Here is a 230686-nt window from a genome sequence, read left to right on the forward strand (position 1 = left end):
TGTCTGCAACTTACTTTCCTCATATGCCAAAAAATTGGACATTTGAAGGATCAAATGATGACATTAATTGGACTGTATTGGACACACAAGTAAATCAAACTTGGACAACTGCTAATACAAATAAGGAATACGTTATTGATGTTAGTAAAGCTAAACTCTACAAAATGTACAGGTTAAATTGGACTGCTAACAATGGTGGGGCACAAGTTGTAATAAATGAATTGAAAATGTTTGGTTTAAACTCTCTCATCAAATTCTTGATTTCATCTGGTGATGAATACTATAGTATCGAAAATATGTACAAAGACAATGCTATTCCAGCTATGACAAGTAATACATCTCCATCGGGTGTAGCTGAAGCCAGCTCAACGTATTCGACTTTTTACCCATGGAAATCTTTCGATAGACTTGTTGATCAGAACGGATGGGTTACTGCAAGCGGAGTTTTAGTAGGTTGGCTTAGTTATGAATTTCCTTCTACTGTAACTATAACAGGCTATTCTATAAAATCTGGTACAACTCCAGCTTATAGACTCCCGAAGAATTGGACTTTTGAGGGATGGGATGGTACGAAATGGGCTATCCTTGACACCAGAATAAATGAGCCAAACTTTACTGGAGAAGAGTTCCGTATGTATTATTTCAAAAATAAATTTGATTTCAAAAAATATAGAATTAATGTTACTGCCAACCAAGGGGCTGGAGACTTCTTGGCGATTGGTGATTTTGGCATGTATGAATCCGAAAGGTACATAACTTCCGTGGAAAGTTCAGAAGTAAGTATTCTTGAACATGGGATGAACAAAGGAATGATTATTGATTTGGAGGATGAATTCAGCGAAAGAAGGTCATTGGTTAAAGAATGTGAAAAAATCGGTTCAGGGAAAGTCTTTAAGAAAAAAATCGACACTAACAAAGTGCCAATCAAGAAAGCATCAATTATTTAAATCAGTTAAATGAAATTGTATTATTTATATTTAGAAGGGAGATGGAATTATGGCAAAGCTTGTGAATATCGTACCACCTATGACATCGTATACTTCACCTTCAGGGGTAGTAAGCTACAATGGTCAAAATGGTGCATATCACGCTTATAAAGCCTTTGATAGAAGTCAAGGTACGTTCTACGGAACCTATCGTGTCACTAATACATGGGTTTCTTACAGGTTTCCAACCTCTATAAAATTGGCAGGGTACTCGATATATTGCTTGGAAAACAACTCGCCACCTCGATCTTGGGTTCTGGAAGCAAGTAATGATGCAGTTACATGGGATCTAATTGACACAAGAAATGATTATGTAGTCGCATCATGGACAAACAATAGAAAAGTCACTTTCAATATCGCTCCCACTAAAGCCTATCTCAACTATAGAGTACGGGTAACAAGAAATAACACCTCTGAAGTAATCAATATCCATGAGATTGAATTTATGGATTGGGTCTATGACAATAAGTATTTAGTGCAAAATAGCTCAACCTACAAGTATTACGCAAGCGGACAATGGCGAGTGATTTCAGGTTCACCCACCGAGCAGGACTATTTAAACTATGGGATGGACGACATCTCTATTATACCTGAATCCGCATGGTCACAACTTCAAGGTGAAGTAGAACTATGTTATTTCACGGACGACCCAACCAAAACAGAAGCATCCTTCAACATCGAAACTGATCCTTTCACTCTAGCCGAAGAATGGGAAGACAAAGAGATCAAAATCATTGAATACACCGATGACCCAAACCAAACTGAATCAACGATTACAATCGAAACCGAACCTTTTACAATATACGACGAGTTGGGTGACAGTGTAGATGTTCTATACTACACGGACGATCCATCCAAAACATCAGCGGAACTGAATATTACAGCTAACTACTCCCCATTGGATGAACTTGAGGGAGATTTTGATGTGGTTACGTGGACGAATGATGAAGAGGTAATTGCCGGTAATCGGGACATGATGCTAACGTATCACGCGCTACCGTTTGAGCAATTAATTGTGCAAGCAACAGACATAGCACTCTATGGAGATCTGAAAAAGATTGTCGCTACGAAAGTAACGGAGAACAGTCCGGAAGGTACATTAAGAATGGCTGCTTCGTTCGACTCAGGGCTCACATGGAAGACATACCGTTTCAACAAGTGGTTCGATATGGATATGAAGGATATAACCTTATTCAAAAGAAAAGGAATGAATCTGGACACACTCAACGCGATCCCTGAAAAGGATCTAATCGGTTTAACACGAATCGCCTATTATTTCGATAGCAGTAAGCATTATGAAAACAGCTATTTGCTTGACGAAGTGAAGATGGTCGTTGATGCACCGCGACATGCAGTGGAGTTTAGAGATATGTCACTGCAACTGTTAAACACCACGGCCACAATCAATCTGACCTTCTCTGGTAACAAACTTACAGGTGTGCTGGATGATGCAGATCAGGGCAAGGTTAAATACCGCGTCTTGTTGAACGGTAAAACGTATTATCCGGCGGATGGAAATTTTACGCGATTAGTAGCTTCACCATTCAATATTGAACTCAATATCGACGAGAGAAATGTTAATTTTGGCGTAGAGAATATATTGAAGGTTGAATTTCAGGACTATTGGGGTGCCGTAGAATCCAGGGAAACCAAGTTTATCGGATCGTATTCTGGATTAATGTTTATGGATGAGTCTGGAGACTTTCTGTCAGATACCTTTGGCGGAATTTTGAAACAACTCGATTATGGGGTGATCATTGCCGGACAGACGACGTTAACGAAGAAAGTCAGAATCAAAAACATGCTCGGATATGCTGTGGATCATGTATACCTGGAGATGGATAAGAAATTCGAAACGGACGGTGTTGAAGTCCAATTATCCAGACAGGCCGATCCGTTTCTTCCAATCGATTATCTGACCTATGGTCTGATCCAACCGGAGGATAGCATCGATTTTTATATTCGCATCGCAACGGATATTCATGCCAAGCCGAACCCGAATGGTAATTTTGAAATGAAGGTCACAGCAGACCGTGTATAGCTCTCAATACAATGAGACAGGAAGTGAGTGGAATTAATAACGGGGAGACTCTATTAGATAGTGTTATACATATTAAAAGTCCGGAAAATCGTTTTGCAGCAAAGTATATCCTGTACAATCAGGTGCATGAAGAACTGCCTTCGACCCTAATAGCTGCTACAAGAAAAGTGTCCGAGATCGTATCCAGTGTCTCCGTACGTGTCAGACGGTCACAGGAATTGAGCAATTCGCTATATGTAATGTACAGGTCGCAAGGGGATCTGAGCGCAACCATTCAAGCGGCATCCAAAGTTGATCTTGAAGGCATGTTGTACGTTCGGCCACATAACCGTGCACACGGCAAATATGAATTACTGGAAGCACCGCGTGTAACTGTTAATCTTAAACCTCTTGCTGATGCAACCACGCGAAGTCAAAGTCACTTGCAGACGATCAACTTTGGTGATACACAGCGCATGATGATCGGCAGAGATGAGATGGAGCAATTCGAATCGTTTATACATTTCGGTGATCTGGATACCAGAATACCTGATCTGTTATATTTGGAAGAAGCTAAATTGAGGTTGTATTACACAGGAACCCTGGCACCTGGAGCACACATTGAGCTGCATCAGCCGGATACATTGTGGCGGGAGTACGGAATTACGTATGCAAACAGACCTCATTCCATTCAGCTCTTATCGTCCAGTTATGTCATTAATACGACTGAACGTTATATTGAGTTTGATATGATGGGATTACTGAAAATGTGGAGAGAAGATAATCTTTCAAATGTTGGAATGATTATTCAGTCTAGTGGTAACACGCCGATTTATTTCAACACTCGTGAGTCTTCCAAACCACCTGTTTTGCAGATTAGATATATTACTTCTCAAATCTATTCCATTGGTCGAACCGAAATTGAAAGTGAAGTTTTTATTTATGGTGTAGGCCGCAAGGATATAGCTTCAACGTTAGTTGTGCACAGTGATATTGGGCTGGATTGGCTCAAATCTCAGTTGTACGTCCATCGCTATGAGGATTACATGCATCATGATATACCTCAAGTCATCGCGGTCAGCCGTCCGGACCTGGATATAGATCTGACAATAGCTAAACGTATAGATGCAGAACTGGATTCGAACATTTCTATTATTGAAAGTAGAACAGAAGAGAAGGCAACATGGGTTGCTGTTTCTAAACCCGAGCTTCATTCGCAGTTCATTACTGCTATACGAACAACTAAGGATACAGACGGTAATCTTGCGGTTAGAACAGGTCTGGACGACGAAAAAACTGTAGAACTCGCAGTCTCTCATCCTGACTTATCTTCAGTTATTACGGTAGATAGACAAATGTCTCTGGTCAGTACGTTAACGATATCACAATTGTTTGAAGATGAACGGGTTACGAGTCTAATTGTATCCATACCTGATCTTCATGCTTCATTGGAAGTCTCCAATTATATAAAAGCAACTTCAACGTTGGGGTCTTTGCTAACGGTCATGTACGACGGTGATTCGACTGTCATTTCGGAGATTAAGGTTAATAAGCCTGATCTGAATAGTGTTCTTCAAGTCAGAGCATTAGATCATGATGAGAGAGCAGGGAGTCTTGAGATTCCTTATTTGGAAGAACAGCCTGGGCAATTATATATCTCCAGACCTGATGTACTTTCCAGCATTGAGGTCAAGTACATGGATGTATTGGATGGCCACATTAGTATCAAGGAAAGAGAATACTTGGACGGCTATCTTCAGGTGCGAGAGTGGAAGGATATGCAGTCTACGGTAGATGTGAGACAGATTGAGGATATGGCTACTGAAATGACAATTTCCAAGCCTGATCTGGCGGCTTATGTCCAACCGAGAGTTATTGCGAATGAAGAGTTAGGTTCGATCACAAGTATCCGTAAACGGGATGCCAGTGACTTAGTGACCACAGTGATTGTGAAGAGTCCAGGGAATCAAGCGTATTTTTACATTTTATAAAATGAGTTAACTATATAAGGGGGCATTGGCCCTCTTTTTTTTGCGTTTAGGCTCTTGCCCAACTCTAAGCATCTGTACTTTATTATGTAACAGTCCTCTTCTCGTTATGATACAATGTGTTCATCACATATATTAAGGAATGAAGACCATGCGTCAAGAGGACAGCATATTTGAACAGATTATGAAGCAGAAGAGGTTGAAGCCGATCAAGCCTGAAACCAATAGACTTCGATTCAAATCAATACATAAAAAGAAACTAGCTCAGGAGCAATTAAGTGAATTGGATGTCCAGTTCAAAAAGTCGGTTGCTGATTCAATAGACCGCAGTGTACTTCATAGACGTGTACTGGGAATTAGAAGAGAGTTAACGGAGATAAGACGATTAAAGAATGATGAGCATACGTTTTAAGGAAGGGCCACTTTGACTCACTTTGGGTGAGGTGGCTTTTTATATTCGAACTAAAGCATTTATCTACAATCTAAGTCTGCGAGAAGAATTACCAACAATATATTTGAACTGTAAGTACCTACATTTTCTCAAACACGGCAGGTGTCCACACGACAATCCAGAATGAGGCATACAATTATCGTGACCTGTGGAAGAGGAGGTGGATCGGGAAGTTATGGTGACGATGGAGCCCATTATAGTTGGAGAGCATGTATTGGTTGGGGTAGAAGTCAAGCTACCGAAAACAACGTTGTTGACCATTAACACATCCAAAGGATATATCATGTGCGGAGCACTCGACGTGGGATTACTTAATGAGAAGCTCGGGGATCGAAAAATTATTGCAGCTCGAGCGGTTGGTGTGCGTACACTGGAGCAATTGTTGCATGCACCTATGGAGTCGGTGACAACAGAAGCCGAGGCCATGGGCATTACGGTTGGCATGACGGGTGTAGAGGCTTTGTTGAAAATGATCTAAGCACTAACAAAAGGGCTCCCCATGTGGGAAGCCCTTCTTTAGCGTCTTAGTTTCTAATACAGAGCCGGGCACATCAGTAGCTACTAGCTCTATACACGAACCTTTTTCTTGAATACTCTTATTAAGTTAAGCTTCTTCCTTTGCGAACAAGGCAGCCAGATTTTCTTGGAAAGGAGCGCGAACAACGCCTTTTTCCGTGATAATAGCTGTTACATATTCGTTAGGCGTTACGTCAAATGCTGGATTGAATACCTTGATACCTTGCGGTGCGGTACGTTTGCCAAATCCTTCGGTCACTTCCTCCGCAGCCCGTTCCTCAATCGGAATAAGATCTCCGGATGGAGTAGACAAATCGATGGTTGACAATGGGCTCGCTACATAAAACGGAATATTGTGAGCCTTGGCAAGCACGGCCACGCTGTATGTTCCGATTTTGTTAGCTACGTCACCGTTAGCTGCAACACGATCCGTTCCGACGATAACAGCTTGAATCCAGCCTTTGGACATCACCATGCCTGCCATGTTATCACAGAGCAGCGTAACGTCAATGCCGGCTTGCTGTAACTCAAATGCAGTTAGGCGTGCACCCTGAAGTACGGGACGAGTCTCGTCTGCAAATACCTTCAGGTGAATGCCACGTTCCTGTGCGAGATACATTGGAGCAGTTGCCGTACCATATTTCGCAGTAGCCAGTCCGCCTGCATTACAGTGAGTGAGAACACCCATGCCATCTTCGAATAAAGGCAGTGCATTCTCGCCGATCATGCGGCATACTTCTTCGTCTTCCTTCTGAATTAACAGAGCTTCTACTTCAAGAGCATCATTGCCCTCATCCAGGCTCAGGCCGGATTCAACGACCTCATTTGCTTTTTGCATCATGCGATCCAATGCCCAGAACAGGTTCACCGCTGTTGGACGGGAAGTAGCCAGATGAGCACATATGGATTTTACGTGGTCTAACCAACCTTGAACGGTTGTTCCGTCATATGATTTGGCACCCAATACAACACCAAATGCAGCAGCAATACCAATCGCCGGAGCACCGCGTACTTTCATGGAGTGGATGGATTCCCATACTTCCTCGGGTGTATACAGTTTCAACATGAGGATCATTTCGGGCAGCAGACGCTGGTCAAGCATTTCAAGCTTGTCCTTTTTCCAGATGAGAGAGGACAGAGGCTGATATTCAGGGGTTGTCATGGGTGATTCCTCCGTTCCTTATGTTAAGCCTTAGTAGTAGTAACAGCTGTGGATACAATATCCATTACTTCGCCGATGGTATTCAAGCGACGATTGTTCTTGATCAATGCTTTACCAATGGACAACGCTTTACGCTGAGCATGTTCACGTTCAGTCGCATTTGGAATGGTATCTATATCTGCCACGTGAGCGAGTCCCACGATACGACGAACCATTTTGGCACCTGCAAAGCCGATCGAATCTCTGAACAATTGTTGCACATACAGATCCTGATAGCCTGACGTTTTTGCCATCGGATCAACGAGGTCGTGAACCCAGAGGGCACGGAAACGAGATTCGAATTCAGTCCATACATCACGAACCATATTCAGCATAAGCGTCTCACGCTCACGCAAAGCAGTCTCATCCTGAATCCATCCTGGCAGGGATGAGTAATTCAAGAGCAGGTTCGCAAGGACTGCACCAACATCAAATCCCATGGGGCCGTAATATGCAAATTCGGGATCGATGACCTTTGTTGATTCAGGTGTAACAAAAATACTGCCTGTATGCAGATCTCCATGAAGCAGTGCCTGCCCATGTGTCAGGAATTTTTCCCGTAGTAATGCCACTTCAAGGTGAAGTTCTCCATCTGTGCGAAGGGCTTCAGCCTCGTCTTCAATGGAAGCATCATAATTATTTTTCTCGGCGATCCGGTAGGGTTCATCAAAGATCAGATCCTCCGTTATTTTGCATTGGTCCGGATTAATGAATCTGCCCTGTTGTTCCTTCTTCAATTGCTGATCCATGCCCAAGTCTGAAGTGAAGAACAGCGTTCTTGCCATGAATTCCCCAATGTGCTGAGCAAAAAGAGGATAGGAAACACCTTCGATCAGGCCCTTACGCATGATCACATGATCACTCAGATCTTCCATAACGGTTAACGCGAGGTCATTATCGTAATGATACACTTTGGGTACCATCCCTGGACACAGACGGTACTCTTCTTGAAGAATTTCACGCTCAATTCGGGCACGTACGAGAGAGAGTGGCCATGATTCTCCAACCACTTTCGCATAAGGAAGCGCCTGTTTGATAATGATACTTTTATCGGAGTTCTGATCCGTGATGTGGAATACCAAATTCAGATTGCCGTCGCCGATCTCGTGACAATCCAGATTTGCATCTGCCGCAAATGGACCCGGTAATGTTTTGGCCAGTTCAATTGCATCCTGGGGGGTAAACGGGCGATATTGGGACAAAGGTGCCACCTCCATATATATGAAGAAACAGGAAAACCCACTTCTTTGCTTGGTATATGTCAGTATATCGGAAATAGCGCTGTTTTTGAACTTTTTTTTGAGACAAGTTAAGTCGATCCTGATTCGAACTTCCGGTTCAAGGGTAAAAACAAATAGGCCGGACGGCTGAGAGAAACGCCGTTAACAAGCCTCTCCACTACATGTGGTGACACATTATTAACTCTCTGTTATGCATTGCGGGACAACCTGCTTACCACGGCATGACAGACTAATTTTAAATAAAGGATGGGATTAATATGGCTACAAAAAACAAAACAGATCAAGCAAAATCGGTGGAACAAGTACTTAATCGTCAGGTAGCTAACCTGAACGTATTGTATGTTAAAATCCATAACTATCACTGGTACGTTAAAGGACCTAACTTCTTCACGTTGCATGTGAAATTCGAAGAGTTCTACAACGAAGTTACAGTACAAATGGATGAAATCGCAGAGCGTATCCTTACGCTGAAAGGTAGCCCGGCGGCTACAATGAAAGAGTATCTGGAGCTTTCCTCTATCCAAGAAGCAGCAGGTGGAGAAGACGCAAAAACAATGGTGCAAAACCTGATCGAGGACTTCGCTACACTTTCGAATGAATATCAGGAAGGTATCGAAGTTGCAGATGCAGCTGAAGATCAACCGACATCCGATATGCTGACAGGTTTCAAGGCTGACCTTGAGAAACACATGTGGATGCTTCGCTCTTTCCTGGGTTAATATAGCCAAGATTTTGCCTAATACAAATGGTCTCTTACGTAAGCTTTCTGAGCCCGGATCATGTTGTCAGAAACGCACTGAGCGTCTATACTGCTGACAAGAACGATAGGGGAGGGAACCGCTTATGTTAGAACCAACGATACCGGCTTTAAAAGAATGGGCATCTGCAATCAAAGCACTGGAAACGAGTCGCCAGATTATGGTGATGCGCAAAGGTGGTATTGTAGAGGAAACCCGACATTTTGAGCTGAAAAGCCCGGCGTTTTACCTGTATCCGACTTATGAACATCAGCGTAAAGAACTGATTAAGTCCTCGGATCAATCCTATGTTGAAGAATCACTGGCCGAATGGGTGCCCGAAGCTTCGACAATCCGTATTACTGCATATGCCGAAGTAACGCAGGATCTGGAGATACGAGATCAGGAGATGCTGGATCGACTTCTTGACTTTCATATGTGGACAGCGGATTTTGCCGAAGACCGTTTGAAATGGAAACGGAAAGATCCGCTCCATGTATTGATTTTACGTGTGTACCTTTTGAAAGAACCGATGGAAATCCCCGTACTGCCTGAATATAATGGTTGCCGTTCATGGATTTCTATTCCGAATGGTCCGGTGCCGCGCGAAATGACGCCGGTGGTGGACGTTGCGGATTTTGACGAACAGGTACAGAAGATTAACGAGATGCTCAAATTGTAAATGGTAAACGGAGGGACTTGTCCATAATTTGGATAAGTCCTTTTTTTAGATTAGTATACAGCAGAGGACATAAAAGCTTGAATTGCCGTGATTTTTCTCACTGTACATTTCTGCGTAAGATGTTTTCTGATTTGATTCAATTTGTCTTTTAATATAGAATCAGAAAGAATAATGTTTCCTGTAAGGACCAACGTTCTTAGGAAATGACTTGATTATCATTGAGAATCAGTTTAGAATTATTCTAAAGTGTTCTTGCTTTGAAGATTCGAGTACAAGAGAAATTCAGGGGAAGCCCTGTTCAGATATAATAGGCGCTTTTTCGTTTTCGACAACAACATCAATTTAATCAATGGAGGGAAACAATACACATGGCTACGAATTTCGTCATTGAAGGTCTGAAAGCGACGATCGAAGGTAAGGAAATCCTGAAAGGCATCAACCTGGAAATGAAAGGTGGAGAAATCCACGCAATCATGGGACCAAACGGAACAGGTAAATCCACTCTGGCTTCTGCCTTGATGGGTCACCCTAAATATGAAGTAACAGACGGTAAAATTACGCTTGATGGTGAAGATGTATTGGATATGGCTGTAGATGAGCGCGCACGTGCAGGTCTCTTCCTGGCTATGCAATACCCAAGTGAAATTGCAGGTGTTACAAACTCCGACTTCTTGCGTAGTGCAATTAACGCACGTCGTGGCGAAGGTAACGAGATCTCCCTGATCAAGTTCATTCGTCAAATGGAAGGTAAAATGAAAGAACTCGACATGAACCCTGAGTTCGCTCACCGTTACCTGAATGAAGGTTTCTCCGGTGGTGAGAAAAAACGTAACGAGATTCTGCAAATGATGCTGCTTGATCCGAAAATCGTAGTACTTGATGAAATTGACTCCGGTCTGGACATCGATGCTTTGAAAATCGTGGCTGACGGTGTGAACGCTATGAAGAGCGAAGATCGTGGCTTCCTGATCATCACTCACTACCAACGTCTGTTGAACTACATTACGCCTGACTATGTTCATGTAATGATGCAAGGTCGTATCGTGAAATCCGGCGGACCTGAATTGGCTCACCGTCTGGAAGCGGAAGGGTATGACTGGGTAAAGGCAGAGCTGGGAATTACAGACGAAACTGTAGGCCAAGAAGCGTAAAGACAAAACGGAGGAGGATTAATCAATGACTACACAAACAATTCTTCCGGTTGAATCTGAAGCGCTTCGCGCCTTGTCGGAAAGCAACAATGAACCCGGCTGGTTGACCGAACAGCGGCTCGAAGCTTTAAGGCTTGCGAGCGGGCTTGCGCTTCCTAAACTGGAAAAACAAAAAATTGAACGCTGGAATGTCAGCGAGTACGGAACATATAAAACAAGTGAAGCTATTTCTTCTTTGACAGAAGTACCTGCTTCTATCAAAGATCTGGTTCAGGATCAAGCTGAAGGCAGTCTGGTTATCCAGCGCAATTCCGGTACGGTATACTCCAAGGTGTCTGCTGATCTGGCAGCAAAAGGAGTCATCTTCACGGATCTGGCTACAGCGGTTCGCGAACACGGCGATTTGGTAAAATCATATCTGAACACAGCGGTGAAAGCGGATGAGCATTCTCTCGCTGCATTGCATGCGGCACTTTGGAATGGCGGGGTCTTCCTGTATGTTCCGAAAAATGTCGAAATCGAAGTACCACTGCAAGCAGTGTTGCTTACAGATGACGCATCTGCAACTTTTGCACCTCACGTGCTTGTGGTTGCAGAAGCAAACAGTTCAGTAACTTATGTTGATAACTATGTATCTGGCGAATTGTCCGCACCTGTTTTCCATAATGGTGTTGTGGAAGTATTCGCAAAATCTGGTGCTAAAGTACGTTTCGCATCGGTTCATCAACTGAGTGTAAATGTAACTGATGTTTCATTCCGTCGTGCAGTGTTGGAGAATGATGCTTCCATCGAGTGGATTGTAGGCGAAATGAATAATGGCGACACAGCCAGCAACACGATGACTGTGCTTAAAGGTAATGGATCAAGTTCTGATTCCAAAGTCATCGCTGTAGGTTCCGGTTCGCAGAAAATCAACTACACCACAGAAGCTCGTCACTTCGGCAAGAATACACCAAGTCAGATGATTACACGTGCAGTTATGCGTGAAGAAGCTTCTGCAATCATTAACGGAATCACGAAGATTGAGAAAGGCGCTACCAAAGCCGATGGACAGCAGACAGAGAAAGTGTTGATGCTGAGCCCTAAAGCACGTGGAGATGCGAACCCAATCCTCCTTATTGATGAAGATGATGTAACAGCAGGTCACGCGGCTTCTGTTGGTCAAGTCAATGCCGAGCAGATTCATTACTTGATGTCGCGCGGAATTAACCGTACGGATGCCGAACGCCTGATCATCTATGGCTTCCTGGCTCCGGTGGTGGCGGATATTCCTCTGGAAGCACTGCGCACCCAATTGCAGTCCCTGATTGAGAAGAAGCTGGGACAATGAACCCGTCCATTCGCGAGCAGTTCCCGATCCTCCACCAGGAAATCAACGGACACCCGCTCGTATATTTAGATAGTGCTGCAACTTCACAAAAGCCTCGTGCTGTGATTGAAGCGGTTAAACATTATTATGAGTATGAGAATTCCAACGTACATCGTGGTGTTCATACCCTTGGAAGCCGTGCAACGGACGCTTACGAAGGCGCACGTGAGAAGGTAGCCAAGTTTATCAATGCACGTAGTACACAGGAGATTATCTTTACCCGCGGGACAACGACAGCCCTGAATCTGGTGGCTTCATCATACGCCCGCGCCAATTGCAAAGAAGGCGATGAAATTGTTATCACGCAAATGGAGCACCATAGTAATCTGATTCCTTGGCAGCAGGTTGCCAAGGAGACAGGTGCAACATTGAAATACATTCCGCTTCAGCCTGACGGTCATATTGAATTGGCTGATGTCGAGAAGACGATTACGAACAATACTAAAATTGTAGCAATCGCTTATGTATCCAATGTTATGGGTCTGATCCATCCTGTGAAACAAATTGCTGAAATTGCACACCGCAATGGTGCTGTCATCGTTGTTGATGGCGCACAAAGCACACCTCACATGAAGGTGGACGTTCAGGATCTGGACTGTGATTTTTATGCATTATCCGGTCATAAAATGTGCGGACCAACCGGAATCGGTGCACTCTACGGCAAAAAGGCGCTGCTGGAGTCCATGGAACCCATTGAGTTCGGTGGTGAAATGATTGATGATGTGGGTCTGTACGAATCCAACTGGAAAGAGCTTCCCTGGAAGTTCGAAGGCGGAACCCCGATTATCGCAGGTGCGGTAGGGTTGGGAGCTGCCATTGATTTTCTGGAGCAGATTGGTATGGATGAGATCGCACATCATGAGAGTGTGCTGGCAGCTTATGCAACAGAACGTCTGTCCGAAATTGATGGGTTAACGATCTATGGCCCAGCCAAGCGGCATGTGGGTGTTGTTACCTTTAACCTGGGTGATGTTCATCCGCATGATGTGGCAACCGTACTGGATGCGAGTGGCGTAGCTATTCGTGCCGGACACCATTGCTGTCAACCGCTAATGCGCTGGCTTGAAGTTAGCTCAACAGCTCGTGCCAGCTTCTATCTATACAATAACGAACAAGATGTAGATCGGCTTGTCAGCGCCTTAATCCAGACAAAGGAGTATTTTGGCGATGCAACTTGATGATCTGTACAGACGTGTTATAATGGACCACTACAAAAACCCGCGTAACCGCGGAACATTTGATAATGACGCTGTCACGGTGAATTTGAACAATCCAACGTGCGGCGACCGGATTTCACTGCAAATTTTGCTGAAAGACGGAATCGTCCAGGAAGCCAAATATACGGGTGAAGGCTGCTCCATCAGCATGTCGTCTGCATCGATGATGACAGAGGCCGTCAAAGGCAAAACGATGGAACAGGCACTCGATATCGCTAACCGTTTTTCCTCACTGATGAAAGGTGAAGAAGTCGATTTCGACGATTATGAAGATCTCGAAGCCCTATCCGGTGTGAACAAGTTCCCTGCACGCATCAAATGTGCCACTCTGGCCTGGAATGCATTACGCAAAGGGATTGACGAAGAGAACAAAGTACAATAACGATAGGGAGGTAGAGCAAGATGGCTAAAAAAGCACCAGAAATGGAAGAGTACAAATATGGTTTTCGCGACGAGCACAAATCCATCTTTCAAACCGGTAAAGGTCTGACTGCAGAAGTGGTTACCGAAATTTCCAAGATTAAGAACGAACCGGAATGGATGTTGGAATTCCGGTTGAAATCCCTGAAACAATTCGAAAAGATGCCAATGCCGAAATGGGGCGGAGATCTCGACGGATTGGATTTCAATGAAATTCAGTATTATGTGCGTGCTTCGGAGAAACAAGGTAAAACATGGGAGGAAGTTCCTTCTGAAATCAAGGAAACCTTTGATAAATTGGGTATCCCTGAAGCAGAGCAAAAGTTCCTTGCAGGTGTATCGGCTCAGTATGAGTCCGAGGTTGTATACCACAACATGCAAAAGGAATTGGAAGACCAAGGTGTAATCTTCATGGATACCGACACGGCTCTCAGAGAGCATCCGGAAATCCTGCGTGAATATTTTGCAACAGTTATTCCACCAGCAGATAACAAATTTGCTGCATTGAATAGTGCGGTTTGGTCCGGAGGAAGCTTTATCTACGTGCCTAAAGGCGTTAAATGTGAAGTGCCTCTGCAAGCCTACTTCCGGATTAACTCTGAGAATATGGGACAATTTGAGCGTACACTCATCATTGCGGACGAAGACAGCTTCGTTCACTATGTAGAGGGCTGTACAGCTCCAATCTACAGCACGAACTCACTGCACAGTGCGGTTGTTGAGATCATCTGTAAGAAAAATGCTCGTGTTCGTTACACAACGATTCAAAACTGGGCACCAAACATCTACAACCTCGTTACGAAACGTGCGGTTGCAGAAGAAAATGCAACGATGGAATGGGTCGATGGTAACATCGGTTCCAAACTGACGATGAAATATCCAGCGGTTGTACTGAAAGGCCGTGGAGCTAAAGGTTCCGTACTTTCCATCGCTGTAGCTGGTAAAAACCAGCATCAGGATGCAGGTGCGAAAATGATCCACTTGGCTCCGGATACAACATCTACGATTGTATCCAAGTCCATCAGTAAACATGGTGGTAAAGTAACGTACCGTGGTTTGGCTTCCTTTGGACGTCAAGCTGAGGGCGCGAAATCCAACATCAAGTGTGATACACTCATTCTCGATAATGAGTCCACATCGGATACAATTCCTTACAATGAAATCATGAATGATAACATCATGCTGGAGCATGAAGCTACAGTCTCCAAAGTGTCTGAGGATCAACTCTTCTACCTGATGAGCCGTGGTCTGACTGATGCAGAAGCAACACAGATGATTATCATGGGCTTCATTGAGCCATTCACGAAGGAATTGCCAATGGAATACGCCGTTGAGATGAATAGATTGATCAAATTCGAAATGGAGGGCTCCATTGGTTAATCCAATGCAGCGCCTTTCGAAGCCGTAAAGCTGAAGCTAGTTGCTGATGCTTAGCGGTAGATATAGTTTTATGTGATCGAATACCCTCTAAAGCAGACTTTTTAAAAAGTCTCTCTAGGGGGTATTTTTATTAAAAAATCTGGGGATAACAGCGATCAGAAGGTTATTCTGTCATCGGAGTGGCAAGTGTAAATATTCTTTAGTTCAAATTGTATATTTACAAATGAATAGACCAGCGTTATTCTTCCATTAATGAATATTACATATATTTGAATTGATTAAAATATAAGGGGGTATATGATGCGAAGAAGTATAGTTAAAAAAGGAGCAGCCTTGGTATTGTCTGCTGTTGTTGCCTTAACGGGCTCTCCGTTATTTTTATCAACGGCGAGTGCAGCAGAAGGTGGATCGGTATCGGGTTCATTCAAGGTACTTAGTTACAATGTAGGTGGCCTTCCGGACCTGGTATCCAGCTCCAACCCCAAGGAGTACACCGTTCAGATTTCCCCAAAATTAAATGACTATGACATTATTAATGTGCAAGAGGATTTTAATTATCATAATGAGCTGATATCCCAAGTCACTCTGCCGTATTTGACGACAACAAGTGGAATTGCGGGTTTTGGTAGTGGGTTGAACAGTCTGTCCAAATATCCATTCCGTGACTTGAAACGTATTACCTGGGATAAGCGATCTGGTCTTTTTGACAATGGAAGTGATGAATTGACTCCAAAAGGATTTACAGCAGCTACATATGAGATCACACCTCAGGTGAAAGTGGACGTGTACAACTTGCATGCGGACGCAGGTAGCGATGATAAATCGCTTGAGGCCAGACGAGATAATATCAGACAACTCTCCAATTACATAAAGGAGCACTCGGACGGGAACGCTGTTATCGTATTAGGGGATACCAATACACGGTACACCCGTGCGGCTGACAATATAGAGTTGCTCATGTCTGAGAATGGTTTAAGAGATCCGTGGATCGATTTGATTCGAGGTGGGAGTATTCCCGCTGATGGAGACGCCCTTATGGATGCAAGCAATTTAAATGGACCCAACTATGAGATAGTGGACAAAATTTTGTATCGCGGAAGTAAAGCGTTGTCCCTTAATGCAGAGAGCTTTCGGTTAGAAAATCAAACGTTTGTTGACCCGAGTGGAAAGCAACTCTCCGATCATTATCCGATTACAGCGGAATTTGTGTACAGCACATCTTCTCAGTACCAACTAAGTTCAACAATCGGAGGATCTGGAGGAACTGGGTTTAATGATCTGAATCAGATTCCCGATGCCAGACCTAGCTCAGTAGTGCTTAATTCAGGCAACCGTGTAGACGGCATTTCAACGCTGTACAGGGATGGAACGAACCTGGCACATGGTGGTCAATCCAACATTGCCACACTGAACTTGGCAGACGGAGAGTACTTAACCGAGGCAACAATTGGTCAGGGGACACGTAATGGAGATAAACGGATCTTTTACGTGGAGTTGTCCACCAATCTTGGGAATAAAGTTGAAGGCGGACAAAAGACCTCGGATCAAATCAAACTTGAGGCACCAGCAGGGTGGTATATAGCCGGATTTTATGGAAGAGCAGGACAGGAATTGGATCAGCTAGGGGTCATCTACAGACTTCTGAATTAGGAGTGTGTAGTGGTGGAAATAAAACATAGTATATGTAACTGATAGAGGAATCATATTAGCATAGCGCGCCGCTTGGGATATACGTTGGAGAGACCATTTGGTTTCCCTAATAATATTCTGAGCGGTATTTTTGTGGAATAAAATAAGACCATTAGCACAAGCCATTTCATAGATTTTAGCATTTAATGATAGAAAAGGATGTGAGTGTATGAGCGTGAACCCTTTCGAGGGATATCGGATTACAAGTTCATTCGGCTATCGAATTCATCCTATTCATGGTGGACAGACATTTCACCGCGGAATTGATCTCGTGACAGAGCCTTGGAATGGCCCCGTCTATGCCTTTATGGAAGGTAGGGTATGTTTTGCTTCCGAAGGAGTTACAGGCTCCGGATTCGGCGGTTACGGGCTTACAGTTGCCCTTCAAGATCATCGTGGCTACTTGCATTGTTATGCTCACCTTTCGCGGATTGCCGTAACCGTTGGGCAGCGTGTGAAGCGAGGGCAGCTTATCGGTAATCAGGGAAGCACGGGTCAGAGTACTGGCCCGCATGTACATTATGAAATTCGTAAAACAAGTGCGCCATCGTACGGGTATACAGCCAGCGAAGATGGTGTGACGGAACCGGGTGCCTATCTACAGGCCGAATACGGAACTGCATCTCAGGAACAGGAGGCTCCGCCGATGACCACTGAGCAGAAGAAAGTGTTTGAAGCCATGCAGAAAACGCTGGAGATTCAAGGGGGATGGATTCAGCAACAGGAGCAACTTTCCAATATGGATTGTCCCGCATGGGCGCAGCAAGCATTTGATTATTATCGACCGTTTATTATGAATGACAAAGGCAGTTATGAATTTTGGAGATTACTTGTTATCATGTACCGCAAGGAAAAAGGCATCCAGGTTCATTCGGAGTCCGACATATAGATCTCTGCAAAGAACAGGGAATAACAAAAGGCTAACCCACTCAGGTAGATGCAGACAGACAACCATTTATCAAATGTTGCCTGTTCGCCCGGTTCATTCCAACGGAAACGTCATATGTTAGGGTATACCTGATGAAGAGGAGGCAATCACATGAGCGAAGTAGGATATGGCTGTGGTGGCAACGTAGGCGGAGTAGGCGGCGTTGGCGGATACAATATGTTCACAAACACTGGTGCAATCTTGGTACTGTTCATTCTGTTGGTTATCATCACAAAAGCATTCTGCGTGTAATCCAACATGATCGAATCGGAATAGACAAAAGGGAAGCCGATTATGGCTTCCCTTTTGTCATATGCCAACCTGTGAGTTGGTTATTTCAGTTACTATGGGGTTCTTCGTATACATGCTGTGTACAATGAACAGTTACTGTACATAAATCTCAACGATAGCAATATCTCTTTCTTTCGCTAAATCGATAAAGGCCGTAGAGGTCTGAACGAGTGGTCGGAAATAATCCGCAGGATTATTCATGACAATGAGTCCCGTCTGACCCGTGGTGAGCAGAACCCTTTTACCGATAAAATTAGGCAGCATGTGCTTGATCAGTTCCTGCGTTGCTTCAGCATTTAACTGACCAAAGCTGAGACTGTACAGCTCACACAGAACAGAAATCAGTTCCTGTTTGGTCTGGTATACCCGATTCGTCGTCATGGCGCTGTAAACGTCTGCTACAGCAGTTATACGGGCATATGGGTGGATCTCGTCTCCTCGCAGTCCATGAGGATAACCACTCCCATCCTCGCGCTCATGATGTTGAAGTGCAACCATTGCCAGAATTTCATCCTGCGTGGATTCTTTAATGATATCGTACCCATAGAATGTGTGTTTCTTCATTTCGTCAAATTCTTCCGTGGTCAATTTACCAGGTTTATGTAAAATCTCAGAAGGAATCTTAGACTTGCCGATATCATGAAGATATCCTGCTTTGGCTACCGTTAGACATTCCTCGGGGTTGTAACCCATCCAGCCGGCGATATAAAAAGCGAGCATTCCGACTTGCAATGAATGGTTGTACGTATAATCACTATCCCCGTCCAGCATAAGCAACAAGGAGACAACATCTTTTTGTTTTTCCAACTGTTCTGTTAGGGTAAACAAAATCTCATCGACCTGTGTCTCATCAATAAAACCCTTCTCCATCGCTTGTTGAAATAGAGATTCAGTACCTTTGATCGTATCGTTAAACAAGTTAGTTAACAGACGGGATTGATCGGAAGGTAAGGTTTGTGCATCAGAGTGTAGGTCGGATGTTGTGTGTTCTACATCTGCGTACTCGATTCCATGTTGCAACAGTTTGGATAGGTCATCTTCACTGAGGGTGGAACCTTTCATCAGCATGTGGAGACCCGAACTGTTGTATACATCATTTTTTAACAGGTCACCCGGTTTAAGATCAGTAACATGCACTCTCACGTATAAACCACCTTTTCTCGACTAATATCGACACATATAATTATAATAACAAGAAAAAAATGGGTTGACAACGACTTATTTACTATTAACCCACTCTACCTAAAAGGTGTAAAGACTCATTATTTAGTTCTCCATGGGGTTCCATGGTCCTAATTGATGTCCCTTCCATTCAGATCCATCTTCCCAAATTTCCTTTTTCCAGATCGGAACGGTCTGTTTGAGTCTCTCTATGGCGTAACGGCTTGCATCATAACAGTCGTTGCGATGAGGCGAGGAAACGGCAATGACTACACTAATCTCTGCCACATCCACTTTGCCAATTCGGTGACTGATTGCACATAACACACCAGGCCAGCGATCCGAGATTTCCACACCAATGGCTGCCATCTGAGAAAGAGCCATCGGCACATAGGCCTCGTATTCAAGATGAACGGTGCGCTGTTCACCGGTCATTTCACGAGTTGTACCTACAAAAGTAAGAGCTGCGCCGTGATTCGGGGTAATCACTAGCGCCGTTGTTGCTTCCACGGACAAAGTGGATTCTGTAATTAGAAATAGGCCATCTTCAGTCCGATGCTCTGGAACGGTAGAGCGAAGCTTTTCATCGGATATATCCGTACCATCACCTCCAGAGACGGGAGGGATCAACGCAAGTTCATCTTCTGAGCTAAGTATAGTATCGGCAGGAGCGTACTGCTGGTTAACTGCCAAAAAGGATGTCCTTATCTGAGAAGCTGCCTCCGGGTAGGCCAAACTCAGTTTTTCTTTTAAATTGGCAGCGGTTGGAATGTCTCCAATGTACTCAAACTCCAGAAGGGATGTATTTAAACGTTCTGCAATGCCTGCAAATAGTTGAATTGTCAATTTCATAGATATGACTCACCTCTTTTTGATCTCTAAACCCTATAAATATATCATAACGACGCGGAAAATGTTATGCTTATCCATTAGAAGAATGAACGTTTATTGAAGAGCAGGGGAGGCGGTGTGATGAGCACCAGGGAGAAGCAAACGTTAACGATTCTGCACACCAACGACATTCATAGCCACTTCGGCTCCATGAGCACCATCGCCGCTATGATCAATGAGGAACGTGACCTGGGTGGCAACTTCCTTGTAGTGGATATCGGCGATCATATGGACCGGATGGCCGTTGAGACAGAAGGGACGCTGGGGACGGCTAATGTTGATGTTATTAACCTGACGGGCTACGATGCCATTACAATCGGTAACAACGAAGGGCTAACCTTTACGCCAGATCAGCTCTCACAGTTATACGCTGGACTTCTGTGTCCTGTGGTATGCGGCAATGTTGTGGAGCAAGATACTGGCCTTCCGCCAGTGTGGATGAAACCTTCTCTGATTATGGAGAAAGGTCCATTTCGCGTTGGTCTGCTGGGGGCAACTGCCCCTTTTACCACGTTTTATGAACTGCTTGGGTGGGATGTTCTGGACCCTGTGGAGTCACTAAGAGCTCAAGTGGAAGCATTACGTGATGAAGTGGATGTAGTGGTTGTTCTTTCACATCTGGGGCTTTCGACAGATCGGAGACTGGCAGAGCAGATTACTGGAATTGATGTTATTCTCGGTGGACATACCCATCATGTTCTCGAAGAACCCTTAGTCATTGGTCAGACCGTGCTGGGCGCAGCCGGGAAATTTGGTCAATGGCTTGGGAAAGTGGTTCTGGAACGAACAAGTGTGGGAGAACCTCTCCAACTGGTAAGTAGCGGTTGTATGGCTGCCAAGAGTATATTACTGGATGATCAGGTCGCGCTGGCAATCGCTACGAATCGTACGGAGGCCGAAAGGACACTCAATCAGACGGCAGTGATAACGGATCGGGTGCTGCCCATCACGTATGACCGGGAATCCCCGTTTGCAACCTTGCTTGCACAAGCTGTACGTCATTTCACGGGGGCACAGCTGTCTCTGGTGAATGCAGGTCAGCTTCTCGGAGATCTTCCACAAGGTAATATTACAAAAGGAATGTTGCATTCCCTATGTCCATCTCCTATAAATGCTTGTACAATATGCTTGAGTGGAAGTCATATTCGTGAAGCACTTGAGCAGTCCTTGTTGGACGAGTTTTCAGGTAAGCCCATTGTGGGATTTGGTTTTCGTGGTCATATTCTAGGCACGTTATGTATGGACGGAATGGAAGTTCAATACAATCCAGATGCGCCAGCCTATGAGAAGATCCAGGCCATATCCATCAATGGGGAGCCTATGGACGAACAATGTGAGTATATCGTTGGGACACTGGACATGTTTACGTTCAATGTGGGGTATCCTCCTCTTGCTCATGGAACCCGTACGCTCTATCATCTTCCGGAATTCATACGCGATTTGCTGGAAACGGAAATAAAACGACCAGGGGCTCTGGACGACAGCCTGCGAGCCCGCTGGCATCAAAGCTAAATTTAAAGTACTTGCCTTCTGCTGAAGCGGCGGCTAGTGGTAATTACATCTACGGAGCGGGAGAGGATAGGCTGTGCGTTTAGTACATATAAACTTATTGCAGCCTGGCATGAAGCTGGGGAAACGTATTTATAGTGAAGAAGGCCTTGTATTACTTAGTGAAGATGTAGAGCTAACCAATCGATTGATTGGACGCCTTAAGGATCTCGGAGTCGGTTATGTGTATATTAAAGATGCTGCGACAGAGGACATCATCGTTCCTGAAATGTTGCAGGAAGAGACCCGAAGGAAAGCACTGGTCGAGATCAAACAGCAATTTCAGAGCATGTCGGGAATGAAAACGAAGAAACGGATTCCTCATTTCGGTAAAGCGCTTAGTGGTGTGATGAATGCGATTCTGGAGGACATCGGCAGCCAAAAGGAAGCCATGATTATGCTGATGGACATGAACTCCAGTGATTTTGACCTATATAACCATTCTCTGAATGTATGTGTGTACACGCTGGTTCTTGGTGTCGCTTCGGGTTATACACGCCAGCAATTAATGGAGATTGGTCTGGGCGCTTTGTTGCATGATATCGGCAAAACACAGATTGCACCAGAAATTTTGCATAAACCTTCCAGATTGAGTGACGAGGAATTCAAAATCATTCAGCAGCACACTACATATGGACACCGTATTCTCAAAGATGAACCAGGTATACCGCTTCTATCCGCGCATTGTGCATTGCAGCACCATGAACGAATTGATGGCAGTGGATATCCCTTTGGGCTAAAGGATAAAGAGATTCATGAGTATGCCAAATGGATTGCTCTTGCTGATTCGTATGATGCCATGACAACGAATCGAGTCTACAAGCAAGCCTTGCTGCCACATCAGGCCGTAGAGGTGCTGTATACGGGCTCAGGAACGCTTTATGAACAACGAATGCTGGAGAGATTCAGGGATTGTGTAGCGATCTACCCCGTGGGTCTATCGGTCACGCTCAGTACGGGAGAGGTTGGGGTGGTCGCAGCGATTCATCCACGTGTTCCTCAACGTCCACTTATCCGGGTGCTCAAGGATGCCGACGGCCAGACCTTATCTTCGCCCTACGAAATTAACCTGTCTACAGCACTGTCTGTGATGATCACAGGTGTAGAGGGTGTGGAGGATACACCTTCAGCGGCTCAAAGTGAACAGGTGGAAAGCTGAACAACTTGAAAGATGATTAGCGCTCATGTCGTAATATCCGGACCGTTTCGTAACTCGGTCCAGAGTTGCCTGAGCGTTTTTTGTCATGTAATGGACAGGGTCTGCGTATGCCGGAGCATTCAAAATTGTGCTATGATAAAAGATAACTCCAAAAAGAGAAACACAAGGTATGATGTAAATAAAACTTTTTAGGTTAATAAAAGGAATAAGGTGAAGAACAATGACCATGCTAAACTCAGGATCGGTACAACCGATGCCTTTATCGCCAACGAATGATCCATGGGATCCGATCGGCTCTTTGCGTACATATGGACGCCATGTGCTGACCAGTGTAGAAATGACCGTGACACATCTGTGCAATATGAGATGTGAGCATTGTGCCGTGGGAGATATGCTTACGATGCGTGAGGCGCCGGCTCTTCCGCTCCCTCTGATGCTGAAACGGTTGGATGAAGTGGAGCATCTGCAGACGATTAGTCTGACGGGTGGCGAGCCAAGCTTTAGCCAGAAAACAGTGGATGAGATGATTATCCCGCTGCTCAAATATGCCAAGGAACGTGGAATTCGTTCCCAGATCAATTCGAATTTAACGCTGGATATCAGTCGATATGAGCAACTTTTACCTTATCTGGACGTTATGCATATCTCATTCAACTATCTGAATGCTGACGATTTCCATCAAGTTGGATTTGCGAATAGTGGCAGACCTGTGAAACGTGAAGTCGCGGTGAAGATGTATGAGAAAATGATTGAAAATTCACGCAAACTGAGTGAAGCAGGCATGTTTATCTCTGCGGAGTCGATGATTAACTTCCGTACACACGACAAGCTGGATGGTATTCACCAATTGATTCGTGAGATGGGCTGTGTTCGTCATGAAGTGCATCCGATGTATAATTCGAACTTTGCTTCGTCACTGCCCGTGTTATCACTGGATCATATGAGAGCAGCGATTCATCGTTTGCTTGATGTGCGTGACAAAGATATGTGGATGTTATTCGGGACCCTGCCATTCTTCGCGTGCAGTGCAGCAGAGCAGGATCGGGAACTGATCAACCGTTTATACAGCGAACCAAATGTGACGGTACGTAACGATCCGGACGGACGCAACCGCGTTAACGTTAACATGTTCACGGGTAATGTGTATGTGACGGATTTTGCGGATATCCCGGCGTTTGGTAACATTCGTGATCGTAAACTGGATGAAGTGTTCCATGAATGGTCAGCTGAACATCCGTTGAATCAAACGGTCAATTGCCATTGCGATATTGCATCCTGTTGCGGACCAAACCTGCTAGTGGCAGATATGTATTACAAGGGTGTAGATTTCAAATCGAGAAAGGCAATCACACGTTGATATTCCAGGTGTATTCCTGAAATAGATAGAAAAGGGGAGTTTCAACTTGGATATTCATACCGAATTTCATCTTGGACAGCTGGTATTTAATCTGGTCTGTGTCTTTTTGCTCGTATTTTTGAATGGCGTATTTGTTGCAGCGGAATTTTCCCTTGTGAAAGTAAGGCAAACACGTTTAACTCAATTGCAGAGTGAAGGAAACCGTTTGGCTGGTTATGCACTGAAGGTGAATAGTAAACTGGATTCCTATCTATCGGCAACTCAGTTCGGGATTACGCTGACATCGCTTGGACTCGGGTGGCTGGGAGAACCGGCCATCTCCGAATTGCTCGTTGAGCCACTCATGTTTAAACTTGGTATAGGAGATACAGGGCTTATTTCGACCGTGTCGGTCATTATCGGTTTCTGTATCATTACTTTTCTGCATATTGTGTTGGGTGAGCTTGCACCTAAATCGTTAGCTATTCAAAAAACAGACGGAGTGGCATTGTTTTTATCTGCGCCCTTGCTGTTGTTCTACAAAATCTTCTTCCCGTTCATCTGGGTACTGAATGTATCGGCCAATGCATTGCTGCGTCTGGCGGGTATCGAACCTGCCAGTGAAGGCGAAGCTCACTCGGAAGATGAACTTCGTATTCTGATGAAGCAGAGTGCTAAAAGTGGTGTCATCGATAAAGATGAGATCAAACTGATGGACAACATCTTTGATTTCTCCGATATGTTGGCACGTGAAGTCATGCTGCCACGCACAGACATGGATTGTCTGTACACACATATGTCTTTGGAAGAGAACCTGGAGATCATTAATGCAACCAAACATTCCCGGTATCCCGTAGCAGTAGAAGACAAGGATGAGATCATTGGATTTATACACATCACCGATCTGTTGCTGGCTAAACCGGAGCAACAACATGATCTGGCTTTACTCGTCCGTCCAATCTTAAACGTTCCTGAATCCATGGAAATCAGCCATGTGCTGCGTCTGATGCAGAAGAAACATTCTCAGATGACGCTGGTTGTGGATGAATATGGCGGCACAGCTGGATTGCTGACTGCGGAAGAAATTCTGGAAGAGATCGTTGGAGACTTGTATGACGAGTTTGAGGATGAGCGTCCGCATATGGAACGCAGTGGAGATTCCTTTTCCATTGATGGTCGTTCGCTTATTGAAGAAGTTCATAAGTGGACCGGAGCCATCATTGAGGATGAAGAAGTGGATACCATTGGCGGATGGCTTTTTAAAGAGCTTGGAGGTAGTCCAGCCAAGGGCAAAACTCGGGAGCTGAATGGATACGTCTTTGAAGTGGAAGAGTCTTCTCGTTTGCGGATTACTCGGGTTCGAGTGTTCAAGCAATCTGTTCCTCAAGACATGAATTCGGAAGATCAGTCATCACAATAAATAGACCTCTGAAAGTACCGCCTCTGTGGTGGATTTTCAGAGGTTTTTTTTGATGTGTCAGCTAAAAGGGGATTAACTTACGGAACTGAAACATATGGATATAGAGACGGGAAACAATCGTTTGAAATGTATGTTGCATACAAGTAAACCTTGAGAAAGGAGCGTAGTTCTATGAAAGATCCGCAGCTTCGTGCTTATGTCCCGTTTGTGGGACCGTTTGATCCTTGTCCACCCGTAAAAATTCGAACGTATCTGGTTCCACCGCAATTATTTATTCCATTCCAGCCCATGGGCTGGCCGCAGTACAGCCCAGCGGAAGCCTTAAGAATCGGAACGTTGTGGCCTGCATTATACAGCCCGTATACACCAGCGAGATCCAAAGGGAGGAAGGTGGAATCGGATGGAGCCTGAAGTGCCCAAAGCCTGTGATGCAAGGTATTATGAGCTGTTAGAGGAGCTCCAGGCACTGGACTTTGTATTAGTTGAGCTGAATCTGTATCTGGACACCCATCCGGGTGATTTCCAGAGTATTGAACAGTACAACAAATTCAGTCAGGAGCGCATGAGAGTTGCACATGAATTTCAACAATTGTACGGACCGCTGATGAACTTTGGTCATGCATTCTCCAAATATCCATGGGAATGGTCACAGACACCGTGGCCATGGCAAGTGTGAAACAATCTCCTCGGGTTTCCGTGCAAAATTGCCACGCCGGGGACTCGGGGAATATGCCAGCAAGATTGATCTGATTCAAAAGGAGGGCTCTGCATGTGGGTGTATGAGAAAAAATTGCAGTATCCTGTTCGGGTTAGCAAATGTGATCCTCATATGGCAAAATTGCTGGCTGAACAATATGGAGGAGCGGATGGTGAGTTGGCAGCAGCTCTGCGGTATTTGAACCAGCGGTATACAATTCCAGACAAGATTATCGGGCTGCTGAACGACATAGGCACGGAGGAATTTGCTCACCTTGAGATGATTGCCACCATGATCTACAAGTTAACAAAGGACGCGTCAGTGGAGCAACTAGAAGAAGCGGGCCTCGGGCCTAACTATGCTCAGCGCGATTCTGCTTTATTTTACACGAATTCCTCAGGTGTACCTTTTACTGCAGCATACATTGCTTCGAAGGGTGATCCTATTGCGGATTTGTACGAGGATATTGCAGCAGAAGAGAAAGCCCGGGCTACATATCAATGGTTGATCGACCTGACCGATGACGTGGATCTGCAGGATAGTCTGAAGTTTCTGCGGGAACGGGAGATCGTGCATTCGTTAAGGTTCCGGGAAGCCGTGGAGATTCTGAAAGACGATCGGGATACGAAGAAAATTTTCTGAATATTTAATATCGAGGCAGAAGTCTGGCAGTCCAGTAGGGCTGCTTTTTTGTATGAAAAGATAATAAAATTAAATAAAAAATTTTTAAGATTAAATTACATATAATAATATAATTTACAAATATTGTTGTTAAATACACTGACATATTATACAATGAAATTGTAGTTAAAAACTCTATTAAGGAGATGATCATTTTGAGACTTAGTAAAGTTCTTATGTTGACTGCATGTTCCTTTATTCTGACCACTTCCATTTCAAGTGGAGGCGTGTCTGCGGCAACTATCCAACCGAATACCAGTACAAGTGTATCAGACGTAGTAACTCCTATGCTTGAAAGTAAACCTTTTACTGTGGTTCATTATTACCCTGTAGGTTTTGGAGTACCAAAATATCTTACGGACTATAAAACGCCAGACGGTTATGTAGGCACCTTGGTGTTGGTTAGTTATCATACGGTGGATGGAATTGTTGCTGCTAGATACGATGGGACCGTTTACAGATAATCAGAAATGGTAGATTAAACTTCGTCTTCAGATTCTTATAACAACGATTTTATAAAAGTTTTAAAAGTAGCAGTTCTCAAGATTGAATAATCTTGAAACTGCTACTTTTTATTCAGAACATCTTTTTTAGTTAAATAAATACTACATCAATTAAATAGATACTACAGTTGTATGCTGACGGTTTCTTCACCAGGGCTTACATAATTAACACTTACTTTATTGGAAGGCACAGAGTGATATCCTCCGGTTTGTCCACTGCCCCAACTGCTATATATCAGATTGCTACCAGAATAGTAGCCTACAGTGATATCATGCCAGCGCACATTTTTAATCGATGAACCTGTGTTCATATTCTCGGGTTTTTGACCAATGGTGGTCATTCGTTTTACTCTCATCCCTATACCGCTTTTATCCCAGCCACTTACCCCGCTTCTTACAATCGTCGTTGTTAGTTGTTCGCCAGTCGTTGTGATTCCTGATACTGCCAACGTACATTCATTGGGATTAGTCACATAAAATTTCATATAGATGTCCTGATTTGAACGATAGCGAGTATTACTCGGAACCATCGATCCATTTGCTAGCGTCGTGGGGGACCAATTATCAAAGGCTGTGCTGTATTGCAAACCTGCATCTATCCCATTTCCGTTAGATCCCCAACCTCCCAAGTATACATAAGGAACATCTGTCGAAACATTACCTTTTACGTAAGGGGCACCTGGGATGGTTACATACGTACTTAACCAGTTGTATCCATTATTTGAGAAAACTCTTCGATAAGGACCGGAACCTCCGCTTGGATTAGGTACTTCGGCAGCGGGCGAAATTTGTGTGTCATCTTTAACGGCAGATGCTGAAAAATCATTCGTGGGTACTCCAGGACCGACAAGTTCTTTTCCGGATGCACTTTCATAGATATTGTTCTCAACCAGATCATATACTTCTGTCGTCTCTTTAAGTTCCGACTTGTTAGAGTAAATGACACCGTCTTCTGCGACATAGATGACATTTTCTCGATCTTCTTCGTCGAGCCGGGCCATCACGTCAGCAATGACTTCTCGCTCATTTCCTGTGATTGATGAATCGATATTGACTTCGATACTTTTTTTTAGTTCGTTGTTCATGGTGATCGTGTCCATATTACCATCTGCGAATACAAGATTGAATGGAGTTAATAACAAAGCTAAGGATAATAATGAAGTTAGCGATTTTCTTATCTTCAATCTAAAAACTCCTCTCTCAAATGGAATGTGTGTTGAATAACTAGCAATGAATTTTTAACTACGTCGAATGCAGCAACTCAGGATAATGGTAGATCGTACTTGAACATAAACATCTCCTTTTATGGATGTTAATTACTACTAAATCATATCTTTTGTGTAATAATATGTAAGTGACTATTTTCACAATAAAAGGTAATAAATCTTAAATGAACGTAATAGGTGGGAAATGGAGAGACAAAAAACCATCCCCAGTAGTGGTACCAGAGATGGTTTTATTGGATTTTGAAGTGTATAACTAGTATTCAACCACCATGGCAACATTTTGCCATCCGGCTCCGACGGTCCAGAATAACACTTTGTCACCACGCTGAATCTGCCCGTTTGTAACCGCTCGATGCAAGGCAATGAACGGACTGCTGGTTGAGGTATATCCGAACTCATCTCCGATATAGACAGCAATGTCATCACCGATGCCGACGTTCTCGGATACTGCGCGAATGTTACTAATAGATAGCTGGGAGAAGCAGGCGGCTTTGATCTCGTCTGGTCCAATCTCGTTACGTGTCAGCAAAGTACGAATGGACTCGGAAGCGGCATCCACACAGATGGAATCATCAAATGGGATGAATTTCACATGAAAGGCACCCGCATCTACACCTGTTTTGCCCAATTTCGCCAAGCCTTCTGCAGGAAAAAGAGAATTACCATACACACAGGTATCCGTCTGATAGATGGAATCAATGAAACCGACAGCATGTTCATCCCGCTCTACAATAACCGCCGCTGCTGCATCACCGAAATTGGCAAAGTATACGGGATCATCTGGACTGGCGTGAGGAGCCACGTAATCGGAGCCGATGATTAATGCCCGGCGAATTCGAGGATTGCCCAGCATCTGCCGGCTAACCTGTTCGAAAGCAGCGGTCATGCCTGCACAGTTCGCGTTACTGTCAATACAGATCGTGTGAGAAGCTCCGTTAATCAGGCGATGGATCATCAGGGAATTCGTAGGAAAGATGTATTCTGGCGTTTGGCTTGCATAAGCAATCAGATCAATATCTGCACCGGTGAGTCCGGTTTTCTCCAGTAGATTACTGGTTGCCTCATAGGCCATGCTTAGTGAATTTTCGTCATCGTTGTCAATTTTATAACGTGTATCACGACCAAGTGCCTGTAACAATCCACGAATATCTACACCTCTTGAATCAAAATGTTCAATATAAAAATCATTGTGCACCTTGGTTGCTGGATGATAGATATCGATATCTACAATACGAATTCCGGCCATCTTCATTCTCCTCTTGAGCGGAAGGGTGAATTCACAGCTTGTCCGCCTGATTTATTAAGTGGTAACGGTAGATATGATTTCGAGATTGTCCAGACCGACTGACCGGCCGAGCCGGGACAATTGCATTTTTAGAATCGCGTTGTTCTCGAGGGTCAACACGACTTTTTTATATTCATCTTTTTTGAACAATTGAAGGCAGCCTTCCAGAAGAGGAACAATCTCCGGAGCAGTAACATTCAACTTTTTGCAATCGATGTTCAGGTCATACTCCTTGGTGTTAATAGAAGCGATCGTATCCTGATAGGCCGAGATGGAACGCAAACCGTCTTCTTGAGAGAAAGAACCCTCCAGTTCAATGTTTAACACCTTGTTTGGAACGTCAGTCTTCAGAATGAAATTTCCCATGTTTGATCTCTCTCCTTTAAATGAGTTAAGGCTATCCTGCTAATGGATACACAGCCCCATAGGGCCTCTGCTGAAAGCTTCTAAGATGAGAGCTGGTTCGAAGGATAATTTAACCATATTATAAAGGTAGGAATGTAAAAAGATCAATAAAAAAGTCGAATCATGTATAAAAATGTAGAAAAGTGAATTACTGTATTTCGTCCAAGGTGGCAAGCAAAATATTAAATGCACTTATAATGCGTGGAGCACCCACACATGGTGCCAGATGTAGCAATATTCCCTTGAGCTGATCCACCGTCACTCCCACGCTCAGAGCCATGGTGTAATGCACCCCTAATTGTTCATACTGGCCTTGGGTGATCAACGAAGAGATGATAGCAACTTCCTTCCATTGATCCGAAATCGTGGTGCGCTGAAAAATATCCCCGTATGCCGTCCCCATAATAAATTCCGACAATTCGGGAAAATGTTCTTTGATGGGGGCGAGGGCTCTTGCACCGTACTCCCCAGAAAGCTTCGCGAAACGGTCTAGTCCCTGAGTTACATGTTCACTCATGATCTGCTCCTCCTAATTCAAAGTTACGGTGCGGTGAGCCGTGGGTGGAATTTCATCTCGATCGGTCAGAAGCTCAATAACAGTTACCTGATTCAACGTCTGGGCTGTGTTCAGCGCAGATGAGAACTCAGCAAGAGTTTCTGCTCGAAACGCAACTGCACCGAGAGATTCGGCGAATTTGGCTGCATCCATAGGAACTTCATATAAAGTACCATCGATTCTGCCCGTTGTTTTTTCCATTCCTTTGAGTGCCATGTCCAGTTGTTTGTTGTTAACAACAATGAAGATGACGTTCAGATTGTTGCATACCGCGGTATGGATCTCCGTCCCAAGCATCATGAAACATCCATCCCCGGTGATACATACAACGGTCTCTTCAGGTGAAGCGGCCTTTGCACCTATCGCCATACCAATGGCGTTCCCCATGCAGGCAAAGTAAGCGTCAAACACAAAGCTGCCTGGTTTCTTGACTTTATAGCGCTGGACCGCATGAAATCCATGGCTGCCATCATCAACAAACAGCTTATGATCGTACGGAAGCAGATCGCTCATTCCGTCTAGCACAGAAGCCAGAGACAGTTGGGGGAGATCTGGTAAAGGGACCGTGTAATCCATGGGTGCAGTGGTTCTCACAGGAGTAGGGAGGTCTTCTAATGTGCCCAGCAAATATTGCAGGTTGTCCTTCAAATCACCGGTGATATGTAAGGTTTGAGCGCTCAGAATCTTGCCTACAAATGTAGGATCAGCGTCAAATTGAATGAGGTGTACCGGATGATGTTCAGGCTTCAGATTGCAGAGGGTCATGTCACTTAGACGTGAACCGAGTACGATATAAAGGTCACTTTGGTTCAACATGTCGTCTGCATGCGGGAAACCTCCAACACCACAAGGTCCATGGTATAGGGGATGGTCCCACGCAATCGCTCCTTTTCCACCAGGAGTAGTAATGACGGGAATGTTGAACGATTCGGCCAATTGAAGCAATTCATCATGGGCTCTGGCGCGACTTACACCTTTACCAGCAATAATTAAAGGGCGGTTGGATTGTTGAATGAGAGGAAAAATGCGATTCAGATTAGATACGCTAAACAGAGGTTCCGTTTCGGGAATAACAATCCGGCATTGGAATAACAATTCAGTCTGTACGTCAAAAGGAATACAGAGGTGAACCGGACCTTTATTAGGGCCGAGTGCAATGGAAAGGGCATGATTCAGCAGTGTGCCGAAGTGATCTCCACGCTCAACCAGTTTGCTGAATAGTGTAGCAGGTCTGAACATTTCGGCCAGATCAGCCAGATAGGAAGAAGAATCCTGACACTGGGGGAGCCCCAGTTCCTGAATGGATTGATGACCCGTAATAAACAGTACAGGCAGATTGTTGGCCTTTGCATGGGCTGCTGCAGTAAGCAGATTGGTTCCGCCTGGACCGGATGTGGCAAAGGCAACGCCGAGTTTACCTGTCTGTAATGCATAACCGGATGCGGCAAAACCTGAGCTGGATTCATGACGGCCTGGAATGAACTCTAATCCGTAATCCACCATTTTCAGTACAGCAGGACAGATGGATTTACCAATAATACCAAAGACATGAGTAACGCCTAGATTACGCAGAGTTTCTGCCAAATAGTCCGCAACTGTTCTCATGCGGGACACCTCGCTTCATGAAATAGGTTATTAGAACCATACGCATATTCCATTTATTGAATGCAAGTTACAGTCTAAGGTTGTAAGAGGAAATATTCATTGTTATTAGGAAGAGTATCTTTTTTTGTGGTTTTTTGTCAACCTGTTTTTATGAGTCTGAATTCCTGATTCTTAAGTTGGTAACGCTTTAAGTGTTGCTGGATAAAGTGAAAATAATTGGTTATATATCCCTGCAACGAATTACCCAATCGCAACGGAATTACAAATAATGTAAAATGATGACTGTAAATGAAGAATTTCAGCCTCTAATAGCAACTTGAAAGCTAGAGGTTTATTTTTTTTCGTAACAACGCATCGCATTCGCAATTCTTTGCTTTCTGCTATACTGGAAAGGAATTGGGAGGGGATGGGATGACAGTCATCAAGATGGCTCTGATTGGGCTGGGTAAAATGGGATTACATATGGTTCATCTAATCGAGAATACAAAGATGGATACAAAGATTGAGATTGTAGCGGTGTGTGATGCGAATGAGGACGGTTTGGCGTCTTTTGCAGCTTCTCATCGGGGAGTTAGGACGTATACGGATTACAAGCAATTGATGAATGAACATCAGATTGATCTGCTGTATATTGCAGTTCCGCCTAAATTTCATTACCCTGTTGTCATGGAAGCACTGGAACGCAAAATTCATGTATTCTGCGAGAAACCACTTGCCAATAGTGTAGAAGAAGCCAAAAAGATGCTGGATGCAGCAGAGCAGGCGGGCGTAGTTCATGCCATCCACTTCTCTATGCCGCATGAACCTTCCGTGCTGAAGTTGCAAGAGATGATTGAGCAGTGTACAGTGGGGGCCATTCGCAAAATAGATCTCATTTTGCAATTCCCGCAGTGGCCACGATCATGGCAACAGAATGCATGGATTACGAGCCGGGAACAGGGTGGATTTATTCTTGAAGTGGGGATTCACTGGATTCATATGATTCAAAAGGTGTTTGGAGCCATCCGGGTAGTGAGCACTCAGGTTCAATATCCTGAGAATGGAGACTGTGAACTAGAAGTACAGGCTGCAATGGAACTGGAAGACGGGACTCGAATTCAGTTAAATGGCATCTCTCAATTTGCGGGGGAAGAACGTGTATCCATGGTGGTGTACGGCACAGAAGGCACGATTGCCCTGGAAAATTGGGAAGATTTGAAGACGGGTCTGGTGGGGCAACCACTGTCTCCAATAGAAGTGCTTGAATCCGCCAGTGAATTGCCGGTTCTTAAACATGTTATTGCCCGTATACAGGGCAAACCAGCTAAGATATATGATTTTAACGATGGGTATCAGGCACAATTGATACTGGAAGCGCTACGGAACACGGAACAATCGAGATAAGAAAAGGAGTGTTTAGGTTTTTTCATATGAGGTGCCCGGTGCACCTTTTCCTGATTCAGCTCTCCTTAACACAAAGAAGCATTGCAGAGGCTCGGGTGAGTCTGTCTGCGATGCTTCTTTCCTTTGATATATGCTCATGATACAGCTATTTAGATACTCGATTACTAGGTTGAGTCGGATTATGCAAGCTTGAATCGCTTAACCAGCTGATCAAGTGCATCGGACATTTCATTCAACTGCTTGGACGTGTCAGACATTTCCTGCAGAGAAGCAAGTTGTTCCTCCGTCATCGCAGATACTTCTTCTGTAGCTGATGCAGTATCTTCCACAACAGCCGATACTTCATTGATTGACCTCATCACAGCCTCACTACCGGAAGTTAACTCCTCGACAACAGTAGATACCTCCAGAACTTCACCACTGAGGTTATGAATATGCTGAGTAATGGTTGAAAAAGCATTACCTGCATCCTCAATGGTCCGCAACCCTTCATTCACATGTAGAGTGCTCTCATCAACCACCTGCACCGTACTTTGAACACCTGCTACCACGGTTTCCAATATACTTGTAATCTCTTTGGCTGATGTTGCACTTTGGTCTGCAAGATTACGAATTTCCGCAGCAACGACAGCGAAGCCGCGTCCATTTTCGCCAGCGCGGGCAGCTTCGATTCCAGCGTTAAGTGCAAGCAGATTGGTTTGTCTCGCAATACCCGACATTGAATCTGCAATGTTGATCACTTGATCAGACATCTTCGAAATTTCATTAATGGCTTCCTGTACAGAGAGGAAGGATTGCTCAATGGAACTCATTTTACCTACAGCATTATCAATGCGCTGTTGCCCATCCACAGCAATGGATTCGGTACGAACTGCACGGCCTGCCACGTCACTTGCCGAGGAGGCGACACGATTAAGCCCATTGAGGGATTGCTGCATCGCAGCTACCATGGTTTGCGTAAGAGCAACCTGTTCATCAGCGCCTTCAGCCACGCGTTCCATGGCAGTGGCAACTTCTTTTCCTGCAAGATGGCTATCGGCAACCCCTTTATCCAATCGATCCGAAGCTGTGCTCAGAATCATGGCATTGCTTTGAACGTCCAGCATCATTTGCTGCAAACCAGTGAGCATTGTATTGGCTGCCTCCGCGAGTTCACGAGTTTCGTCTTTCATTGGCGTAGCGATTCTCAGTGTCAGGTCACCATTGGAAGAACCGATGTCATTCAATGCCTGCTTTACGGTACGAATGTTTCTAACAATGGCACGTGACAGGACCAAAGCAGTAATGAACGAGATAATGGCCACAACGATAAGTGCCCCATACAGTTCCAAGTTCAGTAGTGTGTTTTTTTGCTTCAGTGCTTCTGTACGGTTATCGGTTAACGTATGCTCGTTGGTTCGAAACGTATCGAGAGCAGTCCGAATCTGGTCCATGTCTCTTTTACCTGGATCATCTGCGAAAAAATCTCGAATGGCCTGTGTATTATTGGCTTGGCGAAGGGCGACCATAGGTTCACCAGCGACCTGGACCCAGTTCTCCATATTAGTATGTATGTCTTCCAAAAGTGCAAGTTGAGCCGGATTATCCGAAATTAAAGCAGCAAGTTCATCTCTGAGTGTAATAAGTTGCGCTTTTCCTTGGGTGTAGGGATCGAGATAATTGTCCTGACCCGTGATGATGTAACCGCGTTGACCTGTTTCCATATCTACCATGTTTCTTTCGAGTTCATAGGTGAGGGCATGTACCCTCATATCGTGATCGACCAGAAAATCCAGTTCCCGTTGGAGCTGACTTGTGCTGTTCTGAATCAGCAGGATGCAACCAGCCAGTACAGCCAGTACGAGTAAATATCCTAATCCGATCTTATAAAAAATCTTAAAGGTCTTACGCTTTTTCATGTTTGTTATTCCTCTCTATGGGGTATATGTAGTTGTCGAAAAAAGCGGAAATGTCATAATGGTAGGTCTTTAGATTAGGTGTCTAAAGCACTATTTTTTAGTATTATACGTAAAGAAAGTTATTTTGTATATAGTTTGTTTAACTATTATATAACGTTTGGCCTACTGTGTATAAGGTTAGAGTTAATGATGTTTACAATCGTTGGTTTACACGTTCAAACGTTATGTTTATCATGGGAAGGGAACGATTCCAATTACACATACATATCCCAATCCGAAAGGAACATTGGACATGACTAAAGAGAAGATATTGCTCAAACCGGAAGCGATGATTTTTGACATGGATGGTACGCTATTCCAGACAGAGACCCTGTTGTTGCCAGCTTACCAGCAACTATTTGATACATTGCGTGCCGAAGGGCATTTTGAAGGAGAAACTCCACCCGAGGAACGCATGCTGGGAAGTTTGGGCATGTTGCTCGAAGATATATGGAAAGTGGTTATGCCTGAGGCGTCGGAAGCGGCACATCGCCGTGCAGACGAACTGTTGCTTCAACTGGAGATTGAGGGGCTTGATCAAGGAAGTTCTCAATTGTATCCGGGTGTGAAGGAAACGCTGCAAGCATTAAAACAACAAGGAGTGCGTCTTTTTGTCGCAAGTAATGGGCTGGAGGACTATGTGAAGGGTGTGGCGTTTGCACACGAGATTATGCCTTTCTTTGAAGGGGTATACAGTGCAGGCCAATACAAGACTCCCTCCAAGATTAATCTGGTGCAGATCCTGCTTGAGAAACATCGTATTCAGGACGCATGGATGGTAGGGGATCGCTCTTCTGATGTGGAAGCGGGTAAAATGAACGGTCAGGCGGTCATCGGCTGTGCCTATGCCGGGTTCGGACGTGATGAGGAGCTTGCAGACTCAGATGTGCTCATCTCTGATTTTACAGAACTGCTGCGTCTGTATGATGAAGCAGAGTAGCCTCTACGCTGTATAAGTATACTGAGAGATTTAAGATTACGAACCACATGATATAAACCTGTAGACTCAACGGAAATTCGTTGAATACAGGTTTTTTTGTATGATCATGCAGTCACATTCTCCCCTGTAGAAAGTTGATTTCCCTATCCCGCTTTCCTTCATATTCCCTCTATACTTCATTCAAAAGCTATAGGGGGTTCGATTCTGGTGAAACCATCCAAAATACATGCCTATATGTTCATCTTTCCAAGTCTTTTTTTAACTGTTGTATTCGGGATCTATCCGCTGTTATGGGCGCTGCGTTACATGTTCTATGATTATCAAGGCATCGGGACACCTGTCTTCATCGGGCTTGATAATTTTGGACGAATTTTGCGTGACGGCCAATTCTGGGATTCTGTAGGCAACACGGGTGTGTATGCCCTGGGCAAACTCGTCGTTACAATTCCACTATCGTTAACTCTGGCGATTATTCTGAATCGTAAATGGAGAGGGCGATCCCTCTTTAGGGCGATCTATTATCTTCCCACTATTTTTAGCGCTTCGGTCATGGCGATTGTATTTTTTATTATTTTCAACTCTTATAACGGAATATTGAACCAATTGCTGCTTAAGTATCATGTGATCTCCGAATCCATTAGCTGGCTGGGGGCTGAACATGCCATGTTAACAACCATCATCATCGCCATCTGGGGGGCTGTGGGCAACTATATGTTGTTGTTCATTGCGGGTCTTCAGAGCATTCCTGAAGAGTTATATGAGGCGGCATCGCTGGATGGAGCGAGTGAGTTTCAGAAACTGCGGAATGTAACGATTCCGTTGCTGGGTCCTGTCTTGCAGATGATCATCATGCTGGCAATTACCACGGCGCTGAAAGGTTACGAGAGTATTATGGTGCTGACGGAAGGGGGACCGTATGGCAAAACAGAGGTGATGTATCTGTATTTGTTCAAACTGTTGTTTCCCGTGTCGGCTGACACACAATCACTCCAGCAGCTCGGATATGGCAGTGCAGTCGGTTTCACAACGGCTCTCATCGTAGGGGCTGTGACGCTCATTTATTTCCGGATATCCAAAAAGCTCAATGATGTCTATTAATCCCATTCAGGAGGAAACGATGATGACTCAAAACGTACTTGCTCCCTCAGGGTCTCCCCAACTCATTCGCTGGACCAAGCGAACGGTACTTTGGCTGTTTTTGATCGCAATCGCTCTGCTGTCGCTGTTCCCCATCATACTTGTATTGCTCGGTTCCTTCAAAACAAACCAGGAATTGACCGGAGGAGCCACCATCTGGCCGAAGATTTGGCAGTTCTCCAACTATGCTCAGGCTTGGAAAACCGCCAATTTTTCGGGTTTTACGATGAACAGCGTGTTTGTTAGCATAAGTACAACAGTTGGTACGTTGCTGGTAGCTTCGATGTCAGCCTACGCTGTGGATCGAGTGAATTTCAAAGGGAAAAAGGGGTACACCCTGCTCATGGCATCCACTCTGTTTATTTCCATAGGCGCAGTTGTGCTGCGTCCGCAATTTGACCTCATGGTCAAGCTGGGGCTGAATACCACGTTGTGGGGCGTTATTATTATACTGATCAGCGCTCACGCTGCCACATACTTTATTCTGATTGGATTCTTCAAGAGCATCCCGCGCGAACTGGATGAAGCGGCGATGATTGATGGCTGTAATTTTTTCACCACATACTGGCGAATTATTCTTCCGCTCCTGCGGCCCGGACTCGCCGTTGCAGGTCTGGGTGTATTCCAGAGTTCTTGGAATGAATATATTCTTCCATTTGTGTTCACCATGAGCAATCCGGACTTGCAGACTTTGCCGGTTGGGCTGGCTAATCTGCGATATGGCATCGGAGCTGCGGCTGAGGTCCAACTGATGATGGCCGGAGCCTGTCTGTCCATTTTGCCGCTGCTCATCGTTTATATTTTTGCCAACAAATCATTCATGCAGGTGACCTTGGGAGCTGTGAAAGGATAGGCGTGAGCACAATCATGGAAACGGTTTTACGGGTAATTCCACTGTGCTATACTCATTTTAATTCACAGCGGACGGGCCAAGCCGTGTTCAAGGAGCGAGCGCCGATGATATTCGACTTTTATAAAATGTCCCTGAAAAAAAGAATACAGCTGTTGTACATTTTTCTTGTAGTCTTGTGCATCAGTGTGACCGGGATATGCTCTTATCTCTTTGCTGCACGAAGCATTGAGCAGAATGCACTTGAACTGAAACAAAGCATTCTGAACAAATCAGTGCAGGTTATGGATGAACATCTAAGGCACATTGTTGTATCCTCTTTTTCTTTTATGCTTAATGAAACGTTCACCCAGGTCATGAAGGACGTGGGAAAAAATAACACATCTCATTATTATCAGAATCTCTCGCTGCTGCAAACGTCGTTTGCGCAATTGAAGCTCGTAGAGCCACTGATTGATACCGCTTATCTGACAACACCCATCGGTGATTTTTTCTCGACCAAAGATTTTCCGAATCGCAATAACTCGTTCGACAGGGAATACGGACGCTACGTGAAGCTGCAAGGCTGGAATACGATGTGGTTTGGTTCACATCAGAGTCAGTTATTCCAATCCCGAGGAAATGTGTTATCTCTGTTGCTCAAACCCATTGTGATCGATAATCATACCTATTCCAATGTCTATATGGTCGTCAATATGAAGGAAGAGGCGATGCGAGACATTCTGACGCAGGATCTCATGAATAACCAGATTCAACTGTTTTTGCTGCACAAAAACGGAAATGAAGTCATTCGGCCCAGGTCCCGAAATTACGATTTCATTATGGAGCCTGACTTTACCCAACAGTTTAGCCGTGACGATGCTGGGAATTTCATCTACAGGAACGATCAGGGAGAGGACATGCTTGTTAACTATTCGGCATTGTCGATGAACGAGGATTGGGTCATGGTAAGTGTACAGTCCAAGGCTGACTTGTTGTCTCCTCTACAAAAGATACGCTGGCTGATTATCCTGATTATGTTGTTTTGCATTTTACTCGCACTCGGGTTGTCCAGGCTGCTGGCCTCCGCTCTGCTGAAGCCACTGAACAAATTGCGACGCCTAATGGTTGAGGTGGAGTCCAATGATCTGGATGTACGGTTTCGCAGCAAGTATGAAGATGAAGTCAGCGCCGTAGGGCATCGTTTCAATCGGATGTTGGACCAGATTCAGATTCTGTTTGAAGAAGTACGGACAACGGAGCAAGACAAACGGCGGTTTGAAGTCAAGGCGCTTCAGGCGCAGGTTGATCCTCATTTCCTCTACAATACGCTTAATACGATGTTCTGGAAAAGTGAGAGCGGAGAGAAGAAGGATGTAAGTGAGATGATCGTTTCCTTATCCTTGTTATTCCGTCTAGGTCTGAATGATGGCAAAGACATCACCAGTGTGGAGCAGGAGATCAAACATGTCGAACAATACATGCAGCTTCAGCAAAAATGTTATGAGGATCTGTTCATTTATCGGATTGAGGTGGGTGACCCGTCTTGTTACGCTGTCGATATTTTAAAAATATTGCTCCAGCCCTTGGTCGAGAATTCCATCCTGCATGGATTCAATGACAAAGAAGATTTGGGCGTTATCCTGATCCGCATTGATCGTCAGGGTGACACACTACGGCTGGAGGTGGCTGACAATGGATGTGGTATGGATGTAGCCAGTATCTATGCTGAGGAGGCTCCTGACGGGGGACGCAAAGGTTATGCCCTATCCAATCTCCATGGCAGATTAAGCCTGCACTATGGGGATGTGGCCTCGATTGTATTTCATAGCAGTACAGATGTAGGGACAACAGTTGTTATCACGATTCCGATCACCTGAGGAGGGGCAGTATGGGCCAATTGACGATGTGTGTTATGGATGATATCCAGGCAGTTGTAAGGGGCATATCTTCAACTATTCCGTGGGAAGATCATCAGGTTCGGATTGTAGGCACGGCGAATAATGGAGAGCGCGGTTGGTCCTTGTTGCTGGAGCAGCAACCCGACATCGTGATTAGTGATATCCGGATGCCCAAGTTGAGCGGGCTGGAGCTAATGAAGCGGGCATTGGATGCCGGACTGCGAGCCAAATTTATTTTCATCAGTGGTTATTCGGATTTCCAATATGCACAGGAGGCCATCAAGCTGGGTGCATCCGACTATTTGCTCAAACCGTTTACCCCTGAAGAAATACTCGGTGCGGTGTTGAAGGTAAGACAGGTGATTAAGGAAGAACAGGCACAGTGCAAACAGTTGGAACAGTTGGAGCAGAAGGTGGAGAGCAGCAGCCAGTACGAGCGTCACAGCTATCTACTGGGTTTGTTGCGTCATGAAATCGGGGGATTCCTGAATGAAAGTCGCTGGAACGAGCTGCATATTGATCTCGATTCATCCAATCTTCTCGTCATGGTCATCGAGGTGGATGGATATACGCGATATGGTTACACGATGCATCTGGATGCCGAAATCGTTCCTTTTGCGGTCCAAAATATTATGGGAGAAACCATAAACCGCTATACCAAGGGCGTTGTTTTACGGGAAAACCGATACCGGCTCGCAGCCATATTTAACACACCAAGCCACATAGATGTCTCCGAGCTACTGGAGCAATGCCGCCAAAATGTGGAGCGATTCAGCAAAAAAACAGTCTCGCTTGGTGTTGGTACAATTGCCCGCAGACCACAGGAAGTCTGGACGTCCTACGCACATGCAGATCAGGCGATATCCTATCGTTTTTACAGTGAAGGAAATTGCATCCTCAAGTACGCTGAACTGGAGAATCAGGCCTGTGTGGCTCCGGTGTATCCTTTGGAGAAGGAGAAAGAGCTTTTTTACGCACTCAAATGTGGTAATGAGAGTACCTGTCACCGCATCATTGATGAAATTCTCGAAGAATGGCAGGTTTCCGAAGGTTTTCCCGAGCCGCTCACGATGATTCGTTTGCTGTCTGGATTGGCTTTTGCCATCTACCGTGCCTTTTGTGATGAGATTACAGCAGAGGAACGCTTGCGTCTGGAGGCCGACCTGACAGTGCTTGAGGCGATGCGTTCCTTGACGTTTGAGGGCTGGAGGGGATATATCAAGCATTTTAGCAGTATGGGTTGTGAGATTATGGACAAAAAACGACTCACCGATGTCAAACAGGCGATTAGCAAAGCGCAGGAATATATCAGTCTGAATCTTGCAGAAAATCTGACGCTGCATGCCTGTGCCCAATCCGTGCATTTAAGTCCAAGTTACTTTGCCAATGCCTTCAAAAAGGAAACCGGCATAACGCCGATTCAATATATTACCAAGATGAGGATGGAAAAAGCAAAAGAGTTGCTGGTTGCAGGTGTACAGGTGCAAGAGATCTGCCAGAGGCTGGGTTATGAGGACAGGCCTTATTTCAGCGGTTTGTTCAAGAAATATTGCGGCATGACGCCAACCTGCTTCCGGCAAATGTATGAGAACTGAAAACAGATACGGATCGTCATTTTTCCCACCATGCAAAGTCAGAATGTCCCTCACCTCCATGAAAGCGTAGCGATTATCATTACGTTAACGGATAACCAAACGGGTTGTCCAGACAAGCATAAGGGGGCATATCAATGGTTAAAAAGTGGATGGTGACTACGCTAAGTGCATTACTGGCGCTAAGTTTGGCAGGTTGTTCTGCTGACAGTGGTACTTCGGCAAATAGCGAATCTGGGACGAGCGGGGAGAATGCCGGAGGGAAAACCAAAATCATATATTGGACACCGGACCGCCATGATGCTGATTTTATGAAATCCAAGATCGATGAGTTCAACCAGACGAACAAGGACAACATTGAAGTGGAGATGACCGTGATGGGGGACAACTATCCACAAGCGGTCGATATTGCTTTTGCCAGCAAGCAGGCACCCGATGTGCTGCAAGTTAATGATTTTCAGACGTATTATCAGAAGGGGTATCTCGCCCCGATCGATGGATATATGAGTGATGAGATGAAAGCCGTATTTAAAGACAGCTTGATTGAAAATAAAAACACGATTGATGGAAAAATATATTCCCTCCCCAATACAGGGCAGGTCTGGCGACTTGTGTATAACAAGGATATTTTCAAAATGGCAGGGATCGAGAGCCCGCCAAAAACGTTGGCTGAGTTGGTTGCAGATGCCAAAAAAATTACCGAAGCTGGTAAAAGTGAAGGCATCTATGGCTTTGCCAGCCCGTTCAAGAGCAGCAGCGGCTTCTGGAGAGCAGCCAATACGATTGCAGGTGCAAGCAATAATGTTGGTATCGATGGTTACAACTACAAGACTGGCCAATTTGATTTTGGGATGTACAAGGATATTGCAATGGCACTTCGCCAGATGAATCAGGATGGCAGCATGCTGCCAGGGGTTGAAAGTCTGGACATCGATCCGCTCAGAGCCCAGTTTGCTCAAGGCAAAATCGGAATGTACATTAACCACTCCGGTGAACCAGGGGTATATAAAGATCAGTTTCCTACAAAAGAAAATTGGGCAGCCGCTCCTGTGCCAACAAATGATGGAACAATCAAGGGCGCTTCACAAGTCATCGGGGGCTCCTACATCGGCATCAATGCAGATTCTGCCAACAAGGAAGCGGCATGGAAGTTTATGGCGTATGTGTACAGCACAGATCTTCAGAGTGAATACTACGAAAAAGGATACGGAATCTCACTGATTCCTGCTGTATTAAGCTCTGACAAAAAACCAAGCATTCCGGGCATTGAAGGTTTCCTGCCCAAACGTTATGATGCCATTTTCCCGGCAAATCCAAGTGTGGTGACCGAGAGTTCACTGGAAGGCACCAAATGGGGTGAGGCTTTCTCAATCTTTGTATTCACGGGTGGCGATCTCGATGCTGTGATCAAAGATCTGGATACAAGGTACAATGCGGCTCTGGAGAAAACCAAAGCGGCAGGGTTGACCAACATAACTGCTGATCCTTCGTTTGATTCTTCCAAACTTCAGGGTAAATTGTCCACAGAAGACTAATAAACGTTCATAGCGGCCGTGGTTTAACTACTTCGGTCGCTTATTCACAAGGAAAGGGGAAAGCAAAATGATTATTAATCATGCGTCTATCGATGCACATATCGTGAACGAAACGAGTTCCCGCAAGATCTTGGGTATGGGCGGTACATTAATGATGGTGGAGGTTACTTTTGCTAAAGGTGGTATTGGAGAAGTTCACTCCCATGATGCGCACGAGCAGGTCAGTTATATCGTCAAAGGCAGCTTTGAGGTTCAGGTCGGTGAAGAAACTCGCATCTTAAAAGCAGGAGACAGCTTTTATGCCGGCTTTAACGTCCCGCATGGGGTCAAGGCACTGGAGGACTCCGTCATTCTGGATGTATTTACCCCGTTCCGTCAGGATTTCCTTGAGGCATCCCAATGAGCGATTTTTACCTTTCGGCAACGGATCTGCAACGGGCTGCCCAATATTATGAAAAACATTTTCCGGAAGAAGCCCGAAATTCGCTCACGATTGCCAATCGTGCCATCCTGAATGAATTTATCGTTCCTTATACCAACGATCTGAATCGCTGGATTCCGATGGGGACACCTGTGGACTGGCTTCACAACCCGACCAATGATCTGGAGTTCACATGGGGCATCAATCGACACTGGCATATGCTCGATCTGGGCAAGGCGTATCTGATGAAGGGCAATCCGCTATATGTAACAGCATTTATTGACCACTTCCGTAGTTGGAGACAGCAAAACCCGGTACCTGTAAATCTGGTTTACGACGAGGCTGTGTTCTTTCAAAAACCCGGTCCGTGGCGCCTGCTGGAGACGGGGCTACGTGTACAGTCCTGGATATCGGCATATAAATATATGGAAGCGAGTTCACTGATAGACGAAGGCTTTCAGGCGGAGTTTCGACAAGGTCTGGACGAGCACGCCGAGTTTTTGACCCGTTACCTCGGCAGCACGGAAATCAATCATGCTATTATGCATATGCAAGGGTTATTCATGATTGCTACGTTCTACCACCAGCACCCGCGAAGTCCATACTGGCGTCAAGTGGCGATGGAACGTCTTGAGCTGTGTTTGCTGCATCAGTTGGGTGAAGAAGGAATACAGGTTGAACTGACAACACATTACCACAATGCCAGCATCGAGATGTTTGGCACGCCTTATCGGTTGGGCGAGATTTCAGGGCATCCTTTCTCGGCATGGTATGCCCGCTGTCTGCGCCAAATGACTGCATTCACCGAGGCGCTGATCCGACCAGATCATCAGTCTACCGGTATTGGTGATTCGGATTGGGTTGGCGATGGACGACAACGACTGACCTTGCTTGGCGCGATCCTGGACGATGATGATTTGATGGCTCGCGGAACGGATAGCTCGGAGTGTCTCTGGTTGCTGGGTGTGGAGAAATATGAGCGATGCCTCCGACTACAGGCTTCTTCTTCTCCGGCGTTGTCGACCCGAGCTTTCCCGCAGACAGGATATTATGTCATGAGGGACAAGTATCAATATCTTTTTTTTGATGCGGCTGCCATGGGCGGAGCACACGGACATGCCGATGCGCTGAATGTGGAGTGGATGTGGAAGAACCAGCTTTTCTTCACGGACACCGGACGTTATACGTATGAAGAAGGGAAATGGCGTCGGTACTTCAAAAGTACGCGGGCGCACAATACCGTCACGGTGGATGGTCTGGATCAGACACCCTATCTCTCCACACAGCAATGGGGTGAACCGGAGGCTCAGGCCACAACGTTACGTTGGGAGAGCAATGACAGCTATCACTTCATTGATGCTTCGCAGGATGGATATACGCATTTGTCAGATCCAGTTACACATCGTCGGTGGATGCTGGCAGGGGTGGAAACCCCTATACTACTCATTGTGGATTGGCTGGAGGCTGAAGCAGAGCATACTTTGGAGCAACGTTTTCACCTGCATCCGCAAACGGATATTGCGTTGAGGATCAATGAAGCTGGAGAAATGACGGCGGATATGAGCTATGAGGCATCCTCTATAACGCTGACGATGCAATGGGTTACGGCAGGCATGGGAAAGGGAGCCTTCGCGTTGACGGAGCAGCCCGGCTGGGTATCTGAGGTGTATGGTTCCAAGTCGGAAACATCGGTCATCCAGGGCAAGGCTGATTTCTCGGGTAAAGTGGGTATTCTGACGTTGTGCCTGCCCGCGGATCATACAGACCAGGTTACACGTGTTACCACATGCCAACTGGAACCTGACCTGATGAGATTGTCATTATCTTATGTGCAAGGTGAGGAAAAAGGGTATATTGTGATTGACAACGACACGCTGCAATGGACGAAAGAACAGAAATAAAAACAGTGAAGCAGGAGCAGATGCTCGCACTTGGCGAACATAGACTCCTGCTTTTTCTTCACTCACTTGGCTTTCCTTTTTCTTTTTACTCTGGGTGATTTTTGCGTAACGGGCCTAGGAATGGCTGGCTTTCTGGCCGTTCCGGGAGGTCTGTTGCGATATACCCATAAGGCATACTCCAGCGGCTGAGTGATGGCTTTATAATAGATATCCCGCTCCCCGATGCGAGCGAATACTTCACGTGCAGGTTTGGGGTTAACTTCAAGCAGGTAGATACGCCCGCTTCTGTCAATCGCCAAATCCAGTGCCAACTCACATAGGTCCCCATACGTATCTTCCAGAAACGAAGCAACATCAATACCGAATTTCTCTGCAGTTGTGTTAATTTCTGCCCGGAGGTCGTCATCTTCGATCCATTGCTTCATGAGTCGGTCCATCGCTATTGCCTGACCGCCGCCATGCAGATTGGAGGTCACGCTTTTTTCTGCACCCATGCGTCCAGCACATCCAGTAAGCTCCCATTGTCCTTCACCGTTCTTCTGAACGAGCATGCGATAATCATGCACACGTCCATTCGGAAGCTGAAGTTGAATGCCCTTTTGTACAAGATACTTGTCTTTCATGTTCCAGTGCTGGAGCAACGCGCCAAGTCGTGATAAATGAACTTTACGTGGAGTGATGATACGACGCTTCTGATCCCGCCCCTGAACAAGCACCGTATTAGCCTCGCTACTGCTGCGTTCAATGCGCAGAATACCACGTCCACCTGTTCCATTAATGGGTTTGAGATAAACCAGAGAAGAAACTTTGAGCATCCGGTTTACATCGGACATATCCTGAAATAGAGCGGTTTCCGGCAGGTGTTCACGAAAGTTAGCTTTTTGTAAAAGGGTCTGGTGGATGGTCCATTTATTGCGCAGTGGCCTGTTCAGAAAGAGCAGATGCCCATATTTCTCGCGAAAAGCAAGCAATTGCTGGAACCTTCGGTTACGCTGAATTCGGCAGCGATCAAAGATCAGGTCCGGGAATGATCGCCACTCCCTGGACCAGCCTTTTCCTTCATGAAAAACCATGGCTTCAATTTGTTTGCCGCCGGGGTGTACGTCGGCTGGTGTGAATACATAGATATCGAGTCCCCGCTTGCGCCCTTCAAGAATCATTCTGCGATAAACGCTTCGTTCTTCAAGAGCGCGATGTTCATTTAAGTACAACGTCATAATGCCCAGAACAGGTGAGGACACAAACAATCACCTTCTTTTTGCAGTATTCCTGTCTATCATCGTTTGGACTGACGGGCAAGATAAGCGCTGTAGTGAAATATACGTTCCAATGATCGCCGTCTGATCTGTGGTTCATCAAACTTCATGGGCTTTGCATTGGCTTCGAAGAACCAGAGTTCCCCTAGGTCATCAATGCCCAGATCCATGGACATTTCTCCGAGCGTGTAACCTGATCCCCGTTCTACCTGTCTTGCAATCATTAATGAAGTGGATTTCACACGTTTCATCAGGGTTGTTGACATTTCTTCGCCAAAAAGCTCGGTCAGCAGCTTCTCAGGGTCTTCTACGCTCCCGCCGCGCGGCACATGCGTTGTAATGCTGCGGGAGCCAGCAAGTCTCGCTCCTACACCGGTTACGCTCCATTGGCCCTTGGTGTTCTTTTGTACAAGAACACGCAAATCGAAGGGGCGTTTACGAGAGGATGCCAGTTCAATGCCTTGTTGCATGATATAGGGCGTATGTCCGGTTTCTTTGCGAATTCGTGCCCATAACTTGGCAAGTGTAGATGCTTTATAGGTCGTGCTCCTACGTGTGGTTTGTATTTTGAGTCGATAGGGAAGCCGTTCTTTTTCCTGGAATTTAAGCATCATGATTCCTTTACCAGCTTTGCCGCTCTCGGGCTTAAGGTACAGATAGGGATACGCCCGTAGAACGGCACCCAGAGAAGAAGCACTCCGCATCCGCCGAGTATAAGGGATCAGTTGCTGAGTCGATTTGGATTTCTTAAGCCATTCGAACAGATCCCATTTGTTGAAAAAGAATGGGTTATACAGTTCGATTCCTGATTGCATGCATTCATCAATTTTACGCTGAACGGAAGGTTTTCCTTCGTCCTCCCGGTTGGGAATACGATTGTACAGAACATGGGGAAGGGGGAAAGGTTGTGAAACCCACTTTCCACTCCCCTTGTTGTACGTGTATCCTTTTACGGTGGGACCACTCACGTTCAGATCCCGAACAGTTACAATGTAAACCACGTATCCCATGCTCTCGCCTGTTTGTAAGATATCCTGAAAATTTTGATGATTTCCCCTGAACATGCGCTGTTTATCATGCATGGTCAAAACAGCAATGACAGGTTTGAAATCATCATGAAGGCTCATCAAATTTCTTCCTTCTTCCGGAACTTGCTCAAATACAGGCAGTGTTCCAAGATGTGCTCCACCGACGATTTGCCCTCCACCCGGAGTGAAGGGTGACGGAAAATGGAGCGCCCGGGTTTGGCGTTCGCTTCGAACATCCATACATGTTCCTCCTGATCAATGCCCAGATCAAAGCCAATCTCACCAATCAGATGCTGGTGCTGGGTTTCAATCGCCTGGGCCAGTGTAATAGCGACGGATTTGGCATGCTGAAGAACTTCTCCCGCACGATCGCCGAAGTTGCGACTGAGCGCCTGCTCAGGAGTCATTAGGGAGCCGCCATTTTTGATGTGTGTTGTGACGCTGCCACGTCCTGCCTTTTTGGCTCCAATCCCGACAACAACCCATTGATTGTTACCATTTTTGTGCATGTGAAAACGAAAATCAATTGGACACTCATCAATCTCAATTAGACGTATTCCCTGCTGAACTACATATCCGCGTAGCTGTTTGCCATGTCTTCCCTGAAGCATACGCATCAGACTGTTGAAGGACCCAAAACGCAGGAGTGCATTACCACCTTTTTTGCGATAACGTGCGAAATATCCACGTTTGGGCGAATAAGTCAGGCGGTAGATCCCGTTCCCCAGACTTCCTGCAGTAGGCTTATAGTAGACGAACTGATGGCGTTCCAACATTTCCTTCATCTGTTCAACGGAAGGGTTGGTAATCGATTCAGGGATATACCGTCCTGCCGCCGGCTCGTTCTCCAGCAACGTATAGATATCCGATTTATTGAAGAAGCTCCAGTTGAAGAACGGAATTTTTCGGCGAACAAATCGTTCCCGCAGCTGGTTGATTGCTGGTGAGAAGTCTGAGCGTCTGCTCGGTAATCGGTTGTAGACAACATCGGGCAGAGGTACCGTTCTGCGGGTGAAGCTTCCGTTATCATTCAGGAAAAAACCCGATACCGTCTCGTTCTGCCAATTGATATCCCGAGGAGTAAATGCGTAAATGTAGGATTTACGGCTACCTTCACGGAGTAACTGTTTGATGAAACCAGTACGAGAACCGAATGGATTCGTGCTCGTCGCAGGCCCATCAGAGAGTACGCCGATCAGTGGACCTAACTGGACCTCATCATTTTGCAAATTACGGAGATAAATACTGCCCCGTTTGGGAACGTTCATCATATTACGGATACCTGAAGCGAGATACAGATGTTTACCTGCTTTTTTGATTGGTTTGATCGTTGCAGGTACCCGGTCACGCCCGAAGCGAAGGTGCACCGTTTTTTTGCCGGACAGGTTGAGGCTCTTCATTAAAGCGTTGGATACATAAACCACTTTATCCGGTTGCTTGGTGAAATGCAGATTGCAAAAGGTCAAACTCATGATTTATCCTCCTATCCTGAAAAGATCCTTGGGCTCCATGGCAAGCGGGCGCTGCGGGCCTCAGCCGCCGTGAATCGGGATGGGTTTCAGGCCAGCTTTGCTGGATGTATTCGGCAATTTCATTGGACGAATGACGTCCGTGAGAACATGTTGTTGCAACAGATAACGGGCATAGGCAAGCGGCCGGGTATAAGTCAGGGTATGCATGCGTCGGTCGCCCGCTTCTGCGAATGAGGTGCGGCCTGGTTTGGAGTTGACTTCAATTAGCCAGAGTTGGCCCTCTGCATCTGCTCCGAAATCAAGCCCCAATTCGGCTAACCTGCCGAAACGGCTTTCCAGCAGGGTGGGGATAAGAGTAGCAGTCTGCCGGATGCTCTTCAGCAGAGTTTCCGTGCGGATCGTTCCATATCGCTGGAGCAGATATGCGTGGGCAGGATATGCTTTACCCCCACCGTGAAGATTGGACGTGAGTGACCCTTCAGGTCCTTCCCGTACCATACATCCGGTTAGCGTCCAGCGACCTTGCCCATTCTTTTGCATTAGAGCCCGTATGTCGAATGCTCTTCCATGATGGCTAAGCTCCAGATATGGCTGTACGATCATCTTACGCTCAGCCTGATGTGATGCTAGCCAGGAAGATACAGCCTGGGTATGGTTGAATGTAAGAAAAAAGGGTTCATTGTCCTTGTTACGCCCCTCCACGACCCATGTTGATGGAGTCGCTCCCTGAGACAGGCGAAAGGTATTTTTGCCATGAGTCCCGGATACCGGTTTGAAGAACAGTCCTTTGGGCCAACGGTCCAGCCATGTTTCCCAAGGAATATGCGATCCGATCCGGGTTGTGGGAGCAAGTTGAGACCTCAATTCAGGATTTCGGGACAACACACGATGTACCTCCCATTTTCCTGGAAGGGAAGCAGACCAATAACGGTGTTGATCTGTGCCGTTGGTTGGTATCCATTCCCTAAGCTGTTGTCTGACGTACCTGGAGATAGGGCGAAGACAACGATCCATAATGAGATCGACTGCAGGAACAGGTACCGAATTCCACTTCCCTTGATGATAGACATATCCCCATTGAAGAGGGAGATGGACTGCATCATTCGATATCGGAATCACAATAATCTGAAGGGCGTATCGCATGCTCCCCAAACTGAGACGACGGCAGAAAAGTTCATCTGTAAAGGGAGGTGAGCCTTCGGTTGCACGTACCAGAATGGCCAGTATCTTGGTCTGAGATGATGGAAACATTACGCTGCACCTCTCCTCTATCAGATTTGTTTCCAATAGGGAATAACTTTTCAAAAACCCGCCAGGTACGTAGAGTATTCAAGCATGGCTTTGACGGAAGGGCGGATCTTGCTCTCACTCAGTGGTGTATTATCATTCTTGGATGGTTTGGAGTTGACTTCGAGCAGCCATACGCGCCCAGTGGTGTCCAGAGCCAGATCAATACCAAGTTCACCAAAATGAGCAGGGATGGCACTCTCGATCCCTTTTGCGATATCCAGTGCTGCGGTGTGCAATCCTGCATACGCGGAAGCTTTGGCTGATCCAGACAACTGTGTTTTGGCAACAGCATCCTTGACGGTGCTGAGACTTCCACCCCGTGCCAGATTGGATACGTAGTGACTCCCGCCTGCAATCCGGGCGACGATGGAGGTTACACTCCATTTACCTGTACGGTTTTTTTGCACGAGCGCACGGAAATCCACGGGTCTGCCACTGTTGTCAATGAGAGTCAGCCCTTGTTGGATCTGATAACGCGTTGTTTTCATTTTCCCAGACATACTGGCATACAGTTTATCCAGAGAAGTATACGTTTGTTTCCGGGTCCCCCCGACGCCAGTCGCCAGAGTCAGGAAGCTTCCGTCTGTCTGACGTGAGACCCGGATGATCCCTTTGCCCAAAGAACCGCGTACGGGCTTCAGAAATACAACCGGATGTCGGTTGCACATCGTCTTGAGCATGGCGGACGTCTTGAGCAAATGAGACTCGGGAAGAACTCGTTTAAGCGTTGAAATGGACTTGAGTGCGTCAAACACTTCGTTTTTGTCCAGAAACTTTTCATTGAAGGTTTGCGTGCCGTAGAGCGATTTTACTTCTTTCATAAAATGCTGTACGCTAGGTTTGTTCTCAAGCTTGCGGGACGTTAGCCGGTTATTGACGACGTCTGCTACAGGCAGAACAGTCTTTTTCCAGCCGTCATCATACACCCAGCCTTTCATATAACCCGTTACCGCTCCAATATCCTCCGGTGTGAAAAAGGATACATAGGCGCCTTGCTTACGGCAGGCGTTCACCAGTTCTTGACAGAACATCGTGATGGAGCCAAAGGGCCGATCGGGCTGATCGGGATAATCCTGGCTAACCAGTACACTGATGTAGGGTCCAAGGCGAAGCGTACGGCTGGCTGAACGATAGGATACCCTCAGGACCGAACGTGGAACGAGACCGGTCTTGGTGGCAACTGTCTGATTGATGCGCAGCCCGTCATACCTTGGTACCGGAATAACAGTGACTTCGCGGCGGAAAGAGCCAAATTGCAGCTGAAGCGGCCTTCCTGAAGGGATTTTAAGCGCCTTAAGCACCCCTTCGCCCAGCATGATGACGTCGTCCTGCAGGATGCCCGAGCCGGTAACCTGAATCGTTACTTTTTTAGTGGACATCACGGATCTCCTTCCGGGCGGCAACTTGATGTCTGATCTCGAAGTTGAACGGCATCTGAACATGGCATGTGCTTCATCATATGAGGACATATAACCCTTGGTGATTGACCCATATGGATTAAATGCATTTGATTTAAGGCAGGTTATGGATGGCCTGTTTCAGATCGTCCTTGTTTGACAGGAGAGAAAAGCGTGTATTAACACGGATGAACAAACCAATCTGAGGAGGAATAATAGTGAACATTTATGACAAAGCCAATGATTTGGCCAAAGCACTGAGAGAAAGCAGCGAGGTGGAAGAGATTACTTCCGCGATGAAGCTGATTGAAGCTGATCCGGATGCAAAAGCAATGCTGGATAACTTCCGTGATCAACAAATGGAATTGCAACAACGTATGATGAGCGGGGATATGCCAGCTCCGGATGAGATGGAGAAAATGGAGAAACTGTTTGAAGTACTGAGCTTGAATCTGAACATCCGTCGCTTGTTTGATGCGGAGCGTCGCCTTAGTGTCATCATTGAAGACGTGAATAAAATTATTGCTGATAGTCTGGGTCATCTGTACGGTGGCGCTGAAGCGTAAAAAGGTAGTTCAAAAAGGTTGTCTTGTTTTTTTTACCTGAACCTTTCATATTGGCTCCTTATCGTTCATAGACTAGACATATAGAGTCGATCAAGAACGAAGGAGCTGTGAATGGTGAAGAGGTTGAAAAAAGCAAAACATGTGATCTATCTGCTTATTGCGTTGTCGATGCTGGTCATTGCACTGCCGCGGATTTCCTTTGCTGGAGGAATGGACTGGGTTAATATTTTTGGCATCGTATGGGTGCTGTTCTCTTTATTAATCGTTGGTGCACATCTGCATTTTATTCTCGGTGTGGATGAAGAGAAGAAGCGTGCACTGGAAGCCGTCCGCCGGGCGAAGCTGCGGCAGTGGGAGATGAAACTGCTGGACAAGCAGGAGCGGAGCGAGTCTGTATAAGGTGTGGAAATACATTCTGCACGTCAGGGCCAACAGCGTTGGTTCTGCCTCTGGAATAAGACCGGATTACCTTGCGCATAAGGGGTCCGGTCTTTTTGGTATATAACGGATTAGCGTACAACATGGAAGAGTGAACTCATTCGGTGCCATTCCCCTGAGAGCGGGATAGGATATGGGGTTATTTTCCTAAAGCCGTGTTATAATAGATACAGTATAGTACAGATGCATCTTCGGGGGTGGTACAGTTGGACGGACAGGAAGAGAACGTAACGAAGCATGAACAGTTACTTCAACATATTGAACAACTGAAGGTTGGCAGCAAAATATCAGTACGTGGACTTGCACGGGAGTTGGGTGTAAGTGAAGGGACAGCATATCGTGCGGTGAAAGAGGCGGAGAACTTCGGGCTGGTCGTGACCAAAGAACGAATTGGAACGGTGCGGATCGAGAAGAGACCTCGGGGCATGTCGGAACAGTTGACCTTTGCTGATGTTGTGACCATTGTGGAAGGCCATGTGCTGGGGGGGAACGAAGGTCTCGCCAAACCGCTGCACAAGTATGTGATTGGTGCGATGAAAGAACAGGCAATGGCCCGTTATATTGACGCTGGAAGCTTGCTGATTGTGGGTAACCGTGAAGATGCTCACTCGCTTGCCCTCGAACAGGGAGCGGGCGTGTTGATTACGGGTGGTTTTGGGACAAGTCGTGAAGTAAGAATTATGGCTGACGAGCTTGGGCTACCGATTATTTCATCCAGACATGATACATTCACGGTGGCTTCGATGATTAACCGTGCGATCTTCGACCGGCTGATTAAGAAAAAAATTATGCTTGTTGAGGATATCATTGGTCAGAAACCTCGCTTGCAGGTATTGAAGGTGACCAGTTCAGCCGCAGATTTTCATATGTTGGTTTCAGAGACGGGTGAACATCGCTTTCCAGTCGTGGATGAATGGAACCGGGTCATCGGGATTGTGAGTCTGAAGGATGTCAGTGAGCTGAAAGAAGATCAAAGTATTGAGAAATGCGTGGTACGCCGCCCGATTACGGCTTCATTGCAGACATCTCTTGCTTCTGCTGCCCAGATTATGACTTGGGAAGGAATCGATTTTCTGCCAATCGTGGATCGGAACCGCAAACTGATTGCGTCCGTCACACGCAAGGAAGTGCTTCAGGCCATGCGGGATGCACAGAAGCAGCCACAACTGGGAGAGACGTTTGATCATCTGATCTGGAACGGGTTTGCCGAGGAGCGCGGTGAACAGAACGAATTGTTATTTCACGGATTCATCATTCCTCAGATGGCAACGGATCTGGGTACGATCTCCGAAGGTGTTCTGTTGAATGTGATGACTCAGGCTGGCCGACGGGCAGCGTGGGATGTTACAGGGAACGACCATGTGGTGGATAATGTAACGACGTATTTTGTTCGACCGGTTCAGATTGAGGATCAGATCCTGGTTCGACCGTTAATTCTGGAAACCAGTCGTCGAACGTGCAAAATGGACATTGTGGTTACCCGTGAAGGCAGTGTGGTATGCAAAGCGGTAATGACATTGCAGTCGATTGACCATGCCTAGCAGGGTACGTTGCCTGGGCATAGACAAAGAGAGTACTCCCTGATCGAGAAGCTCTGCCGTTGCGCTGTCGCGCGGTTCTGGCTTCGCTTAATGAAGGGAAGTACTCTCTTTTTGCAGACAGAACGATAACACTTCAACGAATCATGCAGATTGTCCGGAGGTTTTACCTGATCCATTACTGGACCGTTGTTGAAGCCGCGCATAATAACTGCGGTTACGTATTCCGGCAAATACATTATACGCACCCATAATCAGAAATAGCGCTTCCACAACCACAGATAAAGTGGAACCCGTGAAGACAAACATCAGGATCAGCGCAAGCACAACAAGCATGCCACCCATCCAGATATTCGTCCACGAACGGTACAGACCGGCGCTGGCAGCATCCGAACTTCTGTGTGAACGAATACTGTTCAACGCTGCAAAAACCATGGTAACAGCAAAGATGGCGATTAGAGCATATTTGAGTACATCAATGAACACAAAGACGCAGCTCCTTTTCTGGAAAGCATTTACTGCCCTTATTGTACCATGCAGAGATGCAGACAAGGGCAGTTTTTTGCTGTTACGCAGGAACGTGCATGCGAATCTGTACCCAAACTTGCAGTACGCCTTCCATAACCAGCATCGTTTTGACCTGAACGGTGTACTCCTTTTCCCTGACCGAGTACACTTTCTGATTCAGCATGATTCGCGTCATTTTACTATACTCATCAATGTTGAATACATCTCTGCCCCGAAGTACCTCAAGTTCGTCTCCGAGCTTCTGTAACATCACTTTCAGAGAAGCCTCGTCTGGCCCCTTATCCGATTCTTCTGCACGGACCTTGATTTCCTTGATAACGGTTTGGCGTTTACTGTATTTTTTCAGCGTTTTGATATCCTCCTCATTCTGATGCAGCTGAAGCTGCAGCTCCTGATTGTTCAGCCACAACGCATTGTAACTCAGGTGAAATACGCCATTGTAGACGACACATCCAGCGATCATTCCCAGAACAAACACAGCGGTCATTCGCATCAGCGGGCGGTAACGGGAAAATGGCGGAATTCTCATGAACGCTGTTCCTGTCTCATATTAGCTCCGGCCTCCGCCGCACACCCATTTCACCAGCTCGGTTCCCATATGAGCGCCCATAAAAGCAGAGATCAAATACAGGATTTGTTTGACCGCCGGAGACAGGTTACCATCCAGGAAATTGCTCTCGATGACACGCATGGGATCTATTGTGCCGCCGACAGCGGCTGCGAGTGCCCATATCTTTATTTTCCCAGAAATATCGAGCATCGTCTGTGTCGGAGGCTGAAGAGAGATCACTGCTCCAATACCTCCGATCATCGCGCCGCCCAGCACGATTCCAAACGCAATAAAGAAATCAAGAATGGCTTTGGACAAAAATGTGCTCACTGGCAACACCCCTTTCAGACCTAGCAGCACACCTCCTGTCTTCGGTCTGTCACAGGGGGAGCGGCTTGTACTTCTATTGTATGGGCGTGCCCCCGAACGTTATGATAAAATAGAATAATAAAGTCTCCTTTTAAGAGGTTGTTACAAATTCTAATAAAGAGACTCCATTTTTTATTTATTTAATTCATATATATGAGATAGATAGGGTAGCAGACGGATCAGAAGATCCGATGCTGTGACTATCTGCGGCGAAAGGAAGAAAAAAACATGAGTTCTTTTGTGCATTTGCACGTTCACAGCGAATACAGTTTGCTGGACGGCGCTGCGCGTATTCCGGATCTCGTGAATAAGGCTGCAGATCTCGGAATGACGACACTTGCGCTGACCGACCATGGCGTGATGTATGGTGCAATTCCTTTTTATAAAGCATGTATGGAGCGAGGCATCAAGCCGATTATAGGGTGCGAAGCATACATGACAGCAGGGTCCCGCAAAGAGCGGGGAAGCCGCAAGGATCAACCGATTCATCACTTGATTTTGCTGGCCAAAAATATGACGGGTTACCGTAATTTGATGAAATTGTGCTCCATTGGACATCTCGAAGGTTTTCATTACAAACCCCGTGTAGATATGGAAAGTCTGGCTGCCCATCACGAGGGCATTATCTGTCTAAGTGCGTGTCTGGGTGGTGAAGTACCACAACATTTGCTGCATGGAAGAGAAGAAGAGGCGAGACGTGCGGCGTTACGCTACAAAAATATCTTTGGTGACGACTTCTATCTGGAACTTCAGGATCATGGGCTTTCCGAGCAAAAAAGGGTAAATCCGCAGTTGATCAAACTGGCTGCTGAGCTGGAGATCCCGCTTGTAGCGACCAATGATGCGCATTACCTGTCGGAAGAGGATGCTGAGCTTCAGGATGTGCTGATCTGTATCGGAACGGGCAAGACGGTGGATGATGAGAATCGGCTCCGAATTGGAACCAATCAGCTCTATCTGAAAAGTGAAGAAGAGATGGCTCGTTTGTTTCCTCATGTACCGGAAGCTCTGGCAAATACCGTTCGCATTGCGGATTCCTGTGAGTTGAAGCTGGAATTCGGCAAATCGATTTTGCCGGAATACAGACCGCTTCCTGATGGACTCAGCCCTTCGGCGTATCTGCGTCAGCTGTGCGAAGAAGGAATGGAGGAGCGTTATGCGCAGTCCACGCGTTGGACAGATGCGGAGCTTCGATCCGAACTCGAACAACGATTGGCGTATGAGCTGGGTATAATCGACAGCATGGGATTCTCGGATTATTTCCTGATTGTTTGGGATTTTATCGCCTATGCGCATAAACAAGGCATTGTTACTGGACCGGGCCGGGGCTCCTCGGCAGGTAGTCTGGTAGCGTACACTTTGCATATTACCGATGTTGACCCGATGAAATATAATCTGCTCTTCGAACGATTCCTGAATCCCGAGCGGATCTCCATGCCGGATATAGATATTGACTTCAGCGATGAGCGGCGGGATGAGGTCATTGATTATGTCGCTCATAAATATGGCAAAGCCCATGTCGCCCAGATTATTACGTTTGGAACGATGGCTGCTCGGGCGGCCGTGCGTGATGTTGGACGTGCACTGAATGTGCCTTACGGCGAAGTGGACAAGGCTGCAAAGCTGATTCCAGCGCAGCTCGGCATTAACATCGAGCGGGCCATGGAAGCTACACCTGAACTGAAGGCGCTGTATGAAACCAAGCCTAAGACACGTGAGCTGCTGGATATGGCGATGAAGGTCGAAGGTATGCCACGTCATGCTTCGACGCATGCAGCGGGAGTGGTTATCTCCCGTGACCCGCTGACCGATGCGGTGCCACTTCAGGAGGGCAGTGAAGGGACGGCGTTAACCCAGTATTCCATGGAAAACCTGGAGTCTATTGGGTTGCTTAAGATGGACTTTCTTGGTTTGCGTACCCTCTCAATCATTGAGCGGTGTGTACGCTGGATTGGGGAACATGGAGAAATTCCGGACTTCCGTCTTATTCCCGATGATGATCCGTTAACGTACGAGATGCTTGGGCGAGGGGACACGATGGGCATATTCCAACTGGAATCTGCCGGGGTACGCCGTGTGCTGAAAGAGATGAAGCCAAGTAGTTTTGAAGATGTAATCTCTGTACTTGCCTTGTACCGTCCGGGTCCGATGGAGTTCATATCCAAATACATTCAGGGCAAGCATGGACAGATTGAAGTGGATTACCCCCATGTGGATCTCGAGCCTATCCTGAAAGATACGTACGGCATCATCGTGTATCAGGAACAGATCATGCAGATAGCCTCCCGGATGGCGGGTTTCTCGCTGGGTGAGGCAGATTTGCTCCGCAGAGCGGTCTCCAAGAAGAAACGGGAAGTGCTGGATCTGGAGCGTGGACACTTTGTACAAGGCAGTCTGAAACAAGGGTATAGCGAAGAAGAGGCAGACCTGGTCTATGATATGATCGTCAAGTTTGCCAACTATGGCTTCCCGCGTGCTCATGCCGCAGCATATGGTGTGCTTGCGTTCCAGACGGCGTATCTGAAGGCGCATTATCCGGTTCATTTTATGGCATCCATGTTAACAGCTGTAATGGGCAGTCATCGGAAAGTGGCAGAGTACGTAGTGGAATGTCGGCGTATGGACATGGAGGTGCTTCCGCCGGATGTGAATGAGAGCGGTATTCTGTTTACACCTGTATTTGTGCCGTCCGGCAGCGCAGGAGCCGGGGATCAGAGCAGCGCATCGCAGCAGACTGCGGGAGCAGAGCCCAAGAGTGACGCCGGAAGCCCTTCCCAAGAACATGCCGCGAATGGTAACGGGAGTTCCTTCAGGGAAGATCGCGTTCATGAGCATAATGGGCATTCGGAACAAGCAGAATATGGTGAAGCACCTCTGCCGGATGATCCCGGTCCTGGACCCGATGAGGACAGTGGTGGATATGATTGGCAGGCAGCGACAACCATGCCTGAGGCATCCGACAACCGGAAGGAACCGGGATTGGTGGCGGCTTCTTCATTGGAAAATGGTAATGACGAAGGACAAGAAGCGTCTTCCTCTCACGAGGAGCATGGGGAACTGTCCTCTGCGGAGAAGAACGTTGCAGTGTCTAATGATAGTCCGGATGAGGAAAAATTAACGGGTGCAATACGATTTGGTCTGGCGGCTGTGAAAAATGTTGGTACCCAGGCAATGGAAAGCATTATGATCGTAAGGCAGGAGAGACCGTTCGACAGTTTGCTCGATTTTTGTCGTCGTGTGGATCTGCGTGTATGCAACAAACGTGTGATTGAATCGCTGATCCAGGCTGGAGCTTTTGACACATTACCTGGGCACCGGGCCCAATTGCTGGCGATGCTGGATGAGACTGTTGAGGCGGCTCTGAAATGGCGCAAGGAACGTGAGGATCTGCAGATTCAATTGTTCGACTTTGTTGAGACGCCAAACTGGGAGATTGAATATCCGGAAATTCCTCCTTATTCCTCAGGGCAGCAACTGGAGCTAGAGCGAGAGTTGTTAGGTTTGTATCTCTCTGGGCATCCGCTGGATGACTATGAAGATGTGCTGGAATCGAGTGGGGCTGACCGGATCATGGAGCTGACCGAGGCTGCAGACGACACGATGACCGTCGCTGCGGGTATGGTTGTGTCCGTGAAGTCGATTACGACGAAACAGGGCAAAGCTATGGCGTTCATGGAGCTGGAAGACCAGATTGAACGCTGTGAAGTGGTTCTCTTTCCCGAGGTATGGCGGCGTAGCCAGCAGCATGTCGGGAAAGGTGAACTGCTCGTCGTGCGTGCCAAAGTGCAGCAGCAGGACGAAGGGTTTAAGCTGCTGGCTGAGGAAGTTGTGCCGTTGTCACCGGCGGCACTGGAGCAGCAGCTGCGCAGCCGCGACCGGCGCGTCAAGCCCGGCAGCGGCAGCTCTTCGCGCCCGGCGCAGGCGGCTTCGCCGCGGCGGCCAGCGGGCGCAGCCACGGCGGCGGCTTCCCGCCCTGGCGGTGCCGCTGAGGCGGCAGGCAGCCCGGCGCAGAGCCGCGAACCGCGGGCTGTGGAGCAGCGGGTGTTCGTGAAGATTGCCCCGCATGCGGAGAAGCCTGAGCTTCTGGCACGTCTGAAGCAGCTGCTTCAGGAGCATCCCGGACCTGTGGCGACAGTGCTCTTCTATGAGCAGCAGCAGAAGCTGCTTGCGCTGAGTGATGACTACCGGATTAAGCCATCACCAACCTTGTTCTCCGATATGGAGAAAATGCTAGGTGAAGGTACGGTCAAGATTAAATAAAAGACTGTCCCGTGTAATTGATGGTTCTTATTCCATAAAATGAAACCTGTTTAGCTCAATGCTGAACAGGTTTTTTTTGATTATTTTAGTGCGAGCGCGGTTCACTGACGACAGGGTTTAAACAAACAAATTACAGACTTTTTATAGGCCAGCTACAGACCAGAGCGGAATGTACAATCCTGCAACATATCCAGGGTGCGACTGGTCTTAACCATCCGCACATTTTATGAACATTTTAACAGGTTGCTGCATACACTTGAGAACACCGAAGGACCTCGCGGTCCTCGGGGGATTGATGCGGGAGGTCGAGATATGTCATATGAAATCGTAGAAGCCATGCTGGCCCGGCGGGGTGTACGGATTGATGCAATCGCAGCAATTGTATACCGTCTGCAAAAAGGGTACCACCCCGAACTGACCTTGGACGACTGTGTAACCAGCGTGAAATCCGTTCTGCAGAAACGAGAGGTGCAATATACGCTCTATACGGGTATTGCTCTCGACGAACTTGCAGAGAAAAAGCTCTTGCCCCAACCGTTACAGGCTATTATGGAAGCGGATGAATCCCTGTATGGAGTGGACGAGACTCTGGCCCTCGGCATTACTCATGTGTATGGTATGATTGGTTTAACCAGCTTTGGTTACCTGGATAAAGAAAAAATAGGTGTAATTCATGATTTGAACGAACACACAACAGCCATTCATGTCTTTTTGGATGATCTGGTCGCAGGGGTGGCCGCTGCGGCTTCTGCCCGGATTGCACACAAAAATATTAAAGCCAAAAAATACCCCTCAGACCTTTAACCCCCTGTATTTCCATGCTTGTCTGTTATGGTCAATCTAATGGCTCATATGAAGGTCTTCAAGGGCGGCTGACGCTGCCCTGATAAGCTTGCGGCTGCTTATGGAAGAGGTATGAACAAGAAGATTTCGTCAACCATATGAGTTATTCGTGGGGGACTAATGTCCCTCATGATCCCAAATTCTCCCCAAAGGTCCCGAACCCTTTCTTGCAGAAAAAAAGTGAGGTATGTTATCATTAGTCCAATATACGGGCTCTGAACATTAGCTTAGGGGGCGGACAAGGCATGTGGACGGTGATTTACATTGCACCGACAGCAAAGGTTGCGGACAAGATCAAGACCAAGCTTTCGGAAGAAGGTTTTCTGGTACAGACCCGTCCCATCAGTTTATCCAAGCAGCAATTTGAGATTCGCGTCCCTTCTGGGGAATTGGAAGAGGTCCAGGAAGTGCTGAATTCCATTTTGCATTCCTGATTTGTTCGACATCAACGTGCCTTGGCAGATGAAGAAGTACCATCGGTACATAAGGGACTAATCGCGTAAGCGGAGAGAGGAATCGACTTGCATGTATTGTATGCTGCTGTCCTTCCTTCTTTTTTTGTTAGGACAAGGACCGACCTGGTTGCTCCCGGAGACCCTACCAAGATAGATTCAAACATCGGCGCAACAATCTTTCGGTTTTTGCAGGTAACATCAATCGTGCTGACAGAAGCCGGTGATCCTTGCCCTGTACCGGCGGATTTTTTTGTTGTGAATGCTGGACAAGGCCCATGGCAGCGTGTGGGTCGTAAGCGGTTTACCGTAGCACGCGGATGAAGCTGCCACAAGCAGCGATCTGCAGGTTGCGGCCATCAAATCAACGGCTGGAGAGGTGTAGTTGTGTTCAAAGATATATTCCAGAAGAAACGGAAGTACGCTACCATACCTTCCGAGCGTGCACTTCCCGGCGAAGGCCAGGAAGTCCTAGAACGCCCAAAACGTGAAATACCTGAAGGGCTTATGAACAAGTGCAGCAAATGCGGCACGATTCAATATAGCAAGGAATTGGAGAAAAATCTGAAAGTATGTCCTGCCTGCGGTTACCATATGCGTCTTAACGCTATGGAGCGCATTGCTATGGTACTTGATGATCAAGGATTTGTTGAATTTGATGCTGATATGATATCGGTTGATCCACTTGGCTTTCCTGGATATAGCAACAAACTGGAACAACAGCGCCTGAAATCAGGTCTTAAGGAAGCTGTAATTACGGGGGAAGGAACCATTGATGGCCTGCCTGTAGTTGTGGCTGTCATGAGCTTTGATTTCTTCACAGGCAGCATGGGTTCTGTTGTAGGGGAGAAAATTACCCGTGCCATTGAGCATGCCACAGAGAAACGGTTACCATTGATTATTTTCTCAACATCAGGTGGTGCCCGGATGCAGGAGAGTATTCTCAGTCTCATGCAAATGGCCAAAACAAGCGCAGCTTTATCCCGTTTGGATGAACAGGGCGGGCTGTACATTTCGGTCATTACGGACCCAACGACAGGTGGAGTCTCGGCAAGTTTTGCGAGCCTGGGCGATATTAATATTGCCGAACCTGGCGCTGTATTTGGTTTTGCCGGCAGAATCGTTATCGAACAGACCATCCGTCAGAAGTTACCTGATGATTTCCAAACGGCTGAATTTAATATGCAACATGGTCAGTTGGACATGGTTGTGCACCGGAAAGAGCTTCGGGCCACTCTTGGCAAGCTTCTGGATATGCATAGTGAAAAAGGAGGGGTCTAAATGGCGGGTGAGTTGCCATATGAAGCGCCTCTGGTTGAGATGCGCAAAAAGATTGATGAACTCGTACAGTTTGGACAGGAAAAAGGGATCGACTTCACGGACGAGATTGCCCGCCTGGAAGAACGTTACCATAGACTTGAAGAAGAGATCTACACTGGCATAACAGCAGCTCAGAAGATGCATCTGGCCCGTCATCAGCAGCGCCCAACGGCGCTGGACCTGATCCAGCTGATATTTACGGACTTCATTGAGCTGCACGGTGATCGCATGTTCGGAGACGATCTTGCGGTTGTTGGCGGACTTGCCAAGTTGAATGGAAAGACAGTAACGGTAATCGGACAACAGCGGGGGAAAGACACGAAGGATAATATCGCCCGCTTTTTCGGTAGCGCTCATCCAGAAGGTTTCCGAAAAGGACTGCGTCTGATGAAACAAGCGAACAAATTTGGCCGTCCTATTATTACGTTTATTGATACTAAAGGGGCGTATCCGGGTAATACTGCAGAAGAGAGAGGTCAATCGGAAGCGATTGCTCGCAACCTGATGGAAATGGCGAAGCTATCGGTTCCTGTTATTGTTGTGGTCATCGGCGAAGGTGGAAGCGGCGGTGCCCTCGCTATGGCTGTGGGTAATCGTGTGTTGATGCTGGAACATGCGATCTATTCTGCAATCTCTCCGAACGGCGCTGCTTCTATTCTCTGGAAGGATGCATCCAAGGCAGATCAGGCGGCTGAAGCAATGAAAATAACAGCCAAAGACCTGCTGGAGATGGAAGTCATTGAAGAGATTGTCCCTGAGCCACGCGGCGGTGCTCATCGGGATTATGAAGCGTCTGCTGCTTTCATCAGTGAAGCTTTGGTCCGTCATCTCGACGATATGAAGGGTTGGAGCGGGAATCAGCTGAAACAGGATCGTTATGAGAAATTCCGTAAAATTGGATCGGTCACGTTTGAACCTCAAGCATCCATTGAAACCCCTCAAGAGCTTGTAGAAGTCGATGTTGCGAGTAATTTGTCGGGAAATGCTGAATAATGTGACGAATTTCCTATACAAATGAGCAAAAGTATAGTAAATTTAATAGTTGGAAAAAGAAAAATAGATAAAGAGTAATACCTTTAAAATCGGAGGAAACCCAAAATGCGTAAAACAAAAATTGTATGTACCATTGGTCCATCCAGTGAATCTCTGGAGAATACCAAAAAATTGATTATGGCCGGTATGAATGTGGCCCGTCTGAACTTCTCCCACGGTGATTTCGATGAGCACGGCGGACGGATCATTGCGATTCGCCAAGCATGCGAAGAGTTGAACAAAACAGTAGCGATTCTGCTGGACACCAAAGGACCGGAAATTCGGACAGGTAAACTCGAAGTTGAACCAATCGAATTGGTTCAAGACGAGTACATCACTTTGACAACAGAAGAAATTCTGGGCACCAAAGAACGTCTTTCCATTACGTATACAGATCTTCCGAATGATGTTGAACCGGGATCTACAATTCTGATCGACGACGGTCTGATCGGACTGACTGTGGTGGAAGTGCAAGGCACCGAGATCAAATGCCGTATCGTTAACGGCGGATCGATCAAAAGCAAAAAAGGTGTTAACGTTCCGGGCGTTGCTATTTCTCTGCCGGGTATCACCGAAAAAGACGCTAACGATATCGTATTTGGTATCGAACAAGGTGTCGATTTCATCGCGGCTTCTTTTGTACGTAAAGCAAGTGACGTACTTGAGATTCGTGAATTGCTTGAAAAACACAATGCTGGACATATCCAAATCATCTCCAAAATCGAAAACCAACAAGGTGTCGATAACCTCGACGAAATCCTTGAAGTGTCTGACGGCCTGATGGTTGCTCGTGGAGACCTGGGTGTTGAGATTCCTGCGGAAGAAGTACCATTGGTACAAAAACGCATGATCCAAAAATGTAACGTTGCAGGTAAACCGGTTATCACAGCAACACAAATGCTGGATTCCATGCAGCGTAACCCGCGTCCAACACGTGCGGAAGCAAGTGACGTGGCGAATGCGATCTTCGACGGTACGGACGCAATCATGTTGTCCGGTGAGACAGCTGCGGGTAAATACCCGGTTGAATCTGTTCTGACTATGTCCCGTATTGCTGAAAAAGCAGAATCTGCTCTGCCTTACCAAGAGTTGTACCTGAAACAACGTGTTGCTCAACAAACAACAGTTACAGAAGCAATCAGCCAATCGGTTGCTCTCCAAGCTCAAGATTTGAACGCAAAAGCGATCATCACTTCGACTGAATCAGGACACACTGCACGCATGATTTCCAAGTATCGTCCAGAATCTCCGATTATCGCTGTGACAACGGAAGACAGAACTTCCCGTCGTTTGGCTCTGGCTTGGGGTGTAACTCCTGTCAAAGGAAGACTGGTTGATTCAACGGATGCTTTGTTCGAAAACGCAATTGAAGGCGGCGTAAAATCCGGACTTGTTAAAGAAGGAGACCTGGTTGTGATCACAGCAGGTGTACCTTTGGGTCGTTCCGGTTCTACCAACCTGATTAAAGTAAGCCAAATTCCAAACAACGCTTAATAGCGTCTTGGATGGAGAAGCAACAGGAAAGAAGCAATGGGGCGTTCTTGTCCCGTTGCTTTTTTTCCATCTTATTGACACTTTGCAGCGAGGTAACACGTATGAATGTTAGAGCGAAGGAGGCCGATCACGTGCGAGAACAGAGCAATGGCAGCTGGTATGCGGCACGTCTTCGTGTACGCTATCAAGAAAGTGACCAGATGGGCGTGGTTTACCACGCGAACTATTTGAATTGGTTTGAAATCGGTCGAACTGAGATGATTCGCCAAATGGGGTATACATATCGTAAAATAGAGGAACAGGGGTTACTGCTTCCCGTAACCGGACTGGATGTGAAGTATCACAAGCCTGCCCGATATGATGATGAGATTATCATTTTCACCCGTATTGCTGCATTTAGTGGTCTGCGACTGAATTATGAGTATGACGTAAGACGCATGTCTGAAGAACCTGATGAGCATATGGCGATTGGAGAACGGGTATGGTCAACTGATGAATCGCTCCCTGGAGAACGGCTAGTTACAGGTTCTACCCAGCATGTGTGGGTAAATGGAGACTGGAAGCCAGTTCGGCTGGATAAGGCAGCCTCTGAGCTATACAGCGCGCTTGAAAAGGTGTGGCTTTCGGGAAAGGGGTAATACGTCAATGCGAAAATGGATGTGGGCTTTACTCTTAATCATTCCGGTGATTGAATTATTTGGTTTTATTCTGATGAGTGACTGGTTCGGAGCCGGAAAGACATTGCTTCTCATGATTCTCACGTCCTTGATTGGTATAGCAATGTTGCAGTTTGAAGGGCGAAAGGTACTTGTGGACGCCAAATCCGAGATGGAGCGTGGCAAGGTACCTGGCAGAAAAATGGTCGATGGTCTTTTTATTTTTGTCGGTGGTTTCTTGCTCTTGATTCCAGGTTTTGTAACGGATCTGATCGGGTTTACACTGATATTTCCATTAACACGTCCGGTTTACCGTCTGTTCTTCCTGGGATGGCTTGAGAAAAAAATGAAAAGTGGAAAAATTACGTTTTATCGTCGTCCGAAATGAAACACCAGTTGTTATGCATAATGGAAAAAGGCTCCGCTCACCAGATGATTTCTGTTGAACGAAGCCTTTTCTATTTTCCTGGGTGCTCATAAGATGATGCCTCATCGGACACGTCCGTTGATGATATACGTTCTGAGGTCGCGTAATACGTTAGCCCGATTGAACGCATCAAGAATCACGAGACTGACAGGGCCAATGATCAAGCCCAGAACACCAAACAACTTCAAACCTACAAACATGCCAACCAGCGTGGCAAGTGGGTCGAGCCCTACACTGCTTGCAAGTACCTTCGGTTCAATAATCTGACGGGCGATCAGTAAGATCAGATAGATAATACTAATGCCAATACCCAGATACAGATCCCCATTCATAAAGAGGTACGCTGCCCAAGGCACCATGATAAGGCCAACACCCAGATAAGGAAGCAAGTCGACCAAACCAATCATCAGAGCGATGGTGAAGGCTGAATTAACTTGCAATATTAGCAGTCCAATCATGACGAATAGTGCTGTAATCGAGATCATGATCAATTGTGCTCTTGCGTATCCAAACAATGCCTTCTTAAGGTCGGTCCATATGTCGGATATTGGCTTGCGAATGGAAGAGGGTACCCATCCCGATACGGTGATGTTGTGCCTGGTCCAGCTTTTGCTAATGAAGAATGTAGACAACAGAACAACGATTAATACCGCGCCCATGTTAGGCAGGGAAGTCAGCAGACTCAGAATCATGTTGAAAAATCCGGTGACCAGATCTGTGACGGCTGTACCCACCGTTTCAGTTGTTTTACTAATATTGCTGTTGATGGTTTCCTGGTAGTTGGGATTTTCCTTGTAAAATTCATTGATCTGCGCAGTCAAACTTTGAATGGTGTCATTCTGGGTCCAGCGCACAAACGTGTCCTTGATCTCATCAATATGAAGATCAAAGCTTGTCGTAAGTGAAATGACTTCTTTTACCATACGGGTAATCGCCGCAGATAGCACCACCGCAATGGCTCCAAAATAAAGGATCAATGAAAGAGTTACAGCCAGCCAGCGCGGGAATCGTGCTCGATGCTGAAGCAGTTTCACTAAAGGGTTCATGGCATATGCGATAATCCAGGCAATCGCAAAAGGGTACAAAAGCGGGAACAGCAAGTATATGGCAACGGCGATCAGAACGGCCGCAATGATAACCCATAAGCCCCGGAGCAGGCGTTTCATTATTATTCTATCCAAGCATCAACTCTCCTTAGTTCAATTAAGCCGACCTATGTATGATCCATGAAGCAGTATTAAAAATAGATGGCTATCTTAATTAATATAGAGCATTTACAAGGTTTTGAAACGCCGGGATGTTACCAGATCTTGTTCAAAAGCGGACTTTTGAACAAGATCTACGAGGATTCTTTCTTTTGCCTAGAGTATGCCTTAGTATTACAGAATATAGCAATAGAAAGTTCTTCATACGACAGGATTGGTTAAAAAACATTAAATGTCAACCTTGTTTTTGTAAAGGCTTTCAAAAATGCTTTATCAGTCCGATAAAGAAGTTTGATGTGCGAATGAACTCTCATCATGTTCACATAAACGACAAAATCCAGTATGATGTTATAAGTAAATACCGATTGACAGATAGGAAAACCGTAGTTTGAAATATTTGTTAATTTTAAAATGAAAATGTTTACAAAAAGAGAATAGGTGCATTTTGGCACTTATATGACACTCTGGAATGGTTCCTGATTTCGCTTATTAAAGGAGAGATGTATATGACAGCTACCAAAGGTCTGGAAGGCATCGTTGCAACAACCTCTTCGATCAGTTCTATTGTAGACGGTGTGCTTACATACCGTGGTTACGATATCGACGATTTGGCTGAACATGCCAGCTTTGAAGAAGTTGCCTATTTGTTGTGGTTTGGTAAATTGCCAACAACAGATGAACTGAAATCCCTTCGTAAAAGCCTGAGCGATTACGCGCCGATTCCGAGCGAGTTGATTGCACAAATCCAATTGTATCCGAAAAACGTCAGTACCATGGCAGCACTTCGTTCCGCTGTCTCTGCACTTGCACTGTACGATGAGCAAGCGGATGAGATGACAACGGAAGCGAATGAGAACAAAGCGGTTAAGTTGCAAGCACAGTTGCCAACGATTGTGGCAGCCATCGCCCGTATCCGTCAGGGCAAAGAACCTGTGGCTCCAAAAGAAGGCGCTTCCATCGCAGAGAACTTTTTATATATGATGACTGGTGAAGAACCATCCGAGACCGCCGTGAAAGCATTGGATCAAGCCCTTGTCCTGCATGCGGATCACGAGTTAAACGCTTCGACATTTGCAGCCCGTGTAACGGTTGCTACGCTGTCAGATATCTATTCCGGTGTGACTTCCGCCATTGGCGCACTGAAGGGACCACTGCATGGCGGTGCTAATGAAGCCGTTATGAAAATGTTGAATGAGATCGGTACGCCTGATCGTCTTGAAGCGGCAATTCAGGAAAAACTGAATAATCGTGAAAAAATCATGGGCTTTGGACATCGGGTGTACAAAAACGGTGATCCACGCGCCAAACATCTACAGAAGATGTCCAAGGAACTTGGCGAGATGAACAATGATACGCGTTTGTATGATATGTCTGTGAAGATCGAGGAACTGGTAACAGGACAAAAAGGACTGAAGCCTAACGTAGACTTCTATTCTGCTTCTGTATATACCCAACTGGAGATCGAACAGGAATTGTTCACTCCGATCTTTGCGATCAGCCGGGTTTCTGGATGGACTGCTCATATTTTGGAACAGCTTGCGGACAATCGTATTATTCGTCCACGTGCGGAGTACACTGGGCCTACAGAACAGAAATACGTTTCTATTGAACTTCGCTAATAGCCGCAAAAACAGTATAATAATATAGACGAGGTGAAGGGTTGGAAAGCAGAGGCGTTATTGGCTTGAGCTCTCAGGACCCTTCTCTCAACAAGACTAGTGGTATGATGAATACTGCATATACGAAACCTAGGAGGAATTTTAACTATGAAATTAGAAAAATTTGCTCACCCAACTGAAGGCGAAAAAATCCAAATTGATAACGGTACTCTTCAAGTACCTAGTAATCCAATCATTCCATTTATCGAAGGTGACGGTACAGGCCGTGATATCTGGAAAGCTTCCAAACGTGTATTGGATGCAGCTGTTGAAAAAGCTTATGATGGCAACAAAAAAATCGCATGGTATGAAGTGTTTGCTGGACAAAAAGCATTCGATACATACGGTGAGTGGTTGCCGAATGATACACTGGAAGCCATTCGTGAGTATATCGTAGCGATCAAAGGACCATTGACTACGCCAATCGGTGGCGGTATTCGTTCCCTGAACGTGGCCCTGCGTCAAGAGCTTGACCTGTACACATGCTTGCGTCCTGTTCGTTATTTCGACGGTGTACCTTCTCCGGTTAAACGTCCTGAGTTGGTAGACATGGTCATTTTCCGTGAGAATACGGAAGATATCTATGCAGGAATCGAGTATGCTGAAGGTTCTGAAGAAGTGAAAAAAGTGATCCAGTTCCTGCAACAGGAGATGGGTGCTAACAAAATCCGTTTCCCTGAGACTTCCGGTATTGGTATCAAACCAGTTTCTTCCGAAGGTTCGAAACGTCTGGTACGTGCAGCAGTGCAGTACGCAATTGACCATAACCGTAAGACGGTTACATTGGTACACAAAGGTAATATCATGAAATTCACAGAAGGTGCCTTCAAAAACTGGGGATATGAAGTGGCTGAAGAAGAGTTCGCTGACAAAGTATTCACATGGGCACAATACGACATCATCAAAGAAAACGAAGGTACAGATGCAGCGAATGCAGCACAAAAAGCTGCTGAAGATGCTGGTAAAATCATCGTAAAAGATGCGATTGCCGATATCGCTCTGCAACAAGTATTGACTCGTCCAGGCGAATTTGATGTTATCGCAACATTGAACCTGAACGGTGACTATCTGTCCGATGCACTTGCAGCGCAAGTTGGCGGAATTGGTATCGCTCCTGGAGCGAACATCAACTACGTAACAGGACATGCTATCTTCGAAGCAACTCACGGTACTGCACCTAAATACGCTGACAAAGATGTCGTGAACCCTGGTTCCGTTATTCTGTCCGGAGTAATGTTGCTTGAGCACTTGGGATGGCAAGAAGCAGCTAACCTGATCTACAAAGGTATGGAAACATCCATTAACAATAAAACAGTAACGTATGACTTTGCACGTCTGATGGACGGCGCTACTGAAGTGAAATGTTCTGAATTCGCGGATCAAATCATTAAAAACCTGTAAGGGGAGATGTGAATCTTGACTATTCAGCGCAAAAAAATCACAGTAGTCGGCGCCGGTTTTACCGGTGCTACGACCGCATTAATGCTTGCCCAAAAAGAACTCGGGGATGTTGTGCTGGTTGATATTCCTCAACTGGAGAACCCGACGAAGGGGAAAGCACTCGATATGATGGAAGCAAGTCCTGTTCAAGGATTTGACAGTCATATCGTCGGTACTTCCAACTACGAAGATACTGCAGGTTCTGAGATTGTAATCATCACCGCTGGTATCGCCCGTAAACCGGGTATGAGCCGCGACGATCTGGTCAATACGAATGCGGGTATCGTGAAGTCCGTTTGTGAAAATGTGAAAAAATATTGCCCTGATTCCATCGTCATTATTCTAAGCAACCCGGTGGATGCGATGACTTATGCAGCTTATCAGACCCTTGGTTTTCCTAAAAACCGTGTTATTGGTCAGTCAGGTGTTCTGGATACAGCACGTTATTGTACTTTCATTGCGCAAGAGTTGAACGTATCTGTTGAAGATGTTCGTGGATTCGTTCTTGGTGGTCACGGAGACGACATGGTGCCACTCGTTCGTTATTCGAGCGTAGGTGGTATTCCGATTGACACACTGATTCCTGCAGACCGCATTGAGTCCATTGTTCAACGCACACGTGTAGGCGGTGGTGAGATTGTGAATCTGCTTGGTAACGGCAGTGCATATTACGCACCGGCAGCTTCACTTGTTCAGATGACGGAAGCGATTTTGAAAGACAAGAAACGTATCATTCCAGTGATCGCTTATCTTGAAGGTGAATATGGCTACAATGATCTGTTCCTCGGTGTACCAACCATTCTGGGTGGTAACGGCATTGAGAAAATATTCGAACTTGACCTGACTGCGGAAGAAAAAGCAGGATTGGACAAATCGGCTGATTCGGTTCGCAACGTCATTTCGGTAGTAAACCTGTAAGTTTGAAAACTTTTTGAACAGAAGGTAAAAGAAAACCTCCGGTAAACCCGGAGGTTTTCTTTTCTTTGGATAAGATCCCCAGTATAATGGGATGTGATGTATAGCACACCGAAAATGTTGAGGAGGATGAAAATTTTGACAATGATTATGTATCTGCTCCATATTGTTGGAGCACTGGCGATGGGATTCTATTTGATTCTGCCATTTGTGGTCGGTAAAATCCGTACCTTGAATGCTGCAGCACAAGAGGGAGCCTTTGCATCGCTTCGTTCTTTGAACAAAGTCGCGCAGTATGGACTTGTAATCCAACTTTTAACGGGTGGTTACCTGATGACAAAAGGTGAGTATTCTCATGTCTGGATGGCTGTCGTTGTTGTTCTGCTCTTGGCTATTGCGGCTATTGGAGGAATTATGGGTAAACCGCTGCGACTCGCTGCAGAAGGCGTGAAAAACAAGCGTGATGTCGGTCCTGAGCAAAGCAAGATCCGTATGTTCAGTACACTTCTGGCTGTATTCTTGCTAATCATGGTGTACCTGATGGTGAATAATCAGGTGATCTAAGTGCGTTGTGGACGGTTAATCCACCCTACTAAGATGTATTGTTAGTCGTTGGTTAAGCGTTTGCAGACGTAATTAGGACAAGCTGGATGATATATAAGATGGTGTTTCATTGAAACAAATGAAAAATAGACAGCCTCATTGGCTGTCTATTTTTTTGTTATTACCAGGATGATGAAATTAGCAGTCCTCGGTTTATTTGAACTGGAACTATAGGAATCACTACCATACATAACAGCATGCATATTCCATCAGACACGGTCTACATTGGTTAGGTTGAACTCACAGTATACGCACGCACTGCATTTCGACCATTGCGCTTGGATTCGTACAAGGCAGTATCAGCGTCGCGTAATAAGGACTCCAGCGAATCTGACCCTCCATTGTACTGGGCAATACCAAAGCTTGAGGTCAGTGTAATAGGCACTCCCTTAACATCCAGGGGGTCATTCAATAAGGCAACTCTCAGTCGCTCGGCAAGATTCTCGGCTTCTTGAAGCGAGGTATTCGGAAGAGCGATGACAAACTCTTCTCCTCCATAACGAGCGAACAACATCTCAGGTCGCAAAAAACGATTACATACGGAGACTACATGAATGAGGGCCTGATCGCCAACATCATGCCCGTACGTATCGTTGATGCGTTTAAAGTAATCAATATCAAATAAAATAAATGAAACAGGTTGCAGATTAAGTTGAGCTTCGCTCAACATTTTCCGCCCCTTATGCAAAAATTGAGTGCGATTATAGATTTTGGTCAGACCATCAAAATAAGCCAGTTGTTTGAGTTGTTCTTGCAAGAAGCGTTGTTCCGTTATATCAATGAGCATAATCAGACTACCTACAATCTGTGCATCCTTGTTATACACGTAAGATGTCCTGACCTGATAACAGACGGTTTCTCCATTTAACTGCCAGTACAGATCGGTTTGCAATCCTTCTTTGTGATAATCAACTGGGAACGTCTCTCCAGCAAGATTAAGCCATATATCATCCAAGAGTTGGCCAACCATGGTTGTATTAAGCTCTGGCAACATGTCACGCAGAGATCTATTGTAATCAACGAGTCGATTGGAACTATCCAGTACAATAACCCCTTCACGCATGCTCTCGAAAATACTGTCTTTGGCGATGGGTACGATGGTCAGGAGACGAGAGGATAGAATGGCCCAAATATACATGGCAGAGGTAATACACATGAGTACGGGTACGGGGTCCATCCCGCCAGGAGTCAAACCAAGCAAATACAGAAAAGCTGCGACCATAGGAATAATCTGTGAAGTAATCAGAGTCAGCAATTGACGACGGTACATTTTCTTGGTGTGTTTCCATTGTGCAATCAGAATGAGGCAGGCACATAACAGACAGGAGAACGTGAATGCACCGTGTACAACATACCATTGACCTACTGCAATATCCATCAGAGGAACTGGACTATCTACTCTCAGCCATACTTTTTTATAGAAAAGATGATGATAGTCATTGGTTGCAACCATAACTAAAGTAATGGAAGGGATTACAAACAATGCGGCAGTTACCTTTTTGGATAACGTTTTTCCTGTGTACTTTATCATCAACATGAGACCAAGGGATGCGGAGAAAGGCATGCCTATATACTCCACGGTAGTCCAGAACTTCATTTGCTCCAGTGTGTTACTGGCCAGCTCAATCGCATAACCAAAAGTGTAAATGGAGAGTGCTGCTGTGTAGAGAATGAATATTTTGGAGCTGGGGATTTCGGATCTTCTGAAATAGGTATATAAACACAAAAAGACATTCAGCACGGCTGAAGTGGCTACGAGTGTTATATATGAATTAATATGCGATTCCATTGTCAGGTCTCCATGTTAGGTAGAATGATCAAACCAATAAAAATGAGAGTTAAAACACATCAGTATACTGTACATTGTACATCAGCCCAAGCAGCTTAGGAATACACTTTGTATCATGAAACAGTCTAATTTCGAATAAATTTCGAATTTTGGCAAAACAGGCATTGAAGAAAATCGGTTGTTTGATATCCAAAGAGAGTGGTAAATAACGAATAGAAGGTAGGACGCTGATAGAGACAGCACACTGAGGCTTAAGTTGCTGTTCATCGCAGAAGAATAATCTGAACTGTTCATGCCATCCTACAGAATGAGACTTTTTCAGAGAACGAAAGACAAGGAACGACACAGTTGAAGTCCATGTCTTCTGTAATCCAAATATGTTCACATTTTGAGAGGAGAATGTTAGATGTCAACCAATACACAACAAAATCAAAAAACAATGCCAGCACAGCACCAGGATCAACGCCCCGGAATTGAATCGGAGATGCATCCCAGACCGGAGTTTGAAAAGCCTGAATACAAGGCAGCAGGTAAACTGACGGGTAAGGTAGCGCTCATTACAGGGGGGGACAGTGGGATCGGACGTGCTGTTGCTGTTACGTATGCCAAGGAAGGCGCGGATATCGCCATTGTATATCTGAACGAGCACGAAGATGCCAAGGAAACGAAGCGTCAGGTCGAACAGGAAGGACGCAAGTGCATCTTGATAGCCGGAGATATTGGTGATGATGCCTTTGCGAAGAAGACGGTTCAGCAGACAGTGGATGAACTGGGCAAACTGGACATTGTCGTGAATAACGCTGCAGAACAGCACCCACAACAGAATCTGGAGGATATTACGCCAGAACAACTGGAGCGAACATTCCGTACTAATATCTTCGGTATGTTCTATGTGACGCAGGCAGCCCTGCCACATCTGAAGAAGGGCAGTACGATTATTAACACGACATCCATCACAGCCTATCGCGGGAGCCCGACCCTGCTTGATTATTCCTCTACCAAAGGAGCTATCACTTCGTTCACACGTTCTCTGTCGATGAATGTGATTGAGAAGGGGATCCGTGTGAATGCCGTGGCACCAGGTCCGATCTGGACACCGCTCATTCCATCCACCTTTGATGAGAAAAAGGTAAGCGAGTTCGGTGCAACGCAACCGATGAAGCGACCGGGACAACCGGATGAACTGGCTCCAGCCTATGTATATCTTGCTTCAGATGATTCCTCGTATGTGAGCGGACAGGTAATGCATGTGAACGGCGGTGAAGTGGTAAACGGGTAATTCTTTAAGATGCTTTCGGAATTCGTATAGGATTGAATATATAGAGAGACGTATCGCATTCAGCAAGGCTGAGCGGTGCGTCTTTTTTATATCAGGGGAATGTGCAAGTTTAAGATGCGGTTAGCAGCTGTTTACAAAAGTCTGCATCTGCGTTGATACATATATGATATTGTACGAATAGCCTTGCTGACTGGAATCTCCCTAATCTGTGATATGATAGATCGAGCAATTATACTCGGAGGGATAAGTCATATGAAAATGAGCAAACAGAATGCAGCGCATTATATATGGGGTGCACAGTGCGATGGCTGGCACCTTGTTCAAAACGATAAATTGAGCATCATTCATGAGCGAATGCCTGCAGGAACGGCTGAAACACGACATTACCATTCGGTAAGCCGTCAGTTTTTTTTCATCCTCAGCGGTGAAGCATGTATGGAACTTAATGGTGAAATGTTCGTGCTGGAAAACCATGAAGGAATAGAGATTGCCCCCGGAATGCCGCATCAAATGATGAATCGCAGCAACGAAGAAGTGGAGTTTCTCGTTATTTCCAATCCAGGCACCCGTGGGGACCGAATTGAACTGGATTCAAGGTAGGGCAAGACATAAGATGTTAATCTGATTATAAAGGAAGAGATAGATGAGACCGTTTCGAATTCGCCTTGCCATCATTATGATGGTGCTGATCGGTGTATCCGTCATTGTAGCTGGATATACGATGGGCAGAGTGTTTAAAACTACGCATATAACCGCATTGGAGCAAACCATGGTACGCGAGATTAATCTGCTCAAAGCCACTTTTCCATTCCATGATGCAAGTGATCCAACCTCGGAAGCCACGCGAAAGTATTATTCAGATCGAGCGCTGGAACTGGATCGACTGACGGATTCCCGTGTAACCTTCATCAATAAAGACGGCATGGTCATTGGAGATTCCGAGAGTGATCCGGCATCGATGGATAATCACTTGAACCGTGAGGAGATTAAGGGTGCCGTCGGAGATGGATACGGGCAATCCATACGTTACAGTGAGACATTGGGACAAGACATGCTGTATGTAGCGCTACCTGTGAATTCGGATCAAAGTGACATGATTGAAATGCCCAGCGGAAAATTTGATGGCTACATCCGCCTTTCAATGAGTCTGCATGCGGTTGATCAGGGCCTCCAGCGTGGTTGGATGATTATGTTTGCTGCACTTGGACTACTGTTCTTAATTGTCGCGTTTGTCAGTTATCGGGTTGCACGCGGACTAACCTCCCCCATTGAGCACATTACAAAAGTGGCTCATCGGATCACCAAGCTGGAATACGATGCGAGAGTTGATGTGACGCGTAGAGATGAGATCGGACAGTTGGGGCTTGCGATCAACGGAATGGCAGACAGCTTGCAGTCCCAGCTGAAGACGATTCGTGACAATGAAGCGTTGCTACAGAGTGTCCTTGCTAACATGACTGGAGGCATTGTCATGATCGATGCAGGGCAGTCCATTGCATTGGTTAATCGGGAAGCGGAGCGTATGCTTGGTATTCAGGCAGGAAAGGTTACGAGTAAGCCTTATACTGAATTGAAGAGACACTACGAATTAACACGTACCATTGAAGAGAGTGTTGCATTGAAAGAACGGATGCATGAAGAAGTGAGTGTGTTCAACCCGGAGGAAAAACTGATCCGTATTGATGGCGTACCGATGTCCGAAGATGATGGTAGTTATCGAGGCATGTTGTTCCTGTTGCAGGACGTGACGGCGATTCGCCGATTGGAGTCGATGCGCAGTGAGTTTGTCGCGAATGTCTCACATGAGCTCAAGACACCTGTTGCTGCGGTCAAGGGCTTTGCCGAAACGTTGCTCAGTGGCGGGGTACAGGATAAGGAAACGGAGCGTTCATTCCTGAAAATCATCTATGATGAAGGAGATCGACTTAACCGATTAATTGGGGATATTCTGGAGTTATCCAAAATTGAATCGAAACGCGCACCGCTGCAATGTTCACCTGTTCATGTACACTCTTTCTTCGAAATGGTGCTGGGCACCTTGTCCAAGGTGGCGGAGAAAAAGCAGATTCGTCTGGAAATGCATGTTCCGGAGGAACTGTACATTGAAGCGGATGAGGACAAGATGAAGCAGATTTTCATCAATCTGTTATCCAACGGAATCAATTATACCCCCGATGGTGGACGAGTGAAGCTACAGGTGACAATGGATAACGATGATGAAGTTGTCTTTGCGGTGTCGGATACCGGAATTGGCATACCGAAAAAAGATTTGCCGCGAATCTTCGAACGGTTCTATCGTGTTGACAAAGGCAGATCCCGTAATTCAGGGGGCACAGGTCTTGGACTTTCCATCGTTAAACATCTGGTGGAACTGCATCATGGCAAATTGTCTGTAGAGAGTGAGCTGGGCATGGGGACAACGTTCCGTGTGATCCTTCCATTCATTCAGGAAGAAGAGATGTAGGCGTCTGGTATCAAAATGTAAAAAGGTTGTATTGTTTTACACCGCGTTAACAAATTAGTGCTATGATAGAAAAAGTGTTGTGGCAACAGACAACCTATGAAGAGAGAAGGGGTATCATGGCACAGCGTTTACTAGTTATTGAAGATGAACCTACATTATCAAGATTACTCACGTATAACCTGACACAGGAAGGTTACGACGTTACGGCAGAGGATCACGGATCTGCAGGATATGATCGGGCCTTGTCCCAGGAATTTGATCTCATTTTGCTGGATCTGATGCTTCCGGGCATGAATGGTCTGGACATTCTGAACAAGTTAAGAATACAAGGTGTAAGTACACCGGTTATCATTCTGACGGCCAAGAACGGTGAAGCCGAGGTTGTACAGGGACTGAAATCGGGTGCCGATGATTATATTACCAAACCATTTGGTGTATCTGAGTTATTAGCCCGAGTAGATGCGGTATTAAGACGTTATTCCAATGGCGAAGATTTACCACAGCTTGAGGACAAAGATGGCTCACGAATTATTCTGGGAGAGCTGGAGATCTATCCTTTGAAATATGAAGTGACACTGGGTGGACAATCCATCAGTCTGCGTCCGAAAGAGTTCGAAGTACTTCTATATTTGGCTAAAAAGCCGGGTGTGGTACTGACAAGGGATGATCTGATGAACGCAGTGTGGGGCTTCGATTATATCGGAGGTCAACGAACCGTGGATGTTCACGTCAGTTCATTACGTAAAAAGCTGGAGTTGGACCCGGAATCGGTTCATATTGATTCCATTCGTGGTGTAGGTTATAAATTGGTTGTCAAAAGAAAAGCTCCCCATCATTCAAGTTAGCAATGATCGGGGAGTTTTATTTTACGTTCATTTAACATAAAGGAAGATTTTTCTTTACGTAGAGGGAGTAGCATGGACTTATCTGAGTGATACTTTATACCTACATAATCCACCTCAAGACGGAGGTATTACGTAAAGGAGATTGCGCATTTATGCCCATGTTGCTCGAAGTGAAACCTGACCACCCTCATGTTGTTTTACATAATGAAGATATAGCGACACCCGAACAGCAGCCTTGTGAAGTAAAGGTGGTTGCTGAAGAACCTGTAATCCATTTGCATGACTATTATCGTCAGGTACCTGTCGCCGGAGTCCATACCACCTGTGGAGAAGCTGCCGCGATGATGAATCAGGATCAGGAACACCCATGTATTGTGCTGTGTGATGAGCAGATGAAACCTACTGGATTGTTAATGCGAGAGACGTTATATCGGATGTTAAATGGCCGTTTTGCCGCAGATCTATTCTACCGTAAGCCGGTCAAACAAGTAGTGAATACATCTCCCGTTATTGCAGATATTCAAATGGAAGCCTCAACAATTATTGATATTGCACTTGGACGGGATGAACAGCATTTCTACGATTGTCTGCTGGTTACGGACCAAGGCAGACTGCTTGGTGTGCTGACGATGCGTGACGTAATGTCGCTATCTCGCAGATTGCAACAGGCTGTTACGGAAGAGCGCATACGTACAGTAACCGAGAGTAGACAGGAGATATCCAGAATCAACGATGCGGTCACCAAGCTGGTGAATGCAGCGAATCAGACCGTTCATGAGGCCCGTGAGATCATGGCATTGTCCAAGCAGGGCGAAGAGAGTTTGAAACACGTTGATGCTTCCTATAACCGGGTACATCAGCATATGGAGAGTCAAGGTCAACATGCGGATCACATGCTGAATTCGATCAAAACAGGCTCAGGCATGGCACAATCCATTCGCTCCCTGGCAGATCAAAGTGGTCTCCTCGCCCTGAATGCTTCCATCGAAGCAGCTCATGCTGGTGAATATGGACGAGGTTTTCAGATTGTTGCAGGTGAGATTCGAGCGCTCGCAAAACAGACCCGTGAGGTTGCGGGGAACATGTCTTCATTGTTAGAGAATATTGGTGGATTGACCCTTCAGACTGTTGAACTGGTTAAGGCAAGCGGAGCGGAGATTGACGACAGTTCGGTGCATGTCACCGCAGGGGGAGCAACGTTCCGACAACTGAACAGTGCGGTGAGAGATTTGTCTCGTATAGCAGAGGAGATCGCCATGGAAGGCGGGAAAGCTGGAGAAGTTGCAGAGCACATTCGTACGAAGCTGGATGAGATGGTTTCAAATAGTGAGTAATATAAAGTAGTCAATAAGGCAGACATCAGGAATCAGATTGATCCATCAAGCAGATCATGAAGGTTAAGGATGTCTTTTTTACATTCCGTTAACATGAAAGTGATACTGTTTTTACAATGAAAGGGTAGGATATTATAGATGGCCGAGCAGCGATGAATGATTATCAGTATCGGTCTCAACGTAAAGGGAGTTTCCGTGTCCCTGCAGCGAAGGAGAAGTGAACATCCATGAAGGACCTCATTCACATTGAAAATCTTAATTTATATTATGATACGCATCACGCGCTTAAAAATATATCGATGGATCTGCCGGAAAAAACCGTTACTGCGTTCATCGGGCCGTCAGGTTGTGGTAAATCGACATTGCTTCGCACGTTAAACCGGATGAATGACATGATTCCGGGTGTTCGTGTGGAAGGACAGGTTATGCTGAGTGGCTCCGATATCTACAGTAACGAGATTGAAGTGGAGACACTGCGTAAACGAGTTGGCATGGTGTTCCAACAACCGAACCCTTTTCCAAAATCCATATACGATAACGTCGCTTATGGACCGCGCTTGCACGGGGTAACCCAAAAGGCTGAACTGGATCAGTTGGTGGAACAAAGTCTTGTCCATGCTGCCCTATGGGATGAAGTGAAGGATGTTTTGAAAAAGTCGGCACTTAGTTTGTCTGGCGGACAACAACAGCGTCTCTGTATTGCGCGGGCGCTGGCTGTACAGCCTGACGTTCTGCTGATGGATGAAGCAACGTCTGCACTCGACCCGATCTCCACATTGAAGATTGAGGAGCTGGTGAAGGAATTGCATCACAAGTACACGATCGTTATGGTTACCCACAATATGCACCAGGCGGCACGGGTATCTGGACGCACGGTATTTTTCCTGAATGGTGAAGTGGTGGAGGCAGCTGATACGGAGACGTTATTCTCCACACCGCAAGATTCCCGGACCGAGGATTATATATCTGGAAGGTTCGGTTAAGCGAGCTGAATTGGAATGATCCCGGCATACCCGGAGATGATGGATAAGGAGGACATGAAATCTATGATTCGCAGAAAAGAATTTGATCAGGAGCTTGAAGAGCTGCGTACCTTGCTCAAACAAATGGGTGAACATGTAGGAGCAGCATTGGATGGTGCTATTGAGAGTTTACAAACGATGAACGCGGAGAAAGCTCAGGTCATCATCAAGAATGATGCGAATCTGAATGCCCTTGAAGACAAAATTATGGAACTTGGCTCCAAACTGATCATCACACAACAGCCGGTGGCGAAGGATCTCAGACGTATTATCGTGGCATTCAAAATCTCCAGTGATCTGGAGCGTATGGGAGATCTTGCGCTCGATGTGGCGAAGGTGACACTCCGGATGGATGGACAGAAGCTGATTAAACCTCTGGTGGATATCCCGCAAATGGCAGAAATCGTGAAATCCATGATTGATGAATCCATTGAATCTTTCCTGAAAGAAAACACAGATCTGGCCTATAAAATGGCTCAGACAGACGATCAGGTCGATCAACTGTACAGCCACATGATCAGTGATCTCTACACGTTAATGACAGAGCATCCTAATCAGGCTTCACAGGCTATGCTGCTGATGATGGTTGGACGTTACATTGAACGTATTGGCGATCATGCAACCAATATTGGTGAGAGCACGGTGTACCTGGTGACAGGTAAACGTCCGGATCTGAATCAATAGGAAGAGCATTACTTTGGAATTGGGGAATCAGTGCTGATTAAGTAATGCAATCATATGAATGGAAAAGAACTTTCTCTCAGGTAGACTGTGTACAGCTGTCTGTGGAGAAGGTTCTTTTTTGCGATTAAATGTGAAGTGAAAGAGGCTATTCTTTTTGATGTGACAGGTGGGTATGGTATCATGAGAGTAGATGTAAATTGAAGAGGTTGACCATATAATACGCGAGGTGCTGGAATGGACAAGTTTATTCTCATAGATGGAAATAGCATTATTTACAGGGCGTTTTTTGCAATGCCGCCTCTGACCAACTCGAAAGGTCTGCATACCAATGCGGTATATGGCTTCACCACGATGCTGCTGAGATTGCTTGAAGAGCATAAGCCTACCCATGTTATGGTTGCATTTGATGCAGGCAAAATCACGTTCCGCCACGAAGGGTATCAGGAATACAAGGGTGGACGGGAGAAAACACCACCAGAGTTGTCAGAGCAATTCCCTTTGCTCAAAGAACTGCTGAAAGGACTTGGCATCGCTCAGTTTGAGCTGGCTGGATTCGAAGCGGATGACATCATCGGAACGTTAACCAAACGCGCAGATGAAGCGGGCAGACAGGTGCTCGTTGTATCGGGTGACAAAGATATGTTGCAGCTCGCCTCCGAACATGTACATATCGGGCTGACGCGCAAAGGGGTAACCGATATTGAGCTGTATGATCCTGCTCAGATTAAGGAGCGTTATGGTCTGACGCCGCTGCAAATCATTGATCTCAAGGGCCTGATGGGCGATGCGTCCGATAATATTCCGGGTATTCCCGGGGTCGGAGAGAAAACAGCGTTGAAGCTGCTGCACCAGTTCGGATCGGTAGAGGATGTGCTGAACGGTACAAGTGAGCTGAAAGGCAAGATGAAAGAAAAGATCGAGGCCCATGCCGAAGATGCTCGGATGAGCAAACAACTCGCGACGATTCACCGGGAAGTTCCGCTGGAGCAGACGTGGGAGGATATGCAATTTGCTGGTTTAAAAGAAGAACATGCTGGCCCTGCATTGGCGAAGCTGGAATTCAAATCCTTGCTCGAACGCCTGTCGTTCAGTGGCAGCATTGGTTCTGAACAGGAAGCGGTCCCTGCTGCCGAGGTGGAGTCTTCCATAGCAACAGAGGACAACATAAGCGAGCTGTTCAGTTCCCTCGATTCCATTGATGTCCTCCATGTGGAGACACACGGTGATAACCCGCATCAGGCGAAACTGATTGGACTAGCTGTAGGTTCTGCTGGAACATATACGTTCTTATCTCCCGAATTGCTTCATTCCGAGGCAGCGGCTCCGGTGCGGGCATGGCTTGGTAATTCAGACCAGCCAAAGCGCGGGTATGATCTTCATCGTGTTGACCTAGCCCTGCATGCGCATGGCATTGAATTCGCTGGTGCGTCATTTGATGTACAACTGGCTGCGTATTTGCTTGATCCAACGGAATCCAACCAGACGATTAGTGGACTCACGACCAAGTATGGTCTGCCGTCACTTGTGGAGGATGACACGGTTATGGGCAAAGGGGCCAAGTACAAGGTACCCGAAGCAGCTGTGCTGGGCGATTTCCTCTGCCGGAAAGCTGCTGCCGTGGCAGCGATTATTCCGCTTCAGGAACAGGCGCTGGAGGGCGATGAGATGAACTCACTTTTCCACGAGCTGGAGATGCCGTTGTCGCGTATTCTGGCAGATATGGAGAAGCAGGGGATTAAGGCTAACACAGCCGATCTGCAGGCGCTGGGAAGTGAATTTGAAGAGCATATCAGCAGACTCATGGCTGAAATCTACAAGTTGTCAGGGACAGAATTCAATCTGAATTCACCGAAGCAACTGGGTGAGATTTTATTTGATAGACTAGGATTGCCAGTGGTGAAAAAAACAAAAACGGGTTATTCCACAGATGCTGAAGTATTGGAAAAATTGGCTCCTTATAATGATGTGGTTAAGCATATTCTGCAATATCGTCAGCTTGCCAAGTTGCAATCCACTTATGTGGAAGGATTACTCAAAGAGATATCCGATCGGGATGGCAAGGTGCATACGTATTATCGTCAGACCATTGCTGCAACGGGACGACTTAGCAGTCAATTCCCGAACTTGCAGAACATTCCGATTCGGATGGAAGAAGGTCGCAAAATCCGGAAGGTATTTGTTCCTTCCGAACCCGGATGGTCCATTTTGGCGGCAGACTATTCCCAGATTGAACTGCGTGTACTGGCACATATTTCGGATGATGAGCGCTTGAAGGAAGCATTTGTCAACGATATGGATATTCATACAAAGACCGCTTCGGATGTATTCGGTGTGAAGCCTGAAGATGTGGATGGGGATATGCGTCGTTCCGCCAAGGCAGTTAACTTTGGTATCGTGTATGGAATAAGTGATTATGGCTTGTCACAGAACCTGCATATTACACGTAAAGAGGCTGCCCAGTTTATTGATCAGTATTTTGAAGTGTTCCAGGGTGTCCGCCGATATATGGATGACATTGTGAAGGAAGCTCGTCAGGATGGTTACGTTAAAACGTTGTTGGAACGACGTCGTTACCTGCCAGAGATTAATGCCAGTAACTTCAATCTGCGTTCCTTCGCAGAGCGTACGGCGATGAATACACCGATTCAGGGAACAGCGGCAGATATCATCAAGCTGGCCATGGTACAGATGGATGAAGCGCTGCGGGAACGCGAGTTGAAGAGTCGTATGTTGCTTCAGGTGCACGATGAACTTGTATTCGAAGTGCCTGCGGATGAATTGGAACTGATGAAAGAGTTAGTGCCTTCTGTTATGGAAAAAGCATTGGAACTGTCGGTTCCGCTGAAAGCAGAAGTCAGCTTCGGTGATAACTGGTACGAAGCGAAATAAATCAAGCGCCGCGCGGTTTTTCCGGTATTTTACAAAAGGCCTTTCCATGTATGCGATATAAGAAAAGGGTCCCGCTGAGCGCCATCTTCCGTTATAATATAGGGGAGGTGAGAACATCATGCCGGAATTACCGGAAGTCGAAACAGTCAGAAGAACATTGAATCAACTTATTGTGGGCAAAACGATTGATCATGTTACCGTTAGCTTGCCGCGGATTATTCAGCGGCCGGACGACATAGATGCATTTGCAATGGAACTCGCGGGACATACCGTCATTGGGGTGGAGCGCCGCGGCAAGTTTTTGCGTATTTTGCTGGACGGGCTGGTGCTTGTCTCCCATCTGCGGATGGAAGGAAGGTACGGTGTGTACGAGCAACATGAAGATGTGGAGAAACATACACATGTGATCTTCCATTTTAATGATGGTACGGAATTGCGTTATAAGGACGTGCGTCAGTTCGGTACGATGCATCTGTTTAATGCAGGTGAGGAACTGGTGTCCAAACCTTTGCTGAAGCTGGGACTGGAGCCGCTTGATCCAGCCTTTACGGTAACTGCATTCCGCGAGGCGGTTGGCAAGCGTACAACCAAAATCAAGGCTGTACTTTTAAATCAGGCATATGTGGTTGGTATCGGGAATATTTATGTGGACGAGGCTTTATTTCGTGCAGGTATCCATCCCGAGACCATTGCCAAGACACTGACTGAAGCTCAGTTAACGGTACTCCATGAAGCGATTGTGGCTACGTTGCAAGATGCAGTGAATGCAGGTGGATCTTCCATTAAGTCCTATGTGAATGGACAGGGTGAGATGGGGATGTTCCAGCATCAACTGAAAATCTATGGACGCAAATCAGAACCTTGTACAACTTGTGGTACGTTAATTGAAAAAACGGTGGTTGGTGGCCGTGGCACGCATTTTTGTCCGAACTGTCAGCTGCTGTAACATGAACTGAATGAACGAAATGATGAAATCATAGCACCCTTGGATTCCTCCCTCCATATACTGATATGGCAGAAATAAGCGGGCGTATACCCATACTGGCATCTTCAGTTGGCACGAGTACCGCACAGAGGAGGAGTCCGGGGTGCTGCATCATTTTATTTCATTGCTGGCGCTTGCTTTGGCGCTTAGTTTAGATGGTTTTGGAGTCGGGATTACATATGGGTTACGGAGGACTAAGATTCCCCTGTTATCTATCGCTGTTATTTCGATCTGTTCGGGATTGGTTATTGCCTTGTCGATGCAAGTTGGTGTGCTGTTGTCCCATGTCGTGTCACCGGATATCGCTTCCATTGTGGGCGCCGTTATATTAATAGGCATTGGTGCATGGTCACTGTTGCAACTTATTCGAAAGCAAGGAAAAGAACAGCTGGAAACAGGCATCGTAACGGTTGAGGGAGCAGGAGAAACAACGGTTAATGCGCTGGGGAAAAACGTACAAGGGACGCTGCCGGATTCCAAGGGCAGGAATCAGGTACTTGCACTGGATCTGGAGCAATCGGCTTCGGGTGATTCTCTCGAACGAATGGTATTTACACTGGAGCTGCGTAAGCTGGGGGTCGTCATTCAGATCCTTCGCAGCCCTTCCAAGGCGGATATGGATAACTCGGGAAGTATATCTGCTCAGGAAGCGATGTGGCTTGGTATTGCCCTGTCTCTGGATGCGTTTGGAGCAGGTTTGGGAGCGGCACTTCTGGGATTCCCTACACTATGGACAGCACTCATTATTGCACTGTTTAGTGGGGCGTTTCTGTCACTCGGCATGAAGGTTGGACTACGATTCTCAGCCCTGCGCTGGATGCGAAGACTATCTGTATTGCCAGCACTATTGTTAATGATTATGGGAATAATGAAGTTGTTATGAGGTGAAACGATGAATATAGGCTTAACCGGCGGGATCGCGACAGGCAAAAGTAGTGTTTCCGCCTATCTCGCCAGTAAGGGAGCGTTGCTCATCGATGCAGACGTTATTGCCCGGGAAGTTATGATGCCCGGGCATCCCGTGTTGGCCGCCGCTGTTAAGCGGTTTGGACAAGCCATACTGAACGAAGATGGAACACTGGATCGGAAAAAGCTTGGAAGTATTGTTTTTCAACAACCTGAGGAACGAAAGGCACTTGAGGCTATTACACATCCGGCGATCCGAAGAGAGATGCGCGAACGGGCTGCTGCATACGAATTGCAACATCCGGATAAACTTGTGGTGTCTGATATTCCTTTGCTGTACGAATCGGGTCTGGAGGATGGTTTCGAGGAAGTCATGGTAGTATATGTCCCGAGATCGGTGCAACGAGATCGCTTGATGAGTCGGGATGGAATGACTGCAGCACAGGCTGAGGCTCGAATGGATGTACAGATGGATATTGAGCGCAAAAAGCAGCTGGCAGACATTGTCATCGATAACAGCGGTTTATGGACTGAGACGGAGCAGCAAATTGACTCATATCTACAGCGTAAGGGTTTGTTATGAAAATATTGCGTAAGAAACGTGTCCTGCTGTTGATGTTTGTGTCCTTTGTACTAGTGTTATTTCTGAATACAAACTGGATGGCATGGTTCTATCCGATTCATTATAAGGAAGAGATTCGTGCCCAATCTCAGAGTTATGAGGTTGATCCGTTTCTGATTGCTTCCATTATCAAGGTGGAGACCAATTTCAAGACAAGCAAAGAATCCAAACGAGGTGCCATTGGGCTCATGCAACTGATGCCGGACACGGCGAATTGGATACTGGAACAAGCCAAAATTCCCGACACTTCGCTGGAGGAATTGAAGCACGAGCCTGAACGCAATATTCAATTAGGCACATGGTATCTGCGGAATCTGTCCGATCAATTCGATGGCAATGAAGCAGTGATGATCGCTGCCTATAATGCGGGACCAGGCAAAGTAAACAGTTGGCTTAGAGATGGTGTATGGGATGGCTCGTTCGATACAGTGAAAGATATTCCGTTTGGTGAGACGCGTCACTATGTACAAAGGGTCATTTACTATTATAATCAGTATGTAAAGATCTATAATACGTTCTAAGTATATAAGTAGAAGCACAGAGCAGGCCGGTTATTCACCGGCCGCTCCATGCTCCTCTGTGTAGCGTATTACGATGCAGATATTATTGGTATTGACCTGCCAATTGCTGTTCTGCAATTGTTACCAGACGCTTCGTGATGTATCCACCGATCGAACCGTTCTCGTAAGAAGTCATGTTACCTTGGTATCCGTCTTGTGGGATGCTGATTCCGAGTTCTTGAGCAACTTCATATTTCATTTGCTCGAGTGCTGCGGAAGCTTTAGTTACCACCAGGTTGTTGGAGTTACCGTTGCTTTGTGCCATTGCTGTTCACCTCCTCGTGAGTTGGTAAAAGTATTATGTCTCGGCAATGCATTTTTCATTACAAAATCAAGACAGGGAATATGTGGTAAAAGTAAAACGTGGGAAGTGATCTGATTTGAAGTGTCCTTATTGCGGTTATATGGGTACCAAAGTGCTTGATTCGCGTCCGGCCAACGAAGCAAAGTCCATTCGTCGTCGCCGTGAGTGTGAGCAGTGTGCCCGAAGATTCACAACGTTTGAGATGATTGAGGAGACTCCACTTATCGTCATTAAGAAAGATGGCAGTCGTGAAGAGTTCAGCCGGGACAAAATTCTCCGCGGGCTTATTCGTGCCTGTGAGAAACGTCCAGTCTCCGTTGAGACTCTGGAGATGATGGTATCTGAAGTAGAGAAATCTCTGCGTAATACAGCTGATGCTGAAGTGGAGAGTCGCCAGATTGGTGAGCTATTGATGGAACAGTTGTTTCCAGTCGATGAAGTGGCATATGTCCGTTTCGCGTCGGTATATCGCCAGTTCAAAGATATCAATATGTTCATGAAAGAACTGAAATCCCTGTTGTCCAAAGATAATCTGGAGGATTAGTGAAGTGGGGAAAGGGAGAAGAGCAGTCTGGAGTTCCAGTCCGTGCGTGCCAGTGAAATCGATTGTTCTTCTCCAATCACTCTGGATCTTAAAAATTTGATTGACAGCGAAAGCTGGATTTTATATGATATAGGAGTCGCCTGTGGAACGTAGCAGTGTTGGACAAGTTTTCTATTTCATATCCTGGGGCCTTAGCTCAGCTGGGAGAGCGCATCGCTGGCAGCGATGAGGTCAGGGGTTCGATCCCCCTAGGCTCCATAATTAAGAACGCCATCACATTATTGTGATGGCGTTTTTTTTGTGGAGAAATAAATCAGAAACATGCATTAATATAAGTAGAATTTTTGGACTTGGGGACGAGCTTGGGGACGAATATTCTAGACGTCAAAAAAAGTACAGTTTGAAAACAAGGAGACCCTTCCGGCTAGATATTGTCCAGCCGGGAGGGGTCACCTTAATTCTGTATACGCTTTTACTTAGTCAGATATTCGACGAACCTTACAAAGATCGTAGCTACTTCTGCGCGGGAGGCGGTGGCTTTGGGAGCAACAAAGTTGCCCGGTTTGCCTAATACAATGCCGTTGCCTTGCAGCGCCTGAACGGCCTCCAACGCCCAGGAGCTGATCTCACTCTGATCCGTGAAGGACATAGAGTTGCTTTCAGGTATCTCATAGCCCTTGTACTTCATGTAATTGTACAGTATCACTAGCATCTGTTCGCGCGTCATCGGTGAATTGGGGTCAAACAGGTCTGCGTTTGTACCGTTGACTATGCCTTTTTCGGCCGCCCACTCGGCTGCCGCCGTGTACCACTGTCCGTCCTTCACGTCGCTAAAGCGGGAACTCGTGTAGCTGGAAAGGTTTACGTTCTCAAGATTGGCTAGTACCTGCACGAACATTGCACGCGTCATTGCGGTGCCCGGTGAGAACTTCGTGGACGTCGTGCCGTTGAAAAGATCGTAAGTGTAGACGAAATTTATATCGTTGTAGAACCATTCGTCCATGTTGGCATCCGTGAAAGGATTGCCTGATATCACGAGGAAACTCAGTGGGGTGGCGTCATCAAACGCCAGCTCCGTACCCTCACGGATGTTCAGCGATATGCCGTTGTCTAAGCCGACTCTTGCGCCGCTTGGTCCTACCACAACCGCTCCGCCGCTCCGTATCTTCGATCCGCCGTGGAAATACACCTGGTTACCGTTTGATAGGTTCCCATGCGCGTCTTTGCCGCCTATTGTGACCGTACCGTCGCTCGCGATCGTCGAGCCACCCGAAATGGTCACTGTACTGTTGCCGCCGGGTAGTGTCACTTCGGCGCTCTTGTCTGCTGGAATAGTTACCTTCCCGTTTGAGTCTATCGTTGTGCCTTCGGGTACCTTGATCTTCGTCCCGCCTTTGGTCGCAATCTCGCCGCCGCCTGGAAGGGTGGTGTTGCCATTTTTGTCTGTGACCGCGGGTTTATCCTTCGGTGTATTCACTGTGTAGGTCGACTTCGACGTTTGAGCGTCTGTCCCGGTGCCCGTATTATCGGTGTTGCCCGTATTACCGATGTTGCCGGTATTTCCGGTGTTGCCCGTATTGCCGCCAGAATCAGGTACAGTGGGAGTCGTCGTCTTCATCGGTGTCGCCGTAGCACTGATCTCCGCGCCGTCTCCCTTCGCGTTCACCGCAACGATCCTGAAGCTGTAGCTTTGGCCGTTTGTCAGGTTGTTGAAGGTATACTTGGTCTCCGCCGCATCCAATGCAACCGGTGTTACATTGCCATACCATACCTTGTAGCCCAATATCGAGCTGCCACCATCGTCAGCAGGAGCATTCCAGCTCAATGTGACCTGTCCGTCACCCGCTGTCGCTTTGAAGCCACTCGGTGCACCAGGCACGGACGGTTTTCTCTGTGCGAACATCCAATCAAAGACATCTGTGTAGTTGTTGTTCCAAGCTGGCAAGTTAGAGGACTGCGCCGTAGGTGCTATACTCCAAGTTCCCATAGTGATCTGGTTATAAAGAACCGCCGCTTCAACTTCATGCGCTATATAATCAGCCAGAACAGGTGTGTTGGCAGGATTCGGCCTCAGATTCGGCTGATCAAACTGATTGTAGGGCCACGTAAGTGCCTCATTACTCTCAAAGCGCGAAGCCCTCGCGTTGATCATTTTCGGCATATTGTTATTGATAAAGTTATTGAGGTTAGTCTGGTAGCCTCCGACATTATGAGCATTTAAAAACATCCAATAGGCCAGGTTGTAGTGAGCGTCATTGTCCTTAGCGTTCGGTGAACCGCTTACCGGGGCCATAGGTGCGGCGGCAGCGAAGAAGCCAGGGTAGCTGTTAACTAAGTTGTTCGTATACTGGCCGCCCCAGGAGAAGCCTGCTGCGTAAACACGGTTAGGGTCTACTTCGCCGCTGGCAATCAGGGCGTCTATGACCTTCTTAACATTCTCTGTGGAGGGAACAGATACGCCATTATAGGAAATATTCAGAACATGGCTGGCATACTTATCGGGATTTTGCTCCATCTTTTTCATTAAAGCGACGGAGCCGTTGGCGGATTTCATGGCAGCTTTTTGGTCTGTCGCAGCGTTTGTGCCGCCGCGTGACATGCCGTGGGTATATACATAGAGCGGCAATCCTTTCATCACGTTACCTCCGTCATCCTTGTGAAGGTAGAGTGAACGATTGACCGAATTGTCCGTGAATGTTGTAAATTTATCGAGGATCGGATTCACAACTTTTTCCTGTTCAAAAACTACGTTGTGAAGCGGATTCCCTTCTGTCAGTACGATCTCACCCTTTTGAGTAATGTTGTAAACCTGCTTTGTCGAGTTGCTGCTACCATCCAGCGTTGTACTGCCGCCGCTCTCTGAATAAAACTCAGACTCAACAACGATGTAACGACCGCTCGCCAGTCCGTCCTGATAATCTGGTGAATGGCTAATCGGCCCCACATAGCCGCGTACCTTCGGTTCATCATTAGCATACACCCTTGTGATCTTGCGTGGTCCTTCAAAGGTCACTGCTTCGCCGTTCAGGGTCGTGTTCCTAGCCGATAAGGCAAACAAGTCTGGATTAAGCGCGGAGCCTAACGCCGCCTTCCCCTCGCCTAAATCAATGATAACAGCCGTTGTGTACTCGCCACTGGCAAAGTTGTCATTCCATACAATAAAGGGAAGTATCCCCGCGTCCGGATCGTTTTTGAATGTCACATGAATGGTATGATCAGCCTCAATATTCGTAAAGGTATAAGTGCCAGCAGATAGAGTCAAGGTCTCGCCGTCTACTGTTACGGTATCCACAATTTTGCCGTAATCGGGGGTAAACGTAATTTCTTTGTCAGAGCCCCGATCTACTCTCAGAACATCGCCGGGTGGGTTCGACATGATTGAGCCGCCCGGTCCCGCAGTGGCGGTAATTGAAAATCTGGTGTCCACTTCATTGGCTGAAGTGAGCTGCAGGCTGTCTGCAAATGAATCAGAGCTGGTATAAGCCGCGTCCGGAACTCCAAAACAGGAAACGACTTCATAGCGGTCAGCGCCGTTTTCTGTCGAGTTATTGATATAGACCTCAAAGGTAAGGTTCCCCTCCTGTAAGGTCAGAGTTCTTTTTGGTATTCTCATTTCCACGATGTATCCGGTTTCCGTGATCTGGGTCCATGCAGCTCTGCCTGGAGCGGCCTGCCCTGAAAACACGCCCGTCGAGCTGACGCGCCATTGATTCGAGCCTCCGGTTCCGGCACCAACATAAAACTCCAGGCTGTCATACCGGTGATCTGCGCCAGCTCCCTGATATAGATGACTGTCATTCACAACTACGCGGGCATACAGGTAGTCATGATCCCAAAGAATTCTGGCTGTACCCATGGCATGGGGTCTGGGGTCGGTGGGTACCGTGCTTTTGTTGATGTGATGCTCCATGGTTTGGTCCCAGAGGGGATCGTTTGACCCGAGTTCGGGAGTTCCAAAAATGGCGGTGGGTGTTTCATTCGCTTCTGCGTTCTCGATGTTGTCAGTGGCGGCGGCATAACTGGTAGGCATTAGCGACGCCACCATGACCAAGCAACAGAGGAACGCGAGCATTCTGCTAAATCGTTTTGGCATAAATGAAAATCCTCCTTATTTTTCGATCCGGTGCGCCCGCGGCTTACCGCATCGTATTCGGACACGTTGTCCATATGACAAGCGCCCAACTATATATATTATGTTTATCTGGGGTTCAATCCTTTAATTTACACATAAACCATACGTAAACATCTAGAACGGCAGAGATGCCGTTTTATTGTTTTGATAATCTTGTACGCATCTGTGCATGTAGATTGCTTCATATGAATGGTGTTGCAGTCAGCATTCATTTCAAATTGCAATAAAAAAATCCACCTTATGAACAAGAAACTACATTGAATTGGAAGGGTGGAAGACGTAATATGAGAAGAAATGTAAGCGCATTCATTTGAGGATGTTTCTTTAACTCCTTGAACGAGTTGGTCTTGTTTTAAAGCTGGAATAAGGATTGCGTGCTTTTGAATATTAAACGAGGGGAAGAATGCTATGCTAAAGCGGATTTCAATCATAATGTTAGCTTTACTATTGACCTTCAGTAACTGTTTGAGTCTTGTTCTGCCATTTAACAATCAAGCTTCAGCGGACCCCATAACACCAACGATGTTGGCACAGTATCCATTGCTTGAGGATGTACAGGATACATCCGGTAATGGCAAACATGGAACGGCAGTAGGAAACATTACGTATGCTGATGGTCTTACTTTACCTGGAGGAACAGATAGTACTACGAACTACGTGCAGCTTCCTACTGGATTGTTTGATCATCAAGAAAATACAACGATTTCTGTATGGATCAAGAGTAATACGGGGAGCGGGAACTACTCCGCATTATTCTACGGTACGCCAGCAGCTGAAAATAAATTGCCAACGAATTACTGGATGTTTAATCCATCGAATCCAAGTGGTGATTTTAAGTCTGTATTTACGGATCGCAATAATATTGACCAGCCTTGGACGACAGAGGTAGGCGTATCAGGCACCTCTACGTCACAGTACGAAGGTCAATGGGTTCACTATACGACGGTCATTACAGAACGCTCTATTACAGGTTACATTAACGGTGTAAGTATAGGAACGACCGCCAAAGAGAAAACAACAGCAAGCTTTGGTACGGATTTGCAAGCTTACATCGGTCGCTCCAATTATCTAGGGGATGCTACTTTTGCAGGTAGCTTTCAAGATTTAAGAATTTACGGAGAGGCACTAAGTAGTGAATATATCGCTGAAGTATATGAACAATCATTTAATGAAAAGCAAGTACAACAAGGCAAATTAGAGCTAACGTTAGGTGATGTATCTGCCGTGACAGAATCTCTTGAACTTCCTTCTGCCAATAAGTATGGCGCATGGATATCATGGACTTCCAGTGATGAAAGTGCGATTAGTCCAACCGGGGAAGTGTTCTTACGAGAAATGGAGCAACAAGTGACGTTAACTGCAACCATTTCTTTAGGTGGAAGCCAGGCAACGAAGGAGTTCGTGGTTACCTTACCACCTAAGGATGACTCTACTCAGCAGATTGCCGTTAAAGGTGTTTCGCTTAATGAATCTGCACTTGTTTTATCCATGGGGGACAGCGAGACATTAGTGGCTACAATTTCACCTTCAAATGCAAACAATAAAAGAGTCGTCTGGATATCTAGTGACTCAAGTGTAGCGGTTGTCAATTCAACGGGTGAAGTTACAGCGGTTAGTGATGGTGATGCCACAATTACGGTACAGACTGAAGATGGAGCGTTTACAGCTACATCAGCCGTTACCGTTAAGGGAAAATCACTCAAAGATGATCTTATTCTTCATTACGACATGAAAACGACTACAGAAGTAGACGGTCAACTCGTACTAAAGGATGTTGCCAACAAGGAAGTTACATTCGACGGGGTATTTAAAAATCCAAACAATGGACAATTCATTTCAAATAGTGAAGTTGGCTTTATTTCCTTTAATGGTGGAAGCTCTACATCGAACAGTGGGTATGTTGAGATTCCTAAGGGCTCCAATGGACTAGATTTATTACAAGGTCTGAATGAAATTACCGTATCTTCCATCGTAAACTGGACGAATGATGGTACGAATCGCTGGATTTTTGGTTTGGGTACGGTGTTAACGCCTGAAACGAACAAATATTTTTTTGTAACCCCACGTCACGGTAGTGGATCAGGCAATATGATTGCTACAGGTATATCTAAAAATGGCTGGCCGAACGAAGCATTAGTTACAGGTAGCGCAAACTCCAACCTGATCGGTGGACAGTGGAAGCATGTAACAGTTTCCTTCTCCGAAGCTAGCAACAAGATGACATTATTCGTGGATGGAGCTAAAGTTGCTTCAGGTAATACGAAGGGACTAAAGCTGTCAGACATTATTAATCCGGATGCTACGTTCTCTGGCTTTATCGGTAAGTCCATCTTCGCCAACGATCCATATTTTCAAGGTAGCATGGCTGATTTCCAAGTATATGATCGTGCGTTGACGGAGCAGGAAATGAGCGAGTTATATCAACAAGAAGCAGCAACTCACATCTCCAAAATACGTCAGCTCACTGTTGATGATGCAGCGAATCAACTTGACATCGGTCATTACTTAGACGAGGCAGATCAGAGTGCTGACAAGATAACGAGAAACGTTAATTTACCAACAAACGGTAAAAATGGCGTAAACATCACTTGGAGTTCTAGTCATCCTACTGTCATTTCTAACAGTGGCACTGTACAACGTCCGGCTGTTCAAGCAGGTGATGTTCAAGCAGAGCTTACGGCTACTTTAACGTATCAAGGCGTATCTATAACTGCTGTATTCCCTGTTACGATCTTGAAGCAATTCGATGATCAGCAGAAGGTTGATCTGGACGCTGAACAATTAGAGATCTACAACGCGGACAATGTTAAAGGCAACTTACGTCTTGTCACTACAGGTGAACAAGGCTCCACCATTACATGGACATCCAGCAGGCCGGCGGTTGTTAAAGGAACGGCTGAAGCGGCTGGTAACGCTACACAATTAGGCTGGGTGAGCCGTCAAGCTACGGATATACCCGTTACGCTAATCGCTACGATTACGAATGGTACAGCTTCGAAAGAGCTAACGTTTAACGTTACAATTAAAAAAGAAGCTGCGCCAGTAAAGCCTGATGCGTACTTCTTTGCGTACTTTACAGGTGAATATGAGGGTGGTGAAGAGATCTCCTTCGCTACAGCGGAAGATCCATTGTTCTGGAAAGCGCTGAATAATGGGAAGTCGATCCTGCAATCGGATATGGGTGAAAAAGGACTTCGTGATCCATTCGTTATTCGGTCAGCAGAAGGTGATAAGTTCTATATGCTGGCAACCGATTTGAAAATGGGCGAAAGTACAGATTTTGATCAGGCTCAAATTACGGGGAGTCATTACATGATGGTTTGGGAGTCAGAGGATCTCGTGAACTGGAGCGAGCAGCGAATGATCAAGGTGGCTCCTAAAACTGGAGGAAATACGTGGGCGCCAGAAGCGATCTATGATCCGGTAACTGGAGAGTATATTGTATTCTGGGCATCATCAATGAAAAACACAGAGACATATGGTGATTATAACGGAAGACCTGCAGGTCAGTACAATGTGATGTACTACGCGACAACACGAGATTTCTACACGTTTTCTGAGCCCAAGGTCATGATTGATGAGTCACTTCCGACCATTGATACGACATTTATTGAGCACAATCATATGTTGTACCGATTCACCAAATCAGAAGTGAATACGAAAGTGTATGTGGAGAAGGCACCAACGTTCTATTATGACAAGGACGGTATTGCAGCAAATGGCCTTCAATACAACGCTGTTCCTGGTACACGGGATAACAAACTCGGCTTGATCGGAAAAAATGGAAACAACGAAGGACAAACGATATTTAAGGATATTCATGAAAAAAAATGGTATCTGTTCCTTGATTCATGGCCATATCATGTACGATATACAACAGATCTGGATAGTAGCACGCAATATATGAACAATGTATTAAGTAGTGATCAATATGCACTTCCGCCAGGACCACGACACGGGACGGTGATTCCAATCTCACGTGCGGAGTATGATGCTTTGCAAGAGAAGTATGCATGGAAAGGTCCAGCACCATCAAAAGATCCGGTTGTACATTACTCATTTGATGCAAATACAGTGAATGATACAACGTTGAATGACATTTCTGGTAATGGTCATCACGCAACACTCGTAGGTGGAGCAACGATTAATGAAGAGGATCGCATCGGTAAAACGGGTGGTGCATTAGAGCTTAATGGATCAACAGGATATGTGAAGCTGCCAGATCACTTGATTCAATCCTTGAATCTGGAGAAGGCTACGTTCTCTACATGGGTTCAAATGGACAAAAATCAGGCCAATCAAAGAATATTTGATTTTGCTTCCGAAACAGGCAGACAGGTTAACCGCAACACCATGTACTTGAGTACACAAGGGGATACAGGTAGTCTGGAGTTCGCTGTCGTAACCCCTTTTACAGAGAAATTTAGCAATGACAGCACGAAACTAGGATCTGATTATAAATATGCAGTGAGAAATGCTGGACTTTTACCAACGAAGACTTGGCAGCATGTTGCCATTACAATGGATGAATTTGATGCCGTATTGTACGTGAATGGTCAAGAGGTTAAACGCAGCTCGACATATAACGTGGAGCCGAGAATGTTACTGGAAACAACGATGAATTATATTGGTAAATCGAGAAACAGCTCTCATAGTCTATTTGATGGTAAATTGGATGATTTCCGTATCTATAATCGTGCATTATCCGTTGAAGAGATTGCAACTTTGGCTAATGAAGACGTTACTCCTCCAGTAGAGCAGCCATCTGGGGCAGAACTCATTCTCCACTACGATATGAATGATATCGATGGTGCGACAGTTGTTGACCAAACAGGAAACTTTAACGGAAAATGGATGAATCCATCTAAAGCAGAATGGATTCGTACACAAGATGCGGGTGTACTAAGCTTTACTGGTGGCACAACTAACTCCTATGTAGAGCTGCCACAAGGAGTTCTCGATGGATTAACGGATATCACCGTTTCATCCATTGTGAACTGGAGCGGTAAAAACGCTGCGGAGTGGTTATATGCATTAGGAAGACCAAACAATAATACGCACTATACGTATTTCACACCACGTTATAATGCTAACGGTCTAGCCCGGTTGGGTATCGCGACGAATGCCTGGAATAATGAGTCTTCAGCTTCGACCACGGGCTTAAAGAATAATGAATGGAAAGTCGTTACGACGGTTGTTTCAGGTACAGATGGTACACTAACGCTTTATATTGATGGAGTTCCTGTTGCATCAGGCTCTACGAATGGAATGACATTAGAACAAATAAAAAATACTTCAGGCAGTAGTGGAAACATTGGTAAGTCATTCTATACAGATGATCCATACTTCGGCGGGTTGATTGCAGACTTCCAAATCTATGATGGTGCTATGACTGTTGCGGATATTAAATCACTTAAGGCTCAGGCAGATCAGAAGATTGCTTTACTGGAGGGCATGCTTGTATCGGCTGCGACAGAGAAATTAACGATTGATGATCTTCTTGCCTCGAATACATCAAAAGATGAGATTATAAGCAATGTAACGTTGCCAACATCAGGTGCTTATGGCACAACAATAAGCTGGACTTCGGATAAGGGGAATGTAATCTCAACTACAGGTGCCGTAACCAGACCAGCGAACGCAACTGGCGATCAAGTTGTAACGTTAACAGCAGTATTTACAGATGGTACAGAGACAGATCGCAAAACCTTTACGTTGATGGTTAAGGCATTGCCAAGCGATGCCACTTCTGTAGATGAAGCAAAAGCAGCGCTAGTCGTTCATAACATTAGTGATGTTAGAGGTCATCTCTCATTACCGGAATCTGGACTATATGGAACAACCATTACTTGGACTTCTGTTCAGCCAAATGTCATTTCAGTGACTGGTGAAGTACAACGTCCGGCGCACGGTAGTGGAGATGTAGACGTGAAGCTTACAGCTACGATTACATTAAATTCAGCATCCACTACAAAGGAATTTATGGCGAAGGTGAAGGAACGGCCTGCTGATGAAAAATATGCGGGATACTTCTTCACATATTTTACTGGAGAAGGTACCTCAACAGGCGAGCAAGTTCACTTTGCACTAAGTAACGGTAATGATCCATTGAACTGGCGAGAATTGAATAATGGTAAACCTGTATTAACCTCTACCTTAGGGGAGAAGGGAGTACGTGATCCATTCATTATTCGTTCGCCTGAAGGTGACAAGTTCTACATGATCGCTACCGATCTGAAAATTAACGGCAATGGTAACTGGGGCAGAGCACAGACATGGGGCAGTCGTTCCATTATGGTGTGGGAATCGAATGATCTGGTCAACTGGACAGATCAACGCATGGTAGAGGTTGCACCGGAAGAAGCGGGTAATACATGGGCACCAGAAATTATGTACGACAACACCACAGGTGAATATATCGTATTCTGGGCTTCAAGAATGTTTGATGATGCATCCCATACAGGTAGTGCATATCAAAAAATGATGTATAGCAAGACAAGAGATTTCTATACGTTTACTGAACCGAAAGTATATTTGGATTATGGATACTCCATCATTGACACAACGATGATTGAGCATGATGGAAAAGTGTATCGATTTACGAAGGATGAGCAGGACAACGGAGCTTCTGCTCCATTTGGCAAGATGGTTTTCCAAGAGGTTGGTAACTCGATCTTAGATCCAGCCTTCAAGATGATTAATCAAGGTGTGGGTAACATGAAATGGGTTGAGGGTCCAACGATCTTTAAATCAAATACAGATGAAAAATGGTATTTATTCGTGGATGAGTTTGGTGGAAGAGGTTATCTTCCATTCGAGACCACCAATCTTGCATCAGGTGTCTGGACATTATCTTCTAACTACAATTTACCCGCTAGTCCGCGTCACGGAACGGTAATTCCCATTACACAAAGTGAGTATGATGCACTTAGTGGGAAGAACGTACCCGTTAGCGGAATTAGCTTGGACAAAACGACGATGTCCATCGTAGAAGGTCAATCAGGGCAATTGACAGCTACGGTAACACCAGCTAATGCAACGAAAAAAGCAGTAACATGGAGCTCTAGCAATCCAGCTGTAGCGACTGTAAGTGCGACAGGCCAAGTAACAGCAGTGGCACCAGGAACAGCAAGCATTACAGTAACTACAGTAGATGGTGGGTTATCATCCAGCGCTACGGTAACGGTAACACCATCGGTTGAGCCGACTGCACCAGGAGAAGTGACAAAACCAAGTGTAACAGCGAGTAATCAAAAGCTGACTCTGAAATGGAGTAATCCTGCAGAAAGCGATTTGGTCGCTATTAAGATTACAGGGTATGGAAATACAGAGTTTAAGACGGTAACGCTGAACAATGCGGCTAGCAGTTATGAAGTCACAGGACTTGCGAATGGTACGCTTTATGAATTCCGTATTACTACGGTAAACGCAGCGGGACATGAATCCGCAGGGGTTGTGGTGTCAGGAACACCACAAGCACCAAGCAGTGGTAATGGAAATGGTGGCGGTGACGGTAACATTCCTGCACCTACAGTACCAACAGCTCCAGGTGGAAATGAGCCAGTGGTCATGGACAACGGCCAAATAAACATTAAACCAGTTGTAAATGAGAACGGTACTTCTGAAGTGAAGTTAAGTGCGGATACAATGAAGCGTGCGCTTGATCAAACGACAGGCGGTAAGCTGCAAGTAGGAGTTGATGGTGATCAAAGCTTGAATGAGCTAACGATTGAGCTAGCAGTAGATGCAAGCTTAACAAGTGGAACGTCTACGGTAGATCGCATCGAGATCAACACTGGCTCTGCAGTCGTAACAGTGGCAACCGAACTGCTTGGAACAGGAACAAGTGCAGGGAAATCGTTAGGATTGGTGCTTAAGAAAATAGCAGCTAATCAACTGTCAGCTAGTGCACAAGCTCAGCTGAACGGTGAGGTCGTTTACGATATCGAGTTAACGATTGACGGTAAGAAGCTTACAGAGTTTGATGGCAGAGATGATCTCGTGATTGAATTGCCATACACCCTAAAAGCTGCCGAAAATCCAAACAACGTCGTCGTATACGATGTGAAGGACAACGGAGAGCTAAGAGTGGTGACGAATGGTAAATACAATGCAGCGACAGGAAAAGTAGAGTTCAAGCCAACGTATGCGAGCAAGTATACGGTAGCGTATGTTGCAACGAGCTTTAAGGATGTGACCCAAGACTGGGCGAAGGACGCGATCTCAGCATTGGGAGCAAGAGGCATTGTGAAGGGTATGGGCGACGGCGAATTTAATCCGAATGGTCAAGTGACAAGAGCAGAATTCATCACCATGCTGATGAATATGTTGGAGCTATCAGATGAGAACGCAACGACAAGTTTTAGTGATGTGAAGCCAGGAGAATGGTACCATGGAAATATCGCAACCGCGCAGAAGCTGGGGATTGTGAACGGGAAACCAAATGGACGATTCGGAGTTCATGAGAACATTACGCGAGAAGATATGGCGGTTATGGTATACAAGGTTGTCCAAATTAAGCAACTGGCGTTAGCAAGTGGTGAAGCTACAGCCTTCAAGGATGAAGCAAACATCGCAAACTACGCGAAGCAAGCGGTAGAGGCAATACAGGGAGCAGGCATAATCAACGGTGTAGGTAACGATGAGTTTGCACCGAAGAAGAATGCTAGCCGTGCAGAAGCAGCAGTGATGATCTATAATTTGTTGGGTTTGATGTAGACACGTTAAGTATAAGGCAGTTGCTATTGATTTACTCAGATAATAAAGTTGGGCGGAAGAACTTGTTCCGTCCAACTTTTTATCTGTTTAATCAGTGAGCAGGAACAGCCGTTAGATCCTGGCTTAAAGAAGTAGCTGTTAACTTTACCTTAATAGGGGCTCAATTCTTCCTCTAAGATTATCTGTATAGGCCAGGTTTCCATCCGTTGTTATCACGGCAGCCTCGATATCCTTCATTTTATTAACTTTATGAATAATGGAGACCACATCTAACCCAAACAATTCTGTCGTATATATATCGCAGTCGAGCGATCTATCCGCAATAATCGTTAAAGAAGCGATATTACTTTCTACTGGATAGCCTGTTCTGCTGTTAAATATATGATGGTACTGACTCCCTTCCTTCTCTAAAACTCTCTCGTATATTCCTGATGTAACAACGGATTGCTCCCATATACTAACGAGTGCTGCTGCATTTCCTCTTGGTAAAAAGGGATTTTGGATTCCAACTTTCCAGTGACTGGACCCGGTGGGAGAATCGCCATGAACCAAAACATTGCCGCCCATATCGACCATAGCTGATGCAGCTCCGTTTTTCTTAAAAAATGACATAACTTGATCAGCAAAATAACCTTTAGCGATTGCTCCAAGGTCGATTTCCATGCCCTTTTTGAATAAATGAACCGTTTGCAGCTCATCGTCAAGCTGTATATGCTCCGGATTTAAGAGCTTCAGCACTGATTTAATCTCGGTATCGTCCGGCACATGTGCCTCGTGAAAACCAATTCTCCACAATTTGATCAAAGGCCCTATCGCAATATTTAAAAATGAATCTTTATTCAGGCTGTGTTCTTTGCCTATCTTAATAAGATCATACAGTTCCTTGTCTACTCTAAGCGGATGTGATGCGGCTTCTTTTTTTAGCATGGCAAGCTGCGATTGCTCACTGTTGGCACTGAACACTTGTTCATAACGGACAAGCATATTCACGGCTTCCTCGGCAAGCTCTTCAGCATCTGTCCCCTCGATATAGAGTGATATGTTCGTTCCCATGAGCGGTATCGTTCTCGTAAAAGATTTCATGATAGCCTCCTATATCGCACATTGTTGTCCGTGATTGAGAAACGTATGGATGAGGTCATGATCCACGCTATTCAGCTTTTTTTCTCCATGATGGGCTATAAAATAATCCAGACTCATTTTCTCTACAGGGATTGGATAGATGTTGTATTCCGAAGGGCACTCCTTGATATGGATACTTTCAGGCACAAAGGTCAGACCTAAATTATGCTTTGCAAGTTTGAGTACAGTGTAGATTTCATTGCTTTCCATAACGATATTAGGCTGTACCTTGTAGACACTGAGCAATTGATCAATCTGTTTTCGGATTGCCGAACCTTTGGACGTTAGAATAAGCTTTTGGTTCAAAATGGTGCTGATCTCAATCGTGCCCTCCGGGATGACTGCAACATTCTCTTGATATAATTCGCAGCAACGCGGAATGATGGCTTGGTAACTGTGCCTGCCCCAGTTAAACGAGTTCAAGTTAGGGGAGATACTGCTTGAATTTTGCCCGATCCAGAAGTCCAGCTCATTATTTTGGAGACGTTTCTCATTTTTTTCAGGTAAATCCTCGACAAGATTAATTTTATAAGCAGAATGAATTTCCAGAAAATCTGGTAAAAAAAGAGGCGTTAAGTAAGAACCAAGGCTGGGAAGGATTCCGATCCGTATCACCTTATTGCCAATATCCGATACATATGAAATTTCCCTTATAAGCTTGGCGTAGCTATGTTCGAGTGACGTTAGGTATTGATAATATATTTTCCCCTGCTCGGTTAATCGGTACGGAAGTTTGTTGCGAGTGATCAGCTCACAGCCCAACTCAATTTCGATTTTCTTGATAACCTTTGTGAGGTAGGGTTGAGATATGTAAAGGGATTGAGCAGCCCGGCTATAGTTACTGTATTTCAATAGGCTGTCAATGTAACACAAGATATCCTGCGATTCCAATTTAGACATGTCCCTCACCTCTTTGTGAAAAAAGTAACAAACTTTGAATTTGAGGTGATTATAACAAATTAGTTATCAAACTGCAATGAATAACTATTAGATCATTTGAGCTTTGATATGTTAGAGTTAGGCCGAAAGAACGAGTCTGACATGTACGAACATCATCTTCGAATGACAGAGAGGGGATTACGATGAATTATTTAGCTATTGTGGGTACCAATTCGGATGTGTCAACTAACCGCATGTTGCTTCAATTTATGCAAAAGCATTTTTCGAGTGAGGCCCAGATTGATTTATATGAAATTAAGGATTTACCTGCGTTCATTGAAAAAGATGAAATAGAGGATGCTGAAGTTGGTATTCCTGCGAAGGTACAGGACTTATTGGGTCAAGTCTCTAAAGCGCAAGGCATCATTATCGCTACTCCTGAGTACGATCATGCAATCCCTGCCGTTCTGAAAAGTGCGCTGGAATGGATCAGTTACACGACTCAAACCTTGAAAGACAAGCCTGTTCTCATCGTGGGTGCATCACATGGTTCACTTGGTTCTTCCAGAGCGCAAGCTCATCTCAGACAAATCCTGGATTCGCCTGAGCTTGGTGCGAGAATGATGCCGAGCAGCGAGTTTCTTTTGGGAAAATCACAGAGTGCATTTGATAACAGCGGTAGCCTGATCAGCGCTGAGAAAGTAGCGGAGCTCGACGAAATCTTCAATGAGTTTGTTTTGTTTACGGAGATCACTACGGAACTGCTATCAAAAAGGACATTGATGAAAAAAACGAAAAAATTTTCCTGGCAAGAGTAGGGGGCTAATCACAATGAAAATCATAGCGATCGTTGGCACAAATGCAAAGAAATCGTATAATCGCAAGCTGCTTCAATTCATACAAAAGCATTTTGAGTCCAGAGCAGCCATTGAAATCCTGGATATTACAGATGTTCCGATGTTTAATCAGTCCGATAACCAAACAAACAGTGCAATTATACAATCGTTTAATGAAAAAATTATGGCAAGTGATGGTGTTATTATTGCGACTCCAGAATACAACCATTCCATCCCTTCATCTCTTAAAAGTCTGCTTGAATGGTTGAGCTTTGAAATCCATCCGCTGGCTGGAAAACCCGTGATGATCATAGGCGCGTCACAGGGAACACAAGGTTCCTCGCGTGCACAGCTGCATCTTCGTCAAATTCTGGATGCACCAGGTGTCGAAGCTAACGTGATGCCAGGGTATGAATTTTTGCTTGGCAGCGCACATAAAGCATTTGACGAATCAGGCAACCTGAACAATGAAGGAACGATTGATTTCCTGGAAACATGTTTCCTGCGGTTCCTTCGGTTTGCCAAAATTTCAAATCAGCTCAACGAAGAAGAGGAGTTCACCTATAGACCTGGTATGTATGAGATCAATGCCATAGGTCACAGTGGCAATCTGCCGATGAAGGTATCCTTTAGTGAAAATAGAATTGAAAGCATCGATATCGATTCGAAGGGTGAAACCGAAGGCATCGCCGATGTTGTTTTTGTAAGAATTCCGAATAAAATCATTGAGGGACAGACGCTGAATGTAGATGCTCTCTCAGGTGCTTCTGAAACCAGTAATGCTGTCATCAATGGTGTAGCCAAAGCGGTTAAGCTTGCCGGAGTGAACCCCGACATCCTGAAAAGACGTCCAAAACCTGCTAGCAGCCAGATGAGGGCTGACGAAGAATATACTTGCGATGTGGTCGTTGTAGGTGGAGGTGGCGCAGGACTTAGTGCTGCTGCTACAGCTTTACAACAAGGAGCAAGTGCGATTGTACTTGAGAAATATCCTGCTGTTGGGGGAAATACGATCCGCTCAGGTGGTCCTGTCAATGCTGCAGATCCTGTATGGCAACAACAGTTCACTGAGAATCCAGGGGAAAGACAGACGATTGAGAATTTATTAAGTACCGATGCGAGCTTGATCCATCCGGAATATATCGATGATTTCCATGCACTCAAAGAAGAGTTTACTGCGTATCAGGAAAAGTTCGGCACAGAAAAGGCTTATTTATTCGACTCCCCACTTCTTCACAGAATGCAAACGTATTTCGGGGGCAAACGAACGGACCTGAATGGAAACATGATCTATGGACAGTACGATCTGGTCAAAGTACTTACAGACCGTGCCTTGGAAAGTGTAACGTGGCTAGAGGATATCGGGGTTGAGTATGATAAAAGTATCGTATTTGCTCCAGTGGGTGCCCTTTGGCGTCGTGGCCATAAACCTGTCAAAAGTTATGGCTCTGCCTTTATCATTGCACTTAGCAAATATGTAGAAGAAAATGGCGGACAAATTATTACAGATAGTCCGGTCAAACAGCTAATCATCGAAGATGGAAAAATTGCAGGTGTTATCGCAACGGGTGTAAATGGTCAGAAAATCACCGTTCATGCCAAAGCGGTTGTGCTTGCTAGCGGCGGTTTTGGTGCTAATACACAGATGCTCAAGGAATATAACACGTACTGGAGCCATATTGACGATGATATCAAAACAACGAACTCCTATGCGATGACTGGGGATGGAATATCGCTGGGTAAGAGTGCAGGAGCAGCGCTTACAGGCATGGGCTTCACTCAAATGATGCCTGTAGCGGACCCGGAAACGGGCGAACTCTTCAGTGGGCTGCAAGTACCTCCTGAAAATTTTGTCATTGTTAACAAAAAGGGTGAACGGTTTGTTAATGAATTTTCTGGACGAGATGTCTTAACCAAAGCGGCTATCGAGCAGGGAAGCTTGTTTTACCTGATTGCGGATGACGAGATCAAGAAAACCGCAGCAAACACAAGCCAGGAAAAGATAGATCAGCAAGTAGAAGCGGGTACTCTGTTTAGAGCCGATACGTTAGAAGAGCTGGCTGTGAAAATTAATATGGACCCTCAGGTTCTTAGAACTACCATTGATAAGTATAACTCTTATGTGGATGCGGGCTTTGATCCGGAGTTCCATAAGGATACGTTTAGCTTAAAAGTCGAGAAGTCTCCATTCTACGCTACACCAAGAAAACCTGCAGTTCACCATACGATGGGCGGTATTAAGATCGATACGAAAACCCGTGTATTGGATGAAAACGGTCAACCCATAGCGCATCTGTATGCCGCTGGAGAAGTGGCCGGAGGTATACATGCAGGCAACCGTTTAGGCGGTAATGCTTTGACGGATATCTTTACTTTTGGACGAATTGCTGGTAAGACTGCTGTGGATGAGATGAATGATGTGGAGAATATAAACAAAGAAATATAGATCATTCATGACCATTTAAAGCTCTAAACAACCCGGTAAACACAAGGATATCCTAGTGTTTGTCGGGTTATTTTCAATTCATAAATGTGTTCTTGGAAACTAATCTGAAAGCGCTTTATTTTTCTTGTAGACAAGAGAACATACCAGATGATATATTGTTTCTGTAAGAAACAATATTATTTTTATTGAGAACTATATTATACGTGTCCTTGTTAAGGGCGGAGGAAATGATCTCTCGGAGCTTAAGCTTGGACACCACAAAAAGGACGGGGAAATGATGACTAAAACCGAGACAACAATTCAATCCTTTGATGGCACACAGCTTTATTTCAGCAAGGATACAGTGGAAAATGCTAAAGCCGCTGTCGTTATTGTACACGGATTAGCGGAACATACCGGTCGCTATGATTATGTGACAGAGAAGCTGAGTCAGCGCGGGTTTAACGTATATCGATTCGATCATCGCGGTCATGCCAGATCGGAAGGACAGCGTACGTTCTACAGTGATTTTCACCAGATCATAGAGGATGTCAACGTTGTGGTGGAGACTGCTTTGCAAGAAAGCGGCAATCTTCCGCTGTTTGTTATCGGACATAGTATGGGCGGCTTCGCAACCTCGTCTTTTGGAACGAAATATCCAGGCAAGGTTAAAGGTATCGTGTTATCCGGAGCGCTCACTCGTTACAATACAAAAGTTGCGGGAGAATTGCCTATGGATCTGCCTACAGGCACGTATTTCCCGAATGAGCTGGGCAGCGGCGTATGTAGTGATCCCGCAGTTGTATCCGCTTACGCGAATGACCCACTAGTTGAAAAGCAAATCTCTGTAGATTTGTTTAACAGTCTGGGAAATGGCATAACATGGCTGAAGGAGAACGCTGAGCAGTTTATAGATCCCGTACTTGTTCTGCATGGGGCGAATGACGGGCTGGTCAGCGAAAAGGATTCTCGTGATTTTTACGGAGATATCGCTTCAACCGATAAAACACTCAAAATTTATGCTCATCTGATGCATGAGATATTTAATGAACCAACCCGTGATGACGTTATTGAAGAAGCAATCACATGGATTGAAAAACGGATCTGATTTCAGTAGAGTAAGAGAGAGAATCTGAATGATGAAAGGGATTATCCATGAAATTAGATTGGATGGGCGACCATCGGGAACTGATTGAGAAAATTATCAAATACGGCAATGCGTACTCGAATACCTATAAGTTGCAGCGAAGTTATGGTACGGATATGATGTTCTCGGCTTCACAGATTCAGACGCTGGAGTACATTCTGGAAGCCGAGGACAAGGAAGAGAAGATGACGGAAATGGCCGCGCGCCTGGGCGTAAGCCGCAGTACATTCTCCAAGAACGTGAAGAATCTGACCGAAAAAGGACTGCTCGAGAAATTCCATCTAAGCGGTAACCGCAAAGATATTTACGTCAAACCTTCGGCAAAAGGGCGCGAGGTATATGGCAAGTATACCGAATTTGTGCGAGAGCTTTGCTTTGATGAGATTTTCAAGTATGCAGATCAGATTTCAGATGTGGACAAACAAAACTTTATTCGCATTATGGATATGTTCGCCGATGTACTCGTCTGGTATGGTGAAAAGGAACAGGAAGCGCGTAAATTAATCAGAATTGATTCCGATTCGGGCAGCGACTAGTTTCGAGATAAAAGGGATTTTCCTCAAGGCTGTTCTGTGGCCGGAAAGGAAAATCCCTTTTTGCTTGCTCTGAAACACGAACCTTGAAATTAAGGGCACCAGCCCATTCCCTCCGCGAATGTCCGTCATACAGTATAAAGTGCTTGAAGCAGCAGAGGCTGTAAGACAATTATTCAGCAGGGAGTGGAACGTGTGAAATCAAAAACGAAACTGACCGGACGAGTGATCTTCAGAGGTGATCCAGGATATGAGGCCGCCCGAAAAAACTGGGACCCGCATACGGACAGATTTCCTAAAGTATTTGTTTTTGCTCAGAAAACAAAAGATGTCTCCAATGCCATCCGATGGGCTCGTGAGAATGATGTGCCGATCCGGCCGCGAAGTGGCAGACACGCGCTTGAAGTGAACCTTTCACAGGTGAATGGCGGTATCGTGATTGACGTGAGTGATCTGAATTCGATCAAGCTTGATAAAAAAAATGGAATCGTCGTTGTAGGAACAGGCAACCGGGTAGGAAGAATTGCGAATACCCTCGCCAAGCAAGGATTCATCGCTCCTTTTGGTGACAGCCCTACAGTTGGAATCGGTGGGATTACGTTAGGCGGGGGAATTGGACCTCTCCAGCGTACCATAGGTCTCATCAGTGATAACCTGCTTGAAGTGGAAATGGTGGATGCCAACGGAAAAGTCATTCGGGCGAATAAAAATCTTAATGCAGATCTCTTTTGGGCCTCACGTGGTGGGGGTGGTGGTAACTTCGGAGTATATACCCGTTACAAATTCAAAGTGCGCCGGGCACCAGCGAAGGCGACTGTATTTAAAATTACCTGGCCATGGGCTCAATTCGAGAAGGTACTCAAAGTATGGCAGAAGTGGGCTCCCTCGGTGAACACGAGACTGGGCAGTGAATTGTCCATCGGACCGAAAAAGGGTGGAAATGTTATGATGGAGGGACTGTTCCTAGGCTCTAAAACAGAGGCCCTCCGATTATTGCAGCCAATGATTAGTGTCGGTACGCCGACGAGCTCCACGGTTCGTTTGTTGCCTTACACGGAAGTTGTGAAGTTCTTATTGCAGCCTGACCCGATTCAAACGCAAAGATTCAGTAACCAGTTCTCCTCCGGTTTCGGAAGAAAACCATTTCCTGATAAGGCCATCAAAACGATGCGGGCATTTTTGGAGAATCTGGAAGAGGGGCCAGGCGGATTCTATTTCCTGAACTGGGGAGGAGCGGTAAGTCGCAAATCACCTCGATCAACCGCGTTTTTCTGGCGAAAAGAGAAGTTCTATGTGGAATGGACCAGTACGTGGATCAAACCATCCCATGCCGCTAAAAATATTGCACTCGCTCGTAATACTCGCAAGAAATTGCAACCATACATTGTCGGTTCCTATATCAATGTTCCGGATCAAGGAATCAAAAATTCCGGTCCAGTGTACTATGGAGCCAACTATGCCAGACTGCGGAGAGTCAAAGCCAAGTATGATCCGAAAAATGTGTTTAACAATCCGCAAAGCATCACGCCGGCTCGGAGAGCGTAAGGTAGAGCCATTCATTTTTACTAGCAGCTAGTGCTAATCAGAAGTTAAATTCATCTATGTATTACTGATAATAAAGACACGTCTTTTATGGCGTGTCTTATTGATTTTTATGGTAGTATAGATGCCAAAACGATATATGAAACGATACAGTTGCTGTTCGAGACCCTTAAATGGAGGTATTGCTCATGTATGCACCGATCTTATCTACGAAATTAACCATTCCAGTTCAGCGCTCTCATGTAGTGGATCGTCCCCGCCTGTATGTCCGTTTCGGCGAGGGGATGCACGCTAAACTCATACTGGTCTCTGCTCCTGCAGGATCAGGCAAAACACTACTAGTTAATCAATGGGTTAAGTCTTCCTCTTTAGATACAGCTTGGCTCTCGCTGGAAGAAGCAGATAACGATCCTTCACGTTTTTTGACATATCTATGTGCTTCGTTACAGACGATTGTCCCCAAGCTTGCTGAAGGAATGATGGGATTTGTTCAATCTTCCGAGCCGCTACCTATCGAGACCATTATTACATACCTTCTTAATGAAGTTTCTGAAATAACCAATCATTTTGTACTTGTTCTGGATGATTATCATCTCATGACTTCAGAAGTGATCAATCAAGCGCTGGTCTACTTACTGAGGCACATGCCCCCGCATATGCATATCGTCATGACTACGCGTCGGCAACCCAAGTTACCTTTGGCTCGACTGCGGGCAAAGGGGGAATTGATTGAAATACGTGGTAGTGATCTGCGTTTTACTTCTGCCGAAAGCAGTGAGTTTTTGGATCGGGTCATGGGATTGAAACTTTCAGAGGAACATGTTGCTCTCCTTGAAAAGCGAACAGAAGGCTGGGTTGCCGGGTTGCAGCTAGCGGCCTTATCCGTACAGGGTTCTTCTGATCCGAATCACTTTATGGAAACGTTCAGTGGCAGTGACCCATTTGTACTGGACTATCTAATGGAAGAAATATTACAAGGGCTAACCGAACAGGTACAGAACTTTTTGTTGAAAACGTGCATGTTGGATCGATTATGCGGTTCATTGTGTGATGCGATCTTTGATATAGATGAACCCAAGGAACATGAATCCGTTGATTTTACCGGACAGGACATGTTGGAGTGGCTAGAGCAAGCCAATCTTTTCATCGTTCCCCTGGATAATGAGAGGCGATGGTATCGTTACCATCATCTGTTTGCAGATTTATTGCGTAAAAGAGTACACCAGAATTCAAATTACGCCGGTACAGCTGAGACCGATCTGTCTATTACTGAGATACATAAGCGAGCGAGCTTCTGGTATGAGAAGCATCAAATGGAGCTGGAGGCTTTCAATCATGCTGTAGCTGCGGCAGATACTCATCGGGCATCAGATCTGTTGGAAGGAAAAGGTATGCCACTTCTTTTTCGCGGAGGTGCTGTTCCTGCCTTGCAATGGTTGAATTCACTATCCTGGGCAGAAATGGATTCAATACCTTCCCTATGGGTGATGCATGCGGCTGCGTTATTAGTGTCAGGACATATGATAGACGTGGAACCCAAATTGCAGTCTGCTGAACAAGCGTTACAAAATACGGAACCTGAAAAGATCAATTCTGATCTCATCGGACATATCGCTTCCATCCGAGCCACGCTGGCTGTCAGCCGACACGATGCGGATACAATTATTACGGAGTCACTTCGAGCACTCAAATATTTGCATCCTCATAATCTGCCCATTCGTGCAGCAACAGCTTGGACATTAGGATATGCATACCAGCTTCAGGGAAAACGTGTGGAAGCCGAATTGTCCTACGAGGAATCATTATTGAACAGTACCAGGATCGGACATCATATCATCACGATGATGGCGACACTGGGCGTGGGGAATATGCAGGAATTCAACAATCAGCTACACCTGGCGACTGAAGCCTATCAGCAGGCGGTACATATGGCAGGCAAACCACCGCTACCCATTGCTTGTGAAGCCCATTTGGGTCTGGCGCGAGTTCATTATGAATGGAATAACCTTGATGTGGCGATGTTCCACGCTCAACAGAGTGTGCAGTTGGCACATCAATTTGTCCAAACGGACAGGGTTGTTGCAAGTGAGTTATGGCTCGCTCGAGTGACGCTTGCGAAGGCGGATCTTCATAAAGCCGCTATCATGTTAGATAGAATCAACGAAACGGCCCAACGGTTAAATTTTACAAAGGCGATCCCTGATATTACTGCTGCATACGTTCTTGTGCTCCTTCGTCAGGGCGATCTGAAAAAAGCAATGCGATTATCATGGGACAGAAATCATGCGCTTAGTCAGGCCAGAGTATTGTTGAAGCAGGGGAACACCTTGGAGGCACTTGGTATTATGGAATCCTGTCTTCGCTTGGCCATAACCAAAGGCTTCAAGGATGAACAGCTCAAGGCAACAATCCTTCTGGCGGCTATCCATGAGGAACATGGAAATAGAACACAAGCTATCGAGTTCCTGACTGAGGCCATGACGATGGCAGAGCCAGCAGGCTTCATTCGTGTATTTGTAGACGAAGGTGTTGTTGTGCACAGCCTTTTGAAGAGGATAACAGCACGCGGTGACTCACGTTTATATCTGCTTCAATTATTGGCTGCATTTGAAGCTGAGGACAACAGAATAGAAATGATTTCGGAAGAAACAAATGTATATCCGTACGTTTCTGAACTGCGAATTGATACGCTAAGCGTGAGAGAGCTCGAAGTATTACATCTCATTGCGCAGGGAAGATCCAATCGGGAGATTAGTGAGATACTTCATATTGCACTGCCTACCGTGAAAGGACATAACCGGATTATTTTTGACAAAATGCAGGTGAAGCGACGAACCGAAGCAGTGGCAAAAGCGCGTGAATGGAAGCTCCTGTAACTTGTTATTCACGAACGATACTTTAGTATCTAGGGGCCGAACCCACTTCCCGATATACTGTTGGCAAACAGGAATATGTGGAGGGAAAGATATGAGAGCTATCATATGTACAAAGTATGGATCACCAGATGTGTTGCAACTTAAAGACATAGCGAAGCCATCACCTAAAGATCATGAGATTCAGATTAAAATACACGCAACAACTGTAACATCCGGGGACTGCAGAGTTCGTGGTTCCAATGTTCCGTTTCTGTACTGGGTACCGATGCGTCTTTTTTTGGGATTCCGAAAACCTCGAAATTCGGTCCTGGGCGTAGAGTTGGCAGGAGAAGTTACGGCGATTGGCAAGGAAGTAAAGCAATTTAAGTTAGGTGATCAGGTGTATGCCATCAATGGATTGTCTTTTGGTGCCCATGCTCAGTATATATGTCTCTCCGAAGAGGATCCAGTTGCTCTGAAACCCTTCAACGCAACGTATGAGGAAGCAGCAGCAATTCCGTTTGGTGGAACTACGGCCTTATATTTTCTGCGCAAAGGAAACATTAAACGGGGAATGAAAGTGCTCATCTATGGAGCTTCGGGAGCCGTAGGAACTGCTGCTGTACAGCTTGCGAAATATTTTGGAGCAGAAGTAACGGGGGTATGCAGTACAACGAATTTGGAGTTCGCGAAGTCACTTGGTGCCGAGCATGTTATAGATTATATGAAGGAAGACTTTACAAAGACAAGTCAGCGGTATGATCTGATATTGGATGCAGTTGGCAAAGTCTCGAAAGGTCAATGTCGGCACCTATTGGCACCTAACGGTACATATGTCACTGTTGAGGGGCAAGGCATCGCAAGGGTCACTGCAAAGGATCTGATACTTCTAAAAGAGTTGGTGGAGGCTGGTGAGATGCAAGCGGTGATTGACAGACGTTTTGCCTTGGAGCAAATTCAGGAAGCTTATCGTTATGTGGAAACAGGGCGTAAGAGGGGAAATGTCGTGATTACGGTCAAACATGAGAACTAATTGGCAATGCGGCCTCTTTGAGTTGGAACGGAACCTAACGAATCTAATAGGATGAATGGAGCATGAAAAGATCGTATTACGAAGAAAACAAGTACACCCCATGATTGACCTAGAATAAATAGCCAACACATTTGCACAGCAGTTATTTAGACGTACATGAGGTCAACTGACCGATTGGTGAAAGGGAACTAAAAAGCCGCTTTTGGTCATATGACCAAAAGCGGCTTTTTCACATGCCAACTACGCATGTCAGTTATTGGGCAATTAAACGTTAACTTTTTCTCCTGCAAATACTTCCACGTTCATTGGAGCGGCCATAAAAGCTGCTGCTTGTTGAACAAAAGCCTGGAAATGTGAGCTTGTGTTGTGGGCAGCTGTAGCAGCTTCGTCTTTCCACAGTTCGATCATCGTGTATTGTTGTTCGTGTTCTGTGCCTTTTGCCAGATCGTAGCTGATGTTACCTTCTTCTTGACGTGTAGCCGTAATCAGTTCTTTAGCTGCAGCCAGAAAAGCTTGTTCTTGAGCCGCTTGAATTTGCAGATATGCGTGAATGATAATCATAATAGTTAACCTCCATAGTGTGTTTGATAGTGTTTGTTTGGAATGTGTTAAGAATGTATGCTTATTGACCAGTATAATCGTGACTTACAGGGAAACCGTCCCTGATATTATGCCCAAGTTGTGATTGTTTCTACTGGCAGACGGTAGGAAGGATGACCTTCTTTGGCTGATTTACCGATCGAGATCAACATAACCGGTTGATAACGCTCTTTGTCCATGCCAAATGCTTCTGCAATTTGATCTTTCTCATAACCACCGATTGGGTTGGTGTCATAACCATGAGCACGTGCAGCAAGCATCAATTGCATGGAAGCAAGGCCAGCATCGATCAGGTTAACGTCACGAAGATCGGAGGCAGCCATCTTTTCGTAATAAGGCATTACAGTTTTGAGCTGCATATCCTTAATGTCTTGTGGCATGTAACCAAGTTCTACAGCTTTACCAAAAATCTCATCCATATATTCAACGTTGTTCATATCAATGAATACGCCAATAACAGCGGCAGAAGTCAAAACCTGATTTTGATTGAATCTTGCAAGAGGCGCAAGCTTTTCTTTGCCTTCAGCTGTATCTACAACCAGAAAACGCCAAGGCTGCAAATTGATCGAAGATGGTGCACGGGAAGCTTCTGACAGAATTTCAGTCATTTCTTCACGGCTGATTTTCACTTCAGGATCGTAAAGCTTCACAGAACGGCGACCGTAGGTAATTTCGTTGAAATCATTGGTTTTTTGGAATTTGCTTTGAATTGTACTCATGCATGGATCTCTCCTCTATATATGGGTTTAGAAATTGTTGTGCATACGTTCCAGGAAATCGGCGAGTGACTGAACTTCGTCTTCACTGAAATCCTGTAAAATCTGGTTGATAAAATTAGTCTTCTCAGCTTTGTAGCCTTCAATCTGCTTCCGGCCGTGGTCCGTCAGACGAACAAAAGTGACCCGATTATCATCGGGGTTCTTACGTCTTGTAACCATCAGGTCCGCCTCAAGCTGTTTTAAGTGGCGTGTTATCGCAGCACTATCAATGTTAATGATTTTCTGCAGCATGGATTGGTTAATCTCATCGACCTGATCCAGCTCATGCAGAATTTCAAAGCGAGAGGAACTGATACCCGTACAGCGTTCGAACTTGGGACTGATTTTGTTGCCCAACACGTTCAGCAGGTTGATGATCTGTTCTTCTTTGGAAACAATACGTGTCATGACTAGACCTCCCGGGTGAATCTGAATCATGAACAACGGCGTATGTTAACCAATGATTAATGTTGCAGTATACAATGCCATTGCCTAATGATTATTTGGATGCTCTCGATCATTGATGTATCAATATTTGATGCGTCAATCATTGATGGCTCAATTAATATATCATGCCGTTTATGATTTTGCAACAGCTTAGAAAATGTTGCTGATGCTGGCGCTATTTTCCCGCTACGTATACATTACAGTCCGTATAGGGTGTCCAAATGTATAAGTTAATATTGATTATTTATGTTATTGAGAATTGTTATCAACTAATTTATAATAAAATGAAATGTACATGATGAACGAAATTAACAGGCAGTTCATAACAGCAGCAAAAAGGTTTGTCGATGTAGCATGGCAGGAGGGAAAGTACAGCGGAGATGAATTTGAATGATCACATCAGGTTGTGGAATCATGTTTTTGTCAAAATACTGGATGTACGCCAAAACGCTTTGCATCCTGGGGAGAAGCTGAAGAATTATCAACTACCAGCGAGTACCTATCTATATATCACCGACGGAAGTGCACGGATACGAATGGATCAACACAGATACATCGTGGAGGGATTCCACATCATTCATGGAGGCAAGCAGGCGTATTTAAACATGGAGACGGATTCGGGCGTGGTGTATTATATGATTTTGTACAAAGCCATTCTGGCCTTGCCCTGTGGGATGGAAATTCAGCATCTGATGGACCATGAACGTCCGTTTCAGGACCAATATGCACTCGTACCAACCCGCCCGCTGCACATGTATCAGTGTATGGAGGAATTGAAGCAGGAGTGGGAGCAGTCTACTAAGCTTGCAAAGTTACATGCCAAAACTCTATTTCATCAATGGGTATATTCTTTGTTGGCAGACGTACACGAACAATCCATTCAACCATGGAAACCGGACACGGTCACACAGGCTATTGATTATATGAATGCTCATCTGCACGAACCCATAGCTCTTGATGTAATGGCAGAAGCATTGGAATGCAGCGTGGGGCACTTGTCCAGATTGTTCAAGCAAAAGTTGAACATCAGTCCCATCCAATATCTTGGACAGATCCGAATGGAGAGGGCTGCACATCTTCTGGTGCATACGGGTGCTACGTTGCAACAGATTGCAGAGCAAGTCGGTTATCCAGATGCACATTCACTAAGTCGCAGTTTCAAAAAAATCAAAGGACTATCACCAATTCGTTACAAAAAAGGTCTAAGCCAACGGTTACATAACTCAAAAAAGGCATTGGCAATGAACCAAAAGCAAGATTTGCCCAGTGTAATGCAAGAAAATGCCCTTCATCCGCTACATACCTCTCTATATAATGATATTGATTATCAATATCAAAATAATGTTGGAGGGGAATTACTGATGCAAGGAAAATTCAAAATGACAGCAGTAAGCATGATGCTGTGTCTCACATTACTACTCGCGGCCTGTTCCAGTCCTGCACCGTCTGCAAGTGGTACGCAAACAGAGACTAACGCGGCTACTACACAATCGGGTAACCAGGTAACGGAGGCAGGGAAATCGACTGCTCAACCAGAGACACGGACGGTTTCTACATTGAGAGGAGATGTGGTGATTCCGGCCAACCCGCAGCGTGTTGCTTCGGATCAATATATGGGGTACCTGCTGAAACTGGGCATTGTACCGGTTGGTGTAAGAACATTTATGCTGAACGAAGGATGGATTGAAAAGTCTGGCATTGCTGCTGATGTTATAGCGGGTATTGAGGATTTGGGAGGAGAGTTCCCAATGAATCTGGAGAAGTTAGTGTCACTTGAGCCGGATCTTATCATCGGTTCCATTGATAAAAATATTGAGGATTACGAAAAAATTGCAACGACTGTCTTTTTACCTTATTGGGAAGGCGATAAAACGTCTGGCCCACTGGAAAAGCTGCGCCGAATTGCTGGTGTTTTTGGAAAAGAGAAGGAAGCAGAGCAATGGATCACGACATATGAAGAGAATATCGAAGAGACTAAGAAGCAGATTGCTGGTGTAATTAAAGAAGGCGAGACCGTATCGATGATACAAATAGGGTACAAAGCGTTGTATGTACTTGGTGCAGAAGGCGGGAACTATGGTAGTTCCACGATCTATGAGATGCTGAAACTGCCTCCAACTCAGCAAGCACTCGAAATGAAGGATGGATTCGAGACGATCTCCCTTGAAGTACTGCCTGAGTATATGGGAGACCATATCTTCTTATATGGTTCGGGTAGTGAGGACGCCAAAGAGATCCTGAACAGCGAGGTTTGGAAACGTCTGCCCGCTGTGCAGAAAGGACAAGTCTACGCCTATGGTTCCTTGGATGGTACAGAGGATGAGTTTGTCATGGAAGATCCCTATTCACTGGAGTTGCAGTTGGATAGTATAAAGAATTTACTATTGGGAGCTGAAAAATAGAGTGTAATCATTTCACATAGAATCGGATCAGAACAGGGAGGGGACGTGAGCATGGAGGAAAATGATTGGATCAAACAACTGGAGCAACTACATTTCTCTGCTGTCCACGTCTGCCATTACTCTAGCAATCCGCGGGCTGTTCAGCGTCGGATCTGGAAAAGGTTCGCCATTTGCAGGGTCATCGCGGGCAAGGGATCTTTGTCTATGGATAACATTGTACATACGGTATCTCAAGACGAGTGGTTTTTGTTGAAGCCAGGAATGCATGTGGAGTTTCAGACGGATATGGAAGCACCTGTCCGATATCAGATCATTTTATTTTCCTGTGTTACACTTACCCGGCGTCGGAATGCTTGGCATACCGAGGCATTTGATCTCCCTGTGACGGGCAAGCTTAATGTTCCTTCCAATACACGTGATATTCAGGAGATGATGGATACCCTGGTGAGTGGAAAACACTCGTTTACGAGTCTGGAAAAGACGCGCAGGAAACATCTTTTGCATCAGTTGTTGATTCAGTTAATGATGCACGTGAATGAAGCAACACCCCCTGTAGCGGGGATGGATTTGGCACTTGATTATATGACGCATCAGTATATGGAAGACATTCGAATTGATCAGATGGCCCGCATGGCAGGGCTTAGTGTGAATCATTTTATAAGAACATTCAAACGACAAATAAATATGACCCCGATTGAATATATACTGAAGCTACGTATGACAAAGGCCAAACAGTTGTTATTTTCTTCAGATAAAATCAAGGAAATTGCGGAGCAAGTGGGTTATAAGGACGAGCACTATTTCAGCAGAGTCTTTAAGAAAAACGAAGGAATCGCCCCAACGTTGTATATGAAAAATAAAGTGAATCGCATTGCCACCTTATATTACGGGTTGGACGATTATGTGATAACGCTCGGTTTGAGGCCAGTATCCGCTTTATCCTATGGTCAGAGGGTGGCTCGTCATGTTGCCATACCTGCGCTTCAAGCACACAGTCATCAGGGGGTTATCCTGGATAGCTTCAATCAGAACTATGATGATTTGAGGCGAGTCCAACCGGACCTGATCATTACGAGTGATCGTTTGGAACCAAATGACTCACTGCATCGTATCGCGCCTACCACCATGCTGGAGCACACCAACCATTTTGGGGAAAGACTTCTGTATATGGCGGACATTATGGGCCGCACCGAACAGGCTGTACAGTGGATAGAACAACATGCTGAACTGAGTCGGGTTCTTCGAGGGCGTATTCAATCGAGGTGGGGGAAACAGAGTGCCATGTTCATCCGAGTGACTTCTCATTTCTACCGAATGTATGGATTGAACAACCAGACAGGTGCCCTATTGTATGATGATCTGGGATTTTATTTGCCTCGTGATTTTCCGGAACAACAGTGGGCTGTAGAGAGTAAAGTTAGCGATTTGCAGTTATACGAAGTGGATCATGTGTTTGTAATGGTCGATCCCACAGAAGAGGCACGTGCTCAACTGAGGCAATTACAGCAATCCAGTGCATGGTTGGCATTAAAGGCTGTTCAAGAAGGCCATGTATATAATGCAGGAGATATTTTTTTCAAAACGCTGGGTCCCACCGGACGCATGTGGGCCATGCGATATGTGGCAGAGCAACTTGGGGTTACCTTACGGTGATATTGTGCAAGAGAAGAGAGTGGAATAATCCATGGTAAGCCTGTATGCTTTTCCCTACTATAGTGATAATGATTATTATTATTAAATAGCAGAGGGGATTTACTACAAATGGTAAGACAGAGAGCAGCAACGATGATACTGTTGGCCCTGCTTGTGCTCGTTCTGACGGCATGTAGCAAGGCATCAGAAGTAACGGAAGCAACGCCTCCGCAACAGGATACACCTGTGGAAGAGAGTGGTACGCAAACGATTGAGCATCTTAAAGGAACAGCGGTTGTACCGCAAAAGATAGAGCGTATGGTGGTATTATCTGCTGCTTACATCGATCACATGTTGACGATTGGTGAGAAACCAGCAGGCGTTAATGTAGAAGTTCGTTACGGAGGAGATTATTTGCCTTACCTTGCAGATCAGCTTGCCGGCGTTCCAACGGTAGGGTCGGCAGATAGTCCTAACCTGGAGGCTATCCTTCAGATTGATCCGGATGTCATCGTTATTGAGAGTCGAACTGCGGAGAGTATGTATGATCAGTTGGAGAAAATCGCTCCGACGATTGTACTTGGTACTGAATGGCTGGATTATGCTGATGATACAACCTATTGGACACAGGATCTGTTGACCATTGCCGGGATGTACAACAAAGTGGATCTGGCAAAAGAAAAGATAGCCGAGGTAGAGCAGCAAGCGAAGCAATTAAAAGCGAAGATCGAACAACTGGATCAAAAAAAGTTGGCTTATCTGCGTGTAAGAGAGAAGACCTTGCAAATATACGCGGCAAAAGGGCATCCAACCAACACACTTTTATATGATGATCTTGGATTTGTGCCAACGAGTGTGACACCTGCCGAACAACGTGAGGATTTATCCATGGAGAAAATAGCAGATGTGGATGCTGATTTTGTAATTCTGGAGATTGACCCGAATGCCGATGAGTATTTAAACAACATCAATGCAAGCTCACTCTGGAAGGGAGTACCGGCTGTTGGTGCAGATCAGGTCTATACGACAGACTCGTTCTGGTTGTTTAAGGGCTGGGGAGCGATTGGGCGAAGCGAGATTATCAACGAAGTTGAAGAGATGATTCAATAGATGAGACGTTATCCAAGACATGACTATTTAGAGATGTCGGAAGCGTTACAGCAATTTTTTGTGACGACGATCCGAGTGGACTGCGATGATTCCAAGTATCCTTTCCGTGTGAAGGATCTGCTGAATGAAGAGAAACGAAACTTGATATTGCGTGAACAGGCTATGCAGCAAGGGCTTCAACTGGGAGGCAAAGGAAGTGTGGCCGTTGGTACACTTTTTGCTAAGCGTTACTCCGTATTTGTTATGTCCGTAATCTCAGCATTCAGTCTATACGATACGATACTTAGCATTGCAGACGATGATGTGCGGTTTGAATTGAATGGAGCAGGTGGCATGCGATATGAGACTCGGTTGAAGAGCTCCTTTCTGGAGGGTGGAGATCCTGTTCAGCGCAGATCAGAGAGCGGCTTGCTCAAGAAGAGAATGCTGTTACATCTGGAACCCGTTCTGCGAGCAGTAGCCGTTAGTACAGGAGCGAGCGATAAGGTAATGTGGTCTCTAGTTGCCCATAATGTGCAACAATTGTATGAACGAATGATCAATGATCAGAGCATATGGAAGACGGATCAGCGGCTTGAACAGATCAAGGAAGATCAAAGCCTATGGTTTGACGAACAAAATGAAAATGCATTTACATTTGCCATGAAGCTGAATCGCTTTGATCACCCCGAGTGGCAAGGACCGCCGTTCTTGATACGTCGATATTGTTGTTTGGCTTATCAAGTTGGAGACGGCAGTCATACACATGGTTATTGCAACAGTTGTCCGAAGCTGGATTCGGATTCCCGATTGAGCAAACTTCTCCAGCAGTGAACAGACACTCTTGTACCGTATGGTACGAATCTGTTTCAGACAATCCATGTTCTCTTCGGTTTCCAATGGGTAGAATCTAGGATCAACAAGCTACACAACCTGCAGCGGCTTGAGCCAGCGTCTGCGGGTTTGTTGGCTTTGTACAGGGTCACGATACCTTTGCATTGAGGGATAGTATTCGTTATACTACAAGCTATTGATCAATTAATCACTAACTATTGGAGGACGAATTACCATGGCTAAAGATACAGCAGCGTCGGTTAACCGGCGAAATGATATTATCTCTGCAGCAATTGACGTCTTCGCGGAAATTGGCTATTATCGTGCGACTACAGCTCAGGTGGCTGAACGGGCACAGATCTCACAGCCGTATATATTTCGTTTTTTCAAAACAAAAGAAGCTTTATTATTAACTGCAATTGAGGTCTCATGGACACGGGTGATTGATTCGTTTCGAATTGTGGTTGAGACGGCGACGCCAGATCAGTTGGAACATGATCTAATTGAAGCCTACGATAAGATTCTGGAATCGCACAAGAGCGAAATCTTGCTTCAGATGCAGGCGCAAACGATCCGGGAGGAAGTCATTCGTCAGGCCATGCAAAAAGGCATTAGTGATGTACGAAGCATGGTATTGGAAGCTTTCACCGTTGCAGGAATTGCTGAACCGCTAAAAAGAACCATGATTTTTCTGGCAATCGGGATGTTGTGTAATGTATCTAATGCACTGGATATGCCGGAGCTGAAGGAGCGATAGAGAGGGAGGAAAAATCCCTTTTTGAATTTTAGTTATTGATCAATCACTAAATATGGTTTATATTGTTTTCAGGTAAGTAATTGATCAATAACTAAATGGATGAAAGAGGTCGATGTATGATGAAAAGAGCTATTGTGATCGGAGCCACAGGTGGAACAGGTGCAGCAATTACGGAAGAATTGATTAGACGGGGTATTTTTACAATTGCATTTGGGCGATCCCGTCAAAAACTGGAGCAACTTGCGGTAAAGTTGGGATCTCCAGATCACCTGCAAATCGCAGTGGGAGATGCATTTCGGTCGGATGATATTATCGCTGCTTCCCTAGAAACGGATGTCATGTTTCATTGTGCGAATGTCCCGTATAACGAGATGGAAAGCAGGCTAATTCCGCTGGGCGAATCCGTGATGGCGGCGGCAGAACACTTGGGTCTTAACGTGGTTGTAATAGACGGAATTTACCCTTATGGTAGAAGACAAATGAGCGAGGTAACGGAAGAACATCCGAAGCAGCCACATACCCGAAAAGGCAAGACACGACTTGCCTATGAACAGATGTTATTCAGCACAAGATGGAGCAGAGCTCAGGTGATGATTGTTCGCTTGCCAGACTATTATGGCCCATCGGCTAATCAAGCTTCCTATCTGGGTTCAACCCTTGAAGCGATAGCAAAAAGTAAGATGGCTTTTTTTATCGGAAATATGAAGGTACCCAGAGAGTACATCTATTTACCGGATGCTGCAGTCATGGTGGTGGAGCTGGCTAGCAGAGAGATGACGTATGGACAGAATTGGAACATTCCTGGATCGGGGATCATCTCGGGTCATGACATCGTGCGATTGGCACAGAAGGCTGCGGGAAGAAGCAAACCTGTGATGGCGTTAGGAAAAATAGGGTTGTCGTTGATTGGACTAGGTGTACCCGTTATGAAAGAAATTGTAGAAATGTTATATCTGACCGAGGAACCCCTGATCTTGAGTAGACAGAAATATGAGGAACGGATTGGCCCGGTTGTGGCAACATCTTTTGAAGAAGGAATTGCGTTGACGATTAAGGAGTTGCAGGGGGAGTAGAGGGGAATATATTTTTTAGAGAAAAGTAATTGATTGATCACTAACTGCTAAGGTGTTATAGGTATATTTAATAGGGGCGCACAAAGCTAGTCCAGGGCATAGAGTGTACTATTGTAAAATGCGGGGATTTGATGTGGTGTACAAGGAGGGGGGATTCTCTTGTGAGCGGTATGTCCAAAAGGAGACACAAAATTTCCTCAATCAGTACAGGTAAACGGAAAGCAAAAAAATCAAAAAAGCACTCTATCCCAAAGAAGAAGAGTAAGTCTTGTAAGAAAAGCAGACATAAATGCAAAAAAAAGAAAAGTCACAGGATTCCTTTCCTTCGCGGCCCACGGGGTTATCAAGGAATGAGAGGATTCACTGGAGCAACAGGCGCTACTGGGTTAACCGGAGACCCTGGGTATCCCGGCATATGGGGAGCAACCAGTTTAATAGGACGGACCAGAGTAACTGGAACCACGGGAAGTACCGGAATAACTGGAGCCACTGGAGCCACAGCTACAACAGGTGCAACAGGAGCTACCGGACTAATGGGGATTACAGGTGTGACTGGATCTACAGGAAGCACAGGTAAGACCGGTCCAACGGGTGAGGCGGGAGCAACAGGATCTACAGGAAGCACCGGAGCTACAGGTGCAACTGGCATCGGATCGACTGGAATCACAGGAACAACCGGCGAAACTGGAATAACTGGATTTGGTATTACAGGCGTGACCGGTGCTACAGGAAATACTGGTATAACTGGCTTTACGGGCAGCACCGGATTTACAGGAGCAACTGGTCCAACTGGAATTGGTGTGATGGGACTAACTGGACCAACTGGTGAAACAGGACTAACCGGATTGACCGGCTCAACTGGCATTACCGGAACTACAGGTGCTACAGGGGAAACTGGCGCAATAGGACCGACAGGTTTGACCGGTATAACTGGTGTTACGGGTGAAACGGGAGTAACTGGCATAACTGGAGCCACAGGAAGCACCGGTATCAGAGGAGCTATTGGTCTAACGGGTGTTACAGGCACCAGCGGTATCACAGGTACGACAGGTGTGACGGGAGTAACTGGTTTTACGGGCTCAACCGGTTCGACTGGTCCTGCTGGGGCATCGGGAAGTACGGGTACCACAGGAGTAACTGGCGTAACTGGAACGACAGGTATTATGGGGGCGACCGGAGCCACTGGAGAGACGGGGGTGACCGGGGTTGCAGGTACGGATGGTGCCACGGGACCCACGGGAGCTACTGGAAGTACTGGTGCTTCAGGAATTACAGGCGTCACCGGGACTACAGGCATAACGGGTACAACTGGTATTATGGGTGCGGCTGGAGTAACAGGTGTCACTGGAGAAACGGGGTTAACTGGGGTCACCGGTCCGACTGGTGTGACGGGACTCACAGGAGTTACTGGGATTACTGGTGTTACAGGTTCAACTGGCATTACCGGAACCACGGGCATCACAGGTGTAACCGGAACTACAGGAATCACGGGCCCGACGGGTGCATCTGGAATTACTGGCATAACTGGTGAAACAGGAATTACTGGAGAAACAGGTAGCACAGGAGCAACGGGAAGTACTGGTGCTTTAGGAATTACAGGCCCTACCGGCTCAACTGGAGATACAGGAACGACGGGTCCAACAGGTGCAATAGGACTTACTGGCGCAACCGGGACGACTGGAGCGACAGGTCTAACTGGTCTCACGGGTGTAACCGGAGCCATTGGAGGGACTGGGGTAACCGGAATCACTGGTGCAACCGGAACGACAGGATTTACAGGTGTAGCAGGAGTAACGGGTGTCACTGGGGCTACTGGAGAAACAGGAACAACCGGCACGACAGGTATTACTGGATTTACTGGAATTACGGGTGCTACTGGAGAAACGGGCATAACAGGGGACATTGGTCCAACTGGTGTCACGGGTCCCACTGGTGCTACTGGGGTAACTGGATTTACGGGAGATTCAGGAACCATAGGAATGACAGGTGCAACTGGACTTACTGGGATCACGGGGATTACCGGAGTTACGGGCATAACAGGTATGACCGGTATAACGGGGGAAACGGGTCTAACGGGAGTCACCGGTGCAACTGGCTTAACTGGCGTTACGGGTACAACTGGTGTGACCGGAGCCACAGGCGTCACTGGAGAGACGGGTCTAACTGGGGGCACAGGTCCGACTGGAATTACTGGTATAACCGGTACCACAGGTTTCACCGGAGTTACAGGTGCTACAGGATTTACCGGTACTACTGGTGCGACCGGAGTAACTGGATTTACTGGAGAAACAGGAACCACGGGCATCACAGGGGAGACGGGTCTAACAGGAGCAACAGGGATAACCGGTGTCACTGGAGAGACGGGTTTTACGGGAGTCACAGGTACCACAGGAGTTACCGGCGTAACCGGAGTCACAGGTACAACTGGTGTTACAGGACTCACTGGATCTACTGGAGAATCGGGATCGACCGGGGCTACCGGCACGACCGGAGTCACAGGTACGACGGGTGTGACGGGGCCAACAGGTGCAACTGGCGAAACAGGAATTACTGGATTTACGGGAGTCACAGGGGGAACTGGAAATACGGGAGCAACAGGTGCCACTGGCGCGACTGGTGAACAGGGAACGACAGGCATAACCGGTGCCACGGGTATTACAGGAGAGACAGGGATAACCGGAGTCACAGGTACGACGGGTGTGACAGGGCCAACAGGTGCAACTGGCGAAACAGGAATTACTGGATTTACGGGTGCCACTGGCGTAACGGGAATCACAGGAGCAACGGGTGTTACAGGGAATACAGGTATCACAGGTGAGACTGGGGTAACTGGTGTTACAGGACCAACAGGTACCACAGGAGTTACCGGTGAAACAGGAACTACAGGCATAACTGGCGTTACGGGAACTACAGGAGTTACAGGTGCGACAGGAACCACTGGAGAAACTGGAATTACTGGAGAAACAGGTAGCACCGGCATCACGGGTACGACGGGTGTGACTGGTTCAACCGGTGCAACTGGTGCCACGGGTATTACAGGAGAGACAGGGATAACCGGGGTCACAGGTACGACAGGTGTGACAGGGCCAACAGGTGCAACTGGCGAAACAGGAATTACTGGATTTACAGGTGTAACTGGATTCACGGGGTCTACCGGAGCAACAGGTGTCACAGGAACTACGGGGGTCACCGGCATAGCCGGAACGACAGGAAACACGGGTGTGACCGGAGTTACAGGAGTTACAGGCACGACTGGAATTACGGGAGCCACTGGGGCTACTGGAGAAACAGGACCAACGGGAGGAACTGGTACTACAGGTGTAACGGGCACCACGGGAATAACGGGGGTCACCGGCATAGCCGGAACGACAGGAAGCACGGGTGCAACCGGAGTTACAGGAGTAACTGGAACAGCAGGTATTACAGGAGCAACTGGCCCGACAGGACCAACAGGGGCTAACGGAATCACTGGGGCAACCGGCGTAACGAGTGCAACAGGAGCAACAGGAGTAACTGGCACTACAGGTGCAACGGGCACCACGGGAATAACGGGAGTTGCAGGGGCCACAGGAAGCACGGGTGCAACCGGAGTTACAGGAGTAACCGGAACAGCAGGTACTACGGGGATAACTGGAACAGCAGGTATTACAGGTCCAACAGGCCCGACAGGACCAACTGGAGCTAACGGAATTACGGGTGCTACTGGTGTAACGAGTGCAACAGGAGCAACGGGAGCAACTGGCACTACGGGTGCAACAGGTATCACAGGGGCTACAGGTGCAACCGGGGAAACGGGGGCCACTGGGCCAACAGGGCCCAACTTTGCAACACAAGGGTTCTCGGCCTTCTTGGCTACACTTTCTACAGCAACGAGCACACAGTTAACCAACTGGACGACAACGAGTCCTTATTATGGTAACGCCAACTTCAACGCAACGACAGGTAATTATACGGTGCCAGTGACAGGAAGATACTCGATTGTGGCCACGATCAATTATGCAACGACTGCAGCGATTGCCCTATCCCTGGGTGCTGGGGTTAACCCAGCCTTTCTTGTCCAGAGAACCTCACCTACGGTTACAACACTCGTTAGTGGTTTGTTGCCGATCTTGAATTTAGCTGTTACATTGCTTACAATACGGGCAGTCTTGGGGAGCAGTTCAGTTACATTGGCAGTTGAGGTGGCATTGAATGCGGGAGATGTGATTGGACTGTTCTATGCTGCAAACGGGTTGACGATTACATTGAACCTGGGCAGTGGCTCCACCAATGGCATTGTGTGGTCTGTGCATGAGATCACCTAAAAAATTCTCAACGGGTGGAGCCTATGGACAAATTCGTAAAATTGTAATAAGTTAGTTTGAAGATATTCGAAATATCTTTTGGAAAGTGGACTAACAAGTGAGGTGGATTACATGATTCCTATTTTGGGACGCATTAATGAATTAAGTCGAAAACAACGCAGCAGCGTCGGACTGACGAAAGCAGAAAAAGGCGAGCAGCAAGAGCTTAGAAAACAATATTTACAGGCTATTCGAGGTCAGGTACTGACAACCATGTTGGCAGTATCCGTTGTGGACCCACTTGGTCATGATGTGACCCCCGAGAAATTAACCAATGAAAAAATGCAGCGCCGTGAACAGGCCGGCCAATAGCATTCCTTTAATAAGACAGACCAAGATTACATCTTGGTCTGTCTTTTTTTATATTCTGCAAATCTTCCGTCTAAAAGGAAGCACATCAAAAGAGGAAGGTACCATCCGTTAGGTATTTCGTGCGAATTAACAAGCATGTCAGTTATTTTTAGTGTTGGTGACAATAAAGCTGCCGCGAACTTCAAATCATCTCTGATAACTCATATAATAACGCTAATATATTTTAGGAATACAAGATGAAATCACAATTCTCCTCAATATAACTCACAACAATATCACATCCAATAATCAAAGAAAGAATAGTTCATATATGTATCTCGAAAGGGTTGATGAATCATGAGCCTGGAAGCTTTGAATGAACGTGTGAAGAATGATCTGACTTATTTGTCATTTGGTAGCGCGAACTGGGTACGTCCAAGAGAACATGCAGATGGTCGTGTTTATGATGTCGTCATTGTGGGTGGAGGCCAGAGTGGATTAGGGGCGGCATTTGGACTTCTTCGTGAACGGATCTCCAATATTGTCGTCATTGACGAGAATGCATCAGGGCTTGAGGGACCTTGGGAGACTTATGCACGTATGGTAACTTTGCGCACACCCAAGCATCTGACTTCCATCGATTTGGGTATACCCTCGTTAACCTTTCGCTCATGGTGGGAAGCACAGGTTGGGCCCGAAGGTTGGGAAGAGGTAGACAAGATCCCGCGTGGAGACTGGATGAATTATTTGCGCTGGTATCGGGAAGTATTGAAGCTGCCTGTGCTTAATGAGGTGAAATTGACGCTGGTTGAGCCTATGGAGAACGGAATACATCGACTTCATGTGAACAAGGCAGGAAATCAGATGGATGTTATACTTGCTCGCAAAGTCGTGTTTGCTACGGGAATACAAGGTGGTGGAGAGTGGCATGTGCCATCCATGATTGCCGATAGATTACCTCGGGATCGGTATGCCCATACGTCTGAAGCGATTGATTTTGATCGGTTAAAAGGTAAAAGAATTGCTGTACTTGGCGGCGGTGCTTCTGCATTCGATAATGCCAGTTATGCCCTTGCCACCGGTGTGGCGGAGGCTCATGTATTTGTACGGCGGGAACAACTGCCAAGTATTAATCCCATTCGTCAAATGGAACAATCCGGTATGATCGAGCGATACCATGCTCTTCCGGTTGCTGATAAATATGAAGTGATCTCTCATTTCTTCAAATTCAATCAACCCCCAACCAATGATACGTTTAATCGTGCGGCAGCCTGGCCTGGTTTCGAGTTGCATTTGAATTCGCCTTGGCTGAGTGTAGAAGCAACAGAGCAAGGAGCGATTGTTCACACGGCAAAGGGAGCATTTACGTTTGATTTTCTAATTATTAGCACAGGTTTGCTTAGTGATCCGGCACTCCGTCCTGAACTGAAGCTTGTGGAGCCATACATCGCGCGCTGGGAGGACTGTTACCAGGCTCCGCCAGAGCATCGCAATGCATTGCTGGACGCACATCCGTATCTGAGTTCCGGGTTTGCGATGACTAGCAGGAGTGAACAAGGTGAGAAACCGTTGCACGGACTGTTTGTATTTAATTACTCTGCACTTGCCAGCTGCGGTCTGTCGGCATCGGCAATATCGGGGACCAAGAGTGCGGTGCCCAAACTGGTCACTGCCATAGCGGATCAATTGTTCCTCGATGATCGGGAGATTATTTTGCAGCAATTCTATGCGTATGAAGAACAGGAATTTACGGCTACATGGGTGAAAAGTGGTGCCCTCGCTGAGTAATTGCACTCCATAATATTGCGAACGTGTGGCATCTGATGCTGCACGTTTTTTTGTTTTTCATATGATGAAGGTTACACTTGCCTTTAATTTGTTGTAAAATGTCGGTTGGAACATGTTAAAGGCAGGGATAATAGATGAATGAAATAAAAATGAACTATGAACAATTTAGAGCCCATTTGAAGAAAGCGTCACGTAAACGAAATGTACCTTTGATTAAGATCGTTGCATTTCAAGAGAAATACATGAAGATTGAAGAAGTTCAGTTTTACGATGTGGAACAAAATCATATGAGTGTTCAGGCCTGCAATACGTTATGGATGCATCTGGAGAATAAATCTTTCCGTAATATTGTGTCCCAACATTTGCAATTTTATAGAGATATGCAGAACCTGGGTCGGCATTCCTTTGAGAATCTGATCAAAGAACTATATGATACGTCTGTTCCTGTGCTGCTCGATTACAATCCCGCTCATTATTACACCTCGGGGCAGCTCGCTGAGATTCTGGTCATGGATGAGGAGAGGCTTATTGAACAATTGGAGATGGGCCGCTTCAAAGGGGCTTTTATTAATGAGGATGGCAAATGGCTTAAACCAAAACCAGATGAAATGGTTGTAGAGTCATAAACGCCATACATTTCCCATGAAAAGCAAAATCCTGCAACGCCACGCATCTAGCGCTGGAGGCTGCAGGATTTTTGATGGAGATACGAGGGCCGCGAAATACCAACTACAAGAACATGAAGTAAATAACTTCATTCAATCGTTGAATACTCAAGTGTTGCGACGAACTGTAAATCCATCTTTGCACCGATTAGGGGCGCCAGGGATTGAGACGATACCTCGTCCTTGGACCATAATCCCTTTTTGAGAGGGACAAAAAGCAGGAGACTGTCCATTCAATCGGCACATGTTGAAGGTTACGGGGGTAAGCCGCGCCATGGAGGCAATGGAGCTCCCTACAGTGGGGGCTTCAACAATCCACTCCGCAGAGGACTGCGGACCCGAATAATACTGAATGGTACGGAAAGTCCAGCCTAGCGTTAGATTAGAGAGAGTAATGCACCAGGTTTTGCGTGTTAGTTTGGCGATGACTGCCCGAATGCGATGACCAGAGGAAACGGGATGTGGAATGATGATCTCTGCGTCAGGAAGGATCTCCCACCAGGCATAATAGCTGGGCTTGCCTTGAAACCAGTCGTGACCTGTTCCGGTCTGAATGAGACTGCTGTTCTCGAAACCATCAATTCCAATCCATGCGGATGAATATGTGTTACGGGTACTAGGTAGAACGTAGGGGACAGTCCATTCCGCTGAAATGCGACGGTATTGGTTCTGTGTTCCTGTGCGAGCATAACCGCTGCAATTGGAGGAGATCCATCCAAAACGAGGAGAGGAAACTTTCTTTTTCTGATGCAGGGCGCAAGGTTTGCGACGTTTGTGTGGGTGGTCTGTCATCAGGTCACCACCTTCGATAAAATCGGGACTAGATTATCAGATGCGCGTTCAGGAGTCAGGGAAAGGGACAATCGGACAAGAAAATAAGTCGAAAGATGCGGTTTTTTTGAATGTTTTTAAATTATTTTGAATGAAAGTGGTTGTTTTTTGAGTGAATTATGATACTATAGAAGCAGTTGGAGGAATGAAGATGCTGACTGAAGAACGATATGCTGCAATTATAGAGCGCTTACATTTACAGGGAATTGTGAAATTGCAAGAGCTTGTTGATGTGTTGGGTGCTTCTGAATCAACGATTAGGCGTGACTTGATCGATCTGGAGAGTCGTCAGATGCTCAAACGCATCCACGGCGGTGCCGCACTGGTGAATGAAAAAACGCTGGAACCGGGCATGGAAGAAAAAACGTTCAAAAACATTCAACAAAAAACGACGATTGCCCGTTTGGCTGCACAGGAGATCGAAAATGGCGAATGCATTTATCTGGATGCAGGAACGACAACGTTAGCCATGATTCCTTTTATTGAAGCTAAAGACGTAACGGTTGTTACCAACGGACTTTCACATGTTGAGGCTTTGGTAAGCAAGCGTATTCGCAGTTATTTGCTCGGAGGTATGATGAAAATTCATACAAAAGCAGTCATTGGCAGTATCGCATTACAGAACATGGATAATTTCCGTTTTGATAAATGTTTTCTTGGAAGCAACGGAGTTGATCCCGAAATGGGGTATACAACACCGGATCCGGAGGAAGCCTTGATTAAAAGGCGTGCACATCAATTGTCGGGAAAATCTTATGTGCTGGCTGATTCCAGCAAAATAGGGGAAATTACTTTTGCCAAATTGTTTGATTTGGAGGAGGCCGATTTGATTACTGAGCAGATGCCAGAACATTGGCGGCCTGGAATCGCCCAGAAAACTAAAATAATTGAGGGATAACGATGATATATACGATAACTCTTAACCCGTCCATTGATTACATCGTGGAAGTGGATGAGCTGAAGCTTGGCGGATTGAATCGAATGAATCGGGATTTGAAGCTCCCTGGCGGCAAAGGCATTAATGTCTCTCGCATACTGAATCAACTTGGAGCAGATAACACGGCCATTGGTTTCCTTGGTGGATTTACTGGACGTTTCATTAATGACAAGTTGCAAGAAGATAACATTCGGACAGACTTTGTTACGATTGCAGACGATACTCGCATTAACATCAAGTTGAAGCATGGAGAAGAGACAGAGATTAATGGTCTTGGACCTGCAATAAGTGCCGAAGAGGCCGAGCAGTTGCTTCACAAATTGTCTTCGTTGGAAAAAGGAGATATTGTCATTCTCTCCGGAAGTGTACCGCCTTCACTTGGAACGGATTTTTATGATCGTCTCATTAAAGTATGCAAGCAAACAGGTGCTGAATTTGTAATTGATACAACTGGCCCTGCGTTAATGGAAGCTCTTGAACATGCACCATTGCTGGTGAAGCCAAATCATCATGAATTGGCTGAACTGTTCGGTGTAACGATTGATACTCGCGAGGAACTGGTGTTATACGGGCGTAAGTTGCTGGAAGCCGGTGCTAAACATGTGTTGATCTCCATGGCAGGTGAGGGTGCGCTATTTATTACCAAAGCGGAAGTTCATCATGCAAATGTGCCAAAAGGCATTGTGAAAAACTCAGTTGGTGCCGGTGACTCCATGATTGGCGGATTCGTAGGCACCTATGTACAGAGCGGAGATTTGCTGGAAGCTTTCCGCACAGGGGTTGCATCTGGAAGCGCAACTGCGTTCTCAGATGATCTGGCAACACGTGAATTGATTGATGAATTGCGTAATCAAGTAACCATTACGACGATTTAGCCTAACGGCCATATAAAAAGGTTTTTACTGTAATTGTAATGTAGTGAGGCCTGCCTAGGCAGGCCGACTGAACTTAAGGGAGTGTACCAAGATGAGAATAACAGACTTGATGATCCAGGAAACGATGATCATGGACCTGCAAGCCTCAACCAAAGATGAGGCTATTGATGAACTAATTGCAAGCCTGAACCGAAGCGGACGAATCAATGATCCGGTCCTGTTCAAGGAAATGATCTATAAAAGAGAAGCTGAATCCAGCACGGGTATCGGTGGCGGAATTGCAATGCCACATGCCAAAACAACAGCAGTGAACGAACCAACAGTTGTATTTGCCAAGAGTAGAAAAGGGCTTGATTTTGAAGCGTTGGACGATCAGCCAGCTCATGTGTTCTTCATGATTGCGGCTCCAGAAGGCGCAGGTAATACCCATCTGCGTACGCTTGCAGCTCTTTCCAGGTTGTTGATTGATAGCGATTTCATCTCACAATTGATGAGTACAGATACACCTGCCGAAGTTAGTGCATTGTTTGATGCCAAACAGGCAGAAGCAGCTGAGAAGGAAGCAGCCAAAGAAAAAGCAAAAGCTGAAAAAGCAGTAAATGCCGCATCCACTTCTACTACTGGTCAGCAACAGAATACTTCTGGTGTGATTGTAGGTAATGCCAATTCGGAAGATTTTGTTGTTGCAGTTACAGCCTGTCCAACCGGTATAGCGCATACGTTTATGGCTGAGGATGCACTTAAAAAGAAAGCTCAGGAAATGGGCATTAATATTCGCGTAGAGACCAACGGTTCCGAAGGAGCACAGAATGTTCTCACTGCTGATGAGATCGCTCGTGCTAAAGGGGTTATCGTTGCCGCAGACAAAAATGTGGAGATGGCACGTTTCGATGGCAAACCGGTATTGCAAAGACCGGTGAGTGATGGAATCCGTAAATCCGAAGAGCTGATTCGCAAGGCCGTTAACGGTGATGCACCGATCTATCGTAGCCAAGGTGGAAACGCCAAGGAAGAGGGCGCAAGTACTGGTAAGGTTAGTGTAGGTAGCAAAATCTATAAAGATCTGATGAATGGTATCTCGCATATGCTGCCGTTTGTTGTAGGTGGCGGTATTCTGCTAGCAATTTCCTTCTTGTTCGAACAGCTCGCTAGCCCTGAGAATCCGATTGTACAATTGCTTCAAACGATCGGTGGCGGAACAGGTGCGTTCCACTTCCTGATTCCGGTACTTGCCGGATTTATCGCGATGAGTATTGGTGATCGCCCGGCCCTGATGCCTGGTATGGTCGGTGGATTGATGGCGGTTAACTCAAACGCCGGTTTCCTTGGTGGTTTGGCTGCCGGTTTCCTGGCGGGTTATGTCGTTATTGGTCTCCGTAAGTTGTTCAAAGGATTGCCAAAAGCGATTGATGGCTTGAAACCAATCTTGCTGTATCCGGTATTTGGCTTGTTGATCGTGGGTGCAATCAGTTTCTATGTCTTTGATCCAATCTTTGGTTCACTGAACACATGGCTTGTAGATGCACTTGGTAACTTGGGTACAGGTAATGCGGTATTGTTGGGCTTGTTGCTTGGCGGTATGATGTCCATCGATATGGGTGGACCGTTCAACAAAGCGGCTTACACGTTCGCTATCGGCGTATTCACATCCAGTGGTAACACAGACGGTGCATGGATGGCAGCGGTTATGGCAGGCGGTATGGTACCTCCTCTGGCGATTGCACTTGCAACAACGTTCTTCAAATCCAAATTTACGGAGCAAGAACGCAAATCAGGCCTGACTAACTATGTACTTGGATTCTCTTTCATTACAGAAGGTGCAATTCCATTTGCTGCGGCTGATCCATTGCGTGTATTGACTTCTTGTATTCTGGGTTCCGCTGTTGCTGGCGGATTGACACAACTGTGGAGCATTAATGTACCAGCTCCGCATGGCGGGATCTTTGTTGCAGCACTGGCGAACCACGCATTATTGTTCCTGCTCGCTGTTGCGATTGGTTCTGTGATCTCCGGTCTGATTCTGGGACTGTGGAAGAAGTCACCAACGCTCGTGAAGTAATAAATATAAAAAAACATCTCCTGGGTGAAATTCACTTGGGGGATGTTTTTTATTTGAGCTTTTTTGTTAGGTAGTGGAAAGTTGCCTCCGGATTTGTGTAAAATGCTTATTTAGCTTTTACATTCATGTGTGGTAAAATAAATATAATTATATTTTGAAACTATGTTTCGTCTAATGAAACTTGTGCAGGAGGAATTGGAATGTCTGATGTAATCAAAAGTCAGGTGCAGAAGCAGTTTGCGAAAAATGCAGGTAAATATGTGACGAGTTCGGGGCATGCCAGAGGTGAGGATCTCGCGTTGCTCGTGGCTTCATCTCAAGCCACTCCGGATATGAACGTGCTGGATATCGCCACTGGAGGAGGGCATGTCGCTAATGCATTGGCTCCACTTGTTCAGCGGGTGACAGCCCTCGATCTAACGGAAGAAATGCTTCGGGTAGCTGAAGCATTTATCCAGGGCAATGGACACCGTAATGTAGATTTTGTTGCCGGAGATGCAGAGAAGCTGCCATTCGATGATGATGTCTTTGACCTGGTAACCTGCCGAATCGCTGCTCACCATTTTCCGGACGTTTCTTTGTTTGTTCATGAGGCATTACGCGTCATGAAGCCCGGTGGAAGGTTGTTATTCATTGACAACGTGGCGCCTGAACGGGATGAGAATGACCAGTTTTACAATGAAGTAGAGAAGTGCCGAGATGCAAGCCATGTTCGAGCATGGCGCAAGACGGAATGGATTCATATGCTGGAGTATGCGGGCTTCCGAATGGAAACGATGGTTTCCTTCCAGAAACGCTTTAAGTTTGAAGAGTGGTGTAATCGTGCGGCACTGCCGGAACGGGAGAGGAGGGAACTTGAAGCAAGTATGTTGAGTGCACCGTCCATCATCAGAAAATTTTTCGATTTTGAAGTGACAGCGAACGGGAAGCTCGATAGCTTCCAAGGAGAAAGTGTATATATTCAAGCGACTAAGCCGACTCATGTCTGATTAGGTACAGACCATTTAGCTGGCTGAGCAGTTTATGCAACAGTAACAGGATGAATGTCGATAAAATAAAGCAAGCAGAGTACCTTGAACAGGTAGTTCTACTTGTTTTATTTTGCATATTTATAATCAAAACGACGGTTCAGGGTTTTAGTATAACTTTGGTACATTCGTCTTCATGATCGTTGAAAATGCGATACGCATCGCTTGCATTCTCTAGTGAAATCCGATGGGAGATGATCTCGGTTGGATCAAATTCACCAGCAGTGATTTTGCGGAACAATTCAGGCATGTAATGTATAACAGGAGCTTGTCCCATTTTAAGATTGATATTGCGTTCAAACAGATTGCCTAACGGAAACATGTTGTAGGAAGAGCCATATACACCCGTAAGTTGGAGTGTACCGAATTTGCGGATTGCTTTCATGCCGATTTCAATCGCACTCAGTGAACCGCCATGAAGTTTCAGCTTCTGTCCGATCTCCTCCAGCGTGGTTTTTTTACCATCCATACCTACACAGTCGATAACAACGTCGGTTCCGCCTTGTGTAATCTCGCGAATGTGCTCACCCATATCATCGTAATCTTCGAAATTAAAGATCTCTGCATCGTTCAAACGTTTGGCTTTCTCCAGTCGATAGGGCAGACGATCCACAGCAATAACGCGTTTGGCACCTTTCATCCAGGCGAACTTCTGCGTCATCAACCCAATGGGTCCGCTACCGAGTACGGTGACCGTATCTCCCGGTTTAACCCCGGCATTCTCGACGCTCCAGTAAGCGGTTGGAAGAACATCGGACAGGAACAATAAGGCTTCATCTTCCAGTTCACAGGATTCCGGAATCACAAACGGAGTGAAGTTCCCGTAGGGAACACGCAATAATTCCGCCTGACCTCCAGGGTGGTTTCCGTAACGCTCAGTGAACCCAAAATAACCACCTGTATGAATATCGGGATTGCCATTGGAATTATCGCATTGGCTCTCCATGTCATGATTGCAATAGAAGCATTCACCACAAGCGATGTTAAAAGGCAGGACCACACGGTCCCCCTTCTTCACACGTGTCACTTCAGGACCTACTTCTTCCACAATGCCCATCGGTTCATGACCGATAACGTAATCTTTGGCAGCAGGCAAGGCTCCCTGATAAATATGCAGATCCGATCCACATATAGCTGTAGAAGTAATACGAACGATAATGTCATCCTTCTGTTGCAGTTTGGGATCTTCAACCTCTTTGACTTGAATGTCCTTGATTCCCTGAAACGTAACGGCTCTCATCTTTCATATTCCTCCTTATATAGTGGGATTCTCTGACAATTACCCCATTTCAGCATAAATGATAGATATACATACTAAATTAAACGACAGGCCATTTTACTTTACGCAAGGCATTGAGCAACTCAGGCGGCGCATTCAGATTGTCACGGACCAGATCCCGCGGGGTTAACGCCATCCACTGATTCAGTGATACATCCTCAAATCGATCACTTCGGAATATCTCCAAAAACCATAAAGTGTCTGTGCCGGTATTTTGTATATAGTGTCCCATGGCGACAGGAACATATCCGACATCCCCAGCCCGATAGTCAAATGTACGAGCAATGCCATTGCCTCCAAACACTGTCATTCTTCCTTGTCCTGTCAGATAATATTGCCATTCATCCGCATTGGGATGCCAGTGCAGCTCACGCATGGCGCCAGGTCGGATCTCAACGAGTGCTGCTGCAACGGTAGTTGAGATGGGGAAGTTAGTGGAGTCTACGATCCGCACGCTTCCGCCGGGTGTGATGAGCGGTTCTTGAGCCAGCAACCGGTGTTTGAATGTGAGAGGAACGGTACCATATGGCGACTGAACTTCCTGGCTCTCGATGGAACCCGGGACGGTATCTTGGAAAATGTAGACCTGTTCCTTCGGCATCGACTGAAAAGCGGATTCGGGCACGCCGAAATTGACAGACAATACCTCTGGTGGGGTATGGGCAAACCAATCCGATATGGATAATGTATTCAGATCGGAGAAGGACCCGTCATCAAACACAAGCAGAAATTCACAACCATCCTCCAGTCCCTGAATGGAATGGGGTAGACCTTTTGGGAAAAACCAGAGATCGCCAGGTCCGACATCCGCAATAAAATTACGTCCGTTCTGATCTACCGAAGTGATTCTTGCCGTTCCCCAGATCATATAAGCCCACTCAGATTGTTGGTGCCAGTGCAATTCTCGTACACCTCCCGGTGTCAGGCTCATGTTCACACCAGCCAGTGTAGTGGCAATAGGGAGATCCCGTACGGTGATTTCACGTGACCAACCCCCATGGTTCAATTGCATATGCGTATCGGAAAAAGACATTTTTAGATTGGGCAATAACCCGTTATCGGTTACCGGAGGTACCAGCATATCGGGGTTCTGTATATCTCTCATGACGTCTCTGGGTCCCAGATCAGGTCCTCCAGCGCCATCACTGCGAATGGGTTGCGGGATAATAAATGGTTTTTCGTTAGGTTGCTGTCCTTTGGTCATTGAGTGATCCCTCCAGATTCAGTGGCATGTCACACGCGACATGGTATCGTTATGTCTACACCTATGAATCAGGGCCTGGATAATATGAGGGACAAACGACAAAAAAGACATGACCGCATGCGGTCACGTCTTTACACGTAGTGAGAAGGTTGAATAATCCATGAATCCGGTTATCGAATCAGATGAAGGCAGAATTCCAGATCGGATTGAAGATGCTCTTTCATCAGTCGTTCGGCAGTCTGCCCGACATGTGCCTTGATCGCTTCACAAATCTGATGATGCTCTTCTATGAGGAAGGGGCACTGATGATATAGTGCTCAACCTCTCATGATTAAGATGGGCTGGTTGTGGTCTTCCCAGACTGCGTTGTACGAAAATGCTGCTCGTAGATCTCGTTTACCCGATGGAGAACGGCAGGACCTTGCTCTGTGAAACGAAGTGCTGTCGCTTTATTTTTCACCAGAAATGTACCGGATTCATGTCTGGTGGGTGATAAAGCCGCGCTGTAGAGCAATGAAGCACCATGACTTGGATGAGGAAAGAACCATTTCATAATAGGTTTGATATAGAAGGGCAGGCCGGATGTTTTGTTGCCCCTTAGCGTATTATTTCCACCGGGATCTACGCTTAGCAGTTGTATGCCATTCGCTTTGGCAGACTTGGCAACCTCACGTGTCCATAGAGATAGACCGAGCTTCGAAGTGGCATAGGGACCAAACAGCTTTTTGAATTCAGTTGGACGTTCCAGGATGTTTAGATCAAATTGTTTGACCATACTGAACGCGGTGGTGGAAGTATTGACGACTGTTTTCATCTGTCCTTTGAGCAATAGCTCCACTAATTCCATGTAGATGATGTAAGGGACTACAGTTTGAAGTTCAAAGTGCAGTTCATGCCCCTGATCAGAGAAACGAAGCTCCGAAGCGCTGCCACCCGCATTGTTAAACAAGACATCAATTGAATCGGTATCGGATTTAATCTGATCCAGTGCAGTCCTCAGACTGTCGTAGTTGGTCAGATTAGCCTGAACCCAACGGAGCTGGTCTGAACGTAAGGCGTTCTGAATATCGGTATCCTCGGATGGGAAAGCAGAACGGTTGAGACCGATTACCTGCCATTCTTCAGCCAGTAACTTGCGTGTCAGTTCAAGACCAATTCCTGATGTTGAACCTGTGATGAGAGCGGTGCGAAGCTGATTTTGTATATTCATATATACCTCCAGATAGAATGGGATTACAGAACGAATCTGTATGCTGCGCTCATTCTATAACTTGGAGTCGACTCCAAGTCAAGGGGTGTTAGGGTGGAAGGGATCATGCTTGACTTGGAGTCAGCTCCAAGTTGTAATATGGAGAGAAATGAATGTGGAGGAGGCCCATATGATGAGAGAGAAAGAAGTATTCTCCATTAAAGAAACGTCAGAACAGGCCGGATTATCGGAAGATACAATTCGTTATTATGAGAAGATTGGGCTGCTTCCTCGAGCGGAACGCAAAGCCAATCGCCATCGGGTATATCGCTCTGAGGATATCCATACGATGAAGTTGATCACTTGCCTGAAAAAAACAGGGATGTCTCTGGAGGAAATGAAGCCTTATTTACAAATGTCCATGGATTCCGATCTCGCCGATTTCCCGGATGAACGGGAGATGCTGGTGAATCACCGGAAGAAAGTTGAAGCACAGATTGCTTCGCTACAACAAGTCGTTGATTTTATCGATGAGAAGTTGGAAAAACGAAGTATGTACCCTGATGAATGTCCTATTACCGGGGAGAACCAGATGTCTGTTTTTGAAAAACAGAACATATTCTCTTGATGGCGCAGCTGCCTATTTGAATCCGAAAACCCACGTCATGATGACGCGGGTCTTTTTGCTGTTTCTAGCATTTAATATCGAGTGTATGGCCAGGTTATTAGATATCACTTTTTACGGAGAGGGTTGTCTGAAAAGAAGCTTAATGAAGCAGGGATATGATATATTAAAGAGCAATGTTACATTTTTTTGATAGCAACCACATCTGCAGATTGAGAAGAATTCCAGATAAGAGAGGAACGACAGCATGGATTACTGGGGAATACTTGGTATAGAGCCTACTGAAGATTTAAATGCGATTAGACGGGCTTATTCATTACGGTTAAAACAAAATCATCCAGAAGAGAATCCTGAAGGTTTCCAGGAACTTAGAGCAGCTTACGAGCAAGCTAGAGAGATTGCGTCAACAGGTTCAATTCAACCGATACATGTTGAGTCTGATGATGATCCTACTCACCACTTCACGGAAGATACGCAGGATTTAGCTCAAGGTATACATATCGAAGACTTACATATAACTCCTCCACAGCGGGAAGACCCGCTGCGTGAAGCTGTAAATCATTTTCTGGAGAGAACGATTAGACTTTATGAAGATTTTGACTCACGCATTCGTTACGATCTATGGGTGAACCTTGTAGAGGATGAGCAATTCTGGAGCATTCAGGTTCGGGAAAGACTACACAGCGAATTGTTAGATGTTTTGGCAGAACGAAGCTGGCTGCCTGGTATGGTTTGGAAATTATTAGATGATACGTTTGGCTGGATGGACAATGAACTGGAGTTAAGCGAGCGATTTTCTTCCTCGTTTCTAAATCACATTCGTTACCAAAGTCAAAGTTTATATGATTTGCAGCTTGAATATTTACACCAAGCGGCAGCAGCTGGTTTGGAGATCGACGATTATTTATATTTTCGTGAATTCGCAAGACGTGCACTCATTCATCAAGACTTGGACACAGCGCACGAGATGTTGGGCAAAGCTTACGCCATGTATGAACAAGACCCTGTGTTACTGCGCTTGATTGCGTTATATTCGATGAACGTTGAGGATTGGGAGACTGCGCTCCACATGTACTCCAGGCTTGCAGTTATACTATCGAATGAGCCTCAAATTCTCCGTCACTTGGCAGACATGTTACTGAAGTGTGGACATGTGGAAGAAGCGTTATCCATCAACATGCAGTTGTCGGAGGCAACTGAAGCGATGATCTATAGTCCTGCTTTATCATCTGCAGCGCAGTGTCTAATCCAGTTGGGTAGAAATAATGAAGCCATAGCCGTATATGAGGCAGCGTTAGAACGATTCCCAGCGGACTTGGAACTACGAACTCGTCTATGGCATGTACGGCATGAATATGAGCAAGAACGCATGACGATTTTGGAAGAGGAGCTTCAAAATGACAACCCTCCTGGAACGGAACAGATCGAGGAACTGATTGGGCTTTACCGTATAAGGAAACAATCAGACAAGGTAATATCCATGGTTGAAGGATTTGGATCAGAAGTACTGTTAAGCAGTAATGCTTGGTTTTTGGCTGCTCAAATGGCATACGATGTTGATCTAAAACTTGCTTTACACTACATTAATCAGTCTGTCAAAAGGGCTAAAGAAGAGGTCTTTGTTCACCAAGAGGCTTTGTACATACGCATAAAGGTCAATTATAATCTAGATCATTATGAGGCAGTAATCTCAGACGGTCTTATTCTGAAAGAACACATGGCAGAAGAGCCGGGAGTTTATTTTTATCTCGGGGAATCCTATCGTATGCTTGAAGAATATGAACAGGCGATCTTGAACTATTTGCAGGCAAAAACATTAAATGGGGGCGCAGGCTACGAATTTGGATTAGCTTTCAGTTACTATAATTTAGAAAAGTATGATAAGGCTATAACGTGCTTTGAGACTTATATGAATGAAGGTAATGAAAGTGCTGATCTCTATCACTACCTTGGCATCTCGTATATGAATGTAGAGCGATTCGAGGATGCTGTTCAGTGTTTCCAAGCTTGTTTACGTATCGAGAGTTATCCGAGCACACTTTATCATCTATTTACAGCCTACAGAGGACAAGCCAAGATTGATCTTGCATTGTCTACCATTGAACAATATTTGGAGACTGGGGACACTGCGTATCAAAATGAAGCTCTTGGTGCAGCAGCGGATCTCCATTTTGATAGAAAGAACTGGACCACTGCTCATGATTTCTTCTTAGCTCTTCACAAAAAGATACCGGAGGTTTCTTTATTAACAAAAATGATTGCTGTTTGCCTCCTTGCGGATCGTAAGTTTGAGGAGGCAGCAAAATGGATTCTGAAGATTCAGGATCACGAGCCTAATAATCCGTGGGCGCTTTTACAGATGATTCGCATCTTTGCCGAACTCAAGCAGTGGGATGAGTTGGACAGCGCTATGGTGCATTATTATAAAACAGTAGAACCTGCCAAGATTGATGGTTACAGCTATTATTATGGGGGCTTACATCTATATCAGGCACGTAAATACGATGTCGCTCGCAAAATGTTGACCCGAGCTTACGAGTTTGGTTTGCGGGGGGATACATGCAGTTTACTGAGTTTATCCTATATGCATCTTGGTCAAGGAGAGTTGGCACTTGTGTATGCCAGAGAGGCTGTGGCAGACCGGCCTGATCATCCGGATTACCTTGCACGTCTGCAGGATATGGAAGAGCGTCTGAGTCAACGGGGAGCCTGGTTTAATAAGCTGAAGTTCAATATATTCCAGATGGGATTGAAACAAACGGTACCACTTCAATTCCCTGATCTTTTGAATGATGAAGAGCTCAGACCGTATTATAACGTGGAGGTATTCAACGATGTATTCTTTGCTTGATGCAAGACAACAGTGGACACTGGCAGCGGGAGCTATTTTACTTGAGGCAAATGCTTTGGAATTCGCCACAGGGTATGATATTGAACGATTGGATGGGAAAAGGGAAGGCATCATTGAAATGTTTGGTCGAGCATGGAGTATTCGGGACGAGCAGTCATTTCATCAGCAAATGGAAAGTTTTCGAGAAGGAAGCGGGCACCATGATAAATTTGATCAACGCAGGGCGTTATTGTCTGTAATGACTCATCAGGAGCAGGAAAACTACATCCTTGGTTTGGAGGATGAGACGATCAGAACCCAATTGAAGGCCATCCAACTCTATGACAGCCGCCTGAATGCGGCAAGCATCAGCGCCTGGGACTGGGGAAGAGCCATATCAATTACACGCATGGCGATGCAGGTCGGTTATGTAGATGAGAAGACAGCATGGACTTTTATGTATGAAATGGCGCAGCGGATTCAAAAAGCGTATTCAAGTTGGACGGAATTCGGACTTGCCTATCTCATAGGACGTCAGTATGGGTATGAAGAATTGGAGACAGAGTCAGCCCTGGAGCACTTTTCGCTTGTAGAGCATTTGTTCGAACGGGCAGACAGTCCATGGAATGTACTTCCGTGGGAAGAAGCAACTGTTGGTCTGCCTGTTGAACCAGAAAGAGAGGGATAAGACCTTGACCCTACAACAATTAAAATATGTAATTGAAGTTGCCACACGCGGTTCCATGAATGAAGCAGCCAAACGCCTGTTTATCTCGCAACCCAGCCTGTCCAATGCCATCCGGGATCTGGAGCAGGAGTTGCGAATTACCATTTTTGAACGTACCAATAAGGGAATATCTTTGTCTAAAGAAGGCGTTGAGTTTCTAAGCTACGCACGTCAGGTGGTAGAACAAGCTGAGTTGCTGGAGAATCGTTATCTGAACGCCAAGCCATCTCCGCAGCATTTCTCTGTATCGACACAGCATTATGCGTTTGCGGTGAATGCCTTTGTTCGTCTGGTCCAGCAGTATGGGCAGGATGAATATGAGTTGGCACTTCGGGAGACGAAGACCTACGAAATTATTCAGGATGTGAAAAGCCTGCGTAGTGAAATTGGCATCCTGTATTTGAATGAATTCAATGCCAAGGTGATTAACAAATTGTTAAAAGATGCAGGTCTGGTTTTCACCAGCTTGTTCACAGCCAAGCCCCATATCTTTATCAGTGTGAAGAACCCGCTGGCGAAGCAGGAGTCGGTCGCGATTGAGCAATTGCAAGATTATCCGTACCTGTCATTTGACCAGGGAGAGTACAATTCGTTTCATTTTTCCGAAGAGATCCTGAGTACGTTATCTCACCCCAAAAGCATACAGGTCAATGACCGCGCAACATTGTTTAACCTGTTGATTGGTCTGAATGGTTATACGATCTCTACGGGCGTACTTAGCGCTGATCTGAACGGAAACGAGATTATTCCTGTACCGTTGGAATGCGAGGAGACCATTAATGTGGGCTGGATAAGCCACAAGAGCACTTCTCTCTCCAATCTGGGCGTGGAATATGTCCAGGCTCTGCATGAGGCCATAGGGTCTTAGAAGTGTTAGATGGTTCATCAAAAGGCCGTTTCCGTATGAGTCGGAACGGTTTTTTTGTTGTACTATGACCTTTCAAGTATATAGGGTGGAATGTTGTCATCCCGTGTAATAGAATGAAGGTATATGTCGAAAAGGCTTAAGAGATTGAAGGGAGAACGGTTAGTGAGAGTTCTGTATCGGAATAAAAGTGAACAGCATGAGCTGACGGTATATGATACCAAAAAGCTTTATGGAGAGAAGGGCCAGTTTCGTGTATTAGAATTCTCCAACGCAGCTGTGCAGGGAGCCATGGATCTGGATGAGCCTAACCGGATGGTGTTGGAGTATCCGAGAGCGATGGTGCATCTAATGGAACGGAATGATCCTAAGTTTGATACCGTATTTGTGGTGGGACATGGTATTGGCACATTGCCAACCTACTTGTCTGATCGTCAGGTAAAAGTAGCTGAGCTTGACGCAGAGGTCGTGGAGTTGAGTCAAACTTTTTTTGGATATGAGGGAAGTCCTGTGCTCATCGGGGATGGTCGTGAATTATTAGGCCAAGAACCCGCTGCGACATATGATTATATTATTATTGATGCCTTTACGGCAACGGGTACACCCGAGCAGTTTATATCCAGTGATTTTTTTGCCATGGTCAAGGACAAGCTGGACTCGGACGGAGCTGTGATCCTTAATGTGTTTGGGCGTGCGGGCAACGATCGGCTTGTCAATGCGATCTATACGACACTTCAGGCACAGTTTGCCTATACACGTGCATTTGCATTACCTACAGAAACAGCGGATGAAGTCCAGAATCGAATTTTAATGGGCAGTCATCACCCAATCGAATTTCAGGTTTGTCACATGGCAGGGTTTGTTGAACAAGAACCAGAAGAAGGATATATCATTGTCGATTAGGGCGATCCTGAGCAGTGATTCTTCCAGGGAAAGTAAAATGTCATTAAATCGTCAATCTTACGATGTAATTGTTAAGATTTCTCAAACTCTTTATTTGATCTTAACAACTTTTGTATAAGATAGAAGGAATATGCCTTTTCATGAAAATCCGGGGGAAGTAAACGATGATTGCACAGATCAAGAGATCTAGGTTACGAAAAAAAATAAAAAACATCAAGAAGATCAGCCTCACGGCTTTACTCGGCGGGTTGGTCACTATATCAGTTATAATGACATTGACCCTCATGGTCATCTCATCTTATACATCTCAGAAACAGTCACTCATTGATAACACCCTTTCGCTAAACTATGCAAGCGCTGTGCAAATGAGCCAAACGCTGGATTCGCTTTTTTATTCCATGCAGGAGAGCTTGAAATATGCAGCTCAATATTTCCCGGATATGGATCACGCCAATACAAAAGAGTTGAATTCCACATTGGATTTGGTTCGCAATAGTAGTAATTTTTTTAATTCCGTTTCTTTGGTAAATAAAGCGGGGGTAGTCAGGTCTACCTCACCTTACTCACAGGCTAGTGTAGGTCACCATGTTAGTTCCAATGCAGCAAAAGAAGCGGTTAAATTGAGGGCTTCGTATATCTCCGAAGCGTACCAGACACCCAGAACCAAACGCAGAATTGTATTTGTCAGTGAACCGATCTTTGATTCGGCAGGGGAGTATCAAGGAACAATCGGTGGAAATATCTTTTTGCAGGAAAATAATATATTGAGTCTGTCTTTTGGTAGTCAGCTCAAGACAAGTAATGGTTCCTACTTTTTTATTGTGGATAAGAAGGGCACTTTGTTATTTCATCCAAACACCAACCGAATTGGTGAAAATGTCAGTAAAAATGAAGTGGTGCAAAAGCTGTTGGCAAACGAGAACGGTAAAGAACAATACAAAAACCTGGCAGGTGTGGATTCGCTTGCAGGTTATTACAAAGTTCCATCAACAGACTGGGGCGTCGTAATCGTGTCTCCAACCCAAACGGTGTACGATCAGTTGAATCATCATATCCGTATGTTGTTACTGTACACTTCAGTGCCTTTCCTGATCCTGACCCTTATTGTGGTTCGGGTTGCACGCAAGCTGGCCAGTCCTTTTGCTATGCTCGCTGATTTGGTGAATCAGGTCGATAAGGGACAAGTGGATCTACCTGTGATGAAGCCTCATTGGAATAGAGAGGCAGACCTTCTAACGAGAGCAGTTGTTGGCGCATTGGCGAACTTTAGGAAACAGACAAACCAGCTTGTCTATGATGCCAGAACCGATGTTTTAACAGGCATGAACAATCGCAGAACCTTCGAAGAAGTCATCCAGGAATGGATTCAGGATGAGGTGCCATTCTCCATTATTGTTCTGGATATCGACCGCTTCAAGTCCATTAATGATACATTCGGGCATCATGCTGGGGATGAAGTATTGAAACACATTGCCAATATCATTCAATTGTCTGTTCGACCAGAAGATGTCTGCGCCCGGTTTGGTGGAGAGGAATTTGTAGTCTTGTTAAGAAATTCCGAGTCTAACGTGGCTTTTGAGATTGCTGAACGTATCCGAATAACGGTCGAAGAAAGCATATTGCCTATAGATCGTTCCGTCACCATCTCGGCTGGAATTGCTGAATATCCGAAGCACTCCACAACTTCCACAGAACTATTTCACTTGGCGGATAATGCATTGTATCAAGCGAAGGAAGACGGACGTAACCGTACGGTTACGATCCAGACGGTTATTAAATAAGCAAGCAAAGAAGCTGTTCCCTAAAAACTAGGGACAGCTTCTTTTGTGTTTTATACCTCTTGTGAGGATCTGGCCAGAACCTCATTTGTATACGTTTCTCCCCAATCTCGCATGCTGAAGATAATCGGCCGTAACGTTTCACCAAATGGTGTGAGGGAATACTCCACTTTAGGTGGAATCTGGGGGTATATTTCACGATGAACAATTCCGCTGCTTTCCAACTCTCGAAGTTGCAGGGTGAGCATACGCTGGGTGATTTCAGGAAACAATTTTCGGATCTCGTTAAATCTCAAAGGCCCGGAGAATAAATGATACAAAATGGCACCTTTCCATTTGCCTCCGATCACACTGAGGGTAACTTCCACGGAACAGCCGTATGGCGCGGGACATAGCTTGGTAGCGTCCTTTTTCATTATAAGTACACCTCCACTTTAGGGTGATTTTCTATGGTATCTATTTGGGTGGTTATATTTCATAAAGTACGTATAGTTCATGAAAGAGCATATCACTTATGATGCAGATTATAAACCCTAATTGTAGTCGAAGGCAGATGTGTTGATGTCTATAAGATAAAAAAGAGCCCCGGTTTCAGGCTCTTCTCTGGATGTATAAAATATGAGGATGAGCGTATATACGCTACTTCAGTGACGATAGAATGGAGTCACATAGAGCCATCGTTGCAATATTATCCTTGGCGCTGGAATGTGGGACAGTCTGATTCTGGCAACACGCGATAAAGTGCACCATTTCACCAACAAACCCGCGTAGATAAAGGTCGCGAGAAGCTCCTGACATAGGAGATCCGGAAGGTGTATATACAGTATCTTGCTCCTCGAGAGATTTCCAGGGAAGGCTGGTCGATCTTCGGGATTGATGGACAGTAAGTGTGTTGATATCTTCAGCTGACGCAAATCCGTTGTCAAAGGTGACGAGTACACTTTCACTCTCCCGTGACCAAGCGCTCATGCCGGTAAAATAAGCGCTGCCTACTACGTTATTCTCAAAAACAAGGGAAATGCTTTGATTAATGTGTTCCCCATCCTTCACGGTTGTGCCTGTAACCTGTATTACTTCTCCGAATAAGTAACGCATCAGATCGACCATATGTATGGCAGCGAGCTTCATGAACTGTTCCTCATCCTTGCAAAATGGGGTGCTGTCTACAGCGAATTTCATCTGGAATGAACGTACCTTACCTAGCGAACCACTATCAATGAGCTCCTTCAGCTTCATGTATACGGGAGCATAACGTTTCATAAAACCGACCATGACAACGACGCCGCCTTGCTCGGCAGCCTCTGCTACAGCTGCGGCTTCCGCTGCATTCCATCCGAGTGGCTTATCCACGTATACATTCTTACCAGCTCGAATGCATTCAAGGACAAGAGCGGTCTGATCAACAGGCTGGGCGACCACCACGACTCCGTCACAAGTTTCCTGTTGTAACATAAGCCCAGCGTTATCATACGCTTTTCCGTTGCTGCCAAATCGCAGCAGAGCTGCTTCAGAGCGTTCCATACTGCGTGTGGCAATGGCCTGGATCTGCGCTCCGGCTTCAACAACAGAAGGGTAAATATTCGTGGATGCATGTAACCCGGCACCGATAAAGCACAGATGGGTTGTTTTCAAGGTGGATCTCTCCTTCATTTTTGCATTTGTATGGATGGTATATTTGTTTAATGCTACGATAGGGTGTTTGAAGTTGAGAAAAAAGGACATATGTCCTATTCTTGAATGAATAAAAAAGAAGTTGCATTTTTATTTTGGAGCATGTATACTCTGAATTACGGTAAAACAAGGAATTGCTTCACCGGAATGCTTTTCATCGATGGATGAGGAGATACATATTATGCGGTCGTGGCGGAATTGGCAGACGCGCACGGTTCAGGTCCGTGTGGGCTAACCCCCCGTGGAGGTTCGAGTCCTCTCGACCGCATCTAACCAAAAAAGGTTCGTGAGTTGCTCTAGGGCAACTCACGAACCTTTTTTGGTTTTGTGGATCATTCGTGTGAAGCCTGCATTTTGCTATCAGCATGCTAATGCTAATGTTGCCGCTGGCGCAGAATGACTGCCGTGATGATCCCGGCAATGGCTCCTGCAATACCAAATAGCGTAACACTGGCAACCACTTCAACCGACTGGAGACGAAACAAAAAAGCGATACCACTGCCAAAAGTGGTTCCGGCCAGAAATCCGAGCGAAATTCCTAATTCTTTCGTTAATTTCATTGCTTCACCTACTTGGAAATGTGAGATATGGATTTGCAAATATTGGGTATAGGCAGTAAAGTGTGATCAGGAAAATCATCACATTTTATTTCCTTTTTTATCTTGTGGTTTTAACCCGTTAATTATGCATGATATCTCATATGGGAGGGTAAGAGCGAATGAATATGAACGAACGAATTGCAGCATGGAATGAGGAAGCACAGCAGTGTGCTTGCGGTCATCAACACCGGGTGGTGGATATGCTGATTCATCTGGAAGCTGGGGCCATTCAGAGGTTACCGGGTTATTTGTCTGAGCAAGGATATCGTCAGGTGACGGTTGTTTATGATCGACATACGTTTCAGGCGGCCGGATCTGATGTGCTGAGCAGTGTTCGCGAAGCGGGAATACATGTGGATGAGATCGCTCTGCCGGAAAATCGTGCGGGTGATATCATTGCGGATGAAGCAGCTATTGTACAGGTCATGTTGGGTGTGAAACTGGAAAGTCAGGCTGTAATTGCGGTGGGTTCAGGTACCATTCATGATCTGGTGAGATTTGTTTGTTCCAAAATGAACAAGCCCTTTCTGTCCATACCGACAGCGGCTTCAGTGGATGGGTTTACCTCTGCGGGTGCACCCTTAATTGTAAGCGGCGTCAAACAAACATTTCAGGCTGTTCCGCCAGAGGCTATCTTTGCCGATCTGGATATTCTGGAGCAAGCCCCGCAAGTGATGACAGCTGCCGGATTCGGAGATATGCTTGGTAAATATACTTCACTTGCAGACTGGATTGTTTCTCGTGAACTGGGCGGAGAACCGTTCTGTCCAGTTGCTTATCGGATGACAGAAGAAGCGCTGAATACCTGCATAGATCATGTACAAGCTATTGCGGAGGGGCGAGCAGAGGGAGTAGCTGTGTTAATGGACGCATTAATTGTTTCCGGTATCTCCATGCTGATCATTGACCATTCCCGTCCGGCATCCGGAGGTGAGCATCATCTATCTCACATCTTGGAGATGGATCTGATGCAAGCGGGAGAAAGACCGGTTCTGCATGGTGCCAAAGTTGGCGTAGCTTGTGCATTGCTTACGGTGAAATATAAAGAACTTGCACAGACATCGGGTGAACCGGTGTTTGGGATATATGACCAATTGCCGGAGGCCTCTCAGCTCATTGCATGGTTGGAACAAGTAGGTGGACCTGTGACTACTGAGCAACTCGGTGTAACCCCGGAGATGGTGGAACATGCATTCAACACAGCGCATACGCTTCGTCCTCGATATACCGGATTGAGATATATCAATGAAGTGTTGAACACGAGGTTAGGATGACCTTTTAGAGAAGATGGTCATGACGAAATGCATAAACTTAGCTTGTAGCCGGCTGTGATGGCTCTTTTTGGGAGCAAAAAACGAAAAAGGGTAGGTTATCTGACATTTCTGATGGAATAGCCAGAACAGTGCTTCAAGTCCGAGAGAGAAGGCATGCATTTTATTTTAAAAAAGGCTCTGGCCTCCCTATGGGGAGATCAGAGCCTTTTGGCTGTTCGCTTATTTAGTTGTTGCGACGATCTTTCAAGATGACATCTGCGAACAAAATAGTTTTCGGTATACGGAAAAATTGCTCCGCTTGTTCCTGAAACGCAGCAGAAGGCAGTGTTCCCTGATGCAGCCATTTGCGGAAAGTGCCGGGATGAACCCCGATCCAGTGGCTGACATCTGTCACCGACAGATCATGGACCATACACAAGCCTGTCAAAATACGGTTACTAACCGGAGAACGGGTCACCGTACGCTTCATGAAGCGAGATGACTCGGGTTGACATATGACAGGGCTATTACGCACAACTTCTTCATTGAAGAGAATATGACGCGGGTAGCCGAGTAATTGGCAAGTCTTGTCCAGATTGGTACTGCCGGGTATCCGTCCTTCATATACCCACGCACTGACACTGCGTGAAGAGATGGAGAGGTCTTCAGCAAGCTGGGACAACTTGATATCATTGGCCATCAGCACGGCAAGAAGAACACGATTGCGGATTTGACAGCGTGTCGGTTTTCGGAATCGTTTAACACGGACGCCTTTTCCCAAGTATTTACGGTTGATCAGAGACCACGCCTGGATGGAATGTTGTTCTGGTTGATTAGGCATATTTCCTCCGATTTTTTTTAACCAAATACTACAATAAACAACGGGGTACTTTCAAGTGCCGGGACTACCGGTTACAAATGCGTCAATGCGTGAATTCACGATAAAGAGGGAACTACGAACTAGACCATGCGCAATTCACATCCTAGTATATTCCTAGATTACAATGTTTCACTAAAAATGAAGGGAGAAATTGAACAGGAATAAAAATAATATAGTTCTAATTACTTATTACTAGGTCTAAAGAACTTTTATCTGTTTTTTGTTGATATGATGCGGTTTATTTCCCTGAATTCCCCAAAAGCATGTGATTTTCGTTCTCCTGTTGCGAAGAGGATGTGCACAAATCTGAAATGATAAATCCGCATGTTCAGCATGACATGTGACCTGTCAAATCTCTTACTTTTACATATATTGTATGATACTCAAGTGTAAGGGAGAGGTGAGGAACGTGCATCTATCTGTGAATACCTTTGCTGTCATCTCGGGAGCATTTGTTACGTTTGCTTTTGGCGGATGGGATCAATTGCTGAGCCTGCTCGCGGTCGCGATGGCTGTGGATTATGTAACAGGTTTGGCAGCGGCGGTAAGAACAGGTGCCGGGTTGAATAGCAACATTGGATTCTGGGGGATTGCTCGCAAAGGGCTCATGCTGACGGTTGTTTTGCTTGCTCATCGAATTGATCTGATCATGGGAACCGATTTTATCAAAGGCGGAGCTATTTATTTCTATCTGGTGAATGAACTCATTTCGATTACCGAGAATTATGCCAAAATCGGTCTTCCATTGCCTGCAAAGCTCAGACAGGCCATTGCAGTGTTGAAGAAACAGGAGGATCAGGAGTATCTGGCGAATCGTGAATGGTCCAAACCGCAGCCAACCCCGGACAACATCAAGCAGCAGGCTGAAACAGGACAAACTTTGCAGGATGACTCCGCGAAACAGACGATGGATGGATTGCAAAAGAAATCCGAATCGAAGGGAAACGGTTCGGATTAGTTTTTCTTATCAAGAGAACGTTTCCAAGTATCCTTTCGTAATAGAGAACGTTATGATATATTTTGGATACATGAAAATTCATTCATTTCTACTATTATATTAAACGAGGTGTTTGCCCAGATGATAAAACATATTGTCCTGTTCAAAATGAAAGATCGCTCAGCAGAAAGTATTGAAGCTGCAGCTCAGGTGCTTCGCAATCTGGAAGGTAAAATTGATGTCCTGGTTTCACTTGAAATCGGGATTGATGTGCTTCGCTCGGAGAGATCGTTCGACATTTCACTCACAGCGGAGTTTGCTTCACTGGAGGATCTCCAGGCGTATCAGGTACACCCGCTTCATCAGGAAGTTATCAAGTACATGAACGAAGTCAGAGAACAGTCAATTGCAGTGGACTACGAAATCTGATCTGTCATTCAAACTACGTTGAGATAAAGGGGACTCTGCATGAGCGATTTAAGAGACGTTATGGAATTTCTATATATTTTTGTTGTGTTTCTAATCGCTTGTCCTGTGATGATATTCTGGCTTAAGCGAAGAGGGAAACGGAACCGATAACTCACTGAACGGGAAGTGAACGAATGTATTATGTGAACAGAGAACAGATTGCCCGCCGGCTTGCTGCTGTACCGGAAGTAGCTGAAGGGCTTCGCGGGGCAGCAGAAGCTTGGGACGGCAGTCTCATGCTGGGGATGGTACAGGAACGGTGTCTTCACCTGGCGATCGAGATTGTTACCGATGTGGGAAGTTATCTAATTGACGGTTTCATCATGAGAGATGCGAGCAGCTATGATGATATTATTCAGATTAATTATGAAGAAAAGGTTTTTGATAATCCGACCTATGAGATATTGCGTCAGCTTGTCACGTTACGCAAGCCACTGGTGCAGGATTATTACACTTGGGAGCGGTCTGGGCTCCATCCGCTTAGCGTAGAGTTGCCGAGTATACTTGAACATTTTACTACTCAGGTTAGCGCCTACGTGGAAAAAGAACTTGGTCCTTTCAATACGGCACAGGCCGAGGGACAGCGTAAGGAATGAGGGAAATCGCATGACAAATGAATCAAAAGAATTCAATGAAGCAAATACTGAAAGTAAAGAAACAAATGAATCACCGTCCGGATTCCATCCGGTGTATATGGTTGAACTTTTGTTCCGGGAACGTCCAGAGGTGAATCGCCTGCGTTTGCAGGAAGCAATGATTCGCCATACAGGACAAGTCCGACTGGATGTGAAACAAGAGAGCGGAGGGCAAAAGCATGAGATGCTTGTCTTCTATCATCTGGACCATAAGGTATCCTTCCAGGAAGGGGATATCCCTGCTCAGACTTGCATGCTTCCTGTGAATGAAATCGCAGATCGTGCTCGCTTTGGCGGTGCTCTGCAACAAGCATGGCATTGGCCTGAAGTGGGACAGGTTGTAGAAGCTTCGCAGTACTCCATCCGGATACATGATATGTTCACGGCTGCCATGCCTCGTAAGCAGCGCCTGGAGCTGTTTCAAAAGACTGTACTGGCAATCATGGAAAGTATGACCTGTGACGCGCTGTATTGGTATGGCAGTGACAAGCTCGTTGAACCGGAAGCATATACGCAAGCTCAGGAACGTGAGGAACATCTGTATGCAGCCATGAACGTTCGAATGTATCAAGCCGGAGGTACAGAGGAACAGCGCGGGTTGGTCATGGATACCGTGGGATTATCTGCGCTGGGTGTACCTGATGTCCAGTGTCACTTCGTCGGTCTTGATCCGGATACGGTGGCTCAGACCTTACTGGGTGCAGCGTATTACATATTTGATCAGGGGGATGTTCTGCAAGATGGACAGACGCTGGGTTCTTCAGGTGGACGTCGCTGGCGGTGTGAACATCAGGCGGCATTGATTGCACCGGGACGTTATGTGATTGATTTGGACCCGGGGGATGAGCATGCTGCGGCTGATCTCGAGCCGGCTCGTCAGAACTGAGTTTAAGTCAAGTCATCTGCATCCATTCAAAAATGGCGTTCAGATTATTTTTAACATCTGGAGTGTCAAGCCAAGCCTGTGCTGCTTATAATGCATCAACAGAGTAGGCATTCGCCCGGATGGCTGAGCGACAGACCGTTGCTTCTGATCCGGTACTTAAACAATAGTAAAGGGAGAGATGTGACGTGAAGGATTCTAACAAAAGTTTGTTGTGGGGAGCTCTTATTGGCTCCGTGGTTGGTTCAGTAACGGCATTATTGCTGGCACCAAAATCGGGACGTGAACTTCGTCAGGATATTACAGAAGGTGCTCGTCAGGTATCGGAAAAAGGTCAGGAACTGGCTGGTATCGTGGGAGAACAAAGTTCACAGATTGTATCCAAAGTTAAAGAGACCGCAGATGTTGTGATTCAGGATATTCAATCCTGGCGCAATTGCGCTGAAGGAAAAGAAATTCGCATATCGGCAGCCATTGTTGATAACGAGATTGATAAAGCAGCTGATGAACCCGGAATTGACATTGTAGCGAAGCTTCCTGCGGATGAGTCCAAGGACGACAACTAAGCAAAGCTTGATAAGCAGGCTTTCCTCTATTTAGAGGAGAGCCTGCTTTGTTGCGTGTCCACACATAGGTGACGTAGCGCGGGGATTTAATTTGAACCCTGCGATGAAATCGGGTAAGATGTAGGTACCTTTTTGCCGGAATGTTCATACGGTAGGAAGAAAGCTCTGGGAAACAAACGTTTTGAGAATTAATTCAATGAAGAAGGAAGCGGTGTGTTCGTGCAGCAAGCAATCGCTATATTAGACTCCGGTGTGGGGGGATTGACCGTCGCCAAGGAAGTGATGCGTCAGCTCCCGCGGGAAAAGATCATTTATTTTGGGGATACTGCCCGGACACCGTACGGACCCCGTTCGTCCGAACAAGTAAAACAATTTACGGAACAAATCGTTGATTTCTTGATCCAATTCGATCCGAAGGTTATCGTTATCGCCTGTAACACAGCAACAGCAGCCGCGCTGGAGTATATCCGTGCCAAGGTGAATGTGCCTGTCATTGGTGTTATACATCCGGGTGCGCGGGCCGCAATCACAGCGACACGTACAGGACGTATTGGTGTGATTGGTACCACGGGTACCATAGGTAGTGGGGCTTATACATCGGCACTCAAACAGTTGTCCCCCTATATTGATGTGGTCAGTCAGGCTTGTCCGGCGCTGGTGCCGTTGGTGGAACAAGGTGAATTTCGTTCCGAGCACACGACACATACGGTGGAACAATCATTGGGCGAGATCAAACAACAGCCAATCGATTGTCTTATTCTGGGTTGTACGCATTATCCCTTTCTCATGGACACGATTCAGGAAGTTATGGGGCAGGAAGTGAAGTTAATCAGTTCAGCAGATGAAACGGCACGTGAAATCAGTACGATTTTATATGATAAACGAAAGCTGGCCAGTGGGGATGAGACCCCGGTGCATCAATTTTTCTGCACGGGTGACCCGCGAATGTTCCAGAATATCACCCGTCGATGGTTGGGGGAGCAGATCTCCAAGACCCCTGTTGTCTGGCAGGTAACGCAATTATCATAGTTATACTCAAATTATGCATGAATAAGACTTTTAATTAATGTATTTTGGTTGTGGACTATCTCGGAACTGTGAAGTTCCGGGATTTTTTGTCGTCATTATGCATTAACAGGAGATAAACATGATTCTTGTCACATGACGGACAACCTGACCTGCATACATATGTTACAGACACGAAATTGGTCAGAACTGGACAGGAGACCTGTCTTTTCCTGTGGAAAGGAGAACAACATGGATCTACAGTGGATTATCGTTCAGCGGGGAGATACGTTGCCGCGAATTGCGTCAGCACACCATATGACCAAAGAGTTACTTGCTGCACTGAACCCGGAAGTGGCTTCCCAGCCTTACTTGCTGGCAGGTCAGATGCTGCGTATTGTCCCCGGGACAGGTCGCAGATACGCTGTACCGCCTGGAGAAAGTGTAGGGGAGATTGCAGAGAGATTTGGTCTGGACGAAGAGGTGTTGCGCCAGGCCAATCCCGAAATCACCAATATAACCGACTGGGTTGGTCGCTGTATTCATATTCCGGCTTCGAATGGAAAAACTATTGTAAAGATTCAGGGAGAGTATGGTTATCGAGAATTAATCAGGGATATAGACAAGCTGGAGAATCAATACCCTTTTATCGAAACAGGGTCCATTGGAACAAGTGTCATGGGGAAGTCGCTGCCTTATTTGCGTATTGGGCAAGGGTCGAGACATATCCATGTTAATGCTTCCGTTCATGCGAATGAGTGGTTGACAACAGCAGTTCTGATGAAGTTTATTGAAGAGTATGCCGAGGCGTATGGTGCGCATAGGGCATGGCATCAATACCAGACAGAACGCTGGATGCAAGAGACGACACTCTGGGCCGTGCCGATGGTTAATCCGGACGGGGTCGAACTGGTTCAGGAAGGTGTGGTCAATCAGCATCCACATGCACAGCAGTTGTTAACCTGGAATGCGGACAGATCACATTTTACCCATTGGAAGGCCAACATCAGAGGGGTGGATCTGAATGATCAATTTCCAGCCCATTGGGATGAAGAGGCAGCGAGAAGAGGTATAACCTCACCTGGCCCCAGGGATTATGCGGGGACAGCGCCATTGACAGAACCGGAGGCACAGGCGCTTGCGCAGTGGACGCAGCAACATACATTTGATGTGGTTGTATCCCTGCATAGTCAGGGACAGGAGATCTATTGGAACTACCGTGATCTGGAACCTAGAGAGAGTGGACCGCTGTCGCGTAGACTTGCCAAAGCTTCAGGTTACAAGGCGGTGAAGCTTGGTGGCAGTGATGCCGGATACAAGGACTGGTTTATTCAAGATTTCGGTAGACCGGGCTTCACGGTAGAAGTTGGATTGGGTGTTAATCCCCTTCCCGTAGAGCAGTTTGATGATATTTGTATAGAAGTGGGAATGTTGTTGGCTGAACTGTTATCCAATGGACAATGAGGCAAGACCCCGAATGACGAAGGTGTGAAACTTAACAGTAGATCATTCGTATAACAGGAACGGACGCTATGAGCGACGTTCCGTTTTTATTATTTTTGATAATGGCATGTCACGTCATTCGTTCTGAATGGTTTTCGAACGGGTAATGATGGATGTGCCGTTTCGGCGACATATACAATTATACGGAGGGATTCAAATGAAGTGGAGAAGACTGCTGTCGTTCAAACGATGGACACAAGTTTTCAAAAGGCTCCCCCGGCTGCTCCGGGCTCCGCAGATTCCTTTGGGAGAAAAGTTGTTGTTTATTATTCCGGCGCTGTTATACTGGGTACTTCCTGACGTCATGCCGTTTATGCCCATCGATGATATCGGGGTCACTTTGATTCTGATGAACTGGTTTGTAAGCCGGGCAGAACGTAAATATCCTGTGCTTCAGGAGGGGACACCTTCTTAATTTGCGGCCCAATGGATCGTTTTAACAATGAATTCGCATCAATGTTATTGCGAAGAGCGGTAACTTTCTTTACAATAGATGCTGTAGTTTAAGAATGCTGAAATTGTTGAAACCTGCAATTACAATATAGGAGATGAAGAGAATGAACTGCAAAATTACGCGTAATGCTGCTAAAGTATTGAAGCTTGAATTGGACAAGCCGGAGAACGAAGGAAAAAAACTGCGCGTTGTTATCACACATGCACATGGTGACCATGCTCACTACGGACTTGATCTCGACACACCAAAAGAAAATGATACAGTTGTATCTACCGATAAAGAGATTGATGTCATTCTCGCGAATGATCAGCCTTTGTTGAACGGTGTAAAAATTGATTATCTCTACTTCCCGGAAGAGGGATTTGTTATTACGAATCCGTCCCAAGGCAATCACGGCGACCACTAAGGGCGCGAAGAAGGGGAACTCATGGCTAACGATATCCGCGTATGCGAAAAGTGTAATCATGTTCGACTGAAATCGATTGTGCCCAAGTTGCAAAAAATGGCTCCAGACACGGAGATCAAGATTGGGTGCAAATCCTATTGCGGTCCTTGCGCGAAACGTGCGTTTGTCTTTATCAACGGTCGGTACATCAGTGCGCCGACAGAAGAAGAAGTGCTCGCCAAAGTTGCAAAGTTCGTGAAGTAATAGGATATGATATAACAAGGTGAGTGGAGAAAACTGTCCACACATCACAAAGGAGGGGCTACGTGCTTCTCCTTTTTTTGCGTTTGGGTAGCAGTGAAAGGCTGCTTCAAAATGCGGCATCATCTATCATTTCAGTAATTTGGAAGGTATCTTCTCGAATTTCAATGGCAATGACGGTAGTATCCTTTTTCAGAAAATGTACATGTCCCAGCCGTTCTTCCTCTAATTCCACCCATCCTGTATCCGCTAACTTCTGAAAATAATCCATTGGTGGGTATAGTCCTTGCTCACCCCCAATATGTTTCAGTTCATACTTAACACCTTCTTTAAGAGTGGGATGATCGGAATAAGCTATGTTTTCAATGAGTTTTGCATTGGTTGGAACCGGGATGTCTGGGTTCATGGATGATGCTTTATATCCGTCTATCTCGTATGTTGCAGGAGCGCAGCCTTGTACCCAAATGAGCAAGGGCAACATGCAGAGTGTCAGTAATATTTTCTTCAAATGAATTCCTCCCGACTCAGCATGTTTACCTAATAAACGTAGCGGAATCAATTAAAGTTACGATAAAATCACAAAAGAAGAATAAGGAAGGCTTGTGCTATCCATCCTAAAGGGGTAACAGGAACATGATAATCCCAAGGAGGAATACTCATGCCGAAGCGTTATGATTCCAGTTTGCAAGCCGATACCACCGTATCTCAGGCGCAAAATGCGGTGAACAAGCTTCATTATGCTGTATCTCAGGCCCTGTCTCATCCGACGGCACAGACCATTATACAGGCGGAACGTCGTCTGGCACATACGGAGCAAGCGATGCGACAAGCAGAGCTTTCACTCGGAGGGCAAGGTGTTGAGTTGGCAGAGGAAATGTTCATCGAGGAGAAGAGAAGATTGAATTCAATCCAGAGTCAGCACGGTCAAGGGAATTTATAACGTTCCTGTCACATCAGAACCCGCAGGGCAGCAATGCTTTGCGGGTTTTTCATATCTTTTGCAACGACTCTCGATCCATGGGTTTACTCCGACAGTATGTCGAATGGTCGCTTAAAATTCTGTGAGAAGGTTAATAGAACAAGAGCAGGCAAAATTCCATACGGGAGGTACAGAATGACAAAACATATTACAGATTGTACGATTCTGAACAACGGAGTAACGATGCCATGGCTAGGATTTGGAACATATAAAGCAAAAGGTAAGGAAGTACAACAGGCGGTTGAGACCGCTTTGGAGGTTGGATATCGCAGTATTGATACCGCGTCCATCTATGGCAATGAAGAAGAAGTGGGACAAGCTATTGCAAGCAGTGGTGTTGCCCGTAACGAACTGTTTGTGACGACCAAGCTCTGGAACGAGGATCAGGGATTTGATTCAACGTTGAGAGCATTTGAAGCCAGTCAGAAGGCACTGGGACTGAATGTGATTGATCTTTACTTAATTCACTGGCCTGGCAGAGACCAGTATAAGGAGACGTGGAGAGCATTCGAACGTCTATATAGCGAAGGAAGCATCCGTGCGATTGGTGTGAGTAACTTTCAAGTTCACCATTTGCAAGATATCATAAATGAGGGTGGAACGGTGCCTGCGGTAAATCAGGTAGAGCTGCATCCGGGTCTGATCCAGCAGGAACTTCAGGATTTCTGCGGGGCCCAGGGAATTCAGCTGGAGGCATGGAGTCCTATTATGAAAGGCAAGCTTAACCAAGAGTCCACCCTCAAAGCGCTGGCCCAGAAATATGGGAAAACGCCAGCACAGATCATTCTGCGCTGGGACATTCAGAATCAGATTGTGACGATTCCGAAGTCCGTTACCCCGGAGCGTATTCGTGAGAATGCTGACATCTTTGACTTTGAATTGACACCGGATGAGTTGAGACAAATTGATGCACTGGATTCAGATAAGCGGACGGGGCCACATCCGGATCAACTGTTCTGGGATTAAGTGGGTGGCGCTAATTGAATACAAGTGTTTGATCATAAGTTAGTGGAGGTTCCGGTTACGGAATCGTTCTTCGTGAGTTTAAGATGTAAGCATAATCGGTCACGCTAAGACACTGCGTGTGCAGAACAATATTTCGATCGCCGTTATCCCCGGATTTTTTTGAAAGTCCCTTTATCATGGGAGAAATCCGGTGATAAATGCGAGCGCTCCGCTTCTCCGGCTTTGTTCTGCCCACTTCGTTATCGTGAAAATTATGAATCCATCTTTAGTGGATAGGTATATAGTAAGTAATATACAAAAGCGGCAGGATCAGGGAGTATCCCCTGATCCTGCTGCTTTGTGTGTGTGAATTGGCTTAATTTTTTTTCGGAACTGCGCAGCCGTCATCTGTGCAGACGCCGCTGCCGTCAGCTTCGGTTGTATTGGACTCAACCATGGTGAACGGGGAACGCTCGTCCCAAGCTTTCTGAATAGCGTCCAGGAACACCTCGTCCGGCTGAGCGCCTGACACGGCGAACTTGCGGTCGAATACAAAGAACGGTACGCCGCGGATGCCGAGTTGCTCGCCTTCTGCTTGGTCAGCACGGACATTGTCGGTGAATTGATCACTGGAGAGCACTGCCGTAGCTGCGTCACGATCGAGGCCTACTTCTTCTGCTAACTGAGCCAACACTTCAGTGTCGCCGGAGTGTTTACCTTCAATAAACACAGCTTGGAAGATCCGTTCACTCAGTTCAAGCGCTTTGCCTTGTGTATCCGCCCAGTGTGTCAATCGGTGAGCTGAGAAGGAGTTCGTAGGGATCATGGCATCGATATTGTATTCCAGTCCTGCCGTGCGAGCATTGGCATTCATCTGGGCATTCATACCTTTGGCCTGTTCCACGCTCATATTATATTTGTCAGCCAGATATTCCGAATTGGTTTTACCTGGGTTCAATGCAGCATTTGGATCAAGCTCAAAGCTTTTGAATTGCAGCTTCACTTCATCACGGTGTGGAAACTGTTCCAATACATTCTCCAAGCGGCGTTTGCCGATATAACAGAAAGGGCAGAGAAAATCAGACCATATCTCAATATTCATTATGTTAAACCTCCATTATCCTTTTAGTTGAAACTAATATAGTTACAATTATAAAGCCACTTTCTATAATTCGCAAGGAGATTGCTATTTATCCCGATATGCCTTGGACCAATGATAAGGCTGGATCTCACTCAGTCTCTTGAAGACCAGTTGACCAGAAGGATCGTATACGGCAGCTTTGACTTCTTCGCCCCAGTAAAACAATCGTTCCTGGCATACACCGCAAGGTGTAAGGACCTTAAATTCTGAATGCTCATCATCACGAGCGATACAGAGGGAGTGGGTGACACGTTCGTTCAATTTGTGGGCTTCCAGATAAGCCCCTGTTTCCATACATAGATGCGTGGCATCATTGATAACCTCTGGCGCTACACTAATCAGCAGGGAGCCAGCTTCGGTATAGACGGCACCCGCACCGCCCCATCCCTGAGGATAACGTTGCTTCACAAATTTTGCGGCTGCATTGAACAATTGCTGTTCAATATGGATTGGTTCAGTATGTGATGTCATGTAATGAGAATTCCCCTTTTTGAAATGTAATTCACTTCATTTAGTGTATTTGTTTAGCTTGTCATTACGATATTGCTTATTGCGATGTTACGGCTGAACTGTCTTCCTCTCGAAAGCGCTGAATCAAATCATAGGTAATGACCGTGTCCGAGACATGCAATCGCTTGGTTGCTTCATCATGAGCGGGACGACAAGCGTTGATATCTGTTTTGTCACGTGTGGACAGGTCATAACAAGCGCCGCTCTCGTAGATATAATCATCCGATGGAATATAGAATACAGAACCATCCGAGAATGCGCCATTACGTAGCACAACCGTACGTGCAGACCCGTCATATACATCGTTACCCATATGATAATAGGACTGGTCGGACACCCCGAGCAGATGCAGCACGGATGGGGTGATGTCCAGTTGTCCCGAAGGTTCGTCGAAGGTTCCAGCCGCTGCTCCATCCGGTAAATGCACCAGCAGGGGAACCTCGTTCATGATCTGTGCCATATCCAGTTCATTCAATGAGCGTCCCAGGAACTGCTCGTATTGTGATTGTTCCTTGATCGAGTTGTCGTGGTCCCCGTAGAACATAAAGATGGTATTTTCCCATAATCCCCGATTTTTCAGATCCTCCACCATTTTGCCGAGCGCCGAATCCACGTAATGTACGGATTGCAGATAGTTACCAAACATGGTTCCCTGAAACTCGCCTACATCCAGTTGTTGTTTTTCTTTCGGCAATGCATACGGATGGTGACTGCTGAGTGTAATGAGGAAGGAATAGAACGGTTCGGTCACCTCACTACTCATTTTCTCAACGGATTGGCGGAAAAAGGATTCATCAGACAGGGACCAGCCAAGCGGGTCATCCTGTGCAAAATCATTTTTGCTATAAAACTTGTCGTACTTCATGTTCTGATACATCGTATACCGATTCCAGAAGCCGCTCTCATAAGCGTGAAATACGTTGGTGCTGTACCCGTTGTCCTTCAGGATAGAAGGGAGGGAATCATACGTATGGTCTGCATACCGTACAAAGGCCGAACCAACCGGAAGTGGATGTAGGGAAATGTTTGCTCCAAAATCGGCATCGGACGTTCTACCCTGACCGGTCTGGTGATAAAAGTGACTGTAATACTGACTTTCCTTCATCAGTTCATTAAAATGGGGTGTGATCTCCTGACCCCCAATGCTCTGGCCAATCATGAAGTTCATAAAAGCCTCACCCTGGACAATGATCACGTTGCTGTCTTTATATTTGCCAAACAAGGCATCATTCTGCGGGGCAGTTTCTTGCCTTTCAGCGAAGAACGCTTTTGCTTGCTCAACATCAGCGGGATCAGCCTGCGGCCCGGAGCCGATGTGGTCTTTGGCATAGTTGTACAGATCATAACCGTGAAAAGCGAGCAGTCCGGTCACATTATACATGGATACATTCCACCAGTTGTTATCGAACAGGCCTTTGGCCCATGTTTTGCTGTAAAAATAAATCGGGCCGACAGCGAGGCCAAGTCCCAGCACAAGGGCGATGCTGCCAGCCGTGAGACGGCGGCGCAACCGTGCCTTGCCATCGTTATACGAATAACTCCCGTAACCAGTAACAGATGTACTGGAGTGCTTCGAACGGTAACGTCTACTGAACATTACGATAGTTGCGAACGGAATGACGACAAGCCAATCGGCAAAGAACCAGAGATCACTTGTGTAAATCAATGTAGCGATGCTGTCACCCAATGCGTCAACTTGTCTCGCCTGCAACAATACCGGAATGGTCAAGAAATCCTGGAAATAGCGATAATACACCATATCGGCGTAGATTAGTGCGGTAAGCAGCAGGTTAAGGACCGCGAGAGACACGATCATGCCTCTACGTGGCAGCAACCAGGTCCAGAAGGACAAGAGTAGTAAAGATCCAATGGCAATGACTTTATCCAGCAGTCCCATCGTAATGTTATAAGCGTGAAGATTGTGATGGAGCCACATGAGTTTGAGCAGCATGAGCACAAGAAAAATAAGATATAACGTTAATGGATGATATAGAAGCCCGCGTGGCATGGAGCTGCGCGTAGGCCGAGTGACAACCATATGTATGTCCCCCTTGCTTTTGTTGTTTTGTTATCGGAATGTAAAATAGGGCTCCATCCATTATAGCGTGGCCTCATGTGTTTTCAACTATGCCTCAGAAGAATTGATTTCTGCGGAAGTGAAGGTCGATGAAGGAGAATTCATATGACCAGAAAAGCGCACAAAAAAAGCGCCCCGGCCATGGGTGGCTGGAGCACTTTATATTTGGAACAATTATGAAGATTGTGGTGTTTTATTTCGTGGAGGCAGTGGGCCCAAATACTGATAGTATTGGGTTTCAATGCGTCCGTTGAACAACTTGCGACGTTTGTCTGCCTTATGACCAAAATACTCCTCAAAAGCTTTGGTCGACGTGATTGCAAAAAAGGACCATGTTGGCATGTCGAGGTAACTGCGCCCTAATGAGCGGAGCAACTTCTGAACTTCTTTTTCTTCACTCAAACGTTCACCATATGGGGGATTGGTAATGATAACACCATATTCACCCTGTGGTCTTGCGCGATGCGCGGGCAGAACGCTGACTTCAATGTCTTTAGCAAAGCCTGCGCTCTTGATTGCAGCCTGAGCTACTTCAATCGCTTCCGGATCAATGTCGCTGCCCGAGATTTGTAACGGGATATCGTCACGTACAGCATCGAATGCTTCTTCACGCGCCTGTTCCCATAATTCTTCAGGAATGACAGCCCAGTCCTCAGAGTTGAAGGTCCGACGAAGTCCTGGTGCAATGTTCCAGCCGATCATGGCGGCTTCGATCAGCATTGTGCCTGATCCACAGCATGGGTCATAGAATGGACGGGATACATTCCAGCGGCTGAGCTGAATAAGAGCTGCAGCAAGTGTTTCTTTGAGTGGCGCTTCGGTAACGAGTTTACGATAACCCCGTTTATGAAGACCCGGTCCCGTTGTATCTAAAGTAAGCAGGGCGCGATCGTTCAGCAGAATGACCTCAATTACATAACGAGACCCGTCCTCTGGGAACCACTCTGTGTCATAAGTCAGTTTCAGTTTCTCTACGATTGCTTTTTTCACGATCCCTTGTGATGCAGGCACACTGCTTAACTGAGATTTTTGAGAGCGACCTTCTACAGGGAATTCGCCGTCGGCTGGAATCCACTCTTCCCAAGGCAGTGCTTTGGTGCCTTCAAACAATTCGTCAAATGTCGTAGCAGGGAATTCACCCATTTTCACCAATACGCGATCCGAACTTCTCAGCCACAGATTACAACGGCATATATCAATATAATCTCCTGTGAAGAAAACCCGGCCGTTGTCGATCGTAACATCTTCATACCCCAGTTGCTTCAGTTCCCGGGCAACAACAGCCTCGAGTCCCATCGCCGAGGTTGCAATCAATTGCAATTGAGCCATGTGATTCATTTCAACTCCATTTCAAGCTGGAGAAGGGAAATCCTTCTCTCTGCTGTATAGTAACGGTGCGGCCTTGCCGCTTTCCGTGAAAAAACTTACAATGAGAAATGCGGTGAACGTATGCATTCCTCTTTCGAGGTGATGCACCAGTCAACCGCCTGTGTTGATAACAAACATTTATTATAGAACATTGGCATCCATATGGAAAGCAGTCCAAGTGTCCAAGGAGGATTTTAGTGGTGAATCTGACCCCTGATGAATATGTAAATCAATTATTTCAAGAGGATGAGCTTTTGCTGAAAGTGAAAGAGGCTATCCGTTCGAATGGTATGCCGGAAGTTTCGGTGGCTGCGGCGTATGGACGACTGCTCACGTTTCTAGCGAAGACATCCAAAGCAGAAGCTGCGCTCGAAATCGGCGTATTAGGCGGTTACAGTGGGATATGCATTGCACGCGGGTTGCGTGAGAATGGAACCCTGACTTCGCTGGAACTGAGAGAGGAATATGCGGCAATGGCGCGTGGTCATCTGGAAGAAGGCGGTTTTGGCGAAAAGGTAGAGTACCGCATTGGTCCGGCCGCAGATAGCCTGGAACAATTGGAGCAGGAGGGTCGCACATTCGATTTCTTCTTTATTGACGCAGATAAGGAGAATTATCCGGTATATCTTGACTATGCCATTAAGCTGGCCCGGCCAGGTGCGGTCATTGTAGGTGATAATTGTTTCCTGCGTGGTCGTACGCTGAATCCGGACAAGCAGGGACCGGCTGTGCTTGCTGTTCGTCGCTTCAATGAACAGATGGCGAGTGACCCGCGCTTGGTGACGACCATGTTGCCGGACTACGATGGGCTCGTACTTGCCTGGGTGAAGTGAAAGTGGATATTTCCTAAAGATAAAACTCCGATGGAACACGATCTCACGCTTTTATGTTTGTGAGGGGGATCGTGATTCTGTTCGGAGTTTTCTAAAAACACACAAAGAAAGAGATGACAACATTTTGAAGGACAGAAAATGTGTCGTCTCTTTCTTTGTGTTTACAGATATCTTTGTAGTAGTTCTATTTATACTTCAGGTGTTCCGTACGTTTCGAACCATTTTTTGATGGTGTCAAAATCATCACTGAAGGACAAGCCCAGCATCAATAATACACGAGCTTGTTGTGGACTCAGGTTGTCACCTGCAATGATGCCTTTGCCGCCGCCGTATACACTTCCCGAACCCGTCCGAGTGGTGGTGACAAAGATAACACCTTCTTCAATGGCTTTGGTACGAGCTTGTCCCATAGCTCTGGAGATACCGCCAGCTCCGGTACCGGAAGTCACGATTCCTTTGGCACCGCTGCTCACGAATCCTTCAATGGCTCCGCCGCCAGCTTCTTGATATGAGATCGCAATTTCTACTTTGGCCAGATCTGCCTTTGTAATTTTACTTAGATCAAATACGGGCTTTGCTGTGCCTTCAGGTTTCAACGCACGTGCAGGAGCGCGGTAGATTCGAATGTTTTCTTCATCAATATATCCTACAGCACCGAGCATCGGCGTTTCAAACGTATCTGTCCGATAATCATTTGTCTTGGTTACACCACGAGCAAGCTGGATTGTGTCATTCAACATGAGTACAGTGCCGAATGAAGTGGTACGACCACTGCCTGCAAGTTTGATTGCGTTGTACAGATTGGCTTGAGCGTCAGAACCGATGACAGTCCATGGACGCATGGAGCCTGTGATGACGACTGGTTTGTCACTCTGAACCGTCATATCGAGGAAATAAGCGATTTCTTCCATTGTATCTGTACCCGTGGTAACGACAACACTGTCATACATTGCCAGAGCTTTGTCTACCGTCTGCGACAAGTCATAGAGGTCGGTCATGCTATAGGAACCTGAACCTGAATTTCCGAACTGGAGTGTGCTAACATCAGCAATCTTCTGTTTATCCGGTAAGGCGTCTACCATCTCTCCAATCGGAAGTGTGCCTGCCTTGTAATTCTGGAAGCTGGTGGCATCCTCGGATTGTCCGGCAATCGTTCCGCCAGTTCCGATTACCAATACATTAGGTAGTGCAGATTGCTTGGAAGAGTCTGGTATTGCGGGAATGGAAGTATTGCGAGCTGGGGTAGTGGTTGCTGTCTGAACAGCACCTGTTGTGCCTTTCACCTCTACCGTAGCTGCGTGCGCGGCGTAGGTTCCAATGGGGGACAACGAGATGGTTAATGCTGTTAAAGCTGCGGTACTCCATACAGCCCAGGGACGAAGATTGGATGTTTTACTCATGAATAGCACTCTCCTTCAAGTAAGTGTGATGTTAAGTTTGTTAAGAAGAATATGTATACCATTTCAAATTGATTGTATTTCATGTTAAGTAATATGACAAACTTAGATAATGGTAGAGTAATCGGTTACATTCGTAGATAATGAGAGTAAAATGATTATTTATGAGGAATTACGAAAGAATATTCATTCTGATAGAGATATATAAGAGCTGGTTTTAGGAGTTTTGAAGAGAAATATGCCTTCGTTGTGTTATTTAATATTACATATTGAGTCTTTTGTCCTGATAAAATGAAGCATTTTAATAAAAGAATGTCGAATTGGGACGCATATCAGAAGTAGGTAACAGAATAAGAGGATGATAGTAACGCATATTAGGTAATGGGGATCAATTACGGTCTAAAGAGTGGTTTCGTTATAGAGTTATGTTTATAATAGGGGTGATTAACATATGTAAATAAATATATAATATTGATTGGAGGAGAAACGATGAAACAGGCACCGAGAAAGTATGCAAATTACATTCCGATTCGGGAACTGGAGACTTTGGAAGAGAGGTTACTTCCCTTCAAGGTGTATGCAGAACTTCGTGATAACACTCCAGTCCGATATGATGAGCATCGAGAATGTTGGGATGTTTTCGGGTATGAAGATGTGAAGTACGTTCTGAAAAATCCCAAACTGTTCTCTTCTGCACGTGATCGTGCCAATACGAGCATGTTGACGACAGACCCTCCCAAACACAAACAGCTGCGTGATCTGGTGAACCAGGCGTTTACACCCAAGGCAATTGAAGCATTGGCTCCGCGTATTCAGGAAATCACAGATGAGTTAATTGCTCCACACCTGTCAGAAGGACATATGGAACTTATTGATGACCTTGCAACACCATTGCCCGTCATTGTCATTGCGGAATTGATCGGAGTCCCTGCGGCGGATCGTCAAAAGTTCAAAGACTGGTCTGATGTATTGGTGAAAGGCGCACGTGACGATAGTGAGCAGGCCTTCCAGGAGTTATTGGAGGAGAAAAAAAGAAATATGCAGGAGTTGCATATCTATTTCACTGGCATTATGGAAGAACGTCGGTTGCAGCCAGAGGATGATCTGATCTCATTACTGCTTGCTGCGGAGATTGATGGTCAGAAATTGACTGCAGATGAAGTGGTAGGCTTCTGTATTCTTCTACTTGCTGCCGGTAATGAAACAACAACCAACCTGATTACCAATGCGGTTCGTATCCTATCCGAACAACCTGAGCTACAACAGGAGTTGCGCGAACATCCTGAACGGATTACTTCTGCGATTGAAGAGACGCTGCGATATTATCCGCCAATTGTCGCGATTGGGCGGGTCGCCAAGGAAACTGTAGAGTTGAATGGTCAGACGATTCAAGCTGGAGAGCAGGTGATTTCCTGGGTTGGAGCTGCTAATCGGGACAGTGCCCAATTTGAACACCCGGAAGATTTCATCTCTGATCGCAAGCCGAACAGACATATGGGCTTTGGTTTTGGCATTCATTTTTGTTTGGGTGCACCACTCGCTCGATTGGAGGCAAGGGTAGTTCTTCATACATTGCTTCAGCACATGGGAAACATTCAACTTGTGCCGGGAACGGCTCTGGAACCGATACAAAGTGCTTTTGTATTTGGTGTGAAACATTATCCGATACAATTCAATCTAATAAATAAATGATGAATGGCGCATGAATGACAAAAGCCGCTCTCAGGCCAATTAGGCGCTGGAAGCGGCTTTTTCAAATGGAAAAGTAAGATGGACTAAAATGGATAGGGAATCAGGATTCCCGAATAGAAGCAGGTTTGTTATACAATTTGAATCGGACCCAAACCATATTAAGCAGCAGCAGTCCGCCAGAGACGATAAACAGACCTTCGATCCCGATGAATCCTGCCATAAAACCTCCAATGATCGCTCCAAGCATGTTGCCTAACGCAAGGGTACTCGTATTAAAACTGAATGCACGGCTGATCATGCTATCGGATGTATAGGAACGGATCAAGGCATTAACGCTCGGAAGCAGGCCACCCATGAATACACCCATCATGAAACGAACAACAATGAGCTGCCACACGGTCTGAACAAATGCCTGCGGAATAAGCATGAGTCCTGTTCCAATGAGTGAGAACGTAAGTACCTTGTGAGGACCAATCCGGTCACTCAGCTTCCCGAGAATCGGAGACATAGCCATATTGGATAGTCCCGTAACTGCACCGACCATTCCTGCCCAGAAGGCCACATTTACATCCGAAGCATGCAATTTTTGCACATACAGCGGCAAGAGTGACATGGGGCTGATCATTGCAAACTGCAACAGGAACGTCACAGCAAACAGTGCGGGCAGTTGAGGTGACTTGTTCAATTCCTTCAGACCGGACAATACGGATTGTGCCGGCAGTTTGGCTGCTTCTTGACGGTCAAACTTCTCTCTCACCAGGAACATGGCGAGCATGGAAGCAACAAAGATCAGTCCACCTGTAATGTAGAAAATGGGGCGGAAGCCTACCGCATCCGCTAACAAGCCACCAATGAGTGGACCCAGAATTGTGCCGGCAACCTGCCCGGACTGACTGATTCCCATAGCGAAACCCATGCGGTCTTTCGGCGTGGTACCCGATATCAGTGCAACAGCCGCAGGATTGAACCCGGAGATTGTACCGTTAAGCAAACGCAATAAGAGAAGCTGCCAGGGATTCTGTGCCAGACCCATAAGGGCAATTACGATGGCCATCCCGAATCCCGAACGAAGCAGCATAACTTTACGACCATACTTGTCCGATAACTTACCCCACAGCGGTTGAAACAAAAATGAGGTGAGGAAATTGGCTGCAAAAATAAATCCCGCCCAAATGCCAATTTCATGTTCGCCAACAACGCCAAGATCTCTTGCGAGATAAAGAGACAAAAATGGGGTAATCATGGTCATGCCCGAATTGACCAAAAATTGTCCGAACCAAAGCACAATGAGGTTTACTTTCCACGTTTTCAAAGTGCTTTCACTTCCTTTCAAAGATATTTCTGTAATTCTCAAAAAAACACCATTCTTTCATTATAACATAATTGGCATATGAGGGATGGGTGTAAGGAATGTCATAGTATTGTCACGTAGAACGCATCTGCATGTGGTTGTTACGGCTGTTTAAAAAGGGCATAATGGTAATTATGAGTCCAAAAACTATTGGAGGCTTCTTACATGAGCTATAATGATCGACTGATTCGGGCAAGTTTCAAACAACAGGTAGACCGTGTCCCGGTATGGTACATGCGTCAAGCTGGACGTTACGATCCTGAATATCGCAAAATTAAAGAAAAGTACTCCTTGCTAGAAATCTGCAAACAACCCGAGCTGGCGGCTGAAGTTACACTTATGCCGGTACGCAAACTTGGTGTAGATGCGGCTATTTTGTATTCCGATATTATGAATCCGGTTGCCTCTCTGGGCATTGATTTTGACATTGTAAAAAATATTGGTCCAGTTATTGATAATCCTATTCGGTCTGCTGCAGATGTGGATCGGCTACGTCCCATCGACGTAGAAGGAGATCTGTCACATATTCTGGAAACCATTCGAATTCTGGATAAGGAGCTTGATGTGCCTCTTATTACGTTTGCGGGCGCACCATTCACGATTGCGAGTTATCTGATTGAAGGCCGACCTTCGAAAGGTTATATCCGCACCAAAACGATGATGTACAGCGAGCCTGAGGTGTGGCACAAGCTGATGCAGAAGCTTGGTGATATGGTTATTACATATGTCCGTGCGCATATTGCGAATGGCGGTAAGGCATTTCAGTTGTTTGACAGCTGGGTTGGAGCACTTTCTCCCAAAGACTTCAGAACATATGTGTTGCCTACGATTACCCGTATCTTTACCGAATTATCGGATTTGAATGTACCGAAGATTTATTTCCCTGGTGTTGCATCCGGTGAGTTGTTGCCAGCACTGCATAATCTGCAAGCCGATGTGATTGGACTGGACTGGAGAGTATCCATTTCGGAAGGGCGTCAACGTCTTGGTGGCAAGTTTGCAGTACAGGGTAACCTGGACCCATATTTGCTGACTGCCCCAATGGAACTGATTAAAGAGCAAGCCAAAGTGATTATTGACGAAGGAATCAAGGAGCCGGGATATATTTTCAACCTCGGACACGGATTATTTCCTGAAGCATCGCTAGAGAAGCTCAGAGAACTAACGGCGTATATTCATGAATATTCTGCCGAAGCAATGAAGACTGGAGTGACGGTAACCAATGACTAATACTGTAGGTGTACTGGTGATGTCGTATGGCACACCAGAAAATATGGAGAGTGTTGAAGCGTATTACACACATATCCGCAGAGGACGTCCGCCTGAACCGGAGCAATTGAAGGAACTGACGGATCGTTATGAAGCGATTGTTGGCGGTGTGTTCCCCCTTCGGGAGAACACAGACAATCAGGTCAAGGCCCTTCAAGAGACATTAAACCGCGATGAGCGTGGCACTGATGTGGAATTCCGTTGTTATCAAGGACTGAAGCATGCTTATCCGTTTATTGAGGATGGCGTGGAGCAGATGGCGAAGGATGGAATTCAGACAGCGATTGGTATTGTACTGGCTCCTCACTTTTCCACGATGAGTGTAGGCAGTTATATCAAACGTGCGCGTGAAAAAGCAGAAGAGCTGGGCGTTCATATGTCCTTTATTGAGAGTTATCATCTGCATCCGAAGTTAATCCAGGCGTTGTCCACACGTGTCAGTGCCAAGTTGGATGCGTTCGAAGAAGCTGGAGCAAAACGCGGAGATGTGAAGGTGTTGTTTAGTGCGCACAGTCTGCCGGCACGTATTGTGGAGATGGGTGATCCATACCCGCAACAATTGCTGGAAACTTCGGAAGTGATTGCCTCACGTGTAGGCATAACCAATTGGCAATTTACGTGGCAGAGTGCCGGACGAACAGCTGAGCCTTGGCTTGGACCGGATATTCTGGATACGTTACAGGAGCTTTCTCGTGAACAGGTAGAGGATGTACTTGTGGCACCAATCGGGTTTGTCTCGGATCATCTCGAAGTACTCTATGATCTCGATATTGAGGCCAAATCGATTGCCAAAGAAATTGATATGCGCCTGATGCGTATTGATTCTCTCAATAGCGATCCTCTATACATGGAGACATTAAGCGACGTTATTATAAGCCAATGGCAGCAAGGGTCGGATGAGTAATGGGTGATAAGAAACGCCGTGTTGTTGTCGTCGGCGGTGGCCTTACCGGCCTCAGCGCGGCATTTTATATCCGCAAGCATTACCGGGAAGCGGGCGTTGAACCCGTGATTACTTTGGTTGAGAAAAGTTCGTCCATGGGAGGCATGATTGAGACACTGCACCGGGATGGATTTGTGATTGAAAAAGGGCCCGATTCCTTCCTGGCTCGCAAAACAGCAATGATTGATCTTGCCAAAGAATTGGAGATCGATCATGAGCTGGTCAGTCAGAATCCGGAGTCGAAGAAAACGTATATCATGCAACGTGGCAAGCTTCATCCTATGCCAGCAGGACTTGTTCTCGGTATCCCGACAGAACTAAGACCATTCCTGAGAAGTGGTCTGGTCTCTCCGGCAGGCAAACTGCGGGCGTTGATGGATTTTGTCATCCCGCCACGTCGTACAACAGAGGATGAATCGCTCGGTTATATGATTGAACGTCGTCTTGGAGCAGAAGTGCTGGAGAACTTGACGGAACCACTGCTCGCAGGAATCTATGCAGGTGATATGCGGCGATTGAGCCTCCAGGCTACCTTCCCGCAGTTCGGCGAAGTAGAGCGCGATTACGGCAGCTTGATTCGGGGCATGATGACTGGCCGGAAACCGGCTGAGACGCATACCGGAACCAAACGGAGCGCTTTTCTGAACTTTCGTCAGGGACTGCAGAGTCTTGTTCATGCACTCGTCCATGAGTTGCAGGATGTGGATCAACGTCTGAACACCGCGGTGAAGTCACTGCAACGTCTTGATGGCACGCAGACCAGATATCATGTTGAGCTGGAAAATGGTGAAATGCTTGAAGCGGATGATGTAGTGGTTACTGTGCCGACATATGTCGCGTCAGATCTGTTGAAGCCTCATGTGGATACAGCGGCACTGGATGCGATTAACTATGTATCTGTGGCCAATGTAGTGCTCGCTTTTGAGAAAAAAGAGGTGGAGCATGTATTCGACGGATCGGGTTTCCTCGTTCCGCGGAAAGAGGGTCGGAATATTACGGCTTGTACGTGGACATCGACCAAATGGCTGCATACCAGCCCGGACGATAAAGTACTGCTCCGCTGTTATGTCGGTCGCTCGGGTGACGAACAGAACGTAGAGCTTCCAGACGAAGCGTTGACGGATCTGGTTCTCAAAGATTTGAGAGAGACGATGGGTATCGAAGCGGTGCCGATCTTCTCCGAGATTACAAGGCTTCGTAAATCCATGCCTCAGTATCCGGTGGGACACCTCCAACATATTGCTTCCCTGCGTGAGGAACTTGGCAGCAAGTTACCGGGTGTGTACATTGCAGGTGCAGGTTATGAGGGCGTAGGCTTGCCGGATTGCATCAAACAAGCGAAGGAAATGTCTATTTTGGCAACACAGGCGCTTGTAGCAGATTAAGTACAGCAAGAGAGCTGTCTCACCGTAGAATTATCTACTGGAGAGATGGCTTTTTTCATATGAAGATCTAGAAGCTAAGCGAGTTAATCCCCTTTCAATCGATGCAGTTCCAAGGAAAGATGGAAATCCAGAATATGCCTGATATAATGGTATGTATGGCTGTGAAGAAGAGGAGTTGCTTATGTATCCCCCAAGATCAGATCGAAGTGTAGAGAGAAAAAAAAGAAAGCGCACCCGTGATAGAATCATCTGGACAATTAATCTTTTATTGATCATGACAATTGGTCTGGTGGGCATTTTTTATGTGATTAACACACGTCAGCAACAGGCAGACCAGCCGGTGAAGCAGCAAATTGTTGATCAGGATCAGCCTTCCATTGGAGACGATGCCAAAGGCGGGGATCAAGTAAGTTCTCCAGACTCGGAGGAGTCTGATGAGACTCCGGAAGAAGACGCCGAAGCAACGAATGAAGAAACAACAGCAGATGCAGGTGAGCCATCTGGCGTAGCGACCCCAGACACTTCAGGCAATACCAATAGTGAGAAATCAGAATCCGGAACGAAAAAACCTGCGGCAACTTCGACTCCGTCCGGCACCAAGGGAAATGCAGGTGCGGATAAGGAAACAGGGGCATCGAAACCTACCAATTCAGCGAAGGATGTCACGATTAACTTTGTTGGCGATATTCAATTCTCGGGCAAAGTTGCTGAATTGCTGGATAAGAACGGTTATGACTATCCCTTTGTCAAACTCGGCAGATTATTCAAGGATGATGATCTTACCATCGGCAACTTGGAGACTCCGATAACCCAAGGTGGTACTGGTGCAGCTGACAAAACGTATGTATACAAATCTTCGCCCAAAGCATTGGCGGCAATGGCCTCTGCGGGTTTTGATGCTGTCAATTTGGCTAACAATCATATTCTGGATCAGGGTGTAGAGGGTTTGGTAGATACGTTAACCTATCTCAAGGAATATGGCATAGCTCACACTGGGGCCGGTATGAACAGGGATGAAGCCTATGCACCAGCGTATCTGGAACGCAAAGGCATGAAGATTGCATTGCTTGGGTTCTCCCGAGTTGTACCGGAAACGAGTTGGAAGGCTGAGGGCAATCGGGCTGGCGTGGCTGAAGCCTATGATTCCACAGGAGCGGTCAAAGCGATCCAGGAGGCCCGTAAGAAGGCTGATCTGGTAATCGTGGTTGCTCACTGGGGCGAGGAACGTGTAAGTACTCCGAACAGTGACCAGACCCGATTGGCTCATGAGTTTGTCGATGCCGGCGCAGATCTGGTCATAGGTGGTCATCCTCATGTGTTGCAAGGGTTGGAGTATTATAAGGGGAAATGGATTGCATACAGTACGGGGAATTTCATTTTCTCCAGATCAACAACCGAAGAGACATGGAAAACGGCGGTATTTCAGGCACGCTGTAGTGCTGATGCAGCTTGCAGCATGAAAGTCATCCCTTATGAGGCCGGGCTTGGTCAGGCCATTCCAATGATTGATGAGGCAAACAAACTGCTGCTGCAACAGATGGCAAAGCTCTCGCCAGGCATTCGATATGATGGAAATGGAGTCGCTTCGCCAAATTAATAACCTTTTTGAGGAGGGAATCGAATGAACAACCTTTGTGTAGCGCACCGTGGATTTTCTTCTATTGCACCAGAGAATACGATGGCTGCGTTTCTAATGGCCATGGAACGGCCTGAAGTTCAGTGGATGGAGCTGGATGTGCAGTTGTCGCGTGATGGTGTGCCAGTAATCATTCATGATTTTACAGTGGATCGCACCACGAATGGAAAGGGTCTGGTTCGGGAAACCGATTGGGCAGATCTGCAACGTTTGGATGCCGGAGCATGGAAAAACAAGTCTTACAAAGGCGAACGCATTCCGGCGCTAAGTGAATTGTTAGATCGCTCGTGCGGCAGAGTACGTTTGAACATTGAACTGAAAACGCAGGGAGACATGTACCCGGGTCTGCCTGCGGCTGTTATACATGAAGTGAGAAAAAGACATATGCAAAATGATGTTGTAATCACCTCATTTGAACCAGCCGCTCTGATCGAAGTGAAGAAACTTGCACCGGAGATCCAGACGGGGCTGATTATCGATGCACGACCAGGTGATCTGTTAACTGCCCTGCAGCAGATGAATTGTACATTTCTCTCGATTGGATACACCAATGTAGACAAATCCTTAATGAACGATATGCGGAGTGCAGGCATTCGGGTGATGGCTTGGACAGTAGATGACAAGACCATTATGAAGAAACTGGCCGCAGTTGATCCAGAACTCATGTTATGTACGAACCGTCCTGACGTATGGGAGCTGGCATTTCAGGAGACGAGCAGCCGATTCTTCAGACCGTAATTACCCTAAATGCACTATTGAATCCAATAAAGGTGGTAATATACCCATGTTGACTAACATTCGCAACGTATACTGTGTAGGACGCAATTATAAACTTCATGCGGAAGAATTGGGCAACGCGGTTCCGGATGAACCAATGATCTTTATGAAACCTTCTCATGCAGTCGTGCCCCTGAGTGGTGAAACGCTTGAATTGCCTGCTACCAAGGGTGAAGTTCACTATGAAGCTGAGCTTGTCGTGCAGATCGGCCGGGGTTATGAGCCAGGTATGGCGGTAGATGAGCTGGTGGATGCGTATGCGTTTGGTATTGATTTTACGTTACGTGACGTACAGTCCGTGATTAAGAAAAAGGGCCACCCTTGGACAGCGGCCAAAGGATTCAAAAATTCGGCTCCGGTTACTGCATTTCAGGCGTTCCCGGGGGCGGCAGCTTTACTTGAGAAAGACTTTACATTGACCAAAAATGGTGAGGAAGTCCAGCGTGGTAACATTCGTAACATGATCTTCAGTTTACAAGATATTGTGGATTATGTAGGTCACCATTACGGCCTGGGGCCGGGCGATGTCATTTTTACAGGAACACCGGAAGGTGTTGGACCAACTCAAGCAGGAGATGTGCTCGAACTGGCATGGGACGGCGAATCCTTGGGTACATGCACGATTGGGGCAGCGCAGTAAGGATTACACATCATACCTGCTTGAGAAGAATAGGGTACAAGAAAGGGGCGTGCATACGCTCCTTTTTGCTGTGTTATCGCGGATATATGGTCTATACCTTCATCGTACGGATACGCTACTAAGTTACGCCAAGCTGTATGTTGTATTTGCGCTCTGTGTGACCAACTCTTCCAGTTCGGTTTGTTGTGCAGCATGTTGCTCCGAGCTGATACTTCCATTTGCGAGTCGCTCATCCAACTGCTCCCTGAGCTGCCTTACTTGTATAGCAATGACCTCATCCAAATTCCCGTTGTTTTCTTCCGTAATCGTCCTCAGTGATTTGCCGTTATACAGCTCCTGATACAGATGCTCTTCTGAAGGCTGATTCAGAGCGCTGAGTAGCTCGTCACTGCTTCCCTCATGAGTATCCAGGTCAACGATGGACCATTTAGCAGTAGGTATGGGGGAGATGGCGGATTGGCCCCATGCTGTTCCAGCGAAGGACATGGTGACAATCATTGTGCCTATAATAATGACTCTTTTCATGTTCATATGGATAATCCTCATTTCTGTAGTTGAGTACGAACTGAATCGTAGCTTGTCGTTGATGTAGTTGTAGATGTTTCGATCTGAGAATAGTGTAAACGGGAAACCTGAAGTGAAACTTAAAACAGGATAAGTAATTTAGCCCGACAGAGAACGACCGTAAAAGAAGATCACTAATATAATTCGCACTTGACAGGTTGGGTTAGTTGGTTATATGATGATCTCAATTATTTTAATACTTATTAAATGAACAGTGAACTAATTTGAATTGAAAAATAAATCGAGCTGATTGGACCACCAAAGGCTCCCGGGACTACTCCACTATGGAATGTCCGCGGGGGCCTTTTTTTGTTCGCTGTTGAAGTTTCAAACGATCAAGGAGGTTATGGAATGAGTGATAGGGACTGGGAAGCGTTGGAGCGGACGGATTGGTTATTTCGCAAAATGGTCAGACGATTCGTCAAGGAGCGGGATCGCATCTCTGTAGAAGGCATCAGCCTGCCGGGTATGCTTATCCTGCACAAGATCATTCGTGAGGGAGAACAGCGGCTTGGAGATCTGGCAGAACAGTTGGACTTCACATCGGGTGCCATTACAGCTCTGACCGATAAGTTGGAGAAAAAGGGACTCACCATCCGCAGACGAAAGGAAGACGACCGCCGGACGGTTTTGCTGGACATCACATCCAGCGGGCGGGAGATGTATGCGAGAAACAGCAATATCGGTGCCCGATGTATCACGCTTCTGTTTGAGGGGTTTACGAGTGAGGAACTGGAGCAGCAAAGTCGATTCTACGAGCGGGTAGTAGCGAATCTGGAGGGATTCTCGGACACGGTGCTGGAATTGGCGGAGAACAACGGGATACAAGAACATGATCGGTCCTCCACAATTAACCTTGAGCAGAAGCAGCGGGACAATACCGGGAAGAGTAACTATCTCAGTTATTGAGGTTGGGTCACAGTAACGACATTTGATATACCACAAACATTCTAGGGGAGAGATGGTCAATGGGACACTCAACAATATATCCAACTGGAGCGACGTTATACAATCCGGACAAAGCTTGGGGCGGTTATACCGTTTATCAGGCAGGTGAGGAAGGCGTAGTGTTGATCGATATGAATGGCAAGGAGGTTCACCTGTGGAAAGGATTATTAGGTTTTCCGGCCAAAATATTACCTGGCGGCTACGTGCTGGGCAGTACAGGTCGGAGAGATCCGAAGTTCGGTATTCAGGATAATGTCGATCTGGTTCAGGTGGATTGGGACGGCAACATTGTATGGAAATACAATAGCTACGAACACATCGAAGATCCGGGGTATGAGCCACTATGGTATGCCCGCCAGCATCATGATTATCAGCGTGAGGGTAATCCGGTAGGTTATTATGCACCTGGGCTTGCACCGAAGACGAAGAGTGGTAAAACACTTATCCTGGCTCACAAAAATGTGAGTAACCCGCAAATTTCAGATAAGCCATTGCTTGATGACGCCATTATTGAAGTGGATTGGGAGGGGAAGGTACTTTGGGAATGGCTGCCTAACGAGCACTTTGAAGAATTAGGTTTTGATGAAGCGGCTCGAAATGTTCTGTTCCGTGATCCGAATACACGTTCTTTCGGTCATTTGGGTGGTGGTGTGGGTGACTGGTTACATATTAATTCTGCTTCTTATGTTGGACCCAACCGCTTCTATGAAGACGGAGACGAACGGTTCCACCCCGACAATATTATCTGGGATGCAAGAGAGGCCAATATAATCGCTATTACAGACAGGCAGAGCGGAAAAATCGTATGGAGACTGGGCCCCGACTATACTTCAACTGAAGCGAAGCACATTGGCACAATTATCGGGCAGCATCATGCACATATCATTCCTCAGGGCCTTCCTGGAGAAGGGAACTTGCTTGTATTCGACAATGGCGGCTGGGCAGGTTACGGCCTTCCGAATCCGGCTTCCCCATTTGGATTAAAACATGCGATTCGGGATCACTCTCGTGTGCTGGAGATTAACCCGGTCACTCTGGAGATTGTCTGGCAGTATACCTCGGCAGAAGCAGGTTTCTCGGTTCCGACGGATTCTTATAAATTTTATAGCCCATACATCAGTTCCGCCCAGCGTTTACCTAACGGCAACACCTTGATAACCGAAGGTTCCAATGGCAGATTGTTCGAAGTGACAGCGGAGCATGAGCTGGTCTGGGAGTATGTCTCCCCGTACACGGATGGGCGGAATACCAATATGGTCTATCGCTCGTATCGAGTTCCTTATCAGTGGGTTCCACAGTTGGAGAAACCGCAGGAAGTTGCCATCGAAGCCATTGATGTCTCCACCTACAGGGTACCGGGAGCAGCACCCAAAGGTTCTGCATCCATCGTGAGCGTAGAGACAACTCTTCCATTTGTGGAGGGTGCAGCCTGTGTGGCAACGTCGGATGAAGGCAAGTCGGGTGGTTAAGCGTCAAGAATCATGACTAGATCGAATGGGGTGTATATTGTGAGAGTACCATCCATAATTACCGGCGTATTGATATTATTCCTGGCTACGGCACTCATATTATCCGGATGCAGTTCAAACGCAGCAGGATCTGGAGCAAAAGACGCTACCGGCAAGAATACCGATAATGTAAAAATTCGAATTGCAGATACAAGTACGAACCCAACGTTCAGGGTAGCCATTGCAAAAGGTTTTTTTGAAAACCGGGGCATAGATGCAGAGAGTATTACGTTTGGCTCACCGGCTGAAGGTGTAAATGCACTATTTATCAAACAGGTTGATATTGCGTACGGGGCGGACTTCCCTGTATTGAATGCTCTGGCTAAAGGGGAATATTCAGTCATCGCTTCTGCAGGCCAGACTACGGATGAAGCGGCAGCCGCCTGGAAGCTGTATGCAAGGGATGATATTCAGAGTGGAGCAGATTTGAAAGGCAAGAAAGTGAGTTTCATTCGAGGCACATTTATTCCATATCTATGGGATGAATATTTGAAAGATCAGGGGGTGGCGCTGAGTGATGTGACGCAAATTGGTCAGGGGGCTTTTGATGAAGCCTACATCGCACTGAAACAGGGAGACCTTGATGCCGCTTGGGTCATAGGTTCCGCGTTAACCGATAAATTCGATGCACTCGAAGGAGTACATCAGCTGACGGATATGTCTCAGACGCCTATACGCCTTGGTATGGGACTGGTATCAAGTAATGAATTCATCCAGGCAAACCCTGAAAAGATAAGTGACTTCCTTGCTGCGCTGGATGAAGCATCCACGTATGCCCAAGCGCATCCTGAAGAGGTTGCCGATCTGATGTATCAAGAGACCAAACAGCCTAAAGATGCCACGTTGAAAGATCTTCCGATCAATCCATGGGAAGTTGGATTTACGCAGGCTGCTTATGATAGTTTGGCGGGTCAGAAGCAATATATGGTGGACATTGGAATCATCGAACAGGATTTTGATCTCGACACCAAACTCAATCTGACTTCTCTCCAGCAGGCGTTTCCGAAAAAAGTGACATATAGTAAATAATTCTTATTGAAATGGGAGGTGTCCGTTATGTCCTTACCTGCAACTCAGCATACCATTCATATTGAACAGCTTCGGAAAACGTATCATGCCCCGACCAATGGGGATGTACATTATATCATTAAGGATGTCGATCTGGTTATCAAGGGAGGGGAGTTCTTTGTCCTGCTTGGTCCCAGTGGGTGCGGGAAGTCAACGCTGCTGAATATGATCGCGGGTTTCATCTCCAAGTCAGGTGGACAGCTCAAGGTGGACAACAAGGAGATCGACAGACCGGGCAGGGATCGGGCAATGGTATTCCAGCAGGCGGATTCTTCTCTCTTTCCATGGCTAACTGTGAGGGAAAATGTTGAATTCGGACTTCGAATGTCCAAGGTCCCTAAGACACAACGACGTGAGATCTCTGATCGATACATCCAGCTTGTGGGACTGAGTGCTCATGAGGGGAAATTTCCGAAAGAGCTCTCGGGTGGCATGAAGCAGCGGGTTCAATTGGCTCGGGTACTTGCGAATGACTCGGCGATCTTGCTGATGGATGAGCCATTCGGTGCGCTGGACGCGATGACACGGCGGACGATGCAGAAGGAACTGGTGAATATTTGGAAAGAAACTCATAAGACCGTTATCTTTGTCACCCACGATATTCAGGAGGCGTTATTGCTTGGTGAGCGCATAGGCATTATGTCCGTAGGTCCGTCTTCGAATATAACGGATATTTACCACAATACGTTACCTTACCCGAGGAACATCGCCTCGTCTGAGTTCAACACCCTGTATGACCGAATTCAAGGCCACTTTGAAGAATAACTGAGGTGATATGTAAGATGAAATGGTTGGAGAAAAAATGGGTGTCTATCCCGCTTCTATGGGTAACGGTCATCTTAATTTGGCAACTTGGCGCCCTAATCTATGGGCCTGACGTAATCCCTGGTCCGTGGCACACGATCCTGGGAGCACGAGAACTGATAGCTGACGGTACGCTGATGGAGTATATCGGAATCAGCTTCACTCGTGTACTGGCGGGCTGGGTACTCGGAAGCATCATTGCTATTCCGGTAGGGCTGATTATTGGCAAGGTGCATATCATCCGGCTGTTCGCCGAGCCATTCCTTAACTTTATACGTTTTATCCCGCCGATCGCCTTTATTACCTTATTCCTGGTGTGGTTTGGTATTGGAGAGCAATCCAAGATCGCACTCATTATGTACGCAACCTTCTTCATAGTTGTGTTGAATACACTGACAGGTGTGCTCTCCGTCGAAGAGGACAAAATCCGGTCGGCCCGCAGTATGGGAGCCAATGAACGGCAGATTCTGCTGCATGTGATTGTTCCGGCGACAACCCCGTATATCTTCACGGGTGTGCGACTGGCGATGGGAACTTCGTATATGGCCATCATCGGTGCTGAGATGATTGCCTCGAATGAGGGAGTGGGTTACTTAATCTGGAATTCCAGACTCTTTTTCCGAACAGATTGGATCTTTGTCGGACTGATTTCCCTGGGTTTTATGGGATTCCTGACGGATCGATTGTTCAACTGGTTTGGTCGCAGAGTACTCTACCGATATGGGGTCATTGGCGGAGCGAAGAGGGTCTAAATTAGGACATAGGAACATTGAATTCCAGACGTTACTTGAAGAGGGGAGTTATCCTGTTTTAACGTTTGATCAATAACCTGTTTTGGTACTTCTACACGAGGCCAAAACAGGTTTTTTGTGTGCTGTCGTAAGGAGTTTCGGCATTGGGATCAAACCGTGGTATAATTGAATTTCAAAAATACAATAAACGTCATGCGGGCTGTACATACGCTGCATGCAGGAGACATTATGGATTGGATTATTGGCGCCGTATGCGCTTCTATGGTGGCAGGTGCTGCCTATGCGAAAAAGTCGCTAACCTTGTCTGGCTGCCTGGCAGCCATCATGATGGGAACGATATATTACGGAGCGGGTAACCTGTTCTGGTTTGGCACGTTATTGTTGTTTTTCATTACTTCAACGTTGCTCTCCAGGTTTCGTAAAGATCGGAAGCAGGAGCTGGAGAAATCCTATGCCAAGTCAGGAAATCGGGATGCAGGACAAGTGATGGCTAATGGTGGAATGGGTATGTTCCTATGTCTGGGATACTGGATATTTCCACATCCGGCATGGGTGTATGCTTTCATTGGTGTAATGGCTACCGTTACATCGGATACATGGGCAACCGAAATTGGGAGTCTCAGTCGCAAGCCGCCGCGCTCTGTGTTCACGTGGAAGGTACTTACGCCAGGTGCTTCAGGAGGTGTTTCACTTCTTGGCACCGTGGCTGCAGCCGTAGGCGGGGCTTTGATTGGTGCGGGAGCATTCTTGTTTTCCTGGATCGCCGGGATCGAAGGGTTTGGTCTGTTTAGTTGGACTTTTGTCGGTCTTGTAGGCGGGTTGGCAGGGGCTTTTGCTGATTCCTATCTGGGTGCAACGTTGCAGATGATGTATCGTTGTACGGTGTGTGGCCGTGAAGTTGAGGTACATGAACATTGTGGGCATCCAACGGTTCGGGCTCGTGGCTGGGCATGGATGAGTAACGACCTGGTGAACGTGCTTAGCTCAGTGATCGGCGGATGTGTGGCGATTGGTTTAGGTAACATTTTGGCGTTGTAAGGGGGAGTACATTTGAGCACGGTACAGGGAGACAAATCGGAGGCTATTTTGGATGCGGCCTATGGTATTTTTGGCTCGAAAGGTTTTTATGAGACGAAAATGTCTGATATAGCAGACGAAGCCGGCATCGCAAAAGGCACCATTTATTTATATTTCAAAAGCAAGGAACAATTATTTATCGCAGTATCCAAGCGGGACTGTAACAGCTTTATTAGCCGCCTGGAATATGCTTTGAACTCACATGAGAACACAGGTGATAAACTTGGAGCAATAGCCAAGACTCACCTTACGTATTATTATGAGCGCCGCAATCATACCAAGCTCTTTTTTATGGCACCCAATAATGATCCGGACCTGATGAAATTCATGAAGGCATTCATGAATCAATACATGAGTATGGTGTGTGAGGTATTGGAAAGTGCAAGTGTACCTGAGCCTGTATTGCTCGCTGAAGCCTACATTGGAATTCTGGACCGGCTGAAGATGGATATCATGTTAAATCCGGAGTTTAATGAGGAACATCTGAACAAACGAATTGCTTTTGCAGCAGCATTGTTTCTGGACGGATGCCGCTCTTTTTTACAAGTTTAAAGTTAGTGCGCGGATGTACGTAATGTTGAATATTAATTTACAGAGAAGTGGGTACGAGCAATGAACATAATGACGGTAGAGCAAATTGCAAAAAGTTATGGCGAAAAAATATTGTTCAAGGACGCTTCATTTGGCATGGCTGATCAGGACAAGATTGGTGTCGTTGGGGTAAATGGAACCGGTAAATCCACGTTTTTGCGTGTGATATCTGGCATGGAACCTGCAGATGCGGGACAGATCTCGATCGGTAATGATGTACGAATTCAGTTCCTGGCGCAAAATCCAGACTTCAATCCGGATAATACAGTACTGCAACAAGTATTCGAAGGTGACAGCCTGGAAATGAAGACCGTGCGAGAATATACGGAAACGATGGAATTATTGGAACTGAATTCGTCCGATCCAGCGTTGCAAGAGCGGTTATTACGTTTGAATCAGCAAATGGAGCAGCTTCAGCTCTGGCAGATGGAGAGTGAAGCGAAGAGCATTTTGTCCAAGCTGGGTATTCGTCAATTCGATGCACTGATGGGCACATTGTCTGGCGGACAACGCAAAAGGGTAGCACTTGCTGCTGCACTAATTCATCCTTGTGAACTGCTCATTCTGGATGAGCCGACGAACCATATTGATAATGATTCGGTCGTATGGCTCGAGCAGTACTTGCAGAAGCGCCGCGGTGCACTGCTTATGATTACGCATGATCGGTATTTCCTGGATCGTGTGGCGAATGTCATGCTGGAATTGGATCATGGACGTTTGTTCCGGTATGAAGCCAACTATACACGCTTTCTGGAACTGAAAGCGGAGCGTGAAGAACGGGAAGCCTCTTCCGAACAGAAGCGTAAGAACTTGCTTCGGACAGAGCTTGCATGGATTCGTCGTGGTGCCAAGGCACGGACGACGAAACAAAAAGCGAGAATTGATCGCTTCGAACAACTCAAAGACCAACAAGGAGTCCAGCGCTCGGGTTCATTGGAAGTATCGGTTGGCTCCACTCGTTTGGGTAAAAAGATTCTGGAGATCGAGCATCTTTCCAAATCCGTGGGTGGCCGCACGCTCATCGAAGATCTGAGTTATATTGCCGTACCTGGAGATCGGGTAGGGATTGTCGGACCGAACGGTAGTGGTAAGTCCACGTTGCTTCAGATGATATCTGGCAAGCTGGAACCTGATGCAGGTGTGGTTGACGTTGGTCCTACGGTCAATCTGGGTTATTTCACACAGGAACATCAGGAGATGGACGAATCTCTTCGTGTCATAGAGTATATTAAAGAAGTGGCCGAGAATGTGAAAACGGCCGATGGCTCTCTGATTACAGCATCCCAGATGCTGGAGCGGTTCCTGTTTACCCCGGCATCCCAGTGGACGCCAATCTCGCGTCTTTCTGGTGGAGAGAAGCGTCGCCTGTATCTGCTGCGTGTGCTGATGGCTGCGCCGAATGTATTGCTGCTGGATGAGCCGACGAATGATCTGGACATCCAGACACTCGCTGTACTGGAAGACTACCTGGATGATTTCCCCGGTGTTGTCTTTGTCGTATCCCATGATCGCTATTTCCTTGATCGTACTGTGGATAAAGTGCTGTCTTTTGAGGGCAACGGTGCTGTACGTGTACACGTCGGCGACTACAGTGAATATGCGGAATGGATGCTGAAAAATGCGCCTGGAGCTAATCAAGAGAGTGACACAGGAGCGGCGAAGGTGAAGCAGTCATCGGAGAAAGCGACGCCTGCTGTGTCAGCGGCCAAACCGAAGTTGAAATTTAGCTTCAAGGAGCAACGTGAATACGACCAGATTGATGAAAATATTGAGAAGGCTGAAGCCAATCTTGTCCGGATTAACAAAGAGATGGAAGAGTCATTTAGTGATTCTGCCCGTCTGCAGGAGTTGATGGCGGAGCAGGTTGAGGCTGAACGTCATCTGGATGAATTGATGGAACGCTGGACCGTTCTGAATGAACTTGCAGAGCAGATTGAGCAGAGCAAGTCTTAATTTATAACTAAACATCGCCCTTTCTTTCTATAGTGACTTTATGTCGCATTGGAGAAAAGGGCGATTTTTTTGTCTGCGAATTTGCGATTTTATGTGAAACGTTCTGTATGTTCATTACGTTGTATAAGTAAAGAATTCCATAGAAGGGAGAGAACACCACACTCATGTATAAGGAAATTAATGAACAGTTGGCAGTGCTCAAGGAAAAGGGGAGAATTTACGAGAAATGGACCAAACGTCTGGAGAAGCTGCAAACGGAGGAAAGCGAATGGGAAGCAAAGGTAAAGCGTCGTCTGGAGCATCTCCAGAAGGAGCAGAAGGATGTTGATCGACTGAACAGTATGACATTGTCGGCATTTTTCTATCAACTGATTGGCAAGAAGACAGAACGGCTGGAGAAGGAAGAGCTGGAACTCATGGAGAGCAAGGCTGCATACGACACTGCTTGTCGCATGTTACAAGACGTACAGGAGCAACGAATTCATGTGGAGCAGGAGTTGGAGGGCGGGCGGCATTATCAATACTGGCAAAGCGATTACAACGCGCTGTGGGGGAAGAAGGAAGGTCGACTGCTGGACCAGGATGCGGAATTGCAACAGATGGCTGAGAATCGGGAACATCTGGCAAGTGAGCTTCAGGAACTGGATGAAGCTTTCCGGGAGGGGGAATACCTGGTCTATGCCCTTGAACGTGCCGAGAAGGCTTTGTCTTCGGCAGGTAATTGGGGTGTATATGACATGATGGGTGGTGGAGTGATCTCCACACATATCAAGCGAGGACGAATGGATGACGCTCAGGTCGCCATCATGGATGCAGGTAAGCGTCTACGACGTTTCCAGAAGGAGTTGGAGGATGTAGAGATGGCTGTACACGCGGATCTGCATCTGGGAGGTCTGCTTTCATTCGCAGACTATTTCTTCGATAACCTCTTCGTGGACTGGATGGTTCAGGACAAAATTCGCAAAGCCGAACGTCAGGTGAAGGATGGACTGAGTGCCGTTCGGAAAACCATGCATGTGTTAAGAAATGAAATGCGTGACCATAAGGCAGAGTTAGAGATATTGGATCGTAAGTATCATGCATATGTCGAACAGGCAGATTAAAAGAAATGACAACAAAGGCCCCTTCCAAGCACACCGAATTGTGTGCTTGGAAGGGGCCTTCTGCTTAGACGAACATGCCATGATAATTTCGTCGATCAATGATTCTTTTTTATTTGGTTGTAATGTAGGCTGTGAGCAATCGTGCTGTATTCAGGACAGCATCCTTATGTGTACGCTCCATGGAATGAGATGCGTGAACTCCAGGACCGATCAGTGCTGCACGGATATTGTTTCCTCCGCGCAATGCTGCGCTGCCATCTGAGCCATAGTGGGGATAAATGTCCACGACGTAATCCATTCCATCTTGTTTGGCCAGTTCAATGAGACGACTGGTCATATCGTAGTCATAAGGGCCAGAAGAATCTTTGGCACATATGGAAACGTCAGTTTCTTTACAGCTCAGGTCATCACCCATGGCTCCCATGTCTACAGCGATCATTTCACTGATTTCCGCAGGGATATACGATGCGCCATGTCCAACTTCTTCATAGTTCGAGATAAGCAGAGAGACGTTATGTAATGGTTTCCAGCCTTCTCGATGTGCAGACTCAAGGATGCCGAAGAGGGCTGCCACGCTGGCTTTGTCGTCCAGATGACGTGATTTGATATAACCACTCGGCGTGATGACTGCGCGAGCATCAAAGGAGATAAAGTCACCGACAGAGATCCCGAGTTTCAACACATCTTCCTTGGAGGAGACAACTTCATCGATTCGAACTTCCATATGGCTCTCGGTCCGTTCAAATGTGCGTGCATCCGGATAGACGTGTACAGACGGATGAAGGGAGAGAATGGTGCCTGTGTATGTCTTTCCATCCCGTGTATGGATGGTGCAATATTCGTTTTCGATACTTTGCATCGAAAACCCACCGACAGAGGTAAGCTTCAATGTGCCATAGGATGTAACCGAGCGAACCATGGCCCCTAGCGTATCTACGTGAGCGCTTAAAGCAATTGTCTTGGAAGAGTCCTGTCCGGGCAATGTAAGCACCGCACCGCCCTTGTTATTCAGCTCACAGGCGATGCCCAGTGCTGCTGCTTCCTTCCGGATCATCTCGATAATATGATGTGTGTAACCACTTGGGCTTGGTGTATCCAGCAATTTTTTCAGGAAAGACAGAACGTATGATTCATCAATTGTAAAACTCATTGTGTAATTTCCTCCTCGGATCGTGGGTATGGTGTGAAACAAAATACAGCCTGTCTGGGGGAGAGAATGTGATACTAACATTCCTGACTCGCCAGCAGGCTGTCTCTGATTGGTTACAGTGTTCCCGTAGGGTTTCCTTTGCGCTGACTCTGGATCGAATCATTCTCCAATAGGCTGTTGGGTTCATTTGAGTCAAGCGAATCCATCGTTTTGAAAGAATCGAGTGAAGATTGGCTTGTCGCGGAACTTTCCAATTCAGATACACGCAATTTCAGTTGTTTATTTTCACGTTGCAGTCTGTATTGGCGATAAATGCCATATGACCCTACAATAATTCCACCGATCAGGGTACAGCCGAGAATGAGCAAAATCAGCGGGATTTGTACCGTGTTAAATAACAGGTTGACTTGTACGGAATCCACATTAATGACCGCAAAGATTCCCGTGAGCAGTGCAAAAACAAGACCTGCTATGAGTGCCCATTGCATTTTCATGGTGTTGCCTCCTTGTTGAACAATTGAGAACTAGATATGCATTACCCAATATTCGGGTATGTTGCATCTTGCAATGATGATAAAATCCCCTGCCCAAACGGGCAAGGGATGCAGGTCACATGGAAAGACAACCTTATTTGGTTAGCTGCTCCATCTGTTCAATCAATTCCTTGAACACACTCATAGCTTCACGAATTGGCTGTGGTGTAGACATATCCACACCAGCTTTTTTCAGAATGTTGATGGAGTAATCACTGCCACCGCTCTTCAGGAAGCCAAGATATCGGTCAACCGCCGGTTGGCCCTCTTCCAGGATTTGCTTGGAAAAGCTTGTCGCTGCGGAGAAGCCTGTAGCATATTTGTAAACGTAGAAGCTGTTATAGAAGTGGGGAATACGAGCCCATTCCATTTCAATTTCTTTGTCGACAGCCATGCCTTCTCCGTGATATTTAACGTTCAGATCATAATAGATCTCGGATAACAATTGTGGTGTTAATGCGTCACCTTGTTCCGCACGTTCATGAATGATTTTCTCGAATTCAGCAAACATGGTCTGACGGAATACCGTTGTACGGAATTGGTCGGCATAATAGGTTAACAGATACAATTTTTCCTTTGGATCTGTTGATTTGTTAAGCAGGTAATCCATGAGCAACGCTTCGTTGGTCGTGGATGCAACCTCTGCCAGGAAGATGGTGTACTGGGCATCACGATACGGAAGTGTTGTATCCGAGTAATGTGAATGCAAAGCGTGACCCATTTCATGTGCGAGTGTGAACATGCTGTTCAGGTTATCTTTGTGATTCAACAAGACATACGGGTGAGTGCCATAAGCGCCCCAGGCATATGCGCCAGAACGTTTATTTTCATTCTCATATATATCGATCCAGCGGTTATCATATCCAGTCTGCAATGCGTCAGCATAGTCCTTGCCGAGTGGTTTCAGACCATCTTTGACCGTTTGTTTCGCTTCCTCATAGGTAATATCCATTTTGTATTCGTCTACGAGTGGAGCGAACAGATCGTACATGTGCAATTGATCCACACCCAGCAACTTTTTGCGCAGGTCCATATAACGATGCAATAACGGAAGGCTCTCGTGAATGGTGTCTACCAGATTGGTATACACATCCGTTGGGATGTTATCTCCATATAGGGACATTTCCATCACGGAAGGGTACTTCCGAACATTAGCATAGAACATATTTTTGGTTACATTTGCGTTCAAGGCAGCGGCAATTGTGTTCTTCTGTTTAGCATAGGTTTCGTATACCGCTTTGAAGGCACGTTCGCGAACTTCACGGTTAGGGTTCTCCAGGAACTGAATGTAGCTGCCGTGTGTCAGCTCGACTTCCTTACCATGTTCATCCTTGATTCTTGGAAACTTGAGATCGGCGTTATTCAGCATGCTGAAGATGGTCTGTGGTGCTTGTGAAAGGTTGCCTACCTGTGCAAGCAAAGCCTCTTCAGCTTGGCTAAGAACATGGGCTTTTTCGCGTTTCATCTCTTCCAGCGTAAATGTATAAGCAGAGAGTTTTTCGTTCGCAATAAATGCGTCCAACTGATCATCAGGCAGGGAAAGAATCTCCGGTGTGACAAAAGAAAGTGCTTCACCAACCCGTACGCCTAATTTCTGGGCTTTTTGGGACAGGTTTTGATATGTAGGATTAGCTGTGTCTTCATCTTGATGCATGCGTGCGTACACAAAGAGGCGTTCTATTTTGAGGCTGATCTCATCTTCGAATTCGAAGCAAGATTTGAGTACATCAGGTTGATTCAGTTTGCCTTGGAATTCGGAGGCCTTCTTGGTCAAAGACGATACTTCTTCATATTCTTGATCCCAGGCTTTCTGATCGGCAAATAAATCTTCCAGTTTCCAGCTATGTTCAGCTGGCACCTCGGAACGTTTCAATAATTGACTCATGGAAATCCTCCTTTGATGATCTGATGAATGGTTGGACGAAGCTGCCTTCGTCTCGCTTGCCTGTGCGGAGAGAGACGAAGGAATCAGACTAAGTACCAGGATAACAGATAGCGATTTCTGGTATTTCAACGGCCTTCCTCCTTACGATACGAATAATCTCGTATAGTATGACCTTAGGCACGTTGAAATATTTGAATATTTGGGTCCCCTTGATTAGGCTCCCATGTTATACAGAAAATAAACGATCAGGAAAAAGGCGAAACAAATGAGCAGGGTAGCAATAAGCGCCATTCCGCGTCTCAGTCGATCCGGGATGGAATTGCGTCCCAGAATAAGCACAATACCAAGGGAGAAGGCAAGGATAATAAAGATGACGACATTGCTAGAGTCAAGCTGCATGGGTTAGACCCCTTTGAAGGCAGCCATCAATTGACGCCATTCATCCTCACGGTTCTCAAAGTCTGCTTTTGGGAAACGGCGTTCAGCCCAGTGCATTAATGCAGGACGGCTTAGGAAAGTATGGCATTCTTCGCCCCACTCTTCCGAAATTTCTCGCAGTACGAGATATTTGCCTTGAACTTCTACGGTCATCATATTCCACTTGTCTGTTTTGTATATTTCATGTTTTTTTATCATAGGTAGTCTCCAAACTAACGGTTTTGGTAAAATGATACCGTACCCTACGATTCAAAGCAAATTTTTTCGACATTTATGGAAAGATAAATTGCAAAATGGAAGCCCATACAGTATAATAAAGGTATTCGCCATAGATGGCGATATTTTTAGGAGGTTTTTCATTTGAAAGGTACAGTTAAATGGTTTAACGCAGAAAAAGGCTATGGCTTTATTTCAGTTGAAGGCGGCGAGGACGTATTCGTACATTTCTCCGCAATCCAAGGAGATGGCTTCAAAACATTGGAAGAAGGTCAAGCGGTAGAATTCGAAATCACTGATGGAAACCGTGGTCCTCAAGCAGCTAACGTAAACAAACTGTAAGAATTTTTCCGGTCAACGGACTTCTTATATATGATAAATTTATAGCTGAATATTAAGAACCTAAGCACAGTCCCCCAAGGGAGGCTGTGCTTTTTTTGATTCTAAAATTTTCAGTGTAAATAACGGTTGAATACGGTGTATGTTCCCTGTGTGTTCAGGAGACGCGATTGGTCATGCTGGACCATAACTTCAATCCGAAACCGATCAGTGCAGCCAGGGAGAAAGCCATAGCGGTGAGATAGAAGGTTTGTCTGCCTGCATGTTCCAGCAGCAGTCCGCCTAACGTTCCGCTAAGAAGTCCCGAAGCACTGGACCAGACAATGGTGAACAAAGCCATACCCGTAGCTCTGTAGCCGTCCGGAACTAGGCGAATGATATAGCGGACCGCCGTAACGTAGAAAATACCAAAGGTCACACTGTGCATCGTCTGAATTGCAACGACAGCTGCTGGTGTATCGGATATGGACATGAGAAGCAAACGAACCGTATACATCAGTGCAGCAAAAGCGATTAGCGGCAGTTCTTTATAACGGTTTCCATACTTGCTGAGAAGTAGAAATATGGGGATTTCACTTACGGAAGAGATCAGCAAAGACCAGCCGATCAGCCCCTCGCTGGCACCCAAATCTTTTAGCGTGATGGTAAGAAATGCTTCGTTCATGCGATGTCCCATGGCAAGCAAAAATACACAGCCAAAAAAAGTAAGCACATCTCTGCGTTTCAGAATAGCCCATAACCCCGATAGATCCATTTTGCTACTGCTCCCCGAAGGTTGATCCTTCAATTGAAAACTGATCAATAGTGTAGTTGCAGCAAGACCAACGCAGACCCAAATTGTCCATGCTGGACCAAAAGATCCAAGGAAATACCCGATACTTAATGCAAAGAAGGCATAACCGATCGATCCGAAGACTCGAATGGAAGTGAAATTTCGGCCGTACTTGCTGGCCGTTGTAATGGCCATCGTATCGGAGAGAGGATAGACCGGATAATAGAAAAAGTAAAACAGGGTCACGAGTACAAATACCTGACCGAAAGTTGTTGCATTGGCGAGCATGATCCCTGTGATCAATTGACCACCAAGCAGAATGATCATCACTTTACGTACCGTTTGGTATCGGTCGCTGGCCATGCTCCAGAACATATTGGAGAACACAGAGATGAGGGGGCCAATTCCGTAGAGATATCCAATCTCAGCCCGACTGAAGCCCAGATGACTGAAGTAAAGCTGGAAGTAGGATACCACCAGAACGGTGGAACCAAAGATGGTGAACATGAGAGCCCGGAGCCAGTTCTGATCCGGGCGGGCGTTGTGACTTAATTTCATGATGAGAGACTCCAATCCTGATAACAATTCAATGATTTTATTACCCTTTCAGGGATGTTGATTTACGGGCTTTCGGCACGGACATCGTAGGTTCTTGCTTCGTGCGCCGGATGACAAGCCAGACAATGATGAGTTCGGCGAGCAGGCCAAGGGATTGGGCAACAGCGCCAATCATGCCGTTCCACGCAGGAAAGATACTAACCAGTATAAGCAGCACAATTACTGTGCAGATTGCATTCGCAGTTTGCGAACGAAACATCGTTTTTGTCTGACCGCGAAGCAGAATGAGGCCATTGCTGAAATCCAGAAAAGGGAAGATCAGCGGAAATAAGACGAACGCACGCAGTGTCCACAGACTTTGTTGCAAAAGTTCGCCCTGAACGCTCATGACATTTTCGAGTACCCATGGTCCCAAGGGGGTATAGGCAATCGACACCATCATCGCAAACGGAATAAATCCGGTGACAAGTGCGAATTTTCGTACCAGTTTGGCGTTCACAAGGTAGAAATTCAGCACGATCTGATGGATGTATGTAAAGAAGCTTAGCATCAACTGCATCAGACTGCTTGCTATGGCAAAGGACGAAATGGCTAGTGCGATCCCGGTCGTTTTGCCCAGTACAATGTTAATAACCGGTCCTATGAACAGCGCTACAAAGCTGGATAACAGCAGTGGCTTATAAAAGCGAAATACGTCTCCCTTGCTCTCGACGGGATGATCCTCAAGCTTGGCTGGCATCTTGCGCTTGATGCTGTTTCCTTCCAGAAAGCTGACGAGCGCTTCAATCATCATGCCCGCAGCAAAAATGATAGCGCCTACACGTCCACTGTCAATGCTGTCTGTGTATATGAAATAGAGGGAAAGGCCGTACATGCCGGCTAAACGGAATACCATACCGATGGTTAACCACTTGGTGCGGTTATTCGTAATGATGATCCCCTGATAGATGTTGCGGATCACTGAAAAGATACTCACATACATGAGAATTTCATATACGTCGATGACTTTGGTCAGCAGATCCGGACTTACACCAAACAGGTATTTGAACACCCCGGTACCAACGGGAGAGTATACGATGAGAAACCCAATGAGAAGCACACAGGCAAGAAATATTTTGGTCACAAACGTGAGGGCCTGAAAGGAAAGGCGATCGCGAACCAGTGCGGAACAGGTTTGCCGCAGCAGGGTGGAGGGGCGTTCCGTGAGGGTTAACAAGCTACCGGCGATGGCATAGCTGGCAATAACCGTCTCGGGATGAGCGGAACGTGCTAATGTGCTGTTTATGATGACGTGAGAAATGGTGACGAGAGAGGCGGAAATGCCAAGTGGCACAAAAAAAGAAAATAACCGTCTCCACGAAAGTGATTCACTTGACGACATGTCAACGACTCCTTTGATGGATGAAATATGCCTAGTATATCACAAAGTTTTGGGCGCGGATGCGATTTTTTATGCGGAATATGCGGCAGATCATTTGTACAATTAAGGGGATCATATTATAATAGGAATGGTTAAAAATCGCTCTAATACGTATTCAACCAAGTGGAGGCACATTTATTTTGAGCCAATCAAATCGAAAACGTCATCAATATCCGCGTGGACCGCTGGCATTGATGAGAGGGGTGTACAAATACACCATTCCGGAAACACGGAAGGCACTGAATGGATGGCGTGCTCAAGCTGAGGCGATTCCGAATGAGGAATTGCGTACACAGGCACTTGCCAGTCTGAAGGATAAACAGTTTCACTGTGAAGGCGGAACCGTCTACGCATTAGCTGATTTGCCCAACAGGCACATTCTGATTCCGCTGATCGTTTCATATCAAACTATTAGTGATTATTTGGACAATCTGTGCGACCGCAGCACGTCGATGGACCCGGATGACTTTCGTCTTCTCCATCAATCCATGCTTGATGCGGTAGATCCCGAAGCAATTCCCGTCAATTATTATGCCCTCCGTGAGGAGCAGGATGACGGCGGATATCTGCGGAATCTGGTGACCACATGTCAGGAACTGACCCGTCAGTTACCAGGCTATACGTCCGCCAAGCCCCAAATTCAGGATCTGGCAGGCCTATACACGGACCTGCAGGTATATAAGCATATCAAGCCGGAACTGAGAGAAACGGCACTGCTCGAATGGTGGTCGGAGCATCGTCATCGCACACCTCAGTTTCGTTGGAACGAATTTGCTGCTGCAACTGGCTCTACACTGGGCGTTTTCATGCTGTTTCTGGCTGCGAGTGACGATCAGTTGACTGAAGAGCAAGCGGCCTCGATCCACACGGCCTATTTCCCACATGTATGCGCATTGCACATTATGCTCGATTATTTAATTGATCAGGATGAGGACCGCATCGGGGGAGATCTCAACTTCTGCAATTATTATGAGAATGTGGAGACCATGCTGGACCGAATTGCTTTTATTGTGGAGATGGCACGCAGTGATGTACAGAAGATTCCGGGAAGCTCCTTTCACCGGATGATCATCGAAGGACTGATTGCCATTTACCTGTCTGATCCCAAAGTCAGCGAACAACAGGAAGTTCGCGTCGTATCCAAACGTCTGCTGAAAAATAGTCCGATCACAAGAATATTTTTCTTCATTTTCAGTCGCTGGATACGGAAAAATATGTAAGTCAGGTGTGATATTGCGGAGCCTGAAGTGAAACTAGAGGAGGAAGAAACATCATGACAGCAGTAAAGAAAATCGCAGTATTAACGAGCGGTGGTGATTCACAGGGGATGAACGCGGCTGTTCGTGCGGTTGTTCGCAGCGGACTGTTTCACGGTCTCGAAGTATTTGGAGTTCAACGTGGATACCAGGGTCTTTTGAATAATGACATTTTCCCAATGGATTTGCGGAGTGTAGGGGATATCATCCAACGTGGGGGAACGGTTCTTCAATCGGCACGTTGCAAGGAGTTCTATACCGCTGAAGGTCAGCAAAAAGGTGCGGACATTTTGCGTGCGCGTGGCATTGACGGTCTGGTTGTTATCGGTGGAGATGGTTCCTACAACGGAGCGAATAAACTGAGCAAACTGGGCATTAATACCATGGGTCTGCCAGGAACGATTGATAACGATGTTTCATTCACCGACTATACCATCGGATTTGATACAGCTGTAAGCATAGTAGTTGATGCAGTAAACAAATTACGTGATACGATGTCTTCACACGAACGTTCTTCCATCGTTGAAGTTATGGGTCGCCACTGTGGAGATATCGCGCTGCATGCCGGACTTGCTTCGGGTGCTGAAACGATTCTTGTCCCAGAAGTTCCATTTGATATGGACGAAGTAGCAGATCGGATGAAAGCTAACTTTGCACATGGCAAACGTCACAGTATTATCATCGTTGCAGAAGGCGTAGGCAAAGGTGAGGATGTAGCAAAAGAACTGATGGAACGTTGCCCAACGTATGAGCCGCGTGTAACCGTTCTGGGTCACATTCAGCGTGGGGGTACGCCAACTCCATTCGACCGTAACCTGGCAAGCCGTTTAGGTGACTTCGCTGTTCGCAGTCTGATCGCAGGCGAGACAGACAAAGGTTGTGGCATTATCAAGGGTGAGCTTACCCTGACGGATATTGATAAAGTGGTTAACACAAAAAAAGATTTCGATATGGTGACTTACGAGCTTGCACAACGTTTGTCCCAATAATTCGATTCATAAGCAAAAAGAGCACAGTCCCGTGGATTGTGCTCTTTTTGTTGTTTCACGGAGTGAGTATATCGATGTTACGCCTTACGGAGTGCCGCTTGTTTTTGTACCAAGAAGAGTCTCCAGAGAAGCGCTGTTGCTCCTACAGCAAGGCCGGCAATGAGTCCAATCCAGTATCCGAAGGCACCGAGTGAAGTATACGTAGCTGTTAGGTAACCTACAGGCAGGCCAATAATCCAATACGCTATGAACGTAATGATCAGTGCCGGATTAACATCTTTGTAGCCACGCAATGCTCCTTGGGTCGGTGTGGCAATCGCATCCGAGATCTGAAAGAAAATGGCGTAGATGAGGAAATGCTGCGTAAGTGCAATGACCTCTCGATCGTTTGAATACACGCCTGCAATCTGTTCGCCGAACACAATCAACACGATCGCTGTCAGCAGTGAGAGCCCGATGGCTCCACCAATTCCAAGCAGACTGTATTGTCTGGCATCTCTCAGACGCCCCGCACCTGCCTCATAACCCACAAGGATCGTAAGAGCCATACATATGCTCACAGGCAACATGTAGAGCGTAGAAGCGAAATTCAGCGCCGCCTGGTGGGCAGCAATTGTTGTGGTATCGAAACGGCTCATCATTAAAGTCACAGCAGCGAAGATGGACGTTTCGAAAAAAGTCGCGAATCCGATGGGCACTCCAATCTGGAGTAACTCTTTCCATTTGGACAATGATACACGGGTCCATCGACGGAAAATGCCATATTGGGCGAAAGGTTCGACCCGATGGACAAAAAAGAGACTAATAAGAAAGATCAGCCAGTATGTACATGCTGTAGCAACTCCAGCGCCAACACCGCCCAATTGTGGAAAGCCCCAGCGGCCGAATATCAGCAGATAATTTAGAATGATGTTAACGGGCAGGGAAACCAACGTAATGAACATCGTAGTCCGTGTCTGGCCAAGTGCATCCATGAAGCTGCGCAGCACCGTATATCCGAAGAGCGGGATAATGCCAAAAGCGAGTGCACACAAAAAATAGAAGGCAACTTGGGCAACCCGGGGCTCTAGAGGCATTCCGTTCAGTATAGGGCCAAGTAACAACGCCCCGGCTCCGATAACGACTAGACTGACTGCAATCCCTAGATACAACGCCTGGATGACGTTATACCCGATCTGATCATTACGTTTGGAACCTAACAGATGGGAAACGACAGGTGTAATACCGATCAGAATCCCGCTTAGTCCGGTTTGAACTGGCATCCACAGACTTGTGCCGATTGCGACGCCTGCAAGGTCGGCCGGAGAAAACTTGCCTGACATATTGGTGTCGAAGAACGACATGGAAGAGAGGGCGATTTGAGTGGTAAAGATGGGCAAAAATATAATCAGGAATTGCTTCACTTTTTGGGAAAAACTTGTTGTGTTCATGTTCACTGGCAGTGCCTCGCTATTCTAAAGAGATGTCATCCAAGTGTCATATCTGGACAGCTATTTATTGTAGTGGATTTTGTTCAATTTGAATAGGGACAGAAGCAGAGTGGGGCAGTCAGAGAAAAATGAACACCAAAAAACCTCGCTCCGCTTCAAGCAGAACGAGGTTGGATGAAATGAGAAGTATGAAAGAGTGCGGATTACTTATATTGTACACCTGATGTATAACGGTTGGACGCATTCCAGAGCAGATATTCATGCACATCCATGTCCTTCATCGCTCTAATCTGGTCTTCCACTTGTTTCTTGCCATACTTGATATAATGCCCACTGCCCAGCCAGCTTGCTGTGAAGTCCTGAATCCACGGACGAATGACGGGTTTGAGTTCTTTGGTAGGGTCTAGTTTCTTGTGTGTATCTTCCATTGAACCCTTGATGGTTGTGTAAGGATCTTTGTCAGGGTCCTTGACTCCATACCAGCCAGTAGAATAGTGACTAGGGTATACCATCGGTGAGATCACGTCCACGTTTTCGGATATTTTAACAAAATCCTGTCCAATGCCCTCAGCCGCAGGTACAGAAGCGGCGTAACCGAAAATATCAACCGAGACCCGAACACCTAGCGGGGCCAACTCCTTGCGTGCATATTGCACGAATTCAGCTACAACATCCACTCGTGACTTGTCGGATTTGGTATATTTCAGGACATCGGCTCGAGTTTCGAATCCTTCCGGGAAACGAACGTAGTCAAATTGAATCTCTTTAAATCCAAGCTTGGCAGCTTCCTTGGCAATCTCAATGTTATAGTCCCATACTTCCTTGCTGTACGGATTCACAAAGCTGTCGCCTTTGCCATTGGCCCAGACAGATCCATCCTTGTTGCGGAAGGAGAGCTCCGGATTTTTCTTGGCAAGAATCGTATCTTTGAATACAACGACACGTGCAATCGGGTAGACCTCATGTTTTTGCAATCGTTTCATCAAGGCATCGATATCCCGAATAAAAGGTTGGGATTTACCCATTTTCTGAAGCGCTTTGTTTTCTGTGGGATAAGTTATGTATCCGAGATCGTCTTTGATATCAATGACCATGGCATTCAGTTCTGTACTGTCTGTCAGTTCCAACAATTCTTTCATACGTTCGCCGCCAGCGCTGTAGGCTGTGACATAAATACCTTTGACCACAGGTGCGTCAGGTTGAGGATCCATTTTGGCAGGTGGGTTATCGGCATCAATAACGACCTGATCTTTTTGAGATTGGATGATTGCAGTGTTAAAACTGTTGGTTAACGATTGGAACTGGGGATTTCCCTGATCCGCCACTGCGGGGGCACCACCAAAGCTTCCAAAGGCCATAGCCAGTAAAGCCCAAAACATGTTCATTCATTTCCACTCCCTTATGTGTGCATTCCATGTATGAATTATACATTAAAGCCTCTGGGCTTTTAACCATATTAAGCAAGTAATGAAACACATGGAAAAAATGAAAACCGCTTCCTGCTGAGGAAATCCTCTGCAAGAAGCGGCGTGATCAATCTGAAAAAAATTATTGAATGTAAATCTCATTTTGATGCTCACAAATACTGTACTGAATGATTTCCATTGCGTCTCCCTGTTCCAGGATGCCCAGCCCATCCCGGAGGACTATCAGTGAGTCGAGTTCATTCGGTTTCAAGAAAGGGAGCATTTCCGGGCACCATCTGTTGACAATCTCAAACAGTTTTACCGTTTCCATATCCACAATAATCACCCTTTCCTACTCGAATTCCAAAATGGTAAGTCATTCGGCGCGATTCGGGAAAGCATATGGCCTGTGAAATTGAAGGGTTGAACCTGCTATACAACATATTTAGGAGCCGTACACCGTTATTATACCACAATGTTGTGAATTGTTAACCGTACAGGTGTCTCAACTTCTGCGAAATGAACCCATAACACCAACCGTTTCCACAATGTTAACAAAAGCGTTTGGATCTGTATCCTTGATAATACGTTTAATTTCAACCAACTCGTAGCGGGTGGTAACGGTCATGAGCATGTCCTTCTCAATATCCGTGTATGCTCCCTGAGTCTTAATTTTGGTAACTCCACGAGGCCGAACAAGTAATTTTTTTAACATGGCTTCGGTTTCGTTTGTAATAATGTACAGCGTTACTTTGACGTGACTGATATGAATCAGATCAAGCACTTTGCCTGTAATGTAAATGGATACCATGGAGGCCAAGGCTGTATTCCAATTGTCACTCAGGTATCCTGCAAGCATAATAATCGAACCGTTCATGCCAGCCATTACCGTACCAATCGGAAAGTCTCGTTTACGCGTGAAAATGGACCCAACAATGTCGAGTCCTCCTGTGGAGCCACCGACTCGGAAGGAAACGCCAGTGCCCATTCCAATAAGCACACCGCCAAAAACAGAACTAAGTAAAGGGTCTGTTGCCACAGCAAAAACAGGCAGAAGCGCAATGAACCAGGAAGTGGCTGCTACCGAAAGAATACTTAATGTAATGAAGCGTCGTCCAAGAATAAACCAACCTGCAATGAGCAGGGGAATGTTAAGAACAAAATACATTATACTAAGATTCAACGTTGTAAAATAACCCAGAAGCATTGAAATACCGGACACCCCGCCGCTTAAAAGCTGATGGGGGACCAAAAACCAGTTAAAGCCGCAGGCAATAGCTGCAGCACCCAAAATGATCACTAAAGAGTGCCAAATTATTTTGGGCAATTTAATCACCTCATTTATATTTAAAACCAGATTGCTGGTAATCTTGAATTGTTTTGTGATATAATAATTTGTGGATATTCTTGAGTAGGAAACTTTTCCTAAATGGAGCAATAAAATTTTGAAATGTTTCAAACACATGTATGTAGTTTTAGTCTTATGTTGGGGACCCATTCATGGAATTATATTCGTTAGTGAAAATAATTTGTCCCGTTGGGATACCCTATAAATATTAACGCTACTTAAGAATACAGACAACAAAGTGGATTGTCCACCATGTCCACCATATAAAAGGAGCATGAATAATTTTGACAAATTTAAACTTTACAGATTTCAATCTTGAACCACTGGTGCTGCAAGCCATCACTGAGCTCGGGTTTGAAGAAGCAACACCGATCCAATCCAAAGCGATTCCTTTGGCACTCGAAGGCAGAGATTTGATTGGTCAAGCTCAAACAGGTACGGGTAAAACAGCTGCATTCGGTATTCCGTTGATCAGCAAAATCACAAAAAGTGACGAGAAAATCCGCGCCCTTATTATGGCACCTACACGTGAACTTGCAATTCAAGTTGCTGAAGAGATCGAAAAACTTACTCGCTTCAAAGGTCTTCGCTCCCTGCCAATCTACGGCGGACAAGATATCGTGCGTCAAATCCGTGCACTGAAAAGAAAACCACAAATCATCATTGGTACACCTGGACGTCTCCTTGACCACATCAACCGCAAAACAATCAAACTAGATGATGTACAAACTGTTGTACTGGATGAAGCAGATGAAATGCTCGACATGGGTTTCATGGAGGATATCCAATCCATCCTGAAACAAGTTCCAGACGAGCGCCAAACGATGCTGTTCTCAGCAACAATGCCTCCTAACATTCAAAAATTGGCACAACAATTCTTGAACAATCCTGAACACATTTCTGTGATTCCGAAACATGTTAGTGCACCATTGATTGACCAATCCTATATCGAAGTACCTGAGCGTCAAAAATTCGAAGCATTGAGCCGTTTGTTGGATATGGAATCTCCTGAACTGGCGATCGTATTCGGACGTACAAAACGTCGTGTTGACGAATTGGCTGAAGCTTTGCAAAAACGTGGATATTCTGCAGACGGTCTTCATGGTGACTTGTCCCAGAATCAACGTGATGCGGTAATGCGTAAGTTCCGTGACGGCAGCATTGACGTACTCGTTGCAACAGACGTGGCTGCACGTGGTCTCGACGTATCTGGTGTAACTCACGTTGTTAACTTTGACCTTCCGCAAGATCCGGAGAGCTATGTTCACCGTATCGGTCGTACAGGTCGTGCGGGTAAAGAGGGTGCTGCTTGGTCCTTCGTTACACCGCGTGAGATTGATCACTTGCACTTCATCGAGCGTGTAACACGTCACCGTATTCCACGTAAACCACTGCCAACAATGGCAGAGGCGGTTGAAGGTAAACAACGTTTGACAGCAGAGCGCTTGCTGGAAATCGTACAATCAGGCGAACTGAACGAATACAAAGGTATTGCGATTCAAATGCTTGAGCAATATGATTCTGTTCAACTGTTGTCGGCTGCACTGAAGCTCCTGACAGGTGACAAGAAAGATGCTCAAGTTGATCTGACTCCTGAAGACCCAATCCGTGCAAAACGTCGTAAACCGGATGTTCGATCTGGCGGACGTAAACCATCGGGTTACAGCGGTAACCGCACAAGTGGTAGCGGCGGCAGTGGTGGTGGTTACAACCGCGATCGCAACAGCAGTGGCGGCGGACGTGGCGGTTACAACCGTGATCGTAACAGCGGCAGCAGCACTGGCGGTGGAAGCAGAGAAGGTGGTTACAACCGTGACCGCAAACCGCGTCCAAGCAGTAACGAAGGACGTCGTCCAGCGAAAGATTCTTCTTTCGAGTAATATAAACGTATGATCTGATAAATGGAGCGGGCAACTGCTCCATTTTTTTATTTTCAAAGCGCCTGCAATCATTTTATTTCACTGTCAGAAGTGGCCAGAAGCGCTAGCTAAGGACAATGACGATCTCTTTTCGGGAAGTACTGGCTTTTCCTATCTATAATAAGGTATATTAATATTAGACTTAAGGTAATTCGCAAGGCTGCAGAGGAGGAGAAATGTTTGGAATTTAAAGGAGCTATGGGTGGGATCTACCGGCTTACAGAGTGGATTACGAGACTGGCCGCAACCAATCTGTTGTGGGCTATTTGTTCGTCTCCGTTCTTGTTTTTCTTGATTATGAAACTGCTCGTGATGCAGCAGAACCTCGCAAACGAATCATTGCAAATGAACTGGGCTATAGCTATTGTGGCACCGCTTACACTGTTCCCGGCGACTTCGGCGCTGTTTACGGTTGTTCGTAAATGGAATATGGGCGATACGGATGTTCCGATCTTCCGTACTTTCTTTGTAGGTTACAAGGAAAACTACAAGCAAAGTTTAATTGGGGGCATTTTTTACACACTGCTGTTCGCGATTATGTATCTGGATTACACCGTGTACATGACGCAGTTCCGCAATATGCAGCTCGTGGGAATCATCATGTTAGTACTGCTTCTCTTGTTATTCGTATCACTCTTTAACTTTTTCTCGATGGTTGTACACTATCATATGTCCATCGGACTTATTATCAAAAACGCGGTATTGCTTACGCTGATCAGACCATTCCGTGTATTTTCCACATTGCTGGGAAGTGGATTGCTGTTCTACATCGGTTTCCGTTATCCGGTCTTGTTTGTTTTCTTCATTATCAGTATCATTGCTTGGTTTGCTTTCTTTAACTTCTACGCAACCTTCAACAAGATGCAGGAGCAGATGGAGAAGATGCAACTCAAGAAGGAAGAAGAGGAAGCTGCTGCGCTGGCTGAACAATCAGCAGAGAATGGTGAAACATCTGAGCCATCAGACGACAAAAACATTACATTGCAAAAATAAAACATGATGGATCGCCATTTACTTTTTACACAGTTAGGGATATAATAATTGTACATCCTGCGATGTACGTTTCGGTTATTCGTTGTTTTGAACCAATGATGATGTCTTCGGGAGATCAACACAGAATGTTGCTGAAAAGCCCTGTCTATACGACATGGGGACTTCAAAAAGCATTTTTGCGGTCACCCACCTGCCAAGCAGGTTCATAAGACAATGTAGCCGGACGGCATAGGCGGGTTCCTAAATCTTCATGTACAGCACCCTGACTTTTCCTCTTTAGAAGGAATTTCAGGGTGTTTTTAAGTTGTGATGAATGTTTTTGATTGGTTTTACGATAAATATGATGCTTGCCCTTTTGTTACTACTTGAACAATGTTACACTAAGATACATAAATGGAACGGTTACATTCAAAGGAGGAAGGGTCTTGACCTTAAAGAGAACGCTCGTCGGTATCATCCGCAGCATGGAGGGGACCAGCGATCGAGCCAAGGATCCCAAATTAAAAACACGGTATTATAACTTATCCAAAGACAGAGCCTGGGAAGAGGTCTCTTCGACACTCAAAAAGATTCCGGGTTATAAAGTGCTGCATGAAGTGCCTTCTGTTGGAGAAGTTATTCTGGAGAAGCGGACTACCTTTGGACGGACGATGGATATTACAGTTTCCATTATCTCGGTAAGTCCTGTTCGCAGTGCGGTGGATATGTATTCAGCTTCTCGTGGTTCACTTGGAGACTTGGGTTCCAATTATCGCACGATTATGAACTTATTCTCTGTACTGGATAAAAAGCTAAGCAAGTATAAAGCAAATGATTGAAATAGATGATAAATAACAAAAGCGAGTGAAGGTTAACCTTCCTCGCTTTTGTTCTGAACGTATGATAACTTCTACAGCAAAGCTTTTACAGCAGCAATTGCTTGTTCGAAGTTAGGGGAGTCTGTCATTTCAGGCAAATACTCCACATATGTAATCCGGTCTTGGGCATCCAAAACAAAAATGGAGCGCATGTCGAGTTGGAATTCTTTGATCAGAACGCCGTAGTCTTCACCGAAAGAACGTGTTTTGTAGTCTGACAATGTAACTACGCGGTCAACACCAGCTGCTCCACACCAACGGGCTTGAGCGAACGGAAGGTCAACGCTTACTGTCAAGACAACAACATTGTCTCCGAGATCTCCAGCTTCCACGTTGAAACGACGAGTTTGCGCATCGCATACGCCAGTATCCAGGGAAGGAACAACGCTGATTAATTTGATTTTGCCTGCGAAGTCTTTCAGGGAAGCATCCTCAACCAGGTTCTTGCTCAGTGTAAAATCAGGTGCTTGATCGCCCACTTTCAGTTCGGGTCCGATCAATGTAATAGGGTTGCCTTTAAATGTGGCTGCGCCTGTACGTTCTTGTGTCATAATAATGTTCCTCCTTATAAATTGGTGATCCGTGCCAAAATCCATTATAATCTTTTATGAAAGGCATTGTCCAATTCGGACATGTACCATTACGATGGATCAGAGATGTAAGTCCGATCTGAACAGGGTGGAGTGAAAGAAGAAATTTATGATATTTATTCGCTATGAGAACTGGAAAGGTTATTTGAAGTATTTCCCTTTGACGTCGCTTTTTTTAATTGCCAATGTAGTCATGTTTATTGTGTTAACGGTGAACGGTGGATCAACAAACAATATGGTGCTGCTGAAATTCGGGGCACTTACGAATCATGAACTGTTCGCGCATGAATGGTGGCGTTACATTACATCCATGTTCCTGCATGCGGGCTTCAGTCATTTATTGTTTAACAGCTTTGCGTTAATCGTATTTGCACCACCAATGGAGCGGTTGCTCGGGTCGGTAAGGTATGGTGTATTGTACCTGGGTGGCGGTGTATTGGGTAATATTCTTGCTGTTGCGTGGTACAACTCGGTTGGGAGTATTACCATATCGGTAGGGGCTTCAGGAGCGATCTATGCCGTCTATGGTGCATTCCTGTATGTAGCGCTGTTTCAGCGAACGATGATGGACGAGGCTTCGCGCAAAACGATGTACACGTTGCTTTTGTTCGGGATCATATTCTCTTTCGCCATGTCAGGCATCAACTGGATGGCTCACCTTGGCGGATTGTTGGGTGGATTCTTTATTTACGGACTGTTGATCAGATTGTGGAAACCCCGCAGCTTAAAGAGGTAGTCAGAACGTTCTCAAGATGGAATGCAATCCAGGATAAGTAGGGTATAACAGATTGGAGCGATCAGGACGAGTGGAATTAAGACAGTTGCATTACTTTTTGAAAGTGGCACAGAAGGAACATGTAACACAGGCTGCTGAAGAGTTGCATGTGGCACAGTCGGCGGTGAGTCGTCAGATTCATCAGCTGGAAGAAGAGCTGGGCGTGGACCTTTTTATGCAAAAGGGGCGGAACCTGCAGTTGACTGCAGTGGGACAGCTTTTTTGCAAACGAATTGAAGGTATATTAAAAGATTTGGACAAGGCAGTCGGGGAAGTTCATGAGTTTCTTGATCCGGAGCATGGGGAGATTCGAATTGGATTCCCTCATAGCCTGGGGATTCATCTCATTCCTTCCGTTGTGGCTGCTTTCCGTCAGCGTTACCCTAACGTGAAATTCAGATTCAAGCAGGGGATGTTCCCTACACTGATTCGTGATGTGTTATCTGGAGAAGTAGACTTGGCATTTATTTCTCCTTTTCCAGAGAAGCATGATCAAGTAGATGGTGATATTGTACTCACAGAAGAATTGCATGCGATCCTTCCTCCCAATCACCCGTTAGCTGGTGAAGAGACCATTGCGCTTGAACAACTCAAGGATGATAAATTTGTATTGTTTAGCAAAGGTTATTCTCTTCGTCCTATTGTGTGGCATGCCTGTCTGGAAGCTGGTTTTACACCCAAGATCGCTTTTGAAGGGGAAGAGACCGACACCATCCGCGGATTGGTTGCTGCGGGCATGGGGGTCAGTCTGCTACCTGAGATGGCGCTATTCCAGACCAATCCTTTGCAACCGGCACATGTGGCCATCTCCCATCCCAAAGTAACACGGACCATCGGGTTAATTCACCGTGCGGATGACAAACTGCCGCTGGTTGCCCAGTCCTTTCGTTCATTTTTGCTTCATTATTTCGGTTTACAACAAAACAATACCCCATCCGATTGACGGTGGGGTATTGTTTTTGTTGTATTAGGTATCCAATTAATCGCGGCTGTTGAAGATTCCGATATAACGAATCAACTCAAGCAGTGAGATCAACGCTGCAGCAACGTAAGTCAAGGCTGCGGCATTCAGAACCTTTGCAACACCTTTTTCTTCTTCGTTACGGATGTACCCTTCGGATACCATAATCTCTCTAGCGCGATTACTTGCATTGAACTCAACCGGTAAAGTGATGAGTTGGAATGCTACAGTTACGGAGAAGAAGATGATACCGATACCTACAAGGTTCATGGCATTGAAGATGAATCCTGCAATCAACAGGAATGGAGCTAATCCGGATGCAAAGTTCACAATTGGGAAGATCCGGTGACGTAGTGCCAGCATCGGATAACTTTCTTTATGCTGAATGGCGTGGCCAACTTCATGACACGCTACCGAAACAGCTGAGATTGAGTTTTCATAATATACTGGTTCTGATAAACGTACAACCCGATTGATCGGATCATAGTGATCAGAGAGCGTACCGCGTACAGGTTCAATTGGAACATCGTGCAGGCCGTTAGCATCAAGCATCTGGCGAGCGGCATCGTAACCAGTCATTCCGTTCTGGTTCGGTACCTCCGACCAACGTCTAAACGTACCTTTAACGCGAAATTGCGCCCATAAAGAGAGCAAAAAGGCGATAATGATCAATACGAACATACCGTTATTAAAACTCATATTCATTCCTCCGCTTTCTAAGAATAAGCTACATCATGGTGTTCTCAAGCAAGATTTTTAGTGCCTCCATTGTACCGGCACTTTTGGTGAGGAGTCCTGCCATCATTTTACGTGCTTGTACAGGTTTCATCTCTCCAAGTAGCGGTTTGAGTTCGTTAACCTCTCGCTCAAGTTGTTGTACATGAAGCTCCAGTGTTGTCAATTTGCTGGCAACTTGTTCTTCTGTACTAACCAGACGCCACTTTTCAAGAGATTGCTTAATCTCGTCGAGACTATACTTCTCTTGTTTCATCTGTACAATACGTTCAAGCCTCGTTAAAGTTTCATTACTATAGAGACGATAATTTTTTTGTGTACGTTCTTCGGGAGCGATTAGTCCAAGCTTCGTGTAATAATCAATCGTCCGTTCACTAACACCAGCGGTCTTGGCAAGTTCGCCAATCCGAAAAAGTTTCATATCCCCAATGATATTCACCTCGCTTGCAAGTTCAAATGTAGGGAATTGTAGTTTCCACTTGTGAATTTCTAGACTACGCCCAATTTTCTTACTAATAAGTATGATACATGATCTTTAACCGTACAGTCAAACGTTATGCTTTGGCAATCAGCATACTGCATTTCTATATCTATGTACTCATAGAATGTGATTATGTACTTAAGTGCAAGAAAAAGACGTATGACTTTATTCCCAGAAATATTTTTCAGTTTTGATGAAAATACTCTTGTCAACTTTCCTCTCTTCTGCTTATAATGACATTAAGAGTTTCACGTTATGTGAAGAAACTTAACATAAGAGGGAGTGGGGTATATGAGAAAGAAATGGTTGGTTTCCGTGTTAGTAATGCTTACTTTGTTCGCTTTTCCGGTCAGCGCATTTGCGGCTGCGGAGGGTCCGACTAACATTGAACTTCAAAGTGGTTTGAACTCAGCCTTTACGTTTTTGGCTGTTGTACTCGTGTTCTTGATGCAAGGGGGATTTGCTTTACTCGAAGCGGGTTCAACACGAATGAAGAATGCAGGACACATTGCGGGTAAGACCATCCTGACACTGGGAATTTCAGTTATTGCCTTCTGGGCTTTGGGTTTTGGTCTTGGTTTCGGTAATGGTAACAGCTTCTTTGGAACAACAGGATTCTTCCTGAGTGGTGACAAGATGGCTGCTTCCTTCGAATCACTGGCTTTCTCCGATGTTCCACTGACTATTAAATTCGTATTTCACCTCGCCTTTGCGGCGGTATCTCTGGCCATTGCCTGCGGTGGTATGGCTGAACGTGCAAAGATGAGCGTATATATTGTTTTCGGTACTCTTTATACCATTATCATGTATCCGGTTGTTGCTCACTGGGTATGGGGCGGCGGCTGGTTGGCTGAGCTGGGTATGCAAGACTTTGCAGGATCGACGGTTGTTCACTTGACTGGTGCGACTGCAGCATTGGTAGCTACCATCTTGTTGAAACCACGTATTGGTAAATATAACAAAGACGGAAAACCTAACATCATTCCAGGTCACAACCAAGTGTATTCCGTACTCGGGGTTATTATCCTCTGGATCGGTTGGTTCGGATTCAACCCAGGTAGTACATTATCTGCCATGGGGGATGGGTTCTTCGGTTATGTTGCATTAACTACTAACGTAGCTGCTGCAGCTGGTGGTGTTGCTGCGCTGTTGATCTCATGGGCAGTACTTGGTAAGTCTGATATTCCTAGCATGTTAAACGGTGTGCTTGCGGCACTCGTTGCGATTACAGGAGCATGTGCATTCGTTGAACCTTGGGCAGCGCTGGTTATCGGTGCTCTGGCGGGTATCATCACATTCTTCACAGCACAGTACTTCGATCGTAAAGGAATTGACGATCCAATCTACGCTTTCTCCGTGCATGGTATTGCTGGTATGTGGGGTGCGATCTCCACGGGCTTGTTCGCTACTCCTGAACTTGCCGAGAATGCTGGTGTAGGTCAAGCGGGTCTGTTCTATGGCGGTGGATTCCACCAATTGGGCGTACAGCTTCTCGGTCTGGCAGGTGCTTTTGCCTTCGTACTGGTCATGTCCTTCATTATTCTGGGTGGAATGAAAGCGATCATGGGCATCCGTGTTACTGAAGAAGAAGAAACAATGGGTCTGGATATCAGTGAGCACGGTACTTACGGATACCCTGAACAAATGAAAAATGTAGATTCTAAATCCAATGGTGGTACGTTCAGCTCCTGAGGTGAATGATGCTGAATCATGCTTCAAGGAGGCTGGACATGATGGAACCCATCTCGTATACAAACTATTCCTGGTCTTATCAGGGAATCGATGGTGCGGTGTCTTCTCAAGAACTGCGCCAGGAACGTGTAATATTACAGAACGAGCTCCAGGAATTGTTGTCCGCTTCCTTGTCGCCGATCGAGTGGTACCAAACGGTAAATGAACTGCATGACCGGATTGCACGGAAAGCAGTAGAGTTATGCATTCAGGGGATGGTTGAGGAAGGCTTCGGCCAACCTCCCGTCCCCTATGCCTTTATCGTATTTGGCAGTTCCGGCAGGGAAGAAGCAACGTTATGGAGTGATCAGGATAATGGCATGATCATTAGCGATACTCCGCATGAAGGTAAAGAGGAATATTTTGCTCAGCTCGGACAGCGAATGACGGATATGTTAGAAGAGCTTGGTTACGCCAAGTGCGAAGGTAAAGTCATGTGCTCTGAGCCACTCTGGAGAAAAACACTGGCCTCATGGAAACAACAATTAGCAGATTGGAGCTCGGATCTGAATTGGGAGCCTGTTCGTAATCTGATTATTGCTTCAGACATGCGTTTTGTTGCAGGTGAGCAAAGTCTGGCGGAGGAATGGATCACGAGTTTTTATGAAAAGTTCAGACTGATTCCTGAACTTTCGGATGCAGTTCTTCGCAATACGGTTAAACATAAAGCTACATTAAATGTACTTGGACGTGTGGTCACAGAACGATTTGGTGAACATGCAGGCGGATTTGATGTTAAGTATGGTTTGTACATTCCGCTGGTGAACAGTGCTCGTTATTTGGCTTTGCAACATGGGATCAAGGAGTCATCTACGTTAAAAAGAATGGAGAGACTGACTTCGCTTGAAGCTGTTCCATTTACATTACTGGATGCATGTCAGCGGGCCTTCTTGGCTGCTTTGAAATTTCGCCGAAGTACACCGGTTGTCATACAAGGGGATTTGCAACATAGCAGTGGGTTCCTGGATGAGAAACAGATGAAACAAAAGCAAATTCATTATGAGCTCAGGGATACGCTCGGGTTGGTACGACGAGTGCATCGTGCTTTGCAAAGACAGTTGCGTTTTGCAGAAAGGAGACGTCCATGAGAGAGCCGGCAAGGGGCAATACAGGATTCTGGAATTCGCTGCGTCAGGGAGGGGTTCCTTCCGCCATCGCTTCCATTATGGGAGCCCCTACGGCGCAACACATGGCGTTTATCCGTTCGATGATGAGAGATCAGCGCAGACCTGAGGTTCTGCATACACCTCTAAATGAGCTGGACGCAGTTGTATTTGATCTGGAAACGACGGGATTTTCGCCCCAGCATGGGGATGAGATTATCTCATTTGGTGCGGTCCGTATACATGGTGGTGTGGTACTGGAAGGGGAGCAGTTCTATACGGTGGTGCAGTCCAAGACTGCGGTTCCGGAACATATTACTGAACTTACAGGTATTACGCAGGAGATGACGCTGGACGCACCGACTTTGCTGGAAGGGCTGCATGATTTCATGTCTTTTGTAGGTGGAAATGTTCTGATTGCACACGCAAGTGCGCATGACCGAGCTTTTCTGAATGCCGCTCTGTGGCGGACTTCAAAGGTAAGGTTGACACATCGTTTAATCGATACGATGATGTTGGCCCGCTGGCTTGAACCAAGCAGGCCGGGGTATGGTCTGGATGAATTGCTGGAATCCAGAGGGATTCCGATCTATGGGCGGCACCATGCACTGGAAGATTCAAAAATGACTGCACAGTTATGGTCCTGCTACTTGGAGGACATGACTCGTAAAAATGTGGAGACCTTGGGTGATCTGTATACCCAGCTAAGTCACGCATAACGGAACGGGAAACAGATTGTATGAAGGCACAACACGTTGTGCCTGATCCTGCGATTCCTTCGAGGATTCAATCAGATAACCGTTCAGATGCATATGAGATCGCAACCCGCTTGTTAGGTCGGGTGAGCCGATGAGGTACATCTGAAGTAAACCGGCGAAGGCCGGAAGAGCTTGCATGTCCTCTACGGATGGAACAGGCCTTGTCTGCGGATGAGAATGGAAGATACCAATGAGCTTGGGCTCGGAGAATACGCACCGAATCCATTCGGCATCGTCCAGAGTAAAATGGTGCAGCGGGTCAGGTGCTACGTTACGAATGGGCTGAAACCGACTGATTCGTATACCGCCCGCTGCGGTTTCACCCAGCATAACCCCGCAGGCTTCTTGCGGCAGCGAAAGGAACATGTGCTTTGACATCTCTTGTTCTACGGAAGAAGGGATGTAGATGGCGTTTTGCTGCCCGTGAAGTGCTGCCATTTGTATTCACCCCTCTCTCTTTGGCTCCTGCTATGGCAGGAGTCCTTTTTCATTTTATTTTCTGTAATGCGGATTGTAAAATTTTAAAGGAAAAGGGTACAATAATAAAGAGAACATTTGGGAATCATGTTCTGGTGAACTGTAATAGAGCGTGATAAACACTTAGCATGTGCAGAAATTACGGTTTCAGTTTCAATGTGCTAATTATATAAAAGGGTGGCGGGTTATGAAACGAAACATATACATACTCCTTGGTGTTGTCTTGCTGGTTGGTATTGCACTGGCCCAGAATGCGGGTGACGGCATTACAGCCGTCTTTAAGCAGGAAGAACCCATGCCTACAGAGACGGGGCCTCGTGCGGGTCTTCTGGCGCCCGCTTTTTCTCTGACAGCAATGGATGGGAAGACGTACAGTGTGGGTGGTGCCAAAGATAAGGGCACGTTCGTCAGTTTCTGGGCATCCTGGTGTGAGCCGTGTAAACAGGAAGCTCCTGAGCTGAACAAAATGGCTGCAAAATACAAGGATAAGCTTGACATGTATGGGGTTAATGTAACGTCATACGATAAACTCAAAGATGCCAAAGCTTTTGTGGATGAGTACCAACTGAATTTCCCTATTCCCTTGGATGAGAAGGGGACTGTGTATGCTCAATACAATGGAGTCGCTTTTCCAACGAACGTTCTGATTGATTCCAGAGGCGTTATACAGGAGATTGTTCTGGGCATATTACCTGAGAAAGAGTTGGAACGTAAGATTAAAAAGTTAATTGCGAATTAATTTTCATGTAAACAAAGAAGCCTCTGCATCCATGAATCATGGGTACAGAGGCTTCTTTATATTTTCCGGGAAATAAGCGTTAAGAGTTTGTTCAAAAAATGCTCTTTTGAATATATACTTTAGTGGTTGCTTATCCCATGAGCAGGAATAGGGAGTGTGCCCGGCTCATCCTGTAATTTTTCTTGAAGCAACGCATAGCGGAAACTGTGTACGAGCGCTTCCCAACTTGCTTCAATTACGTTCTCGGATACACCGACAGTGTTCCATGTGTTTTCCGTATTTTTGGATTCGATCAATACACGAACTTTGGCAGCTGTGGCATCCTTCTCATCCAGAACACGCACTTTGTAGTCCGACAGATGCATGTTGGCAAGCGAAGGGAAGTATTGCACCAGCGCTTTCCGAAGGGCGTTATCGAGTGCGTTAACCGGACCATTGCCCTCAGCAGCGGTATAAGCGCTTGTTCCAGCGATATTCACTTTGACAAAAGCTTCAGAAACAACGGATTTGCCCGCTGTTTTCTCCACAAGCATTTTGAATGATTCAAACGTGAACAATTCTTTCATGTCACCGTTTGCTTCACGAATTAACAATTCAAGCGAAGCATCTGCACCTTCGAACTGGTAACCCTGATGCTCCAGGTCTTTGATCTTCTCAATAATCTGACGTGAATTGGCATTGCTTGGATCGAACTCAAGCCCCAGTTCCTGTGCTTTGGATACAATGTTACTTTGTCCGGCAAGTTCAGAGACCAGCACACGTTGTTTGTTACCAACCAGTTCAGGCACGATGTGTTCATAGGTACGTGAATCCCGCAGGATGGCAGAGACGTGAATTCCACCTTTGTGAGCAAAAGCAGCATTGCCGACATAAGGCTGATTAATCGGCATATTCACATTGGCAATCTCGCTAACATAACGAGCCACGTTTGTAAGTTGTCTCATGGAATCTTCAGTAACACATTCATAGCCAAGTTTCAGTTGCAGGTTCGGGATAATGGATGCGAGATTGGCGTTACCGCAACGCTCTCCATAACCGTTCATCGTTCCTTGCACCTGACGGGCTCCGGCTTGTACAGCGCTGAGTGTGTTGGCCACAGCCAGTTCACAATCATTATGTGTATGGATGCCGAGATGGGCATGAGGCAGGCTTCTATGCAGTGTGGATACGATCTCGTGCACCTCGTTTGGCATCGTCCCCCCGTTGGTATCACACATGACGAGCCAGTCCGCTCCTGCCTCGTGGGCCTTGGTCAAGACCGCTTGAGCATACTCCGGGTTATGTTTGAATCCGTCAAAGAAGTGTTCTGCATCAAAGATGACTTCCATACCATTCTGTTTCAGATAGGCGATGGAATCATAGATCATGGACAAGTTTTCTTCCAATGTAGTTTGCAAAGCGGTATGCACATGGAAGTCCCATGATTTACCGACCAGGGTTGCAGCCTGAGCACCAGATTCGATCATGCGCTTCAGGTTGGCGTCTTCACTAGCAACGCTGCCTTTACGGCGGGTACTGCCAAAAGCAACAACCTTTGCGTTCAGGTTTAATTCCTTGACTCTTTTGAAAAACTCAATGTCCTTGGTATTGCTGCCGGGAATTCCGCCTTCAATATAATGTACACCCAGGTCATCAAGCTTCTTGGCAATTTTGAGTTTGTCGTCTGCCGATAAGCTGACACCCTCCCCTTGTGTGCCGTCACGTAAAGTCGTATCGAAGATGGAAATGGCCTTTGACATGAAGATCCTCCTTTGAGATAAAGCGCTCTTTTAAAAGTATGGATTGTAAGTTGGGAAAAGCTGTTAAGTACGTTAGTGGACGAATCCTTCGATTCGGCAACGCTACACTGTGTTAAACTGGGTGCGCTGATTTGTCCTAAAATCGTCAATTTGTATAATTAATTATTATATCACCATTATAGCCAAATGCTACATCGAAATCGCAGTATCATGTAACAATTAACGGATTTTAGAGAAAAAAGAAGGATGTTAATCATAATCCGGATGTATGTTATAATCTATTATTGAGTTTTAATTGGAATATATGGAAGAAAAGGAGGGCTTATTTTGAGTTTTGTATGGGAAAATACGGTTATTGCCCTGGTCACTTTGATATTTTTTGTGAGTGTAGGCTGGTTGATTATTCGGTCTCTGATCAGATCTCGCAGAAAATAAATGTTCGTGACTGAATTAACATAACGGGTTTGATATACTATAGAAGAAAGAAATTCGTTTCATTAATTAGTGTGCAAGAAAGGGCGGGGGTTCATGATGTCTTCAGACGGCAATCCTCCAGCGAATGTGGATCAATACTATCCTACAGCCGGACGGGTGATTCTGCATGTCGATATGAATGCTTTCTACTGCTCTGTACATGAAGCCGAGGAACCAGATTTATATAGAGGAAAAGCAACGGCCGTTGCGGGCAGCAGTGAACTGCGAAAGGGTGTAATTGTAACCTGCTCATATGCCGCTCGTAATCGAGGCATCTCAACAGGAATGGTTGTCCACCAAGCCTTGAAAAAGTGCCCTGATCTCATTGTGATTCGTCCTGATTTTCATTTATATCGTCAATATTCAAGAGCTTTCATGCAGATTGCGTATAGTTATACCCCTCAACTTGAGGCAACGTCCATTGATGAATGTTATCTTGATATTACAGGGTCAAGGCAATTCGGGAATCCAATGGAGATTGCGGAGAGCATTCAGCGTAGAATCAAGGATGAATTGGGGCTGCCATGTTCCATTGGCATTGCCCCCAATAAATTATTGGCAAAAATGGCTTCGGATCTGAAAAAACCAAACGGTATCTCCATTCTACGTATGAGGGACGTACCCCGGATTCTTTGGCACAGGCCATGTAACGAGATGTTTGGCATTGGCAAAAAAACGGCTGAAAAGCTGAAAAAACTGGGCATTGAAACGATTGGTCAATTGGCCAAGTCGGATGAGAACATGTTGACCGAACTATTCGGAGTTAATGGAGCATGGCTCAAAAATTCTGCGAATGGCATTAACCATTCCGCAGTTCACGCGGAACGGGAAGCCAATAAATCCATTGGACATACAACCACTTTACCGGCGGATGTATCGGATATGAATGAGATTCATCGTGTGTTCCTCAATATAAGTGACCAGGTAGCCAGAAGATTGCGTAAGCACGAAATGTTCAGCCAGGGTATTCAGATTACGATCCGCACACCGGATATGAAGACAATCACCCGATCACGTTTAATGGAAGTTCCTACGGAGGATGCAACGGTCATTTACCGTGAGGCCTGTAAACTATTTGAGAAGCATTGGGGTAGTGGCAAGCCTGTACGCATGCTGGGTGTGACACTTCAGAACCTGATTCCGAGAGAAGAATCCGCTGTGCAGATGGACTTGTTTGAATATGAGCAGAAGCCCAAGAAGGACAATCTGATTCGGATTATGGATCAGTTACGTGATAAATTTGGTGAGAATGCTGTTGTGACCGCCGGCATGCTTGGAGACGATCCTTCCGTGCTGCTTCGGAATCATAAAGTGCGCGGTACATCCCTGCAAAAAGATAACTTGCAAAGTCTTGATTAAATAAGGGATAATAGAGACTTGTGGTTGCAAAATGATTTGTAATTATCCTTACTTTGGTTTAATATGTTTCTAGATAAAAACACTGTACGTTTTGAATTTTAGGAGGAGAGAATGTAAATGAGTAAATATACTTGGGTTGAAAAAGACACATGCATCGCATGTGGCGCTTGTGGAGCAACGGCTCCAGACATCTACGATTATGATGATGAAGGTTTGGCTGAAGTTATCTTTGACGGCGATGCTAACCATGGTGTCAAAGCTATTCCAGACGACTTGTTTGACGATATGCAGGATGCATGCGATGGCTGCCCTACAGATTCAATCAAAGTAGCGGATGAGCCTTTCAATAAAGAAGGCTAAGGTTTTCTCACTAAACATACAGCACTTTCTTTTGTCTTAACGACAAGGGAAGGTGCTTTTTTGCATTCATTTAAATGTGATTATCCGACTATGGATCAAGGACGAACATTGTCGAACCCCCTTTTTTCCACCGGGTACTCAAGTCCTATGGATTCAACGCCTGGTTATGCCGATATATAATGATATACGGAAAAAGGCGAAATAGTGGAGGATCGGATGCAAAATACTCATCTAAGGACATATGTTAAGAAACATCCCGACAATAAAATGGCTTGGTACTTGCTCGGAAAGGAGTATTTGGGCGAAGGACAGGAGGCCAAAGCTAACTATTGCTTTCAGCAAGCGGGCGAGGTTTATGAGGCATTTGAACGCAGTAAAGCTCCTGCGGACATCTGGGTAGACTATCAGGAGAAACTAGTGGAGATGTCTGTGCAAAAAGAGAAAAAACAACGTAGACGCAAAATGTGGCTTACGTTGTTCATGCTGCTTGTGCTGGCAGGTCTGCCACCTGCGGACGCTCCGGGTTTCAGTCGTGAAGCGACCGACGCACTGTCAGCAGCACTGGAATCCACAGATGACATCGCAGCGCCTGTAGAAGCGAATAAACAGGTTGGAACTGTATCCATTGCGCCAAGCAATGTGTTCACTGCTGCGGCATTTGGTGGAGGTAATCATGGCGAGGCTGCGCTCGCAGCTGCCTGGTCTGGGTCTGGTCCAAAAGTAGAGACCTCTGCTGTACTGGGTATGCAAACCTCGGATGACTGGTCTTTATGGAAGCGAAATATGCCTGTGAAATACATAGTACAAACCAATACAAGCGGGAAATTAACTGCACAGAGTTATGATGCCAAGCAATGTAACTGTGAACCTCCTGAAATTACACCGAAAATCAAAAAGATGTCCTTGGCGTGGACCGCCAAGCAGGAAGCAGCTGCATCATTATCAAGTGCAATCGTTGCCTATCGCAAAAAAAATGACGCTTGGCCCAAGAGTGTAACGCAAATGGCTCAGCCATTTCCGAACAATATTCTGGGAGAGACTGCGTCAGGGATGACCGAGATGTTTCCGAAGCTGTTAGCTTTGCATCAAGGAAAGGCACAGGAAGGGAAGAGCGATTCGAGTGGTAAAGAGAATGGTTCAACGACCTCGAATTCGTCTCAAGGCAACAATGCCGCTTTTGCAGATACGCTGGGAGGTCAGCCTTTTTTGCAGGAGCCGCTGGAGATTGTCATTGATAAGGATAAACATAAACTTGCATTAATCAGTGGGGATACGATTGTTCGGATGTATGATGTGGGACTTGGCGGTGATCGCACACCGGAGGGGTCATTTGTCATTACAGATAAAGTGGTCAATCCGAATGGACGCTCGAACGGTGAGTTTGGAAGCAGAGGTATGCAGCTCTCGAATACGAATTATGCCATCCACGGGACCAACGAGCCAGACAGTATCGGACTGGATGAGTCCCTTGGATGCGTGAGAATGCGTACAGGAGATGTAGAAGAGTTATTCGCTCTTGCTCCGCAAGGTACTCCGGTACGCATTGGAGAAGATGTACTGCCAGATCTGACGCTTGTTCCAGAAGCAAAGCAGCGTTATCAGCATACGCTTGTTCCAAAGCAGAATAATCCGAACAAAACGTATCACTGGCTGAATTGATCTGTTAGATATGTAGAATCAGATGGATTCAGCCTGAATCATCTACATGTTGGCAATAATGATAAGAGCACCAATGATGATGATCAAGCCACCTACACTGGCTGCTGTCCATGCAATGGCTTTGCGATTCACTTCTTCTTTCTTTTGCTGTAATGCAGGTGGTTTACGTTTGGGAGCCATGAGTTATTCCTCCTTATTTGGAATAGAACTGGTGTAGAGTAACCATGCTCTCATTGTAAAGAATTCAACTCGTCATTACCAGTGGGCGGGTGGATTTCTTGTGAGCATTTTGTATTATTCGATTTGTGCTGTCTATGCGCAAACTACTTTCCTTTTTAATAAGAAACAGATAGACTTGTGTGTAGAGTGTTTTTTTACATATGAAAAGACGGACAACGGCTTTTTGGCGTACCGGACCAGAACGGAGTGAGTGATTTGTTATACAGAAGTCTTGCTAAACCTTTGTTGTTCAAAATGGACCCTGAACAGGCCCATCATCTGATAATTGGCGGCCTTAGTGGCGTGGGTAGCATCCGTCCGGTTCCTTCCGGACTGCGTGTGATGTACGGCGTTCGGGAAACGTCTGATCTGGCTGTTGACATGTTTGGGTGTCATTTCCCTACACCTGTTGGTCTGGCTGCGGGGCTGGACAAAAACGGGCAGGCCGTAACGGGCTTTTCTTCCATCGGATTTGGATTCATGGAAGTGGGAACCGTGACACCACTTGCACAACCAGGTAACGATCAACCACGGCTGTTCCGTTTGCCTCCAGATGAGGCGTTGGTGAACCGAATGGGCTTCAACAATCTTGGTGCGGAAGCCATGGCAGGTGAATTGGCACGTCTACAGGATCGGCGTATTCCAGTGGCTGTTAACATCGGCAAAAATAAGGCAACGTCTAATGAGGAAGCTCACTTGGACTATTCGAAGTGCATTCGGGCACTATACGATTATGCTGATCTGTTCGTGGTTAATATCAGTTCACCAAATACACCGGATTTGCGTAATCTGCAACATGGGAATGAATTGAAGGAACTGCTCGCTGCGGTTATGAATGAGATGAACGTGCAGCATGCACGAGCGGGCGGAGCGACCAAATCCGTTCTGGTGAAGATCGCACCGGATGTGAATGATCAGGAACTTGAATATATGGTTCGCACCATTGCAGACAGCGGTGTTGCTGGCATTATTGCTACAAACACAACCATCAGTCGTACAGGACTTTCCCACCAACATGCAAAAGAGACTGGCGGTCTGAGTGGTAAACCTCTACGTGACCGTTCAACGGAGATTATTCGCCAGATCTATCGCCAGACCGAAGGCAAACTTCCGATTATCGGTTCAGGTGGCATTTTCACAAGTGAGGATGCATACGAGAAAATTAAAGCCGGAGCAAGCTTGGTCGAAATATATACAGCATTGATCTATGAAGGACCTGAGGTGAATCGGCGCATTCATGCGGGACTGCGTGAGTTGCTGCGCAAGGACGGTTATCGTCATATCTCTGAAGCGGTTGGTGCGGAGCATCGTTAAGAAGGAATGTGAATCCCCGGAATGAAAATATAGAAGCATGGGAAGAGCGTAAAATGGTTCGGGACTCTTCCCCCCACCAAACATCATGTATAATGGAATAGAACAGGGGACGCTATAGAGACAGGAGGCATAAGCATGGACGGTAGAGACTGGGGTACATTTTTACTTCCTTATGAACAAGCGGTAGAGGAATTGAAAGTCAAGTTTAAGACAATGCGAGCGGAACTGAAGAAACGGGAAGAGTATGCCCCGATTGAATTCGTTACCGGTCGTGTCAAAAAAATATCCAGTATTCTGGAGAAATCCAGACGACTGAATGTGTCGCTTGATGACGTGGAAACAGGCATTGAGGATATTGCAGGTATCCGCATTATGTGCCAGTTCGTGGATGATATCCGCCGGGTTGCCGAGTATATTCGAGGCCGTAAGGATCTCACGGTACTCATTGAGAAAGATTACATTACGAATTTCAAAGAGAGCGGCTATCGTAGCTTTCATATGATTATTGAGTATCCCGTTCAGACGGCTCTCGGACAAAAGAAAGTTTTGGCCGAGATACAGATCCGGACACTTGCCATGAATTTCTGGGCTACCATTGAACATTCGCTGAGTTACAAGTTTCGGGAAGGGTTACCTGATGAGATGAGAACCAGGCTGAAAAAAACGGCTGAGGCCGCGTTTATACTGGACAACGAGATGTCTGCAATTCGTCTACAGATTTTGGAGGCGCAGAAGGCGTTTGAGGATGACTCCAATATCGTGTCAAGAACATTGAATATCATTCATCAATTATACTTCTACCACCTTGTCAGTGAAGCAATTGAAGCACAGAAGCGATTTAACGATTACTGGGAACGTCATGATATGGAAGGACTCAAAGACTTGCTGGATGACGTGAAGAAACTTCTGAACAACGCCAGAAAGGGCGAAAACCCGGATGAGCATCTATGAGCCACTGTACGTGGACTACTTAATCTACTTCAATCGGGATCAGGATTATTTCGAGTGCCATGAGGTGCTGGAAGAATTGTGGCTTGAACGGAACCGGGATTCTCTCTATAAAGGGTTGTTACAAATTGCAGTTGGTTTATACCACTTCAGGAATAGCAATCTCCGCGGAGGAACGATGATGTTACAGAGCTCACTTGATCTTCTGGAACCTTATCCTGCTACGATTCTGGGCATTGACCTTGGGGCTTTGGTACGGGATGTACAGGAAATCGTGAAGCAACTGTCCCAATCAGATGTTCAGTCTGTGACTTACAGGGATTTGTCCATACGAATTGTTGATGAGGTCTTAGAACAAGAGATATCTAGAAGATCGCTTGAGCTAAAACCTAATATTCCGCAGCGCCGGAGTCCTACCAGAGGGCGAATATACGAAGAGAAGATGAAGGCGATGGATCAGAGTAACAGTTGAACCGTAATCAGCATTAACATTCAAATGAGCATCCCATGGATATGAAGTTCCATGGTTATGAAACACCCCGACGATTCCTGTAAAGGGAACGATCGGGGTGTTTTTGAATGTTGCGTTATATTCAGATGATTGCAAGTGGCACAGCCTGTCCTTCAACAGAACGTTTCTGGTGATACAAGTGCCTGATTGTAGATACTTGTGAAAACGGAACTATCAGTTAGCTTGCCGAAGGAGCGGCGCTGCCTTTATATTTTTGGAAAAATTGTTTGTAATCATCCAGCGTGTAGCCCTGGTCACTGCCATTCTCTTGCAGTCCGCCAACCATACGGTCTTTCTCGACACCAGCCTCATAATAGACGAGTGTAGGTGTGAACTCGATATTGTAATCGGTCCATCCTGCTTCGAATTCACGCAGATTGAACTGTGGAAGCTCAATACCTTCACTGTCAACGAGTGGCATCAACTGAGGTGTTGTGGCACGGCAGTGCGAGCAGTCGGAAGCAAAGAAATAAACAAAAAAGCTGTCTTTGTTATCGATTTTGGCTTTGAGATCAGTGGGTACAATAATTTGTTGATAGTTGGGATCACTCAGTAGCTCCCTTGTAGCTGGATTAAGCTTGGAAGCAGCAATGCCATAAGCATTTTCCACTGAATCCATCTGTTTCTTGGATTGCTGGTCTACGACAACCAGTGCTGCAATCATAATGATTAAAATACCCAGGAAAATAAGGATCGCAGCACTTTTCTTTTTCTTCTTGGATTTCATTGGACATCCCCCATCGATCATATCGAAATATAGTTTGGGCAAAAATAAAGGTTGGGATAATATGCATAAACACCCGAATTTTTGCTCAGGAATCAATCTACTTGCCATTATACTACATTACACGCTGTAGTGGAATAGATACGATATGATAGGAAAGCAAAGCTTGGATATGATAAAATGAAACGATATTGCAATCTTACGAAGACAGGATGAGTGGGAATATGGGTGTAAAGTTACCTTTGATATTTGCTGAGCGAATGAAAAGTTTGCTGGGTGATGAGTTTGAACAATTTATGAAATCTTATGAACAGTCTCCTCATGCGGGACTGAGAGTGAATACGCTAAAAATATCGATGGAACAATTCGATGAGATTGCTCCGTTTGATCTAAGACCTATTCCTTGGTGTGAGACAGGGTTCTATGTACCTCATGGTGTTAAACCGGGGCTGCACCCTTATTATCATGCAGGCCTGTATTATATACAGGAACCAAGTGCAATGGCTCCAGTTGAATTATTGCAGGTTGAGCCTGGAGATCGTGTGCTTGATCTGTGTGCTGCTCCGGGAGGGAAAACAACACAGATTGCTGCAAAGCTGCAAGGCAAGGGTGTACTTGTGACGAACGATATCCATGCTGAACGCACGAAAGCGCTAGCCAAGAACGTGGAATTGTACGGGGTGCGTAACGCGGTTGTTTTGAATGAGTCACCAGAGCGGATCGCGAATGCATTTCCTCATTATTTTGACAAAGTATTAATTGATGCGCCTTGCTCAGGTGAAGGCATGTTCCGCAAGGATGAAGACATGGTGAAATCGTGGGAACATCATTCGGTGGAAAAATGTGTGCTCATGCAGCGGGATATCTTGGAGACTGCGGCACGATTGCTGGCCCCGGGAGGAACCATCGTATATTCGACATGTACCTTTGCGCCGGAGGAAAATGAAGCGATGATTGCGGAGTTCCTGAATGTAAACCGTGATTTCGTGGTAATGGACATTCCTGAAGAGACAGGGTTCGCAACAGGACGTCCGGAATGGGTACGTCAGATGATGCCGGAGAAGGCAGAAGAGACAAAAGATGTGTTGGATCTAACGCGTGGTACGGCAAGATTGTGGCCTCACCTTTTGGAAGGAGAGGGACATTATGTCGCTGTATTGCAGCATCGTGCAGGGCAAGGATTACAAACAGATCAACCTGGAGTAGTTAAAGAAGGAGCAATGGAGTATGGACAGGTCGTGGATGTGTCCAGGATTGAAGTAGAGGGGAACAAGGATCACTCTATTGCTGCTTCTTCAATTGCTATGACCAAGGCTGATCGAAAAAAGGAACGTTTATTGCGAATCGAATCCCGAGAGTCCCATGACAGACAGGCTGGCGGGGGCAAGAATTCGGGTAAACAGGGCAAAAAAGGTAAAGATCACGGTGGACGTAAATCGGAACGGGGTCAGGGACGCGGAGCTGATCCGGCAAGTATTGATCCGGTTGCGATCTACAGTCAGTTTATGAAAGAACAATTGGAGATTGAGTTAACTGGAGAGACGGTATGTTATGGAGATCGGGTGTATCAATCATCGGTTGGTGCAGCTCGGTTGGAGGGACTGAAAGTCATTCGTCCAGGCTGGTTTATGGGAACGATCAAGAATGGACGATTTGTTCCGTCCCATCCGCTTGCCTGTGCTCTGAATGCATTTGAAGCACGGCGAAGCGTAAATCTGTCATCCGCTGATGGCGAAGCCGTGAGATACCTCAAGGGTGAAACGTTAAATATTGAAGAAGAACGAGTGGTGCTCAAGGCGGATACGGTTGCCAAAGGGTACGTTCTTGTATGTGTAGATGGTTATGCCGCTGGCTGGGGAAAATGGCTGGATGGTGTACTGAAGAATGAATATCCGGCAGGGTGGAGGTGGACATCGGTATGAGTGGAAAAGGGAAACAAACGCTGCGTCTGGACAAAATATTAAGCCATATGGGTGTGGGAACACGAAGTGAACTCAAAAGGATGGTGAAACAAGGCAGAATCCATGTGGACGGCAAAGCGGTGAAAGACAGCGGTGTACAGGTGAATCCCGAGGTCAACGTCATTGAAGCCGATGGCGAGCGGATTATGTATCGGGAGATGATCTATCTGATGCTGCATAAACCTCCGGGTGTTGTGTCTGCTACCGAGGACAACAGAGATAAGACGGTACTGGATTTGCTGCGAAAAGAGGATCGGGTGTTCAATCCTTTTCCTGTGGGACGACTGGATAAGGATACGGAGGGACTGCTCATTCTTACGAATGACGGTCCACTTGCCCATGATCTGTTATCTCCACGCAAGCATGTGCCCAAAACCTATGAAGCCCGTGTTCTGGGAAACGTGGATGAAGCGGATGTGCAACGTTTCAATGCGGGCATTCAATTGGATGACGGATACGAGACATTGCCTGCTGAGCTGACTATACTTGGCCGGGAAGAGACCGAAGAAGGCACGATCTCGTCGATCTCGCTTATTATTCACGAAGGGAAATTTCATCAGGTGAAACGTATGTTTCAGGCGGTAGGCAAGCGAGTGATCTATCTGAAACGCGTTGCGATGGGTGGACTGGAACTAGCTTCCGATCTTGCCATCGGAAGTTATCGTGAACTAACAGCAGAAGAGTTAAACCTTCTGCGGAAGTAAAGCTCCCGTTCTTCACGAAGTGAAGCAGGGAGTCGAGGAGGAAAGCGAAGCTCCGATACGAACGCCGAAGGCGAGAAAGCTCCCGTTCTTCACGAAGTGAAGCAGGGAGTCGTGGAGGGAAGCGAAGCTCCGATACGAACGCCGAAGGCGAGAAAGCTCCCGTCCTGCGCGAAGCGGAGCAGGGAGTCGTGGAGGGAGGCGAAGCCCGATACGAACGCCGAAGGCGAGAAAGCTCCCGTCCTTCGCGAAGCGAAGCAGGGAGCCGGGCAGAAAGCGAAGCCCTGCCCGAAATGGTCCCGGTTAAGCTTGGGCGGGATCGCCGCTGAAAAGCGGTGTTCCCGGCAACAAGCGTTCCTACGCCAACCGTTACATAGCAAGACCCGACCTACCACCGATGAGCAAGACGGGAGTCCAGAGGGCAGAGCTCTCTGGGGCCCTCCCTCGGAAGGGAGGGTTTGGGTGGGTGCGATTACTACAGAGATGAGGATGAAGCCAGATGACTTATAAATTAATTGCACTTGATGTAGATGGAACATTGCTGAATGATCATCATGAACTTACCGAATGGACTCAGGAGACCTTGATCCAAGCTTCCCGTCAGGGAGCAGAGATTGTCCTGTGTTCAGGTAGAGGTCCTGCCAACACGATTCCTTTTATGGAGCAGATGGGACTGGATGGATATGTGATTACACATAATGGTGCTGTAACTGCACAGGTAGATACTCGTGAGGTGGTTCATCACTTTGCATTAGATGGACAGGGACTGGAGCCGATCATATCCTACTGTCGAACCAATGGAGTACATTTTGACATCAATACGGCATTTGGTCTGTATGTGGATCAACCAGAAGGTCTCGGGTTGCAGGTGCGTGAGATGTATTACAACTTTATGGCAGAGCCAATGAAGTTACCCAAGTGGGTTGACATGACAGAACCGCTGGCGAAGTTCACTGCATTTGGACCGATTGAACAGATGGATGCCGTGCTTCAGGAGTGGTCTACCTGGAATCTGCCTTATTATATGACACGCAGTGGTGATTTTTTTATTGACCTAATGCATCCCGAAGCGTCCAAAGGCGCTGCACTTAAAAGACTTGCCGAATCCAAAGGAATCATGCCTTCGGAGATTATGGCGATTGGCAACTACTTCAATGATATTACGATGCTGACTTTTGCGGGCAAAGGCATTGCCATGGATAACTCACCGGACGAGGTGAAAGCTGCTGCGGACGAGGTTACACTCTCCAATAATGAGCAGGGTGTGGCACACGCAATTCAAAAATATGTGTTATCCGTCTAACCTTACATCTTATATCTGAAATGCGCGCTTTCCTCATAATCTACCGTCCTTAGGGACATCCTAAGAGAATAACGTTAGGAATGGAGGAGGACACGTGATGAAATATGATGTGGAATTGGTTGCCGACCTGCGGACATCAGGTGGAGAAGTACAGGACGTGATGGTCAATGGTCAATATGCAGGCTCACTGTTCCTTGTGTTCAGAGAAGGAGATCGTTTATCTGGTAGTCTACAGATCGAGCAGGAGTCTCTGCCAGATGATACAGAGCAACGTATCGTGGAAAAAGTGCATGCCTATGTCCAATCTCTTGCAGATGCGTTGGAAGCTGCGTATTATGAAGTGCTGGTTAGTTGTGGCTCATTACATTCGGTGTTGCATAAGCCTGAGTCAGAGACAATGTGGCCGTCTGAAGAGATGAATCATGACGAAGGCAGCTATGACGATATAGACAGCAGTGGAAGTAAGGTAATACCTGTGTCACAAACCGAATCGTTTACATATGAAGATCGGGATCAGGTTCTGGAGATGGAAATGGTAAGCGCAGGACGCAGCATATCGACGTATATATTCAATGATGTCGAAGGGCAGGAACTTGCAGAAGCTTCCTTAAAACAATATGGCGCTGATGTACAAGGTGAAATACACTGGTATGACGAGCCGGAAGAGAATCAATTGGAAGCTGCGGCAGAGTTGCTGGTCAGAGAGCTGGATGAAGATATCATCGATACGATTACAATCCGCATGTGGCATCAGGGCAACGAACTCGAAACGCTAGAGTGGGTACATCGCGATTTCTCCGAGGAATTTGAGGATACCGATGAATCGGATCTGGATGAGTTGGAAGCTGCTGAAGAAACATGTTATGTCATGCTAAAGCGTAAGGATCGGGAGTTCCGGGTATATGAGCTGTTTCTTCAGGAGCGAGGTGGATTGCCTGTGGGAACAGCAACTATAGACACTTCTCATTCGGATCTTACGGGATACATTGATTACGAGGTTACTGGTACCAGCATGCAACGAAAGAATCTGGTCGAAGTGTTGATGCAGGAGTTGGACAAGGAAATGAAGTTTGACACCTTGCACCTGACGATGTTGTATCGAAATCAGATTATTGATGAAGCCAGAATAGATGGGTAAAGGGCAACCGCCTTTTACCTTTTTTTTTGTTCTCATTTTGACGAAAAATCCATTTCCCGGTATAGTACCATTAGTTTAAAAGAGATCAGGAAGCGGAGGAGAACAATGATGCACTCATTCAGGATCAATAGCGAATATATTAACGATGGTTTTCAAGCGGTTCAGGCGAATCCTGAAGATAGGGAGGATGTGATGTCGCTTCTGGTGGAGACAGCCGAATGGTTACAGAGTCAAGGTTCTTCCCAATGGAACGCTTTGCTTAAAGGTGAAGATTCACATGATACGGCAGGGGCGATTCGCCGTGGGGATGTGTTTGTATTTAAAAAGGGGGCGGACGTAGCGGGGATGGTCATTCTTTTGGTTCAGCCAAGTCCTTGGGATATTCATCTTTGGGGTTCAAAAGCTTATGCCGAAGATGGCGCAATTTATCTGCATCGGCTAGCGATTCGAAGAAAATATGCTCAGAGCGGTCTGGGACGGTCCATTTTGCAATGGTCCAGCAGCGGGATACATTTTGAAGGCAAACATACTGTTCGGTTAGATTGCGGAGCGGGCAATGCTACGTTGAACGCCTTTTACGCGCGGAACGGGTATACTTTTTTGGGAGAGACCGATGGTTACAGTACATATGAGAAGCCCGTGCAGCCACTGAGCTGAGAATTCGGACTGTCCAATGGAAAGATTGACGACAATCGCGAGGAGTTGACTGCTGGTTTAAAGATTTTGCTTCTGAGTGGCACGTTTCATGAATATGTTGTATATACGAGTTGGTGAAAAAAAGCTTAGTCAGTTTTGCTTTGAATGAGCGGTTTAAATAGCCAAAAGTTTGCAGTATCTTTCGTAATATAGATGTTCCGGCTTCACTATGTCATAATGGATACTATAGCCGTATCCAGATATAAATGGATCATGAATGAAGATGCATTGAAAGAACGTAAGTTAAAAAGGGGGAAACTAACGGTGAAATTGCTGCAGGCGCTTTTCTTTCCTCCGGAGCAGCCCGGAGGTGTATCCTCTATGATTCCGTATATGCAAGAGAGATTTACAGCCCCGAGGTGGGAAATGGATCTGTTCTCGTTGCCAAAGCGAATCCGCAACAAGGGCAGAGAGGAAGTTCATTTCGAAACGTTTGACTGGACGGAATATCAGGATAGTCCTGTTGTCCAAAAATATATTCAAACCTATCGTGATTATCTTTGGTGGACCAAACTGCGTATTCAGAAGCCTTATGATCTGATCCATGCCCACCACCCAATTGCAGGACTTGCGATGAGAACGGTTTTCCCGGATACACC

General features: G+C 46.1%; 204 protein-coding genes, 2 tRNA genes, 1 other RNA gene and 1 pseudogene (2 of these 208 only partly in view). 146 read left to right on the forward strand and 62 right to left on the reverse strand.

What is annotated here, in order from left to right:
• The 5 genes from F0220_RS09425 to F0220_RS09445 all read left to right on the forward strand — a co-directional run.
• On the forward strand, positions 1 to 947 hold the 3' portion of the coding sequence (locus F0220_RS09425; protein ID WP_105598035.1) for a hypothetical protein. 220 nt of this gene lie to the left of the window's left edge; 947 of the gene's 1167 nt are visible here — the last part of the coding sequence; its start codon lies off the left edge, out of view; the stop codon is at positions 945 to 947.
• A gap of 484 nt (positions 948 to 1431) precedes the next feature.
• Positions 1432 to 3027: a hypothetical protein gene (locus tag F0220_RS09430; RefSeq protein WP_146117064.1), complete on the forward strand. Its 1596-nt coding sequence runs from the start codon at positions 1432 to 1434 to the stop codon at positions 3025 to 3027.
• Positions 3028 to 3038: 11 nt separating this feature from the next.
• Positions 3039 to 4997, forward strand: coding sequence for a DNRLRE domain-containing protein (locus F0220_RS09435; RefSeq protein ID WP_105650873.1), 1959 nt, complete (start codon positions 3039 to 3041; stop codon positions 4995 to 4997).
• Positions 4998 to 5145: 148 nt separating this feature from the next.
• Positions 5146 to 5406, forward strand: a complete 261-nt coding sequence (locus F0220_RS09440; RefSeq protein ID WP_105598038.1) for a hypothetical protein — start codon at positions 5146 to 5148, stop codon at positions 5404 to 5406.
• A 214-nt stretch (positions 5407 to 5620) separates the two neighbouring features.
• The gene (locus F0220_RS09445; protein ID WP_091014620.1) at positions 5621 to 5923 is read left to right on the forward strand and encodes a YunC family protein; all 303 of its coding nucleotides are present in this window, start codon (positions 5621 to 5623) and stop codon (positions 5921 to 5923) included.
• Between the two features lie 126 nt (positions 5924 to 6049).
• On the opposite strand, the gene mtnA is transcribed toward F0220_RS09445, so the two are convergent.
• Positions 6050 to 7123, reverse strand: coding sequence for an S-methyl-5-thioribose-1-phosphate isomerase (gene mtnA / locus F0220_RS09450; protein ID WP_105598039.1), 1074 nt, complete (start codon positions 7121 to 7123; stop codon positions 6050 to 6052).
• Positions 7124 to 7146: 23 nt separating this feature from the next.
• Positions 7147 to 8364 carry an S-methyl-5-thioribose kinase gene (mtnK, locus tag F0220_RS09455; RefSeq protein ID WP_181155335.1) on the reverse strand — a complete coding sequence of 406 codons (1218 nt, stop codon included), beginning with the start codon at positions 8362 to 8364 and terminating at the stop codon, positions 7147 to 7149.
• Positions 8365 to 8660: 296 nt separating this feature from the next.
• Between mtnK and F0220_RS09460 the strand changes: the two genes are divergently transcribed.
• The 10 genes from F0220_RS09460 to F0220_RS32455 all read left to right on the forward strand — a co-directional run bounded on the left by F0220_RS09460 (position 8661) and on the right by F0220_RS32455 (position 18228).
• The gene (locus tag F0220_RS09460) at positions 8661 to 9122 is read left to right on the forward strand and encodes a Dps family protein (protein ID WP_017689542.1); all 462 of its coding nucleotides are present in this window, start codon (positions 8661 to 8663) and stop codon (positions 9120 to 9122) included.
• A gap of 124 nt (positions 9123 to 9246) precedes the next feature.
• The gene (locus tag F0220_RS09465; protein ID WP_149846487.1) at positions 9247 to 9822 is read left to right on the forward strand and encodes a DUF1802 family protein; all 576 of its coding nucleotides are present in this window, start codon (positions 9247 to 9249) and stop codon (positions 9820 to 9822) included.
• Positions 9823 to 10190: 368 nt separating this feature from the next.
• Positions 10191 to 10973 carry a Fe-S cluster assembly ATPase SufC gene (sufC, locus tag F0220_RS09470; RefSeq protein ID WP_036609931.1) on the forward strand — a complete coding sequence of 261 codons (783 nt, stop codon included), beginning with the start codon at positions 10191 to 10193 and terminating at the stop codon, positions 10971 to 10973.
• Between the two features lie 25 nt (positions 10974 to 10998).
• Positions 10999 to 12303 (forward strand): Fe-S cluster assembly protein SufD, encoded by a 1305-nt coding sequence (sufD, locus tag F0220_RS09475; protein WP_105598041.1) that lies wholly within the window; start codon positions 10999 to 11001, stop codon positions 12301 to 12303.
• On the forward strand, positions 12300 to 13520 hold the full coding sequence (locus F0220_RS09480) for a cysteine desulfurase (RefSeq protein ID WP_091014616.1): 1221 nt from the start codon (positions 12300 to 12302) through the stop codon (positions 13518 to 13520). The genes sufD and F0220_RS09480 overlap by 4 nt, the downstream gene beginning before the upstream one ends.
• Positions 13510 to 13941: a Fe-S cluster assembly sulfur transfer protein SufU gene (gene sufU / locus F0220_RS09485; RefSeq protein ID WP_017689537.1), complete on the forward strand. Its 432-nt coding sequence runs from the start codon at positions 13510 to 13512 to the stop codon at positions 13939 to 13941. Before F0220_RS09480 ends, sufU begins: the two co-directional genes overlap by 11 nt.
• Before the next feature lie 20 nt (positions 13942 to 13961).
• Complete coding sequence (gene sufB, locus F0220_RS09490) at positions 13962 to 15359, forward strand: Fe-S cluster assembly protein SufB (RefSeq protein ID WP_036669904.1); 1398 nt, start codon at positions 13962 to 13964, stop codon at positions 15357 to 15359.
• A gap of 300 nt (positions 15360 to 15659) precedes the next feature.
• Positions 15660 to 17009 (forward strand): jacalin-like lectin, encoded by a 1350-nt coding sequence (locus tag F0220_RS09495; RefSeq protein ID WP_181155336.1) that lies wholly within the window; start codon positions 15660 to 15662, stop codon positions 17007 to 17009.
• 208 nt (positions 17010 to 17217) lie between these two features.
• Entirely contained in the window at positions 17218 to 17937 is a 720-nt protein-coding gene (locus tag F0220_RS09500) for a M23 family metallopeptidase (RefSeq protein WP_105598042.1), read from the forward strand.
• 150 nt (positions 17938 to 18087) lie between these two features.
• Complete coding sequence (locus tag F0220_RS32455; RefSeq protein ID WP_017689533.1) at positions 18088 to 18228, forward strand: hypothetical protein; 141 nt, start codon at positions 18088 to 18090, stop codon at positions 18226 to 18228.
• A gap of 132 nt (positions 18229 to 18360) precedes the next feature.
• On the opposite strand, the gene F0220_RS09505 is transcribed toward F0220_RS32455, so the two are convergent.
• Both F0220_RS09505 and F0220_RS09510 read right to left on the reverse strand, forming a co-directional pair.
• Positions 18361 to 19410: an HD-GYP domain-containing protein gene (locus F0220_RS09505; RefSeq protein ID WP_091014614.1), complete on the reverse strand. Its 1050-nt coding sequence runs from the start codon at positions 19408 to 19410 to the stop codon at positions 18361 to 18363.
• 123 nt (positions 19411 to 19533) lie between these two features.
• Positions 19534 to 20280, reverse strand: coding sequence for a molybdenum cofactor biosynthesis protein (locus F0220_RS09510; RefSeq protein ID WP_105598043.1), 747 nt, complete (start codon positions 20278 to 20280; stop codon positions 19534 to 19536).
• Positions 20281 to 20400: 120 nt separating this feature from the next.
• Between F0220_RS09510 and F0220_RS09515 the strand changes: the two genes are divergently transcribed.
• The 8 genes from F0220_RS09515 (at position 20401) to F0220_RS09550 (ending at position 27624) form a co-directional block, all read left to right on the forward strand.
• Complete coding sequence (locus tag F0220_RS09515; protein ID WP_105598044.1) at positions 20401 to 21831, forward strand: bifunctional metallophosphatase/5'-nucleotidase; 1431 nt, start codon at positions 20401 to 20403, stop codon at positions 21829 to 21831.
• Between the two features lie 73 nt (positions 21832 to 21904).
• On the forward strand, positions 21905 to 23026 hold the full coding sequence (locus F0220_RS09520; RefSeq protein ID WP_105598045.1) for an HD-GYP domain-containing protein: 1122 nt from the start codon (positions 21905 to 21907) through the stop codon (positions 23024 to 23026).
• Positions 23027 to 23246: 220 nt separating this feature from the next.
• Positions 23247 to 24383 (forward strand): radical SAM/CxCxxxxC motif protein YfkAB, encoded by a 1137-nt coding sequence (gene yfkAB / locus F0220_RS09525; RefSeq protein ID WP_091014610.1) that lies wholly within the window; start codon positions 23247 to 23249, stop codon positions 24381 to 24383.
• Between the two features lie 46 nt (positions 24384 to 24429).
• Positions 24430 to 25782 (forward strand): hemolysin family protein, encoded by a 1353-nt coding sequence (locus tag F0220_RS09530; protein ID WP_105598046.1) that lies wholly within the window; start codon positions 24430 to 24432, stop codon positions 25780 to 25782.
• A gap of 171 nt (positions 25783 to 25953) precedes the next feature.
• On the forward strand, positions 25954 to 26193 hold the full coding sequence (locus tag F0220_RS09535) for a spore coat associated protein CotJA (RefSeq protein ID WP_091014608.1): 240 nt from the start codon (positions 25954 to 25956) through the stop codon (positions 26191 to 26193).
• Entirely contained in the window at positions 26183 to 26458 is a 276-nt protein-coding gene (locus tag F0220_RS09540; RefSeq protein ID WP_091014607.1) for a spore coat protein CotJB, read from the forward strand. Before F0220_RS09535 ends, F0220_RS09540 begins: the two co-directional genes overlap by 11 nt.
• 93 nt (positions 26459 to 26551) lie before the next feature.
• The gene (locus tag F0220_RS09545) at positions 26552 to 27121 is read left to right on the forward strand and encodes a manganese catalase family protein (protein ID WP_091014606.1); all 570 of its coding nucleotides are present in this window, start codon (positions 26552 to 26554) and stop codon (positions 27119 to 27121) included.
• 194 nt (positions 27122 to 27315) lie between these two features.
• Entirely contained in the window at positions 27316 to 27624 is a 309-nt protein-coding gene (locus F0220_RS09550) for a hypothetical protein (protein WP_105598047.1), read from the forward strand.
• 161 nt (positions 27625 to 27785) lie between these two features.
• Here F0220_RS09550 and F0220_RS09555 read toward each other — a convergent pair whose 3' ends face one another.
• From F0220_RS09555 to F0220_RS09575, 5 genes are all read right to left on the reverse strand, one after another.
• On the reverse strand, positions 27786 to 28847 hold the full coding sequence (locus tag F0220_RS09555; RefSeq protein WP_091014605.1) for a YrpD family protein: 1062 nt from the start codon (positions 28845 to 28847) through the stop codon (positions 27786 to 27788).
• 295 nt (positions 28848 to 29142) lie between these two features.
• Entirely contained in the window at positions 29143 to 30135 is a 993-nt protein-coding gene (locus tag F0220_RS09560) for a 3-oxoacyl-[acyl-carrier-protein] synthase III C-terminal domain-containing protein (RefSeq protein WP_091014604.1), read from the reverse strand.
• Positions 30136 to 30189: 54 nt separating this feature from the next.
• Positions 30190 to 30540 carry a hypothetical protein gene (locus F0220_RS09565; protein ID WP_036609902.1) on the reverse strand — a complete coding sequence of 117 codons (351 nt, stop codon included), beginning with the start codon at positions 30538 to 30540 and terminating at the stop codon, positions 30190 to 30192.
• A 187-nt stretch (positions 30541 to 30727) separates the two neighbouring features.
• On the reverse strand, positions 30728 to 31096 hold the full coding sequence (locus tag F0220_RS09570) for a carboxymuconolactone decarboxylase family protein (RefSeq protein WP_091014603.1): 369 nt from the start codon (positions 31094 to 31096) through the stop codon (positions 30728 to 30730).
• 12 nt (positions 31097 to 31108) lie between these two features.
• Positions 31109 to 32740 carry a thiamine pyrophosphate-binding protein gene (locus F0220_RS09575; protein WP_105598048.1) on the reverse strand — a complete coding sequence of 544 codons (1632 nt, stop codon included), beginning with the start codon at positions 32738 to 32740 and terminating at the stop codon, positions 31109 to 31111.
• 411 nt (positions 32741 to 33151) lie between these two features.
• Here F0220_RS09575 and F0220_RS09580 point away from each other — a divergent pair, with 411 nt between their 5' ends.
• The gene (locus tag F0220_RS09580; RefSeq protein ID WP_105598049.1) at positions 33152 to 34123 is read left to right on the forward strand and encodes a Gfo/Idh/MocA family protein; all 972 of its coding nucleotides are present in this window, start codon (positions 33152 to 33154) and stop codon (positions 34121 to 34123) included.
• Between the two features lie 179 nt (positions 34124 to 34302).
• On the opposite strand, the gene F0220_RS09585 is transcribed toward F0220_RS09580, so the two are convergent.
• Entirely contained in the window at positions 34303 to 36021 is a 1719-nt protein-coding gene (locus F0220_RS09585; RefSeq protein WP_105598050.1) for a methyl-accepting chemotaxis protein, read from the reverse strand.
• Positions 36022 to 36313: 292 nt separating this feature from the next.
• Here F0220_RS09585 and F0220_RS09590 point away from each other — a divergent pair, with 292 nt between their 5' ends.
• The 8 genes from F0220_RS09590 to F0220_RS09625 all read left to right on the forward strand — a co-directional run bounded on the left by F0220_RS09590 (position 36314) and on the right by F0220_RS09625 (position 46316).
• Positions 36314 to 37000, forward strand: coding sequence for an HAD family hydrolase (locus tag F0220_RS09590; RefSeq protein WP_105598451.1), 687 nt, complete (start codon positions 36314 to 36316; stop codon positions 36998 to 37000).
• 207 nt (positions 37001 to 37207) lie between these two features.
• On the forward strand, positions 37208 to 38098 hold the full coding sequence (locus tag F0220_RS09595; RefSeq protein ID WP_091014599.1) for a carbohydrate ABC transporter permease: 891 nt from the start codon (positions 37208 to 37210) through the stop codon (positions 38096 to 38098).
• A 22-nt stretch (positions 38099 to 38120) separates the two neighbouring features.
• A complete protein-coding gene (locus tag F0220_RS09600) occupies positions 38121 to 38990 on the forward strand; it encodes a carbohydrate ABC transporter permease (RefSeq protein ID WP_076327005.1) in 870 nt (289 codons plus the stop codon).
• 104 nt (positions 38991 to 39094) lie between these two features.
• Positions 39095 to 40846 (forward strand): sensor histidine kinase, encoded by a 1752-nt coding sequence (locus tag F0220_RS09605; RefSeq protein WP_105598051.1) that lies wholly within the window; start codon positions 39095 to 39097, stop codon positions 40844 to 40846.
• An 11-nt stretch (positions 40847 to 40857) separates the two neighbouring features.
• On the forward strand, positions 40858 to 42462 hold the full coding sequence (locus F0220_RS09610; protein ID WP_105598052.1) for a helix-turn-helix domain-containing protein: 1605 nt from the start codon (positions 40858 to 40860) through the stop codon (positions 42460 to 42462).
• A 134-nt stretch (positions 42463 to 42596) separates the two neighbouring features.
• On the forward strand, positions 42597 to 43994 hold the full coding sequence (locus tag F0220_RS09615) for an ABC transporter substrate-binding protein (protein ID WP_105598053.1): 1398 nt from the start codon (positions 42597 to 42599) through the stop codon (positions 43992 to 43994).
• Positions 43995 to 44061: 67 nt separating this feature from the next.
• Positions 44062 to 44397: a cupin domain-containing protein gene (locus F0220_RS09620; RefSeq protein ID WP_036669940.1), complete on the forward strand. Its 336-nt coding sequence runs from the start codon at positions 44062 to 44064 to the stop codon at positions 44395 to 44397.
• On the forward strand, positions 44394 to 46316 hold the full coding sequence (locus tag F0220_RS09625) for an alginate lyase family protein (protein ID WP_105598054.1): 1923 nt from the start codon (positions 44394 to 44396) through the stop codon (positions 46314 to 46316). The genes F0220_RS09620 and F0220_RS09625 overlap by 4 nt, the downstream gene beginning before the upstream one ends.
• A 62-nt stretch (positions 46317 to 46378) precedes the next feature.
• Here F0220_RS09625 and F0220_RS09630 read toward each other — a convergent pair whose 3' ends face one another.
• Genes F0220_RS09630 through F0220_RS09650 form a run of 5 tightly spaced genes read right to left on the reverse strand, consistent with a single transcriptional unit; the run spans position 46379 to position 52741 of the window.
• Positions 46379 to 47557 (reverse strand): YheC/YheD family endospore coat-associated protein, encoded by a 1179-nt coding sequence (locus tag F0220_RS09630; RefSeq protein ID WP_105598055.1) that lies wholly within the window; start codon positions 47555 to 47557, stop codon positions 46379 to 46381.
• A 35-nt stretch (positions 47558 to 47592) separates the two neighbouring features.
• The gene (locus tag F0220_RS09635; RefSeq protein ID WP_091014589.1) at positions 47593 to 48699 is read right to left on the reverse strand and encodes a YheC/YheD family endospore coat-associated protein; all 1107 of its coding nucleotides are present in this window, start codon (positions 48697 to 48699) and stop codon (positions 47593 to 47595) included.
• Positions 48699 to 50072: a YheC/YheD family endospore coat-associated protein gene (locus tag F0220_RS09640; protein WP_036609869.1), complete on the reverse strand. Its 1374-nt coding sequence runs from the start codon at positions 50070 to 50072 to the stop codon at positions 48699 to 48701. The genes F0220_RS09635 and F0220_RS09640 overlap by 1 nt, the downstream gene beginning before the upstream one ends.
• Positions 50073 to 50132: 60 nt before the next feature.
• Positions 50133 to 51323 (reverse strand): YheC/YheD family endospore coat-associated protein, encoded by a 1191-nt coding sequence (locus tag F0220_RS09645; RefSeq protein ID WP_105598056.1) that lies wholly within the window; start codon positions 51321 to 51323, stop codon positions 50133 to 50135.
• Between the two features lie 50 nt (positions 51324 to 51373).
• On the reverse strand, positions 51374 to 52741 hold the full coding sequence (locus F0220_RS09650; RefSeq protein WP_091014585.1) for a YheC/YheD family endospore coat-associated protein: 1368 nt from the start codon (positions 52739 to 52741) through the stop codon (positions 51374 to 51376).
• A gap of 236 nt (positions 52742 to 52977) precedes the next feature.
• Between F0220_RS09650 and F0220_RS09655 the strand changes: the two genes are divergently transcribed.
• The 3 genes from F0220_RS09655 to F0220_RS09665 all read left to right on the forward strand — a co-directional run bounded on the left by F0220_RS09655 (position 52978) and on the right by F0220_RS09665 (position 55304).
• Positions 52978 to 53325, forward strand: coding sequence for a YlbF/YmcA family competence regulator (locus F0220_RS09655; protein WP_036609862.1), 348 nt, complete (start codon positions 52978 to 52980; stop codon positions 53323 to 53325).
• Positions 53326 to 53439: 114 nt separating this feature from the next.
• Positions 53440 to 53724 carry a hypothetical protein gene (locus tag F0220_RS09660; RefSeq protein WP_085981456.1) on the forward strand — a complete coding sequence of 95 codons (285 nt, stop codon included), beginning with the start codon at positions 53440 to 53442 and terminating at the stop codon, positions 53722 to 53724.
• Between the two features lie 245 nt (positions 53725 to 53969).
• Positions 53970 to 55304, forward strand: a complete 1335-nt coding sequence (locus tag F0220_RS09665) for a DRTGG domain-containing protein (RefSeq protein ID WP_091014583.1) — start codon at positions 53970 to 53972, stop codon at positions 55302 to 55304.
• Positions 55305 to 55445: 141 nt separating this feature from the next.
• Here the strand turns inward: F0220_RS09665 and F0220_RS09670 are convergent, their stop codons facing one another.
• The 3 genes from F0220_RS09670 to F0220_RS09680 form a co-directional block, all read right to left on the reverse strand.
• On the reverse strand, positions 55446 to 55787 hold the full coding sequence (locus tag F0220_RS09670; protein WP_091014581.1) for a YtpI family protein: 342 nt from the start codon (positions 55785 to 55787) through the stop codon (positions 55446 to 55448).
• An 82-nt stretch (positions 55788 to 55869) separates the two neighbouring features.
• A complete protein-coding gene (locus F0220_RS09675) occupies positions 55870 to 56358 on the reverse strand; it encodes a sporulation membrane protein YtrI (RefSeq protein WP_017689500.1) in 489 nt (162 codons plus the stop codon).
• A 21-nt stretch (positions 56359 to 56379) separates the two neighbouring features.
• Positions 56380 to 56709: a YtrH family sporulation protein gene (locus F0220_RS09680; RefSeq protein WP_026081169.1), complete on the reverse strand. Its 330-nt coding sequence runs from the start codon at positions 56707 to 56709 to the stop codon at positions 56380 to 56382.
• Positions 56710 to 56976: 267 nt separating this feature from the next.
• On the opposite strand from F0220_RS09680, the gene F0220_RS32845 reads away from it, so the two are divergent.
• The 9 genes from F0220_RS32845 to F0220_RS09725 all read left to right on the forward strand — a co-directional run bounded on the left by F0220_RS32845 (position 56977) and on the right by F0220_RS09725 (position 67193).
• Positions 56977 to 61008, forward strand: a complete 4032-nt coding sequence (locus tag F0220_RS32845) for a DNA polymerase III subunit alpha (RefSeq protein WP_223199906.1) — start codon at positions 56977 to 56979, stop codon at positions 61006 to 61008.
• 312 nt (positions 61009 to 61320) lie between these two features.
• A complete protein-coding gene (locus F0220_RS09695) occupies positions 61321 to 61812 on the forward strand; it encodes a phosphatidylglycerophosphatase A family protein (RefSeq protein ID WP_036609851.1) in 492 nt (163 codons plus the stop codon).
• A 284-nt stretch (positions 61813 to 62096) separates the two neighbouring features.
• Entirely contained in the window at positions 62097 to 62285 is a 189-nt protein-coding gene (locus F0220_RS09700) for a hypothetical protein (protein ID WP_017689496.1), read from the forward strand.
• 207 nt (positions 62286 to 62492) lie between these two features.
• Positions 62493 to 62627 carry a hypothetical protein gene (locus F0220_RS33220; RefSeq protein ID WP_258170212.1) on the forward strand — a complete coding sequence of 45 codons (135 nt, stop codon included), beginning with the start codon at positions 62493 to 62495 and terminating at the stop codon, positions 62625 to 62627.
• Between the two features lie 63 nt (positions 62628 to 62690).
• On the forward strand, positions 62691 to 63584 hold the full coding sequence (gene accD, locus F0220_RS09705) for an acetyl-CoA carboxylase, carboxyltransferase subunit beta (protein ID WP_036609844.1): 894 nt from the start codon (positions 62691 to 62693) through the stop codon (positions 63582 to 63584).
• Positions 63585 to 64616, forward strand: a complete 1032-nt coding sequence (locus tag F0220_RS09710) for an acetyl-CoA carboxylase carboxyltransferase subunit alpha (protein WP_105598057.1) — start codon at positions 63585 to 63587, stop codon at positions 64614 to 64616.
• 105 nt (positions 64617 to 64721) lie between these two features.
• Positions 64722 to 66149 (forward strand): pyruvate kinase, encoded by a 1428-nt coding sequence (pyk, locus tag F0220_RS09715; RefSeq protein ID WP_017689492.1) that lies wholly within the window; start codon positions 64722 to 64724, stop codon positions 66147 to 66149.
• A gap of 101 nt (positions 66150 to 66250) precedes the next feature.
• Positions 66251 to 66787, forward strand: a complete 537-nt coding sequence (locus F0220_RS09720; RefSeq protein WP_105598058.1) for an acyl-CoA thioesterase — start codon at positions 66251 to 66253, stop codon at positions 66785 to 66787.
• A 7-nt stretch (positions 66788 to 66794) separates the two neighbouring features.
• On the forward strand, positions 66795 to 67193 hold the full coding sequence (locus F0220_RS09725) for an FxsA family protein (protein WP_091014578.1): 399 nt from the start codon (positions 66795 to 66797) through the stop codon (positions 67191 to 67193).
• Positions 67194 to 67294: 101 nt separating this feature from the next.
• Here F0220_RS09725 and ytvI read toward each other — a convergent pair whose 3' ends face one another.
• The gene (gene ytvI / locus F0220_RS09730) at positions 67295 to 68413 is read right to left on the reverse strand and encodes a sporulation integral membrane protein YtvI (RefSeq protein ID WP_105598059.1); all 1119 of its coding nucleotides are present in this window, start codon (positions 68411 to 68413) and stop codon (positions 67295 to 67297) included.
• A gap of 530 nt (positions 68414 to 68943) precedes the next feature.
• On the opposite strand from ytvI, the gene citZ reads away from it, so the two are divergent.
• From citZ to F0220_RS09750, 4 genes are all read left to right on the forward strand, one after another.
• Positions 68944 to 70056 (forward strand): citrate synthase, encoded by a 1113-nt coding sequence (gene citZ / locus F0220_RS09735; RefSeq protein ID WP_017689488.1) that lies wholly within the window; start codon positions 68944 to 68946, stop codon positions 70054 to 70056.
• 147 nt (positions 70057 to 70203) lie between these two features.
• Positions 70204 to 71496, forward strand: a complete 1293-nt coding sequence (gene icd, locus F0220_RS09740; protein WP_036609828.1) for an NADP-dependent isocitrate dehydrogenase — start codon at positions 70204 to 70206, stop codon at positions 71494 to 71496.
• A 15-nt stretch (positions 71497 to 71511) separates the two neighbouring features.
• Complete coding sequence (gene mdh / locus F0220_RS09745) at positions 71512 to 72453, forward strand: malate dehydrogenase (RefSeq protein WP_036609827.1); 942 nt, start codon at positions 71512 to 71514, stop codon at positions 72451 to 72453.
• 135 nt (positions 72454 to 72588) lie between these two features.
• The gene (locus F0220_RS09750) at positions 72589 to 73014 is read left to right on the forward strand and encodes a hypothetical protein (protein ID WP_017689485.1); all 426 of its coding nucleotides are present in this window, start codon (positions 72589 to 72591) and stop codon (positions 73012 to 73014) included.
• A 268-nt stretch (positions 73015 to 73282) separates the two neighbouring features.
• Here F0220_RS09750 and F0220_RS09755 read toward each other — a convergent pair whose 3' ends face one another.
• On the reverse strand, positions 73283 to 74842 hold the full coding sequence (locus F0220_RS09755) for a histidine kinase N-terminal 7TM domain-containing diguanylate cyclase (RefSeq protein WP_105598060.1): 1560 nt from the start codon (positions 74840 to 74842) through the stop codon (positions 73283 to 73285).
• 406 nt (positions 74843 to 75248) lie between these two features.
• On the opposite strand from F0220_RS09755, the gene F0220_RS09760 reads away from it, so the two are divergent.
• The 12 genes from F0220_RS09760 (at position 75249) to F0220_RS09815 (ending at position 88393) form a co-directional block, all read left to right on the forward strand.
• On the forward strand, positions 75249 to 76121 hold the full coding sequence (locus F0220_RS09760; protein WP_105598061.1) for an SDR family oxidoreductase: 873 nt from the start codon (positions 75249 to 75251) through the stop codon (positions 76119 to 76121).
• Between the two features lie 252 nt (positions 76122 to 76373).
• Positions 76374 to 76721 carry a cupin domain-containing protein gene (locus F0220_RS09765; RefSeq protein ID WP_105598062.1) on the forward strand — a complete coding sequence of 116 codons (348 nt, stop codon included), beginning with the start codon at positions 76374 to 76376 and terminating at the stop codon, positions 76719 to 76721.
• 43 nt (positions 76722 to 76764) lie between these two features.
• A complete protein-coding gene (pnpS, locus tag F0220_RS09770) occupies positions 76765 to 78585 on the forward strand; it encodes a two-component system histidine kinase PnpS (protein WP_091014573.1) in 1821 nt (606 codons plus the stop codon).
• 116 nt (positions 78586 to 78701) lie between these two features.
• Positions 78702 to 79430: a response regulator transcription factor gene (locus F0220_RS09775; protein WP_105598064.1), complete on the forward strand. Its 729-nt coding sequence runs from the start codon at positions 78702 to 78704 to the stop codon at positions 79428 to 79430.
• A gap of 152 nt (positions 79431 to 79582) precedes the next feature.
• Positions 79583 to 80764, forward strand: coding sequence for a methyl-accepting chemotaxis protein (locus F0220_RS09780; protein WP_105598065.1), 1182 nt, complete (start codon positions 79583 to 79585; stop codon positions 80762 to 80764).
• Positions 80765 to 80991: 227 nt separating this feature from the next.
• Positions 80992 to 81747 (forward strand): phosphate ABC transporter ATP-binding protein PstB, encoded by a 756-nt coding sequence (pstB, locus tag F0220_RS09785; RefSeq protein WP_076209092.1) that lies wholly within the window; start codon positions 80992 to 80994, stop codon positions 81745 to 81747.
• A gap of 63 nt (positions 81748 to 81810) precedes the next feature.
• The gene (gene phoU / locus F0220_RS09790) at positions 81811 to 82470 is read left to right on the forward strand and encodes a phosphate signaling complex protein PhoU (RefSeq protein ID WP_017689478.1); all 660 of its coding nucleotides are present in this window, start codon (positions 81811 to 81813) and stop codon (positions 82468 to 82470) included.
• Positions 82471 to 82704: 234 nt separating this feature from the next.
• Entirely contained in the window at positions 82705 to 85359 is a 2655-nt protein-coding gene (gene polA, locus F0220_RS09795) for a DNA polymerase I (RefSeq protein WP_105598066.1), read from the forward strand.
• 118 nt (positions 85360 to 85477) lie between these two features.
• Entirely contained in the window at positions 85478 to 86305 is an 828-nt protein-coding gene (gene mutM, locus F0220_RS09800) for a DNA-formamidopyrimidine glycosylase (RefSeq protein WP_036669994.1), read from the forward strand.
• A 142-nt stretch (positions 86306 to 86447) separates the two neighbouring features.
• Complete coding sequence (locus F0220_RS09805; RefSeq protein WP_262928150.1) at positions 86448 to 87227, forward strand: manganese efflux pump; 780 nt, start codon at positions 86448 to 86450, stop codon at positions 87225 to 87227.
• A gap of 9 nt (positions 87228 to 87236) precedes the next feature.
• The gene (coaE, locus tag F0220_RS09810; protein ID WP_105598067.1) at positions 87237 to 87833 is read left to right on the forward strand and encodes a dephospho-CoA kinase; all 597 of its coding nucleotides are present in this window, start codon (positions 87237 to 87239) and stop codon (positions 87831 to 87833) included.
• Positions 87830 to 88393: a lytic transglycosylase domain-containing protein gene (locus F0220_RS09815; protein ID WP_062833563.1), complete on the forward strand. Its 564-nt coding sequence runs from the start codon at positions 87830 to 87832 to the stop codon at positions 88391 to 88393. Before coaE ends, F0220_RS09815 begins: the two co-directional genes overlap by 4 nt.
• A gap of 82 nt (positions 88394 to 88475) precedes the next feature.
• On the opposite strand, the gene F0220_RS09820 is transcribed toward F0220_RS09815, so the two are convergent.
• Positions 88476 to 88697: an alpha/beta-type small acid-soluble spore protein gene (locus F0220_RS09820; RefSeq protein ID WP_017689472.1), complete on the reverse strand. Its 222-nt coding sequence runs from the start codon at positions 88695 to 88697 to the stop codon at positions 88476 to 88478.
• Between the two features lie 115 nt (positions 88698 to 88812).
• On the opposite strand from F0220_RS09820, the gene nrdR reads away from it, so the two are divergent.
• Both nrdR and F0220_RS09830 read left to right on the forward strand, forming a co-directional pair.
• A complete protein-coding gene (gene nrdR, locus F0220_RS09825; protein WP_026081166.1) occupies positions 88813 to 89280 on the forward strand; it encodes a transcriptional regulator NrdR in 468 nt (155 codons plus the stop codon).
• Positions 89281 to 89465: 185 nt separating this feature from the next.
• Positions 89466 to 89538: transfer RNA gene (locus tag F0220_RS09830), tRNA-Ala, on the forward strand.
• 214 nt (positions 89539 to 89752) lie between these two features.
• Here F0220_RS09830 and F0220_RS09835 read toward each other — a convergent pair.
• Entirely contained in the window at positions 89753 to 93373 is a 3621-nt protein-coding gene (locus F0220_RS09835) for an S-layer homology domain-containing protein (RefSeq protein ID WP_149846488.1), read from the reverse strand.
• 471 nt (positions 93374 to 93844) lie between these two features.
• On the opposite strand from F0220_RS09835, the gene F0220_RS09845 reads away from it, so the two are divergent.
• The gene (locus F0220_RS09845; RefSeq protein WP_181155337.1) at positions 93845 to 102130 is read left to right on the forward strand and encodes an immunoglobulin-like domain-containing protein; all 8286 of its coding nucleotides are present in this window, start codon (positions 93845 to 93847) and stop codon (positions 102128 to 102130) included.
• A 144-nt stretch (positions 102131 to 102274) separates the two neighbouring features.
• On the opposite strand, the gene F0220_RS09850 is transcribed toward F0220_RS09845, so the two are convergent.
• The gene (locus tag F0220_RS09850; protein ID WP_149846489.1) at positions 102275 to 103213 is read right to left on the reverse strand and encodes an FAD:protein FMN transferase; all 939 of its coding nucleotides are present in this window, start codon (positions 103211 to 103213) and stop codon (positions 102275 to 102277) included.
• 9 nt (positions 103214 to 103222) lie between these two features.
• Entirely contained in the window at positions 103223 to 104152 is a 930-nt protein-coding gene (locus F0220_RS09855) for a LysR family transcriptional regulator (RefSeq protein WP_105598071.1), read from the reverse strand.
• A gap of 182 nt (positions 104153 to 104334) precedes the next feature.
• Between F0220_RS09855 and F0220_RS09860 the strand changes: the two genes are divergently transcribed.
• From F0220_RS09860 to F0220_RS09890, 7 genes are all read left to right on the forward strand, one after another.
• Entirely contained in the window at positions 104335 to 104949 is a 615-nt protein-coding gene (locus F0220_RS09860; RefSeq protein WP_105598072.1) for an NADPH-dependent FMN reductase, read from the forward strand.
• Positions 104950 to 104962: 13 nt separating this feature from the next.
• Positions 104963 to 107413, forward strand: coding sequence for a flavocytochrome c (locus F0220_RS09865; RefSeq protein ID WP_105598073.1), 2451 nt, complete (start codon positions 104963 to 104965; stop codon positions 107411 to 107413).
• Positions 107414 to 107687: 274 nt separating this feature from the next.
• Positions 107688 to 108500 carry an alpha/beta hydrolase gene (locus F0220_RS09870; RefSeq protein WP_397376308.1) on the forward strand — a complete coding sequence of 271 codons (813 nt, stop codon included), beginning with the start codon at positions 107688 to 107690 and terminating at the stop codon, positions 108498 to 108500.
• Between the two features lie 47 nt (positions 108501 to 108547).
• Complete coding sequence (locus F0220_RS09875) at positions 108548 to 109075, forward strand: MarR family winged helix-turn-helix transcriptional regulator (RefSeq protein ID WP_105598075.1); 528 nt, start codon at positions 108548 to 108550, stop codon at positions 109073 to 109075.
• 192 nt (positions 109076 to 109267) lie between these two features.
• Positions 109268 to 110617 (forward strand): FAD-binding oxidoreductase, encoded by a 1350-nt coding sequence (locus F0220_RS09880; RefSeq protein ID WP_105598076.1) that lies wholly within the window; start codon positions 109268 to 109270, stop codon positions 110615 to 110617.
• A 185-nt stretch (positions 110618 to 110802) separates the two neighbouring features.
• Entirely contained in the window at positions 110803 to 113490 is a 2688-nt protein-coding gene (locus F0220_RS09885) for a winged helix-turn-helix domain-containing protein (protein WP_105598077.1), read from the forward strand.
• 91 nt (positions 113491 to 113581) lie between these two features.
• Complete coding sequence (locus F0220_RS09890) at positions 113582 to 114502, forward strand: NAD(P)-dependent alcohol dehydrogenase (protein ID WP_105598078.1); 921 nt, start codon at positions 113582 to 113584, stop codon at positions 114500 to 114502.
• Between the two features lie 264 nt (positions 114503 to 114766).
• On the opposite strand, the gene F0220_RS09895 is transcribed toward F0220_RS09890, so the two are convergent.
• From F0220_RS09895 to F0220_RS09905, 3 genes are all read right to left on the reverse strand, one after another.
• Complete coding sequence (locus F0220_RS09895; RefSeq protein WP_149846490.1) at positions 114767 to 115063, reverse strand: putative quinol monooxygenase; 297 nt, start codon at positions 115061 to 115063, stop codon at positions 114767 to 114769.
• A gap of 107 nt (positions 115064 to 115170) precedes the next feature.
• On the reverse strand, positions 115171 to 115821 hold the full coding sequence (locus tag F0220_RS09900; protein ID WP_076209073.1) for a nitroreductase family protein: 651 nt from the start codon (positions 115819 to 115821) through the stop codon (positions 115171 to 115173).
• A gap of 27 nt (positions 115822 to 115848) precedes the next feature.
• Positions 115849 to 116268: a MarR family winged helix-turn-helix transcriptional regulator gene (locus F0220_RS09905; RefSeq protein WP_017689456.1), complete on the reverse strand. Its 420-nt coding sequence runs from the start codon at positions 116266 to 116268 to the stop codon at positions 115849 to 115851.
• Positions 116269 to 116687: 419 nt separating this feature from the next.
• On the opposite strand from F0220_RS09905, the gene F0220_RS09910 reads away from it, so the two are divergent.
• From F0220_RS09910 to F0220_RS09955, 10 genes are all read left to right on the forward strand, one after another.
• On the forward strand, positions 116688 to 118709 hold the full coding sequence (locus F0220_RS09910) for a helix-turn-helix domain-containing protein (RefSeq protein ID WP_105598080.1): 2022 nt from the start codon (positions 116688 to 116690) through the stop codon (positions 118707 to 118709).
• A gap of 51 nt (positions 118710 to 118760) precedes the next feature.
• Entirely contained in the window at positions 118761 to 120362 is a 1602-nt protein-coding gene (locus F0220_RS09915; protein ID WP_149846491.1) for a helix-turn-helix domain-containing protein, read from the forward strand.
• 108 nt (positions 120363 to 120470) lie between these two features.
• Entirely contained in the window at positions 120471 to 121451 is a 981-nt protein-coding gene (locus tag F0220_RS09920; RefSeq protein WP_105598082.1) for an ABC transporter substrate-binding protein, read from the forward strand.
• Positions 121452 to 122264 carry a hypothetical protein gene (locus F0220_RS09925; protein ID WP_105598083.1) on the forward strand — a complete coding sequence of 271 codons (813 nt, stop codon included), beginning with the start codon at positions 121452 to 121454 and terminating at the stop codon, positions 122262 to 122264.
• 235 nt (positions 122265 to 122499) lie between these two features.
• Complete coding sequence (locus F0220_RS09930) at positions 122500 to 123021, forward strand: TetR/AcrR family transcriptional regulator (RefSeq protein ID WP_105598084.1); 522 nt, start codon at positions 122500 to 122502, stop codon at positions 123019 to 123021.
• Between the two features lie 119 nt (positions 123022 to 123140).
• A complete protein-coding gene (locus tag F0220_RS09935) occupies positions 123141 to 124094 on the forward strand; it encodes an NAD-dependent epimerase/dehydratase family protein (protein WP_105598453.1) in 954 nt (317 codons plus the stop codon).
• A gap of 350 nt (positions 124095 to 124444) precedes the next feature.
• Entirely contained in the window at positions 124445 to 128398 is a 3954-nt protein-coding gene (locus tag F0220_RS33225; RefSeq protein WP_308737340.1) for a beta strand repeat-containing protein, read from the forward strand.
• 111 nt (positions 128399 to 128509) lie between these two features.
• Positions 128510 to 128749, forward strand: a complete 240-nt coding sequence (locus F0220_RS09945) for a DUF896 domain-containing protein (RefSeq protein ID WP_091017611.1) — start codon at positions 128510 to 128512, stop codon at positions 128747 to 128749.
• A 336-nt stretch (positions 128750 to 129085) separates the two neighbouring features.
• Entirely contained in the window at positions 129086 to 130516 is a 1431-nt protein-coding gene (locus F0220_RS09950; protein WP_105598085.1) for an NAD(P)-binding domain-containing protein, read from the forward strand.
• A gap of 134 nt (positions 130517 to 130650) precedes the next feature.
• Positions 130651 to 131142, forward strand: coding sequence for a hypothetical protein (locus F0220_RS09955; protein WP_105598086.1), 492 nt, complete (start codon positions 130651 to 130653; stop codon positions 131140 to 131142).
• Between the two features lie 147 nt (positions 131143 to 131289).
• On the opposite strand, the gene F0220_RS09960 is transcribed toward F0220_RS09955, so the two are convergent.
• A complete protein-coding gene (locus F0220_RS09960) occupies positions 131290 to 131973 on the reverse strand; it encodes a G1 family glutamic endopeptidase (protein ID WP_105598087.1) in 684 nt (227 codons plus the stop codon).
• Between the two features lie 190 nt (positions 131974 to 132163).
• Between F0220_RS09960 and F0220_RS09965 the strand changes: the two genes are divergently transcribed.
• The 4 genes from F0220_RS09965 (at position 132164) to F0220_RS09980 (ending at position 136872) form a co-directional block, all read left to right on the forward strand.
• Positions 132164 to 132910 carry a DeoR/GlpR family DNA-binding transcription regulator gene (locus tag F0220_RS09965; protein ID WP_017689448.1) on the forward strand — a complete coding sequence of 249 codons (747 nt, stop codon included), beginning with the start codon at positions 132164 to 132166 and terminating at the stop codon, positions 132908 to 132910.
• 2 nt (positions 132911 to 132912) lie between these two features.
• Entirely contained in the window at positions 132913 to 133824 is a 912-nt protein-coding gene (gene pfkB, locus F0220_RS09970; protein ID WP_091017603.1) for a 1-phosphofructokinase, read from the forward strand.
• 91 nt (positions 133825 to 133915) lie between these two features.
• Positions 133916 to 135883, forward strand: coding sequence for a PTS fructose transporter subunit IIABC (locus F0220_RS09975; RefSeq protein ID WP_105598088.1), 1968 nt, complete (start codon positions 133916 to 133918; stop codon positions 135881 to 135883).
• Between the two features lie 200 nt (positions 135884 to 136083).
• Entirely contained in the window at positions 136084 to 136872 is a 789-nt protein-coding gene (locus tag F0220_RS09980) for a class I SAM-dependent methyltransferase (RefSeq protein WP_105598089.1), read from the forward strand.
• Positions 136873 to 137011: 139 nt separating this feature from the next.
• On the opposite strand, the gene F0220_RS09985 is transcribed toward F0220_RS09980, so the two are convergent.
• From F0220_RS09985 to F0220_RS10000, 4 genes are all read right to left on the reverse strand, one after another.
• On the reverse strand, positions 137012 to 138151 hold the full coding sequence (locus tag F0220_RS09985; RefSeq protein ID WP_036609757.1) for a zinc-dependent alcohol dehydrogenase: 1140 nt from the start codon (positions 138149 to 138151) through the stop codon (positions 137012 to 137014).
• A gap of 79 nt (positions 138152 to 138230) precedes the next feature.
• Positions 138231 to 139394 (reverse strand): oxalate decarboxylase family bicupin, encoded by a 1164-nt coding sequence (locus F0220_RS09990; protein ID WP_105598090.1) that lies wholly within the window; start codon positions 139392 to 139394, stop codon positions 138231 to 138233.
• A gap of 170 nt (positions 139395 to 139564) precedes the next feature.
• Positions 139565 to 139684, reverse strand: coding sequence for an FCD domain-containing protein (locus F0220_RS09995; RefSeq protein ID WP_091017779.1), 120 nt, complete (start codon positions 139682 to 139684; stop codon positions 139565 to 139567).
• A 41-nt stretch (positions 139685 to 139725) separates the two neighbouring features.
• The gene (locus tag F0220_RS10000) at positions 139726 to 140604 is read right to left on the reverse strand and encodes an SDR family NAD(P)-dependent oxidoreductase (RefSeq protein WP_149846493.1); all 879 of its coding nucleotides are present in this window, start codon (positions 140602 to 140604) and stop codon (positions 139726 to 139728) included.
• Positions 140605 to 140773: 169 nt separating this feature from the next.
• Between F0220_RS10000 and F0220_RS10005 the strand changes: the two genes are divergently transcribed.
• From F0220_RS10005 to F0220_RS10030, 6 genes are all read left to right on the forward strand, one after another.
• The gene (locus tag F0220_RS10005; protein ID WP_091017593.1) at positions 140774 to 141211 is read left to right on the forward strand and encodes a MerR family transcriptional regulator; all 438 of its coding nucleotides are present in this window, start codon (positions 140774 to 140776) and stop codon (positions 141209 to 141211) included.
• A 244-nt stretch (positions 141212 to 141455) separates the two neighbouring features.
• Positions 141456 to 144059: a tetratricopeptide repeat protein gene (locus F0220_RS10010; RefSeq protein ID WP_105598092.1), complete on the forward strand. Its 2604-nt coding sequence runs from the start codon at positions 141456 to 141458 to the stop codon at positions 144057 to 144059.
• Positions 144043 to 144726, forward strand: coding sequence for a DUF1266 domain-containing protein (locus tag F0220_RS10015; RefSeq protein ID WP_181155338.1), 684 nt, complete (start codon positions 144043 to 144045; stop codon positions 144724 to 144726). Before F0220_RS10010 ends, F0220_RS10015 begins: the two co-directional genes overlap by 17 nt.
• A 4-nt stretch (positions 144727 to 144730) precedes the next feature.
• On the forward strand, positions 144731 to 145633 hold the full coding sequence (locus F0220_RS10020; RefSeq protein WP_091017588.1) for a LysR family transcriptional regulator: 903 nt from the start codon (positions 144731 to 144733) through the stop codon (positions 145631 to 145633).
• Positions 145634 to 145756: 123 nt separating this feature from the next.
• A complete protein-coding gene (locus F0220_RS10025) occupies positions 145757 to 146533 on the forward strand; it encodes a spermidine synthase (RefSeq protein WP_223199907.1) in 777 nt (258 codons plus the stop codon).
• Positions 146534 to 146802: 269 nt separating this feature from the next.
• The gene (locus tag F0220_RS10030; protein WP_308737341.1) at positions 146803 to 148314 is read left to right on the forward strand and encodes a sensor domain-containing diguanylate cyclase; all 1512 of its coding nucleotides are present in this window, start codon (positions 146803 to 146805) and stop codon (positions 148312 to 148314) included.
• Between the two features lie 50 nt (positions 148315 to 148364).
• On the opposite strand, the gene F0220_RS10035 is transcribed toward F0220_RS10030, so the two are convergent.
• Positions 148365 to 148727: a winged helix-turn-helix transcriptional regulator gene (locus tag F0220_RS10035; protein WP_091017583.1), complete on the reverse strand. Its 363-nt coding sequence runs from the start codon at positions 148725 to 148727 to the stop codon at positions 148365 to 148367.
• A gap of 223 nt (positions 148728 to 148950) precedes the next feature.
• Complete coding sequence (locus F0220_RS10040; protein WP_105598095.1) at positions 148951 to 149943, reverse strand: Gfo/Idh/MocA family protein; 993 nt, start codon at positions 149941 to 149943, stop codon at positions 148951 to 148953.
• 222 nt (positions 149944 to 150165) lie between these two features.
• Between F0220_RS10040 and F0220_RS10045 the strand changes: the two genes are divergently transcribed.
• Positions 150166 to 150250: transfer RNA gene (locus tag F0220_RS10045), tRNA-Leu, on the forward strand.
• Between the two features lie 106 nt (positions 150251 to 150356).
• On the opposite strand, the gene F0220_RS10050 is transcribed toward F0220_RS10045, so the two are convergent.
• Positions 150357 to 150542, reverse strand: a complete 186-nt coding sequence (locus F0220_RS10050; protein WP_036609735.1) for a hypothetical protein — start codon at positions 150540 to 150542, stop codon at positions 150357 to 150359.
• Positions 150543 to 150700: 158 nt separating this feature from the next.
• Between F0220_RS10050 and F0220_RS10055 the strand changes: the two genes are divergently transcribed.
• Positions 150701 to 151855 carry a sn-glycerol-1-phosphate dehydrogenase gene (locus F0220_RS10055; protein WP_105598096.1) on the forward strand — a complete coding sequence of 385 codons (1155 nt, stop codon included), beginning with the start codon at positions 150701 to 150703 and terminating at the stop codon, positions 151853 to 151855.
• A 223-nt stretch (positions 151856 to 152078) separates the two neighbouring features.
• Here the strand turns inward: F0220_RS10055 and F0220_RS10060 are convergent, their stop codons facing one another.
• Positions 152079 to 152675, reverse strand: coding sequence for a helix-turn-helix domain-containing protein (locus F0220_RS10060; RefSeq protein WP_017689431.1), 597 nt, complete (start codon positions 152673 to 152675; stop codon positions 152079 to 152081).
• 448 nt (positions 152676 to 153123) lie between these two features.
• Between F0220_RS10060 and F0220_RS10065 the strand changes: the two are divergent.
• The 10 genes and pseudogenes from F0220_RS10065 to F0220_RS10110 all read left to right on the forward strand — a co-directional run.
• A pseudogene (locus F0220_RS10065) lies at positions 153124 to 153507 on the forward strand (holin family protein); the annotation flags it as partial.
• 285 nt (positions 153508 to 153792) lie between these two features.
• Complete coding sequence (locus F0220_RS10070) at positions 153793 to 154080, forward strand: Dabb family protein (protein WP_017689429.1); 288 nt, start codon at positions 153793 to 153795, stop codon at positions 154078 to 154080.
• A gap of 173 nt (positions 154081 to 154253) precedes the next feature.
• Complete coding sequence (locus tag F0220_RS10075) at positions 154254 to 154715, forward strand: DUF86 domain-containing protein (protein ID WP_091017577.1); 462 nt, start codon at positions 154254 to 154256, stop codon at positions 154713 to 154715.
• A gap of 10 nt (positions 154716 to 154725) precedes the next feature.
• Positions 154726 to 155640, forward strand: a complete 915-nt coding sequence (locus F0220_RS10080) for a DUF4261 domain-containing protein (RefSeq protein WP_105598098.1) — start codon at positions 154726 to 154728, stop codon at positions 155638 to 155640.
• Positions 155641 to 155825: 185 nt separating this feature from the next.
• On the forward strand, positions 155826 to 156203 hold the full coding sequence (locus tag F0220_RS10085; protein ID WP_105598099.1) for a YtxH domain-containing protein: 378 nt from the start codon (positions 155826 to 155828) through the stop codon (positions 156201 to 156203).
• A 219-nt stretch (positions 156204 to 156422) separates the two neighbouring features.
• Positions 156423 to 157232, forward strand: a complete 810-nt coding sequence (gene racE, locus F0220_RS10090; RefSeq protein ID WP_076209504.1) for a glutamate racemase — start codon at positions 156423 to 156425, stop codon at positions 157230 to 157232.
• Positions 157233 to 157460: 228 nt separating this feature from the next.
• Positions 157461 to 158672 carry a M14 family metallopeptidase gene (locus F0220_RS10095; protein ID WP_105598100.1) on the forward strand — a complete coding sequence of 404 codons (1212 nt, stop codon included), beginning with the start codon at positions 157461 to 157463 and terminating at the stop codon, positions 158670 to 158672.
• A gap of 196 nt (positions 158673 to 158868) precedes the next feature.
• Entirely contained in the window at positions 158869 to 159126 is a 258-nt protein-coding gene (locus F0220_RS10100) for a hypothetical protein (protein ID WP_036670081.1), read from the forward strand.
• 142 nt (positions 159127 to 159268) lie between these two features.
• Entirely contained in the window at positions 159269 to 159571 is a 303-nt protein-coding gene (locus F0220_RS10105; RefSeq protein WP_036670085.1) for a heme biosynthesis protein HemY, read from the forward strand.
• A gap of 21 nt (positions 159572 to 159592) precedes the next feature.
• Entirely contained in the window at positions 159593 to 159814 is a 222-nt protein-coding gene (locus F0220_RS10110) for a YuzB family protein (RefSeq protein ID WP_017689421.1), read from the forward strand.
• Positions 159815 to 159920: 106 nt separating this feature from the next.
• Here F0220_RS10110 and F0220_RS10115 read toward each other — a convergent pair whose 3' ends face one another.
• A complete protein-coding gene (locus tag F0220_RS10115; RefSeq protein ID WP_105598101.1) occupies positions 159921 to 160319 on the reverse strand; it encodes a hypothetical protein in 399 nt (132 codons plus the stop codon).
• A 150-nt stretch (positions 160320 to 160469) separates the two neighbouring features.
• Here F0220_RS10115 and F0220_RS10120 point away from each other — a divergent pair, with 150 nt between their 5' ends.
• Positions 160470 to 160751 carry a hypothetical protein gene (locus F0220_RS10120; protein ID WP_105598102.1) on the forward strand — a complete coding sequence of 94 codons (282 nt, stop codon included), beginning with the start codon at positions 160470 to 160472 and terminating at the stop codon, positions 160749 to 160751.
• Between the two features lie 174 nt (positions 160752 to 160925).
• Entirely contained in the window at positions 160926 to 161756 is an 831-nt protein-coding gene (locus F0220_RS10125; RefSeq protein ID WP_091017566.1) for an aldo/keto reductase, read from the forward strand.
• Positions 161757 to 162111: 355 nt separating this feature from the next.
• Here F0220_RS10125 and F0220_RS10130 read toward each other — a convergent pair whose 3' ends face one another.
• From F0220_RS10130 to F0220_RS10145, 4 genes are all read right to left on the reverse strand, one after another.
• Entirely contained in the window at positions 162112 to 162837 is a 726-nt protein-coding gene (locus F0220_RS10130) for a DsbA family oxidoreductase (protein WP_105598103.1), read from the reverse strand.
• Positions 162838 to 162921: 84 nt separating this feature from the next.
• Complete coding sequence (locus F0220_RS10135; protein WP_197997735.1) at positions 162922 to 163347, reverse strand: cytidine deaminase; 426 nt, start codon at positions 163345 to 163347, stop codon at positions 162922 to 162924.
• Between the two features lie 76 nt (positions 163348 to 163423).
• Entirely contained in the window at positions 163424 to 165424 is a 2001-nt protein-coding gene (locus tag F0220_RS10140; RefSeq protein WP_105598104.1) for an LTA synthase family protein, read from the reverse strand.
• A gap of 213 nt (positions 165425 to 165637) precedes the next feature.
• The gene (locus tag F0220_RS10145; RefSeq protein WP_091017560.1) at positions 165638 to 166792 is read right to left on the reverse strand and encodes a THUMP domain-containing class I SAM-dependent RNA methyltransferase; all 1155 of its coding nucleotides are present in this window, start codon (positions 166790 to 166792) and stop codon (positions 165638 to 165640) included.
• Positions 166793 to 167031: 239 nt separating this feature from the next.
• Between F0220_RS10145 and F0220_RS10150 the strand changes: the two genes are divergently transcribed.
• Positions 167032 to 167664: an O-methyltransferase gene (locus F0220_RS10150; protein WP_091017777.1), complete on the forward strand. Its 633-nt coding sequence runs from the start codon at positions 167032 to 167034 to the stop codon at positions 167662 to 167664.
• A gap of 188 nt (positions 167665 to 167852) precedes the next feature.
• On the opposite strand, the gene F0220_RS10155 is transcribed toward F0220_RS10150, so the two are convergent.
• The gene (locus F0220_RS10155) at positions 167853 to 169064 is read right to left on the reverse strand and encodes an asparaginase (protein ID WP_100529287.1); all 1212 of its coding nucleotides are present in this window, start codon (positions 169062 to 169064) and stop codon (positions 167853 to 167855) included.
• A 486-nt stretch (positions 169065 to 169550) separates the two neighbouring features.
• Here F0220_RS10155 and F0220_RS10160 point away from each other — a divergent pair, with 486 nt between their 5' ends.
• Positions 169551 to 170753 (forward strand): cytochrome P450, encoded by a 1203-nt coding sequence (locus F0220_RS10160; protein WP_091017556.1) that lies wholly within the window; start codon positions 169551 to 169553, stop codon positions 170751 to 170753.
• Between the two features lie 100 nt (positions 170754 to 170853).
• On the opposite strand, the gene F0220_RS10165 is transcribed toward F0220_RS10160, so the two are convergent.
• Positions 170854 to 172065, reverse strand: a complete 1212-nt coding sequence (locus F0220_RS10165; protein WP_091017554.1) for an MFS transporter — start codon at positions 172063 to 172065, stop codon at positions 170854 to 170856.
• 204 nt (positions 172066 to 172269) lie between these two features.
• Here F0220_RS10165 and hemE point away from each other — a divergent pair, with 204 nt between their 5' ends.
• The 6 genes from hemE (at position 172270) to F0220_RS10195 (ending at position 178754) form a co-directional block, all read left to right on the forward strand.
• Positions 172270 to 173334, forward strand: coding sequence for a uroporphyrinogen decarboxylase (gene hemE / locus F0220_RS10170; RefSeq protein ID WP_074094433.1), 1065 nt, complete (start codon positions 172270 to 172272; stop codon positions 173332 to 173334).
• A complete protein-coding gene (hemH, locus tag F0220_RS10175) occupies positions 173327 to 174277 on the forward strand; it encodes a ferrochelatase (RefSeq protein ID WP_036609705.1) in 951 nt (316 codons plus the stop codon). Before hemE ends, hemH begins: the two co-directional genes overlap by 8 nt.
• Entirely contained in the window at positions 174277 to 175701 is a 1425-nt protein-coding gene (hemY, locus tag F0220_RS10180) for a protoporphyrinogen oxidase (RefSeq protein WP_091017551.1), read from the forward strand. Before hemH ends, hemY begins: the two co-directional genes overlap by 1 nt.
• A gap of 181 nt (positions 175702 to 175882) precedes the next feature.
• Entirely contained in the window at positions 175883 to 177298 is a 1416-nt protein-coding gene (locus F0220_RS10185) for a CapA family protein (protein ID WP_091017549.1), read from the forward strand.
• A gap of 24 nt (positions 177299 to 177322) precedes the next feature.
• Positions 177323 to 178075, forward strand: a complete 753-nt coding sequence (locus tag F0220_RS10190; RefSeq protein WP_091017547.1) for a glycerophosphodiester phosphodiesterase — start codon at positions 177323 to 177325, stop codon at positions 178073 to 178075.
• A gap of 46 nt (positions 178076 to 178121) precedes the next feature.
• Positions 178122 to 178754 carry a fumarylacetoacetate hydrolase family protein gene (locus F0220_RS10195; protein ID WP_105598105.1) on the forward strand — a complete coding sequence of 211 codons (633 nt, stop codon included), beginning with the start codon at positions 178122 to 178124 and terminating at the stop codon, positions 178752 to 178754.
• Between the two features lie 123 nt (positions 178755 to 178877).
• On the opposite strand, the gene F0220_RS10200 is transcribed toward F0220_RS10195, so the two are convergent.
• A complete protein-coding gene (locus tag F0220_RS10200; protein ID WP_105598106.1) occupies positions 178878 to 179285 on the reverse strand; it encodes a hypothetical protein in 408 nt (135 codons plus the stop codon).
• Positions 179286 to 179669: 384 nt separating this feature from the next.
• Here F0220_RS10200 and F0220_RS10205 point away from each other — a divergent pair, with 384 nt between their 5' ends.
• The 9 genes from F0220_RS10205 (at position 179670) to F0220_RS10245 (ending at position 189122) form a co-directional block, all read left to right on the forward strand.
• On the forward strand, positions 179670 to 180227 hold the full coding sequence (locus F0220_RS10205; protein WP_105598107.1) for a MarR family winged helix-turn-helix transcriptional regulator: 558 nt from the start codon (positions 179670 to 179672) through the stop codon (positions 180225 to 180227).
• 59 nt (positions 180228 to 180286) lie between these two features.
• Complete coding sequence (locus F0220_RS10210) at positions 180287 to 181735, forward strand: aryl-sulfate sulfotransferase (RefSeq protein WP_105598108.1); 1449 nt, start codon at positions 180287 to 180289, stop codon at positions 181733 to 181735.
• A gap of 12 nt (positions 181736 to 181747) precedes the next feature.
• Positions 181748 to 182803: an ABC transporter substrate-binding protein gene (locus F0220_RS10215; protein ID WP_105598109.1), complete on the forward strand. Its 1056-nt coding sequence runs from the start codon at positions 181748 to 181750 to the stop codon at positions 182801 to 182803.
• 27 nt (positions 182804 to 182830) lie between these two features.
• Positions 182831 to 183607, forward strand: coding sequence for an ABC transporter ATP-binding protein (locus F0220_RS10220; protein ID WP_074094443.1), 777 nt, complete (start codon positions 182831 to 182833; stop codon positions 183605 to 183607).
• A gap of 17 nt (positions 183608 to 183624) precedes the next feature.
• Positions 183625 to 184398 carry an ABC transporter permease gene (locus F0220_RS10225; protein ID WP_091017536.1) on the forward strand — a complete coding sequence of 258 codons (774 nt, stop codon included), beginning with the start codon at positions 183625 to 183627 and terminating at the stop codon, positions 184396 to 184398.
• A 228-nt stretch (positions 184399 to 184626) separates the two neighbouring features.
• Positions 184627 to 185436 (forward strand): DUF92 domain-containing protein, encoded by an 810-nt coding sequence (locus F0220_RS10230; protein ID WP_105598110.1) that lies wholly within the window; start codon positions 184627 to 184629, stop codon positions 185434 to 185436.
• 12 nt (positions 185437 to 185448) lie between these two features.
• Complete coding sequence (locus F0220_RS10235) at positions 185449 to 186027, forward strand: TetR/AcrR family transcriptional regulator (RefSeq protein WP_017689402.1); 579 nt, start codon at positions 185449 to 185451, stop codon at positions 186025 to 186027.
• A 60-nt stretch (positions 186028 to 186087) separates the two neighbouring features.
• The gene (locus F0220_RS10240; protein WP_105598111.1) at positions 186088 to 188019 is read left to right on the forward strand and encodes an ABC-F family ATP-binding cassette domain-containing protein; all 1932 of its coding nucleotides are present in this window, start codon (positions 186088 to 186090) and stop codon (positions 188017 to 188019) included.
• Positions 188020 to 188183: 164 nt separating this feature from the next.
• Positions 188184 to 189122 carry a hypothetical protein gene (locus F0220_RS10245; protein WP_105598112.1) on the forward strand — a complete coding sequence of 313 codons (939 nt, stop codon included), beginning with the start codon at positions 188184 to 188186 and terminating at the stop codon, positions 189120 to 189122.
• A gap of 109 nt (positions 189123 to 189231) precedes the next feature.
• Here F0220_RS10245 and F0220_RS10250 read toward each other — a convergent pair whose 3' ends face one another.
• From F0220_RS10250 to F0220_RS10270, 5 genes are all read right to left on the reverse strand, one after another.
• Entirely contained in the window at positions 189232 to 190272 is a 1041-nt protein-coding gene (locus F0220_RS10250) for a M42 family metallopeptidase (RefSeq protein ID WP_105598113.1), read from the reverse strand.
• A gap of 113 nt (positions 190273 to 190385) precedes the next feature.
• The gene (locus tag F0220_RS10255) at positions 190386 to 190766 is read right to left on the reverse strand and encodes a LapA family protein (protein ID WP_105598114.1); all 381 of its coding nucleotides are present in this window, start codon (positions 190764 to 190766) and stop codon (positions 190386 to 190388) included.
• A 133-nt stretch (positions 190767 to 190899) separates the two neighbouring features.
• On the reverse strand, positions 190900 to 192690 hold the full coding sequence (pepF, locus tag F0220_RS10260; RefSeq protein WP_091017526.1) for an oligoendopeptidase F: 1791 nt from the start codon (positions 192688 to 192690) through the stop codon (positions 190900 to 190902).
• A 213-nt stretch (positions 192691 to 192903) separates the two neighbouring features.
• Entirely contained in the window at positions 192904 to 193089 is a 186-nt protein-coding gene (locus F0220_RS10265; RefSeq protein WP_036609669.1) for a hypothetical protein, read from the reverse strand.
• Between the two features lie 3 nt (positions 193090 to 193092).
• Positions 193093 to 193326 carry a hypothetical protein gene (locus F0220_RS10270; protein WP_017689395.1) on the reverse strand — a complete coding sequence of 78 codons (234 nt, stop codon included), beginning with the start codon at positions 193324 to 193326 and terminating at the stop codon, positions 193093 to 193095.
• A gap of 162 nt (positions 193327 to 193488) precedes the next feature.
• Here F0220_RS10270 and F0220_RS10275 point away from each other — a divergent pair, with 162 nt between their 5' ends.
• Positions 193489 to 193686 (forward strand): cold shock domain-containing protein, encoded by a 198-nt coding sequence (locus F0220_RS10275; protein ID WP_017689394.1) that lies wholly within the window; start codon positions 193489 to 193491, stop codon positions 193684 to 193686.
• 154 nt (positions 193687 to 193840) lie between these two features.
• Here F0220_RS10275 and F0220_RS10280 read toward each other — a convergent pair whose 3' ends face one another.
• Positions 193841 to 195013, reverse strand: a complete 1173-nt coding sequence (locus tag F0220_RS10280) for an MFS transporter (RefSeq protein ID WP_074094449.1) — start codon at positions 195011 to 195013, stop codon at positions 193841 to 193843.
• 40 nt (positions 195014 to 195053) lie between these two features.
• Positions 195054 to 196394: a polysaccharide biosynthesis protein gene (locus F0220_RS10285; RefSeq protein WP_105598115.1), complete on the reverse strand. Its 1341-nt coding sequence runs from the start codon at positions 196392 to 196394 to the stop codon at positions 195054 to 195056.
• A gap of 179 nt (positions 196395 to 196573) precedes the next feature.
• On the opposite strand from F0220_RS10285, the gene F0220_RS10290 reads away from it, so the two are divergent.
• Positions 196574 to 197653 (forward strand): tetraprenyl-beta-curcumene synthase family protein, encoded by a 1080-nt coding sequence (locus F0220_RS10290; protein WP_017689390.1) that lies wholly within the window; start codon positions 196574 to 196576, stop codon positions 197651 to 197653.
• A 53-nt stretch (positions 197654 to 197706) separates the two neighbouring features.
• Positions 197707 to 198678 (forward strand): 6-phosphofructokinase, encoded by a 972-nt coding sequence (gene pfkA / locus F0220_RS10295; RefSeq protein ID WP_036609663.1) that lies wholly within the window; start codon positions 197707 to 197709, stop codon positions 198676 to 198678.
• Between the two features lie 77 nt (positions 198679 to 198755).
• On the opposite strand, the gene F0220_RS10300 is transcribed toward pfkA, so the two are convergent.
• The 4 genes from F0220_RS10300 to F0220_RS10315 all read right to left on the reverse strand — a co-directional run bounded on the left by F0220_RS10300 (position 198756) and on the right by F0220_RS10315 (position 202841).
• Positions 198756 to 200108, reverse strand: coding sequence for an MATE family efflux transporter (locus tag F0220_RS10300; protein WP_105598456.1), 1353 nt, complete (start codon positions 200106 to 200108; stop codon positions 198756 to 198758).
• A gap of 203 nt (positions 200109 to 200311) precedes the next feature.
• Complete coding sequence (locus F0220_RS10305; protein WP_105598116.1) at positions 200312 to 201493, reverse strand: putative glycoside hydrolase; 1182 nt, start codon at positions 201491 to 201493, stop codon at positions 200312 to 200314.
• Between the two features lie 163 nt (positions 201494 to 201656).
• Positions 201657 to 201845 (reverse strand): hypothetical protein, encoded by a 189-nt coding sequence (locus tag F0220_RS32855; RefSeq protein WP_029880762.1) that lies wholly within the window; start codon positions 201843 to 201845, stop codon positions 201657 to 201659.
• Positions 201846 to 202019: 174 nt separating this feature from the next.
• Positions 202020 to 202841, reverse strand: coding sequence for a YitT family protein (locus F0220_RS10315; RefSeq protein WP_091017520.1), 822 nt, complete (start codon positions 202839 to 202841; stop codon positions 202020 to 202022).
• A gap of 305 nt (positions 202842 to 203146) precedes the next feature.
• Between F0220_RS10315 and F0220_RS10320 the strand changes: the two genes are divergently transcribed.
• The 4 genes from F0220_RS10320 (at position 203147) to F0220_RS10335 (ending at position 206592) form a co-directional block, all read left to right on the forward strand.
• Positions 203147 to 204742, forward strand: a complete 1596-nt coding sequence (locus F0220_RS10320; RefSeq protein WP_091017518.1) for a degradosome RNA helicase CshA — start codon at positions 203147 to 203149, stop codon at positions 204740 to 204742.
• Between the two features lie 219 nt (positions 204743 to 204961).
• A complete protein-coding gene (locus tag F0220_RS10325; protein ID WP_017689383.1) occupies positions 204962 to 205774 on the forward strand; it encodes a YesL family protein in 813 nt (270 codons plus the stop codon).
• 51 nt (positions 205775 to 205825) lie between these two features.
• A non-coding RNA gene (gene ssrS, locus F0220_RS10330) (6S RNA) lies at positions 205826 to 206017 on the forward strand.
• 182 nt (positions 206018 to 206199) lie between these two features.
• Positions 206200 to 206592 (forward strand): DUF1499 domain-containing protein, encoded by a 393-nt coding sequence (locus F0220_RS10335; protein ID WP_017689382.1) that lies wholly within the window; start codon positions 206200 to 206202, stop codon positions 206590 to 206592.
• Between the two features lie 71 nt (positions 206593 to 206663).
• On the opposite strand, the gene tpx is transcribed toward F0220_RS10335, so the two are convergent.
• On the reverse strand, positions 206664 to 207182 hold the full coding sequence (gene tpx, locus F0220_RS10340) for a thiol peroxidase (RefSeq protein ID WP_091017517.1): 519 nt from the start codon (positions 207180 to 207182) through the stop codon (positions 206664 to 206666).
• A 148-nt stretch (positions 207183 to 207330) separates the two neighbouring features.
• On the opposite strand from tpx, the gene F0220_RS10345 reads away from it, so the two are divergent.
• Complete coding sequence (locus F0220_RS10345) at positions 207331 to 207957, forward strand: rhomboid family intramembrane serine protease (RefSeq protein WP_036609651.1); 627 nt, start codon at positions 207331 to 207333, stop codon at positions 207955 to 207957.
• A 70-nt stretch (positions 207958 to 208027) separates the two neighbouring features.
• Positions 208028 to 208939, forward strand: a complete 912-nt coding sequence (locus F0220_RS10350) for a glutamate biosynthesis transcriptional regulator GltC (protein ID WP_062833647.1) — start codon at positions 208028 to 208030, stop codon at positions 208937 to 208939.
• Between the two features lie 36 nt (positions 208940 to 208975).
• Here the strand turns inward: F0220_RS10350 and F0220_RS10355 are convergent, their stop codons facing one another.
• Positions 208976 to 209656, reverse strand: coding sequence for a zinc metallopeptidase (locus F0220_RS10355; RefSeq protein WP_036609646.1), 681 nt, complete (start codon positions 209654 to 209656; stop codon positions 208976 to 208978).
• 28 nt (positions 209657 to 209684) lie between these two features.
• The gene (locus F0220_RS10360) at positions 209685 to 210113 is read right to left on the reverse strand and encodes a MerR family transcriptional regulator (protein ID WP_017689377.1); all 429 of its coding nucleotides are present in this window, start codon (positions 210111 to 210113) and stop codon (positions 209685 to 209687) included.
• Positions 210114 to 210464: 351 nt separating this feature from the next.
• Here F0220_RS10360 and F0220_RS10365 point away from each other — a divergent pair, with 351 nt between their 5' ends.
• Genes F0220_RS10365 through F0220_RS10375 form a run of 3 tightly spaced genes read left to right on the forward strand, consistent with a single transcriptional unit; the run spans position 210465 to position 213726 of the window.
• Positions 210465 to 211865, forward strand: a complete 1401-nt coding sequence (locus F0220_RS10365; protein ID WP_074094452.1) for an ammonium transporter — start codon at positions 210465 to 210467, stop codon at positions 211863 to 211865.
• A gap of 41 nt (positions 211866 to 211906) precedes the next feature.
• Positions 211907 to 212992 carry a DUF294 nucleotidyltransferase-like domain-containing protein gene (locus F0220_RS10370; RefSeq protein ID WP_397376328.1) on the forward strand — a complete coding sequence of 362 codons (1086 nt, stop codon included), beginning with the start codon at positions 211907 to 211909 and terminating at the stop codon, positions 212990 to 212992.
• A complete protein-coding gene (locus tag F0220_RS10375) occupies positions 212989 to 213726 on the forward strand; it encodes an exonuclease domain-containing protein (RefSeq protein WP_091017513.1) in 738 nt (245 codons plus the stop codon). Before F0220_RS10370 ends, F0220_RS10375 begins: the two co-directional genes overlap by 4 nt.
• Here the strand turns inward: F0220_RS10375 and F0220_RS10380 are convergent.
• Positions 213712 to 214203, reverse strand: coding sequence for a M67 family metallopeptidase (locus tag F0220_RS10380; RefSeq protein ID WP_105598118.1), 492 nt, complete (start codon positions 214201 to 214203; stop codon positions 213712 to 213714). The two genes, F0220_RS10375 and F0220_RS10380, sit on opposite strands and share 15 nt — an antisense overlap.
• Positions 214204 to 214429: 226 nt before the next feature.
• On the opposite strand from F0220_RS10380, the gene F0220_RS10385 reads away from it, so the two are divergent.
• Positions 214430 to 214981: a TlpA family protein disulfide reductase gene (locus tag F0220_RS10385; RefSeq protein WP_105598119.1), complete on the forward strand. Its 552-nt coding sequence runs from the start codon at positions 214430 to 214432 to the stop codon at positions 214979 to 214981.
• A 119-nt stretch (positions 214982 to 215100) separates the two neighbouring features.
• Here F0220_RS10385 and cimA read toward each other — a convergent pair whose 3' ends face one another.
• A complete protein-coding gene (cimA, locus tag F0220_RS10390) occupies positions 215101 to 216720 on the reverse strand; it encodes a citramalate synthase (RefSeq protein WP_105598120.1) in 1620 nt (539 codons plus the stop codon).
• Between the two features lie 531 nt (positions 216721 to 217251).
• Here cimA and F0220_RS10395 point away from each other — a divergent pair.
• The 3 genes from F0220_RS10395 to F0220_RS10405 all read left to right on the forward strand — a co-directional run bounded on the left by F0220_RS10395 (position 217252) and on the right by F0220_RS10405 (position 220572).
• Positions 217252 to 218553: a DNA polymerase IV gene (locus tag F0220_RS10395; RefSeq protein ID WP_091017506.1), complete on the forward strand. Its 1302-nt coding sequence runs from the start codon at positions 217252 to 217254 to the stop codon at positions 218551 to 218553.
• Between the two features lie 117 nt (positions 218554 to 218670).
• Positions 218671 to 218913: a ferredoxin gene (locus tag F0220_RS10400; protein ID WP_017689369.1), complete on the forward strand. Its 243-nt coding sequence runs from the start codon at positions 218671 to 218673 to the stop codon at positions 218911 to 218913.
• A 216-nt stretch (positions 218914 to 219129) separates the two neighbouring features.
• Positions 219130 to 220572, forward strand: coding sequence for a L,D-transpeptidase family protein (locus F0220_RS10405; protein WP_105598121.1), 1443 nt, complete (start codon positions 219130 to 219132; stop codon positions 220570 to 220572).
• A 42-nt stretch (positions 220573 to 220614) separates the two neighbouring features.
• Here F0220_RS10405 and F0220_RS32460 read toward each other — a convergent pair whose 3' ends face one another.
• On the reverse strand, positions 220615 to 220752 hold the full coding sequence (locus F0220_RS32460; RefSeq protein WP_017689367.1) for a hypothetical protein: 138 nt from the start codon (positions 220750 to 220752) through the stop codon (positions 220615 to 220617).
• A gap of 255 nt (positions 220753 to 221007) precedes the next feature.
• Between F0220_RS32460 and F0220_RS10410 the strand changes: the two genes are divergently transcribed.
• From F0220_RS10410 to F0220_RS10420, 3 genes are all read left to right on the forward strand, one after another.
• On the forward strand, positions 221008 to 222105 hold the full coding sequence (locus tag F0220_RS10410; RefSeq protein ID WP_105598122.1) for a quinone-dependent dihydroorotate dehydrogenase: 1098 nt from the start codon (positions 221008 to 221010) through the stop codon (positions 222103 to 222105).
• 135 nt (positions 222106 to 222240) lie between these two features.
• Positions 222241 to 223056 carry a GTP diphosphokinase gene (locus tag F0220_RS10415; RefSeq protein WP_036609636.1) on the forward strand — a complete coding sequence of 272 codons (816 nt, stop codon included), beginning with the start codon at positions 222241 to 222243 and terminating at the stop codon, positions 223054 to 223056.
• Complete coding sequence (locus F0220_RS10420; protein WP_105598123.1) at positions 223043 to 223525, forward strand: DUF309 domain-containing protein; 483 nt, start codon at positions 223043 to 223045, stop codon at positions 223523 to 223525. Before F0220_RS10415 ends, F0220_RS10420 begins: the two co-directional genes overlap by 14 nt.
• Positions 223526 to 223742: 217 nt before the next feature.
• Here F0220_RS10420 and F0220_RS10425 read toward each other — a convergent pair whose 3' ends face one another.
• Complete coding sequence (locus F0220_RS10425) at positions 223743 to 224291, reverse strand: thioredoxin family protein (protein ID WP_047842389.1); 549 nt, start codon at positions 224289 to 224291, stop codon at positions 223743 to 223745.
• 221 nt (positions 224292 to 224512) lie between these two features.
• Between F0220_RS10425 and F0220_RS10430 the strand changes: the two genes are divergently transcribed.
• From F0220_RS10430 to F0220_RS10455, 6 genes are all read left to right on the forward strand, one after another.
• Entirely contained in the window at positions 224513 to 226210 is a 1698-nt protein-coding gene (locus F0220_RS10430) for an RsmB/NOP family class I SAM-dependent RNA methyltransferase (RefSeq protein WP_105598124.1), read from the forward strand.
• Entirely contained in the window at positions 226207 to 226953 is a 747-nt protein-coding gene (locus F0220_RS10435) for a pseudouridine synthase (RefSeq protein ID WP_105598125.1), read from the forward strand. The genes F0220_RS10430 and F0220_RS10435 overlap by 4 nt, the downstream gene beginning before the upstream one ends.
• Before the next feature lie 496 nt (positions 226954 to 227449).
• Complete coding sequence (locus F0220_RS10440; RefSeq protein WP_105598127.1) at positions 227450 to 228253, forward strand: Cof-type HAD-IIB family hydrolase; 804 nt, start codon at positions 227450 to 227452, stop codon at positions 228251 to 228253.
• Positions 228254 to 228350: 97 nt separating this feature from the next.
• Positions 228351 to 229391, forward strand: coding sequence for a hypothetical protein (locus tag F0220_RS10445; RefSeq protein ID WP_105598128.1), 1041 nt, complete (start codon positions 228351 to 228353; stop codon positions 229389 to 229391).
• 108 nt (positions 229392 to 229499) lie between these two features.
• A complete protein-coding gene (locus F0220_RS10450) occupies positions 229500 to 230048 on the forward strand; it encodes a GNAT family N-acetyltransferase (protein WP_105598129.1) in 549 nt (182 codons plus the stop codon).
• A 303-nt stretch (positions 230049 to 230351) separates the two neighbouring features.
• On the forward strand, positions 230352 to 230686 hold the 5' portion of the coding sequence (locus F0220_RS10455) for a glycosyltransferase family 4 protein (RefSeq protein WP_091017490.1). The gene runs 796 nt beyond the window's last position; 335 of the gene's 1131 nt are visible here — the first part of the coding sequence; the start codon lies at positions 230352 to 230354; its stop codon lies beyond the right edge, outside the window.

The organism is Paenibacillus sp. 37 (genome assembly GCF_008386395.1).
Taxonomy (GTDB): domain Bacteria; phylum Bacillota; class Bacilli; order Paenibacillales; family Paenibacillaceae; genus Paenibacillus; species Paenibacillus amylolyticus_B.

Excerpts from the sequence above, each read along its gene's own strand:
- F0220_RS09430 (WP_146117064.1), top strand. The coding sequence starts at position 1,432 with ATGGATTGGGTCTATGACAATAAGTATTTAGTGCAAAATAGCTCAACC.
- F0220_RS09435 (WP_105650873.1), top strand. The coding sequence starts at position 3,039 with ATGAGACAGGAAGTGAGTGGAATTAATAACGGGGAGACTCTATTAGAT.
- F0220_RS09440 (WP_105598038.1), top strand. The coding sequence starts at position 5,146 with ATGCGTCAAGAGGACAGCATATTTGAACAGATTATGAAGCAGAAGAGG.
- F0220_RS09445 (WP_091014620.1), top strand. The coding sequence starts at position 5,621 with ATGGTGACGATGGAGCCCATTATAGTTGGAGAGCATGTATTGGTTGGG.
- mtnA (WP_105598039.1), bottom strand. The coding sequence starts at position 7,123 with ATGACAACCCCTGAATATCAGCCTCTGTCCTCTCTCATCTGGAAAAAG.
- F0220_RS09460 (WP_017689542.1), top strand. The coding sequence starts at position 8,661 with ATGGCTACAAAAAACAAAACAGATCAAGCAAAATCGGTGGAACAAGTA.
- F0220_RS09465 (WP_149846487.1), top strand. The coding sequence starts at position 9,247 with ATGTTAGAACCAACGATACCGGCTTTAAAAGAATGGGCATCTGCAATC.
- sufC (WP_036609931.1), top strand. The coding sequence starts at position 10,191 with ATGGCTACGAATTTCGTCATTGAAGGTCTGAAAGCGACGATCGAAGGT.
- sufD (WP_105598041.1), top strand. The coding sequence starts at position 10,999 with ATGACTACACAAACAATTCTTCCGGTTGAATCTGAAGCGCTTCGCGCC.
- F0220_RS09480 (WP_091014616.1), top strand. The coding sequence starts at position 12,300 with ATGAACCCGTCCATTCGCGAGCAGTTCCCGATCCTCCACCAGGAAATC.
- sufU (WP_017689537.1), top strand. The coding sequence starts at position 13,510 with ATGCAACTTGATGATCTGTACAGACGTGTTATAATGGACCACTACAAA.
- sufB (WP_036669904.1), top strand. The coding sequence starts at position 13,962 with ATGGCTAAAAAAGCACCAGAAATGGAAGAGTACAAATATGGTTTTCGC.
- F0220_RS09495 (WP_181155336.1), top strand. The coding sequence starts at position 15,660 with ATGCGAAGAAGTATAGTTAAAAAAGGAGCAGCCTTGGTATTGTCTGCT.
- F0220_RS09500 (WP_105598042.1), top strand. The coding sequence starts at position 17,218 with ATGAGCGTGAACCCTTTCGAGGGATATCGGATTACAAGTTCATTCGGC.
- F0220_RS32455 (WP_017689533.1), top strand. The coding sequence starts at position 18,088 with ATGAGCGAAGTAGGATATGGCTGTGGTGGCAACGTAGGCGGAGTAGGC.
- F0220_RS09510 (WP_105598043.1), bottom strand. The coding sequence starts at position 20,280 with ATGAAATTGACAATTCAACTATTTGCAGGCATTGCAGAACGTTTAAAT.
- F0220_RS09515 (WP_105598044.1), top strand. The coding sequence starts at position 20,401 with ATGAGCACCAGGGAGAAGCAAACGTTAACGATTCTGCACACCAACGAC.
- yfkAB (WP_091014610.1), top strand. The coding sequence starts at position 23,247 with ATGACCATGCTAAACTCAGGATCGGTACAACCGATGCCTTTATCGCCA.
- F0220_RS09535 (WP_091014608.1), top strand. The coding sequence starts at position 25,954 with ATGAAAGATCCGCAGCTTCGTGCTTATGTCCCGTTTGTGGGACCGTTT.
- F0220_RS09540 (WP_091014607.1), top strand. The coding sequence starts at position 26,183 with ATGGAGCCTGAAGTGCCCAAAGCCTGTGATGCAAGGTATTATGAGCTG.
- F0220_RS09545 (WP_091014606.1), top strand. The coding sequence starts at position 26,552 with ATGTGGGTGTATGAGAAAAAATTGCAGTATCCTGTTCGGGTTAGCAAA.
- F0220_RS09560 (WP_091014604.1), bottom strand. The coding sequence starts at position 30,135 with ATGGCCGGAATTCGTATTGTAGATATCGATATCTATCATCCAGCAACC.
- F0220_RS09565 (WP_036609902.1), bottom strand. The coding sequence starts at position 30,540 with ATGGGAAATTTCATTCTGAAGACTGACGTTCCAAACAAGGTGTTAAAC.
- F0220_RS09570 (WP_091014603.1), bottom strand. The coding sequence starts at position 31,096 with ATGAGTGAACATGTAACTCAGGGACTAGACCGTTTCGCGAAGCTTTCT.
- F0220_RS09575 (WP_105598048.1), bottom strand. The coding sequence starts at position 32,740 with ATGAGAACAGTTGCGGACTATTTGGCAGAAACTCTGCGTAATCTAGGC.
- F0220_RS09580 (WP_105598049.1), top strand. The coding sequence starts at position 33,152 with ATGACAGTCATCAAGATGGCTCTGATTGGGCTGGGTAAAATGGGATTA.
- F0220_RS09585 (WP_105598050.1), bottom strand. The coding sequence starts at position 36,021 with ATGAAAAAGCGTAAGACCTTTAAGATTTTTTATAAGATCGGATTAGGA.
- F0220_RS09590 (WP_105598451.1), top strand. The coding sequence starts at position 36,314 with ATGACTAAAGAGAAGATATTGCTCAAACCGGAAGCGATGATTTTTGAC.
- F0220_RS09600 (WP_076327005.1), top strand. The coding sequence starts at position 38,121 with ATGACTCAAAACGTACTTGCTCCCTCAGGGTCTCCCCAACTCATTCGC.
- F0220_RS09605 (WP_105598051.1), top strand. The coding sequence starts at position 39,095 with ATGATATTCGACTTTTATAAAATGTCCCTGAAAAAAAGAATACAGCTG.
- F0220_RS09610 (WP_105598052.1), top strand. The coding sequence starts at position 40,858 with ATGGGCCAATTGACGATGTGTGTTATGGATGATATCCAGGCAGTTGTA.
- F0220_RS09615 (WP_105598053.1), top strand. The coding sequence starts at position 42,597 with ATGGTTAAAAAGTGGATGGTGACTACGCTAAGTGCATTACTGGCGCTA.
- F0220_RS09620 (WP_036669940.1), top strand. The coding sequence starts at position 44,062 with ATGATTATTAATCATGCGTCTATCGATGCACATATCGTGAACGAAACG.
- F0220_RS09625 (WP_105598054.1), top strand. The coding sequence starts at position 44,394 with ATGAGCGATTTTTACCTTTCGGCAACGGATCTGCAACGGGCTGCCCAA.
- F0220_RS09635 (WP_091014589.1), bottom strand. The coding sequence starts at position 48,699 with ATGAGCCTTCATGATGATTTCAAACCTGTCATTGCTGTTTTGACCATG.
- F0220_RS09640 (WP_036609869.1), bottom strand. The coding sequence starts at position 50,072 with ATGAGTTTGACCTTTTGCAATCTGCATTTCACCAAGCAACCGGATAAA.
- F0220_RS09645 (WP_105598056.1), bottom strand. The coding sequence starts at position 51,323 with ATGTTTCCATCATCTCAGACCAAGATACTGGCCATTCTGGTACGTGCA.
- F0220_RS09650 (WP_091014585.1), bottom strand. The coding sequence starts at position 52,741 with ATGTCCACTAAAAAAGTAACGATTCAGGTTACCGGCTCGGGCATCCTG.
- F0220_RS09675 (WP_017689500.1), bottom strand. The coding sequence starts at position 56,358 with ATGAGAATTCCGCCATTTTCCCGTTACCGCCCGCTGATGCGAATGACC.
- F0220_RS32845 (WP_223199906.1), top strand. The coding sequence starts at position 56,977 with ATGAGTTCTTTTGTGCATTTGCACGTTCACAGCGAATACAGTTTGCTG.
- F0220_RS09695 (WP_036609851.1), top strand. The coding sequence starts at position 61,321 with ATGTCATATGAAATCGTAGAAGCCATGCTGGCCCGGCGGGGTGTACGG.
- F0220_RS09700 (WP_017689496.1), top strand. The coding sequence starts at position 62,097 with ATGTGGACGGTGATTTACATTGCACCGACAGCAAAGGTTGCGGACAAG.
- F0220_RS09710 (WP_105598057.1), top strand. The coding sequence starts at position 63,585 with ATGGCGGGTGAGTTGCCATATGAAGCGCCTCTGGTTGAGATGCGCAAA.
- pyk (WP_017689492.1), top strand. The coding sequence starts at position 64,722 with ATGCGTAAAACAAAAATTGTATGTACCATTGGTCCATCCAGTGAATCT.
- F0220_RS09720 (WP_105598058.1), top strand. The coding sequence starts at position 66,251 with ATGAATGTTAGAGCGAAGGAGGCCGATCACGTGCGAGAACAGAGCAAT.
- F0220_RS09725 (WP_091014578.1), top strand. The coding sequence starts at position 66,795 with ATGCGAAAATGGATGTGGGCTTTACTCTTAATCATTCCGGTGATTGAA.
- citZ (WP_017689488.1), top strand. The coding sequence starts at position 68,944 with ATGACAGCTACCAAAGGTCTGGAAGGCATCGTTGCAACAACCTCTTCG.
- icd (WP_036609828.1), top strand. The coding sequence starts at position 70,204 with ATGAAATTAGAAAAATTTGCTCACCCAACTGAAGGCGAAAAAATCCAA.
- F0220_RS09755 (WP_105598060.1), bottom strand. The coding sequence starts at position 74,842 with ATGGAATCGCATATTAATTCATATATAACACTCGTAGCCACTTCAGCC.
- F0220_RS09760 (WP_105598061.1), top strand. The coding sequence starts at position 75,249 with ATGTCAACCAATACACAACAAAATCAAAAAACAATGCCAGCACAGCAC.
- F0220_RS09765 (WP_105598062.1), top strand. The coding sequence starts at position 76,374 with ATGAAAATGAGCAAACAGAATGCAGCGCATTATATATGGGGTGCACAG.
- pnpS (WP_091014573.1), top strand. The coding sequence starts at position 76,765 with ATGAGACCGTTTCGAATTCGCCTTGCCATCATTATGATGGTGCTGATC.
- F0220_RS09775 (WP_105598064.1), top strand. The coding sequence starts at position 78,702 with ATGGCACAGCGTTTACTAGTTATTGAAGATGAACCTACATTATCAAGA.
- F0220_RS09780 (WP_105598065.1), top strand. The coding sequence starts at position 79,583 with ATGCCCATGTTGCTCGAAGTGAAACCTGACCACCCTCATGTTGTTTTA.
- pstB (WP_076209092.1), top strand. The coding sequence starts at position 80,992 with ATGAAGGACCTCATTCACATTGAAAATCTTAATTTATATTATGATACG.
- phoU (WP_017689478.1), top strand. The coding sequence starts at position 81,811 with ATGATTCGCAGAAAAGAATTTGATCAGGAGCTTGAAGAGCTGCGTACC.
- polA (WP_105598066.1), top strand. The coding sequence starts at position 82,705 with ATGGACAAGTTTATTCTCATAGATGGAAATAGCATTATTTACAGGGCG.
- mutM (WP_036669994.1), top strand. The coding sequence starts at position 85,478 with ATGCCGGAATTACCGGAAGTCGAAACAGTCAGAAGAACATTGAATCAA.
- coaE (WP_105598067.1), top strand. The coding sequence starts at position 87,237 with ATGAATATAGGCTTAACCGGCGGGATCGCGACAGGCAAAAGTAGTGTT.
- F0220_RS09815 (WP_062833563.1), top strand. The coding sequence starts at position 87,830 with ATGAAAATATTGCGTAAGAAACGTGTCCTGCTGTTGATGTTTGTGTCC.
- F0220_RS09820 (WP_017689472.1), bottom strand. The coding sequence starts at position 88,697 with ATGGCACAAAGCAACGGTAACTCCAACAACCTGGTGGTAACTAAAGCT.
- F0220_RS09835 (WP_149846488.1), bottom strand. The coding sequence starts at position 93,373 with ATGCCAAAACGATTTAGCAGAATGCTCGCGTTCCTCTGTTGCTTGGTC.
- F0220_RS09845 (WP_181155337.1), top strand. The coding sequence starts at position 93,845 with ATGTTAGCTTTACTATTGACCTTCAGTAACTGTTTGAGTCTTGTTCTG.
- F0220_RS09850 (WP_149846489.1), bottom strand. The coding sequence starts at position 103,213 with ATGAAATCTTTTACGAGAACGATACCGCTCATGGGAACGAACATATCA.
- F0220_RS09855 (WP_105598071.1), bottom strand. The coding sequence starts at position 104,152 with ATGTCTAAATTGGAATCGCAGGATATCTTGTGTTACATTGACAGCCTA.
- F0220_RS09860 (WP_105598072.1), top strand. The coding sequence starts at position 104,335 with ATGAATTATTTAGCTATTGTGGGTACCAATTCGGATGTGTCAACTAAC.
- F0220_RS09865 (WP_105598073.1), top strand. The coding sequence starts at position 104,963 with ATGAAAATCATAGCGATCGTTGGCACAAATGCAAAGAAATCGTATAAT.
- F0220_RS09870 (WP_397376308.1), top strand. The coding sequence starts at position 107,688 with ATGATGACTAAAACCGAGACAACAATTCAATCCTTTGATGGCACACAG.
- F0220_RS09875 (WP_105598075.1), top strand. The coding sequence starts at position 108,548 with ATGAAATTAGATTGGATGGGCGACCATCGGGAACTGATTGAGAAAATT.
- F0220_RS09885 (WP_105598077.1), top strand. The coding sequence starts at position 110,803 with ATGTATGCACCGATCTTATCTACGAAATTAACCATTCCAGTTCAGCGC.
- F0220_RS09890 (WP_105598078.1), top strand. The coding sequence starts at position 113,582 with ATGAGAGCTATCATATGTACAAAGTATGGATCACCAGATGTGTTGCAA.
- F0220_RS09895 (WP_149846490.1), bottom strand. The coding sequence starts at position 115,063 with ATGATTATCATTCACGCATATCTGCAAATTCAAGCGGCTCAAGAACAA.
- F0220_RS09900 (WP_076209073.1), bottom strand. The coding sequence starts at position 115,821 with ATGAGTACAATTCAAAGCAAATTCCAAAAAACCAATGATTTCAACGAA.
- F0220_RS09905 (WP_017689456.1), bottom strand. The coding sequence starts at position 116,268 with ATGACACGTATTGTTTCCAAAGAAGAACAGATCATCAACCTGCTGAAC.
- F0220_RS09910 (WP_105598080.1), top strand. The coding sequence starts at position 116,688 with ATGAATTTGAATGATCACATCAGGTTGTGGAATCATGTTTTTGTCAAA.
- F0220_RS09915 (WP_149846491.1), top strand. The coding sequence starts at position 118,761 with ATGGAGGAAAATGATTGGATCAAACAACTGGAGCAACTACATTTCTCT.
- F0220_RS09920 (WP_105598082.1), top strand. The coding sequence starts at position 120,471 with ATGGTAAGACAGAGAGCAGCAACGATGATACTGTTGGCCCTGCTTGTG.
- F0220_RS09925 (WP_105598083.1), top strand. The coding sequence starts at position 121,452 with ATGAGACGTTATCCAAGACATGACTATTTAGAGATGTCGGAAGCGTTA.
- F0220_RS09930 (WP_105598084.1), top strand. The coding sequence starts at position 122,500 with ATGGCTAAAGATACAGCAGCGTCGGTTAACCGGCGAAATGATATTATC.
- F0220_RS09935 (WP_105598453.1), top strand. The coding sequence starts at position 123,141 with ATGAAAAGAGCTATTGTGATCGGAGCCACAGGTGGAACAGGTGCAGCA.
- F0220_RS33225 (WP_308737340.1), top strand. The coding sequence starts at position 124,445 with ATGAGAGGATTCACTGGAGCAACAGGCGCTACTGGGTTAACCGGAGAC.
- F0220_RS09945 (WP_091017611.1), top strand. The coding sequence starts at position 128,510 with ATGATTCCTATTTTGGGACGCATTAATGAATTAAGTCGAAAACAACGC.
- F0220_RS09950 (WP_105598085.1), top strand. The coding sequence starts at position 129,086 with ATGAGCCTGGAAGCTTTGAATGAACGTGTGAAGAATGATCTGACTTAT.
- F0220_RS09955 (WP_105598086.1), top strand. The coding sequence starts at position 130,651 with ATGAATGAAATAAAAATGAACTATGAACAATTTAGAGCCCATTTGAAG.
- F0220_RS09960 (WP_105598087.1), bottom strand. The coding sequence starts at position 131,973 with ATGACAGACCACCCACACAAACGTCGCAAACCTTGCGCCCTGCATCAG.
- F0220_RS09965 (WP_017689448.1), top strand. The coding sequence starts at position 132,164 with ATGCTGACTGAAGAACGATATGCTGCAATTATAGAGCGCTTACATTTA.
- pfkB (WP_091017603.1), top strand. The coding sequence starts at position 132,913 with ATGATATATACGATAACTCTTAACCCGTCCATTGATTACATCGTGGAA.
- F0220_RS09975 (WP_105598088.1), top strand. The coding sequence starts at position 133,916 with ATGAGAATAACAGACTTGATGATCCAGGAAACGATGATCATGGACCTG.
- F0220_RS09980 (WP_105598089.1), top strand. The coding sequence starts at position 136,084 with ATGTCTGATGTAATCAAAAGTCAGGTGCAGAAGCAGTTTGCGAAAAAT.
- F0220_RS09985 (WP_036609757.1), bottom strand. The coding sequence starts at position 138,151 with ATGAGAGCCGTTACGTTTCAGGGAATCAAGGACATTCAAGTCAAAGAG.
- F0220_RS09990 (WP_105598090.1), bottom strand. The coding sequence starts at position 139,394 with ATGACCAAAGGACAGCAACCTAACGAAAAACCATTTATTATCCCGCAA.
- F0220_RS10000 (WP_149846493.1), bottom strand. The coding sequence starts at position 140,604 with ATGAATATACAAAATCAGCTTCGCACCGCTCTCATCACAGGTTCAACA.
- F0220_RS10005 (WP_091017593.1), top strand. The coding sequence starts at position 140,774 with ATGATGAGAGAGAAAGAAGTATTCTCCATTAAAGAAACGTCAGAACAG.
- F0220_RS10010 (WP_105598092.1), top strand. The coding sequence starts at position 141,456 with ATGGATTACTGGGGAATACTTGGTATAGAGCCTACTGAAGATTTAAAT.
- F0220_RS10015 (WP_181155338.1), top strand. The coding sequence starts at position 144,043 with ATGTATTCTTTGCTTGATGCAAGACAACAGTGGACACTGGCAGCGGGA.
- F0220_RS10025 (WP_223199907.1), top strand. The coding sequence starts at position 145,757 with ATGTCGAAAAGGCTTAAGAGATTGAAGGGAGAACGGTTAGTGAGAGTT.
- F0220_RS10030 (WP_308737341.1), top strand. The coding sequence starts at position 146,803 with ATGACATTGACCCTCATGGTCATCTCATCTTATACATCTCAGAAACAG.
- F0220_RS10035 (WP_091017583.1), bottom strand. The coding sequence starts at position 148,727 with ATGAAAAAGGACGCTACCAAGCTATGTCCCGCGCCATACGGCTGTTCC.
- F0220_RS10050 (WP_036609735.1), bottom strand. The coding sequence starts at position 150,542 with ATGAAATTAACGAAAGAATTAGGAATTTCGCTCGGATTTCTGGCCGGA.
- F0220_RS10055 (WP_105598096.1), top strand. The coding sequence starts at position 150,701 with ATGAATATGAACGAACGAATTGCAGCATGGAATGAGGAAGCACAGCAG.
- F0220_RS10060 (WP_017689431.1), bottom strand. The coding sequence starts at position 152,675 with ATGCCTAATCAACCAGAACAACATTCCATCCAGGCGTGGTCTCTGATC.
- F0220_RS10070 (WP_017689429.1), top strand. The coding sequence starts at position 153,793 with ATGATAAAACATATTGTCCTGTTCAAAATGAAAGATCGCTCAGCAGAA.
- F0220_RS10075 (WP_091017577.1), top strand. The coding sequence starts at position 154,254 with ATGTATTATGTGAACAGAGAACAGATTGCCCGCCGGCTTGCTGCTGTA.
- F0220_RS10080 (WP_105598098.1), top strand. The coding sequence starts at position 154,726 with ATGACAAATGAATCAAAAGAATTCAATGAAGCAAATACTGAAAGTAAA.
- F0220_RS10095 (WP_105598100.1), top strand. The coding sequence starts at position 157,461 with ATGGATCTACAGTGGATTATCGTTCAGCGGGGAGATACGTTGCCGCGA.
- F0220_RS10100 (WP_036670081.1), top strand. The coding sequence starts at position 158,869 with ATGAAGTGGAGAAGACTGCTGTCGTTCAAACGATGGACACAAGTTTTC.
- F0220_RS10105 (WP_036670085.1), top strand. The coding sequence starts at position 159,269 with ATGAACTGCAAAATTACGCGTAATGCTGCTAAAGTATTGAAGCTTGAA.
- F0220_RS10110 (WP_017689421.1), top strand. The coding sequence starts at position 159,593 with ATGGCTAACGATATCCGCGTATGCGAAAAGTGTAATCATGTTCGACTG.
- F0220_RS10120 (WP_105598102.1), top strand. The coding sequence starts at position 160,470 with ATGCCGAAGCGTTATGATTCCAGTTTGCAAGCCGATACCACCGTATCT.
- F0220_RS10125 (WP_091017566.1), top strand. The coding sequence starts at position 160,926 with ATGACAAAACATATTACAGATTGTACGATTCTGAACAACGGAGTAACG.
- F0220_RS10130 (WP_105598103.1), bottom strand. The coding sequence starts at position 162,837 with ATGAATATTGAGATATGGTCTGATTTTCTCTGCCCTTTCTGTTATATC.
- F0220_RS10135 (WP_197997735.1), bottom strand. The coding sequence starts at position 163,347 with ATGACATCACATACTGAACCAATCCATATTGAACAGCAATTGTTCAAT.
- F0220_RS10140 (WP_105598104.1), bottom strand. The coding sequence starts at position 165,424 with ATGGTTGTCACTCGGCCTACGCGCAGCTCCATGCCACGCGGGCTTCTA.
- F0220_RS10145 (WP_091017560.1), bottom strand. The coding sequence starts at position 166,792 with ATGGCTCAATTGCAATTGATTGCAACCTCGGCGATGGGACTCGAGGCT.
- F0220_RS10155 (WP_100529287.1), bottom strand. The coding sequence starts at position 169,064 with ATGAGTAAAACATCCAATCTTCGTCCCTGGGCTGTATGGAGTACCGCA.
- F0220_RS10160 (WP_091017556.1), top strand. The coding sequence starts at position 169,551 with ATGAAACAGGCACCGAGAAAGTATGCAAATTACATTCCGATTCGGGAA.
- hemE (WP_074094433.1), top strand. The coding sequence starts at position 172,270 with ATGAGCTATAATGATCGACTGATTCGGGCAAGTTTCAAACAACAGGTA.
- hemH (WP_036609705.1), top strand. The coding sequence starts at position 173,327 with ATGACTAATACTGTAGGTGTACTGGTGATGTCGTATGGCACACCAGAA.
- hemY (WP_091017551.1), top strand. The coding sequence starts at position 174,277 with ATGGGTGATAAGAAACGCCGTGTTGTTGTCGTCGGCGGTGGCCTTACC.
- F0220_RS10185 (WP_091017549.1), top strand. The coding sequence starts at position 175,883 with ATGTATCCCCCAAGATCAGATCGAAGTGTAGAGAGAAAAAAAAGAAAG.
- F0220_RS10190 (WP_091017547.1), top strand. The coding sequence starts at position 177,323 with ATGAACAACCTTTGTGTAGCGCACCGTGGATTTTCTTCTATTGCACCA.
- F0220_RS10195 (WP_105598105.1), top strand. The coding sequence starts at position 178,122 with ATGTTGACTAACATTCGCAACGTATACTGTGTAGGACGCAATTATAAA.
- F0220_RS10200 (WP_105598106.1), bottom strand. The coding sequence starts at position 179,285 with ATGAACATGAAAAGAGTCATTATTATAGGCACAATGATTGTCACCATG.
- F0220_RS10205 (WP_105598107.1), top strand. The coding sequence starts at position 179,670 with ATGAGTGATAGGGACTGGGAAGCGTTGGAGCGGACGGATTGGTTATTT.
- F0220_RS10210 (WP_105598108.1), top strand. The coding sequence starts at position 180,287 with ATGGGACACTCAACAATATATCCAACTGGAGCGACGTTATACAATCCG.
- F0220_RS10215 (WP_105598109.1), top strand. The coding sequence starts at position 181,748 with ATGACTAGATCGAATGGGGTGTATATTGTGAGAGTACCATCCATAATT.
- F0220_RS10220 (WP_074094443.1), top strand. The coding sequence starts at position 182,831 with ATGTCCTTACCTGCAACTCAGCATACCATTCATATTGAACAGCTTCGG.
- F0220_RS10225 (WP_091017536.1), top strand. The coding sequence starts at position 183,625 with ATGAAATGGTTGGAGAAAAAATGGGTGTCTATCCCGCTTCTATGGGTA.
- F0220_RS10230 (WP_105598110.1), top strand. The coding sequence starts at position 184,627 with ATGGATTGGATTATTGGCGCCGTATGCGCTTCTATGGTGGCAGGTGCT.
- F0220_RS10240 (WP_105598111.1), top strand. The coding sequence starts at position 186,088 with ATGAACATAATGACGGTAGAGCAAATTGCAAAAAGTTATGGCGAAAAA.
- F0220_RS10245 (WP_105598112.1), top strand. The coding sequence starts at position 188,184 with ATGTATAAGGAAATTAATGAACAGTTGGCAGTGCTCAAGGAAAAGGGG.
- F0220_RS10250 (WP_105598113.1), bottom strand. The coding sequence starts at position 190,272 with ATGAGTTTTACAATTGATGAATCATACGTTCTGTCTTTCCTGAAAAAA.
- F0220_RS10255 (WP_105598114.1), bottom strand. The coding sequence starts at position 190,766 with ATGAAAATGCAATGGGCACTCATAGCAGGTCTTGTTTTTGCACTGCTC.
- pepF (WP_091017526.1), bottom strand. The coding sequence starts at position 192,690 with ATGAGTCAATTATTGAAACGTTCCGAGGTGCCAGCTGAACATAGCTGG.
- F0220_RS10265 (WP_036609669.1), bottom strand. The coding sequence starts at position 193,089 with ATGCAGCTTGACTCTAGCAATGTCGTCATCTTTATTATCCTTGCCTTC.
- F0220_RS10270 (WP_017689395.1), bottom strand. The coding sequence starts at position 193,326 with ATGATAAAAAAACATGAAATATACAAAACAGACAAGTGGAATATGATG.
- F0220_RS10280 (WP_074094449.1), bottom strand. The coding sequence starts at position 195,013 with ATGAAATTAAGTCACAACGCCCGCCCGGATCAGAACTGGCTCCGGGCT.
- F0220_RS10285 (WP_105598115.1), bottom strand. The coding sequence starts at position 196,394 with ATGTCGTCAAGTGAATCACTTTCGTGGAGACGGTTATTTTCTTTTTTT.
- pfkA (WP_036609663.1), top strand. The coding sequence starts at position 197,707 with ATGACAGCAGTAAAGAAAATCGCAGTATTAACGAGCGGTGGTGATTCA.
- F0220_RS10300 (WP_105598456.1), bottom strand. The coding sequence starts at position 200,108 with ATGAACACAACAAGTTTTTCCCAAAAAGTGAAGCAATTCCTGATTATA.
- F0220_RS10305 (WP_105598116.1), bottom strand. The coding sequence starts at position 201,493 with ATGAACATGTTTTGGGCTTTACTGGCTATGGCCTTTGGAAGCTTTGGT.
- F0220_RS32855 (WP_029880762.1), bottom strand. The coding sequence starts at position 201,845 with ATGGAAACGGTAAAACTGTTTGAGATTGTCAACAGATGGTGCCCGGAA.
- tpx (WP_091017517.1), bottom strand. The coding sequence starts at position 207,182 with ATGACACAAGAACGTACAGGCGCAGCCACATTTAAAGGCAACCCTATT.
- F0220_RS10345 (WP_036609651.1), top strand. The coding sequence starts at position 207,331 with ATGATATTTATTCGCTATGAGAACTGGAAAGGTTATTTGAAGTATTTC.
- F0220_RS10355 (WP_036609646.1), bottom strand. The coding sequence starts at position 209,656 with ATGAGTTTTAATAACGGTATGTTCGTATTGATCATTATCGCCTTTTTG.
- F0220_RS10360 (WP_017689377.1), bottom strand. The coding sequence starts at position 210,113 with ATGAAACTTTTTCGGATTGGCGAACTTGCCAAGACCGCTGGTGTTAGT.
- F0220_RS10365 (WP_074094452.1), top strand. The coding sequence starts at position 210,465 with ATGAGAAAGAAATGGTTGGTTTCCGTGTTAGTAATGCTTACTTTGTTC.
- F0220_RS10370 (WP_397376328.1), top strand. The coding sequence starts at position 211,907 with ATGGAACCCATCTCGTATACAAACTATTCCTGGTCTTATCAGGGAATC.
- F0220_RS10375 (WP_091017513.1), top strand. The coding sequence starts at position 212,989 with ATGAGAGAGCCGGCAAGGGGCAATACAGGATTCTGGAATTCGCTGCGT.
- F0220_RS10380 (WP_105598118.1), bottom strand. The coding sequence starts at position 214,203 with ATGGCAGCACTTCACGGGCAGCAAAACGCCATCTACATCCCTTCTTCC.
- F0220_RS10385 (WP_105598119.1), top strand. The coding sequence starts at position 214,430 with ATGAAACGAAACATATACATACTCCTTGGTGTTGTCTTGCTGGTTGGT.
- cimA (WP_105598120.1), bottom strand. The coding sequence starts at position 216,720 with ATGTCAAAGGCCATTTCCATCTTCGATACGACTTTACGTGACGGCACA.
- F0220_RS10395 (WP_091017506.1), top strand. The coding sequence starts at position 217,252 with ATGTCTTCAGACGGCAATCCTCCAGCGAATGTGGATCAATACTATCCT.
- F0220_RS10400 (WP_017689369.1), top strand. The coding sequence starts at position 218,671 with ATGAGTAAATATACTTGGGTTGAAAAAGACACATGCATCGCATGTGGC.
- F0220_RS10405 (WP_105598121.1), top strand. The coding sequence starts at position 219,130 with ATGCAAAATACTCATCTAAGGACATATGTTAAGAAACATCCCGACAAT.
- F0220_RS32460 (WP_017689367.1), bottom strand. The coding sequence starts at position 220,752 with ATGGCTCCCAAACGTAAACCACCTGCATTACAGCAAAAGAAAGAAGAA.
- F0220_RS10415 (WP_036609636.1), top strand. The coding sequence starts at position 222,241 with ATGGACGGTAGAGACTGGGGTACATTTTTACTTCCTTATGAACAAGCG.
- F0220_RS10420 (WP_105598123.1), top strand. The coding sequence starts at position 223,043 with ATGAGCATCTATGAGCCACTGTACGTGGACTACTTAATCTACTTCAAT.
- F0220_RS10425 (WP_047842389.1), bottom strand. The coding sequence starts at position 224,291 with ATGAAATCCAAGAAGAAAAAGAAAAGTGCTGCGATCCTTATTTTCCTG.
- F0220_RS10430 (WP_105598124.1), top strand. The coding sequence starts at position 224,513 with ATGGGTGTAAAGTTACCTTTGATATTTGCTGAGCGAATGAAAAGTTTG.
- F0220_RS10435 (WP_105598125.1), top strand. The coding sequence starts at position 226,207 with ATGAGTGGAAAAGGGAAACAAACGCTGCGTCTGGACAAAATATTAAGC.
- F0220_RS10440 (WP_105598127.1), top strand. The coding sequence starts at position 227,450 with ATGACTTATAAATTAATTGCACTTGATGTAGATGGAACATTGCTGAAT.
- F0220_RS10445 (WP_105598128.1), top strand. The coding sequence starts at position 228,351 with ATGAAATATGATGTGGAATTGGTTGCCGACCTGCGGACATCAGGTGGA.
- F0220_RS10450 (WP_105598129.1), top strand. The coding sequence starts at position 229,500 with ATGCACTCATTCAGGATCAATAGCGAATATATTAACGATGGTTTTCAA.